This is a genomic window from Microbacterium algihabitans, assembly GCF_032464975.1.
GTDB classification, from domain to species: Bacteria; Actinomycetota; Actinomycetes; order Actinomycetales; family Microbacteriaceae; genus Microbacterium; species Microbacterium algihabitans.
In genome coordinates this window covers 1,367,822-1,539,540 of sequence record NZ_JAWDIU010000001.1, presented here as the reverse complement: position 1 = coordinate 1,539,540, position 171,719 = coordinate 1,367,822, and the positions used below count along the sequence as shown (strand labels likewise).

Annotated in this window: 169 protein-coding genes, 1 tRNA gene and 2 pseudogenes (1 of these 172 cut by a window edge); 57 read left to right on the top strand and 115 right to left on the bottom strand. The window is 70.6% G+C overall.

The window, feature by feature from the left end; translation table 11 throughout:
• From RWH43_RS07230 to menC, 3 genes and pseudogenes are all read right to left on the bottom strand, one after another.
• Positions 1-596, bottom strand: a pseudogene (locus RWH43_RS07230) (hypothetical protein); the annotation flags it as partial.
• Positions 597-767: 171 nt separating this feature from the next.
• Positions 768-2,156, bottom strand: a complete 1,389-nt coding sequence (locus RWH43_RS07225; RefSeq protein ID WP_316001099.1) for a glycine--tRNA ligase — start codon at positions 2,154-2,156, stop codon at positions 768-770.
• A gap of 99 nt (positions 2,157-2,255) precedes the next feature.
• On the bottom strand, positions 2,256-3,389 hold the full coding sequence (menC, locus tag RWH43_RS07220; protein WP_316001098.1) for an o-succinylbenzoate synthase: 1,134 nt from the start codon (positions 3,387-3,389) through the stop codon (positions 2,256-2,258).
• Between the two features lie 212 nt (positions 3,390-3,601).
• Here menC and RWH43_RS07215 point away from each other — a divergent pair, with 212 nt between their 5' ends.
• Genes RWH43_RS07215 through RWH43_RS07205 form a run of 3 tightly spaced genes read left to right on the top strand, consistent with a single transcriptional unit; the run spans position 3,602 to position 6,362 of the window.
• The gene (locus tag RWH43_RS07215) at positions 3,602-4,417 is read left to right on the top strand and encodes an SDR family oxidoreductase (RefSeq protein WP_230703817.1); all 816 of its coding nucleotides are present in this window, start codon (positions 3,602-3,604) and stop codon (positions 4,415-4,417) included.
• 5 nt (positions 4,418-4,422) lie between these two features.
• A complete protein-coding gene (locus RWH43_RS07210; protein WP_144831564.1) occupies positions 4,423-4,632 on the top strand; it encodes a multidrug transporter in 210 nt (69 codons plus the stop codon).
• A 53-nt stretch (positions 4,633-4,685) separates the two neighbouring features.
• Positions 4,686-6,362, top strand: a complete 1,677-nt coding sequence (locus RWH43_RS07205; protein ID WP_316001097.1) for an FAD-binding dehydrogenase — start codon at positions 4,686-4,688, stop codon at positions 6,360-6,362.
• Between the two features lie 3 nt (positions 6,363-6,365).
• On the opposite strand, the gene RWH43_RS07200 is transcribed toward RWH43_RS07205, so the two are convergent.
• The 3 genes from RWH43_RS07200 to RWH43_RS07190 are packed head-to-tail and all read right to left on the bottom strand — an operon-like array spanning position 6,366 to position 9,036.
• On the bottom strand, positions 6,366-7,052 hold the full coding sequence (locus tag RWH43_RS07200) for a GNAT family N-acetyltransferase (RefSeq protein WP_144831558.1): 687 nt from the start codon (positions 7,050-7,052) through the stop codon (positions 6,366-6,368).
• A 43-nt stretch (positions 7,053-7,095) separates the two neighbouring features.
• Complete coding sequence (locus RWH43_RS07195) at positions 7,096-8,418, bottom strand: MFS transporter (protein WP_230703820.1); 1,323 nt, start codon at positions 8,416-8,418, stop codon at positions 7,096-7,098.
• Positions 8,419-8,475: 57 nt separating this feature from the next.
• Positions 8,476-9,036: a TetR family transcriptional regulator gene (locus RWH43_RS07190; protein ID WP_316001096.1), complete on the bottom strand. Its 561-nt coding sequence runs from the start codon at positions 9,034-9,036 to the stop codon at positions 8,476-8,478.
• A gap of 80 nt (positions 9,037-9,116) precedes the next feature.
• Here RWH43_RS07190 and RWH43_RS07185 point away from each other — a divergent pair, with 80 nt between their 5' ends.
• Both RWH43_RS07185 and purU read left to right on the top strand, forming a co-directional pair.
• The gene (locus RWH43_RS07185; protein WP_316001095.1) at positions 9,117-10,235 is read left to right on the top strand and encodes a zinc-binding alcohol dehydrogenase family protein; all 1,119 of its coding nucleotides are present in this window, start codon (positions 9,117-9,119) and stop codon (positions 10,233-10,235) included.
• Between the two features lie 138 nt (positions 10,236-10,373).
• The gene (gene purU, locus RWH43_RS07180) at positions 10,374-11,255 is read left to right on the top strand and encodes a formyltetrahydrofolate deformylase (RefSeq protein WP_144831546.1); all 882 of its coding nucleotides are present in this window, start codon (positions 10,374-10,376) and stop codon (positions 11,253-11,255) included.
• Positions 11,256-11,439: 184 nt separating this feature from the next.
• On the opposite strand, the gene RWH43_RS07175 is transcribed toward purU, so the two are convergent.
• The gene (locus tag RWH43_RS07175; protein ID WP_260979716.1) at positions 11,440-12,333 is read right to left on the bottom strand and encodes an FHA domain-containing protein; all 894 of its coding nucleotides are present in this window, start codon (positions 12,331-12,333) and stop codon (positions 11,440-11,442) included.
• A gap of 14 nt (positions 12,334-12,347) precedes the next feature.
• A complete protein-coding gene (locus RWH43_RS07170; RefSeq protein ID WP_144831543.1) occupies positions 12,348-12,623 on the bottom strand; it encodes a hypothetical protein in 276 nt (91 codons plus the stop codon).
• 155 nt (positions 12,624-12,778) lie between these two features.
• Between RWH43_RS07170 and RWH43_RS07165 the strand changes: the two genes are divergently transcribed.
• Both RWH43_RS07165 and RWH43_RS07160 read left to right on the top strand, forming a co-directional pair.
• Positions 12,779-13,303 (top strand): helix-turn-helix domain-containing protein, encoded by a 525-nt coding sequence (locus RWH43_RS07165; protein ID WP_316001094.1) that lies wholly within the window; start codon positions 12,779-12,781, stop codon positions 13,301-13,303.
• Positions 13,300-14,505, top strand: a complete 1,206-nt coding sequence (locus tag RWH43_RS07160; RefSeq protein WP_316001093.1) for an MFS transporter — start codon at positions 13,300-13,302, stop codon at positions 14,503-14,505. The genes RWH43_RS07165 and RWH43_RS07160 overlap by 4 nt, the downstream gene beginning before the upstream one ends.
• Before the next feature lie 3 nt (positions 14,506-14,508).
• Here the strand turns inward: RWH43_RS07160 and RWH43_RS07155 are convergent, their stop codons facing one another.
• Positions 14,509-15,471: a serine hydrolase gene (locus tag RWH43_RS07155; protein ID WP_154097203.1), complete on the bottom strand. Its 963-nt coding sequence runs from the start codon at positions 15,469-15,471 to the stop codon at positions 14,509-14,511.
• 48 nt (positions 15,472-15,519) lie between these two features.
• Positions 15,520-17,499, bottom strand: a complete 1,980-nt coding sequence (locus RWH43_RS07150; protein ID WP_154097143.1) for a M13 family metallopeptidase — start codon at positions 17,497-17,499, stop codon at positions 15,520-15,522.
• Between the two features lie 105 nt (positions 17,500-17,604).
• On the opposite strand from RWH43_RS07150, the gene RWH43_RS07145 reads away from it, so the two are divergent.
• Positions 17,605-18,933 (top strand): MATE family efflux transporter, encoded by a 1,329-nt coding sequence (locus RWH43_RS07145; protein ID WP_316001092.1) that lies wholly within the window; start codon positions 17,605-17,607, stop codon positions 18,931-18,933.
• A gap of 21 nt (positions 18,934-18,954) precedes the next feature.
• On the opposite strand, the gene RWH43_RS07140 is transcribed toward RWH43_RS07145, so the two are convergent.
• Complete coding sequence (locus RWH43_RS07140; RefSeq protein WP_316001091.1) at positions 18,955-19,629, bottom strand: TrmH family RNA methyltransferase; 675 nt, start codon at positions 19,627-19,629, stop codon at positions 18,955-18,957.
• A gap of 86 nt (positions 19,630-19,715) precedes the next feature.
• On the opposite strand from RWH43_RS07140, the gene RWH43_RS07135 reads away from it, so the two are divergent.
• Positions 19,716-21,047: an Nramp family divalent metal transporter gene (locus RWH43_RS07135; protein WP_316001090.1), complete on the top strand. Its 1,332-nt coding sequence runs from the start codon at positions 19,716-19,718 to the stop codon at positions 21,045-21,047.
• Positions 21,048-21,056: 9 nt separating this feature from the next.
• Positions 21,057-21,692 (top strand): metal-dependent transcriptional regulator, encoded by a 636-nt coding sequence (locus tag RWH43_RS07130; RefSeq protein WP_144831522.1) that lies wholly within the window; start codon positions 21,057-21,059, stop codon positions 21,690-21,692.
• 15 nt (positions 21,693-21,707) lie between these two features.
• On the opposite strand, the gene RWH43_RS07125 is transcribed toward RWH43_RS07130, so the two are convergent.
• Positions 21,708-22,655 carry an SDR family NAD(P)-dependent oxidoreductase gene (locus tag RWH43_RS07125; protein ID WP_154097138.1) on the bottom strand — a complete coding sequence of 316 codons (948 nt, stop codon included), beginning with the start codon at positions 22,653-22,655 and terminating at the stop codon, positions 21,708-21,710.
• Between the two features lie 192 nt (positions 22,656-22,847).
• Here RWH43_RS07125 and RWH43_RS07120 point away from each other — a divergent pair, with 192 nt between their 5' ends.
• The 3 genes from RWH43_RS07120 (at position 22,848) to RWH43_RS07110 (ending at position 24,114) form a co-directional block, all read left to right on the top strand.
• Positions 22,848-23,018, top strand: coding sequence for a CsbD family protein (locus RWH43_RS07120; RefSeq protein ID WP_144831515.1), 171 nt, complete (start codon positions 22,848-22,850; stop codon positions 23,016-23,018).
• Positions 23,019-23,115: 97 nt separating this feature from the next.
• A complete protein-coding gene (locus RWH43_RS07115; protein WP_154097137.1) occupies positions 23,116-23,946 on the top strand; it encodes an HAD-IIA family hydrolase in 831 nt (276 codons plus the stop codon).
• 18 nt (positions 23,947-23,964) lie between these two features.
• Positions 23,965-24,114 (top strand): hypothetical protein, encoded by a 150-nt coding sequence (locus RWH43_RS07110; protein WP_187358445.1) that lies wholly within the window; start codon positions 23,965-23,967, stop codon positions 24,112-24,114.
• Positions 24,115-24,262: 148 nt separating this feature from the next.
• On the opposite strand, the gene pyrE is transcribed toward RWH43_RS07110, so the two are convergent.
• Positions 24,263-24,841: an orotate phosphoribosyltransferase gene (gene pyrE / locus RWH43_RS07105; RefSeq protein WP_316001089.1), complete on the bottom strand. Its 579-nt coding sequence runs from the start codon at positions 24,839-24,841 to the stop codon at positions 24,263-24,265.
• 83 nt (positions 24,842-24,924) lie between these two features.
• Here pyrE and RWH43_RS07100 point away from each other — a divergent pair, with 83 nt between their 5' ends.
• The 4 genes and pseudogenes from RWH43_RS07100 to RWH43_RS07085 all read left to right on the top strand — a co-directional run bounded on the left by RWH43_RS07100 (position 24,925) and on the right by RWH43_RS07085 (position 26,969).
• Positions 24,925-25,770, top strand: a complete 846-nt coding sequence (locus RWH43_RS07100; protein ID WP_316001088.1) for an exodeoxyribonuclease III — start codon at positions 24,925-24,927, stop codon at positions 25,768-25,770.
• A gap of 240 nt (positions 25,771-26,010) precedes the next feature.
• Complete coding sequence (locus RWH43_RS07095) at positions 26,011-26,436, top strand: YciI family protein (protein ID WP_154097135.1); 426 nt, start codon at positions 26,011-26,013, stop codon at positions 26,434-26,436.
• A 6-nt stretch (positions 26,437-26,442) separates the two neighbouring features.
• Positions 26,443-26,697: pseudogene (locus tag RWH43_RS07090) on the top strand (sigma factor); the annotation flags it as partial.
• 59 nt (positions 26,698-26,756) lie between these two features.
• Positions 26,757-26,969, top strand: a complete 213-nt coding sequence (locus RWH43_RS07085) for a hypothetical protein (protein WP_262346265.1) — start codon at positions 26,757-26,759, stop codon at positions 26,967-26,969.
• Positions 26,970-27,067: 98 nt separating this feature from the next.
• On the opposite strand, the gene RWH43_RS07080 is transcribed toward RWH43_RS07085, so the two are convergent.
• Entirely contained in the window at positions 27,068-27,640 is a 573-nt protein-coding gene (locus RWH43_RS07080; protein ID WP_144831497.1) for an NADPH-dependent FMN reductase, read from the bottom strand.
• Positions 27,641-27,777: 137 nt separating this feature from the next.
• Between RWH43_RS07080 and RWH43_RS07075 the strand changes: the two genes are divergently transcribed.
• The 4 genes from RWH43_RS07075 (at position 27,778) to RWH43_RS07060 (ending at position 32,138) form a co-directional block, all read left to right on the top strand.
• Positions 27,778-29,037 carry a sensor histidine kinase gene (locus RWH43_RS07075; RefSeq protein WP_230703828.1) on the top strand — a complete coding sequence of 420 codons (1,260 nt, stop codon included), beginning with the start codon at positions 27,778-27,780 and terminating at the stop codon, positions 29,035-29,037.
• A complete protein-coding gene (locus tag RWH43_RS07070; protein WP_144831492.1) occupies positions 29,030-29,752 on the top strand; it encodes a response regulator in 723 nt (240 codons plus the stop codon). The genes RWH43_RS07075 and RWH43_RS07070 overlap by 8 nt, the downstream gene beginning before the upstream one ends.
• A 359-nt stretch (positions 29,753-30,111) precedes the next feature.
• Entirely contained in the window at positions 30,112-30,996 is an 885-nt protein-coding gene (locus tag RWH43_RS07065) for an ABC transporter ATP-binding protein (protein WP_316001087.1), read from the top strand.
• Complete coding sequence (locus tag RWH43_RS07060; RefSeq protein ID WP_316001086.1) at positions 30,993-32,138, top strand: ABC transporter permease; 1,146 nt, start codon at positions 30,993-30,995, stop codon at positions 32,136-32,138. The genes RWH43_RS07065 and RWH43_RS07060 overlap by 4 nt, the downstream gene beginning before the upstream one ends.
• 73 nt (positions 32,139-32,211) lie before the next feature.
• On the opposite strand, the gene RWH43_RS07055 is transcribed toward RWH43_RS07060, so the two are convergent.
• From RWH43_RS07055 to RWH43_RS07045, 3 genes are read right to left on the bottom strand one after another with little or no spacing between them, the layout of a single operon-like run.
• Complete coding sequence (locus tag RWH43_RS07055; RefSeq protein ID WP_154097132.1) at positions 32,212-32,592, bottom strand: VOC family protein; 381 nt, start codon at positions 32,590-32,592, stop codon at positions 32,212-32,214.
• 46 nt (positions 32,593-32,638) lie between these two features.
• Entirely contained in the window at positions 32,639-33,397 is a 759-nt protein-coding gene (locus RWH43_RS07050; protein ID WP_316001085.1) for a hypothetical protein, read from the bottom strand.
• A gap of 9 nt (positions 33,398-33,406) precedes the next feature.
• Positions 33,407-35,194, bottom strand: coding sequence for a glycoside hydrolase family 15 protein (locus RWH43_RS07045; protein ID WP_316001084.1), 1,788 nt, complete (start codon positions 35,192-35,194; stop codon positions 33,407-33,409).
• A 113-nt stretch (positions 35,195-35,307) separates the two neighbouring features.
• On the opposite strand from RWH43_RS07045, the gene RWH43_RS07040 reads away from it, so the two are divergent.
• Positions 35,308-36,669 (top strand): glucose-6-phosphate dehydrogenase, encoded by a 1,362-nt coding sequence (locus RWH43_RS07040; RefSeq protein ID WP_316001083.1) that lies wholly within the window; start codon positions 35,308-35,310, stop codon positions 36,667-36,669.
• 156 nt (positions 36,670-36,825) lie between these two features.
• A complete protein-coding gene (locus RWH43_RS07035; protein ID WP_144831470.1) occupies positions 36,826-37,410 on the top strand; it encodes a nitroreductase family protein in 585 nt (194 codons plus the stop codon).
• Positions 37,411-37,510: 100 nt separating this feature from the next.
• Here the strand turns inward: RWH43_RS07035 and RWH43_RS07030 are convergent, their stop codons facing one another.
• Both RWH43_RS07030 and RWH43_RS07025 read right to left on the bottom strand, forming a co-directional pair.
• Positions 37,511-39,727, bottom strand: a complete 2,217-nt coding sequence (locus tag RWH43_RS07030; RefSeq protein WP_154097127.1) for an ATP-dependent Clp protease ATP-binding subunit — start codon at positions 39,725-39,727, stop codon at positions 37,511-37,513.
• 372 nt (positions 39,728-40,099) lie between these two features.
• A complete protein-coding gene (locus tag RWH43_RS07025; RefSeq protein ID WP_316001082.1) occupies positions 40,100-41,086 on the bottom strand; it encodes a GlxA family transcriptional regulator in 987 nt (328 codons plus the stop codon).
• Positions 41,087-41,173: 87 nt separating this feature from the next.
• On the opposite strand from RWH43_RS07025, the gene RWH43_RS07020 reads away from it, so the two are divergent.
• On the top strand, positions 41,174-41,398 hold the full coding sequence (locus tag RWH43_RS07020) for a hypothetical protein (protein WP_154097125.1): 225 nt from the start codon (positions 41,174-41,176) through the stop codon (positions 41,396-41,398).
• A 57-nt stretch (positions 41,399-41,455) separates the two neighbouring features.
• Here RWH43_RS07020 and RWH43_RS07015 read toward each other — a convergent pair whose 3' ends face one another.
• From RWH43_RS07015 to RWH43_RS07000, 4 genes are all read right to left on the bottom strand, one after another.
• Entirely contained in the window at positions 41,456-42,679 is a 1,224-nt protein-coding gene (locus RWH43_RS07015; RefSeq protein WP_316001081.1) for a glycosyltransferase, read from the bottom strand.
• Positions 42,680-42,683: 4 nt separating this feature from the next.
• Positions 42,684-43,898, bottom strand: coding sequence for a glycosyltransferase (locus RWH43_RS07010; RefSeq protein WP_316001080.1), 1,215 nt, complete (start codon positions 43,896-43,898; stop codon positions 42,684-42,686).
• 518 nt (positions 43,899-44,416) lie between these two features.
• Positions 44,417-46,594 carry an ABC transporter ATP-binding protein gene (locus RWH43_RS07005; protein WP_316001079.1) on the bottom strand — a complete coding sequence of 726 codons (2,178 nt, stop codon included), beginning with the start codon at positions 46,592-46,594 and terminating at the stop codon, positions 44,417-44,419.
• Complete coding sequence (locus tag RWH43_RS07000; protein ID WP_316001078.1) at positions 46,591-48,318, bottom strand: ABC transporter ATP-binding protein; 1,728 nt, start codon at positions 48,316-48,318, stop codon at positions 46,591-46,593. The genes RWH43_RS07005 and RWH43_RS07000 overlap by 4 nt, the downstream gene beginning before the upstream one ends.
• Before the next feature lie 159 nt (positions 48,319-48,477).
• Between RWH43_RS07000 and RWH43_RS06995 the strand changes: the two genes are divergently transcribed.
• Positions 48,478-49,071 (top strand): hypothetical protein, encoded by a 594-nt coding sequence (locus RWH43_RS06995; RefSeq protein ID WP_144831452.1) that lies wholly within the window; start codon positions 48,478-48,480, stop codon positions 49,069-49,071.
• 198 nt (positions 49,072-49,269) lie between these two features.
• Here the strand turns inward: RWH43_RS06995 and RWH43_RS06990 are convergent, their stop codons facing one another.
• From RWH43_RS06990 to RWH43_RS06970, 5 genes are all read right to left on the bottom strand, one after another.
• The gene (locus tag RWH43_RS06990) at positions 49,270-49,707 is read right to left on the bottom strand and encodes a heat shock protein transcriptional repressor HspR (RefSeq protein WP_144783965.1); all 438 of its coding nucleotides are present in this window, start codon (positions 49,705-49,707) and stop codon (positions 49,270-49,272) included.
• Positions 49,708-49,798: 91 nt separating this feature from the next.
• Complete coding sequence (locus tag RWH43_RS06985; protein ID WP_144831449.1) at positions 49,799-50,779, bottom strand: DnaJ C-terminal domain-containing protein; 981 nt, start codon at positions 50,777-50,779, stop codon at positions 49,799-49,801.
• Positions 50,780-50,787: 8 nt separating this feature from the next.
• Positions 50,788-51,423: a nucleotide exchange factor GrpE gene (locus tag RWH43_RS06980; RefSeq protein WP_144831446.1), complete on the bottom strand. Its 636-nt coding sequence runs from the start codon at positions 51,421-51,423 to the stop codon at positions 50,788-50,790.
• 9 nt (positions 51,424-51,432) lie between these two features.
• Positions 51,433-53,319 (bottom strand): molecular chaperone DnaK, encoded by a 1,887-nt coding sequence (gene dnaK / locus RWH43_RS06975; protein ID WP_144831443.1) that lies wholly within the window; start codon positions 53,317-53,319, stop codon positions 51,433-51,435.
• A 654-nt stretch (positions 53,320-53,973) separates the two neighbouring features.
• Positions 53,974-55,728: a DEAD/DEAH box helicase gene (locus tag RWH43_RS06970; RefSeq protein ID WP_144831440.1), complete on the bottom strand. Its 1,755-nt coding sequence runs from the start codon at positions 55,726-55,728 to the stop codon at positions 53,974-53,976.
• A gap of 128 nt (positions 55,729-55,856) precedes the next feature.
• Between RWH43_RS06970 and RWH43_RS06965 the strand changes: the two genes are divergently transcribed.
• The gene (locus RWH43_RS06965; protein ID WP_316001117.1) at positions 55,857-57,227 is read left to right on the top strand and encodes an MFS transporter; all 1,371 of its coding nucleotides are present in this window, start codon (positions 55,857-55,859) and stop codon (positions 57,225-57,227) included.
• 209 nt (positions 57,228-57,436) lie between these two features.
• On the opposite strand, the gene RWH43_RS06960 is transcribed toward RWH43_RS06965, so the two are convergent.
• The gene (locus RWH43_RS06960) at positions 57,437-57,964 is read right to left on the bottom strand and encodes a MarR family winged helix-turn-helix transcriptional regulator (RefSeq protein ID WP_316001077.1); all 528 of its coding nucleotides are present in this window, start codon (positions 57,962-57,964) and stop codon (positions 57,437-57,439) included.
• A gap of 108 nt (positions 57,965-58,072) precedes the next feature.
• Here RWH43_RS06960 and RWH43_RS06955 point away from each other — a divergent pair, with 108 nt between their 5' ends.
• The gene (locus tag RWH43_RS06955; protein WP_316001076.1) at positions 58,073-59,023 is read left to right on the top strand and encodes a MarR family winged helix-turn-helix transcriptional regulator; all 951 of its coding nucleotides are present in this window, start codon (positions 58,073-58,075) and stop codon (positions 59,021-59,023) included.
• A gap of 88 nt (positions 59,024-59,111) precedes the next feature.
• Here the strand turns inward: RWH43_RS06955 and dcd are convergent, their stop codons facing one another.
• On the bottom strand, positions 59,112-59,717 hold the full coding sequence (gene dcd / locus RWH43_RS06950) for a dCTP deaminase (RefSeq protein ID WP_316001075.1): 606 nt from the start codon (positions 59,715-59,717) through the stop codon (positions 59,112-59,114).
• A 265-nt stretch (positions 59,718-59,982) separates the two neighbouring features.
• On the opposite strand from dcd, the gene RWH43_RS06945 reads away from it, so the two are divergent.
• Together RWH43_RS06945 and RWH43_RS06940 are read left to right on the top strand one after the other, a co-directional pair.
• A tRNA-Gly gene (locus RWH43_RS06945) sits at positions 59,983-60,053 on the top strand.
• Between the two features lie 341 nt (positions 60,054-60,394).
• Positions 60,395-62,332, top strand: a complete 1,938-nt coding sequence (locus RWH43_RS06940; RefSeq protein ID WP_316001074.1) for an exo-alpha-sialidase — start codon at positions 60,395-60,397, stop codon at positions 62,330-62,332.
• A 58-nt stretch (positions 62,333-62,390) separates the two neighbouring features.
• On the opposite strand, the gene RWH43_RS06935 is transcribed toward RWH43_RS06940, so the two are convergent.
• The 10 genes from RWH43_RS06935 to RWH43_RS06890 all read right to left on the bottom strand — a co-directional run bounded on the left by RWH43_RS06935 (position 62,391) and on the right by RWH43_RS06890 (position 73,316).
• Positions 62,391-63,560, bottom strand: a complete 1,170-nt coding sequence (locus tag RWH43_RS06935) for an N-acetylglucosamine-6-phosphate deacetylase (RefSeq protein ID WP_316001073.1) — start codon at positions 63,558-63,560, stop codon at positions 62,391-62,393.
• Positions 63,557-64,507, bottom strand: coding sequence for a DUF4862 family protein (locus RWH43_RS06930; protein ID WP_316001072.1), 951 nt, complete (start codon positions 64,505-64,507; stop codon positions 63,557-63,559). Before RWH43_RS06930 ends, RWH43_RS06935 begins: the two co-directional genes overlap by 4 nt.
• Positions 64,504-65,280, bottom strand: coding sequence for a glucosamine-6-phosphate deaminase (gene nagB, locus RWH43_RS06925; protein WP_316001071.1), 777 nt, complete (start codon positions 65,278-65,280; stop codon positions 64,504-64,506). Before nagB ends, RWH43_RS06930 begins: the two co-directional genes overlap by 4 nt.
• On the bottom strand, positions 65,280-65,960 hold the full coding sequence (locus tag RWH43_RS06920) for an N-acetylmannosamine-6-phosphate 2-epimerase (protein WP_316001070.1): 681 nt from the start codon (positions 65,958-65,960) through the stop codon (positions 65,280-65,282). The genes nagB and RWH43_RS06920 overlap by 1 nt, the downstream gene beginning before the upstream one ends.
• Positions 65,957-66,901 carry an ROK family protein gene (locus RWH43_RS06915; protein ID WP_316001069.1) on the bottom strand — a complete coding sequence of 315 codons (945 nt, stop codon included), beginning with the start codon at positions 66,899-66,901 and terminating at the stop codon, positions 65,957-65,959. Before RWH43_RS06915 ends, RWH43_RS06920 begins: the two co-directional genes overlap by 4 nt.
• Entirely contained in the window at positions 66,901-67,848 is a 948-nt protein-coding gene (locus RWH43_RS06910; RefSeq protein ID WP_316001068.1) for a dihydrodipicolinate synthase family protein, read from the bottom strand. Before RWH43_RS06910 ends, RWH43_RS06915 begins: the two co-directional genes overlap by 1 nt.
• A gap of 22 nt (positions 67,849-67,870) precedes the next feature.
• Positions 67,871-68,662, bottom strand: a complete 792-nt coding sequence (locus tag RWH43_RS06905; RefSeq protein WP_316001067.1) for an ABC transporter ATP-binding protein — start codon at positions 68,660-68,662, stop codon at positions 67,871-67,873.
• Positions 68,659-70,695: a dipeptide/oligopeptide/nickel ABC transporter permease/ATP-binding protein gene (locus RWH43_RS06900; protein ID WP_316001066.1), complete on the bottom strand. Its 2,037-nt coding sequence runs from the start codon at positions 70,693-70,695 to the stop codon at positions 68,659-68,661. Before RWH43_RS06900 ends, RWH43_RS06905 begins: the two co-directional genes overlap by 4 nt.
• A gap of 4 nt (positions 70,696-70,699) precedes the next feature.
• Complete coding sequence (locus tag RWH43_RS06895) at positions 70,700-71,656, bottom strand: ABC transporter permease (RefSeq protein WP_144831403.1); 957 nt, start codon at positions 71,654-71,656, stop codon at positions 70,700-70,702.
• A gap of 61 nt (positions 71,657-71,717) precedes the next feature.
• A complete protein-coding gene (locus tag RWH43_RS06890; RefSeq protein ID WP_316001065.1) occupies positions 71,718-73,316 on the bottom strand; it encodes an ABC transporter substrate-binding protein in 1,599 nt (532 codons plus the stop codon).
• A gap of 143 nt (positions 73,317-73,459) precedes the next feature.
• On the opposite strand from RWH43_RS06890, the gene RWH43_RS06885 reads away from it, so the two are divergent.
• Positions 73,460-74,179, top strand: a complete 720-nt coding sequence (locus RWH43_RS06885) for a FadR/GntR family transcriptional regulator (protein WP_316001064.1) — start codon at positions 73,460-73,462, stop codon at positions 74,177-74,179.
• A gap of 5 nt (positions 74,180-74,184) precedes the next feature.
• Here the strand turns inward: RWH43_RS06885 and RWH43_RS06880 are convergent, their stop codons facing one another.
• The 4 genes from RWH43_RS06880 to RWH43_RS06865 form a co-directional block, all read right to left on the bottom strand.
• Positions 74,185-74,730, bottom strand: coding sequence for a cysteine hydrolase family protein (locus RWH43_RS06880; RefSeq protein WP_316001063.1), 546 nt, complete (start codon positions 74,728-74,730; stop codon positions 74,185-74,187).
• 62 nt (positions 74,731-74,792) lie between these two features.
• A complete protein-coding gene (locus RWH43_RS06875) occupies positions 74,793-75,104 on the bottom strand; it encodes a hypothetical protein (protein WP_316001062.1) in 312 nt (103 codons plus the stop codon).
• A gap of 69 nt (positions 75,105-75,173) precedes the next feature.
• On the bottom strand, positions 75,174-75,584 hold the full coding sequence (locus RWH43_RS06870; protein ID WP_316001061.1) for an MFS transporter permease: 411 nt from the start codon (positions 75,582-75,584) through the stop codon (positions 75,174-75,176).
• A gap of 200 nt (positions 75,585-75,784) precedes the next feature.
• On the bottom strand, positions 75,785-76,267 hold the full coding sequence (locus tag RWH43_RS06865) for an Asp23/Gls24 family envelope stress response protein (RefSeq protein WP_316001060.1): 483 nt from the start codon (positions 76,265-76,267) through the stop codon (positions 75,785-75,787).
• A 317-nt stretch (positions 76,268-76,584) separates the two neighbouring features.
• On the opposite strand from RWH43_RS06865, the gene aqpZ reads away from it, so the two are divergent.
• Together aqpZ and RWH43_RS06855 are read left to right on the top strand one after the other, a co-directional pair.
• Positions 76,585-77,403 (top strand): aquaporin Z, encoded by an 819-nt coding sequence (gene aqpZ / locus RWH43_RS06860; protein WP_316001059.1) that lies wholly within the window; start codon positions 76,585-76,587, stop codon positions 77,401-77,403.
• Between the two features lie 126 nt (positions 77,404-77,529).
• The gene (locus RWH43_RS06855; protein WP_144831379.1) at positions 77,530-78,243 is read left to right on the top strand and encodes a TetR/AcrR family transcriptional regulator C-terminal domain-containing protein; all 714 of its coding nucleotides are present in this window, start codon (positions 77,530-77,532) and stop codon (positions 78,241-78,243) included.
• A 4-nt stretch (positions 78,244-78,247) separates the two neighbouring features.
• Here RWH43_RS06855 and RWH43_RS06850 read toward each other — a convergent pair whose 3' ends face one another.
• From RWH43_RS06850 to RWH43_RS06840, 3 genes are all read right to left on the bottom strand, one after another.
• Positions 78,248-79,009 (bottom strand): SDR family NAD(P)-dependent oxidoreductase, encoded by a 762-nt coding sequence (locus RWH43_RS06850; protein WP_316001058.1) that lies wholly within the window; start codon positions 79,007-79,009, stop codon positions 78,248-78,250.
• 25 nt (positions 79,010-79,034) lie between these two features.
• Positions 79,035-79,205 (bottom strand): hypothetical protein, encoded by a 171-nt coding sequence (locus RWH43_RS06845; protein WP_316001057.1) that lies wholly within the window; start codon positions 79,203-79,205, stop codon positions 79,035-79,037.
• 184 nt (positions 79,206-79,389) lie between these two features.
• Positions 79,390-79,749: a hypothetical protein gene (locus RWH43_RS06840; RefSeq protein WP_307207204.1), complete on the bottom strand. Its 360-nt coding sequence runs from the start codon at positions 79,747-79,749 to the stop codon at positions 79,390-79,392.
• A 122-nt stretch (positions 79,750-79,871) separates the two neighbouring features.
• Between RWH43_RS06840 and RWH43_RS06835 the strand changes: the two genes are divergently transcribed.
• Both RWH43_RS06835 and RWH43_RS06830 read left to right on the top strand, forming a co-directional pair.
• The gene (locus tag RWH43_RS06835; RefSeq protein ID WP_316001056.1) at positions 79,872-80,450 is read left to right on the top strand and encodes a YdeI/OmpD-associated family protein; all 579 of its coding nucleotides are present in this window, start codon (positions 79,872-79,874) and stop codon (positions 80,448-80,450) included.
• A 39-nt stretch (positions 80,451-80,489) separates the two neighbouring features.
• Complete coding sequence (locus RWH43_RS06830; protein WP_316001055.1) at positions 80,490-81,194, top strand: SGNH/GDSL hydrolase family protein; 705 nt, start codon at positions 80,490-80,492, stop codon at positions 81,192-81,194.
• Here RWH43_RS06830 and RWH43_RS06825 read toward each other — a convergent pair.
• The 15 genes from RWH43_RS06825 to RWH43_RS06755 all read right to left on the bottom strand — a co-directional run bounded on the left by RWH43_RS06825 (position 81,189) and on the right by RWH43_RS06755 (position 95,408).
• Entirely contained in the window at positions 81,189-81,824 is a 636-nt protein-coding gene (locus RWH43_RS06825) for a Pr6Pr family membrane protein (protein ID WP_316001054.1), read from the bottom strand. The genes RWH43_RS06830 and RWH43_RS06825 overlap by 6 nt on opposite strands.
• Positions 81,825-81,854: 30 nt before the next feature.
• Positions 81,855-82,292, bottom strand: coding sequence for a BLUF domain-containing protein (locus RWH43_RS06820; protein WP_316001053.1), 438 nt, complete (start codon positions 82,290-82,292; stop codon positions 81,855-81,857).
• Positions 82,289-82,573 carry a hypothetical protein gene (locus RWH43_RS06815; RefSeq protein ID WP_316001052.1) on the bottom strand — a complete coding sequence of 95 codons (285 nt, stop codon included), beginning with the start codon at positions 82,571-82,573 and terminating at the stop codon, positions 82,289-82,291. The genes RWH43_RS06820 and RWH43_RS06815 overlap by 4 nt, the downstream gene beginning before the upstream one ends.
• 121 nt (positions 82,574-82,694) lie before the next feature.
• Positions 82,695-83,084, bottom strand: a complete 390-nt coding sequence (locus tag RWH43_RS06810; RefSeq protein ID WP_316001051.1) for an ester cyclase — start codon at positions 83,082-83,084, stop codon at positions 82,695-82,697.
• 57 nt (positions 83,085-83,141) lie between these two features.
• Positions 83,142-84,737, bottom strand: a complete 1,596-nt coding sequence (locus RWH43_RS06805; protein ID WP_316001050.1) for a GMC oxidoreductase — start codon at positions 84,735-84,737, stop codon at positions 83,142-83,144.
• A gap of 21 nt (positions 84,738-84,758) precedes the next feature.
• Positions 84,759-86,252 (bottom strand): MDR family MFS transporter, encoded by a 1,494-nt coding sequence (locus RWH43_RS06800; protein ID WP_316001049.1) that lies wholly within the window; start codon positions 86,250-86,252, stop codon positions 84,759-84,761.
• 130 nt (positions 86,253-86,382) lie between these two features.
• The gene (locus RWH43_RS06795) at positions 86,383-87,135 is read right to left on the bottom strand and encodes an SDR family NAD(P)-dependent oxidoreductase (protein ID WP_316001048.1); all 753 of its coding nucleotides are present in this window, start codon (positions 87,133-87,135) and stop codon (positions 86,383-86,385) included.
• Complete coding sequence (locus RWH43_RS06790; protein WP_316001047.1) at positions 87,132-88,103, bottom strand: fumarylacetoacetate hydrolase family protein; 972 nt, start codon at positions 88,101-88,103, stop codon at positions 87,132-87,134. The genes RWH43_RS06795 and RWH43_RS06790 overlap by 4 nt, the downstream gene beginning before the upstream one ends.
• Complete coding sequence (locus tag RWH43_RS06785; protein ID WP_316001046.1) at positions 88,100-89,125, bottom strand: amidohydrolase family protein; 1,026 nt, start codon at positions 89,123-89,125, stop codon at positions 88,100-88,102. The genes RWH43_RS06790 and RWH43_RS06785 overlap by 4 nt, the downstream gene beginning before the upstream one ends.
• Entirely contained in the window at positions 89,122-90,255 is a 1,134-nt protein-coding gene (locus RWH43_RS06780) for an FAD-dependent monooxygenase (RefSeq protein ID WP_307207227.1), read from the bottom strand. The genes RWH43_RS06785 and RWH43_RS06780 overlap by 4 nt, the downstream gene beginning before the upstream one ends.
• 35 nt (positions 90,256-90,290) lie before the next feature.
• Positions 90,291-91,226, bottom strand: coding sequence for a cyclase family protein (locus tag RWH43_RS06775; protein ID WP_316001116.1), 936 nt, complete (start codon positions 91,224-91,226; stop codon positions 90,291-90,293).
• Between the two features lie 137 nt (positions 91,227-91,363).
• The gene (locus tag RWH43_RS06770; RefSeq protein ID WP_316001045.1) at positions 91,364-92,320 is read right to left on the bottom strand and encodes a fumarylacetoacetate hydrolase family protein; all 957 of its coding nucleotides are present in this window, start codon (positions 92,318-92,320) and stop codon (positions 91,364-91,366) included.
• A 34-nt stretch (positions 92,321-92,354) separates the two neighbouring features.
• The gene (locus tag RWH43_RS06765) at positions 92,355-93,371 is read right to left on the bottom strand and encodes a VOC family protein (protein WP_268102668.1); all 1,017 of its coding nucleotides are present in this window, start codon (positions 93,369-93,371) and stop codon (positions 92,355-92,357) included.
• Positions 93,372-93,627: 256 nt separating this feature from the next.
• On the bottom strand, positions 93,628-94,365 hold the full coding sequence (locus tag RWH43_RS06760; protein ID WP_316001044.1) for a hypothetical protein: 738 nt from the start codon (positions 94,363-94,365) through the stop codon (positions 93,628-93,630).
• Positions 94,362-95,408: a Gfo/Idh/MocA family protein gene (locus tag RWH43_RS06755; protein WP_316001043.1), complete on the bottom strand. Its 1,047-nt coding sequence runs from the start codon at positions 95,406-95,408 to the stop codon at positions 94,362-94,364. The genes RWH43_RS06760 and RWH43_RS06755 overlap by 4 nt, the downstream gene beginning before the upstream one ends.
• Positions 95,409-95,517: 109 nt before the next feature.
• Here RWH43_RS06755 and RWH43_RS06750 point away from each other — a divergent pair, with 109 nt between their 5' ends.
• The 5 genes from RWH43_RS06750 (at position 95,518) to RWH43_RS06730 (ending at position 100,232) form a co-directional block, all read left to right on the top strand.
• Positions 95,518-96,780 (top strand): ROK family protein, encoded by a 1,263-nt coding sequence (locus RWH43_RS06750; RefSeq protein ID WP_316001042.1) that lies wholly within the window; start codon positions 95,518-95,520, stop codon positions 96,778-96,780.
• 89 nt (positions 96,781-96,869) lie between these two features.
• A complete protein-coding gene (locus RWH43_RS06745; RefSeq protein ID WP_316001041.1) occupies positions 96,870-97,283 on the top strand; it encodes a hypothetical protein in 414 nt (137 codons plus the stop codon).
• On the top strand, positions 97,280-98,290 hold the full coding sequence (locus RWH43_RS06740; protein ID WP_316001040.1) for a restriction endonuclease subunit R: 1,011 nt from the start codon (positions 97,280-97,282) through the stop codon (positions 98,288-98,290). Before RWH43_RS06745 ends, RWH43_RS06740 begins: the two co-directional genes overlap by 4 nt.
• Positions 98,287-99,246: a sugar phosphate isomerase/epimerase family protein gene (locus RWH43_RS06735; protein WP_316001039.1), complete on the top strand. Its 960-nt coding sequence runs from the start codon at positions 98,287-98,289 to the stop codon at positions 99,244-99,246. Before RWH43_RS06740 ends, RWH43_RS06735 begins: the two co-directional genes overlap by 4 nt.
• The gene (locus tag RWH43_RS06730) at positions 99,243-100,232 is read left to right on the top strand and encodes a sugar phosphate isomerase/epimerase family protein (protein WP_316001038.1); all 990 of its coding nucleotides are present in this window, start codon (positions 99,243-99,245) and stop codon (positions 100,230-100,232) included. The genes RWH43_RS06735 and RWH43_RS06730 overlap by 4 nt, the downstream gene beginning before the upstream one ends.
• A gap of 153 nt (positions 100,233-100,385) precedes the next feature.
• On the opposite strand, the gene RWH43_RS06725 is transcribed toward RWH43_RS06730, so the two are convergent.
• From RWH43_RS06725 to RWH43_RS06655, 15 genes are all read right to left on the bottom strand, one after another.
• Positions 100,386-101,414 carry a Gfo/Idh/MocA family protein gene (locus RWH43_RS06725; RefSeq protein WP_316001037.1) on the bottom strand — a complete coding sequence of 343 codons (1,029 nt, stop codon included), beginning with the start codon at positions 101,412-101,414 and terminating at the stop codon, positions 100,386-100,388.
• A 111-nt stretch (positions 101,415-101,525) separates the two neighbouring features.
• Positions 101,526-102,398, bottom strand: coding sequence for a ThuA domain-containing protein (locus tag RWH43_RS06720; RefSeq protein WP_316001036.1), 873 nt, complete (start codon positions 102,396-102,398; stop codon positions 101,526-101,528).
• A gap of 3 nt (positions 102,399-102,401) precedes the next feature.
• Positions 102,402-103,406: a sugar phosphate isomerase/epimerase family protein gene (locus tag RWH43_RS06715; protein WP_316001035.1), complete on the bottom strand. Its 1,005-nt coding sequence runs from the start codon at positions 103,404-103,406 to the stop codon at positions 102,402-102,404.
• A 14-nt stretch (positions 103,407-103,420) separates the two neighbouring features.
• Positions 103,421-104,620, bottom strand: a complete 1,200-nt coding sequence (locus RWH43_RS06710) for a Gfo/Idh/MocA family protein (RefSeq protein ID WP_316001034.1) — start codon at positions 104,618-104,620, stop codon at positions 103,421-103,423.
• A complete protein-coding gene (locus RWH43_RS06705; RefSeq protein WP_316001033.1) occupies positions 104,617-105,033 on the bottom strand; it encodes a C-glycoside deglycosidase beta subunit domain-containing protein in 417 nt (138 codons plus the stop codon). Before RWH43_RS06705 ends, RWH43_RS06710 begins: the two co-directional genes overlap by 4 nt.
• A gap of 8 nt (positions 105,034-105,041) precedes the next feature.
• Positions 105,042-105,824 carry a nuclear transport factor 2 family protein gene (locus tag RWH43_RS06700; RefSeq protein WP_316001032.1) on the bottom strand — a complete coding sequence of 261 codons (783 nt, stop codon included), beginning with the start codon at positions 105,822-105,824 and terminating at the stop codon, positions 105,042-105,044.
• Between the two features lie 26 nt (positions 105,825-105,850).
• Positions 105,851-106,906: a sugar phosphate isomerase/epimerase family protein gene (locus RWH43_RS06695; RefSeq protein ID WP_316001031.1), complete on the bottom strand. Its 1,056-nt coding sequence runs from the start codon at positions 106,904-106,906 to the stop codon at positions 105,851-105,853.
• A 173-nt stretch (positions 106,907-107,079) separates the two neighbouring features.
• Complete coding sequence (locus RWH43_RS06690; protein WP_316001030.1) at positions 107,080-108,201, bottom strand: sugar phosphate isomerase/epimerase family protein; 1,122 nt, start codon at positions 108,199-108,201, stop codon at positions 107,080-107,082.
• A complete protein-coding gene (locus RWH43_RS06685) occupies positions 108,198-108,605 on the bottom strand; it encodes a C-glycoside deglycosidase beta subunit domain-containing protein (RefSeq protein WP_316001029.1) in 408 nt (135 codons plus the stop codon). Before RWH43_RS06685 ends, RWH43_RS06690 begins: the two co-directional genes overlap by 4 nt.
• Before the next feature lie 90 nt (positions 108,606-108,695).
• Complete coding sequence (gene carA, locus RWH43_RS06680) at positions 108,696-110,243, bottom strand: c-glycoside 3-oxidase CarA (protein WP_316001028.1); 1,548 nt, start codon at positions 110,241-110,243, stop codon at positions 108,696-108,698.
• Complete coding sequence (locus RWH43_RS06675) at positions 110,240-111,034, bottom strand: TIM barrel protein (RefSeq protein ID WP_316001027.1); 795 nt, start codon at positions 111,032-111,034, stop codon at positions 110,240-110,242. The genes carA and RWH43_RS06675 overlap by 4 nt, the downstream gene beginning before the upstream one ends.
• 35 nt (positions 111,035-111,069) lie before the next feature.
• Complete coding sequence (locus RWH43_RS06670; protein ID WP_316001026.1) at positions 111,070-111,441, bottom strand: nuclear transport factor 2 family protein; 372 nt, start codon at positions 111,439-111,441, stop codon at positions 111,070-111,072.
• 2 nt (positions 111,442-111,443) lie between these two features.
• On the bottom strand, positions 111,444-112,280 hold the full coding sequence (locus tag RWH43_RS06665) for a carbohydrate ABC transporter permease (protein WP_316001025.1): 837 nt from the start codon (positions 112,278-112,280) through the stop codon (positions 111,444-111,446).
• A 3-nt stretch (positions 112,281-112,283) separates the two neighbouring features.
• The gene (locus RWH43_RS06660; RefSeq protein WP_316001024.1) at positions 112,284-113,240 is read right to left on the bottom strand and encodes a carbohydrate ABC transporter permease; all 957 of its coding nucleotides are present in this window, start codon (positions 113,238-113,240) and stop codon (positions 112,284-112,286) included.
• Positions 113,241-113,314: 74 nt separating this feature from the next.
• Positions 113,315-114,607, bottom strand: a complete 1,293-nt coding sequence (locus RWH43_RS06655) for an ABC transporter substrate-binding protein (protein ID WP_316001023.1) — start codon at positions 114,605-114,607, stop codon at positions 113,315-113,317.
• 227 nt (positions 114,608-114,834) lie between these two features.
• Here RWH43_RS06655 and RWH43_RS06650 point away from each other — a divergent pair, with 227 nt between their 5' ends.
• The gene (locus RWH43_RS06650) at positions 114,835-115,773 is read left to right on the top strand and encodes a LysR family transcriptional regulator (RefSeq protein WP_316001115.1); all 939 of its coding nucleotides are present in this window, start codon (positions 114,835-114,837) and stop codon (positions 115,771-115,773) included.
• 12 nt (positions 115,774-115,785) lie between these two features.
• Here RWH43_RS06650 and RWH43_RS06645 read toward each other — a convergent pair whose 3' ends face one another.
• The 3 genes from RWH43_RS06645 to RWH43_RS06635 all read right to left on the bottom strand — a co-directional run bounded on the left by RWH43_RS06645 (position 115,786) and on the right by RWH43_RS06635 (position 120,155).
• A complete protein-coding gene (locus RWH43_RS06645) occupies positions 115,786-117,039 on the bottom strand; it encodes an MFS transporter (RefSeq protein ID WP_316001022.1) in 1,254 nt (417 codons plus the stop codon).
• Positions 117,040-117,363: 324 nt separating this feature from the next.
• Positions 117,364-118,842, bottom strand: a complete 1,479-nt coding sequence (locus RWH43_RS06640; protein ID WP_316001021.1) for a C-glycoside deglycosidase beta subunit domain-containing protein — start codon at positions 118,840-118,842, stop codon at positions 117,364-117,366.
• 11 nt (positions 118,843-118,853) lie between these two features.
• Positions 118,854-120,155: a C-glycoside deglycosidase beta subunit domain-containing protein gene (locus RWH43_RS06635; protein ID WP_316001020.1), complete on the bottom strand. Its 1,302-nt coding sequence runs from the start codon at positions 120,153-120,155 to the stop codon at positions 118,854-118,856.
• 186 nt (positions 120,156-120,341) lie between these two features.
• On the opposite strand from RWH43_RS06635, the gene RWH43_RS06630 reads away from it, so the two are divergent.
• Genes RWH43_RS06630 through RWH43_RS06620 form a run of 3 tightly spaced genes read left to right on the top strand, consistent with a single transcriptional unit; the run spans position 120,342 to position 123,674 of the window.
• Entirely contained in the window at positions 120,342-121,505 is a 1,164-nt protein-coding gene (locus RWH43_RS06630) for an FAD-dependent monooxygenase (RefSeq protein WP_316001019.1), read from the top strand.
• 16 nt (positions 121,506-121,521) lie between these two features.
• Entirely contained in the window at positions 121,522-122,985 is a 1,464-nt protein-coding gene (locus tag RWH43_RS06625; protein ID WP_316001018.1) for a GH39 family glycosyl hydrolase, read from the top strand.
• A 29-nt stretch (positions 122,986-123,014) separates the two neighbouring features.
• Positions 123,015-123,674: a TetR/AcrR family transcriptional regulator gene (locus RWH43_RS06620; RefSeq protein WP_316001017.1), complete on the top strand. Its 660-nt coding sequence runs from the start codon at positions 123,015-123,017 to the stop codon at positions 123,672-123,674.
• Positions 123,675-123,707: 33 nt separating this feature from the next.
• Here RWH43_RS06620 and RWH43_RS06615 read toward each other — a convergent pair whose 3' ends face one another.
• From RWH43_RS06615 to pcaH, 8 genes are all read right to left on the bottom strand, one after another.
• Complete coding sequence (locus RWH43_RS06615; RefSeq protein WP_316001016.1) at positions 123,708-124,874, bottom strand: thiolase family protein; 1,167 nt, start codon at positions 124,872-124,874, stop codon at positions 123,708-123,710.
• A gap of 2 nt (positions 124,875-124,876) precedes the next feature.
• Entirely contained in the window at positions 124,877-125,524 is a 648-nt protein-coding gene (locus RWH43_RS06610) for a 3-oxoacid CoA-transferase subunit B (protein WP_316001015.1), read from the bottom strand.
• Complete coding sequence (locus RWH43_RS06605; RefSeq protein WP_316001014.1) at positions 125,521-126,264, bottom strand: 3-oxoacid CoA-transferase subunit A; 744 nt, start codon at positions 126,262-126,264, stop codon at positions 125,521-125,523. Before RWH43_RS06605 ends, RWH43_RS06610 begins: the two co-directional genes overlap by 4 nt.
• A complete protein-coding gene (pcaC, locus tag RWH43_RS06600) occupies positions 126,261-126,677 on the bottom strand; it encodes a 4-carboxymuconolactone decarboxylase (RefSeq protein WP_316001013.1) in 417 nt (138 codons plus the stop codon). Before pcaC ends, RWH43_RS06605 begins: the two co-directional genes overlap by 4 nt.
• Positions 126,677-127,465, bottom strand: a complete 789-nt coding sequence (locus RWH43_RS06595; protein WP_316001012.1) for an alpha/beta fold hydrolase — start codon at positions 127,463-127,465, stop codon at positions 126,677-126,679. Before RWH43_RS06595 ends, pcaC begins: the two co-directional genes overlap by 1 nt.
• The gene (locus RWH43_RS06590; protein ID WP_316001011.1) at positions 127,462-128,832 is read right to left on the bottom strand and encodes a lyase family protein; all 1,371 of its coding nucleotides are present in this window, start codon (positions 128,830-128,832) and stop codon (positions 127,462-127,464) included. The genes RWH43_RS06595 and RWH43_RS06590 overlap by 4 nt, the downstream gene beginning before the upstream one ends.
• Positions 128,822-129,379 (bottom strand): protocatechuate 3,4-dioxygenase subunit alpha, encoded by a 558-nt coding sequence (pcaG, locus tag RWH43_RS06585; RefSeq protein WP_230703849.1) that lies wholly within the window; start codon positions 129,377-129,379, stop codon positions 128,822-128,824. Before pcaG ends, RWH43_RS06590 begins: the two co-directional genes overlap by 11 nt.
• A gap of 88 nt (positions 129,380-129,467) precedes the next feature.
• Positions 129,468-130,277, bottom strand: coding sequence for a protocatechuate 3,4-dioxygenase subunit beta (gene pcaH / locus RWH43_RS06580; RefSeq protein WP_316001010.1), 810 nt, complete (start codon positions 130,275-130,277; stop codon positions 129,468-129,470).
• A 90-nt stretch (positions 130,278-130,367) separates the two neighbouring features.
• Between pcaH and RWH43_RS06575 the strand changes: the two genes are divergently transcribed.
• Positions 130,368-131,120, top strand: coding sequence for an IclR family transcriptional regulator (locus RWH43_RS06575; RefSeq protein ID WP_316001009.1), 753 nt, complete (start codon positions 130,368-130,370; stop codon positions 131,118-131,120).
• A gap of 143 nt (positions 131,121-131,263) precedes the next feature.
• Entirely contained in the window at positions 131,264-132,445 is a 1,182-nt protein-coding gene (locus RWH43_RS06570) for a 4-hydroxybenzoate 3-monooxygenase (RefSeq protein WP_144831331.1), read from the top strand.
• Positions 132,446-132,608: 163 nt separating this feature from the next.
• Here RWH43_RS06570 and RWH43_RS06565 read toward each other — a convergent pair whose 3' ends face one another.
• From RWH43_RS06565 to RWH43_RS06545, 5 genes are all read right to left on the bottom strand, one after another.
• Positions 132,609-134,117 (bottom strand): amino acid permease, encoded by a 1,509-nt coding sequence (locus RWH43_RS06565; RefSeq protein ID WP_316001008.1) that lies wholly within the window; start codon positions 134,115-134,117, stop codon positions 132,609-132,611.
• Positions 134,118-134,177: 60 nt separating this feature from the next.
• On the bottom strand, positions 134,178-135,176 hold the full coding sequence (gene corA, locus RWH43_RS06560; protein ID WP_144831326.1) for a magnesium/cobalt transporter CorA: 999 nt from the start codon (positions 135,174-135,176) through the stop codon (positions 134,178-134,180).
• 81 nt (positions 135,177-135,257) lie between these two features.
• On the bottom strand, positions 135,258-135,587 hold the full coding sequence (locus RWH43_RS06555) for a DUF3140 domain-containing protein (RefSeq protein WP_144831323.1): 330 nt from the start codon (positions 135,585-135,587) through the stop codon (positions 135,258-135,260).
• A gap of 71 nt (positions 135,588-135,658) precedes the next feature.
• Positions 135,659-136,567, bottom strand: coding sequence for an EamA family transporter (locus tag RWH43_RS06550; RefSeq protein ID WP_154097096.1), 909 nt, complete (start codon positions 136,565-136,567; stop codon positions 135,659-135,661).
• A 7-nt stretch (positions 136,568-136,574) separates the two neighbouring features.
• Positions 136,575-137,846: a serine hydrolase domain-containing protein gene (locus RWH43_RS06545; protein ID WP_144831317.1), complete on the bottom strand. Its 1,272-nt coding sequence runs from the start codon at positions 137,844-137,846 to the stop codon at positions 136,575-136,577.
• Between the two features lie 186 nt (positions 137,847-138,032).
• Here RWH43_RS06545 and RWH43_RS06540 point away from each other — a divergent pair, with 186 nt between their 5' ends.
• Entirely contained in the window at positions 138,033-138,686 is a 654-nt protein-coding gene (locus tag RWH43_RS06540) for a biliverdin-producing heme oxygenase (protein WP_144831314.1), read from the top strand.
• Between the two features lie 3 nt (positions 138,687-138,689).
• Here the strand turns inward: RWH43_RS06540 and RWH43_RS06535 are convergent, their stop codons facing one another.
• Both RWH43_RS06535 and RWH43_RS06530 read right to left on the bottom strand, forming a co-directional pair.
• Positions 138,690-140,063, bottom strand: a complete 1,374-nt coding sequence (locus RWH43_RS06535; protein WP_144831311.1) for an ATP-dependent DNA helicase — start codon at positions 140,061-140,063, stop codon at positions 138,690-138,692.
• Between the two features lie 9 nt (positions 140,064-140,072).
• A complete protein-coding gene (locus RWH43_RS06530) occupies positions 140,073-140,552 on the bottom strand; it encodes a MerR family transcriptional regulator (protein ID WP_144831309.1) in 480 nt (159 codons plus the stop codon).
• Positions 140,553-140,602: 50 nt separating this feature from the next.
• Here RWH43_RS06530 and RWH43_RS06525 point away from each other — a divergent pair, with 50 nt between their 5' ends.
• Positions 140,603-141,433, top strand: coding sequence for an NAD(P)/FAD-dependent oxidoreductase (locus RWH43_RS06525; RefSeq protein WP_144831306.1), 831 nt, complete (start codon positions 140,603-140,605; stop codon positions 141,431-141,433).
• A gap of 42 nt (positions 141,434-141,475) precedes the next feature.
• Positions 141,476-142,561 carry a hypothetical protein gene (locus RWH43_RS06520; RefSeq protein ID WP_144831303.1) on the top strand — a complete coding sequence of 362 codons (1,086 nt, stop codon included), beginning with the start codon at positions 141,476-141,478 and terminating at the stop codon, positions 142,559-142,561.
• Positions 142,562-142,567: 6 nt separating this feature from the next.
• Here the strand turns inward: RWH43_RS06520 and RWH43_RS06515 are convergent, their stop codons facing one another.
• Positions 142,568-144,553: a bifunctional copper resistance protein CopD/cytochrome c oxidase assembly protein gene (locus RWH43_RS06515; RefSeq protein ID WP_316001007.1), complete on the bottom strand. Its 1,986-nt coding sequence runs from the start codon at positions 144,551-144,553 to the stop codon at positions 142,568-142,570.
• A gap of 77 nt (positions 144,554-144,630) precedes the next feature.
• Entirely contained in the window at positions 144,631-144,918 is a 288-nt protein-coding gene (locus tag RWH43_RS06510) for an HU family DNA-binding protein (protein ID WP_013584778.1), read from the bottom strand.
• A 410-nt stretch (positions 144,919-145,328) separates the two neighbouring features.
• Between RWH43_RS06510 and RWH43_RS06505 the strand changes: the two genes are divergently transcribed.
• Positions 145,329-146,786 (top strand): response regulator transcription factor, encoded by a 1,458-nt coding sequence (locus RWH43_RS06505; RefSeq protein ID WP_316001006.1) that lies wholly within the window; start codon positions 145,329-145,331, stop codon positions 146,784-146,786.
• A 61-nt stretch (positions 146,787-146,847) separates the two neighbouring features.
• Here the strand turns inward: RWH43_RS06505 and rpsN are convergent, their stop codons facing one another.
• From rpsN to RWH43_RS06450, 11 genes are all read right to left on the bottom strand, one after another.
• Positions 146,848-147,153, bottom strand: a complete 306-nt coding sequence (gene rpsN, locus RWH43_RS06500) for a 30S ribosomal protein S14 (RefSeq protein WP_022878196.1) — start codon at positions 147,151-147,153, stop codon at positions 146,848-146,850.
• Positions 147,154-147,157: 4 nt separating this feature from the next.
• Complete coding sequence (rpmG, locus tag RWH43_RS06495; RefSeq protein WP_013584775.1) at positions 147,158-147,328, bottom strand: 50S ribosomal protein L33; 171 nt, start codon at positions 147,326-147,328, stop codon at positions 147,158-147,160.
• On the bottom strand, positions 147,328-147,564 hold the full coding sequence (gene rpmB / locus RWH43_RS06490) for a 50S ribosomal protein L28 (RefSeq protein ID WP_055832508.1): 237 nt from the start codon (positions 147,562-147,564) through the stop codon (positions 147,328-147,330). Before rpmB ends, rpmG begins: the two co-directional genes overlap by 1 nt.
• Before the next feature lie 334 nt (positions 147,565-147,898).
• On the bottom strand, positions 147,899-148,585 hold the full coding sequence (locus tag RWH43_RS06485) for a DNA-3-methyladenine glycosylase (protein WP_316001005.1): 687 nt from the start codon (positions 148,583-148,585) through the stop codon (positions 147,899-147,901).
• A complete protein-coding gene (locus tag RWH43_RS06480; RefSeq protein WP_144831292.1) occupies positions 148,582-150,015 on the bottom strand; it encodes a hypothetical protein in 1,434 nt (477 codons plus the stop codon). The genes RWH43_RS06485 and RWH43_RS06480 overlap by 4 nt, the downstream gene beginning before the upstream one ends.
• Positions 150,005-150,862, bottom strand: coding sequence for a TIGR03943 family putative permease subunit (locus tag RWH43_RS06475; RefSeq protein ID WP_144831289.1), 858 nt, complete (start codon positions 150,860-150,862; stop codon positions 150,005-150,007). The genes RWH43_RS06480 and RWH43_RS06475 overlap by 11 nt, the downstream gene beginning before the upstream one ends.
• The gene (locus RWH43_RS06470) at positions 150,855-151,907 is read right to left on the bottom strand and encodes a permease (protein WP_437127382.1); all 1,053 of its coding nucleotides are present in this window, start codon (positions 151,905-151,907) and stop codon (positions 150,855-150,857) included. The genes RWH43_RS06475 and RWH43_RS06470 overlap by 8 nt, the downstream gene beginning before the upstream one ends.
• The gene (locus RWH43_RS06465; RefSeq protein ID WP_144831283.1) at positions 151,870-152,283 is read right to left on the bottom strand and encodes a Fur family transcriptional regulator; all 414 of its coding nucleotides are present in this window, start codon (positions 152,281-152,283) and stop codon (positions 151,870-151,872) included. The genes RWH43_RS06470 and RWH43_RS06465 overlap by 38 nt, the downstream gene beginning before the upstream one ends.
• A gap of 75 nt (positions 152,284-152,358) precedes the next feature.
• Positions 152,359-153,219: a metal ABC transporter permease gene (locus tag RWH43_RS06460; protein WP_144831280.1), complete on the bottom strand. Its 861-nt coding sequence runs from the start codon at positions 153,217-153,219 to the stop codon at positions 152,359-152,361.
• Positions 153,216-154,031 (bottom strand): metal ABC transporter ATP-binding protein, encoded by an 816-nt coding sequence (locus RWH43_RS06455; protein WP_144831277.1) that lies wholly within the window; start codon positions 154,029-154,031, stop codon positions 153,216-153,218. The genes RWH43_RS06460 and RWH43_RS06455 overlap by 4 nt, the downstream gene beginning before the upstream one ends.
• Positions 154,028-155,029: a metal ABC transporter solute-binding protein, Zn/Mn family gene (locus tag RWH43_RS06450; protein WP_316001004.1), complete on the bottom strand. Its 1,002-nt coding sequence runs from the start codon at positions 155,027-155,029 to the stop codon at positions 154,028-154,030. Before RWH43_RS06450 ends, RWH43_RS06455 begins: the two co-directional genes overlap by 4 nt.
• Positions 155,030-155,184: 155 nt before the next feature.
• Here RWH43_RS06450 and RWH43_RS06445 point away from each other — a divergent pair, with 155 nt between their 5' ends.
• A complete protein-coding gene (locus tag RWH43_RS06445; protein ID WP_316001003.1) occupies positions 155,185-156,699 on the top strand; it encodes a CoA-acylating methylmalonate-semialdehyde dehydrogenase in 1,515 nt (504 codons plus the stop codon).
• Between the two features lie 215 nt (positions 156,700-156,914).
• On the opposite strand, the gene RWH43_RS06440 is transcribed toward RWH43_RS06445, so the two are convergent.
• A complete protein-coding gene (locus RWH43_RS06440) occupies positions 156,915-158,420 on the bottom strand; it encodes a PucR family transcriptional regulator (RefSeq protein WP_316001002.1) in 1,506 nt (501 codons plus the stop codon).
• 84 nt (positions 158,421-158,504) lie between these two features.
• Here RWH43_RS06440 and RWH43_RS06435 point away from each other — a divergent pair, with 84 nt between their 5' ends.
• The 4 genes from RWH43_RS06435 to RWH43_RS06420 all read left to right on the top strand — a co-directional run bounded on the left by RWH43_RS06435 (position 158,505) and on the right by RWH43_RS06420 (position 163,390).
• Positions 158,505-159,833 (top strand): aspartate aminotransferase family protein, encoded by a 1,329-nt coding sequence (locus RWH43_RS06435; RefSeq protein ID WP_316001001.1) that lies wholly within the window; start codon positions 158,505-158,507, stop codon positions 159,831-159,833.
• The gene (locus tag RWH43_RS06430; RefSeq protein ID WP_316001000.1) at positions 159,826-160,200 is read left to right on the top strand and encodes a cupin domain-containing protein; all 375 of its coding nucleotides are present in this window, start codon (positions 159,826-159,828) and stop codon (positions 160,198-160,200) included. Before RWH43_RS06435 ends, RWH43_RS06430 begins: the two co-directional genes overlap by 8 nt.
• 18 nt (positions 160,201-160,218) lie before the next feature.
• Complete coding sequence (locus RWH43_RS06425; protein WP_316000999.1) at positions 160,219-161,649, top strand: NAD(P)/FAD-dependent oxidoreductase; 1,431 nt, start codon at positions 160,219-160,221, stop codon at positions 161,647-161,649.
• Between the two features lie 67 nt (positions 161,650-161,716).
• The gene (locus RWH43_RS06420) at positions 161,717-163,390 is read left to right on the top strand and encodes an amidohydrolase (RefSeq protein WP_316000998.1); all 1,674 of its coding nucleotides are present in this window, start codon (positions 161,717-161,719) and stop codon (positions 163,388-163,390) included.
• 6 nt (positions 163,391-163,396) lie between these two features.
• Here RWH43_RS06420 and RWH43_RS06415 read toward each other — a convergent pair whose 3' ends face one another.
• Positions 163,397-163,990: a TetR/AcrR family transcriptional regulator gene (locus RWH43_RS06415; protein ID WP_316000997.1), complete on the bottom strand. Its 594-nt coding sequence runs from the start codon at positions 163,988-163,990 to the stop codon at positions 163,397-163,399.
• 105 nt (positions 163,991-164,095) lie between these two features.
• On the opposite strand from RWH43_RS06415, the gene RWH43_RS06410 reads away from it, so the two are divergent.
• Positions 164,096-165,532 carry an APC family permease gene (locus RWH43_RS06410; protein WP_316000996.1) on the top strand — a complete coding sequence of 479 codons (1,437 nt, stop codon included), beginning with the start codon at positions 164,096-164,098 and terminating at the stop codon, positions 165,530-165,532.
• Here the strand turns inward: RWH43_RS06410 and RWH43_RS06405 are convergent.
• Positions 165,493-166,383 (bottom strand): 3-hydroxyacyl-CoA dehydrogenase family protein, encoded by an 891-nt coding sequence (locus RWH43_RS06405; RefSeq protein WP_316000995.1) that lies wholly within the window; start codon positions 166,381-166,383, stop codon positions 165,493-165,495. The genes RWH43_RS06410 and RWH43_RS06405 overlap by 40 nt on opposite strands.
• Positions 166,384-166,480: 97 nt before the next feature.
• Here RWH43_RS06405 and RWH43_RS06400 point away from each other — a divergent pair, with 97 nt between their 5' ends.
• Entirely contained in the window at positions 166,481-167,242 is a 762-nt protein-coding gene (locus RWH43_RS06400) for an acetoacetate decarboxylase (RefSeq protein ID WP_316000994.1), read from the top strand.
• Between the two features lie 10 nt (positions 167,243-167,252).
• On the top strand, positions 167,253-167,873 hold the full coding sequence (locus RWH43_RS06395) for a TetR/AcrR family transcriptional regulator (RefSeq protein WP_186325449.1): 621 nt from the start codon (positions 167,253-167,255) through the stop codon (positions 167,871-167,873).
• 144 nt (positions 167,874-168,017) lie between these two features.
• Here RWH43_RS06395 and RWH43_RS06390 read toward each other — a convergent pair whose 3' ends face one another.
• The 4 genes from RWH43_RS06390 to RWH43_RS06375 form a co-directional block, all read right to left on the bottom strand.
• Entirely contained in the window at positions 168,018-169,442 is a 1,425-nt protein-coding gene (locus RWH43_RS06390; protein WP_154097085.1) for a GmrSD restriction endonuclease domain-containing protein, read from the bottom strand.
• A gap of 212 nt (positions 169,443-169,654) precedes the next feature.
• Complete coding sequence (locus RWH43_RS06385) at positions 169,655-170,065, bottom strand: DoxX family protein (RefSeq protein ID WP_316000993.1); 411 nt, start codon at positions 170,063-170,065, stop codon at positions 169,655-169,657.
• A gap of 65 nt (positions 170,066-170,130) precedes the next feature.
• A complete protein-coding gene (locus RWH43_RS06380) occupies positions 170,131-170,790 on the bottom strand; it encodes a methionine ABC transporter permease (protein ID WP_154097084.1) in 660 nt (219 codons plus the stop codon).
• A protein-coding gene (locus RWH43_RS06375; RefSeq protein WP_144831242.1) for a methionine ABC transporter ATP-binding protein crosses the window boundary here: on the bottom strand, positions 170,787-171,719 show its 3' portion. Its footprint extends 93 nt past the window's final position; only the last 933 of its 1,026 coding nucleotides appear in the window; its start codon lies beyond the right edge, outside the window; the stop codon is at positions 170,787-170,789. The genes RWH43_RS06380 and RWH43_RS06375 overlap by 4 nt, the downstream gene beginning before the upstream one ends.

The window sequence follows — 171,719 nt, the reverse complement described above, 5'->3', positions numbered from 1 at the left end:
GCGACGGGCGGCGCGGCGGCGGGCGCAGCAGCGACAGCCGGCGCGGAGCCGGGCGCAGCAGCTACAGGCGGCGCGGAGCCGGGCGCAGCAGCGACAGGCGGCGCGGAGCCGGGCGCGGCCTCGACAGCCGGCGCGGCGGCCGTGACGACGGTCGGCGGCTCCCACACCGCGGTGGCTGCCGCGGCGGGGAGCACAGGATGCAGCTCCTCCGGCGGCGCGGGCTCGGGCGCGGCCCCGGATGAAGGCCCCGCCCCGGGCGCAGGACCCGCCTCCGGCACCAGCGTGGACGCCGGCGCGAGCGGAATCGACGGTACCGGCAACTCTTCGTCCGCCGCACCCGCAGCAGCCACCGGAACCGCGTCGCGGTGGATCCGCAACAGGGCGTCGGCCCGCTCGTCGACCAGCTCGACGATGCGGCGCGACAGGTCGAGAACGCGCGCGGTGCGCGCATCGGTCAGGTCGAGCTCGCAGCGCGGGCACGGCGAGGTCGTGATGGGTGCGAAGCACGACGGGCAGCGCGAGGTGTCGACGAGCGCCCCCGGCTGCGTGGGCCAGGCGATGCCCGGCAGTGCTCCCCCGTGATCGACTTCCGTCATCGTGCCCCCTCGGCGTCGGTCGTCGCCCCAGGCTAGCGAAGACCTCCGACCTGCCCGGGGGTTGTCCGCGGACCGCCATCCGCACCCACGGAAAGAGAAACCGGATGCCGCGACCTCGAGGTCACGGCATCCGGTACATGCTCCGCCGCGAAAGCGGCGTGAAACGGGCGATCAGGCTCCGCGCAGGCGCTCCGAGAGGTAGCCGTCCAGCGCGTCGAGGCCGATGCGCTCCTGGCCCATGGTGTCGCGGTCGCGCACCGTCACGGCGTTGTCGTCGAGCGAGTCGAAGTCGACGGTGACGCAGTAGGGCGTGCCGATCTCGTCCTGACGACGGTAGCGGCGGCCGATCGCACCGGCATCGTCGAAGTCGATGTTCCAGCCGGCCGCGCGCAGCGTGTCGGCGACCTCGCGGGCCAGCGGCGACAGGCGCTCGTTGCGCGAGAGCGGCAGCACGGCGACCTTGACGGGAGCGAGGCGCGGGTCGAGCTTGAGCACCGTGCGGGTGTCGGTGCCGCCCTTGGCGTTGGGCACCTCTTCTTCGCGATACGCGTCGACGAGGAAGGCCATCATCGCGCGGGTCAGACCGAACGAGGGCTCGATGACGTAGGGCGTGTACTTCTCGCCCGAGGCCTGGTCGAAGAACGTGAGCGACTGGCCCGAGGCCTCGGAGTGGCTCTTCAGGTCGTAGTCGGTGCGGTTGGCGACACCCATGAGCTCGCCCCACTCCTTGCCCGGGAAGCCGAAGCGGTACTCGACGTCGATCGTGCCGGCGGAGTAGTGCGCGCGGTCATCTTCGGGCACGTCGAAACGCTTCATGTTCTCGGGGTCGATGCCGAGCTCGATGAACCAGTTCCAGCACGCCTCGACCCAGTGCTCGAACCACTCGTTCGCCTCGGCCGGCGGGGTGAAGTACTCGATCTCCATCTGCTCGAACTCGCGCGTGCGGAAGATGAAGTTTCCGGGGGTGATCTCGTTGCGGAACGCCTTACCGACCTGGCCGACGCCGAACGGGGGCTTGCGACGCGACGCCGTGAGCACGTTCGAGAAGTTCACGAAGATGCCCTGCGCGGTCTCGGGGCGCAGGAAGTACAGGCCCGACTCGTCGTCGACGACGCCGAGGTAGGTCTTCACCAGGCCCGAGAACGACTTGGGCTCGGTGTACTGGCCCTTGGTGCCGCAGTTGGGGCAGGGCACGTCGGCGAGGCCGTTCTCGGCCTTGCGTCCCTTGCGGGCCTCGAAGTCCTCGATGAGGGTGTCGGCGCGGAAGCGCTTGTGGCAGTGCAGGCACTCCACGAGCGGGTCGGTGAAGGTCGCGACGTGACCCGAAGCCTCCCACACCCGCTTGGGGAGGATGATGCTCGAGTCGAGGCCGACCATGTCGCCACGGCCGCGCACGAAGGCCTGCCACCACTGTCGGCGGATGTTCTCTTTGAGCTCGGTGCCGAGGGGGCCGTAGTCCCATGCGGAGCGCGAACCGCCGTAGATCTCACCGGCCTGGAAGACGAATCCGCGATGGCGGGCGAGGGCGATGACCTTGTCGAGGCGGGACTGTTCGGCCACGGTGGCTCCAATGGTCGGAAAAGGTGTGGGGATCGAGCGCGAGAGCGCAGGCACCAGTTTATCGAAGCGGCCCGCACCCGCCTGGTCGCCCGCCGGGCGTCACCGCGTGATCCGCTCGCGGCGCACGGTGAACGCCTCCAGCGCGGCCTCGTCGATCTCGACACCGAGCCCCGCAGCGGTCGGCACGCGCACGTGTCCGTCGTCGATCACCGCGGGCTCGGTCACGATGTCGCGGGTGTAGAAGCGGGCGGATGCCGAGATGTCGCCCGGCAGCGTGAATCCGGGCAGGGCCGCGAGGGCGGCGTTGGCGGCGCGGCCGATGCCGGTCTCGAGCATGCCGCCGCACCACACGGGGACGCCCGCAGCGAGCGCGCGGTCGTGGATCGCGACGGCCTCGAGGTACCCGCCCACCCGACCGGCCTTGATGTTGATGATCGCGGCGGAGCCGAGGGCCAGGGCGTCGGCGGCGGCCTTGTCGCTCACGATCGACTCGTCGAGGCAGACGGGCGTCGACAGGCGCTTCGCGAGGGTCGCGTGATCGACCAGGTCGTCTTCCTGCAGGGGTTGCTCGATGAGCAGCAGGTCGAAGCGGTCCAGTTCGGCGAGGGTGTCGGCATCCGCCAGCGTGTAGGCGGAGTTGGCGTCGACCTGCAGCGGGATGCCGCCGAAGGCCGCGCGGACGGCGGCCGTGTCGTCGATGTCGCGACCGGGCTTGATCTTGATCTTGATGCGCACGTAACCCTCGTCGAGGTAGCCGCTGACGGCCTCGACGAGAGCCTGCGGGTCACTCTGGATGCCGACCGAGACGCCCGAGGGCACCCGATCCTTCTCGGCACCGAGGTACTCGCTGAAGCTGCGGTTCTCGGCGCGCAGGGCCGCGTCGATCACCGCGAGCTCGAGACCGGCCTTGGCCATGCGGTGGCCGACGACGTGGTGCAGCGCTCCGGCGACCTCCTCGGGCGCGACGGTTCGACGCGCGAGCAGCGCCGGAGCGAGGAAGCGGGTGAGCACGTCCCACGCGCCTTGCGTGTACTCGCTGGAGTACGACGGTTCGGACTGCGTCACCACTTCTCCCCAGCCGCGGCCGTCGGGCGTCTCGGCGGTCACGACGATCACCTCGCGCACCGTCTCGGTGCCGAACGAGGTGGTGAAGGGCGACACGAGCGGCATGTGCAGCACGCGCAGTTCCACGGCATCGAGGGTCACGGGCGCGGCGGGGCGGATCAGCGGCATGACGGCAGGCTAGCGCCCGTCTGGGAGGAGGGTGCGGCGTGCACAACTCCGGAGAATCGGGGCCGCACGCTCGTGGACGGCGGAGAACGGGGACGGAATCGGGGCCATTTCCGGAGTTGTGCACGCGAGACGGGCAGCCGCGACCGTAACGCCCCGCTCCAGCCGTGGCAAGGCTGCGGGCCAGCGGGGGGCGCGCGCGTAGCGTCGCCCTCATGAGCGCCGACTTCACCCCCCGCCACGCGATCGTCACCGGCTCCGACTCCGGCATCGGCGCGGCCACCGCCCTCGCCCTCGCCTCCGCCGGCATCGACGTCGCCGTCACCTACCACTCCGACAAGGACGGCGCCGAAGAGACCGCCGCCGCCGTGCGCGAGCGCGGCGCGAAGGCGATCGTCGCGCAGTTCGACGCGACCGATTTCGACGCGGTCCCGGATGCCGTGAATGCCATGGCCGACGAACTCGGCGGCCTCGACGTGTTCGTCAACAACGCCGGAGGCGGCATCGGAGGAAGCTTCCTCGACCTCGACTTCGACACCTGGCGCACCGACATCTCTCTCAACCTCGACGGCGCGTTCCTCGCCCTGCACACCGCGGCCCGCCGCATGGTGACCGCGGGCAACGGCGGACGCCTCATCGTCGTGTCGAGCGTGCACGAGCACCAACCGCGCGTCGGATCGGCCCCCTACGTCGCCGCCAAGCACGGCGTCGGCGGCCTCATCAAGACGATGGCCCTCGAGCTCGGCCAGTACGGCATCACCGCGAACGCCGTCGCCCCGGGCGAGATCGCGACCCCCATCAACGACATGTCGGCCGAAGACGCCGAGCGCATCCACCGCCCCGGCATCCCGCTGGGTCGCCCCGGGAAGCCCGAGGAGGTCGCCGACGTCATCCGCTTCCTCGCGTCGCGCGAGAGCGCCTACGTCACGGGGGCCAGCTGGGTCGTCGACGGCGGAATGCTGCACATGGGCCCGCAGGCGGGCTCGCACATGGAGTCGGACGCGTGGCGTTCGGCCGGCGAGAAGGAGTGACCACCGTGAGCGATGAGAAGAGCTTCGAAGAGAACCGTCACGACCAGTTGACGAGCGCGCCCAAGGCGACCGAAGAAGACGCCGCGCCGCGCTTCGACGTCAGCGAGCACGACGGCGTCACCCGCATCGACGTGCGCGACGACGCCGCGGTGCGCCCGGGGCCGGGCCAGGGCGACCCCGCAGCCGAGAAGGACACCCCCATCTCGGAGCAGTGACCCCCGCGGCTCGATAGCCTTCTCGCGAAGGTCCCGCGAGTCGAGGAGGAGTCGTGGACGCAGACGTCATCGTCGTCGGGGCAGGGCTCGCGGGTCTCGTCGCGTGCGCCGAGCTCGTGCGCGCCGGCAAGAAGGTCGTGCTCCTCGATCAGGAGAACGCCGCCAACCTGGGCGGGCAGGCGTTCTGGTCGTTCGGCGGCATCTTCCTCGTCGACACCCCCATGCAGCGTCGGCTCGGCGTCAAGGACTCTCTCGACCTCGCGTGGCAGGACTGGCAGGGCTCGGCCGGCTGGGACCGCCTCGACGGCGATCACCCCGAAGACGAGTGGGCCGAGAAGTGGGGCCGCGCCTTCGTCGAGTTCGCCGCCGGCGAGGCCCGCCTGTGGCTGAACGAGCAAGGTGTGAGGTTCACCCCCGTCGTCGGGTGGGCCGAGCGCGGCGCCGGATCGGCCGCCGGACACGGCAACTCGGTCCCCCGCTTCCACGTGCCCTGGGGCACCGGCACCGGCATCTCCGAGCCGTTCGCCGACCGGGCGCGCGAGGCGGCGGACGTCCGCGGGCTGACGCTGCGCTTCCGGCACCGCGTCGACCGGCTGGAGTTCACCGACGGTCGTGTGACCGGCGTCTCAGGAGCCGTGCTCGCCCCCGACGAGGCCCCGCGGGGCGTCTCGTCGTCGCGCGATGAGGTCGGCTCCTTCACCCTCCAGGCCCAGGCCGTGGTGATCGCCACGGGTGGCATCGGCGGCGATCACGACCGAGTGCGCCGCTGGTGGCCCGAGCGACTGGGCACTCCGCCGAAGAAGATGGTCACCGGCGTCCCCGCGCACGTCGACGGGCGCATGCTCGACATCGCCGCCGAGCAGGGCGTGCGCCTGGTGAACCGCGACCGCATGTGGCACTACACCGAGGGGCTGCAGAACTGGGATCCCGTGTGGCCGGGGCACGGCATCCGGATCCTCCCCGGCCCCTCGTCGATGTGGCTCGACGCGCGCGGACGACGCCTGCCCGCGCCGGGGCTGCCGGGCTACGACACCCTCGGCACGCTGAAGATCCTGCGCACGACCCCCGACATCGCCGACTACGACTATTCGTGGTTCGTGCTCGACCAGACGATCGTGAAGAAGGAGTTCGCCCTCTCGGGCTCGGAGCAGAACCCCGACATCACGGACCGCGACCTCGGCCTGCTGCTGCGCACGCGCCTGGGCCGCTTCGCCCCCGGCCCCGTGGAAGCCTTCAAGGAGCACGGCGCCGACTTCGTGGTCGCCGACGACCTCGCCGAACTCGTGCGCGGCATGAACGCGCTGAGCGGAGACGACCTGCTCGACGAAGACGGCATCCGGGCCCAGATCGTCGCGCGCGACAACGAGCTCGTGAACCCGTACTCGAAGGACGCCCAGACCATCGGCATCCGCAACAGCCGCCGCTTCCTCGGCGACCGAATCTTCCGCACGGCCACCCCGCACGCCCTGCTCGACCCGAAGCACGGGCCGCTCATCGCGGTGCGCCTGTGGATCGTGACGCGCAAGACGCTCGGCGGCATCCAGACCGACCTGCAGGGCAGGGCGCTGGATGCCGAAGGGCAGCCGATCGAGGGGCTCTACGCCGCGGGCGAGGCGGCGGGCTTCGGCGGCGGCGGCGCGCACGGCTACAACGCGCTCGAGGGGACCTTCCTCGGGCAGTGCATCTTCACCGGCCGGACCGTCGGGCGGGCGCTCGCCGCCGCGCTCTGAGCGTCAGCGGACGATGAGGTAGCCGCGTCGGTCGAAGCCGCCGATACGGAGTCCGGATGCCAGGTGCTCGCGCATCTCGTCGCGCACGCGCACGCGCCACTCGGCCCCGGCCGCGGGGTCGCTCGCACGCAGGGCCTCGATGTCGTCGGGCACGGCGACGACCGCGGCGACCTCGGCATCGGCCGGCGTCGGTACGGGCGGCTCAGCCAGCGCCCACGACACCAGGAGCCGGTCGGACTCGTCGCCGCGGTTGACCGCGTCGTCCATCTCGCCGTACTGGTTGACGAGGTAGTCGGTGACGCGCGCGCCGAGCACGGCGAGGTTGAAGTGGGCGTTGCGGCCGACCAGGGGGTCGAAGGTCCACGTGACGTGGCCCACCCCGCGCTGAAGCGCCCAGTCGCGCTGGTGGATCTTGAGCTGGCGTCCGAGACCACGGCCCTGGTACGCCGGCAGCACGCCGGTGATGTGCGAGTGCATCGACCGCGCGGAGGGCGGGCCGAAGAACGCCGCCGAGGCGCCGACCATGCGCTCGCCGTCGTACAGGCCGACGACGTAGTTTCCCGCGTGCTCGAGCGCGCGCAGGATGTTCGCCGGCATCGTGCCCTTCTCGCCCCAGACCCGGTCGAGAACCCCGGCGGCCTCGTGGATCGCGTCGACGGTGTCGAGGGTGCGGATGTCGATCTCGCTCATGCCCTCGAGTCTCGCACCGCGGCGTCGCACCGTCGGTGAGGCGTCAGCGCGGCAGCGTGCCCGCGACGTGGCGGATGGTGCGCCCGCGCTCGACGACGATCGCGATGCCGCCGATGAGCCACAGCGGCACCTGCGTCAGGAAGGCGATGCGGAAGGCGTCGAGCGAATAGGTGTCGGGGCTGCCCGCCCCCTGCACGTCCATCGCGATGCCGATGAACAGGATCGCCAGCAGGGCGGCGAGGAACCCGCCGCCGTTGACGATGCCGGTCGCGGTGCTGAGGCGGTGGCTGGGGGTGAACGTGCGCGCGTGATCGAACGCGATCATCGACGCCGGTCCCCCGGTCGACAGCGCGAACATCAGCACCACCAGCAGCCACACCGGCGCGGGGCCCGGCCACACGATCACGACGATCCACATGACCGCCTGGAACACCACGGTCGGCAGCACGAGCCAGCGCGAACGGCGGGTCGGATGCCGACTCGACAGCGCCCCGATCACGGGGCCGCTCAGAATGCTGAAGAGCACGAGCGAGGTCATCACGAGCGAGGCGGTGCCCGGAGACAGACCCTCGCCGGCGGTGAGGAAGGGGAAGCCCCACAGCAGCATGAACGCCGTACCCGCGAAGGGCGCGGCGAAGTGCGACCAGAAGCCGAGGCGCGTGCCGGGGTGCGCCCACGACTCGCGGAAACCGCGTCGCAGGTCGGGCGCCGACCGCACCACGCGCACGGCGCCGGTCTGCGTGTCGACGGAGGTGTCGACCGGATCGGATCGACGTTCGGGCGGACGGTTGCGGATCACGAGGAAGGTCAGGATCGCGAACAGCACGCCGAGTCCCGCGACGCTGCCGAACGTGACGCTCCAGCTCGTGGCGTGCAGCAGGGCCGCGAGCGGGACGACCGCGACGATCTGGCCGAGCTGGCCGATGATGCCCGTCAGCTGCACGAGCACCGGCGCGCGCTGGGCCGGGAACCACGTGGCGATCACGCGCAGCACGCTCGGGAAGATCGCGGCATCGCCCGCGCCGATCAGCACACGGGCCAGGATGCCGATGCCCACGGCATCCGCGAACGCCATGACGAGCTGGCCGAGCGCCATCAGCACCATGCCGATCGCGATCATGGGGCGAGCGCCGAACCGGTCGAGCAGCAGGCCCACGGGGATCTGCATCGCGCCGTAGACGAAGAGCTGGATGACGGCGAACATCGACAACGCCGAGGCGTCCGCGCCGAAGCGCACGGCGGCATCCACTCCCACCGCCGACAGCGAGGTGCGGTTGATGATCGACACGACGTAGGCGAGCACGCCGACGCCCCACAGCGTCCAGGTGCGCCACCCCGGACGGTCGAGGTGGAGGGCGCTTGTCACGTCTTCAAGGCTATCCCCGGTCACCGACATCGGCGGGCGGGGTGGCGTGGGGGCGCGTCAGGACAGGACGGCCGACATCTCGCGACGGACCCTCTCGAGATGATCCCGCAAGGGCGCGCCCGTGTCGTCGGCCGCCCATTGCTCGAGGGCCGTCTGCAGCAGTTCCACCGCGACCCCCGCGATCACCCGAGCATGACGGGGCTCGACACCGCGAGCGCGATAGCCCTCGACCAGGGCCGCCCGCAGGTCGGCCTGCTTCTGCAGATCGCGTTCGCGCAGGGCGGGCTCCGACTCGATGAGCCCGCGGGCGGCCACGATCTCGTGCCGACGCGGTTCGAAGCGGTCGGCGGCGAGGGAGAGGAACCCCTCCCAGGCGATCGCGAACGGCGGCATGTCGGCGGGCGCGGCGGCGAGCATCTCCGCGGCGAGCCGGGGGATCTCGTCGTCGCCGAAGAACACCTCGCGCTTGTCGCCGAAGTGGCGGAAGAACGTCCTGCGCGTGACCCCGGCGCGTTCGACGATGTCGGGCACGGTCGTCGCGTCGAAGCCGCGCTCGGCGAAGAGTTGCATCGCCGCCGTGCGCAGGCGCTCTCGCGTGTCAGGTGCCCATCTGGCCATGCCGAGATCCTATGCGACGACACCCAGTGTCATCGGGTCTAGAGTGAAGACACTCCGTGTCATCACGTGAAAGGCCCCCCATGACATCGCACGCCGCCGCCCTGCTCTCCGCACCCCGTGCCGCGCTGACCCCCGGCACGCTCGACACCCCCGCGCCCGCCGACGACGAAGTGCTCGTGCGCGTGCGCGCGGTGGCGGTCAACCCCGTCGACTGGGTCGTCCAGGGCACCAGCCGCATCACCTACCGATGGCTGCGCACCCCCGCCGTGCTCGGCTCCGACGTCGCGGGCGAGGTGGTGGCGGTCGGCGCCGCCGTCACGCGCTTCCGTGTGGGTCAGCGCGTCTTGGGGCTCGCGACCGGCACCGACCGGGGCCGCGATCCCCTCCGCGAGGGAGCGTTCCAGGAGTACACGACCCTGCTCGAGCGCCTCACCGCCCCCACACCCGACAGCCTCTCCGACGAGGAGGCCGCCGTCTTCCCGCTGGGCCTGTCCACGGCGGCGTGCGCACTGTTCCAATCCCCACACCTCGGACTCCGGATGCCGGGTGACCCGGCGCCCGGCACCGCTCGAGGCGTCGTCGTGATCTGGGGCGGCTCCACGAGCGTGGGTATGAACGCCATCCAACTGGCCCGCGCCGCCGGCTACGACGTCGTGACCACGGCATCCGCCCGCAATGCGGCCACCGTGCGCGACCTCGGAGCAGATGCCGTCGTCGACCACCGTTCGCCCTCCGCCGTGGCGGAGCTCGTCGCGGCGGTCGGCGGACGCCCCGTGGTCGGCGCGGTGGCCCTCGGGGCCGGTTCGACCGACGCGTGCATCGACGTCCTCACCCGCACCGGCGGAGACCGGCTGGCCATGGCGAGCACGCCTGTCGCGCTGGACGCGCTGGTCTGCCGCCGCCGCCTGTTCCCCGCGATGCTGCCGGTCTTCGCGCGCATCGGGCTCGGCACGCTGCGCTCGACGCTGCACGCCCGCCGTCGCGGCATCCGCGCGAACTTCGTCTGGGGCAGCAGCCTGCGCGACGACGAGATGGGGCCCCGCTTGTGGGGCGAGGTCGTCCCGCGCCTGCTCGCCGAGGGCTCCCTGCGCCCCATGCCCGCCCCGCTCGTCGTCGGCGACAGCCTCGACGCCGTACAGGGCGCCCTCGACCGCCAGCGCGCGGGCGTCTCGGCGCAGAAGATCGTCGTGCGCCTCTGATTCCGGCCGGAGTCGGGCGTTGGCGGGGCGGCAGAAGTGGCCCCGGCGCGACAGACATGGCCCCGGGGCCACGAACGACGCCCCGCAACGGCGCCGCGCGTGGTCGGCGACGCCACCCGCGCACGGAATAATGGTCCGATGGTCTCCGCGAGCCCCCACCTGCAGCCCGATCACGCCTGTCTCATCGTGCACGGCAGTGACACCCCCGGCATCATCGCCGCGGTCTCGGCGCTGATCGCGCGCCAGGGCGGCAACATCGTCGCCTTCGACCAGTACTCCGACGACCCGCGCGGCGGCGCGTACTTCCAGCGCGTGGTGTTCCACCGCCCCGACCTGTCGGCCGCGTTCCCCGAGATCGAAGCCGACCTGGCGAGCACCCTCGGCGACGGGTTCGAGCTCGAGTGGACGCTCACCGACCTCTCGACGCCCAAGCGCATGGCGATCCTCGCCTCGAAGCAGGACCACTGCCTGCTCGATCTGCTGTGGCGTCACCGTCGGGGCGACCTCCCCGTCAGCATCCCGATGGTCGTGTCGAACCACACCACCGCGGCGGAAGACGTGCGCTCGTTCGGCGTGCCCTTCTTCCACGTGCCGTCGACGCCGGGGCCCGACAAGTCGGCATCCGAGGCCCGAATCCTCGAGCTGCTGGTCGGCAACGTCGACTTCATCGTGCTCGCGCGCTACATGCAGATCCTCTCGCCGGAGTTCCTCGACAAGATCGGGGTGCCGGTGATCAACATCCACCACTCGTTCCTGCCGGCCTTCATCGGCGCCGAGCCCTACAAGAAGGCGAAGCAGCGCGGCGTGAAGCTCATCGGGGCGACCTCGCACTACGTCACGAGTGACCTCGACGAGGGTCCGATCATCGAGCAGGACACCGTGCGCGTGACCCACGCCGACTCCTCGGCCGAGCTCGCCCGTCGCGGTGCCGACGTCGAGCGCCAGGTGCTCTCGCGCGCCGTGCTCTGGCACGCCGAAGACCGCGTGATCCGCCACGGTAACCACACGATCGTCTTCTAGATCCCGGATGCCGGGACCCCGGCGGATCCGCGCGGCTCGACGCCGGCGCGGGCCGATCATGCGCCCTCCGCACCGCGAGACTGCATCTCGCTGACATCCGCGTTGCAGGCTGCAACGGTTTCGTCAGCGAGATGCAGTCTCGGCGCCGGAGAGGGCCGCGGGGCGACCCCTCACGTGCGCGTGATCACTCCGGGTCGGTCGCCCGACTGAGCGGGCCGGTACCGCCGCGCGGCGGCTGCTTGCGCTGATCCGACAGCTCGCCGCCCTGGCGGCCGCCGTAGGGGCGTCCGTGGTCGGCGAACTCCGCGCGGAAGTACGCCAGGCGCCAGTCGCCCAGCTCGATGCGCGCGCCGGTGCGCAGGATGCGACCTCCGCGGTCGCGGCCGGGGCCCTGCTCGCGCGCTCCCCCACCGCCGACCTGGTCGAAGCCGTAGAGCACGTACTCGTCGTCGCCCTCGTGCCGGATCTCGGCGTGCAGGGGCGCGAGCCCCGGCAGCTGCAGATCGACGTCGCTGCCCGAGCCGATGGTCGTCTTCGTCGGCAGCAGGTCGAACTCGCGCGGACGCGAGCCGTCCCAGGTCGAATCGCCCACCGCGAAGATGAGGCGCGGTCGCCCCGAGCCGGGCGTGTAGTGCGTCGTGGTGATGCGTCGACGCACCGTGCGGTTGATCGTGGGCACGAGCGGCAGCGGGGTCTCGGGCGGGATCGGGAAGGTCAGCGCCTGGCCCTTGTTGCGCCGGGTCATCAGCGGCGCCACTGCCGAGACCGACCCGAGCCGGATGTGCTTCGACCCCGTGATGGCCCGCTGCAGCGGGTTGCTCTTGACCTCGCCGAGCTGCAGGATCGGGCCGTCAGGCCCCTCCAGCTGCACGGAGATGCCGCGGGATGCCAGCGCGTCGGCCACCGTCGACAGCTCGGCGAGCGTGCGTCGGCCGTTGCCGGGCAGACGCGAGGGATCGCTCACGACGATGCGGATCTCGCTCCCCGCGGCCGTGATCGTCCCCTCGAACGGCGGGATGTCGGCATCCGCCCCCTGCTCGGACTCGGAGAAGGCGAGGTCGATGTCGAGGCGCACCATGACGGCGCCGCCTCTCAGTTGCCGCGGTACGGGTCGGACCCGGCCGCGGTGTCGTCGCTCGTGGTGACGCGCAGCGTGCCGTTGAGCTTCCACGTGGCGCGGGGGGCGTCGGGACCGATGTCGCGCGGCACCTCGACGGTCATGTCGACGAACGAGTAGTTGACCGCGGCGCCGCGGCCGGTGAGGTACGACCACATCTCGCGACCGAGGTCGGTCCAGTCGGTGATCGAGTGGCCCTGAGGGCCGCTGTTGTCGGCGAACGGGTCGCTGGTGGGAGTGGTGTCGGACATGGCTTCGGTCCCTTTCTCGGTCAGAGGACCACCAGGGTCCCAGCGGCAAATGGTCGGAAAGGAGGGATTGCGTTCCCGGGCCAGAAGGGGGAACATTTCGCCGACCCCCAAAGACTCGTTTGACGGTCGTCACCGGTCCGGGCCACGATGGCCGGATGTCGCGAATCGACGAGCTGCGCGCCACGGCGCACCCCTTGCGGCTCCGCCTGCTCTCCCTGCTCACGGGTGCCGCCCTCAGCGCCGCCGAGGCGGGACGCGAACTCGGCGTCTCGCAGGCGTCGGCGAGCTACCACCTGCGCGTGCTCGAGCGGGCGGGACTGGTCCGCGTCGTCGAGGTCGTGCGACTGCGGGGTGGGGAGGCGAAGCGCTACCGTCACGAATCATCGTCGCGGCGGTACGACCCCGACGCCGCCCTCGGCGAACGCGTGCCCGCGAGCGAGGAGGAGTACGTCGAGGCTCTGATCGACGAACTCCGTCGACGCGCACGCGCGCGCATCGACGGTCCAGCGATCTCGACCGACGCCGAGCTATGGGTCGACCCCTCGGTGTGGCGTCGCATCGTGCAGCACGTCGGCGAGGCGTCCGCGCTGTTGCACGCCGCGGCGCGCCCACCCCGCACGCCGGGCACGCAGCCCGTCTCGATGACGGCCGCCCTCTTCCCCGTGAAGCGGGCGCGATGAAGGGTCCGCTGTCGTTCGCGCCGTTCCGCTGGTTGCTGGCCGCCCGCACGACCGCCATCGTCGGCAATGCGGTCGCCCCCATCGCCCTGGCGTTCGCGGTGCTCGATCTCACCGGCTCGGCCGCCGACCTCGGACTCGTGGTGGCCGCCCGCTCGGTCGCGAACGTCGCGATGCTCCTGTTCGGCGGGGTGATCGCCGATCGACTGCCGCGCGGCGCCGTGCTCGTCGGCTCGTCGCTGGCGGCCGCGGCGACCCAGGGGACGATCGCCGCCCTCGTGCTCACGGGCACCGCCGGCATCCTGATCCTCGTGCTGCTCGGGATCGTGAACGGGGCCGTCTCGGCCGTGAGCCTGCCCGCAGCGGCGGCGCTCGTGCCCGACACCGTGCCCGCGACCGCGCTGCGCCCCGCCAACGCGCTGCTGCGCTTGGGGCTGAACGGCGGCAGCATCGTGGGCGCCTCGGTCGGCGCCGTCGTCGTCGCGGCGGTCGGGCCCGGGTGGGGCCTCGCGATCGACGCCGCCGCCTTCGCGGTCGCCGCGCTGCTGTTCGCGCGCCTTCGTCTTCCGGAGCGGGCGGATGCCGCCTCTCCCGGCGAGACCGCCTCGGTGTGGAGCGATCTGCGCGTCGGGTGGCGGGAGTTCGCGAGCCGCCGCTGGATCTGGATCGTCGTGCTGCAGTTCGCCGTGCTGAACGCCGCCTTCGTCGGTGCGACGACCGTGCTCGGTCCCCTCGTCGCCGACGAGACCTTCGGGCGGGCCGGGTGGGGTCTCGTCATCGCGGCGCAGACCGCGGGCCTCGCGCTCGGCGCGCTGCTCGCCCTGCGGTGGCGGCCGCGGCGTGCCCTCGGCATCGGCGTCGCCGGCATGGCATCCGTCGGTCTTCCGGTGACCATGCTGGCGCTGCAGCCGACGCTGGCGGTGCTCGTCGTGGCGTTCGCGGTGGGCGGGCTCGCGATCGAGCTGTTCGCGATCGCGTGGGATCAGTCGCTGCAGACGCACGTTCCCCGCGAGACGTTGTCGCGGGTGTACTCGTACGACATGGTCGGCTCGTTCGTCGCGGTGCCGCTCGGCGAGGTGCTCGTGGGGCCGCTCGCGCACGCCGTCGGAACACCTCCCGTGCTGCTCGGATGCGCGGCGGTCATCGTGCTGGCCTCGATCGCCGCGTCGTGCTCGCGCAGCGTGTGGCGCGTGCGCACCACGTGAGCGTCAGTACACGTACTCCATGAGCTCGACTCCCAGCACGCGGAAGGCGTCGTGCGCGCGCAGGCGGTGCGCGATCGAGAGGTCGTCGAAGTTGACGATCAGGGCGTAGGCCACCCCGGCCCGCGGCCCGCCGAGCACCCCCGCCTCGGCGCGCACGCCCGGCGCGCGGCCCGTCTTGTTGACGAACAGCAGCCCGTGCTGGTCGTTCTCGTGCGCGAACGGATCGAGTCCGGTGGCGGATGCCACGAGCGAGAGGTCGTGATTCAGGCTCAGCCACTCGGCGACCTGGGCGCTCACCCCCGGCGAGACGATCGTCGAGTTCACGAGCCCCGCGAAGACCTGAGCCATCTCGCGCGCCGTCGACAGCGCGAGGTGCGGGGCGTCGTCGGGTCCTCGGTCGTCGCGGAAACGGTCGAGCAGCGCGGTGCGGCGCAGCCCCAGCTGCTCGACACGGGCCCGCACCGACTGCAACCCGACGCGGTGCAGCAGCGCGTTGACGGCGAGGGCATCGCCCGACGAGGCAGCGAGCATCGCCACGTCGGTCAGCGGCAGGGCGGGCGCCTTGAGGTGCTGCCACAGGCCTCCGTGCGCGGCCGGCTGCACCGCGGCGCGGTCGATGATCTCGAGGGCGTCGAGGCGCCCCGACTCGAAGGCGGCCGCCGTCTCGATGAGCAGCGGAACGACCCCGAGTCCCCCGACGGGAAGGGTGAGGAAGTCGTCGCCCGCCAGCACCTGCGCGCCGCCGTCGAGGTCGTCGATGCGCACCGACACCCGGGCTCCTGAGGAGGCCAGCTCGTCGAGCGAGCGCAGGGTCGCCGTGAACGACCGGCGCCCCGCGGCCGCGCGCCGCGGCAGACGCTTCGGCCCCTTGCGTCCGGCCCCGCGGAGGGCCGGGGCGTCGCGTCGAGACGACTCCACCGGCCCCCCGATGGGATCGGGCAGGGCGGGCTCGGGAACCGGGGGCATGCCCACGAGCGTGGCTCCTTCCGCGTCAGGAGAGCAACAAACGCGACCTCACCAGATGGTGACGCGCTGGTCGGCGTCGAGCCACAGGGCATCGCCCTCGGTGACGTCGAACGCCTCGTAGAACGCGTCGATGTTACGCACGATCTGGTTGCAGCGGAACTCGTTCGGCGAGTGCGGGTCGATCGTCAGCAGACGGATCGTCTCGGCGTCGCGGCCCTTCTGCTGCCAGATCTGCGCCCAGCTCAGCAGGAGTCGCTGGATGCCGGTGTAGCCGTCGACGACCGGGCCGTCGGGCTCGGTCTCGCCCGACTCCTGCAGGAACAGTCGGTACGCCGCGATCGCGATGCCCAGCCCGCCCAGGTCGCCGATGTTCTCGCCGATGGTCAGGGCGCCGTTGACGTGGTGCTCTTCCGAGAGCCCCTGCGGAACGAGCGCCTCGTACTGGGCGATCAGCGCCTTGGTGCGCTCTTCGAACGCCGAGCGGTCGGCATCCGTCCACCAGTCGCGCAGCGACCCGTCCGCGTCGAAGCGACTGCCCTGGTCGTCGAACCCGTGACCGATCTCGTGCCCGATGACCGCGCCGATGCCCCCGAAGTTGGCGGCGGCGTCGCGGTCGGCGTCGAAGAACGGGTACTGCAGGATCGCCGCGGGGAACACGATCTCGTTCATGAGCGGGTTGTAGTACGCGTTGACCGTCTGCGGGGTCATGTACCACTCGTCGCGGTCGATCGGCTGGCCGACCTTGGCGAGCTGGCGGTCGTGCTCCCACACGTGCGCGCGGCGGACATTGCCGACGAGGTCGTCGGAGGTGATCTCGAGGTCGGAGTAGTCCTTCCAGCGAACGGGGTAGCCGATCTTCGGCACGAAGGTGTCGAGCTTGGCGAGGGCGCGCTGACGCGTCTCATCGGTCATCCAGGTCAGCTCGCCGATCGAACGGCGGTACGCCTCGATCAGGTTCGCCACCAGGAGGTCCATGGCGTCCTTGGCGTCGGGACGGAAGTGGCGCTCGACGTAGACCTTGCCGATCGCCTCTCCCAGCGCGGCTTCGGCGAGGCTCACTCCGCGCTTCCAGCGCTCGCGGTTGACCGGCACGCCGGTGAGCTGCGTGCCGTAGAAGGCGAAGTTCTCGGCGACGAACGCCTCGGAGAGGAACGCCGCTCCCGCGTGAACGATCTTGAAGCGCAGCCACGCCTTCCAGGCGTCGAGACGCTCCTCGACGAGAAGGGCGCCGAGCGACTCGATGAAGCTCGGCTGGTAGACGACGACCTCGGCGAGCGCGTCCTCGTGCCCGGGCGCGACCCCCGCGCGCCACGGCTCGAGGTCGACGCCCGCGAGCGCGACCGTGTCGTCCCACGACTTCAGGTTGTACGTCTTGATCGAGTCGCGGCTGTCTTCGCGCGACCAGTGGTGCGCCGCGAGGTCGGTCTCGAGGGCGAAGACGAGATCGGCGGATGCCGCGGCCTCCGCGACACCGGCGAGCTCGAGGATGCGCTCGATGTGCCCGCGGTACGCGGTGCGGGTGTCGTCGAAGTTGTCGAGGCGGTAGTAGCTCTCGTCGGGCAGCGAGATGCCGCCCTGGTAGACGACGGGCACGTAGCGCGTCGGGTCGCCCGGATCGGGCTCGACGAACAGCGTCAGCAGGCCGCTGATGCCGTCGCGCTCGAGCTCGCCGATGAGCCGGAGGAGCGAGGGGATGTCGGTCACGCCGTCGACGCGGTCGAGCTGCGGCTGCAGGGGGGCTGCGCCGTCGGCCTCGATGCGCTCGGTGTCCATGAAGCTCGCGAACAGGTCGCCGATCTTGCGGGCTTCGCTGCCCGCCTCGGCGTCCTGCGACTCCTCGACGATGGTCCGCACGTCGGCCTCGGCCTGCTCGGCGATGAGGTGGAACGAGCCCCAGCGGGCCTTGTCGTCGGGGATCTCGGTTCGCTCCAGCCAGCGGCCGTTCACGTGGCGGAACAGGTCGTCCTGCGGGCGGATCTCGTCGCTGAGCTCGTCGAGCGCGAGACCGGAACGGGGGGTGTCGGTCATGCACACAGGATAAGTGCCCCGCATCCATGGCGGCTCGGAACGCGCGCGGTGCACGGCGGGTGAGGCGCAGCCGGCGGTGTCGGAGGCCCACCCTAGGCTCGGTGTGTGACCGCCCCCGCGCCCGAGACGCTCAATCGCAGCATCGTGCGCCTCGCCCTGCCCGCGCTGGGCGCGCTCGTGGCCGAGCCGCTCTTCCTCATCGTCGACGCGGCGATGGTGGGCCACCTCGGGGTCGCACCGCTGGCGGGCCTCGGCATCGCGAGCGCCGTACTGCAGACGATCGTCGGATTGATGATCTTCCTCGCGTACTCGACCACCCCCGCCGTCGCTCGACGCCTCGGCGCGGGCGAACCGGGGCGGGCGGTGTCGGCGGGCATCGACGGCATGTGGCTCGCGCTCGCCCTCGGCGCGGTGCTGGCCATCGCCGGGTCGCTGACGACCCCCGCCGTCGTCGACCTGTTCGGTGCGGCACCCGATGTCGCCGACAACGCGCGCGTCTACCTGTCGATCTCGATGTGGGGTCTGCCGGCGATGCTCGTCGTGTTCGCCGCGACGGGCCTGCTGCGCGGCATGCAAGACACGGTCACGCCGCTCTGGATCGCCGGGCTCGGCTTCGGCGCGAACGCCCTGCTCAACGCCCTGTTCATCTACGGCTTCGGTTGGGGCATCGGCGGGTCGGCCTTCGGCACGGTGATGGCGCAGTGGGGCATGGTCGGCGCCTACGTCGTGGTCGCGCGCCGCCTCGCCCGACGCCATTCCGCGACCCTGCGCCCCCAGCGCGACGGCCTGGGCGGCACCGTGCGTTCGGGCGGGTGGTTGTTCCTGCGCACGGTGAGCCTGCGCATCGCGTTCCTCGCGACCGTCGCCGTCGCGACGGGTCTGGGCTCGGCCGAGCTCGCCGGATGGCAGATCGCCTTCACGATCTTCTCGACGGCGGCCTTCGCCCTCGACGCCCTGGCGATCGCGGCGCAGGCGCTCATCGGTCGCTCGCTCGGCGCCCGCGACACCGAGACCGTGGGCCGCGTGCTGCGGCGCACGAGCGCGTGGGGCATCTGGTTCGGGGGCATCGTCGGCGCCGTCGTAGCGGCTGCGTCCGGGGTCATCGGCCTGCTCTTCACGGGCGACCCCGAGATCGCCGCGCTCATCCGACCGGCGTTGCTGGTGCTCGCCGTCGCGCAGCCGCTCGCGGGATTCGTCTTCGTGCTCGACGGGGTGCTCATCGGCGCCGGTGACGCGCGCTATCTCGCGATCGCGGGCGTGCTGAACCTCGTGCCCTACGTTCCCGCGCTGCTGCTGGTCGCCGCGCTCGCCGGTGGCGGGGCGTCGGGCCTGGCGTGGCTCGCGGCCGCGTTCTTCGGGGTCTACCTGCTCGCGCGGGCCCTCACGCTCGGCCTGCGTGTGCGCGGTCGGGCGTGGATGACCGCGGGCGACTGACCGCGCCAGAGGGAGCAGTGCTCACGCCCAGCGGCGGCACCATTCGTACATGATGACCGCGGCGGCGGAGGCGGCGTTGATCGAGCGCGTCGAGCCGTACTGCGTGATCTCGACGACACCGGTGGCGGCGGCGATCGCCTCGGCCGACAGTCCCGGACCCTCCTGACCGAACAGCAGCACGCACCGCTCGGGCAGCTCGGCGCGATCGACCGGCACCGACCCCGCGACGTTGTCGACGGCGATCACCGGCAGACCCGCTTCGCGCGCCCACGCGGCGAAGGCGGCGACGTCTTCGTGGTGGCGCACGTGCTGGTAGCGGTCGGTCACCATGGCGCCGCGGCGATTCCACCGGCGTTTGCCCACGATGTGCACCTCGGCGGCGAGGAAAGCATTGGCGCTGCGCACGATCGACCCGATGTTCAGGTCGTGCTGCCAGTTCTCGATCGCGACGTGGAACGGATGCCGCCGGGCATCCAGATCCGCCACGATCGCGTCCATGCTCCAGTAGCGGTACTCGTCGACCACGTTGCGGGTGTCGCCGCCCGCGAGCAGTTCGGGGTCGTAACGGGGGTCGTCGGGCCACTGATCGGGTCCGCCGGGCCACGGGCCGACACCGTGCGTCGGAGGAGCGTCCGCACGCGCCGCGTCGGCGGTGCCGTCAGCGGGCGCCGGCGTGGGCTCGTCGGCATCCGTCACTCCTCCAGGCTACCCGGGCGGATGCGGCGCGCTCGCGGGTCGGCGACCCACTTTTCGGGCGCCCGAAATCTTGCTAACTTTTCGGCATGCCGAAAAATCCCGCCGTGGCGACCGAGCGAGGCGCACCCGAACGCGCGCTGTGGCTGCTCGGTCCCGCGATGGTGGCCGGTGTGGCGTACCTCGACCCCGGCAACGTCGCCAGCAACATGACCGCCGGCGCCGCCTTCGGCTACCTGCTGGTGTGGGTCGTGGTGCTCGGCAACGTGATGGCGTGGCTCATCCAGTACCTGTCCGCGAAGCTCGGCATCGTCACGGGCGAGAGCCTGCCGCAGGTGCTGGGGCGCCGGATCCAGCGGCCGTGGGCGCGTCGCGCGTACTGGCTGCAGGCCGAGCTCGTGGCGATGGCCACCGACGTGGCCGAGGTCATCGGCGGCGCCGTCGCCCTGCATCTGCTGTTCGGCATCCCGCTCGTCTGGGGAGGAGCCATCACCGGGGTCGTCTCGCTCGCGCTGCTGCTCGTGCAGACCCGGCGGGGCGCCCGCGCGTTCGAGACCGTGCTCATCGGCCTGCTCGTCATCATCGCGATCGGCTTCTCGGCCGGGCTGTTCTTCGCCCCACCCGACGCCGCCGGGGTCGTCGGCGGGCTCGTGCCGCGCTTCGAGGACTCGACCTCGGTGCTGCTGGCCGCCTCGATCCTCGGCGCCACGATCATGCCGCACGCGATCTACGCCCACTCCGCCCTCGCCCGCGATCGCTTCGCCCCGCCCGCCGCCGACGCTCCGCGCGCGACGGCCGGGGTCTCGGCATCCGCCCGCCCCTCTTCGCCCCTGGCCCCCGCCGACCTCGAGACGGCCCGCGGCATCTCGACACCGCGCCTGCTGCGCGCCACGCGGTGGGACGTCACGATCGCCCTGGCCGTGGCCGGCACCGTGAACCTCGCGATCCTGCTGCTCGCAGCCGCCAACCTCGCGGGCGTCGACGGCACCGACAGCCTCGAGGGTGCCTACACCGCCCTGCGCGACGGACTCGGGCCACTCGTGGCGACCATGTTCGCGGTGGGCCTGCTCGCGAGCGGCCTCGCCTCCACCTCGGTCGGGGCGTACGCCGGAGCCGAGATCATGCACGGCCTGCTCCACGCCCGCGTGCCCCTCGTCGCGCGTCGTCTCGTCACGCTCGTGCCGGCGCTGGTGATCCTCGCGCTCGGCGTCGACCCCACGCTCGCGCTCGTGCTGAGCCAGGTGGTGCTGTCGTTCGGCATCCCGTTCGCTCTCGTGCCCCTGGTCGTCCTCGCCCGGCGCGCCGACGTGCTCGGCGTCTACCGCAACCGCGCCCTCACCACGGCCGCCGGGGTCGCGGCATCCGTCTTCCTCATCGGGCTCAACACCGTGCTTCTGTGGCTGGTGTTCACCGGCGGATAGGCTGACGGCGTGGAATCGCCCGTGTCAGACGACTACCTCAAAGCGATCTACCACCACACCGAGTGGCAGGATTCGGCGATCACGCCGTCGCAGCTCGCTGCAGTGCTCGGCCTGGCCCCCTCGAGCGTGACCGAGATGGTGAAGAAGCTCGCCGCCCAGGGCCTCGTGACCCACCGCCCGTACGGGCCCGTGTCGCTCACCGCCGCGGGCCAGCGCCGCGCGGCCGCCGTGATCCGTCGCCACCGCCTGATCGAGACGTGGCTGGTGCGCGAGTTCGCCTACGCGTGGGACGAAGTGCACGACGAGGCCGAGGTGCTCGAGCACGCGCTGAGCGACCGACTGCTCGAGGGCATCGACGAGCGACTGGGGCGTCCGCGCTTCGATCCCCACGGAGACGCGATCCCGGATGCCGATGGCGCGGTGCACCGCGAGCCCTTCGTGCTGCTGGCCGAGGCGCCCGCCGGGCACGCCGGACGCGTGCTGCGCGTCAGCGACCGCGACCCCGAACTGCTGCGGGCCCTGGTCGAGCGGGGGATCGACGTGGGGCACGAGCTCGAGGTCGTCTCCGACACCGTGGTGCGTGCCGACGGCGTCGAGGTCTCGCTGCCGACCGATGCGGGCACGTCGGTCTGGCTCACGCGCTGACGCGCAGCGCGGCGGTCAGGATGCCGCGCGCCGAGCCCGATCGAAGGGCCACCGCACGTGCGTCGCGGTCTCGCACGCGCGCCACAGGTCGGCGCCGAGGTCGCTCGCGCGCGTGCGCCGGGCGGGCGTCGCCTTGCGCGGGAGGCCGCGCGCGACCATCGCGGGGCCGTACATCGAGCCGCCCTCGGCGAGGGGATCGACCAGCGCGCGCACCAGCGCCCACGCCCCCTGCTCCTTGGACTGCGTGATCGGCGCCTGCAGGTTGTCGACGAAGCGCGAGAGGCGCGTGGGCTCGTTGACCCCGCGGACGCCGCGCGTGCGTCCGCTCGTCGAGTAGCCGGGGTGCGCGACCAGGCTCTGCACCAGCACACCGTGCGCGCGCAGCAGCTTGTCGGCCTCGAGTGCGAGGGCCGTGGTCGCCGCCTTCGACTGCACATACGCGCGCCACGGGGTGTACCCCTCGCGCAGCTCGGGGTCGGTGGGAACGTGCCGCCACAGCGAGGTCGACATGCTGCCCACCCAGACCATGCGGCCGCGGCCCGTCGAAAGGGGCTTGAGCAGTTCGCCGGCGAGTGCGAAGTGGCCCAGCACGTTCGTGGCGAAGACGAGCTCGTGGCCTCCGGCCGTCTCGCGCTGTTTCGGCGGGTGCACGATCCCCGCGTTCAGCAGCAGACCGTCGAGGCGGCCACGGGCGCGAGCCGTCGCGGCGGCGGCGCGCACCGAGCCCATGTTGCTGGTGTCGAGCAGGAGCGTTTCGACCGCGGCATCCGGATGCGACCGCAGGATCGCGGCTTTGGCCGTCGACAGCTTGTGCGGGCTGCGGCCGGTCAGCAGCACGTGGGCGCCCGCGACGGCGAGCTGCTCGCACGCGAAGAAGCCGAGACCGCGGGTCGCGCCGGTCACCAGATAGGTCTTCCCGGAGAGGTCGGGGAGGTTCTCGGGATCCCAGTCTGCGCGCGCCACCCTTCGACCCTAACGAGATCGAGCCCGCACGTCACGGGTGCATTCCGATTCCGGCATATCGACCTCGTCAAGTTTTTTCACGATCCGGCGTGACGAATCTCGACCCCGATACGTCTCCCCTGCGAGCATCCCGCTCCGTCGCGACGACAGACACCCGTCGCAGACGCCGACACAACGAGAAGGAGTCCGATCATGGGTCTCGACGACAAGATCAAGAACGCCGCTCAGGACATCGTGGGCAAGGCGAAGGAAGCCGTCGGCAACGCCACCGACAACGACCGTCTGGCCGCCGAGGGCAAGGCCGACCAGGTCAAGGCCGACGCGAAGAAGGCCGGCGAGAACGTCAAGGACACGTTCAAGTAAGTCGGCGTTCCGCGGACGGGCGGGCCCACGACCTCCGGGTCGGGCCCGCCCGCGCTTTTTTCCGGCGGCGTCGAAACCCGGGTCTAGGCTGGGCCGCATGCGGACGCGTGGCGACATCGAGTGCTGGCTGACCGACATGGACGGCGTTCTCGTCCACGAGAACACCCCCATCGCCGGAGCATCCGAGTTGCTCGCGCAATGGCGGGCCGAGGGCACGCCGTTCCTGGTGCTGACGAACAACTCGATCTACACGCCGCGCGATCTGAGCGCGCGACTGCGGGCCTCGGGGCTCGTGGTGCCCGAGTCGTCGATCTGGACCTCGGCTCTCGCGACCGCCGACTTCCTCAAGTCGCAGATGCCCGGCGGCTCCGCCTTCGTCATCGGCGAGGCGGGACTCACCACCGCCCTGCACGAGGCGGGCTTCATCCTGACCGAGACCGCCCCCGACTACGTCGTCGTGGGCGAGACGCGCAACTACTCGTTCGAGGCCATCACCAAGGCCATCCGCTTCATCAGCGGCGGCGCGCGGTTCATCGCGACGAATCCGGATGCCACGGGGCCCTCGACCGAGGGCGTGCTGCCCGCGACCGGGGCGATCGCCGCGCTGATCACCAAGGCCACGGGCAAAGAGCCCTACATCGTCGGCAAGCCCAACCCGATGATGTTCCGCTCGGCCCTGAACCGCATCGGCGCCCACAGTGAGAACACAGGCATGATCGGCGACCGCATGGACACCGACATCGTCGCCGGCATCGAGGCGGGCCTGCACACCGTGCTCGTGATGACCGGCATCAGCGACCAGCGCGAGATCGAGCGCTATCCGTTCCGCCCCGACGAGATCCTCGGGTCGGTCGCCGAGCTGGTCCGCGACGAACCGATCGAGAGCGACCTGGCCGACGGCGAAGACGGGCTCAGCGAAGGCTTGTGAACCTCAGGGAGACACACCGTGGATGACCGCACGCTCTGGCTGATCGTCGCTTTCTTCATCACCGCCGGCACGCTCGTGGCGTTCATCGTGCAGTGGCGGCGGTCCCGCCGCGGCAGCGAGCGGCGCGACCCCTTCGACGGCCCCGGCCCGGGTGACGACGCGCCCTGACCACGGCTCGTCGCACCGTTCGGGGCGGTGAGGGCTCGGCATCCGGCGCCTGCGCGTCACGAGAACAGGGCATGTCACCAGAACAGGGCGATTCCGGCGAAATCGGCCTGTTTTCGTCGCACCCGCCTGTTCTGGTGACGCGGCGGGCTTACTGCGGGGCGAGACCCAGGTCGTCGAGGTCGATCGACCCGAGCCACTGTAGGCCCTCGGCCTCGATCGCGGCCTGAGCGCCGGTCTTGCGGTCGACGATCACGGCGACGGCGACGACGTCCGCGCCCTCGCGGCGCAGGGCCTCGACGGCCTTGAGCGCCGACTGGCCCGTGGTCGAGGTGTCTTCGACGACGACGACGCGCCTGCCCTTCACGTCGGCGCCCTCGATCTGGCGGCCGCGGCCGTGGTCCTTGGGCTCCTTGCGTACGACGAACGCATCGAGCGGGCGGCCGGCGTGCACCGACTCGTGCATGACGGCGTTGGCGATGGGGTCGGCGCCGAGCGTGAGCCCGCCGACGGCGACGATGCCGTCGAGGTCTTTCACCAGGTCGAGCACCAGGCGGCCAATCGCGGGAGCGGCGCGGTGGTCGAGAGTGAGCTTGCGCATGTCGACGTAGTACGTCGCCTTCTTGCCGCTCGAGAGGGTGAAGTCGCCGTGGAACACCGCCTCGTCCTTGATGAGGCCGATGAGGGCCTGACGGTCGGCTTCGAGCTCGGGAGTGGAGGCGGTGGTCACGGCGTCGAGTTTAGTGCTCCATACGGATGACGCCGGAGTCGCTCTGGCCGCCGATGTCGGCGGCCGAAAGTAGGCTGGATGCCATGCGCCTGGCCACCTGGAACGTCAACTCCATCCGCGCCCGCGTCACCCGCACCGTCGAGTTCTGCGTGCGCGAGCACATCGACGTGCTGGCGATGCAGGAGATCAAGTGCAAGACGGAGCAGTTCCCGTACGCGGCGTTCGAAGAAGCCGGGTACCACGTGGCCGCGCACGGCCTGAATCAGTGGAACGGCGTCGCCATCGCGAGCCGTGAGCCCCTCGAAGACGTCGAGATCGGGTTCCCCGGCATGCCCGGGTTCGAGAAGGGCAAAGAGGGTCCCGACCTGCCCCAGGAGGCCCGCGCGATCGGGGCGACGGTGAACGGCGTGCGCGTGTGGAGCCTGTACGTGCCCAACGGTCGCGGACTCGACGACCCGCACTACGTCTACAAGCTCGACTGGCTCGACAAGCTGCGCCAGTACACGGCCGACACCCTCGCGGCCCACCCCGATCTGCCGCTCGCCCTGACCGGCGACTTCAACATCGCGCCGACCGACGACGACAACGGCGACCCCACGGTCGTCGAGGGGGCGACCACCCACGTCTCCCCTCCCGAGCGTGAAGCATTCCGCGCCTTCGAGGCCGCGGGTCTCACCGACGTCGTGCGCCCGCTGATCCCCACCGGGTACACCTACTGGGACTACAAGCAGCTGCGCTTCCCCCGCAACGAGGGCCTGCGCATCGACTTCATCCTCGGCTCGCAGGCCTTCGCCGACGCGGTGCACGGCGCCGAGATCCACCGCAACGAGCGCAAGGGCGAGGTTCCCAGCGACCACGTGCCCGTCGTCGCCGACCTCGACCTCTCGGGCACCGACGACGATGACGACCTGCCGATGATCTTCGGCTGAACGCCGGCTCAGGCTCGCGCGAGCCGTCGCGACATCGGATCGCCTCGGGATCGGATGCCGCGTACTCTGCCGTCCGATTCCCGCGCGGCGGGCCGATTCCGGTGAGGCGCCCGCGCCGCGCGGAACCCGAGCCCACGGCATCCGGAATCTTCTCTCCCGCACCCTGTCGATTCCGCTCGGCGTCGTTCGACGCGATAGTAGGGGAACGGTTCCCCCGAGCACCGACGAGAGAAGACGACGATGAAGTACATGCTGATCATGCGCGGCACCGACGAGGCGTACGCGGCGTACAAGAAGATCCCGTTCGAGCAGGTCATCAACCAGATGGGCGCCTACAACGAGTCGATGATCAACGCGGGGGTGCTCGTCGCCGGCGATGGTCTCGCCGAAGACATGAGCAAGAACTTCGTGGTCGAGTTCGGCGGCGAGGAGCCGGTCGTCACCGACGGCCCCTACGGCGAGACGCACGAGCTGTTCAACGGCTTCTGGATCATCGAGGTGTCGAGCAAGGACGAGGCCGTGGAGTGGGCGCGCCGCGCTCCGCTGATCGCGGGCAACACGCTCGAGGTGCGCCGGGTCACCGACGAGACCGACTTCGCGGCCTTCGCCGACAACGAGTACATCCAGAAGGAAGAGGGCTGGCGCGAGGAGCAGGCCGCGCGCTGACCCCACGTGACCGACGACCTCTCGCGACGCGTCGCGGCGATCTGGCGCATCGAAGGCGCCCGCATCGTCGCGACGCTCGCGCGCGTGGTCGGCGACCTCCCCACCGCCGAAGACCTCGCGCACGACGCGCTGCTCGAGGCGCTGGCGCAGTGGCCGCGCGAGGGCGTGCCGCACAATCCCGGAGCGTGGCTCACCGCCGTCGCGAAGCGGCGCGCGATCGACGGCTGGCGTCGGGAGCGCGCGCGAGGCGAGAAGTACCGCCTACCTCATCTTCACCGAGGGCTACGCCGCGAGTGCCGGCGATACTGTACTGCGCACCCGTGGACGCCCTCGCTGCGGCCGGGGCCCTGCGGGGATCGCACCTCATCCCGTCGGTGCGCGGGGAGCTGCTGTCGCGCCTCGGGCGATCGGCCGAGGCGCGCGCGGAGCTGCTCACCGCCGCCGGGCTCACGCGCAACGAGCGCGAGGCGGCGCTGCTCAGGCGGAAGGCCGGGGCGTTGGGGAGCCGTCCCGGGGGAGAGACAGGGGGCTGAGCCACCGGGAACGCTGCGTCCGGTCCCTTCGACAGGCTCAGGGACCTGACTAAGACGGGGCCGGGGGCGAACCCCCGACCCCGTCGTGAAAGCGCGCCTCAGGCCGCGGGGACCTCGGCGGGAGCGGTGCGCTTCGCGAGGGTCACGAGCGCCTCGATGATCGAGCGCAGGAACGCGGCCGTGCCCTCGTCGGTGACGGTGCCGTCCTCTTCGAACAGACCGGGGGTCGACTGGATGTAGCCCTCGGGCTGGCCGAGCACCAGGGCGTTGTAGTGCAGGAGCACGGAGCGCAGGTGCTGCTGGCCGGCCGCGGTGGCGATGCCGCCCTGCGAGGTGCCGATGACCGCGGTGGGCTTGTCGTTGAACGACGCCTCGCCGTACGGGCGGGCCGACCAGTCGAGGGCGTTCTTGAGCACGCCGGGGATCGAGCGGCTGTACTCGGGGGTCACGATGAACATGGCGTCGGTGTCTTCGATCGCCTGCTTGAAGTCGCGCGCGACCGGGGGGAAGTCGCCGTCGTAGTCGGGCGAGTAGAAGGGGAGGTCCTTGATGGGGATCTCCTTGAGCGTCACGCCCTCGGGGGCGACCTTCTCGAGCGCCTTCGCCAGGCGCCGGTTGATGGAGGTGCTGGAGATACTGCCGACGATGTAGCCGATCTCGGTCACGGTGATCCTCTCGGAGAAGACGGGGGCGCCGGGCGCCCGGATTTATTCACGTGCAAGCATCACGACGCATCCTGTATTCCCGCCCCTCTTGACTCCACCCCACGGGGGATGCAGGTGTCGGAGCTCCCCCCTACCGTGGAGGGATGGCCCGGCTCACCCGCACGCAGCAACGCAACGACCTCGTGCTCGCCGCCGTGCTGTTCCTGGGCGGATTGACCAGCGCCGTGCTCTCGTCGGTCTCCGGCATCTACGGCGACCAGCAGGGGTCGCTCGCGGTCGCGCTGGGATACGTCGCCGTGCTCGCGATCCCGATCGCCTTCCGCCGGCGGTGGCCCTCGATCGCCGCGGTCATCGTCACGGTCGCGTACTTCCTCGCGGTGACCTTCCGCATCCCCGAGCTGTACGCCGGCAACATCGCGATGTTCATCGCGCTGTACACGGTGGGCGCGTGGGAGACCAACCGTCGCCGGGCGACGATCGTGCGCATCGCCCTCATCGTGGGCATGTTCGCGTGGCTGTTCGTCGTGATGTTCCAAGAGGCCACGCAGCCGGTCGACCCGAGCGTGGAAGGACCCTTCTCGCGCGCCGGGGCGTTCTCGCCGTTCGTCGCCTACCAACTGCTCAACATCCTCATCAACGCGCTGTACTTCGGCGGCGCGTACTACTTCGGCAACCGCTCGTACCAGCAGATGCGCGAGCGCGCCGCCCTCGAGGAGCGCACGGCCGAACTCGAGACCGAGCGCGAGGTGACCGCCGCCCAGGCCGTGGCCCTCGACCGCGTGCGCATCGCGCGCGAGCTGCACGACGTGGTCGCCCACCACGTATCGCTGATGGGCGTGCAGGCCGGGGTGGCGCGGTCGCTGCTGGATCGTGATCCGGATGCCGCGCGGCAGACCCTCGCGGGCATCGAGGGATCCGCCCGGTCGTCTCTGCACGAACTGCGCCAACTGCTCGAGACCCTGCGCACGCCCGACGGCGACGCCGCCCCCGACACCGCCCCCACCACGCACGGGCTCACCTCGATCGCGGGACTGGTCGACGAGGCGACCGCGGCGGGTCTTCCCACGACCCTCACCGTCATCGGCGAGGCCGCGAGCGATCCCCCGCCGCTCGTGCAGGTCAACCTGTACCGCATCGCGCAGGAGGCGCTCACGAACGCCCGGCGTCACGCCGGCCCCGATGCGTCGGCCGACGTGCGCCTCCGGTTCGATCCGGATGCCGTGGAGCTCGAGGTCGCGAACACCGGACGCCGCGGTTCGTCGACGCCGGGCCTCGGCCAGCTCGGCATGCGCGAGCGCGCGGCCGCGTCGGGCGGGACGATCGAGATCGGTCCCCGCGCGCGCGGCGGCTGGCTGGTGCGCGTGCGGGTGCCCCTGCTGACCCCGGAGGTGTCGCGTGTCTGAGCTGCGGGTGCTGCTGGTCGACGACCACGCCATGATGCGCGCGGGGTTCCGCACGATCCTGTCGCTCGAAGACGACATCACGGTCGTCGGCGAGGCGGCCTCGGGTCGCGCGGCCATCGACGCGGCGCGCGAGCTGCGCCCCGACGTGATCTGCATGGACGTACAGATGCCCGACATGGACGGGCTCGAGGCGACGCGCCTGCTGACGGCCGATCCCGCCTCCGACGCCGCAATCCTCATCGTGACCACCTTCGACCGCGACGACTACCTGTTCGCCGCGCTCGCGGCGGGAGCCAGCGGATTCCTGCTCAAGAACGCCGGCCCTGAAGAGCTCGTCTCGGCGGTGCGGATCGTCGGCGCGGGCGACGCGCTGCTCGCCCCCGAGGTCACCCGCCGGGTCATCGAACGCTTCGCCGCGCAGGGCGCCGGCGACGTGGCATCCGGGAGCTCCTTCGCGAGCCCCGCGCCGACCTCGACGGTCACCGAGACCGCCGTCCGCCGCGCCGACACCCTGCACCTCAGCGAGCCGCTGACCGAGCGTGAGAGCGAGGTGCTCGCCCTCGTCGCCGAAGCCCTCAGCAACGCCGAGATCGCCGCGCGCCTGTTCATCGGCGAGGCGACCGTGAAGACGCACGTGTCGAACGTGCTGCAGAAGCTCGGCGCGCGCGACCGCGTGCAGGCCGTGGTGCTCGCGCACCGGCACGGGCTGGCCTGACGGGCGGGGTCCCGCGGGGCCCGGTCCCTTCGACAAGCTCAGGGACCTCGGTTGCGGGGCCCGGGCCCTTCGACAAGCTCAGGGACCTCGCGGTTCGGGGCCCGGTCCCTTCGACAAGCTCAGGGACCTCGCGGTTCGGGGCCCGGGCCCTTCGACAGGCTCAGGGACCTCGGTTGCGCGCGTAGGGCCCTTCGACAGGCTCAGGGACCTTGGTTGCGCGCTCCGGGGCCCTTCGGCAGGCTCAGGGACCCCCGTCGAGCCCCCTCCCCCTCACGGTGGAGCGCGGGAACCCTTCTCGGGGCGGAGGTGCCGCGGCATCCACGTCTCTAGCGTTGAGGCATCGAGAGAAGGGATGCACCGTGCTCCAGTTGGACCGCATCACCAAGAGCTACGGCGGACGCCGCGTGCTCGACGAGGTGGGATTCACCGTCGCCCCCGGGCGACTGACCGGCTTCGTCGGCGGCAACGGCGCCGGCAAGACCACGACCATGCGCATCGCCCTCGGCGTGCTCGGGAAAGACGCGGGCAGCGTCGAGCTGAACGGCTCCCCTGTGACCACGGCGGATCGGCGGCGCTTCGGCTACATGCCCGAAGAGCGCGGGCTGTACCCGAAGATGAAGGTCGCCGAGCACATCGCCTACCTCGCGCGGCTGCACGGCTTCGGCAAGGCGGAGGCGAACCAGAAGGCCACCGCCCTGCTCGAGCGGCTCGGACTCGGCGAGCGCCTCGGCGACCTGGTCGAGACGCTCTCGCTCGGCAACCAGCAGCGCGCCCAGATCGCGGCCTCTCTCGTGCACGAGCCCGACGTGCTGATCCTCGACGAGCCGTTCTCGGGCCTCGACCCGCTCGCCGTCGACGTCGTCGCGGGCGTGCTGCAGGAGAAGGCGGCAGCGGGAGCTGCGGTGCTGTTCTCGTCGCACCAGCTCGACGTCGTCGAGCGGCTGTGCGATGACCTCGTGATCATCGCCGGGGGCACGATCCGCGCCGCCGGCACGCGCGACGACCTCCGCGCGCAGCACGCGACCCACCGCTACGAGCTCGTCTCGCGCGCGGATGCCGGGTGGCTGCGCGAAGAGCCCGGCGTGACGGTGCTCGACTTCGACGGCGGATACGCCCTCTTCGACGCCGCCGACGACACCATCGCGCAGCGGGTGCTCCGCGGCGCGGTGGAGCGCGGCGACGTCGCCAGCTTCTCTCCCCAGCGGCCGACCCTGGCCGAGATCTTCAAGGAGGTCATCCAGTGAGCACCTCGACTCCCACCCGCACGCCCTCGCCCGCGCCGACCACTGCGCGCCCCGCCCCCAGCGAGCTGCAGAGCATCTGGCTCGTCGCTGAACGCGAGATCGGCTCGAAGCTGCGGAGCAAGGCCTTCGTCATCTCGACCGCGATCCTGGTGCTCGCGGCCCTCGCCTCGGTGGTGTGGGGCGGCTTCGCCGCCAACAACGCCTCCGACAGCGGCACCCCCGTCGCCGTGACCTCTCAGACCGAGAGCGCCGTGTCGGGGCTCGAGGGTCTCGACGTCACCGTCGCCGACAGCGATGACGCCGCCCGCGCCCTCGTCGAAGACGGGACGGTGGATGCCGCCCTGGTCTCGGGATCGTCGGACGCCGCGTTCGACTACACCGTCGTGGTGAAAGACAGCGTGCCCTCGACGCTGCTGCAGAAGCTGAGCGAGACCCCGCCCGTCGACATGATCGACCCCGGCGCGGGCGCCGCCGATGCGCTGCGCTACCTGATCGCGCTCGGCTTCGGACTCGTCTTCCTCATCGCGGCATCGACCTTCGGCGGCACCATCGCGCAGAGCGTGGTCGAAGAGAAGCAGACGCGCGTGGTCGAGATCCTCATCTCGGCGATCCCCGTGCGGGTGCTGCTGGCCGGAAAGGTGCTCGGCAACACGATCCTCGCGATGGCGCAGATCGTGCTGCTGGCCGCGGTCGCCGTGGTGGGTCTCGCCGTGACCGGTCAGGCGGGCGTGCTCGACACCCTCGGTGCGCCGATCGCCTGGTTCGCGATCTTCTTCCTGTTCGGCTTCGTGCTGCTGGCGTCGCTGTTCGCCGCCGCGGCCGCGATGGTCTCGCGTCAGGAAGACATCGGTGCGACGACGACCCCGATCACGATGCTGATCATGGCGCCGTACTTCCTCGTCATCTTCTTCAACGACAACCCCGTCGTGCTGACGATCATGTCGTACGTGCCGTTCTCGGCCCCCGTCGGCATGCCCCTTCGCATGTACCTCGGCGACGCGCAGTGGTGGGAGCCGGTGCTGTCGCTGATCCTGCTGCTCGTCTCGTGCGTGCTCGCCATCGGCGTCGCCTCGCGCATCTACCGCAACTCGCTGCTGCGCATGGGTGCCCGTGTGAAGCTGGTCGAGGCGCTGAAGGGCTGACGGCCCCGGCGCGGTCTTTCGAGCGGGCGGATGCCGGAGTCTTCGGCATCCGTCCGCTTTCTCTGTGCGCGGGTCATTCCTCCAGCACGGCGAGCACGTTCCCGGCCGGATCGCGGAACCACGCGATGAGCGGTCCGCCCTCGCGCATGATGCCGCGGGAGTCGGTCGGGAAGTTCTCGTCGTCGTAGATCTTCGTGTCGACGCCGCGTGAGCGGAGATCGTCGACGGCCGCCTCGACATCGGCGACGGGGAAGTTCAGCACCGTGAACGACGCCGGCTCGTGGTGGGGCTTGCCGTAGACGAGCACGCGCCCGCCGGAGGCGAGGTGCAGCATCAGGAAGCCCGAGCCCTCGAGCACCTCGACGCGGATGCCGAGCGTGTCGGCGTAGAAGCGGTGTGCGGCCTCGAGGTCGTCGACCGCGAGACCCGAGTACGCACCATCGGGGTGGAACATCGTCGTTCTCCTTCGTTCAGCGCGTCACGGGCATCGCGACGCGGGGCTACGGCGCCACGTAGGCCGTGACGCTGTCGGACAGGCGGAGGGGCTCGCCCGCCACCTGGTCGCCGCTGGGCTGACCGATCGCGACCGTGAGGCTCTGATCGATGCCGAAGACCGCGGCGCCGGTCTGCGCTCCGCTGGCGCACCCCGCCGACCACGGGCGGTTGTCACTCGAGGTGAAGGCGACGATGCAGCGGCCGTCGCCGTCGTCGGGCCGGGCGAGATAGATGCGGAAGTCGTCGATCGTCGCGATGTAGCGCGTGCTCGCGGCGTCGATGCCGCTGTCGCGCATGATGTCGGCCGAGATGACGTCTTCCGTCGTCTGCGGGAACGCCATCTCGGGCAGGTCGGAGACGGCCGGATCAGCGGTCGCCGCGGGCATGGCCATGCTCGACCCGATCGCGATGCCCACGCCGACCAGAGCCGCCGCGCCGACCGCGGTGAGCGTCCAGCGCAGGATGCGGCGGGGCGGGCGGTCTGCGGGGCCGGCGAGCGGGGCGCCCACGGTCTCGACGGATGGGTTACCCGTCTCGTCGCGGGGCGGGCTCGGCCGGGCGTCCGGTGCCGCGGCATCCGGCTTCGTGACCGGGGTGGACGGGTGCGGCGGGACGTCGTCGGCCGCGGCGGGGCCCCCCGACGGCATCCGGCGCGCATCATCTTCGAGTTCGACGAGACGCGCGATCATCTCGGGGGTCGCACTGCCCCCGTCTGCGCCGTAGACGCGCTCCCGGAGTCTTCCGAGCTCGCCGTCGTCGTCCATGCCGCGACTCTACGACCCGGACGCCCCGCCCGGGGCGGTCTTGTCGAGCGCATCGGCGGCGCCCACGAGGGCGAGGTGCGAGAGTGCCTGCGGGGTGTTGCCCGCCTGTCGACCGGTCACGGGGTCGTACTCCTCGGACAGCAGGCCCAGGTCGTTGGCCACCGAGGTCAGACGGTGCATGAGGGCTTCGGCGTCGTCGCGGCGGCCACTGTGCGCGTACTGACCCACCAGCCAGAACGAGCAGGCGAGGAACGGATGCTCGTCACCGGCCAGCCCGTCGACGCCGGTGGTGCGGTACCGCAGCAGCCACCCGTGGGGCATGAGCGTCTCTTCCATGCGGGCCACCGTCGCGAGCATGCGCGGGTCGTCGTAGGCGCAGAAGCCCACCTGCGGCAGCACGAGCAGCGAAGCGTCGACCTCGTCGGTGTCGAAGTGCTGGGTGAACCAGCCACCCTGGTGCACGCCGCGTGCGTCGATCTCGGCACGCACGCGGTCGCGCATCTGCCGCCACGTGTCGAATTCGCCGTCGAGGCCCCCCTCTTCGACGGCCCGGATGCCGCGGTCGAAGGCCGCCCAGATCATGGCGCGGGAGTGCGTGAAGAAGTGCGGATCGCCCCGCATCTCCCAGATGCCGAGGTCGGGTCGGTCGACCCATTGCACCAGCTGCGCGAGGAGAGCGCGCTGCAGCGCCCACGAGAACTTCGTCTCGGCGACCCCCGCGGTGCGCGCCGCATCGAGGGCGACCATCACCTCGCCGATGACGTCCGCCTGATACTGGTCGACCGCGCCGTTGCCGATACGAACCGGGGCGGCCCCGTCGTACCCGGGCAGGCTCGAGATCTCGCGCTCGGGCAGGTCGCGTTCTCCGGCGATGCCGTACATGATCTGCACGTCGGCCGGGTCGCCGGCGATCGCCCGCAGCAACCAGTCGCGCCAGCGGTGCGCGGCGTCGAGGTAGCCGTGCTCGATGTAGGCGCTGAGGGTGAGGGCGGCGTCGCGCAGCCACACGTAGCGGTAGTCCCAGTTGCGGGAGCCGCCGAAGGCCTCGGGCAGCGAGGTGGTGGCCGCCGCCACGATGCCGCCCGTCTCGGAGTGCGTGAGCGCGCGCAGCACCATGAGCGAACGCGTGACGAGCTCGGGATGGGTGCCGGCCGCCTGCACGCGATCGGCCCACGCCGCCCACCACTCGCGCGTGCGCTCGAGGGCGGCCTCGACGTTGAAGGGCGCCGGGGCCTTCTGCCACGACGGCCCCCACATGAGCACCGAGTCGACGCTCTCGCCCGCCGCCGTCGTCCAGCGGCCGCGGTGGGCGGTGTCGGTCGCGATCAGGCGCGGGCCGCGGATGATCACGGCGTCGGGACCGGCGACCGCGAGGATCGCGTGCTCGCCGCCCTGGCCGACCTGCTGCACCCACGGGACCGCGCGGGCGTAGTCGAAGCGCAGGCGCACCTCGCTGACGAAGTCGACCGCGCCCGCCACCCCCACGACCCGGCGGACGACGGCCTCGACGCCCTCGTCGACGGGCATGGCGTCGTAGACGTCGGCGATGCCCGTCGACGTCTCCCACCGCGTGACGAGCACAAAGGTGTCGCCGTCGTAGCGGCGCGTCGACCGGGCGTCGGGGTCGGCCGGCCGCAGCGACCAGGCGCCGTGCGACTCGTCGCCGAGCAACGCGCCGAACATCGACCCGCTGTCGTACCGCGGCAGGCACAACCAGTCGATACTGCCCTGCGACGAGACGAGGGCGGCGGATCGGCAGTTGCTGAGGAGCGCGTAATCCTCGATCGGAGTCGTCACCCTCGGATTGTGACAGCAACGACCGACATCGTGGCCGAGCGTCGCGCTAGTGGCATCCATGCACCTGCTGCAAGCACCCGGGCGGTGTCGGACGACAGCGCTACGGTGGCCGCATGGCCGCGGACACCACCCTGATCATCCTGGGCGCCTCGGGCGACCTCACTTCTCGCCTGCTGCTGCCGGCCCTGGGCCAGCTGCTCACGCGCGAACCCGGCCGGTCGGTGCGCCTGCACGGCGCCGGCATGGACGACTGGACCGACGAGCACTGGCGCGAGGCGGTGAAGAAGTCGTTCCAGACGACGGATGCCGCGGCGGCCTTCGACCAGGTCTCGCAGACCACCTATTCGCAGGCCGACATCACCCAGGCCGCCGACCTGCAGAAGCTCCTCGACGACACCGAGGGCCGCCCCGCCCTCTACTTCGCCGTTCCCCCGGCGATCGCCGAGAAGGCCTGCCTGGCGCTCAGCGACGTGAAGATCTTCGAGGGCACGGTGCTCGCGCTCGAGAAGCCCTTCGGCACCGACGAGGCCAGCGCGCACCGGCTCAACCAGCAGCTGGCGAAGCTCGTCCCCGAAGACCAGGTCTTCCGCATCGACCACTTCCTCGGCCGCTCGACCGTGCTCAACCTCCTCGGGGCCCGCTTCGCGAACCGCCTCCTCGAGAGCGTGTGGTCGGCCGACGACATCGGCTCCGTCGAGATCGACTATCCCGAACCCCTCGGTCTCGAGGGTCGCGCGGGCTACTACGACGGCGCGGGCGCGCTCGTCGACATGATCCAGAGCCACCTGCTGCAGGTCATGGCCTTCGTGACGATGGAGCCCCCGGCATCCCTCAATCAACTCGATCTGCGCGACGCCACCTCGGCGGTGCTGCGCGCCACCCACGTGCGAGACGACGACCCCGTGCACAACTCCCGTCGCGCCCGCTACACCGCCGGCGACGTCGGCGATCGCCACTTCCCCTCCTACGTCGACGAACCGGGGGTCGACGCGGCGCGCGGCACCGAGACGCTCGCCGAGATGACGGTCGAGGTGCGCAACGCCCGGTGGCAGGGCGTTCCGATCACGCTGCGTTCGGGCAAGGCGCTCAGCTCGGGCCACCGCGCCATCACCGTGACGTTCAAGCCGGTGCGGCACCTGCCCGGAGGCTTCGTCGGCGAGAGCGAGCCGTCGGAGTTGGTCTTCTCTCTCGGGCCCGACACGATGAGCCTCGGCCTGAACGTCAACGGTGCCGACGACCCGCTCGAGCTGGAGCGCGTGACGTTGGCGGCCGACCTCGGCGAGGGCGCACTCAAGGCCTACGGCGAGGTGCTCTCCGGCATCCTCGACGGCGATGCGATGCTCGCGGTCCGCGGCGACGCGGCCGAGCAGTGCTGGCGCATCGTGCAGCCGGTCATCGACGCGTGGCGCGCGAACGAGGTGCCGCTCGACGAGTACCCTGCGGGCACCGCAGGTCCCACGTCGTGGAACGAGTGACGCGGATGCCGTGAGCCCCATCCGGGCGCTCCCTGCCGCGCGTGCGCGGACTAATCGGCGACGCATAACTTCACACGGGAACACTCGGCGGCCCGTGGGCGTTCACTGTGCGGGTCAATGGAGTCCCGGCATCGTCCCCGTTCCTCAGGAGTACCCATGTCACTCGTTCTCGACCGCACCGCCCCCACCGACGCCCCGATCCTCGACGTGCTCGCCGAGCGCTGGAGCACTCGCGTCTTCGACGCCGAGACCCCGATCGACGAAGAAGCACTGCGTTCCGCCCTCGAGGCGGCCCGCTGGACCCCCACGGGCATGAACCACCAGCCCTGGCGCATGATCCTCGCACGCCGCGGCGGCGAGGCCCACGCCAAGGTCGTCTCGGCCCTGATGGGCTTCAACCAGGCGTGGGCGCCCGCCGCCGGTGCGCTGCTGGTCGTGCTCGCCGAGAACGAGACCGCCGAGGGAGACGCTCGCCCCTGGGCTCTCTACGACGCCGGCCAGGCCGCCGCGCACTTCACCGTGCAGGCGCACGCCGAGGGCCTCGCCACCCACCAGATGGGCGGATTCGTCGCCGACGACCTGCGCGCGGCCTTCGACATCGACCCCCGCTTCACCCCCGTGACCGTGATCGCTGTCGGCGCGCTGGGCGACATCGACGCCGCCGAAGAGGGCCTGCGTCAGCGCGAGCTCGCTCCCCGCGAGCGCCGCACCGTCGCGGAGTCGCTGCTCGTCGACGCCTGAGTCCCGGCATCCGGCACGCCTCGCGCTGCGGACTCCGCACGTCACAGGCTCGCACGAACGAAGAGGGGGGATGCCGCCACGGCATCCCCCCTCTTCCGTCTTACTCGACGATCTCGGCCTTGATCACGTCGTCGTCGTTCGGCTCATCCTCGGCGGGGCCGGTGCTCACGAGCATGAGCGAATCGCCATCGCTGGCCACGTCGACCCGCACGACGTCTCCATCGCGCACGGTTCCGGCGAGGATCGCCATCGCCAGGCGGTTCTGGATCTCGGTCTGGATCAGACGCCGCAGCGGACGGGCGCCGTACACCGGGTCGTATCCGCGCTCGGCCAGCCACGACCGGGCGTCGGGGGTGACCGCGAGACTCAGTCGGCGCTCGCGGAGCCGCTTGTGCAGCGCGTCGACGGCGAGCTCGACGATCTGTGCGAGGTCGTCCTGGCTCAGCGCCTGGAAGATCACGATGTCGTCGAGACGGTTCACGAACTCGGGCTTGAATGCCTGTCGCACGAGCGCCTGCACCTGGTCGCGCTTCGTGTCCATCGACAGGGTCGGATCGATGAGGATCGGCGAGCCGAGGTTCGAGGTGAGCACCAGGATGACGTTGGTGAAATCGACCGTGCGGCCCTGACCGTCGGTCAGGCGACCGTCGTCCATGACCTGCAGCAGCACGTCGAACACCTCGGGGTGCGCCTTCTCGACCTCGTCGAGCAACACGACCGAGTACGGCCGACGACGCACGGCCTCGGTCAACTGACCGCCCTGCTCATAGCCGATGTAGCCCGGAGGGGCACCGACCAGGCGCGAGACGGAGTGCTTCTCGCCGTACTCCGACATGTCGATGCGCACCATGGCGTGCTCGTCGTCGAAGAGGAAGTCGGCGAGCGACTTCGCCAGCTCGGTCTTGCCGACACCGGTCGGACCGAGGAACAGGAACGAACCGACCGGTCGGTGCGGGTCGCTGATGCCCGCGCGGGAGCGCCGCACGGCATCCGACACCGCCTTCACCGCATCGCGCTGGCCGATCAGGCGCTTGCCGAGCTCGCGCTCGAGGTTGAGCAGCTTCTCGGTCTCGCCCTGCAGCAGGCGTCCGACCGGAATGCCCGTCCACGCCGCGATGACGGCCGCGATGTCTTCGTCGGTCACCTGTTCATTGACCATTCGACTCCCACCGGTTGCTGAGCCTGTCGAAGCATCTTCGCGCTCGGCGGTCATCAACTCGCGCTCGAGAGCGGGGATCTCGGCGTAGAGGAGTCGCGACGCGCGCTCGAGGTTGCCCTCGCGCTGCGCGCGCTCGGCATCGACGCGGGCGGCGTCGAGGCGGGTCTTCAGGTCGCCCACGCGGTTGAGCGAGGCGCGCTCGCGCTCCCACCGGGCCTGCAGCTCGTCGAGCTTGGCCTGTTCGGCGCCGAGGGTCTCGCGCAGGGTGGCGAGGCGCTCCTTCGAGGCGGCGTCCTTCTCCTTCTTCAGCGCGAGCTCTTCGAGCTTGAGGCGGTCGACGTGGCGACGCAGTTCGTCGATCTCGAGGGGCGCCGAGTCGATCTCCATGCGCAGGCGCGAGGCCGCTTCGTCGATCAGGTCGATCGCCTTGTCGGGCAGCTGACGCGAGGGGATGTACCGGTTGGAGAGCGAGGCGGCAGCAACCAGCGCGGCATCCGCGATCGCGACCTTGTGGTGCGCCTCGTAGCGCTCCTTGAGGCCGCGCAGGATCGCGACCGTGTCTTCGACCGTGGGCTCGCCGACGTACACCTGCTGGAAGCGGCGCTCGAGCGCGGCGTCCTTCTCGATGAACTCGCGGTACTCGTCGAGCGTCGTGGCGCCGATGAGCCGCAGCTCGCCGCGGGCGAGCATGGGCTTGAGCATGTTCGAGGCCGCGACCGAGCCCTCGCCGCCGCCCGCGCCCATGAGCACGTGCAGCTCGTCGATGAACGTGATGATGCGTCCGTCGGACTCGGTGATCTCTTTGAGGACGCTCTTGAGGCGCTCTTCGAACTGGCCGCGGTACATCGCGCCCGCGACGAGCGCCGAGATGTCGAGCGAGACGAGTTCTTTGTTCTTGAGGCTCTCGGCGACGTCGCCCGCGACGATGCGCTGGGCGAGGCCCTCGACGACGGCGGTCTTGCCGACGCCGGGTTCGCCGATGAGCACGGGGTTGTTCTTGGTGCGCCGGGTGAGCACCTGGCTGACGCGGCGGATCTCGCCGTCGCGCCCGATCACGGGGTCGAGCTTGCCCTGGCGAGCCCGGTCGGTGAGGTTGATGCCGAATTGCTCGAGGGCGCTACGCGCGTCCTCCTGCCCCGGCTGTTGCGTGGCGTTCATGTGGTCTCCTGGAAGTCTGTTCGCAAACTTGAGTTGCGTTGACTCAAGTTTAGCAGTGCGGCGGGCGGAGGGCAATGGATGCCGGGATGACGCCGGATACGACGGAACAGCTGTCGCGCGCGACGCCGCGGCTGTGTGCGTTCCGTCAGGATCGCTGAACGCGCTCCGCTCGCGGTGCACGCTCGAGGGGTGGATGAATCCGACAGTCGCACTATCGCCGCCGCCACCTCCTTCGAGGGGGAGAGCGAGTCGAGCGTGATCCTCGGATACAACTGACGCCGGCGGGCCACCGCCTTTCCACCCCATGCAGAAGGGCGGTGGCCCGCCGGTCACGCGCGACATCCCTCCGCCCCGCTGCGCGCGCGGCGCGACTCAGGCCGGGACGGCTTCCGGCGACACCGCGCGTTCTTCACTGCACGAGAAGCGCGCCCGATAGGCGGTCGGGGTCAGGCCCATCGTCCGGGCGAAGTTCTGCCGCAGCACCGCCGCCGAACCGAAGCCGCACTCCGCCGCGATGCGGTCGAGACCGAGGTCGGTTTCTTCGAGCAGACGCTGCGCGTGCAGCAGGCGCTGGCGAGCGAGCCAGGCCGCCGGGGTCGCGCCGAGGTCGGCCTTGAACCGGCGCGCGAAGGTCCGCGGTGACATGTGGGCGCGAGCGGCGAGCCGGTCGACCGAGAGCTCGGCATCGAGGTTCTGCAGCATCCACTCGGTCACCGGGGCGAGCGAGAGAGACGTGTCGATCGGGATGGGCGACGCGATGAACTGCGCCTGTCCCCCGTCGCGCTGGGGGGCGACGACCATGCGGCGGGCGATGCGGTTGGCGAGCTCGGAACCGAGCTCCTGCCGCAGCAGGTGCAGGCACGCGTCGAGGCCCGCGGCGGTGCCGGCGCTCGTGATGATGTTGCCGGACTGCACGTAGAGCACGTCGGGATCGACCTCGATCTCGGGATACATGCGCGCCATCGTGTCGGCGTAGCGCCAGTGCGTGGTGGCCCGTTTGCCATCGAGCACTCCGGATGCCGCGATCACGAACGATCCGCTGCACACGCTCAACAGCCATGAGCCACGGGCATGGGCGGCGCGCACCACCTCGATCACCCGTTCGTCGACGGCCTCCCATTGCGACCGCGGGATCGGCGCGAGGACGAGGATGTCGACACCCGCCGCCGCCTCGAGACCGTGCTCGACGTTGATCGAGAAGCCGATGTTCGAGGGCACGACGCCGGGGTCGGGTGCGACGATGCGGAAGTCGAAGTTCGGGATGCCGTCATCGCTGCGGTCGAGGCCGAACGCCTCGCAGGCAAGACCGAATTCGAACGGGGCGAACCCCGGCTGGACGACGACGGCGACCGAGCGCATGCGCACCTCCGGTGTGGCAGGAATCTTACGAACTGCGTCCATCATGCCACTCGCGGGCGCAATTCCTCTAGACGTAGCTTTTCTGCCATGGCATATCTCATCGCTCTCGGCATCCTGTCCCTCATCGGCATCGTCGCGACCGTGTGGGTCGTGCGAACCGACGGCTACGGCCGCATCCCCACCGACCCCTCACGCGCCTCCCGCGCGGAACGCCCCGCCCGCGCCGCGGACCCGGTCGCCTCGGAGCCCGCGGTGAAGCGCGCCGTGGCATCGCCGACCACGGCCCCGCTGCGCGTCGTGCGCGCCGACTGAGGCCCGACGGCATCCGCCGTCGGTCCGACGCCCGGGCGCCGCGTGCGTCGGCGCGGGTCAGCGGCCGGCCGCGACCGCCCGCTCGTACACCGCGACCATCGCACCCGTGCGGGACGACTGGCGGAAGCGCTCGGCGATCGACGGATCCGGCACGACGGGGGTGCCGGCGGTGATGTCGGACGCCGCGCGGGCCAGCGCCTCGGCGAGGGCCGCGGTCGTGGCATCCGCCACCGTCCACGTTCCCGACCCCAGCTCGGCGGCGATGTCGGGGTCGCTGACGACCGCCGGGGTTCCGAGCGAGGCCGCCTCGAAGACGGTCATCCCCTGCGTCTCGAAGCCGATCGAGGTCTGCACCACCGCATCGGCGGCGGCCAGGCGGGCGAGGGTCTCGGGGTACGACAGGCGCCCGGCGAAGGTCACGGTCGCCCGCGGCGCGGCGCGCTCGATGAGACGCGTCGCCTTGCCGAGTTCGGCACCCCCGCCGACGACCTCGACCTCGGCGTCGATGCCCGACGCCACGACCGCCTCGAGGAAGGGGAGCAGTCGCTTCTCGGGGCTCATGCGCCCGAGCCAGATGAAGCGCGGACGCCCCTCCGCGCGCACGGCGGGCCCGGCGGCGAGGGCGGCGTCGAGCACGTCGTCGTCGATGCCGTTCCAGATCACGTCGACGCGCGAGGCGACGCCGTGGCGCTCGAGACGGCGGGCGAAGTGGCCGGAGGGAGCGGTCACCGCTCGCGACAGGCGCGCGAGCTGGTGGAGGAACGCCCACCCGTCCGTCCGCGAGCGGGCCGAAGAGGTCCGATTCTGCGCTGTGCGCCCCGACGCCGCCCGCGGCAGGGCCCGTCGCGCCCAGGCGTTCAGTGCGCGCAGCACGAGGCCGGGGAACGGAGCCGTCGCCTCGATCCCCACGTCGACGCGGTTGTGCATCGTGTGCACCACCGGCAGCGCGTGCCGCGCCGCGTACCGGTGCCCGATGAAGGCTCCCCAGAAGTCGGCCTGCACGTGGACGACGTCGACCGGCAGTCGCGCGCCCATCTCGGCATCCAGGAACCGATCGGTGCGGACACCCGGCCAGGTGAGCGCGTACTCGCGATCGGGAGTGATCGCGATCGAGGGGAGGTCGAGGTACGCGGGATCGTGCGCACCGGGGCGCGGAAGACGCGGGGCGACGACGGTGACGACGTGCCCGGCGCGCTCGAGGAAACGCTTCTGCAGGCGCATCGACACCTGCGCGCCGCCGAGCGACTCCAGGTGCTGGTCGGCGAACATGACGACGTGCACGGGCTTACTCCGGCAGGGGTCGACCGCGGTACAGCGCCTCGAAGGTGTCGAGCGTGCGGGTGATGTCGTGCACGGCGACCGCGTCGAGCGACGCCTGCTGCATGCGCGTGCGCTCGTCCGGGACGGCCGTGAGCACATCGGTCAGACGTGCGGCGAGCTCGTCGGCGTCGCCCGGCTCGAACAGGTAGCCGTTCTCCCCGTCGTGCACGAGGTGCGGAAGCGCCACGGCATTGGCCGCGACGATCGGCAGACCGGATGCCATGGCCTCCATGGTCGCGATCGACTGCAGTTCTGCGATCGAGGCGATGGCGAAGACGCTGGCACGCGAGTACAGCGCGCGCAGGTCTTCTTCGGACGCGTGGCCGTGGAACGTGACCCGCGATGCCACGCCGAGCTGCTGGGCGAGCGCCTCGAGCTTGGCGCGCTGGTCGCCGCCGCCGACGATGTCGAAGCTCGCGTCGAGCGCGGGGTCGAGCTGCGAGAGGGCCTTCAGCACGACGTCAATGTGCTTCTCGGTCGTCAAGCGGCCGACGAAGAGGATGCGGTTCGCATCGCGCGGCGTCAGGTCGGGCGAATAGTTCGAGCGATCGATGCCGCACGAGATGGGGATCACACCCGAGATGTCGATCGTCGACTCGAGGAAGTCGGCGGCCTTGCGCGTCGGAGTCGTCACGGCGCGTGTCATCGTGAAGGTGCGCTCGGCGTCGGCCCACGCGAGCTTGACGAAGATGCGGTCGAGGAAGTCGGGGAGAGTGGTGAAGTCGAGGATGTTCTCGGCCATCACGTGGTTCGTCGCGACGACGGGGATGCCGCGCTTGCGCGCCTCGCGGGCGAGACCACGGCCGATGATGATGTGCGACTGGATGTGCACGACGTCGGGCTTGACCTCGTCGAGCACGACGCGGGCGTAGTGCTTGCCGCGCCACGGCAGCACGAAGGTCAGCCAGTCGTGCGGAAGGAAGCGATAGGCCGGGAGACGGTGCATCACCATCTTCTCGCCCTCGATCACCTCGGTCGCGGTGCCGGCGTTGCCGTGCCCGACGCTCGGCGCGGAGACGTGCACGTCGTGACCGCGGGCCACGAGGCCGGCGGCGAGGCGCTCGGCGAAACGCGCTGCGCCGTTGACGTGCGGCGAGAAGGTGTCGGCACCGATGAGGATGCGCAGAGGACGATCGGCGGCGGGCGCGGGGGTGTCGGCGGGCGTCGCAGGAGTGGTCACGAGGGGTGAGGCCTATCTATGCGGCGGACGGGTCGCACGGTACGGGTGTTGCGCGGTCCACCCTACCGGAGCGGCTTTCGCACTCCCGGGGACCGTCCACAGGGTAGGTCGGCGGGGGCGGAGGTCGGAGCAGCGGGTCGGTGAAGGGGGCGGCGCGGGTCGGCGGGCGAGGCCGGAGTCGGGACCCAGCCCCGGTTCGGGGCGGATTCCGCCGTTCGGGGCGGACGATTCCCGCCCCAACGTGCAGATCCCGCCCCAAACCGAGACCGCGGCAACGCCGCAGCGCGGTGGGGCGCGACGGAGACCTGCGTGGCCGCAGTGCGGCGGGGTGAGTCCAACCCCGGTTTGGGGCGGATTCCGCCGTTCGGGGCGGACGATTCCCGCCCCAACGTGCAGATCCCGCCCCAAACCGAGACCGAGGGCAACAGGGCGACCCCCGCGGCACCGCGCGCCCGAGCACGACGACGCCCGCCCGGCGCGGGGCCGAGCGGGCGTGGTCGTGCTGTGCGGCGGGGCGGTCAGCCCTCGCCGTCGAGGCGCCGGTCGGGCGCGGGGGAGCCCTGTGCCGGGCGCGGCGGGCCGTCGACACCCGCGGCCGCCGGAACCTCGGATGCCGCGACCGCCATCGCCGACACCACCACGGCATCGTCGTTCGCCGGGGCGTGCTGCGGGTCGGCGGCGCGCTGCGCCTCGACCTCGACCGCATCGAGGTCGGATGCCGCCTGCTCGAACTGCGAGCGGTACAGGCGGTAGTACGCGCCCTCGACCGCGATGAGCTCGTCGTGCGTGCCCTTCTCGACGATGTCGCCGTGCTCCATCACGAGGATGAGGTCGGCGTCGCGGATCGTCGACAGGCGGTGCGCGATCACGAACGAGGTGCGTCCCTCGCGCAGCGCCGCCATCGCCTGCTGCAGCAGCAGCTCGGTGCGGGTGTCGACCGACGAGGTGGCCTCGTCGAGGATCAGCACCGAGGGCCGGGCGACGAACGCCCGCGCGATCGTGATCAACTGCTTCTCGCCCGCCGAGACGTTGGCGGCGTCTTCGTCGAGCACGGTGTCGTAGCCCTCGGGCAGCGAGTGCACGAACTGGTCGACGCGCGTGGCGACTGCGGCCTCGACGATCTCGTCGTCGGTCGCGCTCTCGCGCCCGTAGCGGATGTTGTCGCGGATGGACCCCGCGAACAGCCACGGGTCTTGCAGCACCATGCCGGTGCGCGAGCGCACGTCGTCGCGGCGCAGTTCGGCGATGTCCTGCCCGTCGAGCAGGATGCGCCCGCCGTCGAGCTCGTAGAACCGCATGATCAGGTTCACCAGCGTCGTCTTTCCGGCACCGGTGGGTCCCACGATCGCGACCGTCTGGCCGGGCTCGACGCGGAACGACAGGTCGGTGATCAGCGGGCGGTCGGGCGAGTACGAGAACCGCACGTTCTGGAACTCGATGACCCCGCGACCCTCGGTGTGGGTCGGGGCGTCATCGGCATCCGGTTCCTGCTCTTCGGCGTCGAGGAGTGCGAAGACCCGCTCGGCGGAGGCGGTGCCCGATTGGACCACCGCGGCCATGCCACCCAGCTGCGACAGCGGCTGCGTGAACTGCTGCGAGTACTGGATGAAGGCCTGCACGTCGCCGAGGCGGATCTGGCCGCCGGCCACCATGAGACCACCGAGCACGGCGATGCCGACGTACGTGAGGTTTCCGACGAACATCATGCCGGGCATGATCATGCCGGAGAGGAACTGCGCCTTGAAGCTGGCCTGGTAGAGCTCCTCGTTCTCGGCTTCGAACTTCTCGCGCGCGTCCTTCTCGCGGCCGTAGACCTTGACCAACGCGTGGCCCGAGAACGACTCCTCGACGCGGGCGTTGAGGCGGCCGACCTTCTTCCACTGCTCGCCGAAGGCCTTCTGCGACTTCGGTCCGATGACGCCGAAGATCACCGCCATGAGCGGCAGCGAGACGAGGGCGACGAGAGCGAGCTGCCACGAGATCGTGAACATCATGATGAGCACACCGACGACGGTGAGCACCGACGTGAGCGCGCTGGAGAGCGACTGCTGCATCGTCTGCGTGATGTTGTCGATGTCGTTGGTGACCCGGGAGATCAGTTCTCCGCGCTGCACGCGGTCGAAGTACGACAGGGGCAGACGGTTGATCTTGGCCTCGACGTCTTCGCGCAGGCGCCACATGGTGCGGACCATGATGACGTTGATGACGTAGCCCTGGATCCACGACAGCAGCGACGAGCCGACGTAGATCGCGAGCACCGTCACGATCACGACGCGCAGGGCGTCGAAGTCGACGCCGGCGCCGACGGAGAAGTTGCCCATCGCACCGACGATGTTGGCGATGTCGTTCTGCCCCGCGGCCCGCAGGGCGTCGACGACCTCGGCCTGCGAGGTGCCGGCGGGGAACTGCTGCGCGAGTCCCCTGGAGACCACGCCTTCGAAGATGATGTTGGTCGCGTCTCCGAGCACGCGAGGAGCGAGCACGGCGAGCACGACGCCGATCGCGCCGAGGATCGACACGAACACGAAAGCGGCGGCGTACGGCCGGAGGAGGCCGATGAGGCGCCGGAAGCTCGGCCCGAAGTTCGAGGCCTTGCCGGGCGCGACGCTGTCCCAGCTGCCGGAGTTCAGGCGCGCCTGCTCGGCGAGCTCGAGTTCGGCGCGTTCTTCTTCGGTGAGGGCGTCTGCGGTGCTCATGCCTCGACCCCCAGCTGCGACTCGACGATCTCGCGGTAGGTGGCGCTGGTGGCCAGCAGCTCGTCGTGCGTGCCGAGGCCGGCCATGCGGCCGTCTTCGAGCACCATGATGCGGTCGGCGCCCGTGATGGTCGACACGCGCTGCGCGACGACGATCTTCGTCACCTCGGGGAGCTCGCGCCACAGGGCTTGTCGCAATCGAGCGTCGGTGCTCAGGTCGAGCGCCGAGAACGAGTCGTCGAAGACCAGCACGGCCGGCCGGTGGACGATCGCCCGCGCGATGGCGAGGCGCTGGCGCTGGCCGCCCGAGACGTTCGTTCCGCCCTGGGCGATGCGCCCCTCGAGCTTTCCGTCCATCGCTTCGACGAAGTCGCGACCCTGCGCGATCTCGAGGGCGTGCCACAGCTCGTCGTCGGTGGCCTCTTCGCGACCGAAACGCAGGTTGGATGCCACCGTGCCGCTGAACAGGAACGGACGCTGCGGTACGAGACCGATGCTCTTCCACAGCACGTCGAGGTCGGCCTCGCGAACGTCGACTCCGCCGACGCGCACGGCGCCGGAGGTCACGTCGAACAGCCGCGGGATGAGCGAGACGAGGGTCGTCTTGCCGGCGCCGGTCGAGCCGACGATCGCGACGGTCTCGCCGGGGCGCGCCGTGAAGCTGATACCCGAGACGACCGGCGACTCGGCGCCCGGATAGGCGAAGGCGACGTCGTCGAACTCGACCGCACCCGGTTCGGGCAGGCGCTCGACGGGGTTCGCCGGACGCTTGAGAGTCGAGCGGCTGTCGAGCACCTCGCCGATGCGTTCGGCCGAGACCGCGGCGCGAGGAATCATCACCGTCATGAAGCTGGCCATCAGCACGCCGCCGAGGATCTGCGCGACGTACTGGATGAAGGCGAACAGGGTGCCGATCTCGACCCCGCCGGCGTCGACCTGGATGCCGCCGAACCAGATGACGCCCACCACGGTGACGTTGAGCACGAGCATCGCGAGGGGGAACAGCAGCACGAAGAGCGAGCCGACCTTGCGACCGACGACGAGGATGTCGGTGTTGGCCTCGCGGAAGCGCTCTTCTTCGATGCGCTCGCGCACGAAGGCGCGCACGACGCGCACGCCGGTGAGTTGCTCGCGCATGACGCGGTTCACGCCGTCGAGCTTGGTCTGGTAGCTGCGGAACAACGGGACCATGCGCGCGATGATGAGGCCGGCGGCGATGACCAGCACGGGCACGGCCACCGCGATGAGCCAGCTGAGTCCGACGTCTTGCTGCAGCGCCATGATGATGCCGCCGATGGCCAGCAGCGGGGCGCTGACGAGCATGGTGGCGCCCATCATCGCGAGCATCTGCACCTGCTGCACGTCGTTGGTGTTGCGGGTGATCAGCGACCCCGCGCCGAACTGCGACAGCTCGCGCTCGGAGAAGCCGCTGACGCGCTCGAAGACGTCGAGGCGGATGTCGCGGCCGGCGGCCATCGCCGCCCGCGCGGCGAAATACGTGGCGATCACGGATGCCACGATCTGCCCGAGCGAGATGACGAGCATGAGCCCGCCGCGCGACCAGATGAAGCCGGTGTCGCCCTGGGCGACGCCGAGGTTGATGATGTCGGCGTTCAGACGCGGCAGGTACAGCGTCGCGACCGCGGACGCGGCCTGGAAGACGAGGATGGCGACCAGCAGCCAGCGATAGCGCGAGAGGTAACGGATGAGGAGTTTGCCGAGCACGAGGCCCTCCGAGAGATCGACGCGGTCGCGATGACCGCGGACTACAGCCTGGCACCGACCTCCGACATCGGCGACCCCTCCGGCCGTGGGAGCGTTCTCCCGTCGCGAACGCGGTCGATCGGCATCCGTCTCCCAGGCCCCGGATCGTAGGCTGAGCGCATGTCTCGACTGCAGGCCGACGCTCCCGCCGACCTCTGGGTGCCCGTGACCGGTTCCCTCGGATTCCGCGGCCGCCGCCACCGTAAGGCGGCGATCGGAATGCTGCTCAGCCAGGCCAATCAGGCCGCCGGCGCTGCGCCCCGCCCCGGCGGCGGGGCTTTCGCGTGGATCCTGAGCCAGGCGGCGCCGCTGCTCATGCGCCGCGCGGGCGGGCGCGTGCTCGTGTGGGTGTGGAAGAGCGACCCCGAACTGCTCGTCGTCATGGCGCAGCTGCAGGAGGCCACACCGCAGCTGCGCACGGCGCGGGCGATGATGCCGATGGAGTACGACGACACCGAGTCGTTCCGCAATCCGCACCTCGGCGTCGGCGAGAAGCTCGCGATGCCCCTGCCGAGCGATCCGAAGACGCCGCCGTTCGCCACGTACACGTGGGACACCGGCTCGCACTTCGTGACCGTCACCGCCGTGTGCTCGGACCGCCAGCGCTTCGGCACGGTCATCGACGCGGTGGATGCCGTGGCACGCACGATCCGTGTGGTCGACGATCTTCAGCTAGGCGAGGCGCCGACCGTGCTGCGGATCGATCCGGCCTGACGCGAGAGACGTGGCTGAGCCCGTCGAAGCGCCGTGCGCCCGCGGCATCCGGGTCCCTTCGACACGCTCAGGGACCTCTACGCGCTCAGGGACCTCGACGCGCTCAGGGACCTCTACGCGCTCAGGGACCTCTACGCGCTCAGGGACCTCTACGCGCTCAGGGACCTCGACCCGTTCAGGGACCTCCGCCGGGTCGGGTCAGTCGTCGTGCATGTCGCGCGGACGCCACAGCACGATGTCGGTGGCACGGCGCACGCGCGCCCCATGGCGCAGCGTGACGACCGAACCGGTGGCGCCGGCCGCGAAGACGCGGGCGCCGGGACGCGACTGGCGCTCGATCGTGAGCTGACGCTCGAGGTCGTTCACGCGGCGCGCGAGCTCGTGAACCCGCTCCTCGAGCGCCAGCAGACGTGCGATGGCGGGAAGGCTCATGCCCTCACCCGACAGGCGCGCGACCTCGCGCAGCTGCTGCACGTGACGGCTCGAGTAACGCCGCGAACCGCCCTGCGTGCGTGCGGGTACGACGAGGCCGAGCCTGTCGTATTGCCGCAGCGTCTGCGGGTGCATGTTCGACAGCTCGGCGGCTGCGGCGATGGCGAAGATCGGGGCGTCTTCGTCGATCTCTCTTTCGGACACGTCTTCACCTCTTCCGTCGTGCCGGGTGCGGTGCCGGGTTCTCGGCATCCTGTCGTATCGGATGCCGAGAACCTCGGCGACTCGCGTGTGTTTATCGTGCCTTCGACATCAGGTCGGCGCGGGGGTTCTCTTTCGGTTCGAGCTCATGGAAACGCTCGAGGGCTTCGCGCGCCGCGTCGTCGAGATGAGCGGGCACCGCGACCTGGACCTCGGCGAGCAGGTCGCCGGTGCCCTTCGTGGTCGAGATTCCGCGACCCTTGACGCGGAGCACGCGTCCTGACGGGGTGCCGGGGGCGACGCGCAGGCGCACGGGGTCTCCCCCGAGCGTCGGCACTTCGATCGTCGCGCCCAGTGCCGCCTCGGTGAAGGTGACGGGCACGGTGATGCGCAGGTTGAGTCCGTCGCGCGTGAAGACCGGGTGGGGACGCACGGCCACGGTCACGACGATGTCGCCACTTTCGCCGCCGTCGGGCGACTTGCGCCCGCGGCCCCGCAACCGGATCTTCTGCCCGTCGGACACACCGGCGGGGATCTTCACCTTGAAGGGCACGTTGTCTTCACCCGCGAGGGTGATGGTCTCGCCCTTGGCCGCCGTGACGAAGTCGATCGTCGTGCGCGCGGTGACGTCGGAGCCCTTCTGAGGCCCGCCGAAGCCGCGGAATCCGCCGGTCGTCTGACCGAACCGGCCGGAACCGAAGCCCCCGCCCTGCTGATCGAACATCGTGAAGAAGTCGTCGAAGCCGCCCGACGGCGCCTGCCGGCCCTGTCCGAACCGACTGAAGACGTCGTCGAAACCGCCACCCGCCCCGGCCCCGGGAGCCGAGAAGCGCGCCCCCGAGCCCATGGCCCGGATCTGGTCGTACTCCTCGCGCTGCTCGGGGTCGTTGAGCACCGAGTAGGCCTCGCTGATCTCCTTGAACTTCGCTTCGGCCTTCGCGTCTCCCGGGTTCGAGTCGGGGTGGTACTGGCGCGCGAGCTTGCGATACGTCTTCTTCAGATCGGCAGCGCTGACGCTCTTGTCGACACCGAGGACTTTGTAGAAGTCCTTGTCGAACCAGTCCTGACTCGCCATAGCTCCCCTTAGGTCCCTGAGCCTGTCGAAGGGTCGGCCGGCACGGCGACGACGACCTTGGCCGGTCGCAGTTCGACCGAACCGAGGCGGTAGCCGACCTCGACGACCTCGAGGATCGTGGTCTCGGTCACGCCGGGGGTGGGGGCCTGGAAGATCGCCTCGTGCTGCTGCGGGTCGAACACGTCGCCCACGGCGCCGTACGACACCACACCGAGGCGCTCGGCCACGGCGCGCACCTTGTCGCCGATCGCGGAGAGGGGGCTGCCCTCGACGAGGTCACCGTGCTTGGCGGCGCGGTCGAGGTCGTCCATGACGGGCAGCAGGCCCTTCACGGCCTCGCCCTTGGCGCGCTCGATCTCGCGCTCGCGCTGCTCCTCGGTGCGCCGACGGTAGTTGGCGTACTCGGCCTGCAGACGCTTGAGGTCGATCAGCAGCGAGGCCTCCTTGTCGGAGGCTCCTTCTGCGGCCGCCTCGGGCGTCTGCTCGGCGCCGAGGATGTCGTCGATGGTCAAGCCATCGGCATCCGATTCCGAAGACTCAGGCTGGTCGCCCGACGGCGCGGGGCCGGAGGTGTTCTCCTCCGGCCCCGTCTCGTCAGGACCGGCGCCCGAGCCCGTGGGCTGTTCGTCGTCCTTGTGTGCCATGGTCTCCGCTTACTTCTTCTCGTCGGGGTTCTCGTCGTCGACGACCTCGGCGTCGATGACGTCTTCCTCGGGGTTCGGCGTCTCACCGTTGCCGGGCTGGCCCACATTCGGGTCGCCCGCTGAGCCTGTCGAAGCGTCACCCGCGGCCTGCGAAGAGGCGTAGATGGCCTCGCCGAGCTTGCCCTGGCTGGCGTTCAGCTTGTCGAACGCGGTCTTGACCGCGTCGTCGTCGTCACCGGCGAGAGCCGTCTTGAGCGCGTCGACGTCGCCCTGCACCTCGGTCTTGACCTCGGCGGGGAGCTTGTCGTCGTTCTCCTTGATGAGCTTCTCGATCGAGTACGACAGGGTCTCGGCCTGGTTGCGGGTCTCGGCGGACTCGCGGCGCTTCTTGTCGTCGGCCGCGTTCTCCTCGGCCTCGCGCACCATGCGCTCGATGTCCTCCTTGGGCAGCGACGAGCCGCCCGTGATGGTCATCGACTGCTCCTTGCCGGTGCCCTTGTCCTTCGCCGAGACGTGCACGATGCCGTTCGCGTCGATGTCGAAGGTGACCTCCACCTGCGGGATGCCGCGGGGAGCCGGCGCGATGCCGGTGAGCTCGAAGGTGCCGAGCGGCTTGTTGTCGCGGGTGAACTCACGCTCACCCTGGAAGACCTGGATCGCGACCGACGGCTGGTTGTCGTCGGCGGTGGTGAAGGTCTCGCTGCGCTTGGTCGGGATGGCCGTGTTGCGCTCGATGAGCTTGGTCATGATGCCGCCCTTGGTCTCGATGCCGAGGCTCAGGGGGGTGACGTCGATGAGCAGGACGTCCTTGCGCTCGCCCTTGAGGACACCGGCCTGCAGGGCTGCGCCTACCGCCACGACCTCGTCGGGGTTCACGCCCTTGTTGGCGTCCTTACCGGTCTCCTTCTTGACCAGCTCGGCGACCGCGGGCATGCGGGTCGAGCCACCGACGAGCACCACGTGGGCGATGTCGTCGACCTTGACGCCGGCCTCGCGGATGACGTCGGAGAACGGCTTGCGGGTGCGGTCGAGGAGGTCCTTGGTGAGGTCCTCGAACTTGGCGCGGGTGAGGGTCTCGCTGAGCGAGACGGGGCCCGTGTCGGTGAGCGACAGGTAGGGCAGGTTGATGCTGGTCGAGGTCGAGCTCGACAGCTCCTTCTTGGCCTGCTCGGCCGCTTCCTTCAGACGCTGCAGGGCGATCTTGTCGCCCGAGACGTCGACACCGGTCGTGTCCTTGAACTGCTTGATGAGGTAGTCGACGACGCGCTGGTCCCAGTCGTCTCCACCGAGGCGGTTGTCACCCGAGGTGGCGCGCACCTGGATCGTGGAGAAGTCGTCGTCCTTGCCCACCTCGAGCAGCGAGACGTCGAACGTTCCGCCACCGAGGTCGAAGACGAGGATGAGCTCGTCTTCCTTGCCCTTGTCGAGGCCGTACGCGAGGGCCGCGGCGGTGGGCTCGTTGATGATGCGCAGCACGTTGAGGCCCGCGATCTCACCGGCCTCCTTGGTGGCCTGACGCTCGGCGTCGTTGAAGTACGCGGGGACGGTGATGACCGCGTCGGTCACGCTGTCGCCGAGGTACTCCTCGGCGTCGCGCTTGAGCTTCTGCAGGATGCGGGCCGAGATCTCCTGCGGCGTCCACTTCTTGCCGTCGACGTCGAAGCTCCAGGTGGTGCCCATGTGGCGCTTCACGCTGGAGATGGTGCGGTCGACGTTGGTGACGGCCTGGCGCTTGGCGGTCTCGCCGACGAGCACCTCGCCGTCCTTCGTGTACGCGACGACCGAGGGGGTCGTACGGAAACCCTCGGCGTTGGCGATGACCTTGGGCTCGCCACCCTCGAGCACGCTCACGACGGAGTTGGTCGTACCGAGGTCGATTCCCACTGCACGGGGCATATGTGTCTCCTTGCTTGTGAGCACGGCCGTTGCCGCGCTCAGGGTTCTGGTGAAAGTCTCTGCGCGGGTTGAGCCGCGATGACTCAAGGTTATCCGACCCCCTCCGCGAGGTCAAGGTGACTTGATATGAATTGGCTCAACTTCCGGATGCCGGCGCGCAGGAATTGCGCACCGCAGGGCGGGTCGACGTCGTCTCGGCATCCGGATGCCATGTGTCGCGCTCGCGCGAGACGCCGCGGTTGCGACGTGTCCCGGCACCTCGCTTTGGGGCGGATTCCGCCGTTCGGGGCGGCATTTTCACGCCCCGAACGACAAGATCCGCCCCGAAACGAGGGCGCGGCGCCCTCCGTGGCCCCGGGGCCACGGTCCCCACCCCGGGGCCACAAACCACGCCCCACAAACCCCGACGGCCGGCTCGAGCACCCCGGGGCGACCCCCACGGCCCCGGGACCGCGTTCCCCGCCCGGGGCCACTTCTCACGCCCCAGCCAGCGCGCCGCGGACCGCCGCACCCGCCACCCGCGCCACGAACCCCCATCACGCACGACGCCCCCGCACCCTCAACGGGGTACGGGGGCGTCGAACGGATGCTGTGACTCAGTCGCGGTTTCGACCGCGAACGTGACTCAGTCGCGGTCTCGACCGCGAACGTGACTCAGTCGCGGTCGCGATCGCGGCGCTGCGGCCGGTCGCTGCGCTTGGCCGAGCGACCGCCGGCGTCGAGGCGCAGGTCGATGAGCTGGCCCGAGATGCGAGTGTCGGCGAGGCGGTCGATCGTGTCGTTCGACAGGTCGACGGGCAGTTCGACGAGCGAGAAGTCCTGACGGATCTGGATCGCACCGAAGTCGTTGCGACGCAGGCCGCCCTCGTTGGCGAGGGCGCCGACGATCTGACGGGGCTCGACGCGCTGACGACGACCCACCGCGATGCGGTACGTCGCGAAGCGACCGGAGGTGTCGCGGCGCGGGCCGGCGTCGCGGGATCCGCCGTCGCGCGAACCGCCGTCGCGGGCGGGACGCTCGGTGTCGAAGCGCTGCTGGCGGAAGGCCTCGGCCTCGAGCAGCAGCGGAGTGTCACCCTGCGCGACCACGGCGAGAGCTGCGGCCACGTCGGCCTCGGGCACGTCGTGGTGCGCCACGTAGTGCGCGACGACGTCGCGGAACGTCGCGATCGCGGCGGTGTCTTCGAGGGCCGTGGTGATGGCGTCGTCGAAGCGCGTCAGGCGCGTGGCGTTGACGTCGTCGACGCTCGGCAGCGACATCTCGGTCAGCGGCTGGCGCGTCGCCTTCTCGATCGCGGTGAGCATGCGGCGCTCGCGCGGGGTGACGAAGCTGATCGCGTCACCGGTGCGGCCGGCGCGGCCCGTGCGGCCGATGCGGTGCACGTACGACTCGGTGTCGATCGGCAGGTCGTAGTTGACGACGTGACTGATGCGGTCGACGTCGAGACCGCGCGCGGCCACGTCGGTGGCGACGAGGATGTCGAGCTTGCCGCTCTTGAGCTGGTTGACCGTGCGCTCGCGCTGCACCTGGGCGACATCGCCGTTGATCGCGGCGGCGGTGTAGCCGCGGGCGCGCAGCTTCTCGGCGACGGTCTCGGTCTCGTTCTTGGTGCGGGTGAAGACGATCATGCCCTCGAAGTTCTCGACCTCGAGGATGCGCGTGAGGGCGTCGATCTTCTGCTGGTACGACACGATCAGGTAGCGCTGGGTGATGTTCGTCGAAGTCGCGGTCTTGGTCTTGACCGTGATCTCTTCGGGGTTGTTCAGGTACTGCGCCGAGATGCGGCGGATCTGCGCCGGCATCGTGGCCGAGAACAGCGCGACCTGCTTCGTGGCGGGGGTGTCGGCGAGGATCGTCTCGACGTCTTCGGCGAAGCCCATCTTGAGCATCTCGTCGGCCTCGTCGAGCACGAGGTACTTCAGCTCGCTCAGGTCGAGGGTGCCCTTGTCGAGGTGGTCCATGATGCGACCGGGGGTACCGACGACGATGTCGACGCCGCGGCGCAGGGCCGACAGCTGCTGGCCGTAGCCCTGGCCGCCGTAGACGGGCAGCACCGAGACGCCCTTGATGTGCGCGGCGTACTTCTCGAACGCCTCGCACACCTGCAGCGCGAGCTCGCGGGTCGGCGCGAGCACAAGGGCCTGCGGGTTCTTGTGGCCGGTCTCCATCTGCGACAGCACCGGCAGCGCGAACGCCGCGGTCTTGCCGGTACCGGTCTGGGCGAGGCCGACGACGTCGCGGCCCTGCAGCAGCACGGGGATCGTGGCGGCCTGGATCGCGGACGGGGTCTCGTAGCCCACGTCCTTCAGGGCCTTGAGCACAGCGGCATCCAGTCCCAGGTCGGCGAAGGTGAGCTTTTCGGGAGTGGTCTCGGCCTCAGCGGAGTCGACGGGGGTTTCGGATGCCATGACTCCACGGTAGTCTCCTCCGCGCTCGCGCGCGGTCCGAGGTCTAGCCTGAGGGCGTGCGCCGACGATGGCGCGGCTGCCTCGCCCGCCGAACCGGGCGTTCACCGAAGGACCCCAGCGTGACCGACATGTCCTCCTCCGGCACCACCGAAGCCCCCACCACCCCTCGGCGACCGGTGATCGCCTGGGCCCTCTGGGACTGGGGTTCGGCGGCTTTCAACGCCGTGGTCACGACGTTCGTCTTCAGCACCTATCTCGCCAGTCAGCTGTTCGTCGACCCGGCGATCGTGGCGGCGGCGAACGGCGACGACAAGAACCCGGCCCTCGTGCGCGCTCTCGCCGACAACGCGACCCTGGTGGGCGTGGCGCTGATGATCGCCGGAATCGTGGTGGCCCTGGTGGCCCCGGTGCTCGGCCAGAGATCCGACGGCACCGGACGCCGCAAGCTCTGGCTCGGCATCAACACCGGCCTGGTCGTGCTCGCGATGGCGGCGATGGTGTTCGTCGAGGGGACGCCGTCGTTCCTTGTGCTGGGGGCTGCGCTCATCGCGGTCGGCAACGTCTTCTTCGAGTTCGCAAGCGTCAACTACTACGCGATGCTCACGCAGGTCTCCACTCGCGAGAACATCGGCCGGGTCTCGGGCTTCGGCTGGGGCATGGGTTACGTCGGCGGCATCGTGCTCTTGCTGCTGTTGCTCGTGCTGTTCATCCAGAGCTTCGGAGATCCGGATGCCGGCGGGCTCCTAGCCGTGACAAAGGAGGGCGGGTGGAACATCCGCCTCGCCGTGCTGGCATCCGCCGTCTGGTTCGGCGCGTTCGCGATCCCGGTGCTGCTGCGCGTTCCGGAGATCCCCGCCCGCCGTCGCCAGGTGCGCGTGGGTTTCTTCCGCTCCTACGTGGTGCTGTGGGGAACACTGCGCGCGCTCTGGCGCGACAGCCGTCAGGTCCTGCTCTTCCTCGTGGCCAGCGCGGTCTTCCGCGACGGCCTCGCCGGGGTCTTCACCTTCGGCGCGATCATCGCCGCGCAGGTGTTCGGTTTCAGCTCCACCCTGGTGCTGTACTTCGCTGTGGCCGCGAACGTGGTCGCCGGCGTGAGCACCTTCATCGCCGGACGTTTCGACGACAGATTCGGCCCGAAGCGGGTCATCGTCGTCTCGCTGATCGGACTCATCGTGCTCGGCGGGGCCGTGCTGTTCATCGGAACGTCGCAGACCGCGTTCTGGATCACCGGCCTCGGCCTGTGCGCCTTCGTCGGCCCGGTGCAGTCGGCGAGTCGCTCGTTCCTGGCCCGTGTCGCCCCCGAGGGGCGTGAGGGCGAGATCTTCGGCCTCTACGCCACGACCGGTCGTGCGGTGTCGTTCCTCGCCCCCGGCTTGTTCGCCCTCTTCGTCGGCATCACGGGCGACACGCGACTCGGCATCCTGGGCATCGTGCTGATCCTGGGTGCGGGATTGCTGCTGCTGCTCCCGGTGAAGGCGAAGCCCGCCGTCATCGTCTGAGCCGGCGGCATCCGGAACCGCCGGCCGCGGGTCCATCCGCCCCCTCGGCGTACACAACTCCGGCAGATCCGTCGGCCACACGGGGCGCGGCCCCGGAATCACGCGGATGCAGACCCCGGCGCGCACCGAATTTCAGGAGTTGTGCACGCGGGCCGAGACGCCCGGTGCGCGGCATCCGGATGCCGGGAACCCGGCCGGAGCTCCGGCGATCAGTCGCGCGGCCAGGCGTCGGCGAATTTCGCCAGCAGGCGGGCGAATTCGGTGCGCTCGGCGTCGGTGAACGACTCCAGGGCGGACCGCACCGCGTCACGGCGGCGCCCGCGGAATCCGGAGACGAGGCCCTCTCCCTGCGAGGTGAGGCGCACGCGGGTGCGGCGGGCGTCTTCGGGGTCGGGCTCGCGTTCGACGAGACCCATCTGCACGGCCTGCTGCACGAGGCGTGACGCGCGCGGCTGATCGACGCCGACCGCCTCGGCGATCTCGCTGACCGAGAGCGATCCGGATGCCGCGATGAGGGCGTCGAGCATGCGGAGCCGCGCGGGTCCGGCGAAGCGGCCCGCGGCGGCGTCTGCCCACGGCGGACCGCCGTGACCCCAGGGTCCGCCGCGTCCTCCGTGCCGTGCGCCGTGGCCCGCTCCGTGGTGGTGCGGCGCCTCGGGCGGGAACGGCGGACGTGGTCGGCGGCCGCGCAGTCGGGAGAGGGCGGCCGCGATCTCGTCGGCGGGGTCGGATGCCATGCCGCGATTTTACATGTCGCTTGACAAGTATCGGGAATACATGTCACAGTACATCCGTTGTCACATGACATGCATCGGCGGAACTCCCGCCCACGAAAGGACACCCTGATGAACACCTCCACACCTCTGGATCCCCGCAGCCTCGCCCATCGCCTCACGACGGTCGGTCACGCGCTGCATCACCGCTTGTTCGCGCAGCTGCGCGACAGCGACCTGCACCCCAAGACCGTCTTCCTCCTGCGGGCCATCGACGGCCGCATCGACGCCCCCTGGGTCGCCGAGCGCCTCGCCCGCGGAGGCAAGCGCGTCTCCGCCCTCGCCGATCGCGGATGGATCATCTCCACCGACGACGGCTGGGCGCTCACCGACGAGGGCCGCGCGGTCCTCGACCGGCTGGACGCCGACCGTTCGGCACTGCTCGCCGACGTCCCGGCCGACGACCTCGAGCGTCTCATCGCAGCCCTCGACACCCTCGAAGGTGCACTGGGCCTCGACGCGGAGTCGGGTGACGACCGCGGGCCCCGCGGCTTCGGCCCCGGGTTCGGTCCGCGCGGCGGCTTCGGTCCAGCGCTCGGTCCCGGATTCGGTCCGCGCGGCGGCTTCGGACCCTTCGGTCCGGGCATGCGCCGCGGCTTCGACCCCGACGCGCGCGGTTTCGACCGCGATGCTGACGGCGAGGGCCGTCGCGGACACGGCGGACCCCGCGCGCACGACGGCGACGCCGAGCACGCCCGCGGCGAGCGCGGCCCCCGCCACGGCCACGGCTTCGGCCCCGACTTCGGTCACGGCCACGGGCGCGGGCGCGGCGAACGCGGTCACGGGTTCGGCCCGGGCTTCGGCCACGGTCGCGGACACGGCGACGGCGAACGCGGTCACGGGTTGGGCCCGAGCTTCGGCCACGGTCGCGGACACGGCGACGGCGAGCGCGGTCACCGCCGCGGACACCGGGCGGCTCAGCGCGCCTACGAGCGCGGCTTCGACGCCGGGTTCAGCCGCGGGCGCGAGTCCACGGCATCCGGCACCCCCTCCGACACGGAGCGCGGCTCGGTCGCGGAGTGATCCGCGAGCAATCGCTGAGGCGGGTGAGTCACGGCGTGAGAGGCCGGGTCTCACCCGCCTCGGCGTATCCGGGAGCGGATGCCGGCGGTCAGCGCCCCGCAGACCCGGCGTTGGTCGATCCGACGTCGGTGCGGTGGAAGTTGAGCGCCGAGCGCGACGCGGTCGGACCGCGCTGGCCCTGGTAGCGGTTGCCGTACGGACCCGAGCCGTAGGGGCTCTCGGCCGGTGAGGTGAGGCGGAAGTAGCAGACCTGGCCGATCTTCATTCCGGGCCACAGCTTGATCGGCAGGGTCGCGACGTTCGACAACTCGAGCGTGACGTGTCCCGAGAAGCCGGGGTCGATGAAGCCCGCGGTCGAGTGGGTCAGCAGGCCCAGCCGGCCGAGCGACGACTTGCCCTCGAGGCGCGCGGCGATGTCGTCGGGCAACGTCACGCGCTCGAACGTCGACCCGAGCGCGAACTCTCCCGGGTGAAGGATGAACGGCTCGTCCGGGTCGACTTCGATCAGACGGGTGAGCTCGGGCTGATCCTCGGCCGGGTCGATGAAGGGGTACTTGTGGTTGTCGAACAACCGGAAGTACCGGTCGAGCCGCACGTCGACGCTCGAGGGCTGGACCATGGCCGGGTCGAAGGGCTCGAGACCGAGGCGCTTCGCGTCGAGTTCGGTCCGGATGTCGCGATCGGAGAGCAGCACGCCCACAGCCTACGGGCGGGGCGGGTCGTCGCGCGGTCGGGTTTCACCCCGCTCGCGCCGCCGCGCCGCGTCGGTCCGACCCGCGTTCGTCTCGCGCGTGGCGCGCGAGGACGTATCCGTTCGCCGAGAACGCACGCCGTTGCACGCAAGGGAACGCGTGCTCGACGAACAAGTGCGGTTTCGCCGGCGGATGCGGATTCGGGGACGGATGCCGCGGGATGCGGCGACGACGCTGTTATGCTGGCCGGGCTGCCGCAAGGCGCACGGGGCTGTAGTTCAATGGCAGAACTTCTGCTTCCCAAGCAGATAGCGCGGGTTCGATTCCCGTCAGCCCCTCAAAGCCCTCACGGGCGGCCGCAGGCCGCTTGGGAGGGCTTTCATGTTGCCGTGAAGCGAACCCTTGGGTGGGCCCCTGCCGCCGGAGGCTCCGCGGGCCGACGCAGTCGGGCCGTGGAGAGGCGGTAGGGACGATTCCCGTCAGCCCCTCAAAGGTCCGGTTCATCGCCTCGGCGATGGAACGGACCTTCTGCGTGGGTGCCGTAGGAACCGAAGCCGCAGCGGGTGGGCCCCTGCCGCCGGAGGCTCCGCGCTGCCCCACCCCTTGGCATCCGCATGATTGCCCCCTATCGTTGGACATCTGACCTCTGATGTCAGTCCACCAACGAAAGGCTCCGACGATGAAGCCCGCCTTTGTCCCCCACCCCCGTATGCGCAGAGCAGTCTGCGTCGGCGTCACGATCGGCGCTCTCCTGGCCGCAGCGTTCGTGACGCCGGCCCAGGCGGCATCCGGGAACTCCACCGACCCCACGTCGGCGCCGGGTTCGTACGCCGCCCAGAACCTCGCCGCCGATCGCACGTCGGCGAACTTCTTCTACCGCATCCCCGCTCTCACCCACCTCGGCGACGGGGTCGTGCTCGCTGCCTGGGATGCGCGCCCCGGCAGCGCGGCGGATGCGCCGAATCCGAACTCGATCGTGCAGCGCCGCTCCACCGACAACGGGGCGACCTGGGGTCCGCAGACCGTGGTTGCGGCGGGAAAGGCGGCCGACGCGTCAGGACCGAAGTTCGGGTACTCCGACCCCAGCTACGTGACCGACAGGTCGACCGGCCGGGTCTTCGCGTTCTTCGTGTACTCGAAGGACGTCAGTTTCCAGAGCAGCGGTTACGGCAACCTCGACAGCGACCGCAACATCCTCAGCTCCGCCGTCGCCCACTCCGACGACGGCGGACTCACCTGGAGCGCACCGCGACTCATCACGAGCGTGACCAAGCCCGCGGTCGGCGGCGCCTCGGCCCCCGTCGCGGGCGACGTGAAGGGAACCTTCGCCACCTCGGGCGAAGGCATCCAGCTGCGCTACGGTCCGCACGCGGGCCGTCTCATCCAGCAGTTCGCGGGCATCGTGCTGCAGGCGAACGGATCGACCGCGATCCAGGCGTACTCGGTGTACTCCGACGACCACGGGGCGACCTGGACCAAGGGCGCGAACGTCGGCACCGGGATGGACGAGAACAAGGTCGTCGAGCTCGCGGACGGGCGCGTAATGCTCAACTCCCGCGACAGCGCCAATGGGCGACTGCGCAAGACCGCCATCTCGACCGATGGTGGCGCCACGTACGGTGCGGTCACCTCCGACGCCGAGCTGCCCGACCCGACCAACAACGCCTCGATCATCCGACTGCACCCCGACGCCCCGTCCGGATCCGCCGATGCGCGCAAGCTCGTCTTCACGAACGCGAACAACGGCGCGAACGGCGACCGCGTGAACGGCGCGGTGAGGGTCTCGTGCGACGACGGACAGACCTGGCCGGGCCTGCGAAGCATCACGACGGGGTTCTTCGCCTACTCGAGCGCGACAACGCTCGACGATGGACGCATCGGCGTGCTGTGGGAGAAGAGCTACACGAACGACATGCAGCTCTCGACGTTCGACGAGGCCTGGCTGAACTACGCGTGCGCCCCGCTCTCGGCGCCCGCGCAGACGATCCAGCCGGGACAGACCGTGCAGGTTCCGGTGACGGTGACGAACCAGGAGGCCGCTGCGCTCACGGGCACGGTCACGCTCGCACCGCCGTCGGGATGGACGGCCGGCAGCACAGCCGTCTCCGCTCTCGCCGCGGGCGCATCTCGAACGGTCAGCGTGACACTCACCGCCGCATCGGCGGCATCCGGAACGCAGAACGTCGCCGCCGTGTTCACCGCGAACGACGGTCGCACGAGCCAGGCGACGGTGAGCGTCACCGCTCCGGCGGGCGCGCTGTCGGCGACCATCACCGGCGCGCGGGCCGACGGTTCGCGGAACTTGACGACCACCCCCTACCGGGTGGGCGAGCAGGTGCCGTACACCTTCCGCGTGCAGAACACCTCGTCGACCACCATCACCGTCACGCCGACGAGCGGTGACTTCTCGCCGTTCCTCCCGCCCGGTACGGGCAACTGCCGGTGGACGAATCTCGCCGCCAACGGCGCCTACACCTGCTCCACCCCGCGGCACACGGTGACGCAGGCCGACCTCGACCGCGGATACTTCGTGGCCGACACCGTCTGGTCGCTATCGGCGTCGGGGGCGACCACCCGGTCGATCTCGGTGACCGGCGGTCAGGTCGCCGTGCGCTGACGCCCGTATGCGAATCGCCCCCGGCCACGTCGGGGGCGATTCGTTCGCGGAGGAGGGGTCAGGCGATGCGGATGCCGTCGCGCCAGACCGCCGTCGGCTCGAGCTCCGCGTTCCAGAGCACGACATCTCCGCGACATCCGGGCTGCAGCCGTCCGAGATCGGTTCGCCCGACGGCCCGGGCCGGAACGCATGTCGCCGCGGCCACCGCCGCGGCGAGAGGGACCCCGGCGGCGACGACCGTGCGCACCGCGCGGTCGAGCGTCAGGGTGGAACCGGCGATGGTGTCGGTGTCGCGCAGACGCGCGATCCCCGCAGAGACGGTCACCGCGAGGTCGCCGAGCCGATATTCCCCGTCGGGCGATCCGGCGGCCGCCATGGCGTCACTCACGAGGGCGATGCGGCCGGGAGCCGCGCGAAAGAGGGGAGCGAACAGCGACGGATCGACGTGCGTGCCGTCGGCGATGAGTTCGAGGGTCACGGCCTCGTCGGCGAGGGCGACGCCCACCGGCCCGGGCGCCCGGTGGTGCAGCGGCGGCATCGCGTTGAACGCGTGCGTGAGCAGGGTCGCTCCCGCCGCGATCGCCTCGCGCGTCACGGCCGCATCGGCACCCGTGTGCCCCACCGCGACACGTACCCCCGCCCTCGCCAGCTCGCGGATGAGCTCGAGCGCTCTCGGCAGCTCGGGGGCGATGGTCACCTGCACGAGGTGGCCGGCGGATGTCAGACGCTCGACGTCGACGGACGAGGGATCCCGCAGCGCCCAGGGGGCGTGCGCACCGCGATGATCGACGTCGAGGCAGGGGCCTTCGAGATGGATGCCGAGGAGCCCCGGACGATCGTCGGCTGCGACCCGCAGGGCGCGCATCGTCCGCTCCAGCGCGGACGGCGCAGCGCTCACGAGCGAGGCCACCAGCCGCGTCACCCCGTGACGAGCGTGCACCCCCATGATGCGATCGACCGCGGCGGCGGCATCCGGATTATCGAAGGCGGCACCGCCCCCACCGTGGTTGTGGATGTCGACGAGACCCGCGGTCAGGAGCGACCCGCGACCGACGAGGGCCTCCGCATCCACCACGTCGGCGTCGACGGGGGCGGCGCGAGGGGCGTCGCCCTCCCCCACCTCACGGACGACGCCGTCGACGATGTGCACCCAGCCGCGCGGGGACTCGCGGACAACGCCGTCGCCGGCGCCCGTGATCAGGCGGGCGCCGTGGATGAGCAAGGTCACGCTCCGGCCCGCGCAAGGGCGGTGACGGATGCCGCGGCGCTGCGCAGCACGTCGAGGTTGTCGCGCACGGTGGTCAGGACGTCGGCGGCCGAGACGTCGCCGGGGCGACGACTCACCTTGAGACCCCATCTGTCGACGTCTCCCGCCGCCTCGAGCGCCCGGGCGGCGGTCTCGCGATCGAGCAGGGAGCCCGAGCCCGGATCGGTCTCGGCGAACGGAAGGTGCGCGTCACTCCAGGCCTCGCCGTAAGGCCCTGCGACGGCAGCCGCTCCTGACAGGGCGAGTCCTCGAAGCGTCCCCGAGGCGTGCGCCCGGGCGATCTGAGCGGTCGCCTCGGCGGCGTCGCGCGTCTCGATCACGGAGCGGCCCCAGTTCATCCACAATCCGAGCGCGGCTCCCGACGCGCGGATGGCCTCCATCTCGGCATCCAGCGGCAAGAACCCCTTCTCGAACGGGTGCGCCGCGATCACCGCGTCGCAGTGTTCGATCCGCAGGTCTGCGCCCGCGAAGTCCCACGACGCGAGTTCCTCCAACGACGAACCGAGTCGATCAGCGGAGCCGGAGCCGCGCGGTGCCGAGTGCAGCAGCACCGTCGAGACCCGCGCGTTGCTGTGCTCCGCTAGGCGGTGCACGTCGTCGCGCAGCGCGCGCAGATCGTCGAGGGCCGCGCGGCGCCCGCCCTCGTCGTTCGACGCCAACCCGTATCCGGGTGCCTTCTGACACCGACCCATGACCCACGGCAGCGGAGTGACGGCCAGCTCGATCACGGGCAGCTCCCGCAGGAACCACTCGTCGTCGTGCGGATGGATGCCGCCGAGCCACGGCACCTCGAGGCCGGCGACATCGGGCAGCGCGCACAAGCCGGCCAGCAGCTCGCCCTCGAGACGCGGGTCCCAGGTGCGGAAGGCGGGCGAGGCCGCATACGCGCTGACCAGGACGGGGGTCATTGGACCAGCGACCGGTGAGCGCGGGTGTCGCGGTAGTAGTCGGCGAGCTCGAGCCGCGATGCCGCCGCCTCGTCGGCGAAGACCGTGACATCGGGATGATGCTGGAGCACGGTCCCCGGCCACCGCGCCGAGACCGCGCCCTCGACGAGCTGCGCCACCGCCTGCGCCTTCGCCTCGCCGGTGGCCACGAGCACGACGCGGCGCGCCTCGAGGATCGTGCCGAGCCCCTGCGTCAGGCAGTGGCGGGGCACGGCGTCGAGGTCACCGGCGAAGAATCGCGCGTTGTCGAGACGTGTCTGCGCGGTCAGCGTCTTCACCCGGGTGCGCGAGGCGAGGGACGACCCCGGCTCGTTGAACGCGATGTGGCCGTCGGTGCCGATGCCGAGGATCTGCAGGTCGACACCCCCGGCGTCGCGGATGGCCTCTTCGTACCGGTGGCAGGCGTCGTCGAGGTCGTCGGCGTCGCCGTCGGGTCCGCGCACCGCGGCGGGGTCGATGTCGACGCGGGCGACGAACTCCTCGCGGATGACCGCGTCGTAGCGGGCCGGGTGTCCGGGAGGCAGTCCGACGTACTCGTCGAGGGTGAACGCCCGCGCGCGGGCGAGCGAAGTCTCACCCGCGTCCACCCGCCGCGCGAGCGCCTCGTACACCCGCAGGGGGCTGGAACCGGTGGCCACCCCGAGGACGGCGTCGGGTCGGTCGGCCAGCAGACCGGCGATCTCGTCGGCGATGAGCTCGCCGATCTCATCTTCACGCGCGATGACGACTTCCATCAGTTCTCCTTCTCGATCGCCGCGACGAACCACGACGTCAACGTGGACGGGTGGGTGATCGCGGTGCCGACGCAGACCGCGAAGGCCCCCGCGGCGCGCGCGCGCCGGGCGTCATCGGGGGTGTGGATGCGCCCCTCCGCGACGACGGGTCGCGTGCACGCACCGACCACCTCGGCGATCAGGTCGAGGTCGGGGCCGGTGGTCTTCGGCCGGTCGCCCGAGTAGCCCGCGAGGGTCGTGCCGAGGATGTCGGCTCCCGCAGCCTCGGCGGCGATGGCGTCGTCGAGCGAACCGCAGTCCGCCATCACGAGCACCTCGTGCGCGGCCTTCAGCGCAGTGATGGTCTCGGCGAGGGCGAGTCCATCGGGCCGCGCGCGGCGCGTGCCGTCGATCGCGATGATGTGCGCCCCGGCCTCGGCGACGGCGAGCGCGTGGGCGAGGGTCGGCGTGATGAACACGTCGTCGTCGCCGTCCTTCCACAGCCCCACGACGGGCACGCCGACATCGCTCGCGGCGCGGATGTCGTCGAGCCCCTGCAGGCGTACACCGACCGCACCGCCGACGACCGCCGCGCGCGCGATCTGCGCCATCGTGCGGGGGTCGCGCATCGGTTCTCCGGGGTAGGCCTGGCAGGACACGATCAGACCGCCCCGCACGGCGTCGAGCAGTTCGGTGCTCATGCCGCCACCGCCACGTCGGCCCAGGCCGAGGCGGCGGCCCCGCGGAGAGGCGCGTCCGCGCCGAGTCCGCCCGGGTGCACGGGAACACCCGCGAGGGCGTCGATGACCGTCGCGCGGAAGGCGGCCTCCATCGGGTGCCACCACACCGGGCCGATGTCGGCGACGCCCCCGGTGACCACGATGACCTCGGGGTCGAGAAGGGTGGCCGCCCCGGCGAGGGCCCGGCCGACCGCCCCGGCGGCATCGGCGATGGCCCGCCCGGCGGTGAGGTCATCGGCCGCCCGAGCGGCGACGGCTCGGGTGTCGACGACGGCGGGGTCTCCCCCGAGCCAGCGGTAGTGCCGGAGCAGGCCGAGTCCTCCCCCGATGGCCTCGAGGTGCCCCATGCGCCCGCAGGGGCAGCGGAGGTGTTCGGCTCCCGGGACGGGCATGTGGGCGATCTCACCCGCGACGTGATGCGCCCCGCGCCAGGGGCGTCCCTCGACGATCAGGCCTCCCCCCACGCCCGTACCGACGGCGACCGTCAGCAGGCTCGACGCGCCGCGGCCAGCACCGCAGAGGTACTCGCCGAGCGCATGCGCATCGACGTCGTTCTGCACCGTGATCGGCGCGGAACCCTCGAGGTGCTCCCCCAGAGCGGCCCGCACGGCGGCACCCAGCGGCATCCCGACCCACCCCCGGAGGGTGTCGGTGGCCGAGACGATCGTGCCCGTCGACGTGTCGACGACACCGGCGGTCGCGACCCCCACCCCGCGCAACGCGGCACCGTGGCGTTCGACGAGCGAAGTCGTCAGCGCGGCGACGAGATCGACGATCGCGGCCCCGCCGATGCGGCCGGGCGTCGACGCCGTCGCCCGGTCGACGATGGTCTCCGATGCATCGACGAGGGCGACGGTCGTCTTCGTACCGCCGATGTCGACGGCGGCCACGGCATCCGCCATCACGCCACCGAGACGGGGAGGAGCCCGGATCGCGACAGGACGTCGCGGACGGATGCCACGTCGTCGGCGCCGAGACTCTCGACCGTGTCCGCCATGGCGGCCTCGGCGATGAGACCGCGCGCGGCCATCGCCGCTTTGAAGGCTCCGACGCCGGTGGCGTCGCCCGAGAGTCCGCGGGGCTGGAACACGATGTCGAAGATGCGGTTCAGTCGCTCCTGCTCAGCGCGCGCCGTCTCCCAGTCGCCGCGTTCGGCGGCATCCCAGAGGCGCACGTAGCCCTCGGCCTCGACGTTGGCGAGACCCGGGACGACGCCGTCGGCCCCGGCGAGGGCCATCGCGTCGACGACGACCTCGTGCCCGGTGAGCAGCTGGAGGGGGCGCCCGGCCTCGGCGTTGGCGGCGACCAGGCGGCGGAAGCCCACGTCGTCGCCCGACGAGTCCTTGACGCCGTGCACGACACCGTCGGCTGCCAACTCGAGCAGCAGCGCGAGCGGCAGCTTGGTGTGCACGCGGACCGGCACGTCGTAGGCCCAGAGGGGCGCGTCGATCCTGCCGGCGACCGCGCGGAAATGGCGGGCGACCTCGGCCGGGGAGTTGAGCGTGTACAGCGGCGCGGTCGTGACGATCGCGTCCACGCCCTCGGCGGTGAGTCGGCGGGCGGTCTCGGCGATGCGCGGGGCGGTCAGCTCGATCGCCCCGGCGATGATCGGCACACGACCCCCCGTGGCACTGACGATCGTGCGGACGATCTCGACGCGCTGCGCATCGGTGAAGTACGCGGTCTCACCGGTGGACCCGAGGGCGAAGAGCCCCCGCACACCGGAGGTGATGAGGTGATCGACGAGCCGCTCGAGCGAGGCGTGATCGATGGAACGGTCGGCGCGGAGAGGCGTGGCGACGGGCGGGACGACGCCCGAGAAGCGGGCGGTCGAGGGCAGGTGGTTCATGAGGGGATCCGTGTTTCTGTGGTCAGGCGAGCAGCGAGGGCGCGGCGCCCAGGAGCGAGCGGGTGTAGGGGTCGGCAGGGGCGTCGAAGACATCGGCGGCGGCGCCGAACTCGACGACGCGGCCCTTGTGCATGACGGCGATCTCGTCGGAGAGATAGCGCACGGTCTGGATGTCGTGCGAGATGAAGACCATTCCCAGGCCCAAGTCGCGCTTGAGGTCGGTCAGCAGGTTGAGGATCTGCGCGCGCACCGAGACGTCGAGGGCCGAGGTCGGCTCGTCGGCCACGATGACCTGCGGGTCGAGGGCGAGCGCACGGGCGATCGCGACGCGCTGCCGCTGCCCGCCGGAGAGCTGACCGGGCAGGGCGTCGAGGGCCGAGGTGGGCAGCCCGACCAGCCCGATCAACTCCCTGACGCGCTTCTGGCGCTCGCGCGGGCTGCCGATCCGGTGCACCTGCATCGGGTCGAGAAGCGCATCGCGCACGGTCATGCGCGCGTTCAGCGCCGTGGCGGGGTCTTGGAAGACCACCGACAGGATGCCGCCCAGCTCGCGCCGCACCCGGGTGGAGAAGTCGCGCACCGGTCGACCGGCGAACACCACCTCACCCGAGGTGGGCTTCTCGAGGCCGATCAGCACCTTCGCCGCGGTGGACTTGCCCGACCCCGACTCCCCGACGATGCCGAGGGTCGACCCGCGACGGACGGCGAGGGAGACCCCGGCGAGGGCGTCGATGTAGCTCTTGCGGAACAGTCCCGACTGCCGGGTCGCGAAGCGCACGTGCACGTCTCTCAGCTCGATGACGGGATCGGTCATCTCACACCTCCTACGGGGGCGACGGGCGCATCGTCGGGATGCGCGGCGTAGTAGTGGTCGGTGCCGTCGACGCGGCGCCGGACGGGAGCGACACCGCGACCGCGGTCGGGGTTCGACGACCGCGGGGCGAAGCGATCGCCCTTCGGGAAGTCGCGCGGTGAGGGCACGGTCCCCGGAACCTGGTGCAGTCGGTCCGACCCCGCCTCGATCGACAGGACGGCCCCGAGCAGCCCACGCGTGTACTCGTGCAGCGGCTGCACGAGCAGATCGTGCGTGGGTGCCTGCTCGACCACCTGGCCCGCGTACATGACGGTGATGCGGTGAGCGAGCTCGGCCACGAGCGCGAGATCGTGCGAGACGAACACCATCGCGAAGCCGAGTTCCTCGCGGAGGTTGTTGAGGAGCTCGACCACCTGCGCCTGCACCGTGACGTCGAGGGCCGTGGTGGGCTCGTCGGCGATCACCAGACGCGGGTTGCGGGTGAGCGCCATGGCGATGAGCACGCGCTGGCGCTGACCGCCCGAGAGTTCGTGCGGGTACGACGCGAGCGTGCGCGCGGGGTCGAGACCGACCAGCCGCAGCAGGTCCTCCGCGCTGCGGGTGCCGCCGCGCGAAGTGAGTTGCTTCATCTGCGAGCGGATGAGCATCGCGGGGTTCAGCGAGCTGAGCGCGTCCTGGTAGATCATCGCGATGTCGTGGCCGCGCAGAGCATTGCGCTCGGAGGGCGACATCGTCAGCAGGTCCTTGCCGTCGAAGAGGATCTGACCCGAGATCCGCGCCCGCGGGTCGAGCAGTCCCATGATCGCGAGCGACGTGATCGACTTGCCGCAGCCCGACTCGCCCACCAGGGCCATCGTCTCGCCCGGCCGGACCGTGAACGACACGTCGTCGACCACGTCGACGTCACCGTGACGGGGGAACCCGATCGACAGATTGCGCACCTCCAGCAGGGGCGCAGTGTCGGAGCGGAAGGGCATCCGCTCGCCGCGCTCGAGCTCTCGCTCGCGCAGGTCGTCGAGCCGGCGGTCGAGTGCGGCCGTCGCCGCGAGGGAGGTAGCGGCCGTGGCCCTTTCCTCGAGCGGATCGACGGGCTCCGCCTCGACGTCATCGGGGCCGGGGGCCTCCGCCTTCTCGAGGTCGGTCGTCGCCTCGTCGGTGGAGGCGGCGTCGGCGGTGATCTTGCGTGCTTTCGGCGAGACCATGGCATCCGTCAGTCCCTCGGACACGATGTTGAGGCACAGCACCGTCAGCATGATCAGGATGCCGGGGAAGAACGTCGCCCACCACGCGCCCGCCATCAGCAGATTGCGGCCGGCGGCGATCACGTTGCCCCACGAGGGCTCGGGGTCGGGCACGCCCGCCTGCAGGAACGACAGCGACGCCTCGAAGACGATCGCATCGGCCACCAGGACGGTCGCGAACACGAGCACGGGCGCGAGGGTGTTGCGGGCGACGTGCTTGACGATGATGCGGGGCGTCGAGGATCCGATCACCCGGACGGCCGAGACGTAGTCCTCGCCGTACTGGTCGAGGATGTTGGCGCGCACGATGCGCGTCAGCTGCGGCACGTACAAGAAGGCGATCGTCAGGATCAGCACGGGGAGCGAGCGACCGAACACGGCCACGAACACGGCGGCGAGCGCGATGCCGGGGAACGACATGATGACGTCCATGACGCGCATCAGCGTCTCGGCGATGAGGCGGGGAGCGGTCGCGGCGATCGTGCCGAGCACCGCCGCGGCGACGAGAGCCGCGATGGTCGCGCCCAGTCCGATCGAGAGCGAGTAGCGCGCACCGTAGACCAGGCGCGAGAAGATGTCGCGGCCCTGGCGGTCGGTGCCGAAGAAGTGCTCCGGCCCGGGCGGCTGCACCGCCGGCCCCGACGCGAGCGGGTCGTAGGGCGCCACGAGGGGCGCGAAGACGGCCACCAGCGCGATGACCGTGATGACGGCGAGGCAGATGGTGGTGCCGATCGGGAGGCGGCCGAACCGCAGCCCGGGGAGCGACAAGCGCTCGGTCAATGTGCGACGCATGGGGTTACACCGCCCGGATTCGGGGATTGATGAGGACGTAGAGCAGGTCGACGACGATGTTGATCACGACGAAGGCGAGGGCGACGGCTAGGGTCACGCCCTGGACGAGGTTCGGCTCGTTGTTGGTCACGCCGTTGAGGATGAGGGTGCCCATGCCGGGGATGGCGAAGATGACCTCGATCACCACGGCCCCGCCGAGCAGGTAGCCGATGCGCAGACCCAGCACGGTCACGGGGGTGATCAGCGCGTTGCGCAGCACGTTGCGCGCGACGACGATGACGCGCGGAATTCCGGCGCCGAGCGCGGTGCGGACGTAGTCGCGGTCGAGCTCCTCGACCATCGAGGTGCGCACGACGCGCGAGAGCTGTCCGATGACGGGGATCGCCAGAGCGACGGCGGGCAGGGTCATGCGGGCGACCCACCCCCCGGGATCGTCGAGGAAGTTCGGAAGGGGACCGGATGCCGGCAGCAGACGCAACTGCAGGGTGAACAGCTGGATCATGAGGATGGCCAGCCAGAACGACGGCGTGGACAGGGCCGAGACGCTGATCACGCGGATGAGCTGGTCGGGCCACCGGTCGCGGTAGACCGCCGCGAGCACGCCGAGCACGAACGCCAGCACGACGGCGATGGCGAGGCCGAAGAAGGTGAGTGACAACGTCACGGGGAACGCACGGGCCACCTCGTCGCCCACCGGCAGCGATCGCGCCGAGTACGTGCCGAGGTCTCCGCGCAGGAGCCCGAGCAGGAAAGCGACGTAGCGCACGAACAGCGGATCGTTCAGACCGTTGGCGTCGCGGTACGCCTCGAGGGCATCCGGGGAGGCGGTCTCGCCCAGCGCATTGCGCGCCGGGTCGACCGGGGAGAAGGACATCACGAAGAAGACGAGGAACGTGATGCCGAGGATCATCAGCGGCAGTTGCAGCAGCCGGCGGCCGATGAGGCGGAGCGTGTGCGACACGGACCGCTCCTTCCTGAACGGGGAGGGGTGGGGGGCGCGCAGGGCGCGCCCCCCACCGGGATCACTGGGCGGCGACGCCCACGTCGAGGAACGACAGGCCGGTCGTGGGGACCGGCTGGAAGCCGACGAGCTGCTGACCGTTCCAGGCCGTGGGCAGCTTGCGGTGGAGCAGCGGGTAGAGCACGGCCTGGTCGGCGAGCAGGTCGAACGCCTTGTTCCACGTCTGCTGCTGCTCGTCGCCGGTCTGCTGCACGGCCTGGTCGAGAAGGCCCTGGAGCTCGGCGTACTCGGGCTGGTCGGCGAAGTGCGTGCGCTTCTGCGTCCACACGTTGGCGCCGTACCACCAGTTCATGAGCAGGTCGGGGTCGTTGCCGAAGACCGAGGGGTCGCCGGGCGCGATCATGGCGGTGTACTCGCCCGCGTCGACCTTCGCGTACTGCGCGGAGGACTGACCGATGTCGAGCGTGACGTTCACGCCCACGGCATCCAGAGACTCCTTGATCAGGGGCGCGACCTCTTTGACCCAGCCGGTGTCGGTCGACAGCAGGGTGATCGAGAGGTTCTGAGCGCCGGCTTCGGCGAGCAGCTCCTTCGCCTTGTCGGGGTCGTAGGAGTAGACGGTGGAGGCCTCGTGGTAGTTCGCGTACCCCTCGGGCAGGAACGAGGTCGCCGCGGTGGCGTTGCCGAGCATGCCGGTCGAGATGATCTTGTCCATGTCGAGGGCGTAGTGGAACGCCTGACGCACGCGCACGTCGTCGAACGGTGCCGCCTGGGTGTTGAACATCATGAACAGCAGGCCGAACGACTGGACGCTCTCCACATCAGCAGTGGATGCCAGCCCGTCGGCGTCGATGTAGGGCACGTCCTCCATGGCCTGGATCGTGCCGGACGACATCGCCGTCACCCGCGCGGCGGAGTCGGAGAGCAGGTTCCAGTTCATCCCGGCGGCCTTCGCAGGACGCGGGCCGTTGTAGCCGTCGTACTTCGCGAAGACGATCTTGTCTTCGGGAACAGCCGAGACCAGCGAGTACGGGCCCGAGCCGACGGGGGTCTTGCCGAACGCCTCGGCCCCCTCGCTCTCAACCAGCGCCTTCGGGACGATCTTGACGATGCCGAGCCGCTCGTTGAGCAGCGAGAACGGGTACTTGGTGGTGATCTCGACCGTGTCGGCGTCGACCGCGGTCACCGAGTGGATGAAGTCGACGTAGGACGTGAACAGCGATCCGTTCGCCGGGTCGAGCACCCGCTGGTAGCTGAAGACGACGTCGTCGGCGGTGACGGGCTCGCCGTTCTGGAACGTCGCACCCTCGCGCAGGTCGATGTCGTAGGTCGTGTCGTCCTTCTGCACCGGCAGGTCGGCGGCGAGCGCGGCATAGGGTTGCTTGGTGACGGGATCGAGGTCGACCAGACCCTCGAAGATGTGCCAGTTGGCGGCGACCGTGACGGCGCCCGAAGCGACCATCGGGTCGAAGCTGCCGTTGAGCGAGTACGAGATGCCGGCCTCGATGGTGGCGTTCGGGTCGATCGGGGCATCGGTCGCAGTGTCGGCGGCGGGGGTGCCGCCCGCGCCGCACCCGGCGAGCGCGACGCTGGCCACGACCGCGCCGGCGAGCAGCGCGGTCGCCCGGCGCGTGCGTCGGCGCAGGGGGTTTCGGAACATGGTCACTCCTGTGTGGATGGTTCGGGCGTCGTGAGGACATCTGACGTCTGACGCACTATACTCACGAATGTCGGCGAAACACAAAGCCGAATCGAAGCCGCCCTCGGGCGGTGCCTTTCAGGGGGATGGAGCACCGAATGGTCATGGCCGACCGAAACGCGTCGCGCATGCGCAGGTCAACGACAGCGGATCAGATCAAGCAGTTGATCCTCACCCGCGACCTCAAGCCCGGCGACCTGCTCCCGACGGAAGCGGAGCTGTGCGAGACCCTCGGCGTCTCCCGGTCGTCCGTCCGCGAGGCGATGCGCACCCTTGCGACGCTCGACATCGTCGAGGTGCGTTACGGCCACGGCACGTTCGTCGGAGGCATGTCACTCGACCCCATGGTCGAAGCACTGGTCTTCCGCGGCGTTCTCTCGCCCGACGGCTCGATGGAGGCCCTACGCGAGGTCGTCGAGGTGCGCGTCGCCCTGGATCTCGCTCTCGCCGAGCTGGTCGTCGAGCGGACCCATGCGGGCGAGGCGGATGCCGACGCCCTACGGGCCCTGGTCGCCGAGATGGTGCAGCGCGCCGAGCGTGGCGAGAGCTTCCTCGAGGCGGACCGCGCGTTCCACACCAAGCTCTTCGCCGCCACCGGCAACCGCCTGGCCGAGCAGCTGGTGGGGGCCTTCTGGGACGTGCACACCGCGGTCATCCCGCTGCTCGAGATCCCGATGCCCGACGACATCCGGCAGACGGCCGTCGCGCACGGGGAGATGCTCGACGCCGCACTCGCGGGCGACGTCGAGGCCTACCGCCGCGCGGTCGTGGCCCACTACGGACCACTCCAGCGCTCGCTGGCTGCGGAGGCTTCTCGACGCTGAGCGACTCACGCCGCGGCGACGACCTCCGCGCTCGTCGCGATCGTCGCCCCGGCGCCCGCCAGCGCGGCGACGAACGCCGCGTGCACCGTCGCTCCGTCGACGTCGGTTCCGCCGAACGACAGGTCGGGTGCGGCGCACGCGTCGGCCACCACCGACACGTCGTAGCCGAGGTCGATGGCGGCGCGGACCGTGGCATCCACGCACATGCTCGTCATCATGCCGACCACGAGCAGGGGCCGCTCGCCCAGCTCCTGCAGCCGGTCATGCAGGTCGGTGCCGACGAAGGAGTTCGGGGCGTGCTTGACGATCACGGTTTCATCGCCGATCGGGGCGACGCGGTCGTCGATCTCGGCGCCGGGCGTGCCGACCTCGAGGAAGCCGCCACCCTGGGGGCTCTCGTGGCGCACGTGAATGACCGGGTCGCCCTGGCCGCGCTGGTGCACGAGCACCGCGGAGGCCGCATCCGCGGCGGCATCCGGACCGACGAGAGGATGCCGACCACCGGGGAAGTAGTCGCGCTGGATGTCGATGATGACGAGCACGGGGTTCATGGGTCACGCCTCTCCGCGCCGATGCGGCGCGTCGTCCAGTCGATCAGCCGACGAGGTGGGCGTCAATCCACCCGCGCCGCCCGGCGGGTCACCGAGGTGTTGTGCAGCACAATTGCGAGTACCCCCGGGGCGAAGGCCGCCAGGCACGGCAACGCTCCCCAGTAGCCCGCGATCGGCGTGATGCCCCACGACACGGGGAGCACGATGAAGAACACACCCGCGACGCGCAGCGAAATGCTGGCCGCACGCCGGTGCGACGGGTTGCGCTCCCACGGGAACCGCTCGTCGGGAGCGGCGGTCGTCACGACCAGCACCGACGCCAACCAGAGGGTCGCTCCGATGAACAGGGCGGTAATCCACAACGCGACTGCCATCGCCCCAGGCAACCCGGTGCCGCGACGAACCGCAACCGGTCGCGACCGATTCGCGCAGACCTGTCCCGCTTACGAGGGGAGCAGGCCCGACAGTCGGCTCCATAGGTCGCCGATGATCGGACCGACGTCGGCGGCACGGTCGGCCGAGCCGATCGCCACGGCCACGAGGGGGAACACCGTCACCGCGAGGGTGATCAGTACGGCCAGCACGCTCCACACCCAGGCGGCGGCGGGCCGGCGGCGGGTGAGGGCGAGCAGCAGCGCACCCGCCACGAGCAGGACACCCAGCAGCGTCACGCCCGTGACGCTCAACACGGGGAAGGGCACGAGTCCCGCCGTGCTGGCGGTGGTGGCGGCGAGGAGTCCCGTCAGCGGCAGGAAGAGCCCGAGCGCGATCAGCACGACGACGACCAGGCCCACACCGGTGGCGATGTAGACGCCGCGCGGGCGACAAACGAAGACACGGCTCGACGTCTTCACGACAGGCCTCCTTCGCTGCGCGTCCAGCGCGCGGGGCGTGCGGTCGCGGCATCCGGGATCAGAAGCGACGGGAAAGACGGGTCGATCATGTCGAGTCCTTTCGATCGGCGAGGTCGGTGACGGGCGCGCGGGGCGAACCCGAGAAGAGGGAGGGGGCGGATGCCGTGGCCTGGCGGCCGGACGACTCCGCCCCCGAGGGGTCAGTGGACGCGCGACTCGTCGTCGTCGTCCTCGTCGCCCGGCACGTGCACGTCGTCGACGGCCACGTCGACCTCGACCACGTCGAGTCCGACGATGCGCTCGACCGATCCGGCCACGCGGGCGCGCACCTGGTCGGCGACCTCCTGGATCTGCGCGCCGTACTCCACGACGATCGTGACGTCGACGGCGGCCTGGGTTTCGCCCACCTCGACCTTGACCCCCTGCGTCAGATCGGTGGCGTTGATGGCGTCGCGGATGGCGCCGAACGCGCGGGCTCCGCCGCCGCCGAGGGCATACACGCCGGCGACCTCGCGAGCCGCGATGCCGGCGACCTTCGCGACGACGCCGTCGGCGATCGAGGTCGTGCCCTCGGTGCGCTCTTCGGGGCCGCGACCGCCGAGCGGACGGTTCACGCGCGAGGCGGCGCGGGGGACGTTGCGCGCAGCGGGGGTGTCGGTGGGGGTAGGGCTGTTCTCAGCCATGGCGGTTCCTTTCGAGCGTGACGACCCGGGGGATCCGAGGCGACGATTTCGCTTACACAGACCAGACGTACCGGGTGCCCGATACGTCACGCGGGGGTTGCACGTCGCTCGCGGGTGTGCATCGAGCTGAATAGGCTTACGGTGTATATCCCAGTGCTGGCGCGACGGTCAAGACCGCGACCATCGCGCCGCGGGCGGTCATCGTGGTCGTGTGGCGGTGGCGCGCGGAGAAGAAATCGGCGCGTGACGAATCCCCGGCCGGCCACGTCCACAACGCGATACCGGTGCACCGCCGGCGACGGAAGGAGCGCCCCGTCATGGGCAAGAAGAAGAACGAAAAACGAAATGAACCGGTCGCCGTCGAGGATTCGACGGTCGAGCAACGCGCCCAGCACGCCCCGCAGTGGTCGTCACTGGCCCGCTACGCCGCCGAGTTCTTCGGAACCTTCCTGCTCGTGCTGGGTGGAGTCGGCACGGCGCTGTTCGCCGCCACCTTCCCGAGCGCCGACGACAATCAGGCGGGCGTCGGATTCCTCGGCGTCGCTCTGGCGTTCGGCCTGACGCTCGTCGCGGGGATCGCCGCGGTCGGCCACATCTCCGGCGGACACTTCAACCCGGCGGTGACGCTGGGTCTGCTCATCGCCGGCCGCACCGACGCCCGTCACGTGCCCGGCTACCTGCTCTCGCAGCTGCTCGGCGGCGTCGTCGCCACGAGCGTGCTCGCGCTCGTGCTCTCGGGCAAGGACGGCGCGTTCGCCGCGGCGCAGTCGTCGGGCTTCGCGTCGAACGGCTTCGGCGAGGGCAGCCCGGGCGGCTACGGCCTGGCCTCCGTCTTCGTCGTCGAGGCCGTGCTGACGGGTGTGTTCGTCGCCGTCATCCTCTCGATCACCGCGAAGAAGGAGTACGTCACCTTCGCCCCCATCGGCATCGGCCTGACGCTCACGCTGATCCACCTCATCAGCATCCCGATCTCGAACACCTCGGTGAACCCGGCGCGCTCGATCGCGACGGCCGTGTATGGCGGCGCGCTGCCCGTGTCGCAGCTGTGGGTGTTCGTCGTCGCGCCGATCGTCGGCGCAGCGGTGGCGGGGCTCATCGTGCGCGCGCTCGGGCGACGGGTCGTCCAGGCCGCGTGAGCCGGATGACCACTCTGAACACGGCGGTAGGCTCGGGTGTAGCCCACGGATGCGGCATCGCGCAAGCAGACCCGAGCCTGCCCCCTCCACGCGTCACCATGGATACCCACACCATCGGGAAGCCACATGATCCGCCACACACGAGATGTCACCGACTCGGCCACGCCCCGGCTGAGCCGCGAAGCCATCATTGCGTGCGCGCTGGAGCGGATCGACGACGACGGCCTGGCCGGGCTGTCGATGCGCAACCTCGCCAAAGCCTTGGACGTTGAAGCCATGTCGCTCTACCGCTATGTGAACGGGCGCGAAGACCTGCTCGAAGGCGTGGTCGACGTGCTCATGACGGGGCTCACTGCGGCCTTGCGCGACGCCCGGGGCGATAGCTGGCAGCGATTCATGCAGGTGACCGCGCACGAGGTGCGCCGCGTCGCGGTCGAGCACCCGCGGGCCTTCCCGCTCATCGCGACCCGCCACCCCGCCGCGCCCTGGCTGCGACCGCCGCTGCGCAGCGTCGAGGTGGTCGAGATCTTCCTCGCGTCGCTGATCGACTTCGGCTTCAGCGACCAGCAGGCCGTCGACGCCTACCGGGCGTTCAGCAGCTTCCTGCTGGGCCAGCTGCTGCTCGAGGCGGCCGTGCGCGGCGCCGAGACGGGGCCGATCGAGGAGCCCCTCGACGAGGGCGATGCCGACCTTCCGCAGGGCGACGGCGAGCGCGAGGTCGACGACCTGCCGCAGGTCATGCGCCTGCGCCCTCTGCTCAGCGAGGATCGCGCCGACGAGGAGTTCGAGGTCGCTCTCGAGTCCCTCCTCGACCGACTCGACCGGGAGATGTCGCAGTAGCCCCTCACGTGCGCAGGTGCGAGGCCCCGTTGAAGTCGAGGACCGCTCCCGACGCCCACTGCGAGCCGGGCGAACTGAGGTAGACCACGGCATCCGCCACCTCTTCGGGCTCCGCGACGCGGCCGAAGGGGCTTTGGTTCCGGATGCCGTCGCCGCCCTCCCCCGAAAGCTTCGTCTGCTGCCGGTCGGTGCCGACGAAGCCCGGCGCGACGGAGGTGACCGAGATGCCGTGCGGAGCGAGGGCGACCGCGAGAGACTGACCCATCGCGTGCAGTCCCGCCTTCGCGGCGCCATACGCGGGGAACTCGGGCTCTCCGCGGAACGCTCCGCGCGAGCCGACGTTGACGATCGCGCCTTCGATGCCGCGGTCGATCATCGAGCGCGCGACGAGGTAGGCGACGTTCGCCGGGGCCAGCAGGTCGACGGCCACCATGCGCTCCCACACGCGGTGCCAGGCATCGAAGCCGGTCGTGGCGATCGGATGCGACGTCTCGGCGTTCGGCGCGATCGCGGCATTGTTGACGAGCACGTCGATACGCCCGAGCCCCGACAGCGCCTCGTCGACGACCCGCGCGGCCACGGCAGGGTCGGACAGATCGCCCTCCACCAGGAGGTGCCCCTCGCCGTGGAGCTGCGCCAGGGTCTCTGCGGCCGCGTCGCGGTCGCTTCCGTAGTGGACGGCGACGCGGTCACCGCGCCGGCTGAGGGCGACGGCGATGGCCCGACCGATTCCGCGCGAGGCGCCGGTCACGAGGGAGTGCTGCATGGCTCCATCCTCGCCGACGCGAGCGTCAGGACGAGAAGAGCCGTAGGTCGGCGGGCGAGAAGTAGTTCTGCGTCACCCCGCCGAAGCGCACGAGGTACTTGCCGCGCTTCTCATCGAGGTAGACGACGGTGCCGATGTTCCCGGCCATCACGGGGCCGGAGATCTCGACGGTGTCTCCGATCGCGAACACGTCCATACGGGGCATCCCTTCCGATCTCCCACGAGCGTCCGGGTGACACCGCGAAACGGCGATGTCACCCGGACTGTCCGGGGCTCACACGTCGGGGCGATGAACCGGTCGCGTACGACGTGGGTGGCTCACGCTACGTCGATGCCCGGCGCCCGAGGTGGGCTTGACGAGCTCCTCGACGAGTGCGTGGTCAGGCGCGGGTGAAACCTTCGAGGTCGGGGTCCCAGAAGGCGTCGGGGTTGGTGGTCTCATCCAGCGGCTCGACGGCGATCGCGGGCGCCTGGGGGAAACGCTTGTGCTGGCGCAGCTCGTGCGCGGCCCAGGAGAAGTCGGGCTCTTCGCCCTCCCAGGAGGCCGGAGCGCTGAGCACGTCGTTGCCGACGCCGATCACGAGCTCGGCTTCTTCGTGACGTCCGCGCGCGGTGACGATCGGGATGCTCACGGCCTCGGCCTGCCCCTCGGCGGCGATCGATGCGGTCAGCTGCACGAGCGCCTCCGCCACGTCGTCGGTCGTGGTCACGGTCTCGCCGGCATAGGTCACACATCGCATCGTCACATGCTCGCCGCTCGGGGCGCGGCCGGGGGGCCGGTTGCCCCCGCGACCGCACTCCGATACGGCGATGTCGGGGGCGGCCGCTAGTGTCCGACGAAGAGGCGCACGAAGGAGCGATCATGGCCGAGGCACCCGAGCTCACCGTCGACGACGCCGCCGCGTGGCGCGCGTGGCTCGATGCGCACGAGGCCACGAGCGACGGCGTGTGGCTCGTGCTCGCCAAGAAAGGCACCGTCGAGCCCACCACCCTGACCTACGCGCAGGCGCTCGACGAAGCCCTGTGCAGCGGCTGGATCGACGGACGCAAGCAGTCTCGCGATGCCGCGACCTTCCGCCAGCACTTCACTCCCCGCCGCGCGCGGTCGATGTGGTCGAAGCGCAATGTCGACATCGTCGCCCGCCTGGCCGATGAAGGACGCATGCGGCCCCGCGGCGCCGACGAGATCGCCCGCGCGCAGGCCGACGGGCGATGGGAACGCGCGTACGCCGGCTCCGCCGACATCGAGGTGCCACGCGAACTGCAAGACGCCCTCGACGCCTCCCCCGCGGCGGCCCGCGCGTTCGCCGCGCTCACGAAGGCCGAGCGCTACTCCGTGCTGCACCCGGTCGTCACGGCCGCGACCGAGAAGACGCGGGCCGCGCGCATCGCGAAGCACGTAGCCGCGCTCGAGGGCGGGGGCGGTCCGCAGCCGAGCTGAGAAGGCCCCGCGGCCGTCGGCGCCGACGAGAATGGGCACATGCGCACCAGACTCCTGCGGATCGCCGCCCTGACGGCATCCGTCATGCTCGGTCTGGTCGCGTGCGCCCCCGCCTCACCCTCCGCCGAGGTGCCGGCGAGCACGACGCCCACCGACGCACCGGTCGTGTCGTTCTACGGCGACTCGTACACCCGCGGCACCGGCGCCAGTTCGTCGAACGAACGGTGGTCGACGATCATCTCGGTCGACCGGGGCTGGCAGGAGATCAACCACAGCGAGAACGGCCTCGGCTTCGTCAACCTCCGCGCGCGCCTGCGCAACGGTCTCGACGACGTCCCCGCGCTCGTGATCGCCGATCACCCCGACATCGTCTTCGTCACGATGGGCCTGAACGACAACTTCAGCTACGACGAGTGCGCCGACGAGATCCACGCCACCATCGACAGCGACCTGCAGCGGCTGCGCAACGGTCTGCCCGCGGCACGCATCGTCGTCGTCGAGCCGTTCTGGTACACCGCCGACCGGCCGGCCTCGCTCGACGTCATCTCGGGGTGGGTCGAAGACGCCGCCGCGCGCATCGGGGCCGATCACATCGACGGGGCCAGCCGGTGGCTCGACGGCCACTACGCCGACGATGCCGACAGCTGGATGGCCGGCGACGGTCTGCATCCGAACGACACCGGCTACGCCCATATGGCGGAGCAGATGGATGCCGCGCTCCGCGCCCTCGACCCGCCGCTATGACGACAGCGGTCGCGACGATCCGCGTCGGCCGAGCGCCCAGACGCCCGCCGCAGCGAGGAGCAGGAGCGTCAGGATGCCGACCACGTGCAGGGCGAGCGACGCGAGGCCGCGCTCGGGCAGGAGGAAGCCGTAGGGAACCCACCCGTCGGTGGCCCCTCGCACGAGGACGACGGTGATCCACACGAGCGGGTAGGGCAGAACCCACCACAGCTGATGCCACGCGAGCCTGGGCCGATCGGGAGCCGTCGCGACGTCGACCACGACGAGCGCGGGGAACACGACGTGCAGCGTCACGCTCACCCACGGGGGCGCCGAGCCCGTGCCCGGCACGAGCCCGTTGTAGACGACCGCAACGACCACGAGGCACGCCGCGCCGATCGCCCACGCCAGCGTCACGACCCGCGGAACCGAGCGGCGAGCGAGCCCGAGACCGCCCACGACGATCAGCACGAGAGCCGTCAGCGTGCTCGTCTGATTGGTGAAGTAGCCGAAGAAGTCGAAGGGGTTGCCGTCGTCGGCGGCGATGCGCAGCGCGTACGAGTAGGCCACCACGGCGACGACGAGCACGCCGACCACGATCCGGGCCACGGCGCGCGGCCGCCCTCCGCTGCGGATGCTGTCGAGGCTCATCCCGCGACGATAACGCGCGGGAGGGGAAGCTCAGACCTCGGCGGCCGTCCGCGCGCGGAACCACACGGTCAGTTCGCGCACCGCACGGATCGCGTCGTCATCGTCGTCGGACTCGAGGTCGTCGAACGTGTCACGGAAGCCCTCGGGCGCTGGAGTCGAAGGGACGCCGATCGGCTCGTACCCCATCGTCCACTCCGAGAACCGGCGCTCGTCGATCTCTTCCGAGAGCAGCATGCGGACGTCGGTGTGGCGCGGGTCGCGGCGGATCTTCGTCATGAGCTCGTCGACGGCGTCTTGCGGACCCTCGAGCACTTGGAAGAACCGCCCGCGCCGGTAGAGCAGCATGCCGGTCAGGTCGTGCTCGTGGTTCGAACGTCGGCTCTGATCGAGGAGCTCGGCCAGGCGGGCGTCGTCGAAGGACTCGGCCGCCGCGCTGACGTACGAGATCGAGACGAGGGGGGTGCTCACGATCGGTTGCCGTCCTCGACGCGTCGGGGAGCGGGCACGCGCACCTGCTCGAGGGTGATCTCGGCGTCCTGCGGGGGCTGACCGTTGGTGACGGCGGCCATGGCCGCCGTGAGCGCCTCGAAGCGGCCGACGAGGCGCGAGCGCCCGTCGAAGGCGTCGAAGGAGCCGCCGGGTTGCCGGTCGATGTAGCCGAGGAAGACTCCCTTGCGGCTGCCCACGTGGAACCCCTCTTCGACGCGGGCCCATACGACGCCGGCGCCGGGGCGATCGGGAGACACCATGCTCACCTCTCCTTTCGCCCGCGCGAGGAGACCGGGCACGAGCGACCGTACCCGGAGCCACCGACACCGAGCGGCCCTTGACAGATCGCTCACCCGACCCCAACCGAGATGTGCGGATCGCTCAGGAGATCGCGGCCCGCACCTGGGCGGCGTCGTCGGTGCCGGTCGCTTCGACGATCACACCCCGCTCGACGCGGTACATCGCGAACGAGGCGATGTTCACCCGCCGACGCGTGGCCGGCAGATGCGCGAACGTCCCCGTGTGCGTGCCCCCGGCGCGCAGGTGCACGGCCAACCGGTCGTCTTCGACGAGCAGTTGGATGCGCTTGGCCCGCCAGTCGGGAAAGGCGTGCAGCAGCTCGGCGTAGTCGGCGATCCAGGCCTCGGCCCCGGCCGGCAGGTGCGCGCGGCGGACCGACGGGTGGACGAAGCCGCGCACGGCCTCGATGTCGTGACGGTTGTAGGCGTCGAGGAAGTCGGCGAACCACTCGCGCATCTCCCAGGGCTCCACCCCTCCATTATCGAGGCGGATGCCGCGGTGTCGGCGCGTGCGCCGTGTCCGGGCGCGTCAGCCGACGCTCTCGCCCTCCCGCTGCGCGGCGCGCAGCTGGTCGGCCAGGTGCCGTGCGCCGCGCACCGCGATCGCGATGCTCGTGAGCGTGGGGTTCATCGTGTTCGCCGTCGGGATGAGCCCGTTGCCGCCCACGACGAGGTTCTCGAAGCCCCAGACGCGCGAGTACGGATCGGCGACGGACGTCGCGGGATCGGTGCCTGCGCGCATCGTGCCCATGAAGTGCAGGCTCGAGCCGTTCGGCAGCAGGCGCGGCTCGGCGATGAACGTGCCCAGCGCCTGCCCGGCGCGGCGCAGGCGCTCGGTCGCCTCGGCGATCTCGGCGTTCTCGCGCTCGGTGAGGGCGTAATCGATCGTGAAGTTCGGCATGCCGCGGTAGTCGAGCTCATCGTCGCTGAACGTGGCACCGTCTTCGACGCGAGGGAACTTGCGCGTGCCGAAGCCCATGTTGACGTACCCCCAGCGGTTGGCGGCCGCGGGGTGGTCGGCGGGGAGGGGGAACGGCGGGGTCTCGGCGTACATGATCTGCGCCGAGTAGGGGTGGTCGGGCTCCGAGAACGGAATGCGGTTGACCGCGGCCACCGGGTCGGCGGGATTGGTGGCCCGGCGCGCGAGCTCCGCCTCGAGTTCCTCGTCGGAGACCAGCGCACTCATGCGCTCGGCGTCGAGGGCCACCGTGCTGATGACCACGTGGTGCTCGGTCAGGTAGCGCCCGAGGGGCGCGGGACGGATGCCGGACGCCCACAGCAACTGCGGGGAGCGGAACGCGTCGGCGGCCACCACCACGGCATCCGCCTCGACGAACGACTGCTCGCGGGTGCGGAGGTCTTCGACGACGAGCCCGCGGACGGTCGTGCCGTCGTGCTCGATGCGGCGCACGAGCGTGAGATCGCGCAGCTCGAAGCGGGCCGCGGTGTCGGTGCCGGGCTCGATGAGGGGTCCGAGCACCGTGTCGGCCCCGGCCCAGCGCATGGTGCCGTCGGGCTGCGGGTCGCCGGCGACCGGCAGGGTGCTTACGCCGTAGCCCTCGGGCAGCTCGGCACCGAACTCGCGGTCGAGGAGCGTGCGGATGGCCGCTCCGACCGGCGAGTCCGAGAACGCGGCGCTCTGCTTGTGCAGCAGGTCTTCGGCGGTCGAGACGAGGTCTTCCCACTCGTCGTCGGCGATGAAGGGCAGCTTCTCGCTGAAGGCCGGGCGCGGGATCGCGCAGGTCCAGTGCGCGCCCTGTCCGCCGACGTTGGTCGCGGCGGCCGCGGCGGGGAACGCCTGCGCGTGCGCCGACCCCGGCCCGCCGAAGTCGAGCAGGTGCGTGCCCTGCCGGGCGGTGAACATCCCCTCGACGATCGCCCCTGCGGGGATACCGAGCGACTCCCGGAAGGAACCGGCTTGCGGGCCCTGCGACTTCTCGCGGGCGCGCGCCTTCTCGTCGGGGTCGGTGATGTTGCGCACGCTCTCGCCGGGGCGCTCGGTCACCTGCGGTCCCGCCTCGAACATGATCACGCGGGCGTCCGGCAGCGCCTCGAGCAGGAGCCGGGCATAGGTCGAACCGATGGGCCCGCTGCCGACGACGGCAATGGTGGGGGTGGCGGTCATGGTCTCTCCTTCGAAGGCCGCTCAGGCGGGTTGACGGGCGGGGGCGGATGCCGCGGGCTGGGGCGTGTCATCCGACAGACGCCCCGGGGGCAGCAGCAGGGCGATGACGACGCCGCACGCGTAGACCGCGGCGAGGCCGAGGAAGACGGGCGCGAAGACGTCGTGGTAGACCACGGCGATCTCGTCTTGCACGGCGGGGTCGGCGGCACGCACGAGGGCCGGGGTGAGGGTCGCCGCGTCGAGACCCACGGGGAGCGCGGCGGCGACGCCGAATCCGACGATCCCGCCGACGACGGCGGTGCCCACGGTCGACCCGACCTGACGCACGAGGTTGGTGGTGGCGGTGACGGCCCCGAGGTCGGACCGCGCGGCCGCGCTCTGCACGACCGCGAAGATGAGGTTTGTGAACGACCCCGTGCCGATGCCGACGAGCGCCATGACGATCATCGGCACCCACAGCGGCGCTCCGACCGGCAGCACGGCCATCGCGGCGAGCCCCGCAGCGCCGAGCGCCGTTCCGATCACGGGGTAGGCGCGGTAGCGACCCGAGCGGCTCACGAGCCACCCGGTGAGCAGGCTGCTGACGAGCATGCCGAGCACGGTCGCGATGGGGACGAGCCCCGACACCGTGGCCGTGGCGCGGTACGCCATCTGGATGTAGGTGGGGACGTACGCCACGATCGCGAAGAGCCCCGCGCCGACGACGAGCGAGAGCCCCAGGCACACGAGGATCGTGCGGTGGCGCAGGATGCGCGGCGGAAGGATCGGCTCGGCCGCTCGCCTCTCGATCACGACGAGGACGGGGATGCCGACGACCACCGCGACCGCGCAGACGATCGCCGCGGGACGCAGCGCGTCATCGCCCGCCCAGGTCACCGCGAGCACGAGGGCGAGCAGCGTGGCCGTGAAGACGATCGCCCCGGGCACGTCGAAGCGCGGATGGGCTCCGCCGGGCAGGCGCGGCACGGCGACCATCGCGAGGGCGAGCGCCACGACTCCGACCGGGAGGTTGATCCAGAACACCCACGACCAGCCCCAGAAGTCGGTGATGAGCCCACCGACGACGGGACCGACCACGATCGCGATCGGGAACGCTGCCCCGATGATCGCCATGTAGCGCGGACGCTGGCGCGGGCTGGTGACGCGCGCGATGATCGTCTGCGACATCAGCTGCAGGCCCGCCGAGCCGAGACCCTGCAGCACGCGCGCCGCGATGAGCCACCCGAGATCGGGGGCGAATCCGCACACCAGCGAGGCCGCGAGGAAGGTCACGAGCGACAGCAGGAACACGCGCCGGGGTCCGACGACGTCGCCGAGCTTGCCCAGTACGGGCAGCATGGCGGTCGCGGCGAGCGTGTAGCCGACCATGATCCAGCTCATGTGCTCGAGCGCACCGAGGTCGCCGGCGATCGTGGCGAGCGAGGTCGAGACCACGGTGTGGTCGAGCGCGCCAAGGAACGAGACGGAGAGGAGGGCGGCGACGAGGATCCGCAGCCGCGCGGGAGAGAGAGTCATGCGTGGGGCGCTCGTACGACCGAGCGATCGACGCGACAGGGTGTGCCGCTCCGGCTCCCTCACCGGGCGAACGGACCCGATGGGCCCCGACGTCGCCTTCATCATAGCCGACTTATGTCGAAATTCAACATTAGAGGACGGCGCGAGAGAGGACGGTCGCCGCCCCCGACAACGCCTGCCCCCCGTCTACGCCGATCTCGGCGCCGGTGAGGAAGGCCGCGGCATCCGACAGCAAGAAGGCGACGATGCCCGCCACCTCGCCGACCTCGCCAGCGCGGCCCAGGGGGATGATCCCCTCGTTCGCCGCCCGGAACGCCGGCGGAGCACTCGCGGTCATCGCCGTGTCGATGAAGCCGGGGTGCACGAGATTGACCCGGATGCCGCGCGGCCCGAGCTCCGTGACGCTCGCGTGAGTGAGTCCCCGCAGCGCCCACTTGCTCGCCGTGTACGCCGCCGTGTAGTGCCCCGTCAGTCCCGCCACCGAGCCGATGTTGACGATCGAGGAGCCGGAGTCCATCAGGGGCAGAAGAGCCTGGATGCCGAGCATCGCAGCCGTGACGTTGACCGCGAAGACGCGGTCCCAGTCGGAGCGCTCGATCGCACCGATGCGGGCGCGGTGCGTGATGCCGGCGTTGTTGACGAGCCCGCGCACGCGCTCGCCCGCGAGGTCGGCGGCGAGCGCGGCCCAGTCGGCCTCCGACGACACGTCGAGTCGGCGATAGGTCACGGCGTCCTCGGCGCCGAGCTCGGGGGCGTCGTCGGCGAGGTCGACCGCGATCACCCGACCGCCCTGCCGCGCGATCGCCAGCGCCTCGGCAGCCCCTTGGCCGCCGGCGGCGCCGGTCACGACGAAGAGGTTCCCGGTGACACCGGGCGTGCTCATCGCGAGCGCGCCCTCGACCGCTGCCGCGCGCGCGGGATCGGCGGCGCGGGCACGCGCTCGCCCACGACGTTGACGATCTCGCCGACGCCCTCGATCACCAGTCGCACCTCGTCACCGGGCTCGAGCGGCCGCGGGTCGAGCCCGCCGCGCCGGCCCCACAGCTCGCCGAGGCACCCGCCGCCTCCGACCGTGCCCGAGCCGAGCACGTCGCCGGGCACGACGACCGAGTTGCGCGCCGCGTAGGCGACGAGCTCGGGGAACGGCCACCCCATGTTCGACACGAGGTCGTGGCCGATCAGCTCGCCGTTGACGAACAGCTCGGCCCGCACCGCGAGGAAGCCGTCGTCGTCGAGGAAGGGCTCGAGCTCGTCGGCCGTGACGATCCACGGGCCGAGCGTCATGGCGAAGTCCTTGCCCTTGGCGGGCCCCAGTCGCACCTTCATCTCGCGCGACTGCAGGTCACGGGCCGACCAGTCGTTCATCACGGTGTAGCCGAAGATGTGCGTCGCCGCGGTCGCGGCATCCAGGTTCTCGCCGTCCGAACCCGCCACCCCGCCGATGACGGCGGCAAGCTCGAGCTCGACGTCGAGGCGCTGGGTCTCGGGGATCGCCACGACCTCGCCCGTCGCCCGCACGGTGTGCGGATTGGTGAAGTAGAAGGTCGGCGCCTCGTACCACTCGGGCACGACCTCGCTCTTGCCGTCGACCGAGGCGCTGACGCCCTCGACGTGCTCTTCGAAGGCCACGAAGTCGCGGATCGAGGCGGGCACGAGAGGCGCGAGCAGCTGCACCTCGGCCAGCGGCCGCGCTCGCGAGCCGTCGCGGCGGGCGAACAGCTCCGGCAGCGCCGATAAGCCCTGCGCCAGTACCTCGGCCACCCGCAGCCCGTCGGGGAAGGGCACCACGGCATCCGCCTCGACGAACCCCTCGCCCACGTCGGCGCCGTCGGCCCAGCGCGCGATCCTCACGCGTGCACCCGGGTGCGCAGGAGCTCCGCGGCGTTCGCGCCCAGGATGCCGGTCACCTCGGCGTCGGCCAGTCCCGCGCCGCGCACGAAGGCCACGGGGTCGTCGAGGCCCATGTCGAACGGGAAGTCGCTGCCGAGCAGCACCCGGTCGGCGCCCGCCGCCTCGACGAGCCAGCGCAGCGCCCGCTCGTCGTGCACGACGGTGTCGAACCACAGCTTCGACAGGTAGCTCGACGGCTTGTGCGCGCACCCGCGCGCCTCGGGTCGCACCGCCCATGCCCGGTCGGATCGGCCGATCGCGGTGGGGAGGTATCCGCCGCCGTGCGCCGCGATCAGGCGGAGTCCCGGATGCCGATCGAGCACGCCCGCGAAGATGAGGTGCGACAGCGCGACGGCGTTCTCGGTGGGCTGGCCGACCGTGTTGGAGAGGTAGAACCGGTCGAGGCGCTCGTCGAGCGAGCAGCCGAAGGGGTGCAGGAACACCACCGCGCGCAACTCCGCCGCCCGCGCCCAGAAGGGCTCGAGGCGCTCGTCGCTGAGCTCGACGTCACCCGCGAACGACGAGATCTCGACCCCGGCGAGCCCGCGCCCGAGCACCGCGTCATCGAGCGCGTCGACCACGAGGTGCGGGTGCTGCAGCGGCACGGTGCCGAGGCCGACCAGACGGTCGGGGGCGAGGGCGACGTGCTCGGCGACGAGGCGGTTGGCCTCACCCGTGGCCCACGTGGCCAGTCCCTCGTTCGCCCATGGGTAGAAGTGGTTCGGCGAGGGGCTCACCCACTGCCGGTCGACGCCCTGTTCGTCCATCGCGGCCAGGCGCGCCTCGACCGACGTCAGCCGCGGGAAGCGCTCGCCGATCATGCGGCCCGAGGCCTGCAGGCTGGCGAGTCCGTTGCGACGCAGCTCGAGGTCGGCCGCGGCCTGCACCTCGTCGGGCACGCGACGCTCGACCTCGGCGTGGAGCCCCGGCATGAGCAGGTGGGCGTGGACGTCGGTGACCTCGTGGCCCTCGGTCGCGCTCATGCGCGGGCCGCCGTGAGCTGCGCGACGCCGAACATGAGGCCGCCCATGTCGGCGTCGCGGACGCCGTCGAGCTGCCACTGCCCGAGCTGCACCGAGGCGTCGACGATTGCCTTCGCCCGCGCCACGCGGCGCTCGTGGAAGGCGTCCCACAGGTCCTGGTCGACAGCGTCGCGCTGCACGAGCAGTTCGCTCAGCACCGCGGCGTCCTCGAGACCCTGGGCCGCACCCTGCGCGATCGTCGGGGGGCAGCTGTGCGCGGCATCGCCGATGACCACGGCGCGACCGCGGTTCCACGGGGCGTCGACGAGGTGGCGGGTGAACCACGTGTAGTTCGCGTCGGCGCCGGCCTCGATGTCGGCGCGGATGTGGTTCCACGGGCCGTCGTAAGCGCGCGACTGCTCGACCATGATGCGTCGGGCTTCGTCCGGCGCCACCTGCGAGCGGTCCTGGGCCTTCTCGACGAGGAAGGCGTACATCGTGTCGTCGCCGGTGGGCGTGTAGCCGGCGATGTACATCGGCCCGCCGTAGTACAGCTCGCTGCGGTCGACGTCGGGTGGCAGCGACACGAAGGTGCGCCAGATGCCCATGCCGGTCTGCTCGGGGTCGACGTGGATGCCGATCATCTCGCGCACCGCCGAGTGCAGGCCGTCGGCGCCGACGAGCAGGTCGAAGGTGCCGGCGGGCTGCCCGTCGACCTCGACCGCGACGCCGTCCGCGGTTTCGGAGACGCCAGTCACGCGCGTGCCGAAGTGCACGCGGGCACCGTGACCCTCGGCCGCCGCGAGCAGGATGCGGGCGAGGTCGGGGCGCGACATGCCCATCGTCGAGGGGTAGTCGGGACCGCCGGTCTTGAGGTCGGGCAGGGCCGCGACGACCGGAGCGCCCGGGCCGGGGGCGCGAAGGTTGAGCCCTTCGAACGCCTTGCCGGCGGCGGCCACCTCGTCCCACACGCCGAGCTCGTCGAAGACACGCAGGGCGTTGCCCTGCAGGGTGATGCCCGAGCCGCGCGTCGAGAGCGCGGGCTGGGCGTCGTAGAGGTCGACCTCGACGCCCTCCTTCGCGAGGAAGATGGCGGTGGCCAGGCCCGCGACGCCGGCTCCGGCGATCGCGACTTTCTGAACGGCGGTCATGTCAGAACCTCTCTGTTCTGTGAACGGTGAAGGAATTACAGCAGAGCGACGGGGTTCACCGGCGAACCGACCGCTCCGGTGATCGGCAGCGGCGGGGCGGAGAGCAGGAACTCCCAGCGACCGGCCGCGGCGCACGCCTCGGCCAGCTCGTCGAGGTCCCACATCTCGCCGATCGTCAGGCCCATGTTCGGGATGACGACCTGGTGAAGCGGCTGGAAGGCGGGCACGTCGAACTCGTTCGGGCGCACCTCGAACCCCCAGGTGTCGGTCGCGATCGCGGCGATCTCGGTGCGGTGCAACCACCCCGCGGTGGTGAGCGAGAGCCCGGGCGCGGGGCCCCCGGCGTAATCGCCCCAGCCGTCGCGACGAGCGCGCGTGTAGGCGCCGGTGCGCACGAGCACGATGTCGCCGCGGCGCACCTCGACGCCCTGCGCGGCGGCGCAGGCCTCGAGGTCGGCGACGGTGACGGCGTGGCCGTCGGCCAGCTCGCCGGTCTCGGGCGAGAGGTGTCGGCCGACGTCGAGCAGCACGCCGCGCGAGACGATGACGGATGCCGCGTGCTCGATGCCGGTGACGAGGTCGCCATCACTGGTGACGACGTCGCCCGCTCGCCGGCCGTTCCACGCGTAGCCGTGGTCGAAGATGTGGCCGAGGCCGTCCCACTGCGTCGAGCACTGCAGGGGCATCGCGATCACGTCGTCGGCGCCGCCGATGCCGTGGGGGAAGCCCTGGTTGCCGCGCTCGGCGTCGGTCCCGGTGTCGGTCATCGTGTGCACGGGGTTGGTGCGCCGGCGCCAGCCCTTCTGCGGGCCGTCGGTGTCGAACGGCTGCGACAGCGAGATCGAGCGTCCCTCGCGTACGAGCGCGGCGGCGGAGCGGCGGATGCCGTCGTCGATGAAGTTCAGCGTGCCGAGCACGTCCTCGTCACCCCAGCGCCCCCAGTTGCGAAACGCCTCGGCGCGCAGCGCGATCTCGGCCTCGGGGTCCTGCCGATCGAGGTCGGCGGGGTCTTCCGAGGGCAGGGGTCCCTGAGCCTGTCGAAGGGGTCCCTGAGCCTGTCGAAGGGGTCCCTGAGCCTGTCGATGGGGTCCCTGAGCCTGTCGATGGGTCACGACTGCTCCCCCACGCAGCGCACGACCTGCGTGCCGAGCGCGCCGATAGTCCCGGTCATGACGTCGCCGTCGCGCAGGAACCGCTTCCAGTGCTGCCCGTTGCCGGCGGGGCTGCCGGTCAGCAGCAGGTCGCCGGGCAGCAGCGGGTGGGTCTGCGACGCCGCCGAGATGAGCGCCGGCACGTCGAAGAGAAGGTCGGAGGTGTTGGCATCCTGCATCACCTGCCCGTTCAGCTCGAGGCGCACCGGGGTGTCGGCCGGGTCGACGAACCGCGCGGGCACCAGCAGAGGACCGGTCGGCAGGAAGCCGGGGGCGTTCTTCGCCCGGTACCAGTCGGTGCCGATCTCTTTCATGTCTTTCCGGAACACGAGGTCGCGCGTGGTGATGTCGTTGACGATCGTGTACCCGGCGACGTGGGCGAGCGCGTCCTCGCGCGAGACGCGGAAGGCTTCGCGGCCGATGACGACGGCGAGCTCGAGCTCCCAGTCGTGCACCTCGCTGTACGCGGGCAGCACGAGCGGCACGTCGTCGCCGACCACGCACGCGGTGAGGCCGATGAAGAAGTACGGCTCGCCGCTGCGGGCGCGCTCGTCCATCATCTCGGCGGCGAAGGCGTGCGCTTCTTCGGGCGTGCGGTCGGTGTTCTGCGTCAGGCCTGCCGCGACGAGCTGGATGACGTGCTCGCGGTAGTTGGCGCCGGTCTGCAGCACCTGCCGCGGTTCGACGGGCGCCGTGAGGATGACCTCGGAGAGCGGATGCCACTCCCCCGAGGCCTCGTCCTGTGCCGAGGCCAGGGCTTCGAGGCGATCCCAGTCGGGGTCGGCGAGGAACGCGTTCAGACCCCCACCCAATTCGTCATCGGTGAGCGCGCGGATGCGGTCTCCGGCGACGAGGCCGATGCGCACGGCATCCGCCTGTCGAAAGCGCGCGAGCGCGAAGGGTGCGGTCGTCATGGTGGTGCTCACTTTCCCCGACCGGGATGGTCGCTCAGCCCCGACCCTGGACGGCGTAGGGGTTGAGCAGGGCGTCCTTGATCTCGTCGGGCACGCCCTCTTCGGTGGCGCTGGGGCCGTCGGCGGGCGGGAACGATTCGGTCATCGACATGGGCATGGCGCCGTTGCGGTACATGTTGTTCGAGCCGAGCGAGGGCTTCCAGGTGTTGGCCTCCCAGTCGGGCACGTAGTTGCGGTACCCGCCGGTGTTCAGCTCGATGCGCAGGCTCGAGGGCTCGCGGTAGTAGAGGAACGTCTGCTCGCCGATGCCGTGGATGTTGGGGCCGTATTCGATCGGCACGCCGTTCTCCATGAGGGTATCGGCGGCGATGAGCAGCTCTTCGCGGGTGTCGACCCAGAACGCGTAGTGGTTGATGCGTCCGGCGCGGCTCGAGCCGTCGAGCACGACGCCGAGGTCGTGCGACTTCTCGTTGGTGGTGAGCACCGAGAACACCGAGATGGGCGCCTCGTCGAGCACCGTGCGGGCCATGAAGCGGAAGCCGAGCGTGTCGACGTACCACTGCACGAACGCGTCGACGTCTTTGGCGGCGACCGTGACGTGGTCGAGCTGGCGCGGGGCACCGGCGACGGGGCTGCGCTTCTCAGGACGATCGGGGTAGATCGAGGCGGTGTGGGGCTCGGCGCGGTGACGCTCGACGTCCCAGTGCAGGGTCATGTTGTGGCCCTGGGGTCCGGTGAAGCGGAAGGCGCGGCCGATGCCCCGACCCTCGAACCATTCACCCTCGATACCGGCCGCCTGCACGCGCTTCGCGGCCTCTTCGAGCGCCTCAGCCGACGAGGTGCGCCAGGCCATGGTTTCGAGCGAGGGCTCGTCCCCTTGGGCGACGACGACGGAGTAGGCGTAGTAGTCGCCCCAGCACCGCAGGTAGACACGGCCGTCTTCGCGCGCGACCTCGGTCAGACCCACCTGGTTGACGTAGAAGTCCACCGACGCCTCGACATCGGGAGTCGTGATCGCGACGAACGACAGATGAGAGAGAAGCTTGATCATCTTCGATCCTTTCGAGTGAATCGGGTCGTTCCGACTCTTCTTCCACTATCGGACCGAAGTGGATATCAGGGAATCCGATTCTGTGAATGCCGGGCATCGGTCTGACTTATCCGCCGCCGCCGAGCCGCGCGAGGATGCCGCGGGCGCCCCGAAGCCAGGCGACCCTCGTCCCACTTATCGCGGTGCATGTCCCATATGTGGTCGCCTGCGGAGGTTCCATCCGACCAAAAGAGGGACATGCTCCGGCGATGGCGGCTCATCCGGAACACGGCGGGATGACCGTGTCATCCGCCGCCAGCTCATCGAGGTCGCTCAGCGCCGCGCCCGACTCGACCGCCTCCAGAATCCGCCGCAGCGCGAGACGCTCCGGCGACTCCCGCCGAACGGGCTGGATGCGGCGCCCCTGGTCGTCATCGAACGCGACCTCGGCCAACGGCGACGCGGAGTCCACGCGCACCTCGACGCGGCGCGGCCCCAGCGCCGTGGCGACCAGCGCTCCGCCCACCCCGCCGCCGATCGCTCGGGTCACGCTGACGCCGATGCCGCCGGTCCCGCGTAGGGCGATGGTCGTGGCCGTCGTCGTGTCGGCGCGGTCGACGATGCCCAATGGACCGCCGGCGAGGGCCCGTGCCCACCCGAACGCGTCGCGGAGAAGAGTCGCGGCATCCGTCCGCCCACCCCAGGCGTCGACGACGACGTGTCGCGGTGACGAGGCCGGGTCGATGGCGTCGGCGACGACGTCGGGGCGCAGGCGCCGGCGCATGACGACCACCGGCGCGGCGATCAGCGCGAGGCGCTCGTGAGCAGCAGCGGGGGCGGGGGCGGGCTCATCGACCACGAACGCCGCCGCGTCGACGAGGCGGTCCCACCACGCGCCACGCCCCTCGACCACGCGAATGGCATCGACGCCACGGCCGGGCCGGAGCCGCGGCGCGAGCTCGGCCACGGCCGCACGGTACGCGGCGGCATCCGTCCACACCTCGATCGCGGTCATCGTCCGGCCCCCGCCCGAACGGCCGCGGCCGCGCCGTCGGCGATCGCCAGCACGAAGGCCGCGTCGGCGCGCAGTTCGTCGTACTCCATCGCCGCCTCTCCGCGCAGCAGGGCCGCGAGCGCGCCCCACTCGACCTCGTACCCATCGCGACGATCGATCGGGTACACCGTCTGCACGCCCTGCGCATCGCGCACCGTCGTGCGCGCCCCGCCGACGTGGACGAACGGTGGAGGGAACTCGACCTCGACCCGGGCACCCGCGGTGATCACGCTCACCCGCCACAGCGAGTCAGCCCCCTCGGGGAGCATCACGGTCGTGAAGCGCACGAGAGCGCCGTTCGCACGCAGCGCCAGATCGAACCCCACGGGCGCCACCGGCCGGGCCCACACCAGGTCGGGCACAGCCGGCACGAGATCGCGCACGAGCGGCAGATCGTGCACCCCGAGCCCGGCCACGAGCTGACGCACGATCGCCGCGCTCTGCTCGGGATCGTCGAGGTCGAGGGGTGGGCGGCGCACGGGCGCCCCCGCCGGAAGCGGCTCGCCCATCGTCAGCGCGTGATAGCGATCGTTCGGCGAGAGGCACAGGGTCACCGTCACCGCCGAGATCCGTCCGTCGAGCGCGCTCAGGTGGTGCGTCGCCCGCGTCCACGCGGGGTCGAACAGATGGTTCGTGCCGACGACCAGCAGCGCGCCGACCGCGGCGCACTCGGCGACGAGACGGTCGGCCTCGTCGGCGGTGTCGGCGAGCGGCTTCTCGCAGAAGATCGCGCGCCGGCCGGCGGCGAGGCTCGCCCGCACGTGCTGCGCGTGCAGCGACGGCGGGCTGCACACCGCGACGACGTCGACGTCGGGGTCGGCGAACAGCGCGTCGACGCCCGACGAAGCCCGCGCTCCGAAGCGCTCCGCGATGACCGCGGCCCGCCCGCTGCCGGCGTCGCTGACGTGCACGAGCCGGAAGTCCCCGTCGGTGCGGGCGAGGGTGGGGGCGTGCAGCGCCGCCACTCCCGGCCCAGAGCCGATGATGCCCACGCCCCACGTCATTGCGGCCTCCTCGCCACTTCAGCACGAATTACACCGAAGTCAGGGACTAATGAACCATAGATCTCGCGATTCCGGCAGCACACGCTCTCTCCTGTGTGAAGATCAACGCATGGCCAACGTGTCCACCCTCCGCTTCGGCGCGCAGACCGACGAGGTCACGAGCCTGCTGCGCATCGTCAACATGGTGCGATCGGGCGAGGCCGTGACCCGCCCCGAGATCGGACGCGTGACCGGCCTCGGTCGAGGCGTCGTCGCACAGCGCGTCGATCGCGCCGTCGAGATGGGCTTCCTCGAAGACGCCGAGTACGCCCCCTCGTCGGGCGGCCGCGCGCCCCGCACCCTCCGCTTCCGCACCGAACGCGGACGCATCGTCGTGTGCGCCCTCGGCGGCCTGCACATCCACGTCGGCGTCACCGACCTCGACGGCACGATCCTGCACGAGGCCCACCGCGCGTGGGACATCGCCACCGGGCCCGAGCAGACCCTCGCCACGGCGACGACGATGGTCGACGAGCTGCTCGCCGAAGACGACGGCACGGCCGTCTGGGCGATCGTCGTGGGCCTGCCCGGCCCCGTCGACTTCGACAGCGGGCGGCCCGTCGCGCCGCCGATCATGCCGGGCTGGAACGGCTTCGACGTGCGCACCGTGTTCGAGCAGCGCTACGGCGCCCCGGTCTGGGTCGACAACGACGTCAACCTGCTCGCAGCCGGCGAGCGCGCGCGGCGTCGCGACGAGAACACCGACCTCATCTACTGCAAGGTCGGCACCGGCATCGGCGCGGGCCTCGTCTCGCACGGGCGCCTCCACCGCGGGGCGAACGGCGCGGCCGGCGACATGGGTCACGTCCGCGTTCCGGGCTCCGAGCACGTATGCCGCTGCGGCAAGACCGGGTGCCTCGAGGCCGTCGCGGGCGGATGGGCCCTCGTGCGCGACGCCCACGCCGCCATCGCCGACGGCGCCACGGGGCTGCTCGCCGACAGCGCGGCATCCGGAGACGAACTCACCCCCGAGGTGGTCTCGCGATCGGCCGAGCGCGGGGATCCGCTCGCCATCTCGCTCGTACAGGCGTCGGCGCGGCACATCGGCGAGGCCGTCGCCGCCCTCGTGAACATGTTCAACCCGAGCGTGATCGTCGTCGGCGGAGCCGTCGCGTCGGCGGGCGAACTGTTCCTCGCCGAGGTGCGCCACCGCGTCTACGAGCTCTCGCTGCCCCTCGCCACGCGCGACCTCGTGATCCGCACGAGCGAGAACGACCGCAGCGAACCGATCCGCGGCGGTGTCGATCTCGCGCGCGAGCAGTTGTTCGAGGTGAGCCTGCCGCGATGGTTCGCCGACGGACGTCCGACCGTCGCTGCGGTCCGCGGGGCGTAGGACCTACTTCTTCCTCTTTTCGACATTAGTCGGTAGGTTATGACCTGAAGCGCGCATCCCGCGTGCCGCGACACGAGGACGTGCCCGCCATGACCCTTTCCGCCCTGCGCGACGACGCGCTGCGGACCGCCGCCGGGCGCACCCAGGTGCGCGTCTCGCTGCCGTGGATCCGTTCCCTCCCCCTCGCGAGCCTCATCGAGCCGACCGTCGAGATCGACGGCATCCGTCGAACGCCCGTCATCGCCCTCGGCGACCGCCGCGTGGCCCCGTCCGACCTGTGCGCCGAAGACGCGTGGTGGTACATCCAGGACCGCGTGGTGCTGGAGATTCCGGATGCCGCCTCCCCCGGCCCCCACGAGGTCGCGGTGTCGTTCTCGCTCGAGATCCCGTACCTGCCCGGCGGCCCTGACGCTCCCCTGCGCCTGCCGTTCACCTTCTCCCGCGTACTGGAGGCGGGCGCGACCTCGCCGAGCGTGGCGCGCGACGCGGGAGGGGTGGAATGACCCTCCCCGACGGCTGGCAGCTCACCGCCAGCGCCTTCAACCTCACCCCCGAGGTGATCCGCGCCGAGCGCACGGCCCCCGACCTCGCCGCCACCCTGGTCGAGCGCGACGTCGCCGCGGCCATCGAGATCGAGCTCGGCCAGATGTGGCGCGGATTCCCCGACCCTCCGCACGACGACGCCCACGCCTTCCGCGACCGGCTCGCCGCCGCGGGCGGGCGCGTCAGCATCGTGGGTGTCAGCATCGACGAATTCATCGGGGGCAGACGACGGTCGGATGCCGAGCGCCGAGCCTTCCTCGAACCACAGCTCCGCGCGGCGGCCGCCGTCGGCGCGACGGGGGTGCGCCTGCCGATCGGCCAGGCGGGAGCGCTGCTCGACGGGCTCGTGCCCCTGCTCGAAGAGCTCGACCTCGTGCTGTTCGAAGAGGCGCAGGGCCACGAGACCCCCGCCACGAAGCCCGCGGCCTACGACCGGATCGCCCAGCTCGACACCCCGCACGTGCGGCTGCTGCTCGACATCAGCATGCTCATGCCCGCCCTCCCGGTGACCTATCTCGACCGGCTCGAGCGCGGCGGCATCCCGGCCGATCTGCTCCGGCGCATGCGCGACGACTGGCGCGATCCCGCCACCCACGACGCGGTCGTCGCTCTGCTGCGCTCGGGGCAGGTGCCCGGCGCCGTGCACACCCTCTACATGAACCTGCTCGTGCGCTTCGGACGCGCGCGGGCTTCCGATCTGGCATCCGTCCTCCCTCTTCTCGGTGCGGTGCACCTGAAGTTCTGGGACCTCGACGACGCCGACCATCGGATCTCCGACCCCCTTCGCGACGTGGGCGCAGCCCTCTCCGCGACGGGCTTCACCGGCACGCTCTGCAGCGAGTGGGGCGGCCAGGAGTGGCTCGACGACGACCCGTGGGAGATGACCTCGCGTCATCTGTCGATGGCCGCCGGCGCCCTCTCCGACCGTCACCCATCCGCCTCCCTTTCGAGAGCGAGCACGCAATGACCGACCGACCCATCAAGTGGAGCTACATGGACCACTGGCGAGCGCAGGGACCCGCAGGCCCCTACGACCAGTGGCAGTCCAAGCTTGCGATGAAGCGCTTCCTGCAGCAGGTCGCCGCCGTCGGCTTCGACGCGATCGACACCTTCGACTTCCGCATCTGGCAGATCTTCGAGCAGTACGGCTCGGTCGCCAACTACCAGGAGTTCGTGCAGGAGCAGGGTCTCGAGCGCATCGTCAACACCTTCCACGGGGTCTACTACTCCCCCGATCGCTACGCGCCCGAGGTGCCGGCCACCCACGCCACGATCCTCGACGACTTCCGGCGGACGATGGACATGTGGTCGGGCATCCAGCTCGACAACATCATCGTCATGCCCGGCTCGCGCTTCTTCGACGAGGCGGGCGTCTCCGACGACGGGCTCAAGCACGCCGCCGACGTGTGGGGCCAGGTGGGCGAGATCACCCAGCAGTACGGGGTCAACCTCACCTGCCACCACGAGTTCTACGCCGGCATCCGCACGCGCGATCAGATCGACCGGTTCTACTCCTACGCCGACCCGCAGTACGTGAAGTTCTTCGTCGACACGGCGCAGCACTGCATCGCCGACGTCGACCCCGTCGACGTGTACGAGAAGCACCACGAGCGCGTCACGGGCTTCCACTTCAAAGACACCCGCCACACAGACGTCAACGACGACTACCGGATGTTCCCGGATGCCGAGGTGTCGGCGAAGACCACCGAGAAGTGGTTCTACGAGATGGGCACCGACGAGGGCCTGGTCGACTTCGAGGCGATGATGCGTTCGGTGCGCGACCACGGCTACACCGGCTGGATCAGCGTCGAGCACGACAAGGCCGACAAGCTCGGCGGCGACTACGCCGAGAGCACCGCGATCGCGCGGTGGTACGCCAAGAACGTCCTGGACGGTATCTACACCGAGGAGGTCGCGCGATGAGCGACGTGCGCTGGGCCTACGCCATCAACCAGTGGGATACGAACATCGACTCCTTCGTGCGGAAACGCGAGCACGAGCGGGCGTTCAAGACGGCATCCATCAGCGGCTTCTCGGGCATCGAGCTGACCGCCGTGAGCTTCGGACCGTGGGAGCCGCTGGGAACACCCCAGCAGCTCACCGACCTGTACGGATCGGTCGAGGGGTTCGGGGAGTTCCTCACCTCGTGCGCGATCGAGGCGGTCAGCAGCTACGTCTACGACCCCTCGGTCGGCTTCGAGGTCGAGATGGGGCGTGGGCCCGACCCGTTGGATCCCGCCTCGGCCGATCAGATCGTGCGCACCGCCCGCTGGTTCTCCGACGCGATCCGCCGCCTCAACGGAAGCGTGCTGGTCGTGCGCGCCGCGCCGTCGGCGTGGCAGACCGGAGCCCTGTCGGCGGAACAGATCGAGGTGCTCGCGACCCTGTGGAACACCGTCGGCGCGGCCATCGCGGCCGACGGCGTCAGCCTGGGCCTTCACGTCGACTTCCTCTCGGCGCTGCGCCTCGACGACGGCATCTCGCGGCTGCTCGAGGCGACGGATGCCGACACGGTCGGCCTCGCGATCGACACGGCCGAACTCGCGATCGCCGGCATCGACCCGGTCGCCCTCTACCGTCGTCACGCCGACCGCGTGGTGCACGTGCAGCTGAAGGACGCGCGCGAGACCGTCGACGACGCCGAGGCCTGCACCCCGCACGCGGAGCAGTTCATCCGCACCGAGGGCGGCGCGCGCAAGATCCTGCGCTGGTTCTACGAGCCGAGCGACGAGCGCGCGCTGGTCGACTTCGAGGGCTTCGTCGGCGCTCTGGCCGAGCACGGCTACCGCGGCTGGATCGTCGTCGAATCCGACCAGAGCCCGCACCCGGCCGAGAGCACGATGGTCGCCGGCTGGTACGTGCAGAAGGTGCTGCGTCCGATCCTCGACGGGGCGCGGGTTCCGGCCTGAAGCCACGGTCCCGGGGGCGGTGGCCGTGCGGCCGCCGCCCCTTCCGCTGGGCCGGTCACCAGAACAGGAGATGCCACGAGAACAGGGGGATCCGTGCCGAAACGGCCTGTTCTCGACGCATCCCCCTGTTCTCGTGACGTGAGGCGACGGGCGTCAGCGTGGCTGCAGACCCGCGGCGCGGTAGATCGCGTCGACCACCCGCATCGTGCCGACACCGCAGCGGGCGTCGAGCACGCTTTCCGACCCGTCGGCGAGCACGTCGCGCAGGTGCTCGAGTTGGCGCGCGTAGCTGTTCTCGGCCGGGTCGGCGGCGACGGAACGCAGCTCGTGGCCGTCGGCGGAGGTCACCGTGAGCGTCGCGCCCCACTGCGGCACGATCACGCTCGTCGCCCAGAGCGAAGCGCGCGAGCCGTCGACCCGCACCCACATCGCACCCTTGTCGTCGCCGAGGAACGACGCGCGCACGAGCGCGGTGATGCCGCCGGGCAGCCGCAGTTCGGCATCGGTCTGCAGGTCGATGCGCGGGTCGGCGTCGTACGTCTGCGCGATCGCCGTGACCACCTCGGGCTCGCCGAACCCCGCGCGCAGCAGGTCGACCGCGTAGCAGCCGACGTCCATGACGGCACCGCCCGCGAGGTCGCCGTCGAGGCGGATGTTGCCGGGCTTCACCACGAAGTGGGGGATGCTGAAGTCGATCTCGACCAGCTTCACCTCGCCGAGCTCGCCCGAGCGGATCGTGTCGACGAGCTCGCGGATGAAGCCGTGCAGGCGGAAGTGGAATCCGACGAAGGCGCGGAGTCCCGCGGCATCCGCCGCATCGGCGATCGCGGCCGCACTGTCGCCGTTGGCCGACAGCGGCTTCTCGCACAGCACGTTCTTGCCCGCCGCGAGCGCTTTCGTGGCCCACTCGCGATGCACGATCGGGGGCAGCGCGAGGTAGACGAGGTCGATCCGCGGGTCGGACAGGACCGCCTCGTAGTCTCCCCACGCGGGCAGAGCGAGCCGCTCGGCGAACGCTCTTGCCCGCTCGGGGTCACGGGCGCCGATCGCGACGACCTCCACCCCCTCGACCTCGCGCGCGGGCTCGACCATCGCGCGCTCGGCGATGCCGCCGGCGCCCAGGATGCCGATGCGGATCATGCTCGTGTCTCCTTCACCCCAGCGCGCGGCGGCGTCGGTCACCAGAACAGGGGATGGCACGAGAACAGGGCGATTCGCGCCGGAACGGCCTGTTCCGGGGAGATCCCCTGTTCTCGTGACGCGTCGGCACTCGGCGGCGCGACGCGGCCCGCGTCACCCCTCGCCGTTGTAGTACGGCCAGGGGTTGATGCGGCGGTCGCCGCGGCGATCCGGGCCGGTCAGCGTGACCTCGCCGGTCGCCGCCCACTCCACCCCGCGCGGGAACATGCGGATGAACTCGATGCGCCGGAACGTGTCGATGTCGTGACCGATGGTGATGGTGAACGACCGGCCCGCGCCGTACTCGTTGATCCATGCGAGCGGCTGCTCGGTGTTGATGCCGGGGAGGGCCGCGATGCCCTCGGGAGGGATGTCGACCGGGTAGTGCGACATCGGCCACACCGGCGCCTTCTCGTACGCCTCGAGGTCATCGAAGGTCGTCAACAGCACCTGGGCGCCGTCGTACATCTGCACGCCGACCAGAATGTCGTCTCCCGTGACGGTCCAGGTCGCGTTGATGCCCTCGGTGATCGGATGCCGTGGCTCGGTCGTGTGCAGCTGCGCCTCGCCCCACGGCCGGGGGCGCAGGCCCGTCTCCCACGCGCTGAGCTTGGCGCCGCGCATGACGTTGTACTCCTCGGGGTAACCCCAGCGGTCCTCTTGAGCTGCGGAACCGTGGAACCAGACGATGCCCTTGCCCTCGTCGTGCACGAAGCGCAGGATCGCGGCGTCGGTCTCGGCCCCGAACCCGGTGGCCATGTCGTGGTAGCCGTCGCGGCCCTCGAAGATCACGATGAGCACGTCGTACTTGTCGATGACGCTCGCCGGCAGACCACGCGGGTCTTCGACGACACGGACCTTGAAGCGCCCAGTGTCTTCGAGCAGCGTCGTGATCCACTGGTTGTGCAGACGGAAGCTGCGGTGAGCGTTGTCGTGCTCGATGGTCATGTGACCCGAGAGGATGAGGACGTTCAGAACCTCGGTCATCATTCAGCCCTTCTGCGAGAACGCGGCGTCGAACAGCTGGTGGGGCGGGGTGATCTCGCCGAGCTTGCGGACGAAGGCGAGCGCCTCGGGCCCGCCGACGAGGCGGTCCATGCCGGCGTCCTCCCATTCCACGCTCGTGGGCCCGTCGTAGCCGACCGCGTTGAGCGCGCGGAACAGCGGCTCCCACGGAACGTCGCCGTGGCCCGTCGAGACGAACGTCCACCCGCGCCGCGGGTTGTCCCACGACAGGTGCGAGCCGAGCACGCCGTTGCGCCCGTCGAGATTGGTCGTGGACTCCTTGCAGTGCACGTGGAAGATGTGCTCGGCGAAGTCGAGCACGAACGCGACCGAGTCGAGCTGCTGCCACACGAAGTGCGAGGGGTCGAAGTTGAACCCGAAGCTCTCGCGATGGCCGATGGCCTCGAGCGTCTTCTTCGCGGTCCAGTAGTCGTACGCGATCTCGGAGGGATGCACCTCGAGCGCGAAGCGCACGCCGACCTCTTCGAAGACGTCGAGGATCGGATGCCAGCGGGCGGCGAAGTCCGCGTAGCCTCGCTCGATCATGGCGTCCGATGCCGGCGGGAACATCGCGACGTACTTCCAGATGCTCGAGCCGGTGAACCCCGTCACGGTCTTCACCCCGAGCTTCGCGGCGAAGCGCGCCGTGTTCTTGAGGTCTTCGGCCGCGCGCTGTCGCACACCCTCGGCATCGCCGTCGCCCCACACCCGCGGCGGCACGATGTCGTGGTGCCGCTCGTCGATCGGATCGTCGCAGACCGCCTGGCCGACGAGGTGGTTGGAGATCGTCCAGACCTTCAGGCCGTTGCGCTCGAGGATGTCGAGGCGCGACCGCACGTATTCCGCGTCGTCCCAGCGCGAGACGTCGATGTGGTCGCCCCAGCAGGCGATCTCGAGACCGTCGTAGCCCCACTCCCCGGCGAGGCGGGCGACTTCTTCGAAGGGCAGGTCGGCCCACTGGCCGGTGAACAGGGTGATCGGGCGAGCCATGGTGCTCCTTCGCGTCAGGCGACCGGGACGCCGGCGGCGACGCCGGTCCAGGCCGAATCGTTCTCACTACTGCGTTCGACCGCGTCGAGCACGCGCTGCACGCGCAGCCCCTCGTCGAACGAGGGGTGCGGGTCGGTGCCGGCGTCGATCGCGTCGACGAGGTCGACGACCTGGTGGGTGAAGCCGTGCTCGTAGCCGAGCATGTGCCCCGCGGGCCACCATGCCGAGACGAACGGATGCTGGGGCTCGGTCACGAGGATCTGCGTGAACCCCTGCCGGCCGTCGGGCGCCGTGCGGTCGTAGAAGCGCAGGCTGTTCAGGTCTTCGAGATCGAAGGCGAGAGCGCCCCGGTCTCCCGACACCTCGATGGTGAGCGCGTTCTTGCGGCCGGTGGCGAAGCGCGTGGCCTCGAACGACACCAGGGCGCCGCCTTGGAGGCGACCGGTGAAGATCGCGACGTCGTCGACCGTGACCGCGCCCTTCTCGGCTGCGCCCGCGCCCTTGGCCAGGCCCATCGAGCCGTCGCTCGGCAGCGGACGCTCCGTGACGATCGTGTCGATCGTGCCCGAGACCCTCTCGACCCCCAGTCCCGTGACGAACTGCGTCATGTCGATGATGTGCGCGCCGATGTCGCCGAGGGCTCCCGAGCCCGCGTGCTCCTTCTGCAGACGCCACGCCAGCGGCATCTCGGGGTCGACGAGCCAGTCCTGCCGGTAGGCCGCCCGCACCTGCTGCACCGTGCCGACCGCGCCTTCGGCGATCATGTCGCGCAGCAGCGTGACCGCCGGAACGCGACGGTACGTGAACCCCACCATTGACCGGATGCCACGAGCCCGCGCCCGTTCAGCCGCTTCGGCCATCGCCTCGGCCTCGGCCACGGTGTTGGCCAACGGCTTCTCGCACAGCACGTGCTTGCCCGCCTCGAGCGCCGCGATCGCGATCTCGGCGTGCGAGTCGCCCGGGGTCACGATGTCGACGATGTCGATGTCGTCGCGCGCGATGACCTCGCGCCAGTCGGTGGCCGACTCCGCCCACCCCCACTTGGCGGCCGCGGAGGCCACGGCATCCGGATTCCGTCCCACCACCACGGTCATCTCCACCGCACGGGGCAGGTCGAACATGCGCGGCGCCTGGCGCCAGCCCACGGAGTGGGCCGCCCCCATGAAGCCGTAGCCGATCATCCCCACGCGTAGCGGGCGCGCGGCGAGGGTCATGCCAGCACCAGCTCGCGCTCGACCGGAACCCGGTTGGTGACGTAGCGACCGGGGCCACCGTCGGCACCCGGCATGATCTGCATGTAGAGCAGACGCATCGTCAGCACGACCTCGACGGTGACCTTCTCACCCGCGGCGGGCGGGGTGTCGAGGTGGATCAGCACGTCGGGGCGGTCGGCGACGAACCACAGGGTCTCGGACTGCTCGGGCAGCTCCTCGATGCGGTACTTGCGCCCCTCGAGCGCGAAGCGCAGGTCGTCCTTCGCGACGGCCACACCGTTCACGGTGACGGCGACGTCGTCGACGGCCGACAACCAGAGGCTGCGGTACCAGGGCAGCTGCACCGAGACCGCGAGACCGTCGTCGGTGCGACGCACGTCCTTCTCGGCGAAGAGGGAGTTGTGAGTGGCCATGGGGGCTCCTAGGCGAAGGTGTCGGTGAAGCGGTCGTGCGCGACCGGCGGCACGGGCTCGAGCTTCTGCGTGGTCTCGGGGCTGTAGGGGTGGTTCTCCGACGGCACCGGCTCGTCGGCCGGCGGCATGAAGACGGGCTTGCCGTCGTCGCCGAAGTACATGAGGTCGAGGTCGAAGGCCCCCTGGTTCTTCAGGCCGAAGGCGACCCAGTTCTCTTCGAACGGCGCGCGCGCCAGCTCGTAGCAGCGGAACTTCCAGAACTTCCACTCGCCGTCCTGCTTGAGGAAGTCGATGGCGTACTTGCACCAGACCCAGTGCGCCCAGACCTTCTTGCCGAGCACCTCGTCGGGCGAGTACATGTCGGGGAAGGCCTCGGCGACCTTCGGGTCGGTCAGACCCGACTCGGTCCCGGCCATCATCCAGACGCCCTTGGCGGTCTTGCCGTCGGCGGCGACCTCGATCACCGGGGTGTTCGTAGCGTGGAGGATCAGCTTGCCCTCGGGGTGCGGGCGTCCGCGGTGGTACTCGGTCACGCTCTGCCAGGTCGTGTACTGGCCGGCGTTGGTGTAACGCGCGCGGATGCCCTCGGTCCCCTTCTTCACCCACAGCGGGATGATCTGCTCGTCTTCGAAGGCGTTGTGCAGGTACATGTAGCGGTTGAAGAGGTTCTCGACCTGTCCGCGGTCTTCGGCGCGCTGGGCGAGGGCGTGCGCCGCCTCGACCTGTTCGCGCAGGCGGGCGACCTCGGCGATGAGATCTTCGACGGATGCCGTGGTGGCGGTGTTCGACATGCTCACTCCTTCGTGAGGTGGACGGGTCAGGCTGGCTGCGCGGCGGAGTCGCGGGCGGCGACGGTGTCTTCGATGGCACGGCGCATGAGCGCGTGCTGCTTCTTCACGAGGTCGATGGGGTCGCTCTCACCGAGGTCGCTGAAGGCATGACCCTCCCACTCGCTCGAGAGGTAGCCCTGATACCCGCCGACCACGAACTGCTTCACGATGCGCGGGATGTCCATGGCCGGCTCTTCGCCGTCGGCGCCGATGTCGTAGAACTTCGCGTGCACGTGGAAGATCTGCGGCATGATGTCGAGCCACTCCTCGGGAGCGACGAGGCCGTGCATGTTGAAGGCGAGGCGCGTGAACGGCCCGAAGCGCAACGGGTCGACGCCCTCGCCCGAGAGGTAGTCCTCGAACTTCTGGTTGCGCACGTGCATCGGGGTCGGCTCGTGCCAGATCTCCTCCATGACGGGGAAGTGCTTCTCGTCCATGCCCATCTGGCCGAGCGTGCGCAGCAGCGTGGGCGAGAGGGAGTGCATGGTGGAGGAGAAGTCGGCGGTGAAGCCGAGTCGATCGCTGCCGAGCTCCTCGTAGACCTCGCGGATCTCGAGGACCTTGGGGTCGTTGGGCCCCGAGGGGGCGTGGATCTCGTAGCCGAGCTTCTGGTCGTACTTCTCCGCGAGCGGCAGCAGGCGGCGGAGCAACTCCTTGCCGGCCGAGCGGATCACGACTCTCTTGAAGCCCAGCGTGTGCGCCGACTTCAACTGCCGCGCGAAGAAGTCGTGCTCTTCGTCGGGGGTCATGTCGCGGTACTTGCGACGACCCATGTCGAGGTTGGTGCCCACGGCGCTCGCCTCGAGGCCGTACTTCTCGAGCGAGTCGAACCAGAGCTTCACGAAGTCCGCGTCGACGTCGGGGTACGAGCGCAGCAGCTGCGCGAAGTTGAACTCCACGCCCGGGCCGATGCCCTGGTCGTGGACCTCTCTGATGAGGGTCTCGGGGGTGTAGAGGCCCGCCGCGAACTCGCTCGTCATCGAGTAGAGGGTGGTGCCGAGCGTGATGCCGGTGCCGGCGATGCCGTTGGTGTCGTGCGTCATTTCGGTCCTTGGGTCGTGAGTCGGAGCGGGTCCCGGTGGCTTCGACGGGCTCAGCCACCTCGGCCGGGGTCCCTCAGGCTTCGACAAGCTCAGCCTGTCGAGGGTGGTCCCTGAGCCTGTCGAAGGGTGGTCCCTGAGCCTGTCGAAGGGTGGTCCCTGAGCCTGTCGAAGGGTCAGGCCCGCACGGCGTGCGCGAGGTGGGCGTCGAGGGCGCGGCGCGCCTCGGCGGCATCCGTGATCATGCGGGAGCCGGCCTTCTCGGCCGCCGCCCGCTGGATGACCTGCTCGCCGCGGATGATCTCGAAGGGGCTCTGCCAGTGGTTCCAGTGCCAGCCCTCGTACTCGCTCGAGACGGCCCCGCTGTAGCCGTTGTCGACGAGCAGGGTGATGAGGTCGGCGACGGGCACCGAGGGCTCGTTCCCGTTCTCGTCGATGCCGAAGAACTTGCCGTGCACGTGCTTCACCCACGGCATGATCTCGAGCCAGTCGTCCACGCGCGCCGGGCCGAACAAACCCGTGCCGTTGATGCCGAAGTCGATGCCCAGGTCGGGGCGGCCGTGCTGGTGCGCGAGGCCGATGAACCGGCCGAACCGCTGGCCGTGGTCGGACTGGTCGGCGGGCGGGCCCTGCTCGTAGAAGTCGTCCCACAGCTGCACGACCGCAGCCAGCAGCTCCTCCGAGGCGCCGCGCCGGCGGTAGGCCTCGATCAGCGAGGGCGCGAAGCCGGTGACGGTGGCGCCCCAGTCCATCGTGAAGCCGAGGAAGGGCGAGCCGACCTTCTCGTAGCGGTCGCGAAGGGCGAGGATGCGCGGGTGCGAGGCGTACTGGTCGGCGTGCACCTCGAGGGCGAGGGTGACCCCGTACTCCTCGGCGATGGGGGCGAGCGCCTCCATCGAGTCGGGCGTGATAGAGATCTGCACGCGCGCGATGGGGAAGCCGAGCTTCGCCGCCGCCGCGATCTGCTTGCGCATGTAGGCGAGGAGCTCGTCCTGGTTCATGAGCTTGTCGGGGCGCAGGCCGATGTCGGCGTTGACCGCGAGCGAGGTGCGCACGAGCCCGACCTCGTCGACGAGGTCGGAGAAGCGCCCGGCGAAGTGGTCGTCGATCTCGGGGAACCCGCGGAAGCTCGAGAATCCGATGATCTCGAGTCCCGGCCCGAATCCCTCGGCCGCGGTCTTGCGGATGAGCTGGTCGAGGTCGTACTCGCGACCGTGGAAGGCGCGGGTGAAGCTGTAGAGCGTGACGCCCTGGATGGGCGTTCCTTTTCCCGGTCCCTGAGCCTGTCGAAGGGTCATGCGCGGGCCTCCTCGACCTGGCGGACGGTCATGGTCTTGGTGTCGTGCTCTTCGATGTGCAGCACCTGGTCGTCGGCGATGATGATGTACGGGATGTAGAGCTCGAGGTCGACGCGCACCTCGTGCTCCCCGGCATCCGCCCCGATCTCTCCCGACAGCACGGCCGAGTCGGTGGGGAACCACCACTGCTCGGTGTTCGTCTTCATGTCGGCGAAGGTGAACTCCTCGCCGTTCATCTGCCAGCGCAGCGAGTCGACGGGCGCCTCGACACCGTCGACGGCGAGCTTCGCTCCCGAGATGCACGAGGCCGGCAGGGCGCGGTACCAGGGCAGTCGCACCTCCACCGAGACCCGCCCGTCGTGGGCGCTGAGCGTGCCCTGTTCGATGATGCGATCCGGGATCACGATGACCTCCTCGTCGGTGCGACCGGGGTCGCAGACCTCTTTGTCTTGATTTCGACACTCTAATGTCTGTTTCCTGCATAAGCAAGAACATTAGACGGATGCCGAGCCCGTCGCGACCCGCTCGCGGGAGAGCAGCGCCGCGATCTTGCGCGCACCGCGCACGGCGAGGCCGACCGACGTGAGCGTCGGGTTGCAGGCCGTGGCCGTGGGGATCACTCCGTTGCCGGCGACGAACAGGCCGGGCACACCCCACACCTCGCTGTCGACGTCGCACACGCTCGTGCCGTCGTCGGCGACGCCCATGCGGGTCGACCCCTGGTAGTGCAGCGACGAGCCGAGCGGGAGGGTGAAGGGACGGTCGCCGACCGGGTCGCCGACCGCCTCGGCCAACCGCACGATCTCGTGGCGAGCGCGCTCCATCACCTCGTGATCGCGGGCGGTGAGCCGATAGTGGATGCGAGGGGCGGGCAAGCCGTACGCGTCGCGGTGTGCGTCGTCGAAGGCGACCCGATCGTCCGCCTGCACGTCCTTCGCGCAGAACAGGCCGAGCCCGACGATCGACCCCGGGAGCACCGGGTCGTCCTCGGCGACGGGGATCGGCGAGGCGTCGAGCTGCATGATCTGCCCGTGGAACGGCATGTCGTCGGTGAACGGCACCCAGCTCACCCCGCTGTACTCCGCGAGACCGGCGGTCGGGTCATCGGCATCGAGAGGCGGCATGTCGCGCAGCCGCGCAGCGAAGACGATCTGCGCCTGATCGTTCAGGTACCGCCCGAGCGCTTCGGGCCGCACGCCCGAGGCCCACAGCAGTTGCGGAGTCCGCAGCGCATCCGCCGCGACCACGACGAAGCGGGCTGAAACGGTGTGGTCCTCCCCCGAGCGCAGGTCGCGCACGACGACGCCCGACGCGCGGCCGCCCTCGACGATCACGCGAACGGCGAGCGACTCGTCGAAGAGCGAGAAGCGCGGATTCTCGCGCGTCACCTCGCCCAGCACGACGTCCGACCCCGACCACACGAGCCGACCGTCGTCACGTCGGTGGGCGGCCAACGGCATCCGCTGCACCTTGGTCGCATCGACGCGACCCTCGTCGACCGCGGTCGAGAGGCGTTCGCGCACGATCGCCCCGAAGGGCGCCGCGTCGAAGGCGTCGGTTGTCACGCCCAGCAGGCGGTCTGCCTCGTCGAGAAGTTCGTCGAGGTCGGGGACGAAGGTGATCCGCTCACTGTCGTTGGGGCGGGGGCACGCACCGGTCCAGTGAGCGGCCATGCCGCCGACGTTGCTCGACATCGCCACCACGGGCAGCCCGTCCTCGCCGTCGAACGCGAAGCCGTCGTCGAGCAGGAAAGTGCCGGGGCGCGCCCCGCGCACGCCCGCCCGGGCCGCACCGGGATTCGCGACCTTCTCACCGCGCTCGCCGGGCCCCTCCGATGCCACCTGCGCGCGAGCGCGCTCGGCGGGGTCGGCGATGTTCTTCACGTGCGCCCCCGGCGGGTTCGACACCGTCGGGCCGACCTCGAACATGGCGATCGTCGCGTCGGGGGCGCGCTCCGAGAGGATGCGCGCGTAGGCGGAGCCGGTCGGCCCACTGCCCACGATCACGACGTCGACCGACGCGGGGTATCGACGGGCGCTCATGCCGCTCGCGCGATCTCGACGACGCGCGAGACCGACGCCTCCGACGCGGTGGTGGGGTAGTACTCCAGCCCGACGGGGCCGTCGTAGCCGCTGTCGCGCAGCAGGCGGAAGCGGTCGTCCCAGTCGAGGGCTCCCGTGCCGGGCTCTCCGCGACCGGGGGCGTCGGCGAGCTGCACGTAGTGGATGAGGTCGCCGGCGTTGGCGAGCTCGGCCTCCATGTCCTCGCCCTCGACGGCCGAGTGGTAGATGTCGTACAGCACGCCGAAGTGCGGCGAGGCGACGCCGCGGGCGACGTAGACGGCCTCGGCGGTGCGGTCGAGCAGCGAACCGGGGTGATCGACGCGCACGTTCACGGGCTCGAGCACCAGGCCGATGCCCGAGCCGTCGATCTGCGCGATGGCCTTCCGATAGATCTCGACGAGCTTGTCGAGCTGCACCTGCCGCTTCCACCCGCCGAAGCCGGTGCCGCTCCCCACGACGATGCGGGGGCACCCCAGGTCGCGGGCGATCTCGACGCCCTCGTCGAGCTTGCGGAAGAACTCGGAGTGGTCCCACGGCGGGATCATGAACTGCGTGCGCGGCTCGGCCAGCTGCGCGGTCAGCTGCACGCCGGTCTCCTGCAGCGCCGCCTTAAGCGCGGGCAGGTCTTTCGGGGTCGACGGCGCATCGACGCCGGTCGGTCCCCACATCTCCACGGCGTCGAAGCCCGCCGCCGCCGCCGCGCGCACGCGGTCGTGGTAGTCGCCGGCCTCGGTGAAGAGCAGTTCGATGTTGGGGGCGAGTTGGTACATGGGTGCACTCTTTCGATCGCTGAGCTGTCGCAGCCTCAGAACATGGGATGGTCGTGAGCGGCATGCTCCGGGACGGCTTGCAGCACGTCCCAGTGCTCGACGATCCGGCCGTTCTCGAATCGATAGATGTCGGCGACAGCGGCATCCGCTGCCCCGGGTCGGGAAGCCCGCACATGGACCATCGCGAGGTCTCCGTCGACGAGGATCCGCTGGATCTCGAAGCGCGCGTCGGGTGAGCCGTCGAACTTCGGCGTCAGCATGTCGATCGCCGGCTGCGGACCGTCGGGGACGTTCGGGTTGTGCTGGACGTAGTCGTCGGAGACGAGGAGGGCGAACGCGTCGGCCACTCTCTTGCGCGTATAGAAGAGGTCGCAGAACTCCGTGAACGCGGCGCGGTTGTCGGTCATCGTCAGCCCTTCAGTCCGCCGGCGAAGCCCTGGATGAAGCGCTTCTGCGCGAACAGGTAGAACGCGAGGATGGGGATCATCGAGATGATGACGATCGCGAAGATCTGGTTCCACTGCGACACCAGCGAACCGATGTAGTAGTACATCGCGACCGGAAGCGTCTGCGACTTCGAGCCGCCGAGGAAGATCAACGAGGTGAAGAAGTCGTTCCAGACGATGAGGCCGGCGAGGATCGCGACGGTTCCGGTCGCGGGCGACATCAGCGGGAGCACGATGCGGAAGAAGATCTGCGAACGGGTCGCGCCGTCGATGGCCGCGGCCTCTTCGTACTCGGTGCCGAGCCCGCGGAAGAAGCCCGCGTAGAGGAAGATCGCCAGCGGCATGAGCATGCCGGAGTAGAGCAGGATCATGCCCCACGTCGTCCCCGTCAGCCCCAGGGCACGCCAGCCGATGTACAGCGGTACGGTGCCCAGCTGGGTGGGGAGCACGATGGCGATGAGGAAGAGGTAGTACACCCCGCGGCTCCAGCGGCGGGTCGATCGAGCGATGACGTACCCGGTGAGCGAGCCGAGCAGGACCATCAGCACGATGCTTCCCGCCGTGATGATGGCGCTGTTCACCAGGCCGAGCACGACGTTGGAGTTTCCCGTCGCCGTGAGCACCTTCGCGAAGTTGTCGAGCGAAGGGGCCGTCGGCGGCGCCAGCGGCGACGACGAGAACACCTCCTGGTCGCCCTTCAGCGAGATCGTGATGAGCACGTAGAACGGCGCGAGGTAGACGAGCGCGATGAGCCAGAAGCCGACTTCGCGCAGGGCCGAGAGCTTGGTGTAACGGAACATGGGTCAGTTCTCCGCGTTCCGGCCCTGGCCGACGCGCTGCTGCACGACGGCGAAGACCAGGATGATGACGGTCAGAAGAAGGGCGAGCGCGGCGCCGTAGCCGAAGTTGCCGAGCGAGAACGCCTGCTTGTAGACCTCGGTGGCCAGCGTGGCCGTGGCGTTGGCGGGACCACCGCCGGTGAGCGCCATGATCTGGTCGAAGATGCGCAGGCCGTTCACCAGACCGAGCGTGGTCGCGATGGCGATCGCCGGGCGGATGGCGGGAACGGTGACGTGGAGGAAGCGCTGCCAGATGTTGGCGCCGTCGATCGCGGCGGCTTCTTCGACCTCGACCGGCACGGCCGCGAGGCCCGCCATGTAGATGACCATCGCGAAGCCGATGTTCTGCCAGACGACGACGATCAGCACGGTCCAGATCGCCCAGGTCGGATCGGCCAGCCACGGACGGGCCAGGTCACCCAGTCCCGCTGCGCGCAACAGGATGTTCAGCGGACCGTCGAACTGGAAGACGAACTTCCAGATGTACGAGGTCGCCAGGGGGCTCAGCACCACGGGCATGAAGAAGAGGGTGCGCAGGATGTAACGGGTCTTCAGAACCCGGTTCAGTCCGACGGCGATCGCCAGGCCCGCCACGTTGGAGAGGATGACGGATCCGAACGCCAGGAAGAGCGTGTTGCCGAGGGCCGCGATCTTTGTCGGATCGGCGAAGATCTTGCGGAAGTTGTCGAAACCGACGATGTCGAAGGAGCCGATGCCGGTCCAGTTGGTGAAAGCGAAGAAGCCGCCCACGGTGGTCGCGACGTAGTGGATGCCCAGCACCATGATGATGCCCGGCAGGGCCCACCACCAGTAACCGAACTTGAGCAGCCCGGGCCGACGCGGCTTCGGGGGACGGCGGCGGTGCCCCGCGCGACGGGGAACGATGACCGCTTCGGTCTCGGAGTTCAGTGTGGCGGTCATGTCATCCTCTACGACGTCGTTGTGGGAGAGACGGAGGCTCCGGCCGGGTGTCGCACCCCGGCCGGAGCGGGAACTCACTGGTCCCAGGCGGTGTCCAGCGACTTCAGGACCGTGTCCACGTCGCTCTGGCCGGTCAGCAGGCCCTGGACGCCGGTGGCGAGCGAGTCGTACACCGAGGCGTTCGGCCAGTTCGAGTTGGCGAGGGGCGTGAAGTCGCCCTTGTTCAGCTGGTCGGCGACGTCGGCGTAGATGGTCGTCGACAGGTCGAGCGTCGAGAGGCCGCTGATGGGCAGACCGCCCGAGGCCTCGGCGAACAGACCGGCCTGGTCGGGCTCGGCGATCCAGTCGAGGAACTTCTTCGCGGCCACCTTGTTGGACGACGCGGCGTTGATGCCGAGCGAGTAGGTGGGGCTCGCCACGCCGAACGCCTTGTCGCTGCTCGTGGCGGGCGGGAACGCCTCGGCGACGAACTTCTGGTCGGGTGCGGCCTTCTGCAGCTCCGAAGCCGAGCCGAGCGGCCCGAAGAAGCTCACCGTGGAGCCCGAGCTCATGCCGTTGGTGATGGCGTCGAAGCCGGCACCCTCGGCGCCTGCCTGGAAGCAGCCGGAGTCGTAGAGCTTCTTGACCGTGTCGAGGGTGTCCTTCCACCCTTGGCTGTCGGCGAAGGTGACCTTGCCGTCCAGGCGCTGCTGGTTCCAGTCGGGGGTCTCGGCGTACACGCGGGTCGCCGCGACGATGGAGGCCGTGATGCCGGCGTTCGGCACGGTGGAGCCGGCCAGCACGAAGAGCGTCTTGCCGGCCGACGAGGCGGTCTGGCACTGCTGGAGCAGGGTCTTCTCGTCCTTCGCGAACGAGGTGATGCCCGCCGCCTCGGCCGCCGTCTGGTTGTAGACGATGCCGGCGTAGGAGATGCCGAGCGGCTGGCCGTACACCTTGCCGTCGACGGTGACGAGCCCCTCGCTGCCGGCGGGGATCATGTTTTTGGCGGTGTCGTCGAGAGGCTCGAGGAAGTTGGCCTTGGCGAGCGGGATGACGCTGCGGGTCTGGCCGCTTCCGGCCTCGGTCTCGATGACGTCCGAGGCGTTGCCCGCCTGGAGCTGGGTGCGCAGCGTGTCGCCGTAGGTGTCGTTGGGCTGCGGGTTGAGCGTGATCTTCACATCGGGGTTGGCCTTCTCGTACTCCTTCGCGAGCACCTCGAAGGGGCTCTCGATGTTGTTCGAGGTGGCGTAGGTGAGCGAGAAGGAGTTGGTGTCTTCCTGGGCGGCATCCCCCGACCCCGAGCCGGAGCAACCGGCGAGGACGAGAGCGGCGGTGACGGGAAGTGCGAGAAGACCTGCGATCCGCGTGACGCGGCGATGCTGAGTCATGGCCAGCCTTTCTGACGACGTTGTCGGCGAGCCCTTCGGTGGGAGCGCCTGTGCTGTGTGACTCAGTATCTGCGCGTTGCGCCGAAAACGCACATAAGTCTTCGCGATACGGCACATAAGGCGCGACGGACGCTCGTGCATCGCCCGCGGATATAAGCCCTAGCCGCTACATAGACGACGTTGATACGATCGCACGACAGCTTTCCCGAGCGAAGGATCACGACGTGGTGACCGATCATGCGACGCTCTCGCGCCTCGACCTCAACCTGCTCGTCGCCCTCGACGCGCTGCTGACCGAGCGCAGCGTGACGCGCGCGGCCGAGCGCCTCCATCTCAGCCAGCCCGCCCTGAGCGCGTCGCTCTCCCGCCTGCGCACGCACTTCGACGATCAGATTCTGGCGCGCCGCGGCAACACCTACGAGCTGACCCCCTTCGCCGTACGCCTGACCGAGCACACCACGACCGCCCTCGAGGCCGCCCGACGGGTGTTCGAGAGTCAGGCGTCATGGTCGCCCGCCGAATCGACCCGCGAGTTCTCGATCTACGGTTCCGACTACGGCTTCGTGACCATCGGCACGCTCGTCTCGCAGCTCGCCGCAGAGCGCGCGCCGCGCGTGCGCTTCCGCTACATGCTGCACAACCCCGGGATCGTCGAAGACGCGGCGACCCGACTGCGTTCCGCCGACGGCATGGTCATCCCGCACGGTCCCGTCTCCGACATGCCCTACCTCGACCTGTGGCAGGACGACTGGCTCGCGGTGGTCGCCGACGACAACGACGAAGTCGGCGAGGAGCTGACCATGCAGAACCTCGCCGACCTGCCGTGGGTGCTCACGTTCCAGTCGCGTTCGGCGTTCACCTCGGCCGCGCGTCAGATTCAACAGCTCGGCGTGGAGCCGCACATCGAGGTGGTGCTCGAGAGCTTCCTCTCGGTGGGCCACTTCGTGAGCGGCACGAGGCGGGTCGGACTGGTCCAGTCGGCCCTGGCCCCGCACCTGCTCCGCATCGGCGGCATCCGGGTCGTGCCTCTGCCCTTCGCCGCGACCCCCCTGGTCAGCGCGCTGTGGTGGCATCCCTCGCACACCCGCGACCCCGAGCACGAGTGGATGCGCGGACTGTTCGCCGAGGCCGGTCGGCGGATCGCCGCCGGCCAGGCCCCGGCCTGAGCGCTCGCGAGATCAGCGAGCCGCTTCGCGAGCGGTGCCCTGCGGAACGAGCGCCTCGTCCGTCGCGTCGGCCCGCACCCCGCGCAGCGCGAGAGCGGTGACGGTCGCCGCGACCGCGGCCGCGACGCCCACGATCCCGACCGCCATGGGCAGGGCGCCGACGGCTGCGGCCAAGGCGCCGATGAGCACGGGGGTCAGGAACTGCCCGAAGAAGAACGCGGCGGTCCACAGGCCCGTGACGCGGCCACGCTCGGCGAAGCTGGTGGTGGCGACGACCCACCGCAGCATCGACGGCAGCAGGAGGCCCGAGCCGAACGACGCCACGACCGCACCCACGACGAGCCCGGCGAGCGTCGGCACGACCCAGATGACGATCATGCCCGCTGCCTGCAGCGCGAAGGCGACGGGAATCAAGCGCAGATCGAAGCGGCGGGCGAGTCGAGCGAACAGGATGCCGCCGACGGCGGTGGCCAGAGACGCTCCGGCCGCGACCGCGCCGATCACCGCGGTGTCGGTCGGGGCGACTCCCGACCCGACCACCAGGTAGCTGACCTCGATCACGATGACGTAGAACGTGAACCCGGCGAACACGCTGACCAGCAACCGTCCTCCGATGCGGCGCCACGGGATCGGGACGCGGACGGACGACTCGACGGCGCGCGCTCCGGCTGCCGACCGCGGCTCCCACAGCACGAAGATCATCGGGACGGCGATGACGAGGCTGATCGCGTAGACCCAGAACGGCGTGTGCCATCCGCCGCCACCGAGCGCGCCGCCGACGGCGATGAAGACGGTCGCCGCGAGAGTGGTGGCGACCGTCTGCGCGGCGAGGTAGCGGTTGCGTCGCTGGTCGTGGAAGTAGTCCACGATGAGCGCCGTGCACACGGTCATGATCGCGGCCTCGCAGATGCCGACCAGCACGCGGGTGGCGAGGATCTCGGCCAGCCCGTCCATCCAGGCCGGCGCCGTTCCGACGAGGGCGTAGGCGACCATGGCCACGATCAGCAGCGCCTTGCGCCCGACGCGGTCGACGATCTGCCCGGCGAAGGGCGCCATGAGCGCGATGAACAGCGCGGGCAGCGCCACGATCATGGGCACCAGAACCTCTGAGCCCGGGGTGGAGGCGAAATGCTGCGAGAGCTGCGGCAGGACGGGGGTGATGAGCACGGAGCCCAGGACCGGCATGCAGCTCCCCGCGAGAAGCAGGGCTCCCTGCAGGGTTCCCGCGCGATGGGTTCGATGGGTGGTGGTCGATGCAGACGTCATCGTCAGGCCTCCTCGGGGCTGCCTCGCAACGGCGCGAGGACGACTCCATTGGACTCCCGGCGACAGGCCTCGGGAAGCCGACATCGATGATCCGGCGCATCGACGGTGGAGATGCCCGAGCGTCGAATCACACGCGTGTAGTTTCGAAGATCCTCGCGTCCACAGGGTTATCCCCAGCCCGCCTCCACAGAAACGGGGGGTTCCCCACAGTTCTCCCCAGAGTTATCCACAGGGCCGGAGGGGAACCGTCGTACGGACGTCTCTGACGACGCGACCGCGTGGTCCGATCCGGCGCCGTCATCGCCGATCGGACCACGCCGCCCCTCAGACCCCCGCCGTCACCGCCCGCATCGCCGACCGGATGAGGTCGTGCTGACGGCGCACGAGCAGCAGCGGGTCGACCTCGCCGAGCTCGGCGAAGGCGTGGCCCTCCCATTCGCTCGACCAGAAGCCGCGGTACCCGCCCTCGACGAACACGCGCACGAGTTCGGGATAGTCGATCGCGGGTTCCTGACCCGACTCGTCGATGTCGTAGAACTTCGCGTGCACGTGCAGGATCTGCGGCATGATGTCGGCCCACTCGCGCGGGTCGACGTGCCCGTGCATGTTGAAGGCCAGGTGCGCGAACGAGCCCAGACGACCCGGGTCGAAATCGCGGCCGCGCAGATAGCCGAGGAACTCCTGCTGACGCTCCTGCATCGTGGCATCCGTCGCCCAGATCCGCTGCAGGGTCTCGACCGCGTCGTCGTCGAGGCCCGCGCGGCGGACGGCGCGCAGCAGGGTCGGCGACATCGCGTGCATGGTCGACGAGAAATCGGCGACGAAGCCCAGCAGCGGCGAGTCGAGCTCGGCGTAGGTCTCGCGCACGCGCAGGATCGCGTCGGAGTTCGGTCCCATCGGCGCATGGATCTCGTACGCGAGCTTCAGCTCGAGCTGCTCGGCGATCGGCAGCAGCCGACGCAGCAGATCGGGCTTGGCGCTCTGGATGCGCACGAGCGGGAAGCCGAGCTTCTTCGCCCCCTCGAACATCAGCTTCGAGAAGGCGAACTCCTCATCGGGCGTCATGTCGCGGTCGCGGCGCCGGCCCATGTCGAGGTTGGCGCCGAACGAGCTCTCGACGAACCCGTGCCGGTCGAACGCCGCACGCCACGTGCGCACGAAGTCGTCGCCGACGACCGGGTAGGTCGGCACCATCTGCGAGGCGACGATCTCGATCCCCGGTCCGATGCCGAGCTCGGCCACCCGGTCGAGCAGACCATCGAAGTCGAAGTACCCGGCGCGGAACTCGGCGCTGGCCGAGTACAGCGTCAGGCCCAGCTGGAACGGGTCGGCCTCGGCCGCCGGGAGCGGGGCCGTGACGTCCGACACGAGCGCCGGGATCGCGGCATCCGCGTCGACGACGGTGAGGGTCTTCACGTCGTGCACCACGTTGGGCACGTACAGGCCGGGGCCGCCGTCCTGACCGGGCGCGATCTGCATGTACGGCAGGCGCAGCTCGCCGTGCAGCACGACGTCGTGCGACTCGCCGAGCGCGACGGGCTCGGCACGGCGGGCCACGAGCAGCGGGTGCTCCTGCAGGAACCACAGCCGTTCGCTCTGCTCGGGCAGCTCGTCGAGGCCGTACGAGGTGTCGCCGAAGGCGACGCGGAGGTCGGCGGCATCCACCTCTTCTCCGTCGACGGTGAGGGCGAACGTCGTCACCGACGACAGCCAGAGGCTGCGGTACCAGGGGATGGTCAGGCGCAACGCGAGCCCGTCGGGGTGCGCGCGCAGGCTGTCGTCGTGGATGAGTCCATTGGGCATGTCGTGTTCCTTCAGATGCGGTCGGCGATCTGGCGCATCAGCGAGTGCTGACGCCTGACCTGTTCGATGGAGCGCCACGGTTCGCGCTCGCCCTCGTATTCGCTGGAGAGGTAGCCGGTGTAGCCCGCGTCCTTCAGGGCCTTCAGCACCGGCTCCCAGGGGATCTGCTGGTCGTCGAGGTTCTCGTCGATGTCGTGGAACTTCGCCTGGATGAACACGACGTTCTCGATCACGTCGAACACGTCGGCGGGGTCCACGTGGATGCCGTCGAGGAAGGCCGGGCGCTGTCCGGGCAGCTCGCCGGGCTTCAGCGGGATCGGGCGGTCCTGGAAGATCCCGGTGTCGAGCAGCAGGCCGAAGTGCTTCGTGCCGGTGCGGCGGATGAGGGCGATGTAGTCGTCGACGACCTCGTGCTTGATGGGGGTCGGCGAGTGGATCTCGGGGCAGATGACGACGTCGAGCTGTTCGGCGAGCGGCAGCGACGCCTCGACGACCTCGGTCCAGATCGGGTGCGGGATCAGGTCGCTCGAAACGACGCCGATCTTGGGCCGGACGAACCGGAAGCCGAGACGCTTGGCGAGACGCAGGTCGCGCTGCAGCGCGGCGGCGCCCTCGTCGACCGTCATGTCACGGCCGTTCGGTCCGCTCGAGTGCAGACGCGTGTCGATCCACGAGCCGTAGTTGGTGGGCTCGAGGCCGTACTGCGCGAGCAGGGCGAACCAGGCGTCGACCCACTCCTGCGACGGGTTCGGGTAATTCGGCACGTGGGCCTCGCCGAGGATCTCGAGGCCGGTGGCGCCGAGGTCGGCGATCGAGGCCATGGCGGTCTCGAGGTCCATGACGGTGCCGAAGTCGGTCATGTAGCTGTACAGCGAGACGCCGTAGCGGAAGGGGGCTCCGGATGCCTCGGGGGCGAGCGTCACGCTCTTGGTGACGCGGTAGGTGCTCGGTTGGTGCTCCTGCGGGATGTACGACATGCGCAGGCGCAGCTCGATGGAGAGCTCATGCACGCCATCGGGCAGACCGCCGGCCAGGGGAACCGTGATGAGCGCGGCGTCTTCGAGAGGCCACCGCACGCCGTCGCCGTCCCAGAGCTCGGCGAGGGAGTACTGCCGGCCCTGCAGGGTCCACAGCGGAACGTCGGGCGCGACGTCGACGAGGCCCGGGATGCGCACCCCGATGCCGTCGATCAGCGAGGCGGACATTCCGCGATACGACGGCATCCGCACCCGGAACTGGAATCCGGTGATCTCGCCGCCCTCGCGGACGTTGCGGAATCCGACGGACTGGATGAGGTCTCTCTCGAGAAGCATCGTCGCTCCTTCTCTTTGGGGTCGGTACGACGGTATCCGCCTTTTGCAGGTATCAGACATAAGGGGTTCTGATGCCCCGCATTAGCGAGGCGCAGGCCCGATCGCTTGTCGGGGGTCCGGCGGGGCGCTTACCGTCGAAATCCGAATCACCGTTCTGATTCCCGACCGCTCGAAGAGGAGCACCCCATGACACGCCCGCTGAGGATCCTCATCGTCGGCGCCGGCATCGGCGGATTGAGCGCCGCCTCGGCTCTCGCCCGCATCGGCGCGAAGGTCGACGTGATCGACGACAAGCCCGAGATCAGCGTCGCCGGCGTCGGATTCGGACTCCGCATCAACGGTCTGCGCGCCGTGCGCGAGATCGGCCTGCTCGAGAAGGTGCTCGAGATCGGGCACACCGCGCCGGGGATCGACAACTACGACGCCGAGGGCAACCTTCTCAGCACGATGAGCTACGGCACGCAGGACGAGGGGCTTCCGGGGTGCGTGACGATGTCGCGGATCGCCTTCCTCGAACTCGCCGCGCGCCACGCCCTCGACAACGGCTGCACCTTCCGCATGAGCACGACCGTCGCGGACATTCAGCAGCACGACGACACGGCGACGGTCACCTTCAGCGGGGGCGACAGCGCCGATTACGACCTCGTGCTCGGCTTCGACGGCCTGCACTCGCAGATCCGCCGCGACTACTTCGGCGAGAAGTACGCACCGCGGCCGGTGGGTGGAGTGGCGTGGCGCGTGGGCCTGCCCAACCGACGCCGGATCATGCAGCCGATCATCTGCCAGGGGTACGGCGGCAAGATCATGCTCACCCCGCTGTCGGAAGACACGATGTACATGGTGCTCACCGTCGCCGAAGAGGGGCGCCCCCGCTACGACGCGAGCAGGATGGCGGAGATCATGCACGATCGCGCCACAGCCCTGACCCGCGGCTCGGCGTTCCTGGCCGACGCGCTCGACGACGTCCGCCACGCCGAGAACGTCGCGTACACGCCTTACTCGACGGTGTGGGTGCCGTATCCCTGGTTTCGCGGCCGCGTGATGATCATGGGCGACGCCGCGCACACCATGACCCCGTACCTCGGGTCGGGGGCCGCGATGAGCATCGAGGACGGAGTCGTCCTCGCGCAGGAACTCGCTCGGAACGACGCGGTGCTCGACGCCCAGCTCGACTTCATGAAGCGGCGCCTGCCGCGCGTGCGCGCGGTGCACGACCGCTCGATCGAATCGATGCTCGAGGAATTCGATTCCGTCACCGACGAGACCTACCGCGCGCGCATCGACCACCTGCGACACGACGAGCCGATCGCCAACGAATACGCGAACCGCCTTCTGCGGATGCCCTACTGACCTCTGAGGAGTCGACATGTCGCACCCCGACGCCCCCGCCGCGCCCCCGGCATCCCGCACGCGGACCCTGGTGGTGGATGCCGCTGACGAGAGCAGCTTCCGATCGCTGAACGGAGTCGGCGGCGTGCCCGGCCCCGCCGTCGGCCACCCCGACTTCCCCGACATGACGCCACTCTGGCGTGAGGCGGGGGTGACCGTGGTGCGCTCGTTCGACTGGGTCTCGCGACTCGACACCCGGAACGACCCCACGAGCCTCTTCCCCGACTGGAGCGCCGACGTCGACGATCCCGCGAGCTACAACTTCGCCGCGACCGACCGGTGGGTCGAGTCCGTGCACACGATCGGTGCCGAGGTGATGTTCACCGTGGCGAGCTCGATCCCCCGCAACAAGCTTCCGGCGGAAGACGTCGAGCTCTACGGCCGCGTCGTCGAGCACATCGTGCGCCACTACTCGCAGGGGTGGGCGGACGGCCCCGCCAGGCCCGTCCGCATCTACGAGTTCGGCGATCAGCCCGACTTCGGGCCGCTGCACTTCGCCGGCCGACCCGATGAGTTCTACGCCATGTACCGCGCGTTCTGCGAGGCCGTGCAGCGCGTGGACCCGACGCTGACGGTCGGGGGGCCCGCCGTCGCCTTCCCCCTCGAGGCCGACGCGCCCTATCGGGAGGGGTTCCTCGCCTACGTGCGCGAGAACGGACTCCCCCTCGACTTCTTCTCGTTCCTCTGGTTCACCGACGGCAGCCGCGATCCGCTCGACTACCGTCACGTGTCGCGCGAGCTGCGCGCGCTCCTCGACGACCACGGCTTCGCCGAGACCGAGCTGACGCTCTGCTACTGGAATTACCTCGCCGTGCCCAGCAGCTCCGCACCCGCGGCGGAGAAGGGCGCGTTCCAGGCCGCGACCGCGATCGCCCTGCAGGACACGGTGATCGACCACGCGTTCTTCTTCCGCGCCGACAGCGGCCGCGACCCGCATTACGGCTTCGTCGACCCGGGCGGCGTGGGAGACGTCGACGGGCGCCCCGACGAGCGCTCCCGTGCTCTCGCGCTGGCGGGGCGTGCGATGCGGGGTCGCCGCCTCGGCGTCGAGGGCGCGGACGAATCGGGCTTCGCCGGCATCGCCGGCCGAGAGGGCGAACACGTGCGCGTGCTCGTGGCGAACTACGTCGCGCCCGACAGCGCCCTCGCGCCTCGCGAGGAAGACCGTTTCACCTTCCGCATCCCCATCGGCGAACAGCGAATCGAGCTCGGCCTCACGCTGCCTCCGCAGCGCGCGGAGCTGGCCTCGTCGGGAGTGGACGCAGTCCGCCTCGAGCTGACCCGTCTGCCGTGGACCGGGCGTACGGCGAGCGTCACGGCCACCTCGCTGACGGGCTCCGTCGACGGGCCGACCGAGGTCGCCGTGTCGGCCGCGGGTACCCTTCAGCTGGAGTTCGCCCTCCCGCCGCAATCAGCTCTGCTCATCGAGGTGACGGCCTGACGTCGGGGCGACGGAGACGAGGGAGTGCCGTGACGACGCGACCGAGCCGCAACAGCCTGTCGGAGCCCAAACAGCAACGCAGCCGCGACTCCTACGCGAAGGTGCGCGCCGCAGCACTCGAGCTGCTGCAGGAACGCGGGACGGGACAGTTCTCGCTCGCCGAGGTGAGCGCGCGCGCCGAGGTCTCGATCGGGTCGATCTACGGCCGTGTCGCGGGCAAGGCCGAGCTGCTGCGCCTCGTGCAGAGCCAGGAGTTCGATCACCTCGACGTCGAGACCGCCCGACGGGTCGGTGCCGCGGGGGTCGGTGCGTCGAGCTTCGCCCGCGCCACCGCGCAGATCGTCACCGCCTACGCCGAGCTCCTGCGGGGCCACCGTGAGCTGTTGTCGCCGTTCTTCCTGCTCGGCGTCGAAGACGAGGTCATCCGCGAGCGCGGGCTGCGCTCCGGAAACGCGGGGCAGGACGTGTTCATCCGCGCCCTGCTCGCCGCCGCCGCCGAGCACGGTGTCGCACTGTCGGGCCAGAGCGCGCACTGGGCCTTCGAAGTGTTCTACAGCCTCAGCGTGCGCTATCTCGGCCTGGGCGTGACCGCGACCGCGATTCCGCAGAGCGCCTACGACTGGCAGGAGATGCTCGACCGCCTCGCGCAGACGGTGTCGCTCATCGTCGCGCCTGCCGGCCCCGCGTGAGCCGCCCCGCCTGAGCCGGGCGGCGCCCCGCCGTCAGCGCTCGAGCACCACCGCGAGCCCCTGCCCCACACCGATGCAGATCGCCGCGACCGCGACGCCCCCGCCGCGGCGCTTCAGCTCGTGGGCCGCGCGCGCGATGATGCGGCCGCCCGAGGCGCCGAGGGGGTGACCGATCGCGATCGCTCCCCCGTTCTCGTTGAGACGGGCGGGGTTGAGCTCGGTCCACAGCTTCGCGCACGCCAGGGTCTGCGACGCGAACGCCTCGTTGAGCTCGACGAACGACACGTCGGCCCACGTCTTGCCGGCGCGGGCGAGAGCGCGGTTCGCCGCCTCGACGGGAGCGACGCCGAACACGTCGGGGTCGTTGCCGAACGCGGCCCGGCCGGCGATGCGGGCCAAGGGTTCGGCATCCAGTGCCCCCTCCGCGCCCAGCAGCACCGCCGACGCGCCGTCGTTGATGGGCGAGGAGTTGCCCGCGGTGACCGACCCGCCCTGCCGGAAGGCCGAGCGCAGGCCCGCCAGCACCTCGGCGGTGGAGTCGTCGCGGATGCCTTCGTCGCGCGCGAGCGCGTGGCCCTCGACCTGCACGATCTCGTCGTCGAAGCGGCCCGCGGACCACGCGGCCGCGGCGAGGCGGTGGCTGCGGGCGGCGAATTCGTCCTGCTCCTCGCGGGAGATGTCGTAGATCTCGGCGAGCTTCTCGGCGCTCTCGCCGTTGGAGATCGTCCAGTCCTTCCGCAGGCGCGGGTTCGTCATGCGCCAGCCGATCGAGGTGTTCCACATCGTCTGGTTGGCGGCGGGGAAGGGCCGCGGGCTCTTCTCGACCACGAACGGGGCCCGCGTCATCGACTCGACGCCGCCCGCGAGGATCACCTCGGCATCGCCCGCCTCGATCGCGCGCGAGCCCTGGATCACGGCATCCAGCGACGATCCGCACAGGCGGTTGATGGTCGTGCCGGGCACCGACGAGGGGAAGCCCGCGAGCAGCGCCCCGAAGCGCGCGACGTTGCGGTTGTCTTCTCCGGCCTGGTTCGCGTCACCGAAGATCACGTCTTCGATGAGCCCGGGATCGATCCCGGTGCGTTCGACGACGGATGCCATGACCGTGGCGGCCAGGTCATCGGGGCGCACGTCGGCGAAGGCCTTGGCGTGGCGGGCGAAGGGGGTGCGGACGGCGTCGTACACGAACGAAGCGGGCATGGTCAGCTCTCCGGGTCGAGAAGGGTCAGACCGAGGAGGCGCTCGATCTCGGCGTGGGTGTTGTCGCCGAACAGTTCGCGCACGCGGAAGCCGTCGGGCGTGACGTCGAAGACGCCGTGGTCGGTGTAGACCCGCGAGACGCAGCCCACCCCGGTCAGCGGGTAGGTGCAGGCGGCGACGAGCTTGGGCTCGCCGCCCTTGGTGAGCAGGTCGGTCATGACGTAGACGTCTTTCGCGCCGATCGCGAGGTCCATCGCCCCGCCGACGGCCGGGATCGCGCCGGGCTCGCCGGTCGACCAGTTGGCGAGGTCGCCGCCGGCCGACACCTGGAACGCGCCGAGCACGCACACGTCGAGGTGCCCGCCGCGCATCATGGCGAACGAGTCGGCGTGGTGGAAGTAGGCGGCCCCCGCGAGCGCGGTGACGGGCTGCTTGCCCGCGTTGATGAGGTCGGGGTCGACCCGGCCGCGCTCGGGAGCGGGGCCCATGCCGAGCATGCCGTTCTCGGTGTGCAGAACGATCTCGAGCCCCGCGGGCAGGTAGTCGGCGACGAGGGTCGGCGCTCCGATGCCGAGGTTGACGACCGCGCCCTCGGGGATGTCGGATGCCACGCGGGCGGCGAGATCGCGCCGCGAGATGCGGGTGGTCATGCTTCCTCCTCAGGGGCCAGGGCCCGGCCCTCGATGTCGACGCCGCCGACGAAGGCGCCGTCGCGCAGCCACGCCCGCTCGCCGACCGCGACGACGCGATCGACGTACAGGCCGGGGGTCACGACGGCCTCGGGGTCGAGGGAGCCGAGTGGCACGATCTCGTCGACCTGCACGACGGTGGTCGTGGCGGCGGCGGCCATGATGGGCCCGAAGTTGCGGGCGGTCTCGCGGTAGACGAGGTTGCCCCAGCGGTCGGCGGCGCGGGCGCTCACGAGCGCGACGTCGGCGTGGATGGGGTATTCGAGCACGTAGTCGCGGCCGTCGATACGCCGCGTCTCCTTGCCCGCGGCGAGCTGCGTCCCGAAGCCGGTGGGGGTGAAGAACCCGCCGATGCCGGCGCCCGCGGCGCGGATGCGCTCGGCGAGGTTGCCCTGCGGCACGAGCTCGAGTTCGACCTTGCCGTCGCGGTACAGGCCGTCGAACACCCACGAGTCGCTCTGGCGCGGGAACGAGCAGATCATCTTGCGCACCTGACCGGCGGCGAGCAGGGCCGCGAGTCCGGTGTCGCCGTTGCCGGCGTTGTTGTTGACGACGGTGAGGTCGCCGGCCCCGTGCGCGATCAGCGCGTCGATCAACTCGACGGGCTGCCCGGCGCGGCCGAAGCCGCCGATCATCACGGTGGCCCCGTCGGCGATGCCGGCGACGGCGGCCGCGACGTCGGGAACGGTCTTGTCGATCACGGCGCGGCCCCCTCGTTCGTCTCCGACGGAGCCGGTTCGGGCGTCGCGAAGACCTCCGACGCGATGCGGAAGGCCGAGTTGGCCGCCGGCACGCCGGAGTAGATCGCCGACTGCAGGATGACCTCGCGGATCTCCTCGACGCTCAGGCCGTTGCGCAGCGCCGCGCGCAGGTGCATCGCGAGCTCCTCATGGTGGCCGTGTGCGATGAGCGAGCTGAGCACCGCGATCGAGCGCGAGCGGCGGTCGAGGCCGGGCCGTGACCACACGTCTCCCCATGCGACGCGCGTGATGAAGTCCTGCCAGTCGGCGGTGAGGTCGGTGGTCGCGGCGATCGAGCGATCGACGTGCGCGTCGCTCAGCACGGCGCGGCGCACGGTCATGCCCTGGTCGTGGCGTTCCTGATCGGTGGGCATCAGGCGTCCTTTCGGGAAGGCGAGGTCGTCGAGACGGAGGCGAAGAACGACCGCAGCAGAGCCGCGACGGCCTCGGGCTGTTCGGCCGGGGGAAGGTGGCCGGCGTCGTCGATGCGCGCGACGCTCCCGCGCTGCACGCCCTCGGCGATCTCGACGGCCTTGGATTCGGGGGCGACCTGGTCGAACGCTCCCCACGCGGCGAGCACGGGAACCGCGATCTCGCCCAGCGTGGAGCGCACGTCGTATGCGGCGAGCGCCTCGCAGCACCGGGCGTAGCTGTCGTCGTCGGCGTCCTGCAGCGCGTGCAGCAGGCGGCCGCTCAGCTCGGGGCGGCGGGCCATCGACTCGGGCGCGAACCAGCGCTGGGCCGAGCCGACGATGAGGCTCGAGGTGCTCTGCGAGCGCGCCTGGGCGGCTCGCTCGGTCCACGATGCGGCATCTCCGAGCACGGCTCCGGATGCCACGATGGCGGCGCCCCGCAGCCGGGTGCCGCGACGCCGGGCGAGCTCGAGGCCCGTCGCCCCGCCGAGGGAGACCCCGGCGTAGAGGAACGTGTCATCGGGGATCGTGGCGGCCACGGCATCCGCGAGATCCGCGACCGTGAACGCCTCGCGCGCGATCGGTCCGGCCCCGTGGCCGGGGAGGTCCCACGCGGCGACGCGGTAGTCGTCGGCGAGCAGGGGCACGACGTCGTCCCACAGGATGGTCGAGGTGCCGAGCGACGGCCCGAGCACGACGAGGGGTGCGTCGACCGGTCCGACGGGCTCGGTCAGGGCGATGAGGCTCATGCGTCGGCTCCTTCGTCGTGCGCGGTGCCTCCGCCGGCGTGGCCGGTGCCGCGGGCGAGGCGGGGGGCGAGGCCGACGTACGCGGCCGGGTCGAGCAGCGCGTCGACGTCGAGACCGGCCGCCTCGGGCAGTGCCCGCAGACGCGGGGCGAGGTCGTCGTCGCCGTCGAGCAGGGCCGCGAAACGCTCGGCGCCGATGAGCGGCACCAGCACGCTGCGCAGGCGCTCGCTGACGATGCGCCCGCCGGTCAGACCAGCGTTGGCCGTCGCGGCCCTGGCGTCGACGCGCAGGTGAGCGAGCAACGACGACCCGTGCGCCGCGGCGCCGACCGCCAGGCGCAGGAGCTCGCGCAGCGTCGGCCATTCGGCGTGCCAGGCGCCGTCGGGGCGCTCATCGACCGCGAGGGCCGAGGCCAGGTGCAGGGTCGCGCCCAGCTGGGGGGCGCGCAGGGCGGCCGAGCGGATGAGCACCGCCTCGGCGGGGTTCTGCTTCTGGGGCATGGCCGACGATCCGCCGCCCACGCCCTCCGACACCTCGCCGATCTCGGTGCGGCTGAGGGTCGCGACGTCGGCGGCCGTCTTGCCGAGCGCATCGATGGCCTGCACGAGGGCGTCGCCGATCTCGGTCACGGGCCAGCGCGTCACGTGCCAAGGTGCGTCGGGGGCGTCGAGCTCGAGCGCCCGGGCGAAGGCCGCGGGCAGGGCGTCGGCGGCATCCGTCGATCCGGTGATCTCGACGAACGACGCGAGCGTTCCGCCCGCCCCCGCGAGCTGCGCGGGGAAGACGAGGGCGTCCAGCCGCACGACGGCCCGCTCGAGTCCGCGCGCCCAGGTCGCGGCGCGCGCCCCGACCGTGGTGGGCACCGCGTGCTGCGTGAGGGTGCGCGCTGCGGCGACCTCGTCGGCGTGCGCGGTGGCGAGCTGTCGGGCCCAAACGGCGGCGTTGGCGACCGAGCGGCGCGTCTGCTCGACCGCACGGCGGGCGACCACCATGAGCGCGGTGTCGAGCACGTCTTGGCTCGTCGCCCCGCGGTGGATCCACCCGCGGTGCTCGGCCGGCACCTGGGCCTTGAGAGCACCCACGAGGGGGATCACGGGGTTTCCCCCGGCGACCGCGTCGCGCACGAGCGCGTCGACGTCCAGGGCCCGCACTGGCGAGGCGTACTTCTCGTCGATCCCGAAGACGTGATCGATCTCCGCGCGCGCCTCACGCGGGGCGGCCCCCACCGCGACGTAGGCCGCGACCAGCGCGCACTCGACACGGATCATCGTGGTCAGCACGAACTCGTCGGACAGCAGGGCGTCGTGACCGACGCTCACGGGCGAGAGCAGCCCGAGGTCGATGCGCGGGAGAGGCTCAGAAGGCAAGGAACACCGTCTCGTTCTCGCCCTGCAACCGGATGTCGTGCGACAGGTACCCGTCGGGCGTCCGGGTCGCGACGAGGCTAGCGCGCTCCTGCGACGTCAGCGCGGACAGCAACGGATCGGCGGCGAGAGCGTCGTCGTCGGCGGGCGAGTAGATGCGCGTGTGCAGCTTGTCGGGGAGCCCGCGCGCGAACACGATGGCCGCGAAGAACCCCGCACGACCCCGGATGCCGCCCGGCTCGCGCGTCCAGAACGAGTAGCGCCCCTCGTCGTCGGTGAACGCTCGACCGAACCCGGTGAAGGTGTGGTCGTCGCGGCGGAACGCGCCGCGCGCGCGGGGCACGGAGCCGTCGGCATCCGCCCCGAAGATCTCCACGAGGGCGTCGGGGATCGGCGCTCCCGCCCCGTCGTACACCGTGCCCGAGAGCACGATCGCGCCGGGCGAGTGCGGGAAGACGACCTCGTGCTGCTTCGGGAACTCCAGGCCGTAGGCGAAGAACGGCCCGACCGTCTGGCCGGGGGTGGCGCGGTGCGTCTTGGCGGGGATCACTCGTCGCCCTCCTGCTCGTCCTTCGACAGGCTCAGGAACCCCATCGACAGGCTCAGGGACCACGTCGTGCGTCGGTGTCGTCGTCATGTCACTCGTCCTCTGCCTCGAAGTAGGTCGCGTCCGGTCCGTCGACCACGATGTCGAAGCGGTACCCCGTCGCCCACTCGGGCGAGGTGAGGTCGTGGTCGTAGACGCCCACGAGGGCGTCGCGGTCCTTCTGGCGGTGGATGGAGTTGTAGATCGGGTCGAGCGCGAACAGCGGGTCGCCCGGGAAGTACATCTGCGTCACCAGCCGCTGCGTGAACGACGACCCGAACACCGAGAAGTGGATGTGCGCCGGACGCCACGCGTTGCGGTGGTTCTTCCAGGGGTAGGGGCCGGGCTTGATGGTCGTGAAGCGGTACTCACCGTTGTCGTTCGTGACCGCGCGGCCGGCGCCCGTGAAGTTCGGGTCGAGGGGCGCGGGGTGCTGGTCCCGCTGGTGGATGTAACGACCGGCCGAGTTCGCCTGCCAGATCTCGATGAGCTGGTTCGCCACCGGGCGCCCCCACGAATCGAGCAGCCGCCCCTGCACCGTCATGCGCTCGCCCAGCGGCTGCCCCGCGTGCTGCAGGGTGAGGTCCGACTCGATGGCCGCGACGTCGCGCTGGCCGAACGCGGGCGAGAACAGCTCGATGGTCTCGGGGTCGACGAGCTTCGGATTCTTGGTCGGATGCCGCAGCACGCTCGACCGGTAGGCCGGAAAGTCGTGCGCGGTCGCGGCGACGCGCTCGCCCGTGGCGTCGAGAGCGTCGAGCTGGGCATGGCGGGCCTGGATCTCGCGGACGATCTCGTCTTGCGTCGCCTGGTCGGGAGCGGCCAGCAGCGATTCGGGGGCCGCGGCGGGGGCGTTCGTCATGGGGTCTCCTTCGACCCCTCCATGCTCCGTCACCGCCCCGCATCGTGGCCAGGCGTTCCCGCTGAATGGGAGTCGTGCCAGGGTGGAGGCGTGGCGAACTCCCCCTCCGGCGATTCGGTGACCGATCGACTCGTGCGCATCCTCGAGACCTTCACCCCCACGCGCACCGCGCAGACCACGGCCGACATCGGTCGTCGGGCGGGCCTGCCGAGCTCGTCGGCGCACCGGATCGTGAACGAGCTGGTGGATGCCGGTCTGCTCGAGCGCGACGACGAACGTCGCGTGCGCGTGGGCATGCGACTGTGGGAGCTGGCGACCCGCTCGTCGCACGCGCTGCGCCTGCGCCAGGCGGCCCTGCCCTATATGGAACGCGTGCAGCAGCGCGTGCGCGAGCACACTCAGCTCGCGATCCTCGAGCAGGATGAGGCGCTGTTCCTCGAACGACTGAGCGCTCCCGACTCCGGCGCGAACATCACCCGCGTCGCCGGGCGCCTTCCCCTGCACGCGTCGTCGTCGGGACTCGTCCTGCTCGCCTTCGCCCCGCACGACCTGCAGGAGCGCGTGCTCGCCGGCCCTCTCGCGCGGGTCACGGCCGACACGATCGTCGACCCCGCGGCGCTTCGCCGCACCCTCGCCGAGATCCGCACCCTCGGCCGGGTCGTCGCCCCCGGTTACGTCGACGAGGTCTCGACGGGCGTCGCGGTGCCCGTGCGCGATGAGACCGGGTCGGTCATCGCCGCCCTCTCGGCCGTGCTCCCGCGCGACGCCGAGACCCAGTTCGCCCTCGTCGAGCTGCACCGCGCGGCCCGCGACACCGAGCGCGCTCTGGGCTACCGCCGCTGACCCACCGCCTCCGCGCGCGCGCTCCACCTCCCCGTTGAGCGCCCAGGGAGGTGGACTCGCGACGTCCCGATGAATGGGAGTGATGGAGCGAGCCGACCCCTGCAGCGCGCACGATCGACACAGCCACCGTCGAAGGAGACGCCATGACAACCACCGTCCGCACCCGGGTCGCCATCATCGGCGCCGGCCCCGCGGGGCTCCTGCTCTCGCACCTTCTCGACGAGGCCGGCATCGCCTCGGTCGTGATCGACCAGCGCTCCCGCGACGAGATCGAGAGCACCATCCGCGCCGGCATCCTCGAGCAGGGCACCGTCGAACTGCTCGACACCCTCGGTGCGCACTCGCGCGCCCGCACCGTGGGCCACCGTCACGACGGCATCGAGCTGCGCTTCGAGGGAGAGGGCCACCGCATCGACTTCGCGGCATCCGTCGGCCGTGCCGTGTGGCTGTACCCGCAGCACGAGGTGCTGAAAGACCTGGTCGCCGCGCGCCTCGCGGCCGGTCAAGACCTCCGTTTCGGCGTCACCGCCGAGGGCATCGCGGATGCCGAGACCTCGAGCCCGCGCGTGATCGCCCGCGACGCCGACGGGCAGCCGTTCGAGATCGAGGCGGAGTTCGTCGTGGGCTCCGACGGGTCGCGGAGCATCGCCCGGGCCACCGTGTCGGGATCGAGCCAGGGCGGGTTCTTCCGCGAGTACCCGTTCGCGTGGTTCGGCATCCTGTGCGAAGCGCCGCCGAGCGCCGCCGAGCTCATCTACAGCAACTCGCCCGACGGCTTCGCGCTGGTCAGCCAGCGCTCCGACACCGTGCAGCGCATGTACTTCCAGTGCGCCCCCGACACCGACACGGCGGCCTTCAGCGAGGAGCAGCTGTGGGACGAACTGCAGAAGCGCGTGCCCGGAACGACGCTGAAGCAGGGGCCGATCTTCCAGCGCGACGTGCTGCGCTTCCGTAGCTTCGTCGCGCACGAGCTGCGCCGCGGCCGCGTCGCCCTCGTCGGAGACGCCGCGCACACCGTACCGCCCACCGGCGCGAAGGGTATGAATCTCGCCATCGCCGACGTGCGCCTGCTCGCCGACGCCCTGCGACGCCTGCTGCTCGAGGGCGATGAGCGGGGCCTCGACACCTACCCCGAGAAGGCCCTGCGGCGCATCTGGAAGGCCCAGCACTTCTCGTGGTGGATGACGAGCCTGCTGCACGTGGCTCCGGATGCCACCGACTTCGACCGCCGACGCCAGGTCGGCGAACTGCGCACCGTCGTGGAGTCGGAGCACGGCCGCGCCTTCCTCGCCGAGGCCTACTGCGGCTGGCCCTTCACCGACTGACCCGCGCACCGCCCCGGGCGCCCCACCACCCCCTGTTGAGGGTCCAAGAAACGCCGCAGAGCTCGAGCCCCGGCGGCGCGTTCTGGACACTCAACACACGCCTCACCCACGTGAGTGCGGCGCCCGAGCCGAAGCCCGAGCGCCGCACCGAGAACCCGCGGGCTCAGTCCTTCGTGTCGCGCGCCGTCGGGAAGGGGCTCGGCACCACCGGCACCGTGCCCGTGAAGCCTTCGCGCTCGGCGGCGAGCGCCGCGATGCGCTTGCGGCAGGCGAACCAGCCGATCGTGATGGCGATGCTCGCGAGCACCGTGACCAGCAGGGTCGGCGGGGAGTCGACGAACACCAGCACGAGCACGACCGCGAGGAACAGCAGGGTCGCGTATCCCGTGTACGGCGCCCAGAACAGCCGGAAGGCCGGGCGCACCAGCTCGCCGCGGTCGGTGAGGCGCTTGAACTTCATCTGGCAGAGCATGATGGTCGCCCAGGTGACCAGGATGCCGACGGCGGCGACGTTCAGCACCGTCTCGAACGCGTCGCTCGGTGCCACGAAGTTGATCACCACGCCGAACAGGGCGACGAACGCCGTGATCGCGATGCCCCCGTAGGGCACGCCCGCCTTGTTCATGCGCGCGGCGAACTTGGGGGCCGAGCCCGCGACCGCCATCGAGCGCAGGATGCGGCCGGTGGAGTACAGCCCCGCGTTCAGCGACGACAGCGCGGCCGTCAGCACGACGAGGTTCATGATCACGTCGACGCCCGGCACCCCGATCGAGCCGAAGAACGTCACGAACGGGCTCTCGTCCTTCGTGTACGCGGTGTACGGCAGCAGCAGGGCCAGCAGCAGCACCGAGCCGACGTAGAAGATCGCGACGCGGAAGATCACCGAGTTGATCGCGCGGGGCATGACCTTCTCGGGGTTCTCGGTCTCGCCGGCGGCGGTGCCGACCAGCTCGATCGAGGCGTACGCGAACACCACGCCCTGCATGAGGATGATCGCGGGCAGGATGCCGTTGGGGAAGAACCCGCCGTTGTCGGCGATCAGCGAGAACCCGGTGGGGGCGCCCGTGGGGGTGCCGAATACGACGAAGTAGATGCCCACGAGCAGGAACGCCACGAGGGCGGCGACCTTGATGAGCGCGAACCAGAACTCCAGCTCGCCGAACACCTTGACCGACACGAGGTTGACGGCCAGCACGGTGACGAGGGCGGCGAGGGCCCACACCCACTGCGGAACGGCCCCGATCCAGGGCACGTACTTGCCGAAGAAGTTCATGTAGAGCGCCGCGGCGGTGATGTCGACCATCGTCGTGGTCGCCCAGTTGATCCAGTAGAACCAGCCCGACACGAACGCTGCCTTCTCGCCGAAGAACTCGCGCGCGTACGAGACGAACGAGCCCGACGTCGGGCGGTGCAGCACCAGCTCGCCGAGCGCGCGGAGGATGAAGAACGCGAACAGTCCGCAGACCGCGTACGAGAGGACGATCGCGGGGCCGGCCTGCGCGAGGCGGCCGCCGGCGCCGAGGAACAGGCCCGTTCCGATGGCACCGCCGATGGCGATCATCTGCACCTGTCGCGACGTCAGGCGCTTGTGGTAGCCGCTGTCCTCGAGCTGCACGGTCGAGGTGGTCGTCGGCTCGACGGGGTCGCCGGGGCGCGAGGGGGTGTCGTTCATGCCACCCATCGAACCACTCGATTCGCGCAACGGGCTATCCGACAAGCGCGGGTCGGGCGATCAGAGCCAGTGCTTGCGCTTGAACGTGAGCCAGAGCCCGAACGAGGTCGCCGCCATCAGGGCGAGCGCCATCGGGTAGCCGAAGGTCCAGTCGAGCTCGGGCATGTTCTTGAAGTTCATGCCGTAGATCCCGCCCACCAGCGACGGACCGAACAGGATCGCCGCCCACCCCGAGATCTTCTTGACCTGTTCGTTCTGCTCGAGGGCGGTGTCGGTCTGGCGCTGCGTGACGAGCGTGGCGTTGACGGTGAGCGCGTTGTCGAGGATCGCGCGCAACGCCGTGAGCTTCTCGCACTGACGCAGCACGTGGTCGAGCACGTCGCGCAGCGAGCGCTGCAGCTCGATGTCGACGCCGTACTTGTCGGAGCCGCGCAGGAGCGCCTCGAGCATGTCGCGCAGCGGCTCGGTGGCCCGCTGGAAGTGGATGACCTCGCGGGCGAGCTGGTAGATGCGCTGCGTGAGGTCGGCGCCGCCCGAGCTGAACAGGCCGTCTTCGATCTCGTCGACGTCATTCTGCAGACCGCGCGCCACGGGGTCGTACTGGTCGACGACCTCGTCGAGGATCGCGTACAGCACCGCTTCGGGACCGCGTTTGAGCAGGTCGGGGTTGTGCTCGAGCCGCTTGCGCACCTGCGAGAGGTCGGGGACCTCGGCGTGACGCACCGTCACGACGTAGTCGGAGCCGATGAATACGTGCAGCTCGCCGAAGTCGATCGTCTCGGTCTCGTCGAGGTAGCGCGCGGGCCGCAGCACCGCGAAGAGGTTGCCGCCGTAGCGCTCGAGCTTGGCGCGCTGGTGCCCGGCGAGCGCGTCCTCGACGGCGAGCGGGTGCAGCGAGAATTCGGCCGCGACGCGCTCGAGCTCTTCGGGCGAGGGACGCAGCAGCCCGATCCAGGCCATGCCCCCGTGCGCCTCCATGTATTCGAAGGTCTGGTCGAGGCTCGCCGGGTTCTCGATGCGGTGACCGTCGACGTAGACGGCGCTGTCGATGATGGGCATGAGTCCGTTGTACCCCGGATGCCTATGCGCACGGCCCCCGTGGCGCCGGTCCTCACGATCTCCCTACGGCCTGCGCCGCGCTCACTTCTTCGGGTCGCTGCCCCAGTTCATGAGCGAGTACCGCCAGTCGGTGTCGGTGATGTCGCCGTCGGGCTTCTGCGCGCTGTGCCGTTTGACGTAGCCGACGACCTTGCGCATGTGCGCGTAGTCGTCGTCGGTGAGGTCGGCCTTCTTCTTCTCGAGGATGCGCACGATGTGCCGCCCGCTCTCGTGCCCGGTCGACTCCCCGCCGTTCTTCTTCTGCCCGACGGATTTCGATTCGTCGGTGTCGAGCCATCTCTTCAGCTCGCTCGCGGTCATGTTGACCGCCTCGTCGAAGTCCTTCTTCGTCTGGTCGTCGTCGTCGCTCATGGCGTCATCCTCGCCAGCCGGCCTCGACGCGAACGCCCCCTTGCGCGGGTCGCCCGGGGCGTGGCATCCGCTCAGCCGACGGGCTCGCTCAGCGGCTCATCGGCATCGGGTCCCGGATGCCGTGCCCCGGCGCTGCGGCGCGCGGCGGCGAGCACCGCGCCGATGCTGGCGACGATGACGAGGGCGATCCCGACGATCTCGAGCCACGACAGGTGCTGGCCGAGCAGCAGGAAGCCGGCGACCGAGGCCGTGGCGGGGCCGAGGCTCATGAGGATCGCGAAGGCGGATGCCGCGAGCCGGCGCAGCGCGATGAGCTCGAGGGCGTAGGGGATGGTCGACGACAGCAGCGCGACGGCCGCGCCGAGGGCGAGGATGTCGACGCGCAGCAGGGATGCGCCGGCCTGGACGATGCCGAACGGGAGCGCGATCAGCGCACCGACCGTCATCGCGATGGCCAGGCCGTCGAGGCGGGGGAACTGCCGGCCCACGCGGGCCGAGGCGAGGATGTACAGCGCCCAGCTGACGGCGGCCCCGAGGGCGAACACCACTCCGAGCGCGTCGAGCCGGTCCCACCCTCCGGCGCCGAGGGCGACCACGCCCGCCAGCGCGAGCCCCGCCCACAGCCAGCGCGCGGCGCCGGTGGCCGTGAGGATCGACAGGGTCAGCGGACCGAGCACTTCGATCGTGACGGTGACTCCGAGCGGCAGGCGTTCGAGCGCGAGGTAGAAGAGACCGTTCATGGCGGCGAGCACGACGCCGAAGCCGACGACCGAGCGCCAGGCGAATCCCGTGTGCCCGCGCCACCGCGGCCGGGCGATGAGCAGCAGCAGGAGCGCCGAGAACACCAGGCGCAGCATGACGATGCCGAGCGGCCCCGTGTCGGGGAACAGCATGACGGCGAAGGAGGCGCCGACCTCTTGGCAGGCGAGGCCCGCGAACACCAGCGCCGCGGCCGACCCCTGGCCGCCGCGTGCGGTCATGTCGAGGTCATCCGGCGGGAGGGGCGCAGATGGCGTTGCCGGCGATGTTGTCGCGCATCTGCTGCGCGGTCCACGGCAGGCCCGCCTCGGGGGCGGTCTGCCCCTGGGCCGCCGGGGCCTTCGAGGCGATCGCCGCGAGCTCCCACGCGAGCCAGGCACCGAAGTTCTTGCCACCGCCGGAGTTGTTCAGCACGACCGCGACCGACATTCCGGTCTTCGGGTCGGCGAAGGCTCCGACGATGTAGCCCGGGGTCGCGCCGTACTGTCCGATCAGCGAGCCGGCCTGGTAGGCGCCGCCGGCGGCGGTGAACCAGGTGGGGCTGTCGGGGGTGACGGCGTAGGGGGTGGCGAAGCGGTCGTCACCGGCCGGCAGGAGCGACCCTGCGGCGAGCGCCTGGGCGTAGCGCCCGAGATCGGTGATGTCGGTCACCGCGCCCGAGTTGGCTCCGCCGAAGCTCGACGACAGCACCGTGTAATCGGCCGGGTCGGTGCAGGTGAATGCGCCCTCGGCGTTGCGCTGCGACCAGTAGCCCTCGAGCGCGTTCGTCCCCGGTGCGGCAGGTGCGGGCGCGGGCAGACCGGTGGCGCTCAGCCCCAGCGGTCCGGTGACGCGCTCGGCGATGGCCTCCGTCAGCGACTGACCCGTCGCGCGCTCGACGGCGAGGCCGGCGAGGACGTAGTTGGTGTCGACGTCGGCGAACGTGGCGCCGGGCTCGTTCAGGCGCGGCCCGGCGATGCCGTAGGCCATCAGCTCGCGGGGGTTCCACACGCGATCGGGGTTGTTCGCGAGCAGGCCCTGCAGCACCGGCGTGTAGGCGTTCAGGCCCGACGTGCTGTCGCACAGCTGACGCAGGGTGATGTCTTCGTAGCCCGGAACGCCGCTCACCCACGTGGTGACCGGGTCGCTCATGTTCAGCGTGCCGTCGGCGGCGAGGCGGTAGAGCACGTCGCAGGTCATCGCGCGTGTGACGTCGGTGGCGCGGAACTCCATGTCGGAGGTCACCGCGGCACCGCCCGGCCCCTGCGTGCCCAGACCGGCGACCCAGGTGCCGCTCCACGGCGCCCACACGCCGACGATCGCGCCGGTGGAGCCGGTCGCGGTCATCGCGGCGTTCACCGCGTCTTGCAGTTCGGAGACCGTCGCGTCGGGCAGCGCGGCCTCGACCTGGGCGGGAACGTCGATCGACACGGATCCCTGCGCGGTGCAGCCGCTGAGCAGGGCGGCGAGCGCGCTCGCGCCCACGATCGCGATGGCCGCAGGACGACGCCATCCCCGCATGTGTACCCCCAGGACTTCCGCGCACGACGAAGCGCGTACTCCCTCGATTCAAACACACGGCACCTGGGCGAATCGGGCCCTTGCGCTCCTGGGCCGTCACGTCTGCATCACGAACGGGCCGTGGCCGGGGCGACTCCCGGCGAAATCAGGGTTAGGCGAACCTAACCCTGTGCGTATGATGGCCGCATGAACGCCGTCGCCCCGTTCTCCGCCGCCCTGCGCGAGCGCTCCAGCGGCGCGCACTCCACCCGCGAGTGCGACGGATTCGTGACCGAGCTGCTCACCGGGTCGGGAACGCGCGACGACTACATCGCGCTGATCGCGCAGCACTGGTTCATCTACGCCGCGCTCGAAGAGGCCGCGATTCACCTGCGGACCGACCCTGTGGCATCCGTGTTCCTCACCGGGACCCACTCGCGACTGCCCGCGCTCGAGGCCGACCTGGCCTTCCTCCTCGGCCCCGACTGGCGCGACCGCATCGCCCCCTTGCCGACCACGCAGGCCTACGTCTCGCGCATCCGTCGCGTCGCGGCGACCTGGCCGGGCGGCTTCGTCGCGCACCACTACACGCGCTTCGTCGGCGACCTCTCGGGCGGGCCGTCGATCGGGCGTCTCATGCAGCGGCGGTTCGGGTTCGAGACCAACGGCATCGGCTTCCTGCTCTTCGGCGACATCGCCGATCCCAAGGCCTTCAAGAGCGTCTACCGGGAGCAGCTCGACGCGGCACCCTGGGACGACGACGAGAAGGAGCGCGTGATCGCCGAGGTGCTGGTCGCGTACCGCTTCACGACCGAGCTGTTCGCCGACCTCACGCGCGCGAAGCGCTCGCGCGTCGCCTGAGGCTCACGCCTTCGCGGCGTCCTGCCGCGCCAGCCACGCCTGCTTCATGAAGCGGCGCACGTCTTCGTCGACGCGGATGTCGCTCGGGCGCAGCGGGCGCGTGAGGTAGAGCCCCTCGAGCGAGGTCAGCCGGCTGAGCGCGACGTAGGTCTGCCCGGGCGCGAAGGCCCCCGCACCGAGATCGACGACGGCGCGGTCGTAGGTCTTGCCCTGCGACTTGTGGATGGTCACGGCCCAGGCCAGGCGCAGCGGGAACTGGGTGAACTCGGCGACGATCTCACGCGAGAGGTTCTTCGTTCCGGGGTCGTAGGCGTACCGGTACCTCTCCCACACGGCCGGTTCGACGTCGTGCTCGATGCCGTCGACCTCGACCCGCACGCTGTCGCCCGCGATGCGCGTGACCGTGCCGATCGTGCCGTTCACCCAGCGCGGCGCCTCGCCGAACTGCGCCGCGTCGTTGCGCAGGAACATCACCTGCGCGCCGACCTTGAGCGTCAGCTCCATCTCGGCCGGGTAGTTGGCCTCGCCCCGGCCGAAGTCGCCCGAGATCTCGGCGTTGGCGGTCTGCGTGCGGCCGATGAGCTCGTCGAGGTGCTTGCGGTTGATGGTGTTGACCCGGTCGTTGCGGGTCGCGAGCGTGATGATCGGGTGCTCGCCGTCGGCCGGATGCGGAGGGGTGCGGGCTCCGGCGGTGTTCAGGATGCCGGCCATCTCGGCCGTCACCCGCCCGTACCGCACGGCGTTGAGCAGCTGCTTGAACCCCGGGTCGGACTGCCGGTGGATCTCGACGAGCTCGTTGACGTGCAGGTCTGCGCCGTGCCGGCCGATGTCGATGAGGCCGTCGCTGGCCGACTCCCCCGACCACACCTTGGCGTCGAAGAACCAGAACGAGCGGTAGTGGTCCTGGATGTAGCGCATCTCGTCGCCCCGCGGCGGGACCGGGGCGAGCTGGTACGGGTCGCCGAACATGACGATCTGCGTGCCGCCGAACGGCTCGGCACGGCGCCCTCGCGCCTGCCGCAGCGAGCGGTCGATAGCGTCCATGAGGTCGGCGTTGACCATCGAGATCTCGTCGATCACGAGGGTGTCGATGGCGTTGAGGAGCTTGCGGGTCGCGTCGTTCTGGTCGATGTCGCCGTTGGCGATGAGCCCGATCGGCAGGCGGAACAGCGAGTGGATCGTCTGGCCCTCGACGTTGAGGGCGGCGACGCCGGTGGGCGCGCACACGGCGATCTGCTTCTTGGTGTTCCACGCCAGGTGCTGCAGCAGCGTCGACTTGCCCGTGCCCGCGCGGCCCGTGACGAAGACGTGCTCGCGCGTGTCCTCGATCAGCCGGAACAGCGCCTGCTGCTCGGCGGAGAGGGGCGGCGTGGTCACCGGTTCATGCTAGTTCGCGCGCGTCGCCTCGGTCGGCGGGCTGGGGATGGGCCCGCCCATCGGCTCGGTCGTGGCCAACAACCACCGGGCCTCGCCCGACAGCACGTCGGCGACGTGGCTGCGGAAGCGCGGGCACGCGGTGATGTCGTGCGCGCGGCAGCGCAGCGCGTGTTCGGTCATCGCGCGGGCCTGTGCGATGTCGGCGGCGCGGCGGTCGAGCTCGGCCACGTGCTCCTCGAGCACGCGGTGCCGGTCGTGCGCCCCCTCGTCGAGCAGCACGCGGATCTGCTCGAGCGACATGCCCGCCGCCTTGTTGCGCAAGATCACCGCCACGCGCACGCTGTCGTCGTCGCCGTAGCGCCGCCGGCCGGCCGCGTCGCGGACGGGACGGAGCAGCCCTTCGTCCTCCCAGTGCCGCAGCACGTGCGTCTCGAGGCCGAACCTCGCCGCCGTCTCTCCGATGGACTCGACCGCCGCGCTTGACTTCATGTCGACATGAAGTCACACGATGGAGGCGAACGCAAGCGGAAGGACTCCTCATGTACGACGCGATCATCATCGGCGGCGGCCCCGCCGGGCTGCAGGCGGCTCTCACCCTCGGCCGCATGCACCGGCGCACCCTGCTGCTCGACGCGGGCACGTACCGCAACTCCACCGTGCGCCACGCGCACAACCTCCTCACCAACGACGGACGCGACCCTGCCGAGCTCCGGCGCATCGCCCGCGCCGAGATCGCCGCGTACGACACGGTCGAGATCCGGGATGCCGCGGCCGCCGCCGTCGCGCGCGACGAGGGCTCCCTCACGGTCACCGTCGGCGACGAGCGTCTCCGTACGCACGCGGTGATCCTCGCCACGGGGGTGACCGACGAGCTCCCGCCGATCCCCGGTCTCGCGGAGCACTGGGGAGATACCGTCGCCAACTGCCCCTTCTGCCACGGCCACGAGTTCGCCGGGCGCCCGGTCGCGGTGATCAACGCGACGGCCCACGCGGGCATGCTGGCGCGCATGCTCGAGCCCGTGGCATCCGCGGTGCACGTCATCGATCCCGCCGAGGTGCGCGAGGTCGAGGGCTCCGACGACGGTCTCGTGCTGCACCTGACCGACCGTGCCCTCGAGGTCGCCGGCGCCTTCGTGGCCCCCGTATGGCGCTCGCGCAGCGACCTGCTCGATGCCCTGGGGGTCGAGCGACAAGAGTCGGGGGCGGCCCGTACCGATCCGTTCGGACGCACCAGCGTCGAGGGCGTGTACGCCGTGGGCGACATCGCGCACCCCGATCACCTGCCCGGTCCCCTGTTCTCGCTCGCCGCGGCCATCGCGGGCGGGCAGCTCGCCGCGGTCGCGGTGGTGCAGTCCCTCGTCATGGACTGACGCGCGGGGCACCTTCGCAGGAGGGCTTTCTACACTGGGACCGTGGACAACGCAGGCGGGGGCCCCGCGACGCCCGAGGGCGTTCGGGGTGCGCGCGTGCGCCATCGGCTCGAGATCCCCGCGATGGTCCTCATCGGCGTGCTGCTGGTCGCCGCCCTCGGGGCGGGAGCAGCATCCCTGTACCGCGACTTCTACAGCCCCCGGGCGTTCGTGCTGCACTACCTCGAACTGCTGCAGGAGCACCGCACCCCCGAGGCGCTGGCCGTACCGGGCGTCGTGGTCGATTCCGCCGAGCTCGAGGCGGCGGGGCTTCCGGCCACGTCATCCGAGGCGCTGCTGCGCCCCGACGTGCTGACGACGTTGACGGATGCCGAGATCACCGGCGAAGAAGTCGACGGAGACGACACGCTCGTGACGGTGTCGTACTCCGCCGGCGGCTACACCGGTACGACCACCTTCACCGTCGCCCACGACACCGGATCGAGCCTCCTGCCGCGGTGGCGCTTCGCCCGCAGCCCCCTGTCGGTCATGAACCTGTCGGTGCAGGGGTCGATGCGCTTCTCGGTGAACGGCTTCGAGGTCGACAAGCGGCAGGTGTCGATCGACGGTGCCGACGCCGACCCCTCGGCATCCCTCCCCCTGCTCGTCTTCTCGCCGGGGCTGTACTCGGTCGCCGTCGACACCGCGATCTCGTCGACCCCGGGTGTCGCCGTGCTCGCCGACGCGCCGCTGGCCGGCATCCCGGTGTCGGTGCAGGCGCAGCCCACCGAACAGTTCATCGACGTGGTGCAGCAGCGGGTCGAGGACTTCCTCTCGGCCTGCACGCAGCAGCAGGTGCTGCAGCCCACCGGCTGCCCGTTCGGCTACACGGTGCGCAACCGCATCGACGACGCACCCACCTGGTCGATCGTGCAGCAGCCCGTCGTGACGGTCGTGCCCGACGGCGCGGGCTGGCGCATCCCCTCGGCCAAGGCAGTGGCGCACATCGACGTCGACGTGCGCTCGATCTTCGACGGCTCGGTGCGCACGGTCAGCGAAGACATCGCCTTCCGCGTCGACGGGCAGATCAGCGTGCTGCCCGACGGGTCGGCGTCGATCCTCGTCGGAGGCGGAACCGGGTCGGACTGACCCCGCTCAGCTGCCGCCGCGGGCGGCGACGCGGGCGTCGCGGGCGGCCAGCCGCGCGAGCTCTTCGTTGTACTGGTCGAGCTCGACGTCGCCCACGCGGTCGACGTGGCGGTCACGGCGCTTCTGGTGGCGCTCGTCGCTGCGGCTCCACTGGATCGCGACGGTGATCGCGAGGACGAGCGTGGGGATCTCGCCGACCGACCACGCGACTCCACCGCCGACGTATTGATCCTCCAGCGGTGTGGCGCCCCATGTGCGGCCCATCGCGCCGAACCACTCCGCGACCATGAGGCCGGAGTTCATCATGATCGCGATGCCGAAGAAGGCGTGCATCGCCATGATCGCGATGAGCACGAGCAGGCGCATCGGGTACGGCAGGCGGTACGGCACCGGGTCGATGCCGATCAGGCTCAGCACGAACAGGTATCCCGTGATGAGGAAGTGCGCGACCATCCAGATGTGGCCGACGTGGTCGTACAGCGACCAGCGGAAGAGGTCGGTGTAGTAGAAGCCCCACAGCGAGCCGATGAACAGGCCTGCGGCGACGTAGGGGTTGGTCAGCACCTTGGCGACCGGGTTGTGCACGGCCCAGAGGATCCACTCGCGACCGCCGCGGGATCCGTCGTCGCGCTTGCGGATCGCCCGCGCCGCGAGCGACACCGGGGCACCCGCCACGAGCATGAGCGGGATCGCCATCGACAGCAGCATGTGCCCGATCATGTGCATGCTGAACAGGTAGTCCTGGTACACGTTGATCGGACCCGAGGTCACCCAGAACACCGAGAGCATGCCCAGGCACCACAGCACCGTGCGGTGGATGGGCCAGCGGTCGCCGCGGCGCAGCAGACGCCAGACGCCGGCGAGGTAGAAGAACAGCGCGAACGCCACGACGAATGTCCACAGCAGATCGACGTTCCACGCCGTGAACCAGCGCTCGAGGGTCAGCTCGGGCGGCAGCGGGGCGCCGGTGAGCACCTCGGCGGGCGTCTGCCCGACCAGCGGCGCCTCGACCGGCGGGGGCGTGCGGGCGAGAGCGGCGGCCACACCGCTGGCGACGCCCATGAACACCAACTCGAGCGAGACGACGCCCCAGAAGCGGCGCGAGCCGTTCTCATCCGCCATGCGCGAGATCAGGCGGCGGCGGTACCAGGCGCCCAGCACGCCCATCGCGACGAGGGCGAAGACCTTCACCAGCACGAGCACGCCGTACGCCGACCAGAGATTCTGCAGCCCCAGCAGCCCGATCGAGGCGCGCACGGTGCCCGACACGGCGACCACGACGAAGGCGACCAGCGCGAGCGAGGAGTAGCGCAGCATCGTCGTCTGCAGCTGCGTGCGCGACATCGCGGGGCGAACGATCACGAGCAGCACCAGGCCACCGAGCCAGACGGCCGCGGCCATCAGGTGCAGCACGAGCGAGATGACGGCGGCGTCGTGGCTGGCCTCGTCGCCCGCGTGGCCCTGCGTGCCCATCGGCACCAGCGCGGCGAGAGAGAGGATCGCGACCAGCAGGGTCGGAACCCACGACCGCACGGCGAAGGTCAGCACGGTCAGCACCGCGCCGGCGATCGTGGTGAGCAGCCACGCCTGCCCGAGCGGACTCTCGACCAGGAAGCGACCGAGCTGCTGCCCGAAGACGGCGTCGAGGGTGGGCTTGGCGTTGAGGACGTTGAGGAACGTCATGTAGCCCGTTGCGGCCGCGGCGACGGTGAAGACGGCGGCTCCGATGGATGCCGTGTCGAGGGCGATCTCGAACGGTCGCTCCCCCGCAGGCAGGGCGAAGAGCGCCAGCACGAGCGAGCCGACGAGGGTCGCGGCCGACAGATTGACCACGACGGTGGCGATGGGGAGCCCCCAGCGCACCACCGGACCCGGGTCGGCGAGTTGGGGTGCGGCGGCTCCACCGCCGTAGGCGAGTCCCGCGACGACGGCGATGAGCGAGACCGCGATCAGGATGACGGGTCCCGCGACACGGAGAAGCCGGGGATTCACCTGTCCAGCCTACGTCGCCCGGGGACGACGAAGGGGGGATGCCGTGTGGCATCCCCCCTCGACGACTCGCGGTCGAATTACTTGACGGCGGCCTTGAGCTTGGAGCCAGCGGTCACCTTGACGCGCTTGCCGGCGGGGATGGAGATCTCCTCACCCGTCTGCGGGTTGCGGCCGGTGCGCGCCGAGGTCGCGACCTGCTCGAAGGCGATCCAACCGGGGATCGAGACCTTGCTGCCCTTGGCGACCGCCTCGGAGACGGTGGAGAAGAGGGAGTCGAGCACGCCCGACACGGCGGACTGGCTCTGCCCGGTCGCGCTGGCGATGCTCGCGACGAGCTCGGTCTTGGTGATGGACTTGTCGGCCATGTGGTTTGTCCTCCAGACGACCACGCGGGTCGCCTCTCGTTACGCGGACGGGGAGGAAAACCTCCCCGTTGGTCGGGAGACCGCCTCGACAGTATCAACCGAACCGCGGAATTACGCGGAACTTGACGGATTTCACGCCATTCTCAACGGCGTGTCGCGGTGAGGGAGGGGCTGACGGGGCGCGAGAGGCCCGTGCGCGACGGCCTTTCCCCATCCCGCCACTCGCGAGAGGTGAAAGCCCAGGCGCCCGCGGGCGATCCAACGGGTGTCCTGTCGAGGTCGGAGCGCGCCGCGGGGGATGGGGCCGAAGCCGACCGAGAGCATGCGACATATGATTTCGGGCATCTCATCCGCGAGGAGACGACCGCGTAGCGACCCGACCCCGCGGGGGCTGATCCTTTGGAGTCGTCATGCCCGGAACCCCGTCTTCCGTCGACGCGCGCGCGGCGTTCCGCGCCGCGGCAATGTCGACCGCCCAGCGCCTGGCGCCGGGCCACGGCGTCCCCCTGTCGCGGCACCTCGCCCTGCTCGCCGAGGCGGACTTCCCCGAGCCCCCGCCGGTCTGGACCGACGAGCGCGCCCTGACCGTCGCCGCCCTCCTGTCGGCCCACGCGCGCCGCGACGCCCTCGCCGAGGGGACCACGGTGGTGCGCCGGTACTTCGACGACGTGCGCCTGCTGCGCCCCGCCGCCCTGTCATCGGGAGCCCGCGCCCTGCTGTACACCAGCGTCGGCGAATACTGCGCGGCGCTCGGCTGGCCCCAGGTCGCGACGCGCTTCGGCGCCGAGGCGCTGCTGTTCGCCGACGCTCCGGCGCTGCGCTACCGGGCGCTGACGGTGATGTCGCTCGGGCACGCCATCAACGGCGAGTTCGAGGCGGCGGAGTCGTCTCGACAGGCCGCCGATCGGCTCTTCGCCGAGCACGGCTGGCCGCGTCAGGAGCAGGCGTACATTCTGCTGCTGGCCGAGATCCTCACCTCGGCCGCGAGCCTCGACATCGAGCGGCTCGCGCGCATCCCGCGGGTGCTCGACGAGGCCTTCGCCGACAACCCGTACGCGGTCTACACCGCACGGGCGGCCGAGATCATGGTGCAGCTGCTTCGTCGCGACTTCGGCGGCGCACGCGCCGGAGCGCGGCAGCTGCTGCACTCGAGCGGCAGCCACGAGAGCCACCGCATGGTGCGGTCGTTCGTCGTCAGCATCCTGTCGGACATCTACGTCGCCCAGGGCGACCCCCTGCAGGCCCTCGCCATCCTCGAGCCGTACCGCAACCCGCAGGGCCACGGCGTCTGCTTCTCGATGCAGCGCTCCGCGGCCCTGCTGCAACTGGGTCGCGAGCGCGATCTGCTGCGCGAGACCGACGCCTGCGTGGCATCCGAGACCGATCACTGCCTGCGCACCCTCATGCCCGTGCTGCTGGGTCGGGCCCTCGCGTGGAACCGTCTCGGCGACGACCGTCGCGCGCGCCAGAGCGTCGAGGCGGCGCTGCTGATCATGGCGCAGACGGGCACCTGGGCGACGACGTTCTCGATGCTCCCGCGCGACGAGACGATGGAGTTGGTCGAGGCCGTGGCGGGGGCGCGGCCCGACCTCGCCGCGATGCTGCCGGAGCTCACGCGCACCATCGCACTCGTGGCGGCCCCCGGCGACGACGGCACCGACCGCCCCCTCGATCCGCCTCTGCGCCTGACCCCCACCGAGCGCGACCTGGTCTCGCAGTTGCACTCCTCGCTGAGCCTCGCCGAGATCGCGCACGCCAGAGGGGTGTCGGTGAACACCGTGAAGAGCCAGGTGCGCTCGATCTACCTCAAGCTCGGCGTGAGCGGACGCACCGAGGCGATCGAGCAGCTCTCGGGCGTCCGCGCCTGAGAACGCCGAAGGGCGGAGGCCCCTTTCGAGAACCCCCGCCCTTCGGACAGGTGTCTGGTGCTTACCAGGACGACTTGGTCACACCGGGCAGCTCGCCACGGTGGGCCATGTCACGGAAGCGGACGCGCGAGACGCCGAACTTCGTGAGGACGCCACGGGGGCGGCCGTCGATGACGTCGCGGCTGCGCACGCGCGCGGGCGACGCGTTGCGGGGGAGCTTCTGCAGACCCACGCGGGCGGCCTCGCGGGCCTCGTCGGTCGCGTTGGGGTCGACCAGGGTCTTCTTCAGCTCGGCGCGCTTCGCGGCGTAGCGCTCGACGACGACCTTGCGCTGCTCGTTGCGCGCGATCTTGCTCTTCTTAGCCATGTGCTTAGCGCTCCTCTCGGAAGTCGACGTGCTTGCGGACCACGGGGTCGTACTTCTTGAGCACGATGCGGTCGGGGTTGTTGCGGCGGTTCTTGCGCGTCACGTAGGTGTACCCCGTGCCCGCGGTCGAACGCAGCTTGATGATCGGACGAACGTCCTGAGCCTTCTTCGCCATTACAGCTTCACGCCCTTCGCCTGCAGGTCACGGACGACGGACTCGATGCCGCGAGCGTCGATGACCTTGATGCCCTTCGCCGAAACGTTGAGCTTGATGTTGCGACCCAGCGACGGAACGAAGTAGGTCTTCTTCTGCACGTTCGGGTCGAAGCGGCGCTTCGTCCGGCGGTGCGAGTGCGAGATGTTGTGACCGAAGCCGGGAACCGCTCCAGTCACCTGGCACACTGCTGCCATGGTGATGTCTCCTTCTGTACCGTGACACCGGACGGTGCCACCCAAGATCCCTTGTCTGCACCCCGTCCAAGCACGGCGGAAGGCCGGGATCGGGAAGAGGGATGCGAACTGCGTGCTGGAGTGCGCGCAGACAAGGGGTCAGTCTAGCACGGGCGGCGTGTCCGCCCTGAGCCTGTCGAAGGGACCGGGGGCTCCGACAAGCTCAGCCACCTCACCCCACCCGCCGAGGTCCCTGAGCGAACGCGAGGTCCCTGAGCGAACGCGAGGTCCCTGACCGAACGCGAGGTCCCTGAGCCTGTCGAAGGGACCGGGGGCTTCGACACCCTCAGCCCCCTCACCCCCCACCCGCCTCCGCTGCGCCCCGGCCCCAGCGGAACGCCGAGACCGTGGCATCCCCCTCGATCCAGAAGCGCCACGGGAACGCCGCCGTCCCCGCGATGCCCGCCACACCGACCCGCGGGCCCGTCGCCACGCGAGCGACCGGCTCGGCCGGCAGCAGCAGGAGCGCTCGCGCTCCCGCGTGCTCCGCACCGGTCACCGCGTCGATCCCGTCGTGCACCGGATGCCGCAGGCCCACGGCGTCGCCGAGCCGACCGGGTCCGCGGGCGAGGTCGCGCGCGCTGCGCACGGCGCCGCGGCGCTCGAGCCGTCGACGCTCGGCCACCGCCTCGCCCTCGATCACCTCGGCGCCGCGCAGGAGCACACCGCCGGCGACCCCCTCGGGTCCGCACACGACATTGACGCACGAGTGGATGCCGTGGCTCAGGTACACGTAGAGGTGACCGGGCTCGCCCCACATCGTGGCGTTGCGCGCCGTCGGGCCCATGCGGGCGTGCGAGCCCGGGTCGGGCCGGTCGCCGGTGCCGACACCGTGGTAGGCCTCGACCTCGGTCAGACGCACGACCACCCGCTCGCCCGCGACCACCGTCTCGAGCAGCGCGCCGAGCAGCAGCGGGGCGACCTCGACGGGCAGGGCCGACAGCTCGTCGCGCGACGCGGGTCGGGTCGCGGCCGGGGTCACTGCGGCGGCACCTGGCACCACGACAGGTCGAAGCCCTGCAGGGCGACGACCTCCTGCCCCGTGTCGATTTCGACGAGGTGCGTGAGCAGGCGCTCGGGAAGCGGCAGCTGATACCGGTCGTAGGGGTTGTCGACCGCGCGCGGTGCCACGAGCACGGCCGCGTAGCGACCGCTGGGCGAGACGCACGTCTGCAGCACGGTGTCGGCGCCGGGCACCTCGACCAGCGGGTCGACGGTGCCGTCGGTGGCCACGTGGGCCACGATCGTCGAGCGCGAGACCCCGTCGGAGCTGATGTCGGCGAACGAGCGGATGGTGCCCGCGTCGGTCCCCGGCACCGGCGTCGCGCGACCCGCGAGCCCCGGCGGATCGACGGGCTCGACGAGCCCCTGCTCGGACCCGTCGGTGAGGTTGATCTCGCGGATGCCCTCGAGACGTTCCACCACCGCCACCGACGACCCGCGGGCGATGCCGTCGATCGACACGGCGCTGCCGAGCGGAGCCGCATTGCCGCCCTGGGCGTCGGTGAGCAGCAGACGCGAGTCGAAGGTGAGCACGAGCATGCTGTCGGTGTCGGGCACGAAGCGGTAGTCGGCGATGCGCACGTCGCCGCCGTTCAGCCCCACCTCGGTGGGCGGAGCGTCGTCGGCGGCCGACGCCGTGAACAGACGGCTCTCGCGTCCTCCGGCGGCACTGAGGTCGGCATCCGAGAACGTGAATCCGATCCGCTCTCCGCGGTCGGCCGACTGCAGGTTCGAGACGAATCCCGGTCCCGGCAGGGCGATGTCGCGCTGGTTCTTGCCGTCGAGGTCGGTCACGATGACGCGGGCGGTCTCGCCGTCGCGCACCGAGATGACCAGGTGATTGGCGGTGGCGCGGAAGTCCTCGATGTGCGGGTGCACGAAGACGGGGAGCCCGGCCTCGCCCTTCAGATCGGTGCGGAAGATCGTGTCGCCCTCGGGCGTGCCGCGCTGCATGAGGAAGGCCTGCAGCGGCGGCGTGCGGAAGCTCTCGGTGAGGGTCGACGAGGGTCCCGCGCCGAGGCCCTTCACGCCGTTGACGGTGATGCGGTAGTCGGTGTCGTCGCGCAGCGGCAGGGTGAAGCGCACGCCCACGCTGCGGCCGGCGGTGTCGACGGTGAAGGGAGCGGCGGGCTCGACCACGACCTGCGAGGGGTCGACCGTCTCGAGCGACTGCGTCGTGGTGAGGATCACGCGCGACCCCGATGCCGCCACCGCGGCCGCGGGGTCGACCTGCACGTCGGTCACGCGCGGGCCCTGGGCGACCGCCACGACACCGCCGAGACCGCCGATCACGACGAGGCCGACGAGCACCACGGCGAAGGCCATCGCGAAGCCGCGGCCGCGGCGCTTGCGCGAACGGGCACGCCGCGACGAACCGGCACCCGCGGCGCGGCGGCTGTCAGTACTCATACGGGTCCGCCGGCTCGTCGATCGAGGCCACCTGATCGGCGTGCACCTCGAGCTTGCCGTCGCCGCTGGAGCGCACCGTACCCGTGACCGTCACCCACTGCCCCGTCGAGGGGGCGTCGACGGTGGCGGCGATGGGCAGGCGGGCGGTCTGCGCATCGATCACGCAGTGCGTGATCACGAGGCGGGTCAGGTCGAAGGTCGAGCCGTCGGCGGCCGGCGTGATGAAGCCCGTGAGGGTGACGGGTTTGCCGTCGAAGGTCTCGGGGTTGGTGGCGTGCGCGAACACCGCCGACCAGTCGCCGATGCCGAAGGTCGAGGTGTCGCCCGAGGCGGCGAGCGTGATGACGTCGGACCCGGCGAACAGCGGCGGGGCCCCCACGTCGCGCGAGACGGCGAGCTCGGTCGACAGCGAGGCCGCCGGCGTCAGCAGCACCGCGATCACGGCGCCCGAGGCCAGCACTCCCCCGGTGAAGGCGGCGATGCCGCCGGGGGTCAGTCGCGGCCTCGCCGCCAGATGCTCGTGCGCCACGCGGTCGTGGTCGTCCATGGCGTCCGCGTGCTCGTGATCGGCGTGCGCGAACGCCTCGCGCCGGGCCGATGCCGAGGCCGGCGCGTGGCCGTGCTCGTGGTCATGGCCGTGATCGGCTTCGGCGCCGAGCGGCAGGGCGAACGACGCGATCGCGCCGATCAGCGCCACCACCGACATGCCGACCGCGAACCAGGCCGAGTCGGGGTTGATGTACAGCGACATGCGGCCGGTGAGCCACAGCGTGATCGTCGTGATCGACAGGCACGCGGTGAGCCCCACCCCGAGCCAGCGCGTGGCGAGTGCGGATGCCTTAGACAATCAGGTTCACCACCGTTCCGAGCGCGAAGGCGAACAACACCACGACGACCGTCATGCCCGCGAGCACGCGGGTGGTGAAGGTCGTGCGCAGCAGCGCCATCATCTTGAGGTCGATGATCGGGCCGACCACGAGGAAGGCGACGATCGAGCCGGGCGTGAAGGTCGACGCGAACGACAGGGCGAAAAACGCATCGACGTTGGAGCACAGCGACACCACGATCGCGAGCACCATCATCGCCGCGATCGACAGGGCCGGGTCGGAGCCGATCGCCAGCAGGGCGCTGCGCGGCACGAGCACCTGCACCGCGCCGGCCAGGAGCGATCCGATGATGAGCGCCGGCATGACCGAGCGCAGCTCGACCACCAGCTGGGCGAGGGTGCGCCGACCCCGGTCGCCGCGCTCCTGCACGACGATCTCGCACGTCTCGAGGAAGCGTTCGGTGAGCAGCTTGTCGGGATCGGGATGCCGGCTGTACAGCCACCCGAGCAGGTTCGCGACCAGGAAGCCGCCGATCAGGCGCGCCACGAGGATGCCGTCGCTGAAGCCGAACGCCGCGTGCGTGGAGATGATGACGATCGGGTTCACGATGGGCGCTGCGACCAGGAACGTCAGGGTGTCGCTCACCCCGAACCCGCGCATCATGAGCCCGCGCGCGAAGGGGACGTTGCCGCACTCGCAGACCGGGATGAACATGCCCAGCAGCGACAGCACGGCCCGGCGCGCCCACGGCGCGCGCGGCATCCACCGCTCGATCGCCCCCGGCGGCACCCACACCTGCACGAGGATCGACAGCACGACACCGAGCACCACGAACGGCAGCGATTCGATCAGCACGCTCAGGGCGAGCGTGAGTCCGTCCTGCGCGCGCGTGGGCAGCGGCTGGGCGAAGAAGGTCGGCGCGAAGGCGTCGACGAGGAACAGCGCGGTGACCACGAGCACACCCAGGCCGAGCGCGACGAGGGTGCGGGAGGACCCCGACCGCTGCGGCGCGGGGGCCGTGGTGCGACTACTCGTCGCCACGCTCGCGAGCCCGTGCGAGGGCACAGTCGGTGCATAGGCCGAAGATGTCGACCACGTGCTCGGCTTCGATGAACCCGTTCTGGGCGGCGGTGCGCTGGGCCCACTCCTCGACGTCGGTCGCGGCGATCTCGACGGCCTTGCCGCACGAGCGGCAGATGAGGTGGTGGTGGTGACCGCGGCTCTCGCACGCGCGGAAGAGGTTCTCGCCCTCGGGGCTCTGCAGCGAGTCGGCGTCGCCGCGGGCGGCGAGACCGGCGAGCGTGCGATACACGGTCGCGAGGCCGATGCCGGTGTTCTCGTCGCGCAGGGTGGCGTGCAGCGACTGCGCGCTGACGAAGCCTCCCGCTCCGGAGAGGGCTTCGCGCACGCGCTCGCGCTGCCACGTGTTGCGCTGGACCATGGCCGGGAGTCTATCGACGGGTTCGGTGAATGCGCTGGGGGTTACCGCGCCGTGCCCGGCCCGCCTCTGCAGGATTCACAGAGCCCGCGTGGTGCGATCGCGCCGGGCGCCGATGAGGCGGCACACCAGGTAGATCGCGAACGAGATGGTCGTGATGTACGGGCTCACGGGCAGCGTTCCGGCCACCGCGAGGAGCACGCCGCCCACCGCCGAGACGAAACCGAAGAGCGCGGCCAGCACGGGGACCGAGAGGGGTCCGGATGCCACGCGCATCGCGGCCGCGGCCGGGGTGACCAGCAGCGCCATCACCAGCAGCGCGCCGATGATGTGCACGGCCACGGCGACGATCAGGCCGAGCAGCAGCATGAACGCCAGCGAGACCGCCGTGGTGGGCACTCCGCGCGCGGCCGCCGACTGCGGGTCGAGGGAGTCGAAGCGCAGCGGGCGCCAGATGAGCAGCAGGGCGACGAGCACCACGACGCCGATCACGACGAGCCAGCCCAGCTGCCCGCTCTGCACCGACACGATCTGCCCGGTCAGCAGGCTGAAACGCGTGGCGCTGCGCCCGTTGTAGAGCGACAGGCACAGGATGCCGACGCCCAGGCCGAACGGCATGAGCACGCCGATGATCGAGTTGCGGTCGCGCGCACGGGCGCCGAGCACCCCGATGAGGGCGGCGGCGATGAGCGAGCCCACGATCGAGCCCGACACGACGTCGGCGCCGATGAGAAGGGCGACCGCGGCACCCGCGAACGACAGCTCGCTGATGCCGTGGACGGCGAAGGCCATGTCGCGCTGCATCACGAAGACGCCAATCAGACCGCCGACGAGCCCGAGCACCGCTCCGGCGTACACGGAGTTCTGCACCAGGTCGAGGATCGCGCCGTACTGACTCACCCCGCCGAACAGCGCGTCGCCGACGTCGGACCAGTTCATTCGTCGTCCTCGCCGTGGTGATGGTGGTGGTGGTCCTCGGCATCCGGAGCACCGACGACGATCAGCTGGTCGCCCGCGCGCACGACGAAGACGGGGGCGCCGTACAGGGCCGAGAGCGTCTCGGTCGTGAGCACCTCGTCGGGGGTGCCGAGGGTGAAGCGGCCGTTCGCGATGTAGAGGATGCGGTCGACGCGCGACAGCACGGGGTTGATGTCGTGGGTGACCAGCAGCACGGCGGCGTTGCGCTCGCGGCGATGGCGGTCGATCAGGCGCACGACGGCCTGCTGGTTGGCGAGGTCGAGGCTCGTCAGCGGCTCGTCGCACAGCAGCAGAGCGGGGTCGTCGGCGAGGGCCTGGCCCACGCGCAGGCGCTGCTGCTCGCCGCCCGAGAGCAGCCCCACCGGTCGGTCGCCGAACGCCGTCGCCCCGACCGCCTCGAGCAGCTCGTCGATGCGGGCGCGGTCTTTCTTGCGCGACAGCGGCAGACCGAGTCGGTGCCCGTCGACGCCGAGGCCGATGATGTCGCGCCCGCGCAGCGGGGTCTCGCGCGGCAGCGGACGCTGCTGGGGGATGTAGCCGATGCGGCGGTTGCCCGCCCGGCGCACCGGGGCGCCGAGGGCCTCGACGGAGCCGGCGCTGACCCGCTCGAGTCCGAGGATCGCGCGCAGCAGCGTCGTCTTGCCCGAGCCGCTGGGCCCGAGCACGGCGACCAGCTCGCCGGGCTGCACCTCGAGATCGAGCCCCGACCACAGTTCGCGACCGCCGCGTTCGAGCGCGGCGCCGCGGATGCGCAGCGGTACCGCCGCGCTCACGCCGCCAGCGCGTCGGTCAGCGCCGTGATGTTGCTCTGCATCCACGAGATGTAAGTCTGTCCCTCGGGGAGCGTTTCGGTGAATTCGATCACCGGGATGTTCTTCGCCTTGGCCTCGTCTTCGACCTGCGTCACCTCGGCGCCACCGGTCTGCGGGTTGACGATCATGACGCGGATGTCGCCCGAGTCGATCAGCTTCAGCGACTCCAGAAGCGTCGCGGGCGGCACGTCCTGGCCCTCCTCGACGGCCTCGCTGAACTCGTTCGGCGTCGCGTTGTCGAGCCCCGCGGCGGTGGTCAGGTACACGGGCACCGGCTCGGTCACGAACACCTTCGCACCGGCATCCGTCGCCTCGATCTTCGCGAGCGAGTCCTCGAGTCCCGCGACCTGCTGCGTGAACGCGGCGGCATTGGCGTTGAAGTCGGCGACGTGGTCGGGGGCCAGCTCGCCCAGGTGCTCGGCGATGTCGCCGGCGAGGTCTTCGACCGTGTGCGGGTCGTACCAGACGTGCTCGTTGAAGCCCTCGATGTGGTCGTGTCCGTCGCCCTCGGCGTGGTCGTGGTCGTCGGTACTCTCGCCGGCCGCGGGCGTGGCCGCGTCGTCGTGCGACTCCGCACCGGGGTAGTCGTGGTTGAACTCCACGGCGGTGATCACGGGGGCGGTGGTGCCGCTGGCCTCGATGAGCGACTCCATGAAGGCGTCGTAGCCGGCGCCGTTCTCGATGACGAGGCCGGCGTTCTTGAGGGTGAGCTGGTCTTGCGCGCTCGCCTCGTACTCGTGCGGGTCCTGCGAAGGCGAGGTGATGATCGACTGCACGTCGACGAAGTCGCCGCCGACAGCCTCGGCGATCGAGCCGTAGACGTCGGTGGATGCCACGACCGTCACCTTGCCGTCGGCGTTCCCGGTCGCGCCTGTCGAGGTCGACGTGCCCGCGCATCCGGCGAGCGCGAGGACGGAGACGGCACCGAGGACGACGGGGGCGAGGATGCGACGGGTCATGCGTTCAGACTAACGCTGCTGATAATCGTTCTCAAACTCAGCAGCGCGTTCATCGACTGCTCCCAGGCTCATCGCTGCCGTTCTGTCCCTCACCCTGGGGGCCGCGCGACGGATTGGCAGCGGCGCCGCGCGGGCGACGGCCCTTTACTGGGGGCATGACCGACCACGACCTCCCCGTCATTGCGCACTGGATCGACGGCGCCGAGAGCGCCCCGACGGGCGGACGCACCGCCCCCGTGTACAACCCCGCCACCGGCGCGGTGCAGGCGCACGTCGCCCTGGCCGACGAGGCCGACATCCAGGCCGCGATCGCCTCGGCCTCCCGCGGCTTCGCCGAGTGGAGCGGCTACTCCGTCGCCAAGCGCCAGAGCGTGCTGTTCGCGTTCCGCGAGCTGCTCAACGCGCGCAAGGGCGAACTGGCCGCGATCCTCACCGCCGAGCACGGCAAGGTGCTCTCCGACGCGATGGGCGAGATCGCCCGCGGGCAGGAGGTCGTCGAGCTCGCGACCGGCTTCCCGCACCTCATCAAGGGCGCCTACAGCGAGAACGCCTCCAACGGCGTCGACGTGTACTCGCTCAAGCAACCGCTCGGCGTCGTCGGCATCATCAGCCCCTTCAACTTCCCCGCCATGGTGCCGATGTGGTTCTTCCCCATCGCCCTGGCCGCCGGCAACGCCGTCGTGCTCAAGCCGAGCGAGAAGGACCCCTCCGCCTCGCTCTGGCTCGCGCGCCTGTGGAAGGAGGCCGGTCTTCCCGCCGGCGCCTTCACGGTGCTGCAGGGCGACAAGGTCGCCGTCGACGGTCTGCTCGAGGCGCCCGAGGTGCAGTCGATCTCGTTCGTCGGCTCGACCCCCATCGCGCAGTACATCTACGAGACCGCGTCGAAGAACGGCAAGCGCGTGCAGGCCCTGGGCGGCGCGAAGAACCACATGCTGGTGCTCCCCGACGCCGACCTCGACCTCGTGGCCGACTCCGCCGTCAACGCCGGCTTCGGCGCCGCGGGCGAGCGCTGCATGGCCGTCTCGGTCGTGCTGGCCGTCGACCCCGTCGCCGACGAGCTGATCGCCAAGGTCACCGAGCGCATCGCGAAGCTCCGCATCGGAAACGGCGCGGATGCCGACGAGCCCGACATGGGCCCGCTCATCTCGGGCGCGCACCGCGACAAGGTGTCGTCGTACGTCGACATCGCCGAGGCCGACGGCGCGAGGATCGTCGTCGACGGCCGCGGCTTCTCGGTCGACGGGCACGAGGAGGGCTTCTTCTTCGGACCCACCCTGCTCGACGAGGTGCCGACCAGCTCGCGCGCCTACACCGAGGAGATCTTCGGCCCCGTGCTCTCGGTCGTGCGCGTGAAGACCTACGAAGAGGGCCTCGCCCTCATCAACAGCGGCGAGTTCGGCAACGGAACGGCGATCTTCACCAACGACGGCGGAGCCGCCCGCCGCTTCCAGCACGAGGTGCAGGTCGGCATGATCGGCATCAACGTGCCGATCCCCGTGCCCGTCGCCTACCACTCGTTCGGCGGGTGGAAGAAGAGCCTGTTCGGCGACGCCAAGGCCTACGGCGTGCACGGCTTCGACTTCTTCACCCGCGAGAAGGCCGTCACGAGCCGCTGGCTCGACCCCGCCACCCACGGCGGCATCAACCTCGGCTTCCCCCAGAACAGCTGAGTCGTCGGCACCGGATGCCGCGGCCCCGGGCTCTCCGCAGCCTCGTGGTCGCGGCATCCGTCGTTCTCCCGCCGTCGCCCCGGTTGCCCGTGTCGTCGCCCGCCGTGGTGCGGACCCGAACCCCGACACACCGCCCCACGACCACCCGACACCGGCGCGTCGGGCCCACCATCCGCAGGACGGCGCCGCAGCGAGCGGATCGCGCGACGGACTCGTCAGCCGCCAAGCTCCAGCGCCGCCCACAGCTCGGCCCGCGCGGCGAAGCTCGACAGGTCGATCTCGAGCACCTGCTCCAGCTGCGCCATGCGCGCCCTCAGGGTGTGGCGATGGATGCCGAGACTCCGCGCCGCGGGATCCCAGGCGCCGTTCGCGTCGAGCCAGACCCGCGCCGAGGCGAGCAGCCGCTCCCGCTCGACCGCCGGGAGGGCCTCGAGCGGGCGGAGGAGGGAGCGCGCGAGCACCTCGCCGCCGCGGTCGCGCAGCGCCCCCACCAGCCCGCGTCCCGCGAGCTCGTCATACGCGCGCACCGCGCCGGTCTCGGCATCGCGCGCAGCGTGCGACGCCCGCCGCAGATCCTCGGCGAGGTCGTCGCCCGCCTCGTGACGGGCGGTGCCGACGCACAGTCCCCGCCGCTCGGCGAGGGCGGCGAGGGCGGATGCCGCTCTGTCGCCCGCGAGCACGATGACATCGTCGCCACGCTCGGCCGAGAACATGCGCGTCGGATCGCTAGAGACGAGGTCGAGTTCGTCGAGCAGTCCGGGCAGCGCCCCGGCCCCGCGCACGACCCCGACGAGGTACGGCTCCACGGGCAGACCACCGAACGCCGACTCGGCCACCCGCCGCGCCGTGTCGCCGTGTCCGTCGACCAGCAGGTCGATGACGCCCGCGCGCACGCCGCGCAGGGCCGACTGCAGTCCGCGCTGCTGCTCCAGCGCGATGCTGGCGAGCGCCACGACGGAGGCGACGAGATCCCGGCCCGCGGGGTCGAGAGGCTCGGGCCCGCCCACCGCGAGCACGCCGCGCAGCCGTCCGCTCTGCCCGATCGTCTGCACGAGCGCGTGACCGGCCGACGGCACGACGAGGCTCGCCGCGGTGCGTCGCTCGAGCAGGCGCCGCACGTCGCGGCCGACCTCCGCCTCGACCTCGGCCGGCGCCGCACGCAGGCCCGGCGACGACAGGCGGCCCCCGACGGCGTCGTACAGCTCGACCCATGCGTCGAGCAGGCGCGAGAGGGTCGCGAGGATCTCGCGCAGGCCGTCGTCGCGCACCGCGGCACGCGCCACCGCGCGCTGAGCGTCGAGCAGCCACGACAGGCGCGCGGCGCCTTCTGCGGCGATGATGTCGGCGACGAAGCGGATGATCCGGATGAACGGCGCGCGATCCGCGATCTCGACGATCGGCAGGTCGGCGGCCTCCCCCGCGCGCACCACGGCCTCGGGCACGCGGTCGTGGATGATGTCGGTCGCGAAGCCCAGGCCCGCGACCCCGAGCGCGCGCAAGCGGCGGCAGTAGGCCAGTGCCTCATCGGCATCCGGATCCGCAGAGAACTGCGCCCCGTTGGTCAGCAGCAGGTTGCCCGCCTCGAGGTACGGCGTGGGGTCGAGCAGGTCGGAGCTGTGCACCCACGACAGGGGGCGGTCGAGTGCCTCGTCGTCGGGCCGCGTCAGCACGCGCAGGGGGAATGACTGGTCGTCGAGAAGGGTGCGGAGGGTCGCGGGCATGGCGGGCCAAACTGTCGATCGTCCGTCGAGATTACCGACAGATCGTCGCTCCCCGGCGCGGCGCGGCGCGCCCACACTGGTGGCATGTCGACTCCTCTCACCACGACCCGCAACGCCGAGATCAGCGAGCGCGACCGCACGAGCGTCTTCCACTCGTGGTCGGCCCAGCGCACCCTCGCCCCGCTCCCCCTCGCGGGCGGCTCGGGCGTCGAGGTGTGGGACGCCGACGGCCGCCGGTACCTCGACTTCTCGAGCCAGCTCGTCAACGTCAACATCGGCCACCAGCATCCGCGGGTCGTCGCCGCGATCCAGGAGCAGGCGGCGCAGCTGACCACCGTCGCCCCCGCGCATGCCAACGAGACGCGCGCGCACGCGGCCGAACTGATCCTCGAGCGGGCCCCCGAGGGGTTCTCGAAGGTCTTCTTCACCAATGGCGGGGCGGATGCCAACGAGAACGCCATCCGCATGGCCCGCCTGACCACGGGCCGCGACAAGGTCGTGTCGCACTACCGCTCGTACCACGGCAACACCGGGTCGGCGATCGTGGCGACCGGCGACTGGCGCCGCATGCCGAACGAGTACTCGCGCGGCCACGTGCACGTGTTCGGCCCCTACCTCTACCGGTCGGAGTTCTGGGCCGAGACCCCCGAGCAGGAGTGCGAGCGCGCTCTGCGCCACCTCGAGCGCACCGTGCAGGCAGAGGGTCCCGACACGATCGCGGCGTTCCTGTTCGAGACGATCCCCGGCACCGCCGGTGTGCTCGTGCCGCCGCCCGGATACCTCGAGGGCGTCCGCGCGATCGCCGACCGCTACGGCATCCTGCTCATCCTCGACGAGGTCATGGCCGGCTTCGCCCGCACGGGTGAGTGGTTCGCGTTCGACGCGTTCGACGTGCGGCCCGACCTGATCACCTTCGCGAAGGGCGTGAACTCGGGGTACGTCCCCGTGGGGGGAGTGGCGATCTCGGATGCCGTGGCCTCGACGTTCGACGACCGCGTGTTCCCCGGTGGCTTGACGTACTCGGGTCACCCGCTGGCTGCGGCCTCCATCGTCGCCGCCCAGCAGGCGATGGCCGACGAGGGCGTGATCGAGAACGCCCGCCGCATCGGCGAGGAGGTCATCGGCCCGCGCCTGCATCAGCTCGCCGAAGACTCACCGCTGGTGGGCGAAGTGCGCGGCCGCGGCGTGTTCTGGGCCGTCGAGCTCGTCGCCGACCAGGCCACGCGCGAGCCGCTGCCCGCCGCGCGCATCGGGGCGATCAAGGCCGCGATGCTCGAGAAGGGCGTGCTCGGCTTCACCGCCGACAACCGCGTGCACGTCGTGCCGCCCGCCGTGATCGGCGATGCCGACGCCCACCGCGGCCTCGACGTGCTGGTCGAGGTGCTGCAGGCCGAGGCCGCGCGCGGTGCGTGAGGACCGCCCCGTCGCGGTAACGCAGTCGCTCGACACGGCCGTCACTCTCGATCAGGTCGACGCCTCGCAGATGGTCCGGGGCGAACCGCGCGCCGGCTCCGCGGTTCTCACGACGATCGCCGGCGCGGAGGTCGGCGTCTGGGAGATGACGGCCGGGGCGATGACAGACATCGAAGTCGACGAGGTGTTCGTGGTCGTCGAGGGCGACGCCGAGCTGACGGTTCTGGTCGACGGCCGACCCTCCGAGAGCTACGCACTGTCCCCCGGCAGCGTCTGCCGACTCACGGCCGGCACGACGACGCTGTGGGAGGTCCCCCGCCGTCTGCGCAAGGTCTATCTCTCCCCCTCATCCCCACCCATCGCCTGACTCCGACGACAGGACCCCATGAGCACCCCGACCGCCTACGGCCACGACATCCGCACCGACGAGGCGGCCATCAGGGCTGCTCTGAGCGGGGCGTCGTCGACCCCCTTCTGGCTCGACGACGCGACCGCGCCTCCCGAGCGGCCGACGCTCACGCACGACATCGACACCGATCTACTGGTGGTCGGCGGTGGATTCTGCGGGCTCTGGACGGCGGTCATCGCGAAGGAGCGCGACCCGCAGCGCCGCGTCGTCCTCATCGACGCCGTGCGGGTGGGGTGGGCGGCCAGCGGACGCAACGGCGGCTTCGTCGAAGCGAGCCTGACCCACGGCGAGGAGAACGGCGCCCTGCACTTCGCCGACGAACTCGCCACGCTCGACCGTCTCGCGAGTGAGAACTTCACCGCGATGCGCGAGACGATCGCCCGCTACGGCATCGACGCGGAGTGGGAGGAGACGGGCATGCTGACCGTCGCCACCGAGCCGCACCAGGTCGACGACCTGCGGGCTGCGGCGGACCCCGACGGCGACCCGCTCTTCCTCGAGGGCGACGCGTTGCGCGCCTACGGCACGTCACCGCTGTATCGCGCCGGCCTGTTCACCGAGCGCGAGCACGCCTACGTGCACCCGGCGAAGCTCGCCTTCGGTCTCGCCGAGGTGGCGGAGCGGCTGGGCGTGGAGATCTTCGAGAAGACACGCGCCACCGGTCTTCGCGCACCGCGCACGGGACGAATCGAGGTCACGACCGCGGGAGGCGTGATCCGCGCCGATCGGGTGGCGCTCGCGACGAACGTCTTCCCCTCGCTGTTGCCCGCGCTGCGCCTGTTCACCGTGCCGGTGTACGACTACGTGCTGATGACCGAGCCCCTCACCGACGCCCAGTTGTCCGACATCGGCTGGACAGGTCGCCACGGCATCGCCGACTCGTCGCGGGAATTCCACTACTACCGCAAGACCGCCGACAACCGGATCCTGTGGGGCGGGTACGACGCGATCTACCATCGCGGACGCATGGTGCGGCCCAGCCACGACCAGCGGAGCGAGAGCTTCGAGCGTCTCGCCGACCACTTCGCCCTCGCCTTCCCGCAACTCTCGGGCGTGCGGTTCTCGCACGCCTGGGGAGGCGCGATCGACATGTCGACGCAGCTCGTGGCGTTCCACGGTGCGGCCAAGGGTGGCCGCGTGGCCTACAGCGCCGGCTACACGGGGCTCGGACTCGGCGCCACGCGGTTCGGAGCGGAGACCATGCTCGATCTGCTCGAGGGGGTCGATACCGCGCGCACACGCCTCAAGATGTCGCGACGCCTTCCCGTGCCGATCCCGCCCGAACCCATCGCGTACCCGCTCATCCAGATGATGCGGCGGGCGGTCGCCCGCTCGGACCGCCGTGGAGGGAAGGACGGCTTCCTGCTGAAGCTGGCGGGGCTGTTCGGAGTCGGTTTCGATTCCTGATCGACGCCTCTCGACGTCGCGCCTTCTTTGATTTACGCTGATGTAAATCAAAGTTGATGGAGGACGCGTGGACGCATTCCTGACCAACGGTCGCATCATCACGTCGGATGCCGACGACACCGTGGCCGACGCGGTGGCCGTCCTCGACGGGCGGGTCGCCTTCGTGGGTCGGGCCGAAGACCATTCCCCTGCACCCGGCTCGCGCCTCATCGATCTCGGCGGCCGCACCGTGCTGCCGGGATTGATCGACGCTCACACCCATCCCACGATGGTCGCGCGCAGCGCGTGGCACATCTCCCTCCCCGACACCGACGACCTGGACGAGATCCTGACCTTCGTCAGGGAGTACGGCGAGCGGCACTCACCCGACGAGGCACCGTTCCTCTACTTCGAGTACTACCCGAGCACGCTTTTCGGCGAAAGCGGGCCGACGAAGCAGATGCTCGATGCGGCGATCTCCGACCGCCCCGTGCTCCTCCAGGACTTCAGCGACCACGCGCACTGGGTCAACTCCCGCATGATCGAGCTCCTCGGCGTCACCCGCGACACACCCGACCCCGTCCCCGGGCTGGAGATGTTCGTGCGGGACGACGCCGGCGAACCCACCGGGTACATCCTCGAAATGGCGTACGAGCACTTCATCGACCGCATGTACGACGCGATCGACTGGCGCCCGCCCTCCGTCACGGCCGAATCGATGGCCGCCGTCCTCGATCACCTGAGCGCGAACGGCGTGACCTCCCTCTTCGAGGCCCTCGTGGAGGACGAGGGCGCCCTGAGCGCGGTCGCGGAGCTCGATCGTCAGGGGCGCCTCCCCGTGACCTACGAGGGGGCGCCGCGCTTCCGCACCCGTGGCGACCTCGACGAGGCCATCGCCACCGCGCGCCGCCTGGACCGCACATACGGCGGCGAGCGCATCCGCATCCGCACTCTGAAGCTGTTCCTCGACGGGACGAACGAGAGCGGCAACAGCGCCGTCCTCGCCCCGTTCGACAACGACCCGGCGCACGCGGACATCGGCGAGATACAGATGGATGCCGCGGAGCTCACGCAGTGCCTGCTGACTCTGAACGCCGCGCGCATCGACCTGCACATCCACATGGTGGGCGATCGCGCGTTCCGCGTGGCCTGCGACGCCGTCGAGCGCGCACGGGCCCTCGGCGCAGCCGCCGGATCGCCGTGGCGCATTCGGGTCACGTTCGCCCACTGCGAGCTCATCGACCCCGCCGACATGGCGAGACCGGCGCATCTCGGTGTGATCGTCAACTGGACCACGCACTGGTCGGGCGGATACTTCGGCGAGGAGGGACGCGGCTACCTGGGCGACCGGTGGGACCGCATGTACGACTTCACCGCGATCGCCGAGAGCGGCGCGACCCTGGCCTTCTCGAGCGATGTGGTGTCGATGAGCGAGCTCCATCGCGCGAACCCCTTCTTCGGCATGCAGGTCGCCGCGACACGTGCCGACCCCGACGTCCCCCTCGATCCGCAGCGGTACCCCGACAGCGTTCGGCCCAGCGCGCACGCTCGGCTGTCCATCGCCCGCCTCATTCGCGGACACACGCGGGACGCGGCGGTCCAGTTGCGCGGCGAAGAGCGGATCGGAAGCCTCGAGGTGGGCAAGGACGCGTCGCTGGTGGTCCTCAGCGACGACCCCTTCACCGTCGACCCCGCGCGCCTCTCGCTCGTGCGCCCCGTCGCCGTGATGTTCCAGGGGAAGGTCGTCGCGGGCGCGCTGTGACGCGCGTCACCGCGCGTTCGTCACCTGTGGCGCGGGGAGGAGCGCGGCCGCGGTCGGAATGAGCCGGTCGGCTCGCGGTCGGGCGGGATCGAGGAGATCCAGCATGATGGCCCCCATCGACATCGCCATGAGCGCGTGAGCCCGAGCGGCGATCTGCGCGTCGGGGGCGTCGGGCGAGGCGGAACGCAGGAGCCGCGCGATGCACTGCTCGACGTAGGCGTAGGTCGCGTGCGTGCGCGCGCGGACCCGTTCGTCTTCGCGCGCCTTGTGCAGATAGGCGAGGATCACCGCATCGTCCTCCTCATACACGAACGACAGGGCCAGCAAACGGTCGAACGACCTCGCCACGTCTTCGCGCGCACCCGTCACCGCGGTGGCCTCTTCGACCGAGCGCACGTAATCGCCCACGGTCGCCGTCCACACCGCGTCGAGCAACTCGTCGCGGTTGCCGAGGTAATGCCGGATGTGGGGACGCGTCATGCCCGCGGCCTCGGCGATGCGCTCCTGCGTCGCTCCGTCGATGCCGTACATCGAGATCACGCGTTTGGCGGCGGCGATGATCTGAGGCCGACGTTGATCGCCGATGTCGATGCGTCCCACGATGCGCTCCTCACTGAATTCCTTGACACCATCATGCGCGACCTTTAGATTTACAGCATTGTAAATCTATTCCGCCCTCTACGACGAGGCGGGGACGGGCCGACGATGCACACGACAGCAGGGGAAGCGACCGCAACGGGCGGCTCCTTCCGCCGGAACCTCAAGCTCCGCCACCTCGTCGCCTTCGGCCTGGCGTACCTCGCTCCCACGGTGGTGTTCAACTACTACGGCATCGCCACGACGGCGACCGGCGGAATGATGGCCCTGGCCTACCTCGTCACGATGACCGCGATGTTCTTCACCGCGTTCTCGTATGCGCAGATGGTGAAGGCGTATCCCATCGCCGGCTCGGCGTACACCTACGTGCAGCGCTCGGTGAATCGCTGGCTCGGCTTCGGTACCGGCTGGGTGCTGCTCCTCGACTACCTGTTGCTGCCGATGATCTGTTACCTGCTGTTCGCGGTGTACATGAACGAGTACGTCCCCGACGTCCCCGTGTGGGTGTGGGTGGTCGCAGCTGCGGCGTTCGGTGCGACGATCAACATCGTCGGCGCGCGCGTCTCCGGACGACTGAACGTCATCGTCGTGAGCCTGCAGATCGTGTTCTGCCTTTTCCTCGTCGGGCTGATCGTGGCCTTCGTGGTCGGTCGCGACGGAGCGAGCGGTCTCTTCGTCCCTCAAGCCCTGCTCGACGTCGCACGATTCGACAGCGGCGGCGTGCTGTGGGCGGCATCCATCCTGGCGGTGTCGTTCCTGGGCTTCGATGCGGTGTCGACCCTCGCTGAAGAGGCCGAGCAGCCGCGCACCAACGTGCCGCGCGCCGTGCTGATCGTGTGCCTCGGCGCCGGGGCCGCGTTCGCGGTCATCTCCTACTTCCTGCAGCTCGCCTGGCCCACGGCCTACGTCGATCTCGTCGATCCCGACACGGGGATCTTCGAGCTGCTGCAGCGCCTCGGTGGCGACGCCCTGGGCCTGGTGTTCTTCGTCACCGATCAGTCGGCCACGATCCTCGCCGCCATGGCCGCGATCGCGGCGGTGTCGCGCCTGCTCTACACGATGGGTCGCGACCGCATCCTGCCCCAGCCGGTGTTCGGACGCCTCTCGCGCCGCTTCGGCACGCCGGTGACCAACATCCTCATCACGTCGGCGATCGCGCTGACCGCGATCTTCTACGCCGACGACCTGTTCGGCGCCGCCTCGCTCACGAGTTTCGGCGCCATCACCGGATTCATCATGGTGAATGTCGCCGTCATCAGCCACTACTTCATCCGCGGCCGTCGACGTGCCGGGTGGGATCTCGTGCGCTTCCTCGTGCTGCCCGCGATCGGCATCGTGATCAACGTCGTGCTATGGGCGGGAATCGACACCCCCGCGAAGCTCCTCGGTCTCGGCTGGCTCGCGGTCGGCGTGATCTACCTCGCGGTGATCTCCCGGGGGTTCCGCGTGTATCCCACACCCATCCGCGAAGACGACTCGATCGAGGGAGACGGCGAGGTCTCGCCTCAGGCCGCGACGGCAGCCCCCGACCGCTCCTCGCTGTAGTCGTAGAAACCGCGACCCGACTTCACGCCCAGGTTCCCGGCATCCACGTAGCTCTTCAGCAGCTCGCGCGGGCCCTCGGGCAGGTGCGGGTTCTCGTCGGCGTAGTGCTGCTCGATGTCGAGCACGACGTCGAGGCCGACCTGATCCATCATCTGGAACGGGCCCGCGGGGGCGCCGGAGTTGATGCGCCACATGGCGTCGACGTCTTCGGGGGTCGAGACGCCGTCGGCGACGACCGCGAGAGCCTCGCGCTTGATGGCGGCCCAGATGCGGTTGAAGATGAAGCCGGTCGACTCCTGGCGGGCGACGAACGGGAAGACCCCGAAGTGCGGGAGCTGCTCCTGCAGGAAGGCGATGACCTCCGGCGCGGTCTGGCCGTCGCTCATGAGGTCGACCGCGTTCTGCTGCGGCGGCATGTAGAAGTGCATGTTGAGCACGCGTTCGGGCGTCGAGACCCGGTCGATCATCAGGCGTGACGCGAACGACGACGAGTTGCTGGCGAGGATGGCATCCGCCGGCGCGAGGCGGTCGAGGTCGCCGAACACCGACGTCTTCAGCTCGATGCGCTCGGGCACGGCCTCGACGACGAGCCAGGCGTCGGAGACGGCGGATGCCAACTCATCGGCGCCCTGCACGGTGCCGGCGACGGCCCCCTTGCGGGCGGCCACCACCGAGGGCAGCGTCTCTTCGACGTAGGCGACGGCGGCGGAGCGCACGGCATCCGCGAGATCGAAGATGCGCACGTCGGCCCCTCCGCTGGCGAACATCAGCGCGATGCGACGACCGAGCGTGCCACCCCCGATCACGGTGACGGGTCGGGTGTCGATGTTCTGGGGCAGCTGGACGCTCATGTCGTTTCCTCTCGTGGAGCAGAGGGTCGCCTTGCGGATGCGAACCTCTCGATACACACTGTACTCAATACACTTCGTACTGAACAGGTGATGACCGATGAACCCCCTCGAGATGCTCCGCCGCGGCACCACGCCGCTGACCGCCCCCGTCTACCCGCTGCGGGTCACGCGCTTCATCGACCGCGAGTACTTCAACGTCGTCTATCGAACGGATGCCGACGCGTTGCGCGCCGTGGTTCCGGAGCCCCTCGAGATCGACGAGCCGCTCGTGCGCTTCGAGGTCATGAAGATGGGCGAGGTCGACGGCTACGGCCCGTACGTCGAGTCGGGTCAGGCGATCCCCGTCACCCTCGACGGAGAGCGCGGCGAGTACCTGCACGCGATGTACCTCGACAACTTCGCCGCCACCGTGTCGGGGCGTGAGCTCAGCGCCTACCCGAAGGTGACCGGCACCCCCGACCTGCGCGTCGACCAGGGCGCCCTCGTCGGCACCCTCGATCGCGGCAGCGAGCGCGTGGCTACGGCCACCATGGGCTACAAGTGGGAGCCGCTCGACCTCGACGAGGCGAAGGCGCAGATCACCGTGCCGACCTTCATGGTCAAGCTCGTGCCCGACGTCTTCACGCAGGGCATGCGCGCGGCCCACCTCGTACGCACCGAGATCACCGACATCGTCGTGAAGGAGGCGTGGACCGGACCCGCCCGCCTGCAGCTGTTCGAGCACGCGCTCGCACCGATGGCCGACCTCCCCGTGCGCGAGATCGTCAGCGCCTCGCACATCGTCACCGACCTGACGCTCGCCCCCGTCCGCCCGGTCTTCGACTACCTCAACGAGGTGAACCGCGCCGCTGCTGCGTAACGTGGAGCCCGTGACGACCACCCCCGCTGAGGCGCCGAAGCCCGTGCGACGCCGCAGCAGCACCCGCACGGCGCTGATCGCGGCCGCCGAGGCGATCTTCGACGAGACCGGCAGCACGTCGGTGAGCGTCGAGGCCATCACGCGGCGCGCGGGATACACCCGCGGGGCGTTCTACTCGAACTTCCGCTCGGTCGACGAGGTGTTCTTCGCGGTCTACGAGCAACAGGCCGAGCTGGTCTTCGAGCTGCTCAGCGACATGCTCGGCGACGCCCGCAGCAGCGACGAGCCGACCCTCGACGACATCGTGCGCGGCGTCGTCGAGGGGCTCCCGCCCGAGGAGAAGTGGTACGCGATCCGCTCGGTGCTGATCACGCGGGCACGTCACGACGAGGAAGTCCGGATGCTGCTCACCGCGCACACCGACCACTTCCACGACACGCTGCAGCCGCTGCTGGTCGAGTGCCTCGCGCGGATCGGCCTGCACCCCGTGATCGACCCCGCGCTCTTCACACGCGCGGTCGTCGCCGCCCACGTCGGGGCGGTGAGCCAGAGCGTGCTGCACGCCGACACCCAGCGGGTGCGCGTCGCCGCGGTCGAGGGCTGCATCCTCGGGCTGACGCGCGCGGGCTGAGGGCCGGGCTCGCGCGGCCCGTCTCTGCGCGCGGGGCCGAGGTGTCGGCATCCGCCCGCCCTCTTGTCGAGTGTCCAGAACACGCCGCGTCCCTGCGGAGGGAGCGGCGTGTTCTGGACGCTCAACGGGCGAGCGGCGGGTGCGTCACTCGCAGGCGACTCCGTCGCCGTCGCGGTCGAGCTTGCGGCTGTAGCCGGGCTGACCCTCGTAGATCGGGTCGGCGCCTGCCGCGCGCACGGCCGTGCAGTTCTCGTAGTACACGTTCTCGACCGGAGCCGGAGCCGGCGCCTGCTCGACCGGCGCCGGAGCGGGTGCGGGCTCGGCGGGAGCGGGCTGCGCAGGAGCGGGGGCCGGCGCGGGCTCGACGGCGACCGGCTCGACGACCGGGGCGGGCTCGGGCGCCGCAACGGGTGCGGGCGCTGCGAAGGCCGAGGTGGGCACGACCTGGTCGGGGCAGCTCTCGAGCACGCGCTTCATGGCGTCGCGCTCGGCCTCGGTCACCCACAGGCCGTAGGTCGCCTTCACCGCGATCTGCGCCGCGACGTACGTGCAGCGGTACGACTTCTGGGCCGGGAGCCAGGTCGCGGCATCGCCGTCGCCCTTCTGCGCGTTGGCGGATCCGTCGACCGCGAGCAGGTTGAGCGGGTCGTTCGCGAAGCTCGCGCGCTGGTCGGCGGTGAGCTGCTGCGCCCCCTTCTGCCAGGCGTCCGACAGCGCCACGACGTGATCGATCTGCACGAGCTCGGAGGTTCCCTGACCCCGCACGAACGCGATGCTCGTGCCCGTGTACGGGTCGGCGAGGGTGCCGCCGGTCACGCGGCAGGCGCCGGAGCGCACGGCGTCGGTCAGGTCGCGGCCGAGGATGTCGTTGCGGGTGTCGCATCCGTTGCGGTCGACGTCGAGCCACCGCTGGCCGAACTGGTCGCGGTCGTAGCCGGTCTTGGGCGCGCGGCCCTTCACGGCGAGCGTATCGAGCACCGCGAGCGCGGCCTTGTCGGTGGTGGCCGAGGCGTCGGCGACGGTTCCCGCCTGCCCCGCGAACGCGGCGAGTGCGGCCTGGTCGTCGGCGAACGGGGTGGCGGATGCCGTGGGCGTGGCCGACGGCGACGGCTCCTGCGATGCCGCGGCGACGGGCTCCGCCTGGGCGACCGGGGTCGCGGCCTTGGGCGAGGTGGCCGTGGTGATGCCGCCCGCGACGGCGAACGCGACGACGGCGGCGACGGTCCAGATCGCGGCGCTCGAGCGCGAACGGAAGCGCAGCCAGGTCGGGGTGTTGCGCGCGAGCGCGACGATGCCGGTGATGAGCACGACGAGGGCGACCATCGCGACGAAGGGGGCGAGCAGCCAGAGGGCCACGATCAGCACGACACCGGCGACGATCCAGCCCCACGTGGGGACGCGCGAGATCCAGCCGCGCGCTTCGCGTCGGGTCGCCGGCGGGGGCGTGGTGGTCACGGTGGGAGCGGGCGGCAGCGGCGTGAAATCGTTCGTCCACTGGCGACCGTCCCACCAGCGCAGGCGACCGGGGGTCTCGGTGTCGGGGTACCAGCCCGGGGTCGCGTCGGTCATGCGGCCACCGCCGCGTTCGCGTGAATCATTGCGTTTCGGAATCGCACGGATTTCCCCTCCCCCATAAAGACAACCTCGCGAGTCTATTCAGGGGAATGCAGGTCGCTCGGCACGCGCCGAATGCACCTGGACGGATTACGAATGCAGCATGCGTGGGCGGGAAATGTCGAGACGAAATCGATACCGGGCGCGCGCGGGAGGTGGGACGCGACTCAGCGGGCTCGACGTCGCGTGCGCCATGCCTTCCACGCTCCGGTCGACCAGAGCGCCCAGACGACCAGCAGGGGCTGGAAGAGCAGGCGGATGCCGCGCGCGAGGTCGGTGTCGAGGCCGAAGGCGTCGGTGCCCCGCACGAACTGCTCGATGTTGCCGGGGAAGATCGCGACGAAGAAGGCCGCGACGATCCAGCCGACGGCGACGCGCCAGCGGCCGAGGAAGAGGAGGGCGAGTTCCAGCGCGATCTCGACGACGCCGGATGCCACGACCGTGACGTCGACTGGAAGCGGAAGCCACGACGGCACCTGAGCGACGAAGTCGTCGCGGGCGAACGTCAGGTGCGCGGTGCCGGTGAAGACGAGTGCGGCACCGAGCAGCCAGCGGGCGAAGGTGCGGGGGAGGCTCATCCTCCGAGGGTAGGCGGGCTGCGGGGGCGCGCGGCCCGCCCGTGCCACCCCCGCTCGCGCCGCCGTCAGCGGCGCAGGATGCGGTGCGCCAGAGCGTTGCCGATCAGCTGGCCGACCTGCACGATGACGACGATGATCGCGACCGTCACCCACGTCGCCTGCTGGTTGAACTGCTGGTAGCCGTAGATGATCGCGAAGTTGCCGAGCCCGCCGCCGCCGATGTATCCGGCCATCGCCGACATGTCGACGACAGCGATGAACATGAACGTGTAGCCGAGGATCAGCGGGGCGAGCGCCTCGGGGATGACGACGCCGAACAGCACGCCGATGCGGCGCGCGCCCACGGCCCGTGCCGCTTCGACGGTTCCCGGGTCGACGGCCACGAGGTTCTGTTCGACGACGCGGGCGATCACGACCGTGGCCATGATCGTGATGGGCACGATCGCGGCATCCGTCCCCAGGGTCGATCCCGTCACGGCACGGGTGACCGGGGCGACCGCGGTGAGGAAGATGATGAACGGGATCGGCCGGATGAGGTTGATCACCAGGTTCGCGACGAAGAACACGGCGCGGTTGGCGAAGAGGTTGCCTGGCCGCGTGGCGTACAGCAGCGCCCCGATCGCGAGGCCCGCGACGCCGGAGATGGCCAGCGAGACGGCGACCATGTAGACGGTCTCGCCGATCGACTGCACCAGCACCGGGGTGAGGGTGTCCCACTTGTTCACGCGGTCACCTCCCGAACAGGCACGGTGACGTCGGTGTGCGCACGCAGCTCCGACACGACGGCCGGGAGGTCGTCGGTGTGCACGCGGTAGGTGAGAGTGCCGAGCTGCCGGCCCAGCACGTCGGTCACCCCGCCGTAGACGACCGAGTGGCGCACGCCGTGGCGGTGGAACACGGCGGAAACGTCTTCGCTGGAGAACTCGTTGATCTCGACGCTCACCAGGTCGCCGCCGCCCGCGGCGAGCGCCGTCAGCGCCTCGCCCGAAGGGACGCCCTGGGTGACGGCCGCCACGAATCGCTTCGTGAGCTCGGCGCGCGGGTGCGCGAACACGCGGTAGGTGTCGCCGCTGTCGACGACGCGGCCGCCGTCCATCACGACGACCTGATCGCACAGTTCGTGCACGATCGAGATCTGGTGCGTGATGACGACGATCGTGATGCCCAGGCGCCGGTTGATCTCGCGCAGCAGGTCGAGCACCTCGGCCGTGGTCTGCGGGTCGAGGGCACTGGTCGCCTCGTCGGCGAGCAGGATGCGCGGGTCGGTCGCGATCGCCCGCGCGATGCCCACGCGCTGCTTCTGCCCGCCCGACAGGCGCCGCGGGTACTGCTTCGCCTTGTCGCCGATCCCCACGAAGTCGAGCAGCTCGGCCACGCGCTTGTCGCGGTCGACCTTCTTCCACCCCGCCACCTTCAGCGGGTACGCGACGTTGGCCGCGACCGTGCGCGAGGTGAAGAGGTTGAACTGCTGGAAGATCATGCCCACGCGGCGCCGCAGGTCGCGCAGCGTCGACTCGCTGGCATCCCCCACATCCACGCCAAGCACCTCGACGGTGCCCGACGTCGGCTGCTCGAGCCCGTTGAGCAGCCGCACGAGCGTCGATTTGCCCGCCCCGGAGTACCCGATGATCCCGACGATCGACCCCTCCTCCAC

Excerpts from the sequence above, each read along its gene's own strand:
- menC (WP_316001098.1), bottom strand. The coding sequence starts at position 3,389 with ATGCCGCTGATCCGCCCCGCCGCGCCCGTGACCCTCGATGCCGTGGAA.
- RWH43_RS07215 (WP_230703817.1), top strand. The coding sequence starts at position 3,602 with ATGAGCGCCGACTTCACCCCCCGCCACGCGATCGTCACCGGCTCCGAC.
- RWH43_RS07200 (WP_144831558.1), bottom strand. The coding sequence starts at position 7,052 with ATGAGCGAGATCGACATCCGCACCCTCGACACCGTCGACGCGATCCAC.
- RWH43_RS07190 (WP_316001096.1), bottom strand. The coding sequence starts at position 9,036 with ATGGCCAGATGGGCACCTGACACGCGAGAGCGCCTGCGCACGGCGGCG.
- RWH43_RS07185 (WP_316001095.1), top strand. The coding sequence starts at position 9,117 with ATGACATCGCACGCCGCCGCCCTGCTCTCCGCACCCCGTGCCGCGCTG.
- purU (WP_144831546.1), top strand. The coding sequence starts at position 10,374 with ATGGTCTCCGCGAGCCCCCACCTGCAGCCCGATCACGCCTGTCTCATC.
- RWH43_RS07175 (WP_260979716.1), bottom strand. The coding sequence starts at position 12,333 with ATGGTGCGCCTCGACATCGACCTCGCCTTCTCCGAGTCCGAGCAGGGG.
- RWH43_RS07170 (WP_144831543.1), bottom strand. The coding sequence starts at position 12,623 with ATGTCCGACACCACTCCCACCAGCGACCCGTTCGCCGACAACAGCGGC.
- RWH43_RS07165 (WP_316001094.1), top strand. The coding sequence starts at position 12,779 with ATGTCGCGAATCGACGAGCTGCGCGCCACGGCGCACCCCTTGCGGCTC.
- RWH43_RS07160 (WP_316001093.1), top strand. The coding sequence starts at position 13,300 with ATGAAGGGTCCGCTGTCGTTCGCGCCGTTCCGCTGGTTGCTGGCCGCC.
- RWH43_RS07155 (WP_154097203.1), bottom strand. The coding sequence starts at position 15,471 with ATGCCCCCGGTTCCCGAGCCCGCCCTGCCCGATCCCATCGGGGGGCCG.
- RWH43_RS07150 (WP_154097143.1), bottom strand. The coding sequence starts at position 17,499 with ATGACCGACACCCCCCGTTCCGGTCTCGCGCTCGACGAGCTCAGCGAC.
- RWH43_RS07135 (WP_316001090.1), top strand. The coding sequence starts at position 19,716 with ATGCCGAAAAATCCCGCCGTGGCGACCGAGCGAGGCGCACCCGAACGC.
- RWH43_RS07120 (WP_144831515.1), top strand. The coding sequence starts at position 22,848 with ATGGGTCTCGACGACAAGATCAAGAACGCCGCTCAGGACATCGTGGGC.
- RWH43_RS07115 (WP_154097137.1), top strand. The coding sequence starts at position 23,116 with ATGCGGACGCGTGGCGACATCGAGTGCTGGCTGACCGACATGGACGGC.
- RWH43_RS07100 (WP_316001088.1), top strand. The coding sequence starts at position 24,925 with ATGCGCCTGGCCACCTGGAACGTCAACTCCATCCGCGCCCGCGTCACC.
- RWH43_RS07095 (WP_154097135.1), top strand. The coding sequence starts at position 26,011 with ATGAAGTACATGCTGATCATGCGCGGCACCGACGAGGCGTACGCGGCG.
- RWH43_RS07075 (WP_230703828.1), top strand. The coding sequence starts at position 27,778 with ATGGCCCGGCTCACCCGCACGCAGCAACGCAACGACCTCGTGCTCGCC.
- RWH43_RS07055 (WP_154097132.1), bottom strand. The coding sequence starts at position 32,592 with ATGTTCCACCCCGATGGTGCGTACTCGGGTCTCGCGGTCGACGACCTC.
- RWH43_RS07050 (WP_316001085.1), bottom strand. The coding sequence starts at position 33,397 with ATGGACGACGACGGCGAGCTCGGAAGACTCCGGGAGCGCGTCTACGGC.
- RWH43_RS07040 (WP_316001083.1), top strand. The coding sequence starts at position 35,308 with ATGGCCGCGGACACCACCCTGATCATCCTGGGCGCCTCGGGCGACCTC.
- RWH43_RS07035 (WP_144831470.1), top strand. The coding sequence starts at position 36,826 with ATGTCACTCGTTCTCGACCGCACCGCCCCCACCGACGCCCCGATCCTC.
- RWH43_RS07030 (WP_154097127.1), bottom strand. The coding sequence starts at position 39,727 with ATGAACGCCACGCAACAGCCGGGGCAGGAGGACGCGCGTAGCGCCCTC.
- RWH43_RS07025 (WP_316001082.1), bottom strand. The coding sequence starts at position 41,086 with ATGCGCTCGGTCGCCGTCGTCGTCCAGCCGGGGTTCGCCCCGTTCGAA.
- RWH43_RS07020 (WP_154097125.1), top strand. The coding sequence starts at position 41,174 with ATGGCATATCTCATCGCTCTCGGCATCCTGTCCCTCATCGGCATCGTC.
- RWH43_RS07005 (WP_316001079.1), bottom strand. The coding sequence starts at position 46,594 with ATGAGCACCGCAGACGCCCTCACCGAAGAAGAACGCGCCGAACTCGAG.
- RWH43_RS06995 (WP_144831452.1), top strand. The coding sequence starts at position 48,478 with ATGTCTCGACTGCAGGCCGACGCTCCCGCCGACCTCTGGGTGCCCGTG.
- RWH43_RS06985 (WP_144831449.1), bottom strand. The coding sequence starts at position 50,779 with ATGGCGAGTCAGGACTGGTTCGACAAGGACTTCTACAAAGTCCTCGGT.
- RWH43_RS06980 (WP_144831446.1), bottom strand. The coding sequence starts at position 51,423 with ATGGCACACAAGGACGACGAACAGCCCACGGGCTCGGGCGCCGGTCCT.
- dnaK (WP_144831443.1), bottom strand. The coding sequence starts at position 53,319 with ATGCCCCGTGCAGTGGGAATCGACCTCGGTACGACCAACTCCGTCGTG.
- RWH43_RS06970 (WP_144831440.1), bottom strand. The coding sequence starts at position 55,728 with ATGGCATCCGAAACCCCCGTCGACTCCGCTGAGGCCGAGACCACTCCC.
- RWH43_RS06965 (WP_316001117.1), top strand. The coding sequence starts at position 55,857 with ATGTCCTCCTCCGGCACCACCGAAGCCCCCACCACCCCTCGGCGACCG.
- RWH43_RS06960 (WP_316001077.1), bottom strand. The coding sequence starts at position 57,964 with ATGGCATCCGACCCCGCCGACGAGATCGCGGCCGCCCTCTCCCGACTG.
- RWH43_RS06955 (WP_316001076.1), top strand. The coding sequence starts at position 58,073 with ATGAACACCTCCACACCTCTGGATCCCCGCAGCCTCGCCCATCGCCTC.
- RWH43_RS06940 (WP_316001074.1), top strand. The coding sequence starts at position 60,395 with ATGAAGCCCGCCTTTGTCCCCCACCCCCGTATGCGCAGAGCAGTCTGC.
- RWH43_RS06930 (WP_316001072.1), bottom strand. The coding sequence starts at position 64,507 with ATGACCCCCGTCCTGGTCAGCGCGTATGCGGCCTCGCCCGCCTTCCGC.
- nagB (WP_316001071.1), bottom strand. The coding sequence starts at position 65,280 with ATGGAAGTCGTCATCGCGCGTGAAGATGAGATCGGCGAGCTCATCGCC.
- RWH43_RS06920 (WP_316001070.1), bottom strand. The coding sequence starts at position 65,960 with ATGAGCACCGAACTGCTCGACGCCGTGCGGGGCGGTCTGATCGTGTCC.
- RWH43_RS06915 (WP_316001069.1), bottom strand. The coding sequence starts at position 66,901 with ATGGCGGATGCCGTGGCCGCCGTCGACATCGGCGGTACGAAGACGACC.
- RWH43_RS06910 (WP_316001068.1), bottom strand. The coding sequence starts at position 67,848 with ATGAACCACCTGCCCTCGACCGCCCGCTTCTCGGGCGTCGTCCCGCCC.
- RWH43_RS06905 (WP_316001067.1), bottom strand. The coding sequence starts at position 68,662 with ATGACCGATCCCGTCATCGAGCTGAGAGACGTGCACGTGCGCTTCGCG.
- RWH43_RS06900 (WP_316001066.1), bottom strand. The coding sequence starts at position 70,695 with ATGCGTCGCACATTGACCGAGCGCTTGTCGCTCCCCGGGCTGCGGTTC.
- RWH43_RS06890 (WP_316001065.1), bottom strand. The coding sequence starts at position 73,316 with ATGTTCCGAAACCCCCTGCGCCGACGCACGCGCCGGGCGACCGCGCTG.
- RWH43_RS06885 (WP_316001064.1), top strand. The coding sequence starts at position 73,460 with ATGGCCGACCGAAACGCGTCGCGCATGCGCAGGTCAACGACAGCGGAT.
- RWH43_RS06880 (WP_316001063.1), bottom strand. The coding sequence starts at position 74,730 with ATGAACCCCGTGCTCGTCATCATCGACATCCAGCGCGACTACTTCCCC.
- RWH43_RS06875 (WP_316001062.1), bottom strand. The coding sequence starts at position 75,104 with ATGGCAGTCGCGTTGTGGATTACCGCCCTGTTCATCGGAGCGACCCTC.
- RWH43_RS06865 (WP_316001060.1), bottom strand. The coding sequence starts at position 76,267 with ATGGCTGAGAACAGCCCTACCCCCACCGACACCCCCGCTGCGCGCAAC.
- aqpZ (WP_316001059.1), top strand. The coding sequence starts at position 76,585 with ATGGGCAAGAAGAAGAACGAAAAACGAAATGAACCGGTCGCCGTCGAG.
- RWH43_RS06855 (WP_144831379.1), top strand. The coding sequence starts at position 77,530 with ATGATCCGCCACACACGAGATGTCACCGACTCGGCCACGCCCCGGCTG.
- RWH43_RS06850 (WP_316001058.1), bottom strand. The coding sequence starts at position 79,009 with ATGCAGCACTCCCTCGTGACCGGCGCCTCGCGCGGAATCGGTCGGGCC.
- RWH43_RS06845 (WP_316001057.1), bottom strand. The coding sequence starts at position 79,205 with ATGGACGTGTTCGCGATCGGAGACACCGTCGAGATCTCCGGCCCCGTG.
- RWH43_RS06840 (WP_307207204.1), bottom strand. The coding sequence starts at position 79,749 with ATGCGATGTGTGACCTATGCCGGCGAGACCGTGACCACGACCGACGAC.
- RWH43_RS06835 (WP_316001056.1), top strand. The coding sequence starts at position 79,872 with ATGGCCGAGGCACCCGAGCTCACCGTCGACGACGCCGCCGCGTGGCGC.
- RWH43_RS06830 (WP_316001055.1), top strand. The coding sequence starts at position 80,490 with ATGCGCACCAGACTCCTGCGGATCGCCGCCCTGACGGCATCCGTCATG.
- RWH43_RS06825 (WP_316001054.1), bottom strand. The coding sequence starts at position 81,824 with ATGAGCCTCGACAGCATCCGCAGCGGAGGGCGGCCGCGCGCCGTGGCC.
- RWH43_RS06815 (WP_316001052.1), bottom strand. The coding sequence starts at position 82,573 with ATGGTGTCTCCCGATCGCCCCGGCGCCGGCGTCGTATGGGCCCGCGTC.
- RWH43_RS06805 (WP_316001050.1), bottom strand. The coding sequence starts at position 84,737 with ATGACCGCCACCCCCACCATTGCCGTCGTCGGCAGCGGGCCCATCGGT.
- RWH43_RS06800 (WP_316001049.1), bottom strand. The coding sequence starts at position 86,252 with ATGACTCTCTCTCCCGCGCGGCTGCGGATCCTCGTCGCCGCCCTCCTC.
- RWH43_RS06795 (WP_316001048.1), bottom strand. The coding sequence starts at position 87,135 with ATGAGCACGCCCGGTGTCACCGGGAACCTCTTCGTCGTGACCGGCGCC.
- RWH43_RS06785 (WP_316001046.1), bottom strand. The coding sequence starts at position 89,125 with ATGAGCGCGACCGAGGGCCACGAGGTCACCGACGTCCACGCCCACCTG.
- RWH43_RS06780 (WP_307207227.1), bottom strand. The coding sequence starts at position 90,255 with ATGACCGCCGTTCAGAAAGTCGCGATCGCCGGAGCCGGCGTCGCGGGC.
- RWH43_RS06770 (WP_316001045.1), bottom strand. The coding sequence starts at position 92,320 with ATGACGACCGCACCCTTCGCGCTCGCGCGCTTTCGACAGGCGGATGCC.
- RWH43_RS06765 (WP_268102668.1), bottom strand. The coding sequence starts at position 93,371 with ATGATCAAGCTTCTCTCTCATCTGTCGTTCGTCGCGATCACGACTCCC.
- RWH43_RS06760 (WP_316001044.1), bottom strand. The coding sequence starts at position 94,365 with ATGACCGCGATCGAGGTGTGGACGGATGCCGCCGCGTACCGTGCGGCC.
- RWH43_RS06755 (WP_316001043.1), bottom strand. The coding sequence starts at position 95,408 with ATGACGTGGGGCGTGGGCATCATCGGCTCTGGGCCGGGAGTGGCGGCG.
- RWH43_RS06750 (WP_316001042.1), top strand. The coding sequence starts at position 95,518 with ATGGCCAACGTGTCCACCCTCCGCTTCGGCGCGCAGACCGACGAGGTC.
- RWH43_RS06745 (WP_316001041.1), top strand. The coding sequence starts at position 96,870 with ATGACCCTTTCCGCCCTGCGCGACGACGCGCTGCGGACCGCCGCCGGG.
- RWH43_RS06740 (WP_316001040.1), top strand. The coding sequence starts at position 97,280 with ATGACCCTCCCCGACGGCTGGCAGCTCACCGCCAGCGCCTTCAACCTC.
- RWH43_RS06735 (WP_316001039.1), top strand. The coding sequence starts at position 98,287 with ATGACCGACCGACCCATCAAGTGGAGCTACATGGACCACTGGCGAGCG.
- RWH43_RS06730 (WP_316001038.1), top strand. The coding sequence starts at position 99,243 with ATGAGCGACGTGCGCTGGGCCTACGCCATCAACCAGTGGGATACGAAC.
- RWH43_RS06720 (WP_316001036.1), bottom strand. The coding sequence starts at position 102,398 with ATGACCGAGGTTCTGAACGTCCTCATCCTCTCGGGTCACATGACCATC.
- RWH43_RS06715 (WP_316001035.1), bottom strand. The coding sequence starts at position 103,406 with ATGGCTCGCCCGATCACCCTGTTCACCGGCCAGTGGGCCGACCTGCCC.
- RWH43_RS06710 (WP_316001034.1), bottom strand. The coding sequence starts at position 104,620 with ATGACCCTCGCCGCGCGCCCGCTACGCGTGGGGATGATCGGCTACGGC.
- RWH43_RS06705 (WP_316001033.1), bottom strand. The coding sequence starts at position 105,033 with ATGGCCACTCACAACTCCCTCTTCGCCGAGAAGGACGTGCGTCGCACC.
- RWH43_RS06700 (WP_316001032.1), bottom strand. The coding sequence starts at position 105,824 with ATGTCGAACACCGCCACCACGGCATCCGTCGAAGATCTCATCGCCGAG.
- RWH43_RS06695 (WP_316001031.1), bottom strand. The coding sequence starts at position 106,906 with ATGACGCACGACACCAACGGCATCGCCGGCACCGGCATCACGCTCGGC.
- RWH43_RS06690 (WP_316001030.1), bottom strand. The coding sequence starts at position 108,201 with ATGACCCTTCGACAGGCTCAGGGACCGGGAAAAGGAACGCCCATCCAG.
- carA (WP_316001028.1), bottom strand. The coding sequence starts at position 110,243 with ATGAGCGCCCGTCGATACCCCGCGTCGGTCGACGTCGTGATCGTGGGC.
- RWH43_RS06675 (WP_316001027.1), bottom strand. The coding sequence starts at position 111,034 with ATGTACCAACTCGCCCCCAACATCGAACTGCTCTTCACCGAGGCCGGC.
- RWH43_RS06670 (WP_316001026.1), bottom strand. The coding sequence starts at position 111,441 with ATGACCGACAACCGCGCCGCGTTCACGGAGTTCTGCGACCTCTTCTAT.
- RWH43_RS06665 (WP_316001025.1), bottom strand. The coding sequence starts at position 112,280 with ATGTTCCGTTACACCAAGCTCTCGGCCCTGCGCGAAGTCGGCTTCTGG.
- RWH43_RS06660 (WP_316001024.1), bottom strand. The coding sequence starts at position 113,240 with ATGACCGCCACACTGAACTCCGAGACCGAAGCGGTCATCGTTCCCCGT.
- RWH43_RS06655 (WP_316001023.1), bottom strand. The coding sequence starts at position 114,607 with ATGACTCAGCATCGCCGCGTCACGCGGATCGCAGGTCTTCTCGCACTT.
- RWH43_RS06645 (WP_316001022.1), bottom strand. The coding sequence starts at position 117,039 with ATGACGTCTGCATCGACCACCACCCATCGAACCCATCGCGCGGGAACC.
- RWH43_RS06640 (WP_316001021.1), bottom strand. The coding sequence starts at position 118,842 with ATGCCCAATGGACTCATCCACGACGACAGCCTGCGCGCGCACCCCGAC.
- RWH43_RS06635 (WP_316001020.1), bottom strand. The coding sequence starts at position 120,155 with ATGCTTCTCGAGAGAGACCTCATCCAGTCCGTCGGATTCCGCAACGTC.
- RWH43_RS06630 (WP_316001019.1), top strand. The coding sequence starts at position 120,342 with ATGACACGCCCGCTGAGGATCCTCATCGTCGGCGCCGGCATCGGCGGA.
- RWH43_RS06625 (WP_316001018.1), top strand. The coding sequence starts at position 121,522 with ATGTCGCACCCCGACGCCCCCGCCGCGCCCCCGGCATCCCGCACGCGG.
- RWH43_RS06615 (WP_316001016.1), bottom strand. The coding sequence starts at position 124,874 with ATGCCCGCTTCGTTCGTGTACGACGCCGTCCGCACCCCCTTCGCCCGC.
- RWH43_RS06610 (WP_316001015.1), bottom strand. The coding sequence starts at position 125,524 with ATGACCACCCGCATCTCGCGGCGCGATCTCGCCGCCCGCGTGGCATCC.
- pcaC (WP_316001013.1), bottom strand. The coding sequence starts at position 126,677 with ATGCCCACCGATCAGGAACGCCACGACCAGGGCATGACCGTGCGCCGC.
- RWH43_RS06595 (WP_316001012.1), bottom strand. The coding sequence starts at position 127,465 with ATGAGCCTCATCGCCCTGACCGAGCCCGTCGGACCGGTCGACGCACCC.
- pcaH (WP_316001010.1), bottom strand. The coding sequence starts at position 130,277 with ATGACGAACGCCCCCGCCGCGGCCCCCGAATCGCTGCTGGCCGCTCCC.
- RWH43_RS06570 (WP_144831331.1), top strand. The coding sequence starts at position 131,264 with ATGACAACCACCGTCCGCACCCGGGTCGCCATCATCGGCGCCGGCCCC.
- RWH43_RS06565 (WP_316001008.1), bottom strand. The coding sequence starts at position 134,117 with ATGAACGACACCCCCTCGCGCCCCGGCGACCCCGTCGAGCCGACGACC.
- corA (WP_144831326.1), bottom strand. The coding sequence starts at position 135,176 with ATGCCCATCATCGACAGCGCCGTCTACGTCGACGGTCACCGCATCGAG.
- RWH43_RS06555 (WP_144831323.1), bottom strand. The coding sequence starts at position 135,587 with ATGAGCGACGACGACGACCAGACGAAGAAGGACTTCGACGAGGCGGTC.
- RWH43_RS06550 (WP_154097096.1), bottom strand. The coding sequence starts at position 136,567 with ATGACCGCACGCGGCGGCCAGGGGTCGGCCGCGGCGCTGGTGTTCGCG.
- RWH43_RS06545 (WP_144831317.1), bottom strand. The coding sequence starts at position 137,846 with ATGCGGGGATGGCGTCGTCCTGCGGCCATCGCGATCGTGGGCGCGAGC.
- RWH43_RS06540 (WP_144831314.1), top strand. The coding sequence starts at position 138,033 with ATGAACGCCGTCGCCCCGTTCTCCGCCGCCCTGCGCGAGCGCTCCAGC.
- RWH43_RS06530 (WP_144831309.1), bottom strand. The coding sequence starts at position 140,552 with ATGAAGTCAAGCGCGGCGGTCGAGTCCATCGGAGAGACGGCGGCGAGG.
- RWH43_RS06525 (WP_144831306.1), top strand. The coding sequence starts at position 140,603 with ATGTACGACGCGATCATCATCGGCGGCGGCCCCGCCGGGCTGCAGGCG.
- RWH43_RS06510 (WP_013584778.1), bottom strand. The coding sequence starts at position 144,918 with ATGGCCGACAAGTCCATCACCAAGACCGAGCTCGTCGCGAGCATCGCC.
- RWH43_RS06505 (WP_316001006.1), top strand. The coding sequence starts at position 145,329 with ATGCCCGGAACCCCGTCTTCCGTCGACGCGCGCGCGGCGTTCCGCGCC.
- rpsN (WP_022878196.1), bottom strand. The coding sequence starts at position 147,153 with ATGGCTAAGAAGAGCAAGATCGCGCGCAACGAGCAGCGCAAGGTCGTC.
- rpmG (WP_013584775.1), bottom strand. The coding sequence starts at position 147,328 with ATGGCGAAGAAGGCTCAGGACGTTCGTCCGATCATCAAGCTGCGTTCG.
- rpmB (WP_055832508.1), bottom strand. The coding sequence starts at position 147,564 with ATGGCAGCAGTGTGCCAGGTGACTGGAGCGGTTCCCGGCTTCGGTCAC.
- RWH43_RS06480 (WP_144831292.1), bottom strand. The coding sequence starts at position 150,015 with ATGAGTACTGACAGCCGCCGCGCCGCGGGTGCCGGTTCGTCGCGGCGT.
- RWH43_RS06465 (WP_144831283.1), bottom strand. The coding sequence starts at position 152,283 with ATGGTCCAGCGCAACACGTGGCAGCGCGAGCGCGTGCGCGAAGCCCTC.
- RWH43_RS06460 (WP_144831280.1), bottom strand. The coding sequence starts at position 153,219 with ATGAACTGGTCCGACGTCGGCGACGCGCTGTTCGGCGGGGTGAGTCAG.
- RWH43_RS06450 (WP_316001004.1), bottom strand. The coding sequence starts at position 155,029 with ATGACCCGTCGCATCCTCGCCCCCGTCGTCCTCGGTGCCGTCTCCGTC.
- RWH43_RS06445 (WP_316001003.1), top strand. The coding sequence starts at position 155,185 with ATGACCGACCACGACCTCCCCGTCATTGCGCACTGGATCGACGGCGCC.
- RWH43_RS06440 (WP_316001002.1), bottom strand. The coding sequence starts at position 158,420 with ATGCCCGCGACCCTCCGCACCCTTCTCGACGACCAGTCATTCCCCCTG.
- RWH43_RS06435 (WP_316001001.1), top strand. The coding sequence starts at position 158,505 with ATGTCGACTCCTCTCACCACGACCCGCAACGCCGAGATCAGCGAGCGC.
- RWH43_RS06425 (WP_316000999.1), top strand. The coding sequence starts at position 160,219 with ATGAGCACCCCGACCGCCTACGGCCACGACATCCGCACCGACGAGGCG.
- RWH43_RS06410 (WP_316000996.1), top strand. The coding sequence starts at position 164,096 with ATGCACACGACAGCAGGGGAAGCGACCGCAACGGGCGGCTCCTTCCGC.
- RWH43_RS06405 (WP_316000995.1), bottom strand. The coding sequence starts at position 166,383 with ATGAGCGTCCAGCTGCCCCAGAACATCGACACCCGACCCGTCACCGTG.
- RWH43_RS06400 (WP_316000994.1), top strand. The coding sequence starts at position 166,481 with ATGAACCCCCTCGAGATGCTCCGCCGCGGCACCACGCCGCTGACCGCC.
- RWH43_RS06390 (WP_154097085.1), bottom strand. The coding sequence starts at position 169,442 with ATGACCGACGCGACCCCGGGCTGGTACCCCGACACCGAGACCCCCGGT.
- RWH43_RS06385 (WP_316000993.1), bottom strand. The coding sequence starts at position 170,065 with ATGAGCCTCCCCCGCACCTTCGCCCGCTGGCTGCTCGGTGCCGCACTC.